This is a genomic window from Bacillus sp. CCB-MMP212, from assembly GCF_022748145.1.
Taxonomy (GTDB): domain Bacteria; phylum Bacillota; class Bacilli; order Bacillales; family Bacillaceae_G; genus Bacillus_A; species Bacillus_A cereus.
In genome coordinates this window covers 57,672-288,357 of record NZ_JALDQE010000002.1, presented here as the reverse complement: position 1 = coordinate 288,357, position 230,686 = coordinate 57,672, and the positions used below count along the sequence as shown (strand labels likewise).

Genomic DNA, 230,686 nt, shown 5'->3' with positions numbered 1-230,686 from the left:
CGACAGTATAGTCTGGATGGGAGAAGGATATGTTTCTAGTTTTTTATATAGTGAATACACTTTTATTTCAGTATGCATATTTTTAAAGATTCATTTTGATTCTTTATATATGTTTAATTTTCTATACTTATTTTTTATACTGAAATAAAAAGAGACAACTAGCGTTTAAAAATTCGATATTTTGCTAGGTTTTTTCCTTATGCAGAAATATCAATTATCGTTAGGTTTCTTTCCTATGCTTTCGTATTCAAACTATATTTCTAGAAATCACGTCTCCCAAACCCCAAGGATATTAAATCCTTGGGGTTTTTTGATTTTTTTAGGAGAGGTGAAGAAAATGACAGATCAAGAATATATGAGGATTGCCCTGCAGTTAGCAGAAGGAACATCAGGACAAACAAGTCCAAATCCTATGGTTGGTGCTGTTGTTGTAAAAGATGGAAACATCGTTGGTATGGGGGCTCATTTACGGGCTGGTGAAGAACACGCTGAAGTTCATGCCCTTCAAATGGCTGGTCAGAACGCCAAAGACGCTACCGTTTATGTAACACTGGAACCGTGTAGCCACTTTGGAAAAACACCACCTTGTTGTGAATTGCTCATCGAAAAAGGAGTTAAGCGTGTTGTAATTGCTACTCTCGATTGTAATCCGCTCGTTTCTGGTAACGGAAAAAGAAGATTAGAGGAAGCTAGAATTGAAGTAACTACCGGTGTTCTTGAAGCAGAAGCAGTTTTATTAAATCGCTACTTTTTTCACTACATGAAAACGAAACGCCCTTTTGTAACAATCAAAACAGCGATGAGCTTAGATGGAAAAACAGCAACTGTAACTGGTGAAAGTAAGTGGATTACAGGTGAAGAAGCACGTGCTGATGTTCACCAATATCGCCATACACATGATGCAATTCTTGTTGGAGTGAATACAGTTATAGCTGATAATCCTCATTTAACAACAAGAATTCCAAATGGTGGGAAACATCCTATTCGCGTTGTTTTAGATACCCACTTACGAACACCACCATCTTCTCATGTTATAACAGATGGTTTAGCACCGACATGGATTATTGTCGGTAAGGATGTAAAGAAAGAGAAGATATCTTCTTATGAATCTAAAAATATAGCTATATTCCAAATGGAAACGAAGCATATAGAAATTGAGGACCTTCTTTCCTTTCTTGGAGAAAAACAAATTCTTTCTCTATTCGTTGAAGGTGGCCAATCGATTCATGCAAGTTTCTTAAAAACAAACAATTTTAATGAAATTGTAACCTATATAAGCCCGAAATTAATTGGTGGGAAAGATGCTCCTACTTTATTTGGAGGAAATGGTTTTTCAAAATTACAAGATGCGCTTTCCTTGAAAATTCAAGAGATGAAACAAATTGGTGATGATATAAAAATTGTTGCGAATGCCCGAAACGAGGTGACGGAATGTTTACAGGAATTGTAGACGAATTAGGAACGATAGCAAACATGCAACAAAGCGGAGAAGCGATGAAATTAACGATTCATGCAAAGAAAATTTTATCAGATGTTCACTTAGGTGATAGTATCGCGGTGAACGGTATTTGCTTAACTGTAACAAGCTTTACAACTAATTCATTTACAGTTGATGCAATGCCTGAAACGATGCAGTCGACATCACTTCGCATGCTTAAACCGCACTCTAAAGTAAATTTAGAGCGAGCAATGGCTGCAAACGGACGATTCGGTGGACATTTCGTTTCAGGACATATTGATGGCATCGGAACGATTTTAAATAAAAAACAACATTACAATGCCGTCTATTACAAAATAGCAATTTCTGATGAACTGCTGCGCTATTGTTTGCATAAAGGATCCATTGCTGTTGATGGAACGAGTTTAACGATATTTGATATAGACGAATCTTCCATAACGATTTCACTCATCCCGCACACAGTAAGCGAATCTGTCATTGGAGAAAAAAATGCCGGAGATATCGTAAACATTGAGTGTGACATGATTGGTAAATATATCGAACGCTTTATTACTAAACCTACAAAACGAGTAGGTTCAATGACTGAAAGCTTTTTACAAGAAAACGGATTTCTATAAGGGGGAAGCATAATGTTTCATCGTATTGAAGAAGCTCTAGAAGATTTAAAACAAGGTAAAGTCGTTATCGTATGTGATGATGAAAACCGAGAAAATGAAGGCGATTTTATTGCTTTAGCAGAGTACATTACACCAGAAACAATTAATTTTATGATTACACATGGCCGTGGTCTCGTTTGTGTACCGATTACAGCAGGGTACGCAGAACGTCTACAATTAGAACCAATGGTATCTCATAATACAGATTCACATCATACTGCGTTTACAGTGAGCATTGACCATGTTTCTACAACAACAGGGATTAGCGCTCACGAACGTGCAACTACGATACAAGAATTGTTAAACCCCGCATCAAAAGGCGCTGATTTCAATCGACCTGGACATATCTTTCCATTAATTGCGAAAGAAGGCGGTGTCCTGCGTCGTGCAGGTCATACAGAAGCTGCTGTTGATTTAGCGAAGCTATGCGGTGCCGAACCAGCTGGAGTTATTTGCGAGATTATAAATGAGGACGGCACGATGGCACGTGTACCTGATTTAATAGAATGCGCAAAACAATTTGATATAAAAATGATTACAATAGAAGATTTAATTGCTTACCGCCGCCATCATGAAACACTTGTGACGAGAGAGGTGGAAATTACATTACCTACAGATTTCGGTACTTTCCACGCAATTGGCTATTCTAACTCATTAGATACGAAAGAACATATCGCACTTGTAAAAGGTGATATTTCAATAGGTGAACCGGTACTTGTGCGTGTTCATTCTGAATGCTTAACAGGAGATGTATTCGGTTCACATCGCTGCGATTGCGGACCACAACTCCATGCAGCACTTACTCAAATTGAGCGTGAAGGAAAAGGTGTTCTTCTTTATATGAGACAAGAAGGAAGAGGCATTGGGCTTCTTAATAAGCTTCGTGCTTATAAATTGCAAGAAGAAGGATTCGATACTGTAGAAGCAAATGAAAAACTCGGCTTCCCTGCTGATCTTCGTGATTACGGTATCGGAGCACAAATATTAAAAGATTTAGGTTTACAAAGTTTACGATTATTAACGAATAACCCAAGAAAAATTGCTGGCTTACAAGGTTACGATTTAGAAGTAGTCGAGCGTGTACCGTTGCAAATGCCAGCAAAAGAAGAGAATAAATCGTATTTACAAACGAAAGTAAACAAATTAGGACACTTACTAAACTTATAATTAAAGGAGAGATTTATTATGGTATTCGAAGGTCATTTAGTTGGTACAGGATTAAAAGTTGGAGTTGTTGTTGGACGTTTTAACGAATTTATTACAAGTAAGTTACTTGGCGGCGCTTTAGACGGATTAAAGCGTCACGGTGTAGAAGAAAATGATATTGATGTTGCTTGGGTTCCTGGTGCATTTGAAATTCCTTTAATCGCTAAAAAGATGGCTAGTAGCGGAAAGTATGATGCTGTTATTACATTAGGTACTGTAATCCGAGGTGCTACAACTCACTACGATTACGTTTGTAATGAAGTAGCAAAAGGTGTTGCGTCTTTATCACTACAAATGGACATCCCAGTTATTTTCGGCGTATTAACGACAGAAACAATTGAACAAGCGATTGAACGCGCAGGTACGAAAGCTGGTAATAAAGGATATGAATCAGCTGTTGCTGCAATTGAAATGGCTCACTTATCAAAACAATGGGCATAAAAAAAGAGGCTTCGGCCTCTTTTTATTTTTTCACCTTTTTTTGTACATCTTTTATTAATTCATTCATCGTTTTTCCTTCTGTTTTTATATGAAGAGCTTGTGCTGTTCTCCATACATTCTCTCTTTTTTTCGCTTCTTCTATAATAGTAATTTCTTTTCTAACTTCCTTTAAATCTTTTCCTTCCGTTTTCAATCCAAAATGTTCAGCTTTCGTTCGAAAGTGTTGTTCGATTCTTTGTTGCATCTCTTTTTGTTCAGGATTTTCAGCAGCCTTAACTGGATCAGAACTTATTGCTTTTATTAAAATTAAACAAGTCATAATCGCTAATATGTATTTGTACATGTAAAATCCTCCAACCCAATATAAATTACATATTTACTATGTACAATTAGGGCTTGGAAAATTCGTCCACAAAAATTCTTTTTTTCGCTCAAAAACCAATAATATCAAGCGTTCACAACTATTTATTACATTTTATTTACAAAAAAGCAAACCCTTTTACAAGTTTGCTTTTTCATCTATCTTATAATGCACACTCTTCAATCTCAAATCCTAAATCTGCAATCATACCCCAGTCTGCAGTCGGCTCTTGTCCAGCTGTCGTTAAGTAGTCCCCGACAAAAATAGAATTTGCTGCAAATAAACCGATTGGCTGTACAGAGCGTAAATTGATTTCACGTCCTCCTGAAATACGAATTTCTTTTGTCGGGTTTACAAAACGCATCATTGCCAGTACTTTTAAACATTCTACTGGTGTTAACTCTTTTTGCCCTTCAAGAGGTGTTCCCTTTACAGCAACAAGGAAATTACAAGGGATAGAATCTGCATCTATACGTTGTAATTCAAATGCAATTTCAGCACGCTCTTCAATTGTTTCTCCCATGCCAAAAATCGCTCCAGAGCATGGGGAAATGCCCGCTTGTTTCGCTTTTTGAACTGTATCAACACGATCATCATACGTATGAGTTGAACAAATACTATCGTAATTATTTTCATGTGTATTTAAGTTGTGGTTATAACGATGCACGCCCGCTTCCGCTAAACGCCCTGCTTGATCTTCATTTAAGAAACCTAAACAACAACAAATCTTCAAGTCTGTCGTTTCACGAATTTCCTTAACTGCTCCAATTACGTGATTTACCTCTTTATCCGTCGGACGACGACCAGACGCTACAATACAATATGTACCTGCTTTACGGCGTATTGCTTCATGTGCCCCTTCTACAATCTTCTCCTGCGTTAACCATGCATATTTATCAATCGGTGCTTCTGAAATAATAGACTGTGAGCAATATCCACAATCTTCAGGACATAATCCAGATTTCGTATTAATAATCATATTCAATTTTACTTTCTTACCAAAGTGATGATGGCGAATAATGTAAGCCGCATTCATAATTTCTAAAACTTCTGTATCATCAGCTTCTAATATCGCTATTGCATCTTCTTTCGTAATCATCTTCTCTTCCACTACGTCGTATGCAAGTTTTTTCCAATCCCTTTTTGTTTGTACTTGTTTCATTTCATCTCTTCCCCTCTTTTGTTATATGTATAAATAAAGCATGATACGTTGCCATTATCCCTTCATTTCCCGTGAAGTCTCTTTCGTATATGCGTAGCATCGCACGAAAGAGTGAGGGACTTTGACAATATGATCCTTCATTGCTATTAGTCGCTCCTACTTTTCGAATAGAATGTAGAAATTCCTTAACTTCTGTAAAACTCTCTATGTAACATGTTTCAGAAACATGCACATCCCCTGTTTCTATCTTGCATATATGAAGCAACTGATCTTTCGAATAAAAACGTTGACCAATCGATGTTTCATTTTTTATATTTCTTTCTTCTTTCGCACGTTGGAACGAAGCATGCAATTCTTGAAATGTTTCATGTCCAAACGTTGAAAAGAGTAATATCCCATCTATAGACAAATGTTGAAATAAATTTCTTAACACTTGTTGTAAATTATTTAACCATTGAAATGTAGCATTTGAAATAATGACATCATATGATTCTTCTAATCGTAATCGCTCAATATCTTCACAGTGAAACGTTACATTTTTTACATTTTGTCTAGTTTGCGCAATTGCAATCATACTTTCAGCAAAATCAACTGCTGTAATATGTGCTTTCGGAAATAACTTTGATAATTGCTCTGTTACATACCCCGTCCCGCACCCCAGTTCTAAAATACGTATTGATGCCGTTTCACTATATCGTTCCTTTAAGATTGAAAGTAATGAATGTGCCATCTTTTTTTGTACATTTGCATATCGATCGTAAGATACGGCTGCCCCATTAAACCGTTTTTGTAGTAACGTTTTGTTGATCATGTCGTATCCCCTCTACAAATTGAATTATCTTATTTGCGCAATATTCAAAATTCGTTACACATAACGCATGCCCTGCATCACTTACTACTTTCAGCTCGCTGCTGCTATTTTCCGTCATACTACGTGCCGCAGACAATGGGCATATTACATCCTTTTCTCCGTGAATAAGTAGTATAGGTACTTTAATTTCTTTTAGTTCTTCTCTCATATCTGTTTCTATTAAATAATCCAAACCTAGTTGTAAAGACTGAATAGAATCACCTTTAAAACGGTCTACAATGTCTTCAAAGTTTTTATTCTCTTTTAACTCATCTTTCGTAAACATATTTTCATAAAACCGCTTGAGCGTATCTTCTTTCCTTCTCGCCAAATTCCTTTTCAGCCGTTCTACATGCAAAGCATTCCATCCGTTACTGTAATCGCTCGTATTTGTAAATTTAGCAGTACCACCAATTAATACGATGCCTTTTGCCTTAATCTTTTTATAAGCTTCAACTGCTGCTAACGCTCCTAGTGACCAACCAACTAAAATTACGTTGTCGTTATGCGCTACATCTATAATTCGTTCCACAAATTCACTTCGTTCGTTCACATTACGCCAATCTATGCATTGAACAGGATATCCTTTAAAATACGGAATTACTAAATCCCAAATATTCTCTTCCATTCCCCATCCGGGGATAAAAATAATCTTTAGCTCGTTCATACGAAAATCTCCTCTTCTTTCGCAATGTGAATAATTCGGTCAATAGCCCATTTTAAATCAGCTATTGTATGTTGCGATGTAACTGCAAAGCGAATTCGAGAACTATGAACCGGCACAGTTGGCGGACGAATTGCAATAGCCGCAATCCCTGCCTCTTGCAACCTTTTACTAAATCGTAAAGCATGTTCATTTGAACCGACTACAATCGGTACAATATGAGTTGAACTATTCCCAATATCAAAACCAGCATCCCTTAATTTAGTTCTGAAGTATTCTCCGTTTGCTATAAGGTTCTCTCTTCTTTCGTTATCTTCTTTTACAATTTCAATTGCTTTTTGCACTGCTCCTAACGTACTTGGTGGTAAAGCTGTAGTAAAAATAAAGCTTCTCATCATATTTTGTAAATACTCTATATAAATTTCATCACCTGTCAAATACGCACCATAACACCCTAAAGCCTTGCTAAACGTCCCCATATGTATATCAATTTTTTGAGCAAGATTTTTTTCTATATGAGATAACCCAGCTCCGCCGATTCCATATATTCCACTCGCATGTGCTTCATCGACTATAATGATTGCCCCGTATTTCTCTTTCAGCTGTACTAAATCTCTCAAATAAGCAGTATCACCATCCATACTAAAAATGGTATCAGTTACGATTAATTTCCGCTTTTCAGGTGACGCTGTTTTCAACAGCTTCTCTAAATGATCCAAATCATTATGACGATATCTTTTATGCTCTGCCCCGCTTAATATGATTCCATCAACAATACTTGCGTGATTTAACTTATCACTAAAAACAATATCGTGCCGAGAGGCTAAAGAAGATATGGCACCTATATTTGCCGTATACCCACTATTTACAATTAAAGCTCTTTCAGTACCTTTCCAGTCACATATGCTTCTCTCAACCTCTTCATATAATGGATGATTTCCTACAACGAGACGAGAGGCAGTCGCTCCAGTTCCATATCTTTTTGTACAGGCAATAGCAGCTTCTTTTAACCTTTCATCTCCAGCTAACCCTAAATAATTATTTGACGCTAAATTTAACATCCTTTTTTTATCTCGAATAAGCCAAGTCTCTTCTGCCTTCTCTGTTACATATAAATTTCGATACTGCCCTTGCTCATGTAATTGTTGTAATTTAGATTGAAGATGCGCCCGCCACGTTTGATTCATTTTGGATAAACTCCTCTAATTTTGAAATCATAATATGTTCTTTTGCAGATTCTAATACTTCTTCTTTCGTAAACTCACCTTCAAAGAATGGTAATAATCCTAAAACTGGTACCCCGCTCAGCTCTTCAATCATCTCTTTATTTTCTTGCACTCTTTCCATTTCACATTCTTTGCAACCTGATAAAATGACACCCGCTACGGTTAAGCCATGCGCCTTTGCGTAAGCAATCGTTAACACTGTATGATTTACTGTTCCTAATGTAGGACGAGCTACTACAATAAGAGGCAACTGTAATTCTGTTGCAAAATCTATTACTAAAGCATCTTCTGTATATGGGACAGCAAGCCCACCTGCTCCTTCTACAAATAAGCTATTAAACTCTTTTAATAGTTCATTATAGTAATCAGTAATTTCTTTTAACTTTACTACTCTTCCAGCTCTTTTCATGGCAAGTCTCGGAGCAAGTGGTTCTTCAATAGAATAAGGGCAAATTTCATTTTCTTGTGTCGGTACACCTGATAGTACTTTTAACCTTGCCGCATCTCCCTCAGGGTTTGATGCAACATGCCCACTTTGTAACGGTTTATATACCCCTACGTTATATCCTAATTCTCTAAATACACCTGCTATAGCACCTGCAACTACTGTTTTTCCAACTTCAGTATCAGTTGCTGTTATGAAAAAACCACTCATTATTCTCCCTCCGTAACATCTGAGATTGCCTTATATAAAATGCGTAACATATCATCAATCTCTTCAAAAGTAGAAGCAAGTGGTGGCATAAATACAATCGTGTTACCTAGAGGTCGTAAAATCATACCCAGCTCTCTTGAGCGTTTACATACTTGAACACCGACTCTTTCTGTCCAGTCAAACGCTTCTTTCGTTTCCTTATTCTTCACAAGCTCAATACCAACCATTAATCCGCACTGACGAATATCACCTACATGTTTATAGGCAAAGAGCTTTTCTAATTGCGCTGTCACATAATCCGTTTTACGTGCCACTTCTTCTATTAAATTTGTTTTTTCATATAGTTCTAGATTTGCGATTGCTACGGCACACCCTAACGGATTACCTGTGTAGCTATGTCCATGGAAAAATGTTTTTTGTTCTTCATATTCTCCTAAGAAGGCATTATATATTTCATCTGTCGTTACCGTAACTGCAATTGGTAAATATCCACCTGTTAAACCTTTCCCAGCAGTTAAAATGTCTGGCGTCACATTTTCATGTTCACACGCAAACATTTTCCCTGTACGCCCAAATCCAGTCGCTACCTCATCTGTAATAAATAATACATTGTACTTTGTACATAAATCGCGCAGTCCTTTTAAATATCCTTTTGGCATTGTAATCATTCCGCCAGCACCTTGCATTAATGGCTCTACAATGATGGCAGCTACTTCTTCATGCTTTTCTTTCAACAATTCTTCCATTTCTTCTAAATGGCTTTTTACAATTTCCCCCTTATTATTTCCGTAAGGAGAACGATATGTATATGGATACGGCATTTTAATCGCATCAAATAAGAGCGAACTATACACTTGGTGAAACAAGTCTATTGCCCCTACTGAAACAGCTCCAATTGTATCACCGTGATATGCTTCTTTTAATGTAACAAATCTTTGTTTCTTTGGTTTCCCTTTATGCTGCCAATATTGGAAAGCCATCTTAATTGCAATTTCAACAGCGGTAGAACCTGAATCAGAATAGAATACCTTCTTCAATCCATCTGGTACAACCTCAATAATTTTTTCTGCTAATAAAATAGATGGAACGTTAGCAAGTCCTAACATAGTAGAATGAGCAATTTTATTTAATTGCTCACGAATTGCTGCATCTAATTCCGGTACTTGATGTCCGTGAACATTTAACCATATAGATGAAACACCATCCCAATATTCATTACCATTTACATCGTATAGTTTTCTTCCCTCTCCACGTTCAATAATGACAGGATCTTCTTCTAAATAATCTTTCATTTGTGTAAATGGGTGCCATACGTAAGCTTTATTTTTCTCTGCTAATTCTTCATATGTATAAGATGATTTTTCAATTGTTCTACTATTTATTGTCACAACTGTCACCCCTAATGTTAACTTATTTATAAATATAGTTAACATTAAATCCGAATGACTGTCAATTATTTTAAAATCAAATAGTTCTTAAAAAAGAACAACTTATCATACGATAAGTTGTTCTACTTTCCATGCTGTATCTTTCCAATTTCTAAAATAATTTCTTCATCTTTTTTCCCCTCTGTATCAATTCCAAGTTGCTTAGCGTGCTCAATTAATAAATCATGACGCTTCTCAAACCTAGCGGTATTTACTTCTTTCGTAACCTCTTCTTTTGTTTTCCCCTCAGTAGAAACTCCTAGTTTTTCTGCTGCTTTTTCCATTGATTTCTTCTCTTCTATTTCTTTTACTTTCTTCACTTCTGACTGTTGTATTTGCTTTTGTTTCAACTGCTCTGATTCAGCCGCAAAAGCTGTGTAAATTCCAGCACTTCCTCCAATAACTAATAAAGTGGTAAAAAGAATTATTTTTTTCTTCACTCTTTCCTCCCCTTTCAAATTCATTATAACGTACATTTTTACAGCGTTAAAAACAATTCTCCTTTATTTCCCTAAAAAATATTTAATATTTTTATTGACATGTAAGATGAAAATATGATAAAAATTTAACTAACATCATATGAATCGGCGTTGATAGGATTTAGTAGTATTTCGATTTCTGATTTCAGAGAGCTGGTGGTCGGTGCGAACCAGTACAGAGCGAATTATGAATTACCCCCTGGAGCTTCTTTTACGAAACGTGAGGAGTAGTGAAAGACGGTTATAGACCGTTATGTCTAAAGAGTGGTGAAACGACACTGTTTCACAATTTAGGGTGGTACCGCGAATTTTTCGTCCCTGCATATATTGCAGGGGCGTTTTTTATTTTATAAGCGCATATCATATGACCCTTTATTTTGTGATACATTCATTTCACAAGCTAGGGTGGTACCGCGATTTCTTCGTCCCTGCATAATTATATGCAGGGACGTTTTTTTATCCAATCATTTCCGTATCATATAGAAGGACCAACAATTACCGGTAATTTGTCACAAAATTCTAACTTTTAGAAGGAAATATACAATATTGGCGAATTTTATATAAAAAAGAGCTATTTTACATTACTTAGGAGGGGAAAACAATGGTTTCAAAAATTGAGTCTGTTCTTTTAACAATTTTTATCTTTTTCTGTATTGGTTTTAGTGTTATTCAATTAGAAGTTTCACCACACATCCCAATTTTATTTGGTATCGTTCTTTTATTAGCATTTGGATTCCTGAAGAAAATCTCTTGGTCTACTATGGAGAAAGGGATGATCAGTAGTATTTCAGCTGGTATTCCATCTATATTTATTTTCTTACTTGTAGGCGTATTAATTAGCGTTTGGATCGCAGCTGGAACTATTCCGACTTTAATGGTATACGGCTTCCAACTTGTATCTCCAAAAATTTTCGTTCCAACTGTTTTTGTTGTTTGTGCAATTGTTGGAACGAGTATCGGTAGTGCATTTACAACTGCTGCAACTGTAGGACTTGCCTTTATGGGAATGGGTACTGCCCTTGGATACGATCCAGCTCTTATTGCTGGGGCAATTATTTCTGGTGCATTCTTCGGAGATAAAATGTCTCCTTTATCTGATACAACAAACTTAGCGCCTGCTGTAACGGGTGTAGATTTATTTGAACATATTCGTAACATGCTTTGGACAACAGTGCCAGCTTTCATTATTGCTTTTATCGCATTTTTCATTTTAGGAAGCGGATCTGGTGGAAACGTTGATTTCTCAGCATTTATTAATACACTAGAAAAAAATGCAACGATTTCTATCGTTACACTTATTCCTATTTTATTACTGTTCCTATTCGCATTTAAAAAGGTACCCGCAGTTCCAACATTACTTGCAGGAATTGTGGTAGGAATTATTATTCTCTTTATTTTTAAACCTAGCACTTCTTTAGCTGATTTAATTAAAATTATGCAAGACGGTTACGTTTCTAAAACTGGTATCAAAGATATTGATAGCTTATTATCTCGCGGTGGCCTGCAAAGTATGATGATGTCAATTGCTCTTATTTTCCTAGCTCTTTGTATGGGAGGATTATTACAAGGAATGGGCATTATAGCGCAGCTGATGAATATTATCTCTAGCTTCGTAAAAACTAGTACACGCTTAATTATTTCTACTGCTTCAACTGCAATTGGTGTAAACTTCTTACTTGGTGAGCAGTACTTATCCATCGTTTTAACAGGACAAGCATTCGCTAATAAATACGATGAAGTCGGTTTAGAGCGTCGTAATTTATCACGAGTATTAGAAGATGCTGGTACAGTAATTAATCCACTCGTACCATGGGGTGTCAGTGGCGTATTCTTAACAAATGTTCTTAGCGTTCCAACATTCGATTACCTGCCATACGCAATCTTCTGTTTAGCTTGTCCAGTCGTAACCATTATCGTCGGTTTTACTGGATTCGGTCTTTCATGGAAAAAAGAAAAAGCAGTACCAGTTTCATAATATAACAAAAAGGATTACCAAATCGGTAATCCTTTTTATATTTCTCGACTATCTATTCGCTTTCTTTCTTCTAAATAACATAAGTAATCCCGCTCCAACAAACGCAAGACCAGCTCCAATTGTAGAAGCAATACTTGCACCTGTTTTCGGTAAATCACGTTCATCTTTTTCAGCTTCTTTATTTTCACTTACAGTTGTTGTTGTTTCTTTTGTATTTTGATCATCTGTTGTAGTTTGTCCAGATCCAGTATTGTTTCCATCTTGCTTTGGTTCATTACCATTATTACCTTCTTCTGTTGGTGGTGTTGGGTTTTCTCCATTACCTGTTGGCGGTGTCGTTGGATTTTCTCCCCCACCTGTTGGTGGTGTCGTCGGATTTCCTCCATCACCTTTCGGCGGTGTCGTTGGGTTTCCTTCACCAGTTTCTTTATCATCGTTCTTCTTCGTTATATCAATTGCATATTTAGCAAATTCATTTTCAGATGGTCCAAGATATGATATCTTTCCATCTTTCTTTATATACTCTTTTGCTTTTGGTGAAGAATCAAATGTTGTAATTAATTTATCTGCAACAATCGGTTTAAATGTCCAATTTTGATCGGCTGTCGGATTAATAGCCGGTGTTTCTTGCATATATTTCACTATGATTTGACGTGTTTCATCTTGCGATTGGTAAATAACTTCTCCTTCACTTACACCAGGGAACGTTTTACTGCTACCGCGATAATTATTTGTAGCAACAATAAACTCTTGATCATCAGCTACTGGCTTACCTTCATATGTCATATTTACAATACGATTCGTATTTGCATTTACAACTTTTCCATCTTTATCGTATTTCGCCGGTTGTGTTACATCAATTTCATATTTTAAACCATCTATAATATCAAAGTTATATGTAGGATATCCTGTATTCACCAATTGCTGTTCAATTTTTTCTTTTGGTTTAGGATTAATTTGATTAAACTGACCTGCAGACATTTCAAGCCATTCTTTCACTTGTGCCCCATTTACTTTTACAGCATATAACGTATTTGGATATACGTATAAATCTGCAACGTTTTTAATCGCTAACGTTCCAGCTGGAATATCAGTATAATATGTTGCACCGTTTCGGCCACCTGCTTTAAATGGTGCACCTGCAGATAAAACCGGAATATCTTTAATCTTTTCGTATTCTGGTTTTTTAAGTTCTTGTTCTACATACCATTTTTGCGCATTTGTCACAATTTGTACAGAAGGATCATCTTGTACTAATGAAAAATAACTATTAATTGGTGCTTTCGTTTCACCTACATGTGTATTTACATATTCGATTGTCTTTTCATGTTCATCTTTAATTTCATTAACTAATTTTTGATCAGATTCTACTAATGGATTACCTTTACTATCAGCAATCGGACGAAGTTGCGGCTTAGACTGATCTTTTTGCACTTCCCATGTTCCGTTTACCTTTTTCAATTGCATATCAATAATACCTAAGTTACTACCAAAAACACCAGGCATTACAACTGGAACACCATTAAATACATCCTTCACTTCAGTATGTGAATGTCCCATTAATACTGCATCTACGCCAGGAACTTGTGTTGCTAAATGATATGATGCATTTTCCATTTTATTCACTTCTTTATATTCGCTCTTATCGACGCCTGAATGAGCCAATGCAACGATAATATCCGCACCCTCATTTTGCATTTTTTTCACCATTATTTTTGCTGTTGCGACGATGTCTTTCGCTTTTACTTTTCCTTCTAAGTTCGCTTTATCCCAGTTCATGATTTGTGGTGGAACAAATCCCATTACACCAATTTTCACTATTTGTTTTTGGCCTGCTTCATCCACTACTTCTTTCTTTAAAATATGATATGGTTTAAAATAATTTTCATCGTTCTCTTCCTTATCATCATGGTCAACTTTATATACATTCGAGTTAATAACCGGGAAATCCGTTTTTTCAATCACTTTGTTTAAATAATCTAAACCGTAGTTAAATTCATGATTCCCAAGAGAGATGACGTCATACTTCATTAAATTCATTACACGATATAATGGATGTGTATAACTAGGCTCCACACGATTCTTCGGATCTTTTATTTTATTCGCTACGTAATCCCCAAGCGGTGTCCCTTGTAATGCATCCCCATCATCAAATAGGACAGAGTTTTTCACTTCTTCACGTGCTTTATTAACGAGTGTTGCCGTTTGTACAAGACCTACTTTATTATCTGTTTTCGTTTGATAATAATCGTAATTCATTAAGTTAACGTGAATATCTGATGTTTCTAGAATTCGTAAGTTAACTGTACTCTCCCCAGTGTTCTCATCTGCATGAGCTGTTGCTGGCATTACTTGCGGTGCCATTACACCAATCGCAAGAGTTGCTCCAGCTAGCATTTTTTTTGACTTTTTCACAAAAAATCCCCCTTATACAATTACCAGAAATAATGAAATGAATCCCTATCTGTCTCTAACCACATACCTTTTTTCTTCTATTAGAGACACAATTTTCATTTCACCCTGCGCTAACGAGTAGTCCCCTTAAACGCTCGATTGATGAAGACTAACAATTAATAGGAAATAAAGCTCCCACTAATTAAAATTTCACCTTATCTGACATTATCATATATAAAGTTCTTTCCTATCGTCAATATTTTTTGACAAACTTCAACAAATTTTCTGTAAAGTTATTATAAACTTTTCATAAACATATAATATGCCCTTACATTGCTAATACTGCTGAATATGATACAATTACCAATTACAAGGAGGATGAATTTATGAAAAAAGTCATCTTAACAATTGTTTGTCTCCTCCTTCTGATCATTTCTTATTCTTATTTTGAAAAGAACGACGAGACAAAACAAAATGAATCTGAAGAAAAAATAGAAAAAACATCTGCCCCAAATTGGATTGATAAGCAAACAAACGAATCTTTTTATCATCTTGTATTAGGTGATTCACTCGCTAAAGGATATGGATCGACACAAGGTGGATTTGCTGAATTAGCTTCTAAGCAAATAGAAGCACAAATTCATAAACCAATTACAGTAGAAAACCTTGGGATAAACGGTCTTACAACAGATCGTCTCGCTAAAAAAGTTCAATCAGAAGATGTAAAGCAAAAAATTAGAGCAGCAAATATCATTACAATTAATATTGGGGGAAATAATTTATTTCGCTTAAATCGTGATGTCGGTGTTATAGACGGTATTAAAATGTTAAATAAAGAAAAAGCTCATTTTGAAGCGGATGTAAAAAATATTGTAAAGACAGTCCGAGATCAAAATCCGGATGCTTTACTCATTCTTTCTGAACTCTATAACCCGTTACAACTCGATGACTCCATCGCAAGTTATGCAGATATGTTTTTAGACGGCTGGAATGAATCCGTTTATTCCATTGCAAAAGTGAATCAACCATCTATCGTTTTGCCAATTCGTAAATTAATATCGAATGATAAAAAAGAATTGCTCTTTGACCAAGTACACCCAAATGATAAAGGCTATACGATTATTGCCGATTCATTTACAAAAAAAGTATTGGCCTACAAATATTAAAATTCCCATGAAACAATTCTATTTTTATAACATGTCTTTTTTGTTACAATGATAGTGGAAGGGGGCCTTTATATGGAATCACGCGAGTGGGAACGTATTGTTGATCATCTTCTTTCGCTAGTGCCTCTTTTTTATCGCAAATTTATGCTTCCTGGAGAATTTTCTTCTCAAAGACATATGCCGCCATCACATACACAAGTATTACTGCTTTTGCATGAAAACGGCACATTAGCAGTTTCCGAAATCGGCAAGCGGCTAGCGATTTCACGGCCTAACATGACACCTCTATTAAACAAACTTATTCAAGAAGAACTAATAGAGCGTCATTATAGCGAAAAAGATCGACGGGTCATTTTAATTTCTCTAACAGCTGAAGGGAAATTATTAGTAAATCAGTATCAGCAATTCATTTTAGACAAACTAAAAGAAAATTTCCAAACATTATCTGAGGAAGAGCGCGAAAAGCTCATTCATTCTCTTCAAACCATTCAAAATTTAATTTTGAAAACAAACGTATAAAGCTGCTTCTAAATAGAAGCAGCTTTATGATTCGTAATAGTTACCATAGTACACATTGGAATATGGCCATGTTGTTAAATATGGTTTTTTTTCCTGTGTAGGCTGTTGTTGTGGTAATTGTGGTATTTGTGATAATTGCTGTAATTGTTGTTGCCGATATAATTCGTATTGTCTACTCGTATCATAAACCGGATAATAATTTACATATGGATATACTTGAGGTACGTAATAATAATACATTATCCTCTCCTCCTTTTTCTTAAACATATTCAAAGGAGAAAATGAATGTGACATTGTTTATAATTGTACAAGTGGTTCTCTCACTCGTTTCTTCCTTTTCTTCAAACGTAACTTACGGTTCTTTTCGTATAAATAATGCACAACGAAATACGAAATGAGACCAAACACAACTCCTAAAATCGTCATTCCAATTAATACATACACTTCACTTTGTAATAAGCTCTTTAATATCGTAAAAATGTGACTTGAAAACAAGTCCGATATCGTAAATGGTTCATGATGAATTTTCTGTACATGAAATGGATAAATCATTTTTCCTAGCGCATACGCAAGCGGAAATAAAAATACTGGGAGAAACGATATTTTCCCAATAATATTGCCAATAACTGCCGCTGGAAAAGATCCCTTTGCTAACCTGACGATTGGATAAAATATTACATATACGAGCGATGCCGTATAAATGACTAACATTTCTAAGCCGAATCCTATAGCAAACCCTAACGATACTTTCTTTGCGCCTTCTGGCGATCGAAGCAACTTATAATATTGAAACTTTAATATTCTCCACATCCGCTGAAAAAACGAATATGTTTTCTTAGTTGTTTTCACCCTCATCATCTCTTTAACTATATTTTTATATGTAGTATGTCCTTACACACTCTGAAAAACAAATTTAGTTTTCTCTTTTATTATAAATGATATCGAAATGGTTAACCAAATATACATCCGACATTTTAATATAAAAAAACCTCCCTTTTAGGAAGGCTCTTCTACATTTTTAAATAAACTCACTAATAACGCTTTTTGAGCATGCAATCGATTACCAGCTTGCTCAAATACGATAGACTGTGGTCCATCTATAATTTCGCCTGTTACTTCTTCTTCACGATGGGCAGGTAAACAGTGTAAGAAACGATATGTTTGTTTCGCATACTTAACAAGTTCGTTATTGATTTGGTAAGGTTGAAATAAAGAATATTTCTCTTCTTCGTCCTCTTGCCCCATGCTCATCCAAACGTCAGTATAAATGAAATCTGCTTCATTCACCGCTAATTCAGGATCATGCAAAACTTCAATTTCAGCTCCTGTTTCCTTGGCAATCGCTAACGCTTTTTTTACAATCTCTTCATTCGGTTCATATCCTACAGGCGTTGCAACAGTCATATGCATTCCGACTTTTGCACTCGCTAGCAACAATGAATGACATACATTATTTCCGTCACCTACGTAAGCCAATTTTATTCCTTTAAATGTATTTATTTCTTCATATATCGTCATGAGGTCTGCCAATGCTTGGCAAGGATGATGATCATCCGTTAAACCGTTAATAACAGGAATACTCGATTCTTTTGCAAGCTCTTCTACATCCGCGTGTGAGAATGTACGTATCATGATCCCGTCAATATACTGCGACAATACTTTCGCAGTATCTGAAACGGTTTCTCCTCTCCCCATTTGCATCTCTTTCCCACTTAAAAACATACCATGTCCCCCCAGCTGTACCATTCCCGCTTCAAAAGATACGCGAGTACGAGTTGAATGCTTATCAAAAATAAGCCCTAATATTTTGCCTTGTAATAAAGGCTCTTGCTTATTCTTTTTTAAATATATAGCGAACTCAATTAAAGAAATAATTTCTTCTTTCGTTAATTCTTCTAGTGTTAAAAGATCTTTCGTATTTAATTTCGGTACTTGTACAGTTGACATGAAACTTCCCCCTTATATGATTGATACGTTTTTTGTACAAACTACTTTTTTTATTATATATACTGCCTGTTCTAACTCTTCATTCGTGACAATGAGTGGCGGTAATAGTCTTATAACATTAGGGCCTGCTTGTAATACGAGAAGTCCTTCGTTTTCTAGTTGTTCTATAAAACTTGCAACTTCATGCTTACACTCAATCCCAATCATAAGCCCCTTACCACGTATATTTTGAATACATTCGACATGCTGTAATTCCTCTTGCAACTTCTCTAATACGTACTCGCCTTTTTCTTGTACTTCTTTTAAAAACGATGGTTTTTTACTCACTTGCAATACTTCTTTCGCTGCAGCCATCGCGATGTAATTCCCGCCAAAAGTTGAACCGTGTGATCCTGCAGTAAACGACGTTCCGAGCTCTTTCCCGCCAATCATCGCTCCGACAGGAATCCCATTCCCAAGTGCCTTTGCAACGGTAACGATATCAGGCTCTATTCCCACTTGTTCATAAGCGAATAGTGTTCCAGTTCTTCCTATCCCCGTTTGTACTTCGTCTATAATAAATAAGGAACCGAACTTATTACATAATGTTTCAATCTCTTTCAAAAAAGATAGATCAGCAGGTATTACTCCTCCCTCTCCTTGAACAACTTCTACCATTACCGCCGCAACTTCTTCATTCATTACTTCCTCTAATGCTTTAATATCGTTAAAAGGGATATGTAAAAAAGATGGAAGTAATGGACCAAATCCTTCTTTCACCTTATCTTGGCCCGTTGCACTCATCGTTCCAAATGTTCTACCGTGAAAAGACTGCTGGCATGTTACGACGAGAGATTTTCCAGTATGCTTACGTGCTAACTTTAAAGCCGCTTCATTTGCCTCTGCCCCACTATTACAGAAAAACACATAATCTAATGCTCTATTTTCTGTTAATAATGACGCAACTTCTTCTTGTAAGCTGTTTGTAAACAGGTTAGATATATGCCATATATCATCAAGTTGCTCTTGTACACCTTTGAGAACAGTAGGGTGACAATGTCCTAAATTACATACGCCAATTCCTGATGTAAAATCTAAATATTGCTTACCTTTATTATCAATAACTTTCGTTCCAGTTCCCTTTACAAACTCAATAGTTCTTCTGCCATACGTTTGAAAAAGATGACTCGTCATGCAATACTCACACCTTTCGTTACCGTCGTTCCAATACACTCTCCCGTAACCTCAGTAAAATCTTTTGTACCATTCACAATACTTATCTTTTGCACTCCCATTTTTAATGATGCTAGTGCCGCCTGTACTTTCGGAATCATCCCACCTGTAATAACACCTGTTTCTATAAAAGTTGCAATTTCAGATTCATCCGTTTCCTTTACCAAATTCCCTTCATGTAATATTCCATCTACATCCGTAATAAAAATAAGCTCTTTTGCCCCTAACGCGGCCGCAATCCCAGCTGCAGCATTGTCCGCATTTATGTTATAAATTTCATTACCATTTACCCCGATTGGAGCAATAACAGGAATATAATTCATATTCATTAGCCCTTTTAATAAGGACGTTTCGACATAACTTACTTCTCCCACATATCCTATCTCCTCGCTGACAGGTTGAACTTGAAGTAAATTACCGTCACACCCCGAACAACCTACAGCAAGTAAATTATGCTTTTGTAAATTCATTACGAGTTTTTTATTCGTACTTCCGCATAGCACCATTTGAACAACATCCATAACTTCTTTTGGTGTTACGCGTAATCCATCTCTTTTTTCTACGTTGATGTTACAATCTTTTAATTTGGCATCAATTTCTGGCCCACCACCATGAACAATCACTACTTTATACTTCTGTTGCAATTTCTTTATACAATCAAAAAACACAGCATTTAATTGATTCAACATACTACCGCCGCATTTCACTACAATATAATCGCTCATCTTCTCTCTCCTTATGTACGATAACAAGCATTTATTTTCACATATTCATAGCTTAAGTCACAGCCCCAAGCTGATCCTGTCTCTTCACCTAAGTGTAAGTACACATTAATGACTATTTCATCTTCTTGTAATCTCTCTTTCATTTCTTCTTCAGAAAATATTTGAGGCTCACTATTTTTTAATACCGATATAGATTGAAGAGTAATGTCAATTGTGTTCGGATTAATAGCTACTTCACTTTGTCCAATACTGCTAATAATCCGCCCCCAGTTTGGGTCTTCACCATGTATTGCTGTTTTCACAAGACTCGAACCGACTATTTGCTTTGCAATTTTTTTTGCCTCTTCATTCGTTTGAGCTCCTAGCACATTTACTTCTATTAACTTCTTAGCTCCTTCACCATCTTGCGCAATTTTTTTCGCTAAATCTTCACATACCTTCTGTAAAGCACATACGAAAGTTTCCCAATCTGTATGTTCCATATTTATCGGTCTTGTTTCTGATAATCCACTTGCCATAACGATGACCATATCATTCGTAGAAGTATCTCCATCTACCGTAATTTGATTAAATGTATGATTCGTAATTTGGGATAACACTGTTTGCAATACGTCATGCTCTATATGAGCATCTGTCGTAATAAAACTAAGCATCGTTGCCATATTCGGATGAATCATCCCTGAACCTTTTGCAACACCCGCAATCGCCACTTTCTTCCCATCAATAATCATTTCATAGCAAGTTTCTTTCGTTATAAGATCCGTCGTTAAAATTGCTTCAGAAAAACAATATGCTTCACTTTCTTCCTTCGTTGGTATAAGAGTTGCAACTCCCTTTCGGATTATATCCATCGGCAGTGGAACACCAATTACACCTGTTGAAGCTACTGCAACGTAATTTTCTTTCATCCCAAAATGTTCCGCCCCTAATGCGCGCATCTCGTATGCGTCTTGTAATCCTTTCATTCCAGTACAAGCATTTGCATTTCCACTATTAACGATAATTGCTTGTAACTTCCCTTCTGCCGTTATACTATCCTTCGTTACTTGCAAAGGAGCTGCTTGTATTTGATTCGTTGTATACACAGCGGCACATGATGCAGGTACATCACAAACGATGGCACCTAAATCCTTTTTCTCCTTTTTTAAACCATTTGCAGTACCAATTGCAGAAAAGCCTTTCGGCGTTACAATTGAACCATTTTCTAATTTTGTAATAGACGCTACTTTAATCATCATGTCCCCCTTATACATAAAGCGGCATATGTTGTAAACCTGTTGTCTCTTCTAGTCCCGCTATTATGTTTGCATTTTGAATCGCTTGCCCAGCCGCGCCTTTCATCATATTGTCTATAACAGAAACGACCGTAACTCTTTCAGCTCTTTCATCGTAAGCTATGCCAATATCACAATAATTTGAGCCTCTCACTTCTTTTGGACTTGGAAATTTCCCTTGCGTACAAATTCGGATGAAAGGCGATTGTTCATACGTTTCTTCATACAATTTTTGAAGTTGCTTTATTTCCATCTTTTGTTTTACTTTTGCATAAAGTGTAATCATGATTCCTCGTGATATCGGTATTAAATGTGTGCTAAATGTAATTGGCTGTGATCCACTATTCCATTCTGTAAGCATTTGCTCAATCTCTGGAACGTGCTGATGCTCATTCACTTTATAAATGTGCAAGTTATCATATAGCTCAGGAAAGTGAGTCATTGTTGTTGGTGTTTTACCTGCTCCTGATACCCCTGATTTCGCATCAATAATAATCGAATCTTCTTCAATCATGCCGCTACGTACTAACGGCGCTATCGCTAGCAATGTGGCTGTAGCAAAACATCCTGGGTTTGCAATTAAATTCGCCTTTTGAATCCCAGTCCTTTTCCATTCACTTAACCCATACACTGCTTTTCTAAGAATTTCTTCTTTCGCTGCTGGCCTTTTATACCACAGTTCATATGACGAAGGATCTATCATACGAAAGTCTCCAGATAGGTCAATTACTTTTAAACCTTCTGCTAATAACTTGGGAGTTAACTCCGCCGATACTCCTGCTGGGGTTGCTAGAAATACGATTTCTGCTTCTTTTCCTATCGTCTCCACATCAATTTCTTGTAACGTATGAAAAAGGACATTTCGAAGATGCGGATATACATTTGTTATACACTCACCAACTTGTGAAAAAGAATGGAGAGATGCTATCGAAAAATATGGATGTTGTTCTAATAAACGAATTAACTCAATGCCCCCATATCCAGTGGCTCCAATAATTGCGACTTTCATAAGTTCCTCCTCATATCGATTCTTTAAATTAAGTATGATTATAATATTGTATATTTATAGAGTCAATTAAATATTTATAAATTTTTAAATCTAAAAAAACTTAATTTTATTAGAAAAATAATATACTCAACCGAATTTTTATACAAAAATAGTGCATAGTAGTTTTTTTATTTCACTTCAAGTACAATAAAACAATACATACGTACATACAGGCGGGGAAAAATATGAACGAAAAATTAATTGAGAAAATGATTATAAAAAGTTTTCAACAATATCAATGCAGTCCAATATCAAAAGAAGATCAGGAAATGCTAGTGAAACATATTCAAACGGTGACTCATTCAAATATTGAAATTGATTTATACGAGGAAATTGAGGATATTGTTTATGATTATGTAACTGGAAAACAATAAAAAATAGGAGATTTCCATATGGAAATCTCCTATTTTTTACTTAATGATTTACCTGCTACACGTTCAAATAAACCTGGGAATAAAGCATAAAGTTTCGGGCCAATTCCCATCCACTTCGGTAAGTTTACTTCACGTTTTTTCGTGTGCATCGACTTTACGATTTGTTCTGCTACGTATGTTGGTTTTAACATGTAACGTCCCATATTCTTTACATATGTACCAGATTGATCCGCTATTTCAAAAAAGTTTGTATCTATCGGACCTGGATTAATTGCTGTAACATAAATATCTGTATTGGCTAATTCCATGCGTAAACTATTCGTAAATCCTAATACGGCATGTTTCGTTGCTGCATAAGCACTCGATTTCGGAGTTGCAATTTTTCCAGCAAGTGAAGCGATATTAATAATATGTCCTTCATTCTTGTTTACCATATAAGGTAGTACCGCTTTCGTACATGCTACTAATCCAAATACATTTACTTGGAACATATCTTTTACTTCACCCATTGACGCATCTTCAAACGTTTTAAAAATACCAAATCCCGCATTGTTTACTAATATATCAATACGTCCCACTTCTTGTAATACCTTTGAAAAAACAGACTGTACTTCCATCTCATCACTTACATCTAATACATAATAATAGCAAGGCGTATTATAAGTTTCTTTAATTTTGTCTACTAACGCTTGTAGTTTCTCTTCTGTTCGAGCCATTAATACTGGAGTCGCTCCCTGTGCTGCAACTTGCATTGCAACTTGCTCACCAATCCCACTAGAAGCACCTGTAATGACGATTACTTTATTTTGTAAACGTCCTGTCATTGCTGTCACCTACTTTGCATAATAAATCAATTGTTGCGATGACTCATCAATCATCACTTGTTGATTATATGCTAAATAGTCCAATTGTCCAACCGTTTCTGAAATAGTAAGTGGTAATTGTTCTTTATATAATACCGGAAATAGTTTTACACATACTTCAAATGCTGTCATTGGTTTTTCCTTTAATAACTCAAGTACTTTAAAAGCACGTGTTTCTTGCTTTTGTAATCTCGTTTCAATAAGTTGTTTCACATTTAGAACATCTTCCCCATGCCCTGATAAAATGCGTGAAATATTCATTTCGCTTAAACGCTGTAATGTTTGATTATATTGTAGTAATGGGCGTGCCCGTTCTGTTTGCCCTTCATATGGTGGTTCTAGTATTGGATTCGAAGAAATATGACTAATGAGAGCATCTCCACCAATTAATATTCCATCAGATTCTCTATATAAAGAAATATGAGTAGAAGCATGACCTGGTGTTTCAAGCACTGTAAATCCAGGCAAAGAATTAATACGATCTCCTTCTCTCACAGTATGCGTTAACGATCTATTACAAGAATATTTAAGTGTCCTCGTCGTCAATAACGACTCGTCTTTCAAAAATGCTACTGGCACACCAAACTGTAAGGCCGTCTCTCTAAAAAATTCATGATACCGCTTTAAAAACTCTGGATTTTGTGTGATCCAAGGCTCATTCCAAGGATGTCCAATAATATTCGTCTTCTCAGAAAATATATTTAAAAGTCCACAATGATCTGCATGATGATGCGTAATGACTACTGTTTCAATATCTTCTATCGTATGTCCTAATGTACCTAATTGACTTTCTAACGCATTTCTTGCCTCTTCTGTATTCGTCCCTGTATCAATTAATGTTAATGTCTCCCCCTCAACTAAAAACACATTCACAGTTTCCACTGCAAATGGTACAGGAATCTCCATTCGGTGAATCGCCGTCATGCTTAGCCCCCCTGTCTCTTTCCGGTTCAAAAATGAATACTTCTTCAGTTTACAACTTCTATATATATTTGTCATTATTTTCAGATAAAAAGAGGTGTTTCCTATAAAAAAACGAATGTATGTACATTTATAAGAATTTCTAACCAAAATTAAAGGAGGAACATCATGTCTATTCAAAACATTTCCTTTCTCGGTGCAGGCTCTATTGCTGAAGCTATTATTGGTGGCTTGTTACATGCAAATGTTGTTAAATGTGAACAAATTACTGTAAGTAATCGTTCTAACGAGACAAGATTACAAGAGCTACATAAAAAATACGGTGTCAAAGGTACTCATAATAAAAAAGAATTACTTACTGATGCAAATATTCTTTTTCTAGCAATGAAACCAAAGGATGTTGCAGAGGCGCTTATCCCTTTTAAAGAATACATAAATAATAACGTGCTTATTATTTCATTACTAGCAGGTGTTTCTACTCACTCAATTAGAAAACTACTTCAAAAAGACGTTCCAATTATTCGTGCAATGCCAAATACATCCGCAGCCATTTTAAAATCAGCTACCGCTATCTCCCCTTCGAAACATGCAACAGCGGAACATATTCGCACTGCAACATCTTTATTTGAAACGATTGGTCTCGTCTCTGTTGTAGAGGAAGAAGATATGCATGCTGTCACTGCATTATCCGGAAGTGGACCTGCTTATATTTATTACGTAGTGGAAGCTATGGAAGAAGCTGCAAAAAAAATCGGTTTAAAAAAAGATGTTGCAAAATCACTTATTCTTCAAACGATGATTGGTGCTGCTGAAATGCTAAAAGCAAGTGACAAACACCCTTCTATTTTGAGAAAGGAAATTACTTCTCCTGGTGGAACTACCGAAGCAGGTATTGAAGTATTACAAGAACATAAATTTCAACAAGCACTTATTTCTTGTATTACACAGGCAACGGAACGATCACATAATCTTGGAAAAACATTAGAACAACTAACAAAAGAAAAATAAAAAAAGGAGCTCAAGTTTATTTGAGCTCCTTTTTCTATAATTACACTTAGTTATTGTTCTTCCCAAAAATCTCTTCTTGCAGGCGACGACCAGTCGGCGTTGCTGCAAGTCCACCTTCCGCTGTTTCACGAAGTGCTACTGGCATCGTTTGTCCGATTCTAAACATTGCCTCAATTACTTCATCACATGGAATTGTACTCGTTACACCAGCTAATGCTAAATCTGCTGAAATCATCGCATTTGCAGCTCCTGCTGCATTACGTTTTACACAAGGTACTTCTACAAGTCCTGCAACAGGATCACACACTAAACCAAGCATGTTCTTTAATGAAATTGCCATCGCTGTAGCTGCTTGATCTTGTGTTCCACCAGCCATCTCAACTGCGGCTGCAGCCGCCATTCCACTTGCTGAACCAACTTCAGCTTGGCATCCTCCCGCTGCACCAGAAATACAAGCGTTATTCGCAACAACCATACCGAAAGCTCCTGCTGTAAATAAGAATTCAATCATTTCTTCACGTGTAGGCTGCAATTTTTCTCTTAGTGCAAATAGTACACCTGGCACTGTTCCAGCAGAACCTGCTGTTGGTGTTGCACAAATAATTCCCATCGCTGCGTTTACTTCATTTGTTGCAACAGCTTTGCTTACTGCATCCAAAATCGTATCTCCAGATAAGCCTTTTCCGCTCTTCATATACGCTTGAACTTTTACAGCATCTCCACCAGTTAAACCAGTTGGTGATTTCACGCCGCGAATACCACGTTCTACTGCTTGCTCCATCACGACTAAGTTCTTTTCCATACCAGCAATTACTTCTTCACGTGAAATACTTCTTGTTTCCATTTCACATTGAATCATAATTTCTGCGATTTTTACATTTTGTTCTTTAGCTTGCGCCACTAGTTCCGCTGCGTTCCGAAACATGGTGTGTCCCCCCTGCAATTAATCCATAATAGTTACTTGACAAATATTTTGTTGCGCTTTTATTTCTTCAATCACTTCATCTGCTAATAATTCATCTGTTTCAATAACCATAAGCGCTCTTCTTCCTTTTTCTTTACGAGAAACACTCATTGTACTAATGTTAATCTCGTTTGTAGCAAGGATTGAAGCTACTGCTGCAATAGCACCAAAGCGATCGTTATTTACAATAAGTAGTGCTGGACTTGTGCCTGATAATTGAAGATCGAATCCGTTTAATTCTACAACTTCAATTTTACCGCCACCAATTGAGCAAGCAACAACTTCAATTTCTTCTTCACCTTTATACAAACGAATTTTCGCTGTATTTGGGTGAGGTGCATTGGCATCTTCTTCAATGAATTCCACTTCAATTCCGCGCTCTTTTGCTATTTCTAGCGCCTCTGGAATACGTAAGTCATCTGTTTCAAATCCTAATATTCCACCGATTAGTGCTACATCCGTACCATGCCCTCGATACGTCTTTGCAAATGATCCATATAACGAAATGCTTACTCTTTCTGGTTCATGACGAAACAGCTGGCGAGCAACTTGCCCCATTCTTGCCGCGCCTGCTGTATGTGAACTTGATGGTCCAATCATAACTGGACCGATAATATCAAATACTGAGCGATACTTCATCATAACTCCCCCTAAACCTCTATGCAAAAATTTATTCTACTATTCTATTAACCTGCTACATCTGTCGCTTTTCCAGTTGTACCACGAATTTGTTCTGCTGTATGAATTGGATAATTTTTAAATAAAAGTAATCCAATATAACCTGAAATAATACCAGTTATAATAATACATAAGAATCTTAGCATTATTTTCATTAAAAAATGATATAAGATAATCCACAATAAAGTCTGGTAGCAATCCAAAGTTTAACACAGAAGCCATTGCAAGGATAGCATAAACAAGCGATATCTTTCCTATTATAATTCTCATGTTACTCTCTCATGGTTTAGTCAACTTCACTTGTTACGATAATAACTAAAAAGCATGTGACTTATCATAAATTATAATCTGCCCTCATTATAGCTTGTTTTTTATAAAACGCTTACTTTTGTTGAATTTTAAAAGTTCTGAATAAAAGTCCATTCCTGCTATTTGTATCACTTGTATGTCATCTGACTTATATAACAGTTTTTCTAAATAATCATTATTTCGTATTTTTATCGTATATATTCAAACCATTCTAATTTTCTGTATCATCCAAGTATAAGTATAAAATAATAACAGTTTTATTTTTAAATTTTTTTAGACATAAAAAAATGGCAACCCATCGTTACCATTTTTTACAAAATTATTATTTTTCTACTGGGAATGATTTCAAATCTGTCGCTATTTCTGTATTAGAAAACAACTCTCTTGCCTCTTTCAATAATTCCTTATATGTATCTCCTTGATAGCGAGAACTAATGTGAGTTAAGATTAATCGCTTCGCATTTGCCTGAAGTGCAATGCTCGCAGCTTGCTTAGATGTGGAATGAAAATAATCATGCGCTTGTTGCTCATCTTCTGCTGCGAAAGTCGCTTCATGGACAAGTACATCTGCATCTTGCGCAAGCTCCCTACTCGCTTCGCAATATCGCGTATCACCTAAGATAGTAATAATTCTTCCCTTTTGAGGTGGGCCGATAAACTCATTTCCATTTAATATCGTGCCATCCTCTAATTCAACTACTTCTCCATCCTTTAAACGTTTAAAGATTGGACCTGGTTTCACACCCATCTCAAGCAACTTATCAACTAAAAGAGCACCTTGTATATCTTTCTCTACAATACGATATCCAAAACATTCTATACCGTGTGACAATCTTTTCGTTTCTACATAAAATTCATTATCTTCAAATACGGTACCTTCTTCTGTTATCTCCACAACTTCAAGTGGATATTTCACATGTGTCGTACTTACCGATAATGCCACTTCAATAAATTGTTTAATTCCTTTCGGTCCATACACCGTTAAAGGCGTAGTTCCTCCTTGAAATGAACGGCTACCTAATAAACCAGGCAATCCAAAAATATGATCGCCATGTAAATGCGTAATAAATATTTTTTCAATGCGGCGCGGACGTACAGATGTATGTAATATTTGATGTTGCGTGGCCTCGCCACAATCAAATAACCAAGTTTGTCCTCGTTCTTCTAACAATTGTAAAGCAATTGCTGAAACGTTCCTTCCTTTTGAAGGAACACCTGCACCAGTTCCTAAAAATACAAATTCCACTTTCTTTCCTCCAGCTCTAAATATACTCTATCTCTCATCTTACGGAATGTTATTTCAAATGGCAAATTGAATTTACATAACCAATCATCTAGACAACTATATAACACGAACATTATACTTAAAAAATTTAGCAATCGTTCGTGTTTTGTGTTAAAATGATTATACTACATTTTAAGGGAGCGTTTTATTATGAAAGAAGTATTTCGTTTACAAACTGATTTTTCATCTTCATTTGATCGCTGGGTAAGTTCTTTCGTGTCTGATCACCCAGCACAATTAGAATGGACAACTTTAAAGGAATTAATCCATGAATATACAACATCACATACAAATGATACGTTACCAGCATATATTTCTTCAGCTTTAACATATTACGCCCAACGCGTTTCAACTACAAACAGTTCAGAGATTGTTATTTTTGAAAACCCTACAATCTCGTAATCTATAATAAAAAAGCACTGGTTACAGTGCTTTTTTATTTATACTTATTTAGCAAATGATTATATTCCGTCCAAAAGTCTGTATACATACTTTGATCAAACTCATCTAAAATTATCTTTTCACTTGATTTATTGAATAATTCTTTTGCTTGTAGCGCAAAAGAAACAATTTGTTTTCTATATTCATTTTCATTTACTTCTATATGAAGCCCTTCATAGTATATAGCCTTTTGATCAGTAGAAATAACTTTGACAAAATCCTTTAAAACCACATTTTCACCTATATGGTTTATAGTCCAATGAATTAAAATTGGGCATCCTAACATGAGCATAGTGCCACATCCGTGCAAAATAAGCCCCTCTTCATTTTCAATATCACAAATATATTCTTTATCTAAAGTTCGTAACAGAGCTAAAGCTGATTCACTTATTCCCCATTCCTCATCCATACCTGTTTGTGTAATAATCGTTCCATCCACATTTAAATAAATTTCCCCGTGAGAACATAAATCTTCCTGCTCATTAAACAACCACTTTTGATTCTCAATATTTATAATAAAATTTTGTGGTACCATTACAAATTCCCCTTTTATAAAAATATTTATTTTCCACATTATTTATAATTAATATCATGCATTTCATCCCATATATCTATTATAAATCCATTTAATATTTTAAAAACACAGATAAAAAAGATATTGACACTACGATTTTACAGTGCTAACATTCAACATGTAATTGAATATGGTCTCTGTTAGGTGAGGCTCCTGTATAGAGAAACGCTGCTGCCCAAAAATGTCGAGAGACGCCAATGGGTCAACAGGAAAGGTCGGAATGAAGGCCTTTTTTAACGTAGCTGGTTTCAGTACCTATGCTATACAGTGCTAAAACTCAACGAGGGAGAGGTGCATGTATTTTGTCATACACAAAAACTGTTTTTATTTATGTCTACTAGCAGTCTTTGTTGTGGACTCTTTTAACTGCGAATTCAGACCTTTACTCGTTTTGAGTAAAGGTCTTTTTACGTCTATATGCACCTTACTATGAAACAAACATAGCATATTCAGAAACTACTAAATTGTACGGAGGTGAGGAACAGTTGGCAATTGATGATTCGGCCCAGATACCCATACGTTTTACATTCATATTTCATCATGTAGGTAGGAAAGAAACTGTTCCTCACCATTTCAAATAGTTAGGTAACAGATTGTTTCCTCCTTCATGACAGAGGAGGAACTACCGATGTTTAATTTACAAAGACAAGAAACAAAGCATGCTTATGAGCAAGATAGCATGAAAACAAATAACGAATTATTAGTGGAGGTTGCAACACAAGATATAAGCTCTGCGTTAAAACTTTTAGAAACATCTCAAGATGGATTATCTAAACAAGAAGCGTCTCGTAGACTTTCTTTATATGGCCCGAACGAAATAGCTCATAATAAAATGGCACCGTGGTACATTCAGCTTCTGTTAGCATTTAAAAATCCATTTATTTTCGTTTTATTAGCTCTTGGAGCACTCTCCTTTTTCACGGATGATATGCAAGGAACAATTGTCGTATCTGTAATGGTCCTACTTAGTGCAACGATTCGGTTTTCCCAAGAATTTCGTTCTCAAAAAGCTGCCGATAAATTAAAAGCTATGGTTCGAACAACTGCGAGCGTATTTAGAATAAATGGATTTGTACATGAAATAAAAAATGTAACGAATTTAAATCGAAATTACACAACAGAAATTCCAATTGAGGAACTTGTACCTGGCGATATTATTTCCCTTTCAGCAGGTGATATCGTTCCAGCCGATGTGCGTATTGTATCCGCTAAAGATTTATTTGTTAATCAATCTTCTTTAACAGGGGAAGCACTTCCTGTAGAAAAATACGAAAACTGCTACCATACAGAAAATAAGCATATCTTACCGAAAAACATGAAAAAAAATTACAATCCACTCGATATGGAAAACCTTTGTTTCATGGGAACAAATATTGTAAGTGGTAGCGCAAAAGCTGTTGTCATCTCAACAAGTACTGATACGTATTTCGGCTCTTTAGCAAATAAGGTAATCGGAAAGCGGGTAGAAACAAGCTTTGATAAAGGTGTAAACAAAGTAAGCTGGCTCTTAATTACATTCATGCTTATTATGGCGCCTATTGTCCTTCTCATTAACGGATTCACAAAAGGAGATTGGCAAGAAGCTTTCTTCTTCGCTATTGCCGTGGCTGTTGGCCTTACACCTGAAATGTTGCCAATGATTGTAACTGCTAATTTAGCTAAAGGTGCCGTTAACATGTCTAAACAAAAAGTAATTGTGAAGCAACTAAATTCTATTCAAAACTTAGGTGCTATGAATATTCTTTGTACAGATAAAACCGGAACTTTAACAGAAGATAACGTTATCCTTGTTCGTCACTTAGATCCTAATGGAAATAAATGCAATCGCGTCTTGCAATTTGCCTATTTAAATAGTTTCTATCAAACTGGATTGAAAAACTTAATAGATAAAGCTGTTATTAAGCATACAGAGGAAAACAATACATTTGACCCATCAGCTTTTCAAAAGCTAGATGAAATTCCATTCGATTTCGCCCGCCGGCGTATGTCAGTCATCGTAAAAGATATTTCAGGTGAACATACAATGGTTTGTAAAGGTGCCGTAGAAGAAATTTTATCAATTTGCAACTACACTGAAGTGGATAAAAAAATCGTTACACTCACTGAGGAAATACGCTCAAATGTCAAAAAACTAAGCGAGACATTGAATAGTGAAGGTATGCGGGTTATTGCTGTGGCTTATAAAAAAGATAGAAACATAAATGATAAAGAGTACGCAGTAAAAGACGAAACTGATATGATTCTCGCTGGATATATCGGCTTTTTAGATCCACCGAAACCATCTGCAGCAGCTGCAATTCAAGCATTACAAAAGCATGGTGTACAAGTAAAAATTTTAACTGGCGATAACGAAATTGTTACACGAAAAGTTTGTAAAGAAGTTGGATTAGATATCGGCGAACCAATCCTCGGTTACGAGATTGATTCTTTACCAGATAAAGCATTAGCAAAACTTGCTGAAGAAACGACTGTATTTGCGAAGCTTAATCCAATGCAAAAATCTCGCATTATACACGCATTACAAGGAAACGGACACACTGTAGGTTACATGGGAGATGGCATTAACGATGCTGTAGCATTACGTGAAGCTGATGTCGGAATATCTGTTGATACTGCTACTGATATTGCGAAAGAAGCTTCTGATATTATTCTACTCGAAAAAAGTTTAACTATATTAGAAGCCGGGATTGTAGAAGGACGTACTACATTCGGAAATATTTTAAAATATATTAAGATGACAGCTAGCTCTAACTTCGGTAATGTGTTTAGCGTGTTAGTAGCAAGTGCTTTCATTCCTTTTTTACCGATGCTTGCCATTCATCTTTTAATTCAAAACTTACTTTATGATATTTCACAACTTTCTATTCCATGGGACAAAATGGATAAAGAGTTTCTAGAAAAACCCCGAAAATGGGATACTGCAAACTTACGAAACTTCATTATTTGTATCGGCCCAATTAGTTCCATATTTGATATTATCACATACGTAGTCATGTGGAATGTATTTGGCGCAAATACACCGAGCGAGCAATCATTATTCCAGTCCGGTTGGTTTGTGGTTGGATTGTTAACACAAACTTTAATTGTTCACATGATACGAACACAGAAGATTCCATTTATTCAAAGCGCTGCATCAACACCCGTCGTTTTATTAACCGCTCTTATTATGGCAATCGGGATTTATATTCCATTCTCACCACTTGGTGTAGCCGTTGGTTTACAAGCATTGCCACTTAGCTACTTCCCTTGGTTAGTAGGAATACTATTAGGCTACGCTTTTTTAACACAATTCCTGAAAAAGCTTTATATTAAAAAGTTTCATAGCTGGTTGTAAAAATAAGAATGAGTGGGTATTCCCCGCTCATTCTAAAAGACATAACACATATTTATATATGGAGGTAACCATGATGGTATGGTACGACATTATATTCAGATTAGTTATAGCAATTATTGTAGGAGCTTGCATCGGAATGGAAAGACAATGGAGACATCGAATGGCTGGGTTACGGACAAATGCTCTCGTATCACTTGGTGCCTGTATATTTGTTTTATTATCCGTCATGCTTGATCATGATGCTAGCCCCTCACGCATTGCTGCTCAAGTCGTTAGTGGCATTGGTTTTTTAGGGGGTGGCGTTATTATCCGCGATGGTTTTAGTATTAGAGGGCTAAATACGGCAGCTACTTTATGGTGTGCAGCTGCTGTCGGTACTCTTACGGGCGCTGGTTTCCTCGTTGCAGCTATATTAGGTGCAGCCGGCGTGTTACTAGCAAATATACTTCTTCGCCCAATTGCTCTTTTTATGAATAAAAAATCAAAAGAAGAATCACCTGAACAAACGAACTACTTACTTTCCCTTACTTGTTCAGAAGAAACTGAAGCACATATTCGTTTTTTACTTATGCATATGGTAAGTACAGAAGGGCTCAGTTTAAAAGAGTTGTATAGTGAAGATGTAGATTCTAATCAAAAAGTTTGTATACAGGCTACATTACATTGCAAGACAAATGCAGCTATCTTAATTGAAAAAATAGTAAGTAGAATGCTATTAGAATCTGGCGTTACTGGAGCTGGATGGAAGACTTCTTTAGATTTAGAAGCGAGTTAAATAGGAAAGGTGTCATGATTTTTACTACTTCATGACACCTTCTACATAAATTTATTTTCTAACTTTTGTTGAAACGACTTCTCTTGCTTACGTAGTAGTTGACTACCTCGTTGTAAAAGTGGTGTTCCATACTTATCATTAATTTGATCAATGACAGCAAGTAGCGGTTCTTTTTTTGCATCCTCTTCAAATGAAAACAAATCTAATTGTTTCACCGATTCTGTCTTCCACTCTATTTCAGTAGCTGTAACACCTAGTAAACGAACGGAATCACCATCCCAATGTTGCTTCCATAAACGGGATGCTGCTTGAAAAATATCGCGTTCTTCCCAAATCGCATTTTTCAATTGCTTACTCCGTGTTACTGTTCGCCTATCATGGTATTTAATCATAATTTGAATATTATAGCTGACAAGGGTTCGCTTTTGTAACCTTTTACTCACTGACTTTGATAAACGTTCTAACATATCAAGTAATTCTTTCTCTTCATCCATATCCTTTGAAAAAGTCATCGAGTTACCGACACTTTTATGCTGTCCCATTTGACTCGGATCCACTTCCCTATCATCCATACCTTTTGCACGCCTTTGCAAATCAACACCGTGCTTGCCAATTTTAGCGCGAATGATATGCTCGTCTCCCTTTGCCAACTGTTCAATTGTCTGTATATGAATATCATTTAATTTTTCAGCTGTTTTCTCACCAATTCCATGCATTGCTCCAACTGGACGTGGCCAAATCAGTTCTGGAATATCGCGTTTTCGAAGCACGGTAATACCAAGTGGTTTTTTCATATCTGAAGCGGTCTTTGCTAGGAAAAGATTTGGAGCGATTCCAATACTACACGGAAGCTGCAACTCTGTTAATAGTGCTTGTTGAATCATCTTTGCTATTTCAAGAGGAGAACCAAGTGCGTAGCAATCTGTAATATCTAAATATCCTTCATCTATTGAGACTGGTTGTATCTTTTCTGTAAAACGGGAAAGGACTTGAAACATTTGAAATGAAGCTTCGCGATATAATGCGAAATTAGGACGCCTTACAACTAATTGCGGGCATAACCTTTTCGCTTCCCAAAGGGGCATCGTCGTACGTATTCCGTATTCTCTCGCCTCATAACTACATGTTATAATAATTCCTTTTCTCTCTTTTTCATTTCCAGCAACCGCTAATGGCTTTCCTTGTAATGATGGATCATGAGCAATTTCAACAGATGCGAAAAAGCAATTCATATCTACATGTAAAATTACACGACCATTTTTCGGATACATTTCTCGCATAGTACTCACCCCCTAATCAGAACGTTCGTTCTTTTATTATATCAAATTTTGCACAATAGTTATAATAATTACTTGTTCTTTTTTATAATCCATATAAAGAGGATACACATGTGAAAGAGGCTGATTATGGTGAAATTAACTATATGTTCCTTGTAGTTATATTAATCATCATAATTAATTATTTACTCCTTCCAATTTTCAACATGAATACGTTTGGATTTTTCTCTCGTCTAATATTATATACTGCTATGATTTTTCTTGTATTGGCTTATACGCCTTGTAAAAACAATCGAATCAAAATAAAAAGCGTGTAAATCACAATTGATTTACACGCTTTTTCTATTCTATTACTTCGCTACTTCTTCAATAATTGCAACAACTAATTCTGCTGTTTTTGCTAACTCTTCAACAGGAATCTTCTCGTTTGTTGTATGAATTTCTTCATAACCAACTGCCAAGTTAACTGTTGGGATACCGTGTCCTGCAATTACGTTTGCATCACTTCCGCCACCACTTTGGTGAAGAGAAGGTGTACGACCAATTTTTTCAGCTGCACGTTTTGCAACTTCTACAACGTGATCGCCATCAGCAAATTTAAATCCTGGGTACATAACGTTTACTTCAACGTCTGCATGACCACCCATTTCTTTTGCAGTTGTTTCAAATGCTTCTTTCATTTTCGCAACTTGTGCTTCCATTTTCTCATTGATTAAAGAACGAGCTTCTGCAAAGATTTGTACATGATCGCAAACGATATTCGTTTGTGTACCACCTTCAAAACGTCCAATGTTTGCAGTCGTTTCAGAGTCAATGCGACCAAGTGGCATCTTCGCAATTGCTTTCGCTGCGATAGTAATTGCAGATACACCTTTCTCCGGTGCTACACCAGCGTGAGCTGTTTTCCCGCGAATAATTGCGTTCACTTTCGCTTGTGTTGGAGCTGCAACAACGATTTCACCAACTTTTCCATCGCTATCTAATGCGTAGCCATACTTCGCTGTAATACGCTCACGATCTAAAGCTTTTGCACCAACAAGACCTGATTCTTCTCCGACTGTAATAATAAATTCAATTTTACCGTGAGAGATATTTTTCTCTTTTAAAACACGGATTGCTTCGAACATTGATGCTAATCCAGCTTTATCATCCGCGCCCAAAATTGTTGTACCATCTGATACGATATATCCATCTTTAATAGAAGGCTTAATTCCATTACCAGGAACTACTGTATCCATATGAGAAGTAAAGTAAATTGTATCAACACCATCTTTTGTTGCTGGTAAAGTACAAATTAAGTTACCTGCACCATGACCAGTTACAGCCATTGTGTCATCTTCAAATACTTCTACACCTAAATCTGTAAATTTCTTCGTTAATACTTTGCAGATTTCTGCTTCAAATTTCGTTTCAGAATCTACTTGTACTAATTCCATAAATTCATTTACTAAACGTTCTTGATTAATCATAAGACTGCGCCTCCTGCACTACCATTATGTATGTAACACTATTAATTATAACAGAATTTCGCAAAAGTTTCGAAATACAAGACAAAAAACAGATGGTTTACATGTCTAGATAACCATCTGCTTTCTATTACTCATTTAACAATACCCAGCGCATATGATCCTCCCACACGCCATTTACCATTAACATCTTCCTAGACACGCCTTCATATTGAAAACCTATCTTCGTCACTACTTGTATAGATGCTAAATTACGAGGCATAATCGGAGCTTCTATACGATGTAACTGAAATCCCTCAAAAGCAACTTGAATTGCTTTTCTAAGCGCTTCTGTCGTATACCCTTTGTTTAACTCTGCTTTATCTAATTTATAACCGAGTACACAAGATTGATAAATGCCACGAACGATTAAATTAAATGAAATACACCCAATTATTTTCGTATCATCACCCTTTTTAAAAATCCATAGTCTGATGATTTTCCCTTCTTCGAACTCTTTTCTATCCTTTTGCAACTTTTTCTTTTGATAATCTAGCGTAAAAAAATCATCCGGTCTATACTCTTCCCAAGCTTTTAAAAACTCACGATTTCTGTCGTAATATTGAAGAACTGTTTCAGCATACGACTCATCAATTTCCTTTAAATATAAACGATCTGTTTCGTATATTTTCATCATCGTATCTCCATTCTTCAGCTTGCCCAACTAAAAATTAACAATATACCCTTTTACTATATTCTCTACACACACTCAAATTTCCTGTTATATTTTGCAACCCCTTCCCGAATTTTGTCCTTACTCTCCCCTTGTCCATAATTTCATTTCTCGTTACAATGAAATTGTACTGATTTGCAAGGAGGTATAACGATGCATAAAAAAGCTCAAAAAATTATGGTTTATGTGATGCTAATTTCTATGCTTGTAACAACATTACTTGCTGGCGCGAGTATGTTTTGGTAAAAAGGGCGATGTGTTCGTCCTTTTTTTACTTTTTACACATGACAAAATAAACCATCTCGACATCGAGATGGTTTATTTTATATAAAACACAATCGCTACAATACTAAAGGAAAATGACATTACAAGTGCTATTACAAAACTTGTATATTGTTTCTGCTGAAATGCCCCAATAACAAAAGTGAGATTAAGTAATGCCATACATACAATCGCTACAAGATAAGAACATATATTAAAAGTTGCCAATATGAATGTAATAACAAATAGAAATCCCATAAAAAACTGCATATACGAAAGTTTTGGATTCAAGTACATATGAGCAACCCCTTTATCTAATTTTATCTTTCTATACTTTCATTAACGCATGGTTATGTACACATGTCAAGACAACTTATTACAATAGAAAAAGCCAACCTTTTCGTTGGCTTCTTCATATGCAACGGCTCCTTTTTCTTTTGCCAATTGCTGAAATGATTTTTTCGATTTCACAATCCATACTTTCGTTCCAATTGGAATACGATCAAACAAATATTCCACATCGTTTTTCTTCATTCTTATACATCCTTGTGAAATATACTTTCCAATTGAACTCGGTTGGTTTGTTCCATGTATTCCATATTTACTTCCATCAGTTCCTCTTGCATTAAATCCAATCCACCTTGATCCAAGTGGATTTTTTGGCGATCCACCTGGAATATCCTTCGCAATGTAATACGGATCCTTCGCTTTCATTACAACATCAAAAGTTCCTTCTGGAGTTAATTCATTCGTTTTCCCTGTCGCTACTGGAAAAACCTTTTGAATCTTTCCATCGTCAATGTAAGCTAATTTATTCGTTGCTTTATTTACAATAATAAAAGGATCTCCGGCACGTGGATTATCCCCAAGAGGCCAAATCGGTGATAAAGAAAGACATAATATGATAGAGAGAAGATACGGCATAGATAATTCCTACCTTCTATATAAGTTCTTTTATATTATCCTTTCCCTTAAAGCGACTTTTAATGAGTAAATATTGTTCCATTTCATACACAAGTTGAACAAGTTTCGCACGTATCTCAAATTCTTCGCGTGTAGCTGGCAATGGCATGTCTCTAAATAATTCCCTCATTTCTTGAAGCTGCCTTAAGGAAATAACGCCTGTACTCTCAGGGCTAATAGCATTACCAATGTTTTCAACAACATCTGCAATCATGTCAGCTTGTTCATACGTCCACGATAAAGAAGCTGCTAATGGTATCATTCGCTCTAAAATTTCGAATTGTTGCATACGCATATTAAAATAACGATAGTAATAATCATCTTCTCGCATAAATGCATTCTCAAGTTTTTTAAACGATAAATCTCTTGCTTCATTTAACATATTCTCGGTTTCAATGAGTTCTGCTCCACTCCAACTACTTTCTCGATTTCGTAAATACACAACCATTTCAAACAAAATCGTTTTAAAATTACTCTCTATTTTATCCTGATACTCTTTTAGCTTATTTTCACTACTCGGCATATACATATTTACTAATAACGCCACGCTAATTCCTATTGTTAATATAGCAATTTCATTTCCAACTATAAGCCATGTAATTTGCTTCAATGAATATAGATGCATAACAATAACTGAACTCGTGACAATACCTTCTTGAATTTTAAGCATTACTGCAGTCGGAATAAATGTAAGTAACAATATACTAATTGCAAGTGGTGTATAGCCGATCGTTTCAAAAATACAAAACGCGAATACCATTGATAATACACACGCTAGAAAACGATGTAACGACACTTGAAGCGATTTGCGCTTCGTATTTTGTACACATAAAATAACTAAAATACCTGCTGAACTATAAAATTCTAATCCTAATAACTGAGCAATAAAAACTGCCGCGCCTGTCCCTATTGCTGTTTTTACTGTACGGTATCCAATTTTGAACATATCATTGCTCCTATATGTATAAACGTATTTACAGCTAGTATAAAAAAAGGATGACACAATGTCATCCTTTTCTACTTATTATTCACATAACCTTTTCATATTACAATATTTTTTGTAAAAATTGTTGCGCACGTTCACTTTTCGGCGCTGCAAAAAATTCTTCTGGCGCACTATCTTCTACAAGCTTTCCTCCGTCCAAGAAAAGAACACGATCTGCCACTTCTTTTGCAAAGCCCATTTCATGTGTAACAATAGCCATCGTCATTCCTGTCGTAACTAACGATTTCATAACTTCTAACACTTCTTTCACCATCTCTGGATCTAGCGCCGATGTCGGTTCATCAAATAACATAACTTCCGGTTCCATCGCTAACGCTCTTGCAATTGCTACACGTTGCTTTTGTCCTCCCGACAAACGATTCGGATACGTATTTTTTTTATCTACTAATCCAACCTTTTCTAAAAGTTTCTCAGCTTTCTTTTCAGCTTCTTGCTTCGTTACCCCTTTTACATTGATAGGGGCATACGTAATATTTTCTAATACAGTCATATGAGGAAATAAGTGAAAATGCTGAAATACCATACCGACATTTTCACGAACATGCATAACATTCGTTTTCGGATTCGTTACTTCCTCCGTTCCAATCCAAATGTGACCATCCGTTGGTGCTTCTAACATATTCATACAACGTAAAAATGTTGATTTTCCTGATCCAGAAGGTCCTATAATTGCAACTACTTCCCCTTTTTCAATCGTTGTTGTAATTCCTTTTAATACTTCGTTTTTACCAAATGATTTATGAAGGTTTTCAATTTTAATCACTTTTCTTCATTCTCCCTTCAATTGCCTTCCCGACTAATGTAAGAATAATGACTAACATATAATAAATCAGTCCAACAAAAAGTAATGGTTCAAGATATTTAAATGTCTCACCACCTACAATGTAAGCACGACGCATTAAATCAGTCGCGCCTATTACTGTTACTACAGCTGATTCTTTCGTAAGTGTCGCAAATTCGTTCACAAGCGCTGGTAATATATTTTTTAATGCTTGAGGGAAAATAATATTTCTCATCATTTTTCCGTATGGTATCCCTAAAGCCATTGCTGCTTCTGTTTGTCCTTTATCAACTGCTTGAATACCAGCACGAATTACTTCTGACATGTATGCACCTGAATTCAAGCTAAATGCAAGTACAGCTGCTAAGAATGCTGGTATTTCATAACCAATTATTTGCGGGACACCGAAATAAATAATCATTAATTGCAATACAAGTGGTGTACCACGAAAAATTGATGTATAAAAATCTGCTGCTATATTTAATGCTCGTATTCTAGCAATTTTACAAAGTGCTAATAACGTTCCTAAAATAAATCCTGCTAAAGCTGATACCGCTACAATTTTCAAAGTAACTTCTAAACCTTTTAGTATATATGGTATCGAAGGCGTAATCGCCGAAAAATCTAAGTTCATTCTTTTCATTCCCCTCACAGAAAAGTGAAAGGCAGCTTATTTTCCGCTGCCAAACCATTTCTTCACTAATTTATCCATTTCTCCATTTTCTTGCATTTTTTTAATTACTTTATTAAATTCAGCTGTTTTATCACTGTTTTTCGGAAGGGCAATTGCTGCTCCAACTTCTTCTGGCGCTTCTTTAATTTCAATTCCTTGTAAATCTTTCATTTTCTCTAAATAATTTTTAGCAACTGTGTCTTCTATAATTGCAGCGTCAAAACGACCAGCTTTAATTTCTTGTACGATTTCTGGTATACGGTCACGTCCCTCAACTTGGAAATCTACTTGTTTTTTAAATTCTGCCGCTTTCTCTTCTTGAATAGATCCTGTTTGTACCCCTACTTTTTTCCCTTTTAAATCCTCTACAGATTTAATGTTAGAATCCTTTTTAGAAACAACCATATTTTTCGCAACAAAATAAATATCTGTAAAATCAACATTATTTTTACGCTCTGCAGTTGGCGTCATGCCTGCCATTACGAAATCAACTTTTCCTGAACTAAGAGATGCTAATAAACCACCAAAATCCATATCTTTCACTTTCACTTCATACCCAAGTTCTTTTCCGATATATTTAGCAACATCAACATCAAAACCAATAATTTCATCACTTTTTGAAGCTTCCACGTATTCATATGGTTTATAATCTGCTGAAGTCCCCATTACGAGTACTTTCTTATTTCCTTTTGTTTCTTTCGATTCCCCATTACTACAAGCGCTGAATATACTTACAATTAAAATAAGTGCAAACGATATTGATACTAACTTCTTCATCTTTCTTCCCCCTAATAATGTATATTTAAAAGTTTAATAGAATATTTATTCGATGTTTGTATTGTATCAGCACTTTTATTTTTATGCAATATATAAAATAAAAATAAATAATAAAACAATATAAATGCTATTTGTTATGTATAAAATAATGCATAAAATAACATAACTATGCATATCTCTGAAATTTTAATAATAAATAAAAAAGGCGGCACATCCACTTGATTGTGGACGTGCCGCCTTTTCTCTTATTTTTTATAGTTCTTCACAATTCTCTTCAAAATATGATTGTAGTTTCGCAATAACTTGCATCGGTTCATGACCTTCAATTTCATGACGCTCTACCATCGTTACAATTTTTCCATCTTTTAATAAAGCAAATGATGGAGAAGAAGGTGGGTACCCTTCGAAATATTCACGCGCTCTTGCTGTCGCTTCTTTATCTTGACCTGCAAACACCGTTACAAGGTGGTTAGGACGTTTATCATAATGTACGGAATGCGCAGCAGCAGGACGAGCAATACCACCTGCACAACCACATACAGAGTTTACCATTACAAGTGTTGTTCCATTTCTTTTAAACGCTTCTTCTACCGCTTCTGGCGTCGTCAATTCTGTATATCCAGCAGAGACAATCTCTTCACGCGCTTGGCGGACAACATCATTCATAAAAAAGTTAAAATTAATCACTCTTTTCCCTCCTCTAAAACTACCTATTTGTATCTTACCAGTTAATGTTTATGAAATACAAGTAAGTTTACTTGTATTTAAGTATAGAAAAGGTGTTAGAGCAATTGCTCTAACACCTTTTCTTTAATGACCACGATGTTTTTGCTTTGCTTTTTGTACTTTAATTAAACGTCTTCTTTCTTTTTCAGCTTCTCGCTTCTCCTTAGACTGCACTTTCTTTTCTTGTTTATGCAATTCATAAGATAAACTAATCGCCTCTTGCGCCTTAGTAAAACGTTTAACATTTGTTTCTTTTGCTGCTTGTCGTATGATACGCTTTATGTTTTTAGGACGCTGTTTTTCTTTAACTTCTACACCACATTTTGCAAAATGCTGAAAATGCTCTAAAAGTGAACTATTCACAAACATAAGCACTTCTTCATCTGACGGTTCCGCTCCAAAAATATACCTTGCTCCATACAATTTCCCTTGTTCTTTACATGTAATGATTCCAACAAAAAATTGGCCATCGTGATATACTGTCAACTCCATTGACAGCCCCTCCTTTAAAAAATTAGAAATACGGGACATCCCGGAGGGGAAGGTTACTGACATGAAATCATGCGTCTGGACTACCAACCAGAGCTGTGTTTTTGTATTTCTTTCACTTTTATTATATCTTTTTTTCCATAATCTTCATATATTCAACAATCATTTTTTTATGCGATCCTACAATATAGTCAGGTAGTTCTGTTACTGAAAAGAATTTAAGCTGAACAGCTTCTTCTTTATTCATAACAAAATCCCCTTCGTATTCATCCGTATAATAGGCGGTTGTTACAGATTGAAATTCATCACCATTTGCTAATTTTGTAAAGTAGTTCGCTCCAGAAAATACATTGATTAGTCGCAAGTTCTTCACTTTTATTCCTGTCTCTTCATATACTTCACGATAAGCTGTTTCTTCTGGTGATTCACTAAGCTCCATTAGCCCGCCAGGTAGCCCCCATTTTCCGTACGGCTCTGTCCGCTGCTGCAATAAAACATAACCATTTTCATCTATAACGAGTACAACAGCACCAACTAAAATTAAAGGGCGATGACCAACTATTTTTCGTAATTCTTCTACATATCCCACCGTATCGCCTCCTTTTTCGTTGTCCACACTATTGTATCATATGTACGAAACGACAAAATGCTTATATTTTTCATTTTTTTAACAAAATATTTATTTTATGTGATTCATCTACTGTAGCTAACATAATGGATTCTACTTCTGTACTCTCCTCTAGAAATTCTCTCGCCCACGCTTCTGTTTTTCCTAATAATGCAAGAACATCTTTCTGAATCCTCCCATCCTTTACTAATATAAAAGAAACTGGAGATTTTCTTCCCGCCACTTTAAGATCAAGCCGCGAAACTGCTTCATATTCTGGATACCGAAATATAGAAACGACACCGTTCGCTTCCCATAATGCTAATTTAATCGTTTGAATATCGCTCACATTTCGCATACGAAGTTCCGAAAACAAATATTCCACGGTAATTCTCGCCTTTTTCAAATTGCTAAAATCAATGGAACCATTATGTATAAGAATGATAGGTGCTGGCTCTAAAAAGCGTCTCCATCTATCCCATTTCAGCATTAAAACTGAGCTTATAATATGAAGTACAACGAGTATGAACGTTGTAATCATCGAGCCCAGTAACCCTACTTTTTCATCAGACAATGCGTTAGAAATATTCCCACCCAGCAATAACACTAATACAACATCTAAAAAACGAAGTTGTGCGATAGACCTTTGCCCCATTGCTTTCGCAACTAATATTAAAAATATGTATGCTATAATAGCCCGAATAACCCATTCACTATTAGAAAGATGCCGTGCTCCTTCAAAAATATGCATATGCATCACTTTGCACTCCTTACCCGTCTCAAACTGCTATCCTGTTTTAGTTTGCAACGTTTATGAGCATATATGTAAAAAAAGCTGGTTCGTTTAAAAACGAACCAGCTTTTTTTACTTAACTGAAAACATATATTTTTTATAAGTTTTCCGTACCGATAGTATTAGCCCCATCATAATCATATTCGAGAATAAGGAACTTCCCCCATACGATAAGAAAGGTAATGCAATACCTTTTACAGGCATTAATCCAACGATCATACCGATGTTTTGGAATATTTGAACTGTTAATATACCGATAGATCCAGCGCATAATAATGTACCAAATAAATTATCAGCGGAATAACCAATAATAATTGTTCGATATAGTAGCAACAGGAACAAGAAGACAACTAACGCTGCTACGATAAATCCACCTTCTTCGGCAATTGTAGCGAAAATAAAGTCAGTATGCTTCTCTGGGATATAGACGCTTCCTCCCCCAAACCCTTTACCTTCCATTCCTCCACTACCTACAGCTAAAATCGATTGTTGCGTTTGATAACCTTGATCTGCATTTTCAAATGGATTTAACCAACCTACAATACGCGACTGTTGGTGAGGTTTTAGTAAAGTAACTAAATTATTATAGAAAAAATCTTGATACTTAAAGAAAATAAATATTAAAGCAGATAATATGGTCAACGGAATAACTGTACATAATGCTATCAATTTCTTTTGAATACCTGACATAAATAAAATACATGCAATAGCAGCAGCATATAAGAACACCATACCTGTATCCGGTTGACTATATACAACCGCCATAGGTGGAAGTGACACTAGCATAATTTTACCTACTAGCTTTAAATCTGTTTGGAATGTCCTTGCCATATACTGTGCATTATGTTTTACTGCTATACTCGCTACTACAAGTAGCAATGCAATTTTGAAAAACTCAGACGGCTGAATTTGTCCAAATACTGGGAAAACAAACCATCTTTTTGCACCTAATTTTTCAGGTGTAAAACCTGATGGTGGTAATACTTTCAAAAGAATAAGTGAAGCAAACCCAGCAATATAAAGCGGCCAAGATAATTTTTGTAACTGATCTAAATCAATGCTTGCAACAAGAAGTAACAATACAACCCCAATTATGTAGTTAACACCTTGTTTCATAGCAAAGTTTGCAGCTCCATACTGTCCCGTTTGCTGACTGCTATATATAGCAGCTATACTCGTCACACATAGTGCACACAAAATTAAAATTAATTTTACATCTAAACTTTTTAGAAACTCGGTACTTCTTTTCATGACATCCTCCTGAAACATTGTTACGGCAAAAATAAAAAACCAGGAGTCAACATTCTTCATGTTTTGACGACTGATTACACATTATCTATAAAACACTTATATAGAATAACTCTCTTTTTCATACAATACAATATATTATACTACAGTTTCATCAGTAAGATTTGCCAAAAAAATTATTCTTTTCTTATTTTATATCCATATACCATATATCAGCAATGTATTTTCGTAAATTCCTAATACATAATCGTTTATTGTAAGATTACTGGGAAAGGTATTTATACATATAGTAGGATGTAGATGAAGAAATAAGATAATAAAAAGCTCGCATAAGCGAGCTTTTTATTAATATACAGATGTATTATTTTCTGACATGTTTTCCAAAATTTCTTTAACACGTCCTAAGAACTTACCACAAATTAAACCATCAAGTACGCGGTGATCAAGTGATAAACATAAGTTAACCATGTCACGAGCACCGAACATACCGTTATCCATAATTACTGGGCGTTTTACAATTGATTCAACTTGTAAAATAGCCGCTTGTGGGTAATTAATAATACCCATAGATTGAACAGAACCGAATGATCCTGTGTTATTAATTGTAAATGTTCCACCTTGCATTTCGTCTGCTTTTAACGATTTCGTGCGTACTTTTCCTGCAAGTTCTGTAATTTCACGAGCGATACCTTTAATTGTTTTCTCGTCCGCTTGCTTAATTACTGGTACAAATAGTTCTTCCTCTGTTGCAACAGCGATAGAAAGGTTAATATCTTTCTTCTGAACAATTTTATCGCCAGCCCACATTGAATTAATTTGAGGATACTCTTTTAACGCTTGTGCCACTGCTTTTACGAAGAAAGCAAAGAACGTTAAGTTAAAGCCTTCACGCTTCTTAAAGTCACCTTTAATTGAGTTACGGTATGACACAAGGTTTGTCACATCTACTTCAATCATCATCCAAGCATGTGGTGCTTCGTGTTTACTACGTAACATGTTTGCTGCGATTGCTTTACGCACACCTGTGACTGGAATTTCGATATCTCCAGGCATTGTAGGTACAGAAACTGGTTTCGCAGCTTCTCCTTTTTGCGCTACTGGTGCTGCTTTTGGTGCTTCTGGGCGAGCTTCTACTACCGCCGCTACAGCTTCATCTTTCTTCGCCGCACCTGCTTGCGGAATATTTCCAGATTCCACTAGCTTTAAAATATCTTTACGAGTGATACGGCCGTTTGCTCCCGTACCCTCTACTAGATCTAAATCAACGTTATGCTCACCCGCAAGTTTTAACACAGCTGGTGAAAAACGTGGTTTTCCATCAGTTGGTTGTTTTACTTTCGGTGCTTTTTCAGGCGTAATTGCTGCTGCCTTTGGTTCTTCTTTCGTTTTTTCCTCAACAGCTGTTGCTGCTACTTCGTCTGCGCCTTCTACTTGAATCACACAAACTACTTCACCTACAGCTAACGTATCACCTTCACCAGCGATTAACTCTTTCACAATACCAGTGAAAGAAGATGGTACTTCAGCATTTACTTTATCAGTCATTACTTCTGCAAGCGGATCATACTTGTTTACGTGATCGCCAACATTAACGAGCCATTTACTAATTGTGCCCTCTGTAACGCTCTCCCCGAGCTGAGGCATTGTAATATTTTCTACAGCCATGTATAGTCCCCCCGATTAAAATTCCGCAAGTTCACGCATTGCTTTTTCAACTTTATCTGGATTTACCATAAAGAATTTTTCCATTGTTGGTGCATATGGCATTGCTGGAACGTCTGGACCTGCAAGACGTGCGATTGGCGCATCTAAATCAAATAGACAGTTTTCAGCAATAATTGCTGCCACTTCACTCATAATGCTTCCTTCTTTATTGTCTTCTGTTACAAGAAGAACTTTACCTGTTTTAGAAGCTGCTTCAATGATTGCTTCTTTATCTAATGGATATACAGTACGTAAATCAAGAATGTGTGCAGAGATGCCATCTTGTGCTAACTTTTCAGCTGCTTGAAGAGCAAAATGAACACATAATCCGTACGTGATAACTGTAATATCATCACCTTCACGTTTTACATCTGCTTTTCCGATTGGTAATACGTAGTCATCCTCCGGCACTTCACCTTTAATTAAACGATATGCACGTTTATGTTCGAAGAATAATACTGGATCTTCATCACGAATGGCTGCTTTTAATAAGCCTTTTGCATCATATGGTGTAGAAGGGATAACGATTTTTAAACCTGGTTGGTTTGCAAACATCGCTTCTACAGATTGTGAATGATACAATGCACCGTGAACACCCCCACCAAATGGTGCACGGATTGTAACTGGACAAGTCCAATCATTATTAGAACGATAACGAATTTTTGCTGCCTCAGAAACAATTTGGTTTACTGCTGGCATGATGAAATCAGCAAACTGCATTTCAGCGATTGGACGCATACCATACATTGCTGCACCAATTGCTACCCCAGCAATTGCAGATTCTGCAAGCGGTGCATCAAGCGCACGATCTTCACCAAATTGATCATACAAACCGTGTGTCGCTTTAAACACGCCACCTTTTTTACCAACATCTTCTCCTAAAACGAATACTTTCTCATCGCGTTCCATTTCTTCGCGCATTGCTAATGTAATAGCATCAATATAAGACATTACAGCCATGAAACGTTCCCCCCTATTCTGCGTATACGTGCTTCAATGCATCTTCAGGTGCTGCATACGGAGCATTTTCTGCATATTCTGTTGCTTCATTTACGATATGCATAATTTCGTCTAACATTTGTTTTTCCGATTCCTCAGTTAACACACCAGCTTCTTTTAAATAAGCCGCGAATGTTATAATTGAATCTTTTTTCTTTGCTTCTTCTACTTCTTCTTTATCACGATAAACACGATCATCATCGTCACTAGAATGTGCTGTTAAACGATATGATACTGTTTCAATTAAAGTTGGGCCTTCACCACGACGACCGCGATCTGCTGCTTCTTTTACAGCTTTATATACTGCAAGCGGATCGTTTCCGTCTATTGTATATCCAGGCATACCATAACCAATTGCACGATCTGATACGTTTTTACATGCTAATTGTTTTTCAACCGGAATAGAGATTGCATATTTGTTATTTTCACACATAAAAATAACAGGTAGTTTGTGTACACCAGCAAAGTTTGCCCCTTCATGGAAGTCACCTTGGTTTGAAGAACCTTCTCCAAATGTAACGAACGTTACTAAATCTTTCTTCTCCATTTTTCCAGCTAGTGCAATACCAACTGCATGTGGTACTTGCGTTGTTACTGGAGATGAACCTGTAACAATACGATTTTTCTTTTGACCGAAGTGACCAGGCATTTGACGACCACCAGAGTTTGGATCTCCAGCTTTCGCGAAAGCAGACAACATAAGCTCTTTAGCTGTCATACCAAATGCTAGTACAACACCCATATCACGATAGTATGGTAATGCATAATCTTTCTCTCTATCAAGAGCGAACGCCGCTCCAACTTGTGCAGCCTCTTGTCCTTGACAAGAAATTACGAATGGAATTTTACCAGCGCGGTTTAATAACCACATACGTTCGTCGATTTTACGTGCAAGTAACATCGTACGGAACATTTCTAATACTTGCTCATCACTTAAGCCAAGCTCTTCATGGCGCTTTTCTTTTACTTCTGCCATTTTTCATAACCTCCTAAATCCACATTTTTATGCGTGTAACGCTCTTCCATCTACAGCAAGTGCTGCTTCACCAATCGCCTCAGATAATGATGGATGCGGATGAATTGTATGTGCTACTTCCCAAGGTGTTGCATCAAGTACTCTTGCAAGACCAGCTTCAGAAATCATATCTGTTACATGCGGTCCAATCATATGAACACCAAGAATGTCATTTGTCTCTTCATCAACTACAAGTTTTACGAAACCATCTGATTCTCCGTATACAAGTGCTTTTCCGATTGCGCGGAATGAGAACTTACCTACTTTTAACTTATAGCCTTTTTCTTTCGCTTCTTGTTCTGTTAAACCGACAGAAGCAACTTCTGGACTGCTATATACGCATTTTGATACCATAGAGTAATCAATTGGTGTAACTTCTTTCCCTGCAATATGTTCTACTGCAGCAATTCCTTCATGAGAAGCAACGTGAGCAAGTTGCAGGCCACCGATTACATCTCCAATTGCGTAAATATGCGATTCTTTCGTTTGATAAAACTCATTTGTTTGAATGTATCCTTTTTCCACAACGATATCTGTGTTCTCTAAGCCAATATTTTGCGTATTCGCTTGTCTTCCTACAGATACAAGCATTTTTTCTGCTTTAAATTCTTTATTTTCACCGTTGTGTTCAGCTTGGATTGTTACTCCATTATCTTTTACCAATGTTTCTGGTAATACTTTTGCACCAGTTACCACTTTAATACCTTTTTTCTTGAATAGACGTTGCATTTCTTTTGAAACGTCTTGATCTTCTAGTGGTAATATCGTTTTTGCATACTCTAATACTGTAACTTCTACACCGAAGTCAGCAAGCATAGATGCCCACTCAATACCGATTACACCGCCACCAACGATAATAATCGAACTAGGAAGCGTTTCCATTTTTAGGGCATGATCCGAAGACATTACGTATTCTCCATCTAATTCTAAACCTGGTAATGAATTTGGACGAGAACCTGTTGCAACAAGTACATTTTTTGGAATTAACATTTCATTCTCTTCTCCACTTGCAAGTTCAACTGAAATTGTCCCTGGCATAGGAGAGAAAATAGACGGGCCAAGAATACGACCAATACCTTCAAACACATCAATTTTACCTTGTTTCATTAAATGTTGAACGCCTTTATGAAGCTGCGTTACAATCTTCTCTTTACGCTCTTGTACTTTTGCAAAGTTTAGTTCTACATTGCTTGCAATAACTCCGAACTCTTCGCTTTTTTTAGCAGTTGCATATACTTCCGCACTACGTAAAAGAGCTTTACTAGGAATACATCCTTTGTGTAAACAAGTACCACCAAGATTTTCTTTTTCGACTAGTGCTGTTTTTAACCCTAATTGTGATGCACGAATTGCAGCAACATATCCACCAGTACCGCCGCCAACGATGACTAAATCATATTCTTTTGCCATTATCTCAACCCCTAGCTACCGTTTCTTTTTCACGTACAACGTATTCTTTTGGAGCTTCTTCTTCACGTAATACACGAAGTGCTCCTTCTGCTAACGCTTCTAACTCATCTTCGCCTGGATGTACGATAACATCTGCAATCCAGTCCACTCGCTCTTTTATTTCATCGACAAGAATTTTACTGTATGCCAGTCCACCAGTTAATACGATTGCATCGATTTTCCCGTGAAGTACAGCGCTAGCTCCGCCAATCTCTTTTGCAACTTGATATGCCATTGCTTTATAAATAAGAGTTGCTTCAGGATCACCTTTTTCAACCATTTGCTCTACTTTAATCGCATCATTTGTACCGATTAAACTTACAAGTCCACCTTGTCCGACAAGTTTTTTAATCATTTCATCACGGTAATACTCACCAGAGAAACACATTTCTACTAGTTGCCCTACTGGTACTGTACCAGCGCGCTCTGGACTAAATGGTCCTTCTCCGTTTAAACCGTTATTCACATCGATTACTCTTCCTTTTTTATGAGCACCAACTGTAATACCGCCACCCATATGTGTAACTAATAAATTTAAATCCTCGTATTTGTGATTTAACTGTTCAGCTACTTTACGAGCAACTGCTTTTTGATTTAATGCATGGAAGATACTTTTGCGTTCCATACCAGCAATGCCACTTATACGAGCAACCGGCTCCATCTCATCTACAACGACAGGATCTACAATGAATGCAGGAATGTTTAATCCAGAAGCAATTTCATATGCTAAAATGCCTCCAAGGTTTGAAGCGTGATGACCGCTAAAGCCATTTTTCAAATCTTCTAACATCGCATCGTTTACTGTATACGTACCGCCTTCGATTGGACGAAGTAATCCACCACGCCCACAAACAGCGTTTAATTTTGAAATGTTAATACCATGAGAATGTAGAACTTCTAAAATCGTTTCTTTTCGAAACTCATATTGGTCGATAATTCTCTTATATTTTCCAATCTGTTCTACGTCATGACGAATCGTTTCTTCTAGAACGGGTCTTTCATTATCAAAAACACCAATTTTTGTGGATGTACTACCTGGGTTAATAACAAGAATTCGATTTACAGACAATGTTGCTACCTCCACTAATAAATTCAAAAGGAAGTGGAAACCTCATAAGAGGTAACCACACCTTTTGTAAAAGTTATATATGAATGATTAGCGACGGCTAATAATATCGTGACCGTTGCGTAAGTAAGTGCTACGAGAATTCTTCAAGCTTGCAATGCGCTCTTCAGCTAGACGATCTGCCGCTACATAAGTTGCTATGCCATCGCGTTTTGAAATTTCGATTACTTTTGCAATCGTGTCATAAATAGACTCAACACGTTTTAGTGCACGTTCTCTATTGTATCCATATAATTCGTCTGCTACGTTAATTACGCCACCTGCATTAATTACATAATCTGGTGCGTATACAATACCCATTTCATGAATGATGTCACCGTGACGATCTTCTTTTAATTGGTTATTTGCAGAACCTGCGATTACTTTTGCTTTAAGTTGTGGAATAGTTTCATCATTAACTGTTGCGCCTAATGCACATGGTGCGTAAATATCGCATTCCACACCGTAAATTTCATTTGGTTCAACTGCTGATGCACCGAATTCTTCTACAGCACGTTGTACAGCTTCTTTATTAATATCTGTAACGATTAATTTTGCTCCTTCAGCGTGTAAATGTTTGCATAGATGATATGCTACGTTACCAACGCCTTGAACAGCAATTACTTTTCCTTCTAAATTGTCAGTACCGAAAGCTTCTTTTGCAGCTGCTTTCATACCACGATAAACACCGTATGCAGTTACTGGAGATGGGTTACCAGAAGAACCGAATGATGGTGAGATACCTGTTACAAAGTCAGTTTCTTCGTGGATAATATCCATATCATCTACTGTTGTACCAACATCTTCAGCTGTAATGTATCGTCCGTTTAGTCCTTGGATATAACGTCCTAGTGCACGGAACATTGCTTCGCTCTTATCTTTACGAGGATCACCGATAATTACTGTTTTCGCACCACCTAAGTTTAAACCAGCTGCTGCGTTTTTGTATGTCATCCCTTTTGCAAGACGCAATGCATCTTCAATCGCCGCTTCTTCAGAATCATATGTCCACATTCTTGTTCCACCAAGAGCCGGTCCAAGTGTTGTATCATGAATTGCAATAATTGCTTTTAAACCAGATTCTTTATCTTGACAAAATACCACTTGCTCATAATCATATTTTTCTAAGTATTCGAAGATTTCTAATGTCATTGTCGTTTCCCCCTAATGTTTTACCCTTTTTGGTTTATTTTGAAGCAGTCGCAACTGCCAATGCTAATGAATATACTTTTGTTTCTGCTGAATCAGCACGAGATGTTAAAACAATCGGTGCTTTTGCGCCAGCAATCATTGCTCCTACTTTTGCATCCGCAAAGTATACGAGTGATTTATATAGCACATTTCCAGCTTCAATCGTTGGGACGAGTAAAATATCTGCCTTACCTGCTACATCACTTACTATGCCTTTATGCTCTGCTGCAATTTGTGATACTGCATTATCTAAAGCAAGTGGTCCATCAACGATACAATCTTTAATTTGTCCGCGGCGATTCATTTGTGTTAACATCGCTGCATCAATTGTCGCCTGCATCGCTGGATTCACAACTTCTACTGCTGCAATTGGTGCCACTTTTGGCAAGTCGATTCCTATTGCCCGGGCAACTTCTACAGTATTTTGTATAATAGCAGCTTTTTGTGTTACATCAGGTGCGATGTTCATCGCTGCATCTGTAACGAAAATAAGACGATCATAATTTGGAACTTCAAATGCTGCTACATGTGAAAGTACGCTACCTTTACGTAGGCCCCACTCTTTGTTTAACACAGCCTTCAAAATATTCGCTGTTGGGATGTTACCCTTCATAAGCACGTCTGCCTCACCATTTCTCACAGATTTAACAGAAAGTTCTGCAGCCTCTGCATTAGACATTGCTGCAATCACTTCAACATGTTCTGAAGTTTGTAAACCATGTTCTTGTAGCATCCCCATTATTTTTTCTTGATTTCCATATAGACGAAATTGAGCTAGCTGTAATTTAATTGCTTTCGCTACAGCTTCAATTACTTCATGATCTTCAGCTACTGCTACAGCTACAGTTTTTTTAGGCTGTCCCGCTGCTTGATCAATTAAGTATTCTAACTTCATATTTTGTAATCAACCCTTTCCGTCGTCCCTCGTCTATTTATAAAGCAAATACCGTGCCAACTTTTAAAAGTGGTCTTACCAATAATGAAAACGCATTCAAAATGCAGTAAAATCAATACTTTGGAAAATAACAAAAGATTCTGTCTTATTTTGTCGCTTTTTGTATACCATGCAATAAATTGCACGGTACGCAATTTATTGCATGCTATTTTTTGCATGGTCATACTTTTCTAGCTTATAATATAAATTTCGAACGGAAATTCCTAACGCTTTTGCAGTTTGTGTTTTATTCCCATCAAATCTCTCCAAATATTCATGAATAATATTCCCTTCAAACTCTGTTACTAAATGTTCAAGTGGCTTTTCTTCTAATTCAGGTAATAAATGAGATTGCTTTGACTCTACCTGCTCTTCATTATGTAATGGTGGTAAATGTTGTACATCAATATAGATCTCGTTATAATTCATAAAAATAATCGCTCGTCCTAAAATATTTTCAAGTTCTCTCACATTTCCTGGCCATTCGTATGATTGTAAATATAAAATAGCTGAATCAGTGAGCCCTTCTACATTACGACCATAATCTTGATTAATTTTTTGAATCAACCTGTCCGCAATTTTCGGTATATCTCCTTTACGTTGACGAAGAGATGGAATTTGAATTGGAATTTTATTTAATCGATAATATAAATCCTCCCTAAACTTCCCTTCTAGAATAGCCTTTTCTAAATTCACATGTGTCGCTGCAATTACTCGAACATTAATGGGTATCGCTTTCGTCCCACCAACTTTTACAATTTCTTTTTCCTGCAATACACGAAGGAGTTTCGCTTGTGTATTTGCAGATAACTCCCCTATTTCATCTAAAAAAATACTACCGTTATTCGCTTCCTCAAAGAACCCACGTTTCCCGCCTCTTTTCGCTCCAGAAAACGCCCCTTCCTCATAACCAAATAATTCACTTTCTAACAACGTCTCCGAAATAGCCGCACAGTTTACACGGACGAATTTATTGTATTTTCGATTACTTCCATTATGGATTGCATGTGCAAACAATTCTTTACCAGTCCCAGATTCACCGCGTAACAGTACCGTTGCTGGTGTATTCGCTCCTAGCTTCGCCTGTTCGATAGCTGCCGTTGTTTCATCTGAATTTCCGACAATATCATCAAATGAATATTTTGCTTCTAATGTGCGAATAATTTGCCTTGCTCTATTCAATTCATTTGTTAACTTTTGAATTTCCGACACGTCACGGATAACGCCAACGCTTCCTTTCAATATTCCATCCACAATAACTGGCGCTACGTTTACAATTACATCGCGCTTTTTTTGCCCAATCTTCATATGTATTCCGCGCACCGCACGACGCGTTCGAAGTACTTTCATATGCATACTTTCGCCTTCTACAATATCAGTTGTAGCAGGCTTCCCAATAATATCTTCTTCTGTTAGACCCGTTAATTTCGTATATGCCGGGTTAATGACTAAACCTCTTCCTTTTTCATCCACAACCGAAATCGCTTCTTCAGATGAGTTGATAATTGCCTCTAATAGTGTTTGAATTTCTTTTAAGTCTGTAACTTCTTCCGCTAAATCTACAACTTCTGTTATATCTTTAAAAATTGCAAATGCCCCTTGTACCTCTCCGCTTTCTTTTAATATCGGTATACGCGTTGTAATAATTTTCTTTCCATTCTCTAATGTTAGTTCATAATTTACTTCTATTTGTTTCGTACGTATAATGCGAAGTAATTTACTAGTGGGAATGACTTCTAAAATATATTTTCCTATCGCCTCTTCTTTTTTATATCCGATAATACGCTCCGCACTTTTATTAAAAAGACGAACTTGTCCCTCTCGATCAATTACGATCATGCCGTCATGCGTAGAATTTAAAATTAATTCTCCTTGTTGCGTTTGTTCCTCTAACCGCCCAATTAACCCTTCCTTCTCATGCGCTAATCCTGTAACAATTTTTGCAATATCACCTGGTATAAGAAGAGTGTCTTTTTTCTTTTTTTCCAATAAAACTTTATGTACATCATCTTCACCTGTCATATCAAATATTACATCGATATGCATAGAAAGAAATGGAGTTACACTTTCTCCAATTGCAATTCCATATTCCTTAGCAATTTGTAATCCTTTTGCCAACGGATTTATATCAATAATCCCTATAATTTGAAATATATTCGAACTATGTAACAGATTCAGCAGTGCGCTCCCGCCTTCACCTGCACCAACAATTAATACTTTTTGTTTCATATATTACACTTCCTCTCGAAGTAACTCTGCAAATTTTTTCACACCCTTATCTTACTCGTTCAGCACCCTCTTGACAAACCCCCTTTCCGTATAACATCATTAAAATATACGAAATAATCTGAAAAGGAGAGTTATGTATGCAGCGTTACGTTGCTCTACTATTAGCACTCATCCCTATTTCATTAGCTGTGTTTGGTATAAAGTTAATGAGAGATACTGTATTCGGGATTCTATTTCCACCAATCTCTATACTGTGGTTACAATTTTTAATCGGTGCTCTCTGCTTCGGGCTCGGGTTTTATATCTTCGGTGGCTTCGTCTTGCACCGAGACCGTAAACGAAATAAAGTACAGGCTCGCTTTAGAAGATAGGAAGGCCCCACTATTTATAAATAAAAAAATGAGACCGTTACACGCGGTCTCATTTTTTTATTGGCAACAACGTTCTTGCCGTTTCAGGGTAATCAGTAATAATCGCCGATATATTCATATCAAAATATTTACGCATAAGCGTTTCTTCATTAATTGTATAAGGGCGAACCTCTACACCACTTTCCATCGTTAGTTCAGCAATAGCATCTTGAAGGTAACGATAATTCGGATGTACTGCTGTAGCCCCCATTTTTTTCGCGTATGCCCACGGACTATGCAAACCTTCGCGATATAAAATTGCTGTTTGAATATCAGGAGCCATCATATGACACCGCTTCATGCTGTAGTGATTAAACGAAGAAAATATAACACGATCCTCTAAACTAAATTTCCGTACAAGCGTTATAACTTCTTCCTCTAAACCTCTGTATGGAATTTTATTATTTTTAAGTTCAATATTAAGTAGCAAACTCGTTTGTTCAAGCCATTCTAATACCTCTTCTAAAAGTGGTATTTTACAAAACCCTACTTTATCACCAAATTTATAACTTGCATCTAACTTGCATAAATCCTCATATACATAATTCCGAACCGCACCTTTTCCATTTGTTGTTCGGTCCACCGTTTCATCATGAATGACGACAACTTTTCCATCTTTCGTTAATTGAACATCAAGTTCAATTCCATCCGCTCTAAAAGACTCAGCCGCTTCAAATGAAATCATTGTATTTTCTGGGTACGTTCCAGCCGCACCACGATGTGCAAATATAAGAGTCATCCTCACTCCCCCAATCTTATGCTATACTATACGAAAAAGGAGGTACTTCTATGAGACCATTACAAATTTCTCCAGATACTGCAGTCCGCTTATCAAAAGCACTAGGTGTTCCACTTGAACAACTCATGCATATGCCGCAGCACATTTTAATTCAAAAGCTAGTTGAATTAGAAAAACAAAATAAAGACGAAGAGTAATACAGTCCTGTTTTGCAGGGCTTTTTATATTTTCTATTATATCACGGATGACTTCCTTGCTAAAATCCCTTACCGGATATACTATGATCCCATTTAATCTTTTCTTCAAACATTTAAATGAAGCCCCCTCTTTTAACAAAAGAGGGGGCTTCTCATTACTCGTTTTAGTTACTCAAATTATGCGTTTTTCTTTTCTTTGTTAAAAATCATAAACACTTTATACAATCCTAAAGAAGCTGGAATATTCATAAATGCAAATGCTTCATACGTATAATGAGGAGCTGTTTCCCATAGTAACAAGAAAGTAAATACCCCTAATGCACTAATCATCGCAATTCGTATAACTTCCGATTCATTTTCATCTTTCTTTTTATAAAGAATAACAGCCGCCAAAACAGCTATATAAACAAATAATTTGATAATATACGAATATATAGTAACGATTTTATACTTCGTTGTACTATAATTCGATACGTAATTAGTTACCATGTCATTCTTCTGTTCAAACCATTGCCCAATACGGTACATGGAGAACTGACTTGATACCCATTCTCTAGTTATTTTTTCATTCAAATGTTGCACATAACCCATTACACCAAGTTCACTGAAACGTTGCACTATAACTTCTTGATTGTGCTCATTCAAATCTTTCGTATTCTTTATGTTTTCATCATCAATATAATCTGCATCTGCCTGATTCCACACACCATACGTATCTTTGTTCAGGCCCATTTTCACCCAATGAGTGAATGGAATTTTTTCAATTTCATTATCGGTACTGAGATTTAGCTTTGTCGTTATACCTTTAAAACTTACAATAAGGATTAAACAAAATAAAACACTACTTAACACCTTTACAGAGTATTCCTTACGAAACTTAAAAATATTTTCAATTAAAATCGCTAACGCTACGGTTAATGCTGTCGGTCTTATAATATAAGTACAAGCTGCGAAAACCCCTAATAAAATCCATAAAATAATCTTCATTCTTTTTGTTTCCGCCGTTTTCAAGCACAAATATGTATACATTGTTGCTGAAATAAAAAATATTACCAATGTATGAGTATAGAAAACTGGTGCCTGCCAATATATAAAAATATTTAGCACAGATAACACAATCGATATGTGAGCAACTTTAAAGTTTGTAATTTTCCTTACAATCAATACATTTAAAATAATACTGCCTGTGATACAAGCTATTGGTAATATTTTTATCGCTAAATCTACGCTCCCTATCAATTTAGCAAAATATCCTCCTATTAATACAACATGTGTATTATATGGATAAAATAAAAGCTGTCCCATTTCTAAAAATTGATTATCTCCATTAAACACAGAGACAATTCCTTGTTTAAGGATAGCATAATCCCCAACAACAGGGTTAAATGCTATGGAAGTAATAATTATTTCCATCGTCAAAATGATTATGATACCTAAAGCAATCATAATATTTGTATACGTTCTTTTCATTTTATTAATAACCAATTTATAATACATAAAGAAGAGCACAAATAAAAGCAACGTCAACGCTATAACAGCAGCGACTTTTTTGGGAGTATACTCCTCAGTCGGATAAGGAAATTCACCCCTCATCAAAATTGTTTTTGGGATAAAAAATTTACTTACTATCATTGAAAATATAGATAAAAACACCGTCATGACAATGATTGGGTACGCTCGATTTACTATTTTTTTTAAAGTCATTCATCCATTCTCCTATATCTCTAACTTTTCCAAATCAATGATACGTTATAGAGATTATGATGTCAAATCCACTTATTTTCTGTACATATCCGTATTTTCACTGCATTTTTCTATATAAATATGTATTCCTTCAAAATCCTTAAATCGAGGTAAATAAAAAACTCATTGATTTTAAATTTACTATCGAGTATAAATTGCAAGAATTATTAAGCTTTACTATAACTTAAATCCCTTACTGTTCCTACTCTCAGCTTATCCGCAACCATTGCCATAAATTCAGAATTCGTAGGTTTGCTTTTGACATGGATACTGTATTACCATCGCTATATCAAGGCATTGTATATTTCATAACTATCATTAAATGATTCTATTTATTGGTGCCCATCCTCAAATTGATAGGTCAACTTAATAAGAGTTCATCATTTTCTTCTATTTAGATGCTTTGCATCGCAATGAAGTAAAAAGTTTTCTACATTCATTTGAAAGTTATTCATACAACAAAAAACCTCCTAGCTATTGGAATCAAAATTTCAATCCAATAAATAGAAGGTTTTTAAATTAACCGCCAATTACCTATGTACTTTATTGCCTACATACGTAATTCGTTGGTTATTAAATTTTATTATGAAATACGCTTAACACCTTGATACTACAGCGTTTACGAAGCCTTATGTTCAAGTCTCAGCTTATCCGCAACCATTGCGATAAACTCAGAGTTCGTAGGTTTTGCTTTTGACATGGATACTGTATAACCGAATAAGGACGAAATAGAATCAATATTCCCACGGCTCCAAGCTACTTCAATCGCGTGACGAATTGCTCGCTCCACACGGCTTGCTGTGGTATTATATTTCTTTGCGATATCTGGATACAATACTTTCGTAATCGATCCTAATAATTCGATATCGTTGTATACCATGGAGATTGCTTCTCGTAAATACATATATCCTTTAATATGAGCGGGTACACCAATTTCATGAATGATACTCGTAATACTCGCATCTAAATTTTTCGGTTTTCCATCTACTGTTGTTGCTGATCGGAATGATGGTAGTGGACGTTTAATCATAGCATTTGCTTTACCACTCACTTGACGAATATGACTCGTTAAATTCTCCATATCAAATGGTTTTAATATGAAATATGAGGCACCTAAGTCAACTGCTTTTTTCGTCACATCTTCTTGCCCGAATGCTGTCAACATAATTACGCTAGGCTGTTTTAACCTTTCAATATGTCGCATTTTTTCCAATACAGCTAAACCATCTAAGTGTGGCATAATAATGTCTAAAACGAGTACATCAGGTTGCTTATCTGTTAATAAGTTTAAACACTCTTGACCATTATAAGCAGTACCGATTACTTCCATATCATCTTGAGCAGCTACATAGCTCTCTAACATTGATACTAGTTCTTTATTATCATCCACAAGACATACTTTAATTTTCTCCACAGCTTTTCCTCCCTTACCGAATCGATTCTCCGACATGTGTATCCTTCTAGGCTACATGAATTGTTCGACAATTGTGTGAAAATTCCCTTTTAAAGTTTCTTACTTTCCGATAAAATCACAAAAAAATATGTTTATCGTTCATTTATTCCCTTTCGCAACACATTCCATCATAGAAATACAACGAAACGTTCAACCCTTTTCTTTTATTTTACAACAAAAAACACCTCTTGCGGAGCTTTTACAAAATTTCAACGAATTTTTCAACAGAAAAAGCGAGCTAATATGTATTAGCTCGCTTTTTTCTCTTGATCATAAATATTAATTCCAGCTTGATGTAACATCCATTCAATATGAACACCATATCCGGATGTTGGATCATTTACAAATACATGTGTAACAGCACCAATTACTTTTCCATTTTGTACAATTGGACTTCCACTCATTCCTTGTACGATACCGCCCGTTTTCGCTAATAGACGTTTATCTGTTACCTTTATTACCATACCCTTTGTAGCTGGGAATTTTTGCTGCACTGTACTAACAACTTCAATATCAAACGCTTCTACTTTATCTTGATCAATAACTGTTAATATTTTTGCCGGTCCTTCTTTTACTTGATGAGATAATGCGATAGGCATTGCTTTATCCATTATACCGTTTTTCATATTCGTATTTAATTTTCCAAAAATACCATATGGACTATTAATTGTAATATTGCCAATCACTTCACGATCTGGTGAAAATCTTGCTAATTTCTCGCCTGGATTCCCATGACTGCCTCTTTCAATTGATGTAACTGTCGAGCGCATAATTTGTCCATCTTCGACTTGAATCGGCTTTTTTGTATCATTATCAGAAATAACATGACCAAGCGCCCCGTATTTCATAGAATCCGGATGAACAAATGTCATTGTTCCAATTCCAGCTGCCGAATCGCGGATATACAAGCCAATTCGATAAGACGATTCACCATCGTCTTTTTGCGGCGTTAGCTTCGTGCGAATATATTTTCCATCTCTTAACAATACAAGATTAAGCGGTTCACCTGTTTCTCCACTATTATGAATAAACGGTGCTACATCACTCATTCTTTCAATGGTTTTACCATTAATTTCAGTAATCATATCTCCAATTTGTACACCTGCTGTTTCACCAGGAGATATTTTACCTTTTTCAGTTTGAATTAAATGATGGCCTACAACAAGTACACCTTTTGTATTTAATTTCACACCAATTGATTGTCCACCTGGAATCACTTTAAAATCTTTTAACACTTTCACATTTACTTTTTTCACTGGAAAACCCGCAAGCTGAAATACCATATCAGCTTCACCATTTTGATGAGAATTTACCATAAGTCCTTGTTTTTGTTCATTCGAACTCACTGTAAATACATGACGATTTGTGGATGAAGCTTTGAAAACTGGTAATGATGATATTTCTGATTGTTGTCCTTCAAAAACAACAAGTTGTTTCGGTGATGAAATAAACGTTCGAAGCGGTTTAAAACATCCAATAAAAACTAAAGAAACAAGGAGACAAAGACCTATTATTTTTCGAAATTTTTCTAATTTCAACTTGTTCACTCTCCTCGCTCCTACCCCACATTCAGCCTCTTGGCTTCACTTTTTAATCTCTCCTTGCAATGCTTTATTTATAACCGGAAGAATTAAGAAATCGTCATTTGAGAAAAAAAGCTATCCATTACTGGATAGCCTCTGCTGTCTGTTTAAAATGATGCGCTTGCGTAAGTAATTCTTTCGCATGCTCCGTCGTTAAATCTGTGATTTCCACACCAGAAATCATTCGAGCTATTTCTGTTACTTTATCCTCCATAGTTAAAACAGTAACTGATGTAATTGTCCGATCATTCGCTACTTGTTTTCGAATAAATAAATGCGAATCTGCCATTGAAGCTACTTGAGGTAAGTGCGTAATACAAAGTACTTGCGAGTTTACTGATACTCGATAAATTTTTTCAGCAATAGCCTGTGCGACCCGGCCACTTACACCCGTATCCACTTCATCAAAAATAACAGATGCAACCCCTTGATGCTTAGAAAAAATGCTTTTTAAAGCTAAAATGATACGAGATAACTCTCCGCCAGAAGCAACCTTTGAAAGTGGTTTTAGCGGCTCTCCTGGGTTGGTCGAAATATAAAATTCCACATGATCGTAACCATCTGCCGTAAGTCTTACCGGTGCACCTTCCACAAGGGGCTCTTCTGCATTTCCTTCTCTCTTCATAATTCTCACTTCAAATTTCGTTTTTTCCATATATAATTCTTTTAATTCCTGATGAATTGCATTTGTAAGGTGTTCTGCAAGCTCATGACGCATATTACTTAACAACGTTGCTTCTTTCAGAATAACACTTTCTAATTCCTTCAACTGTTTCTTCGTCGTTTCAATATGAACGTCTTTATTTTCAATTGTAAATATTTCTTGTTCAATTTTATCTGCATACGCTAAAATCTCTTCTACAGTATTTCCATATTTTCTCTTTAGCATACGAATTTCATTCAAACGTGTTTCGATTTCATCTAAACGATTTGGATCATATTCCATCATATCGAGCTTTTCTCTCAGTTGATATGCAACCTCTTCTAATAAGTAATAGCTATTTGCAATTGAATCATGATTCTCTTGATACATTTCATCTAAATGTGTAATACTTTCCATTTGTCCCATTGCGCTTCTTACATTATCTAATCCTTGTCCGTCAGCACTCAATGAACGATATGCATCACCTAATGCTTTATAAATCTTTTCAAAATTAGAAATTTGCAATCGTTCCTCAGTTAATTCATTTTCTTCATCCATCTTTAAATCAGCTTTGCGAATTTCTTCATGCTGAAATTGAATTAAATCTAAGCGATGTGCCATCTGTTGTTCATTTTCACTTAACGATTTCAATTGTTTTTTTAATTTTTCATAGTCAGCGTATACGTTTTGATATATGTCTAGTTGTTTAACGATTCGATCCCCATCAAAGTGATCAAGCATAAACAGATGTCGTTCTTCATTCATTAAATCTTGCGTTTCATGCTGTCCATGAATATCAACAAGTGTTTTCCCAATTTCTTTTAATATGCTAAGTGTAACAAGCTTCCCATTTACACGACATACACTCTTCCCGTTCGCAGCAATATCACGCTTTAAAATAATCATGCCATCTTCTATTTCTATATCTAACTCTTCTGCCTTTTCAATACATGGATGCTTATCATCTTCAACATAAAACAGCCCTTCAATCTCAGCCTTTTCTGTTCCATATCGAACAAATTCTGCTGACCCACGGCCACCTACAAGTAAACTAATCGCATCAATAATAATCGATTTTCCGGCCCCTGTTTCACCGCTTAAAACCGTTAAACCTTTTTGAAAAGAAATATTTAATGCTTCAATAATAGCAAAGTTTCTAATCGATAATTCCGATAACAATGCCCCATTCACCTCGTTATAAAATAATCCCTTACTAAAGGATTTTCTCATTTCTTCATTCAAATAATCATGCTATATATTTGTATGTATATACTCTTCTAACCCGCTTCATTGTACCAAACATTTGTTTTACGGGTCAATCCATCTATTTTCTAACTTTATGCAAACAAAATATTATATTACAATTGAAAAATCATATTTTTGACCAATAAAAATATCTTGTTCACTTCCCACTTTACGATGGAAAGCAAACAAGATTTTTTGTTACAACATATTTAAGAAACGATCAGAGACAACACCTGTATCGTCAGGTGTACGGCAAATAATTAAGCAAGTATCATCACCACAGATGGTTCCGATGATCTCATCCCACTCTAAATGATCAATAAGTGCTCCAAGTGAATGAGCGTTACCAGGCAATGTTTTTAGCACAAGCATATGTCCTGCCGTGTCTAATTTTACAAATGAATCCACTAGATTTCGTTTTAATTTTTGTAACGGGTTAAATCGTTGATCTGCTGGCAAGCTATATTTATAGCGCCCATCATGTAATGGCACCTTCACTAAGTGCAGTTCTTTAATATCGCGCGATACTGTTGCTTGCGTTACATTAAATCCCTCATTACGTAAAATATCAACTAATTCATCTTGTGTTTCAATTTCTTTGTTTGCAATAATTTCCCTGATTTTAATATGGCGCTGACCTTTATTCATACATTTGCACCTCACACTATCTCTTACCATAGTTTAAACATTGGTATACTTCACTTATTTATGTTAACTTATAATTCGTTTCTTGTACACAATTGTTTTTACAATCATTATACAATTACAGCAAAAAGAGGAACAACATATGTTATTCCCCTTTCCCTTTTTGTTTTAGAACGTCATGTGCTTCTGTAACAACTTGCTCTATAGAAATCGGAGAATGATTTTCGCCATTCTCACGTTCACCATGCCATTTCAGATGAATTAAAAATTCAATATTACCATCCCCACCCGTAATTGGTGAGAATGTTAAACCTTCCACATCATAGCCCTCTTTTAAAGCAAAATCGACAATCATTTCTACAACAGCTTCATGTACTTTTCTATCACGAACGATACCTTTTTTCCCAACTTGCTCTCTTCCAGCTTCAAACTGCGGTTTAATTAACGCTGCTACATCTCCGTTAGGCATAAGCATTGTTTTTAAAACTGGCAGTATAAGCTTTAATGATATAAATGAAACATCAATACTTGCAAATTGAGGTAAACCACGTTCTAAGTCTGCTGGTGTCACGTAACGGAAGTTTGTTCGTTCCATTACAACAACACGCTCATCCTGACGTAATTTCCACGCTAGTTGATTGTATCCTACATCTAATGCATAAGATAATTTCGCTCCATTTTGAAGCGCGCAATCTGTAAAGCCACCAGTTGATGAACCAATATCTATCATAACTTTATCTTGTAAATCAAGATGAAATGTCTCTAATGCCTTTTCAAGTTTATAACCACCACGACTTACATACGGCATAACTTGTCCCTTCACCGTAATCTCAGTATCTTGCGAGATTTTCTCTCCTGGCTTATCAAGTCTCATCTCATTTGCATATACGAGTCCGGCCATAATGGCGCGCTTTGCTTTCTCACGCGTTTCTATAAGTCCTCGCTCTACTAATAGTACATCTACTCTTTCTTTTTTTACGCTCATTTGTTACGCCCTTTTTTGTTTTGATGGAATCATTGTATGAATACGGTCTACAACAGCATCTGTCGTTAAACCAATTTCTTCTAATAATTTTGTTACACTTCCGTGCTCTATGAAGCGGTCTGGAATACCCATTCGTTCAACTAATGCACTATGGTAACCATTTTCAGATGCAAATTCAACTACTCCTGTTCCAAAACCACCGATTAAACAAGCTTCTTCAATCGTTAAAATCGGTATATTCTTCCCTAGAAGATCATGTAAATATGCTTCATCCATTGGTTTAATAAAGCGAGCATTCACTACTTTCACTGAAACCCCAGCTTTTTCAAGACGCTCAGCTGCTTCCATTGCCATTGGTATTGTCGTACCAAACGTTAAAATAGCTGCTTGTGTACCCTCTTTTAACGTCTCCCACGTACCGATTGGAATCGCCTTTAATTCTTCATCCATATGAACGCCAAGTCCATTACCACGAGCATAACGCAATGCGATTGGTCCATCTTCATATTGCATCGCCGTATAAACTAAATGTTGCCCTTCATTTTCATCTTTCGGCATCATAAGCACCATATTCGGCAAGTGACGTAAGAATGAGATATCAAATACGCCTTGATGCGTTTCACCATCTGCTCCTACTAATCCCGAGCGATCTATTCCGATGAAAACATTTAAATTTTGGCGGCATATATCATGAACAACTTGGTCATATGCTCTTTGTAAAAATGTCGAATAAATTGCTAAGAATGGCTTCATTCCTTGCGTTGCCATACCTGCTGCCATTGTTGTAGCGTGCTGTTCTGCAATACCTACATCAATCATACGATCTGGGAATTCTTTTTGGAATTTCTCAAGTTTTGATCCAACAGGCATTGCAGGTGTAATTGCTACGATACGCTCATCCGCTCTCGCTAGCTTAAGTACTGTTTCACTAACGACAGCACTCCATGCTGGTGCAACTTCTTTTGGCTTAACGAAGTCACCTGATTCAATTTTATAAGGTCCTGTTCCATGCCAAGTTCCAATAACGTCACTCTCAGCCGGTTTATAACCTTTTCCTTTTTTCGTAATAACGTGAACAAGTACTGGGCCTTTTGTTTTCTTTGCATATTGCAACGTTTCGAATAACTTTTCATAATCATGCCCATCGACTGGACCTAAATATGTAAAGCCTAACTCTTCGAAAAAGACACCAGATACTAGTAAATATTTAAGACTATCTTTTATTTTCTCTGCTGTCGCAGCCACTTTTCCGCCAACTGCTGGGATTTTCTTTAATATATACTCTAACTCATCTTTTACCCAGTGATATTTTCCTGCGGTACGTAAACGACCGAGTACATTATGAAGCGCACCAACGTTTGGTGCAATTGACATTTCATTATCATTCAAAATAACAATCATGTCTGTTTTTTCATGTCCAATATGGTTCAATGCCTCTAAGGCCATTCCACCTGTTAAAGCACCATCTCCAATAATTGGTATAACATATTCTTTCGTTTTCTTTAAATCACGTGCCAGAGCCATTCCCATTGCAGCCGATAACGAAGTCGAGCTATGACCAGTTTCCCATACATCATGCTCACTCTCGCAACGTTTCGGGAAACCACATAGACCTTGATATTGCCTTAATGTACCAAACTCTTTCGCGCGTCCAGTTAAAATTTTATGTACATAGGATTGATGTCCTACATCCCATAAAAATTTATCTTGCGGGCTATCAAATAATTTGTGCAGAGCAATTGTGAGTTCTACTACACCTAAATTAGGTGCAATATGTCCACCTGTTTGAGAGAGCTCTTCAATTAAAAACTTACGAATATCCTCACTCAATCCCTCTAGTTCACTGATAGACATATCTTTCAAAAAACTAGGGTTTTGAATTTGCGTTAGATCCACATGGATCACTCACTTTCATTTCATAATCTGTCAACATGTCAAATATTATAAAAAACATTTACACAAAACAAGAAATTCTCTTTTCTATTTTTCGTCTTGTCCCGCTATTAACCAGTCTATTGCGCCTTAATCCTATTATAAACCATATTTCTTTAGGCGATGAAAAAAATAGCCGCTAACACGAAGTGATAACGGCAATGTAATCTACATATATTTTTGCCAATAACAAGAAAAGAAAAACCTTTTCCTACATTTATATCATAAAATGATGAATGACTCAACAAATGAAAACGCTGTTATATTAGTTATTACGTTTTGCAATCAAATCGCAAATAGATAGTAAATATTCATCTTGTAATTGCAAGGAGCTAATTGCACCTTTTGCTTCTGCAATTGTTTCTTCTAAAATATCCTTTGCTCTATCTACAGTAAACAACGTCGTATATGTGCTCTTTTCATTAGAAAGATCGCTACCAATCGGTTTTCCAATCTCTTCTTCGGTGCCTTCGACATCTAAAATATCGTCTCGAATTTGGAAAGCTAGACCGATATATTTAGCAAACGTAAGCAACTTTTCTTCTTGCTCTTCTGTCGCATCAGAAAGTATCGCACCCGCAAGTACAGCAAATTCAAGCAGTTTTCCGGTCTTATGTTTATGGATGTACTCCAATTCATCAATCGTAAGGCGTTTCCCTTCAGCTTCCATATCTGCCACTTGTCCGCCAACCATTCCTTCTGGTCCTGCTGCTTTTGCAAGTTCAAGTACAAGTCTTACTTTTTTTTCTGCAGAAATTTCTTTTTGCTCATATGCCATAATAACTTGAAAAGCATACGTCAATAAGCCATCTCCTGCTAAAACTGCCATCGCTTCACCAAATACTTTGTGATTTGTGGGCTTTCCTCTTCTTAAATCATCATCATCCATACAAGGTAAATCGTCATGAACTAACGAATATGTATGAATCATTTCAAGAGCACAAGCTGCACCTACTCCAAGATTTCTTTCTTTCCCAAACGCTTGTAATGTTGCAAACAAAAGTAACGGGCGGAGACGTTTTCCACCCGCTTCTAAAGAATATGCCATCGCTTCACGAAGTACATTTGGACATTGTAATTCATTTGCATAGCTTACAAGTTTCTCTTCTACGAAAGTTTTACTTTCCTTCAAAAAAGTATCAAAAGCAATCGTCACTATGCTTCATCTCCTAAAGCAGTAAACGGTTCAAGCTCTCCATCTTCCCCAAGAATAACTGCCATTTGTTCTTGTACATTCTTCAACTTCTCATCACAAAGCTTAGATAATTCCATACCCTCTTTAAAATAAGAAATCGCTTCTTCTAAAGGTACGTCACCTTGTTCTAGCTTAGAAACAAGATGCTCAAGTTGCGAAATTGCCTCTTCAAAGCTTAATTTATTTTCCATTATTCAATTCACGCTCCTCTATGCCTGATACGCTACAATCTAGTATTCCATCTTGTAATTGAACTGAAACAGCATCTCCAAGGCTTACATCTTTCACACTTTTTAACACTTGCTTCTCTTCATCATATACAAGCCCGTACCCTCTCATCATTACTTTAAGCGGACTTAACGCTTCAAGTTTTTGAGCAGCTCTTACAAAGGCAAATTCTTTCGTTTGAAGTAACGTTTGCATTTCACGTTGTAATTGCTTTTGCAAAGTTTCAACAGCTACCTTCGTTTGAATAATTTTTTGAGATGGGTGGTGCTTCTCTAAATAAAATGAAAGTTGCTTTAACTGATTCACCTTTTTATCAATATAGCGCTCTTTCGCTAAAACAAGCTGTTCTAGCGCTCTATCTAATTGCTCTTCCTTTTGCTCATATACTTGTCTTGGATAACGGAACGCATACGATTTTTGCAACACTTGTAGTTTTTCTTCTTTTTTATGTACTAACTCTTTCATTGCTCTTTGCAATCTCAGAGTTCTTTGTAATACCTTTTCTTGTAACTCTATAATATTAGGTGCTGCTAGCTCAGCTGCTGCAGTCGGTGTTGGTGCGCGTAAATCTGCAACAAAATCTGCGATTGTAAAGTCCGTTTCATGGCCTACTGCCGAAATAATAGGAATTTCACTCTTAAAGATTGCTCTTGCAACCATTTCCTCATTGAAAGCCCATAATTCCTCAATAGAACCTCCACCACGACCAACGATTAGTACATCTATCTCTCCCATTTCATTCGCTGTACGAATCGCTTGTACAATCGAGGGAGCCGCTGACTCCCCTTGTACAAGTACCGGAAATACAATAACATTCCCAATTGGATAACGACGTTTAATCGTTGTTATAATATCACGAATCGCTGCTCCTGTTGGCGACGTAATCACACCTATTGTTTTAGCGTAAGGAGGAATTGCTTTTTTATAAACTTGAGAAAAAAGTCCTTCTTCTTCTAAGCGAACTTTTAACTGTTCGTACGCTAAATGTAAATTTCCGACTCCGTCAGGCTGCATGTCTTGAATATAAATTTGATAAGAACCACTCGCCTCGTAAACAGAGATTTTCCCTTTCACGAGTACCTTCATCCCATTTTCAGGTTTGAATTTAATATTACGATTATGACCCGCAAACATAACCGCTGCGATTCTTGCATTTTCATCTTTCAATGTAAAATACATGTGGCCACGGCTATGATTTTTAAAGTTGGAAATTTCACCTTTTAACCAAACAGACTGCAAATGCGGATCATATTCTATTTTTGTTTTTATATAGCGTGTTAACGCTGTAACGGTTAAATATTGCTTCTCCATTTCTCTCTCCTCATAGCCGACTCAAATTATTTACAAACGACACCTGCACGTTTGGCAGATTCAACAGTATTATGAAGAAGCATTGTGATTGTCATTGGACCAACACCCTTTGGCACAGGTGTAATGTAACCCGCAACATCTAACACGTTGTCAAAGTCAACATCACCACAAAGTTTTCCTGTTTCTAAACGGTTAACACCAACGTCAATTACAACCGCTCCTTCTTTAATATAATCCGCTGTTATCATTTTAGGTCGTCCAACAGCTACGATTAAAATATCAGCTAACTTCGATAACTCTTTCATATTTTGCGTCTTAGAATGACAATATGTGACAGTTGCATTTTCATTTAAAAACAATTGCCCCACTGGTTTACCGACAATATTACTTCTTCCAATTACTACTACATGTTTTCCAGAAATATCAAGATTTGTTTCTTTTACTAATTCTACAATACCATGCGGTGTACATGGAAGGAATGTATCTTGTCCCGTCATCATACGTCCCACGCTGATTGGGTGAAATCCGTCTACATCCTTTTCTGGTGAAATTCTTTCAATGATAGCTTTTTCTTCAATATGTTTTGGTAAAGGTAATTGCACCAATATGCCATTAATACGGTCATCGCCATTTAAGCGATCGATTTCAGCAAGCAAACGTTCCTCAGTAATTGTTTCAGGAAGTTCAATTAGCTCTGAGTAAATCCCTACTTGTTCACAGCCTTTTTCTTTTCCTTTCACATAAGAACGAGATGCTGGATCTTCTCCAACTAAAATAACTGCTAACCCTGGTACAATACCTTGCTCTTTCAACTTCACAACTTCTTCTGTTAATTGTGCTCGTTTTTTCTCCGCAACTTCATTTCCTTTGATGATTACTGCTACCATTTTAAGATTCCCCCTTAAAGAATTTACAGTGTATCTTTTATATTAGATAAAACGCCGTTAATAAAACGACGAGATTCCTCATCCCCAAATGTTTTAGCAATTTCAATTGCTTCGTTAATTGTTACGTTGTGTGGAATTTCTTCCATGTATTTCATTTCATACACAGCTACACGTAAAATACTGCGATCAACAATGCTAATACGCTCAAGCTTCCACTTTTTTAAGTTTTGACGAATCGCTTCATCGATTGCTTCTTTATTTTCTACAAAACCTACTACAAGTGACTCTAGAAACTCATTTGTTTCTTCGCCTTCATCTAGCGTGTTTTCCACTGCTACTTTCGGTTCTAATTCACCTGTAATATCCATTTGGTATAATGCTTGCATTGCTCTTTCTCTAGCCGTCCTACGTTTCATTGTAACTCTCCTTTATGCTTCAAGTCTTTCCTTATACTTTGTTATATTATTATAATTTATAAGCCGTCAATTCACTTACTCTTACAGTTTTCATTGATTTTCCAACCTTATAATACAATGATAATAACACAATTTATCGTTTCACACACGGGTTACAAGGCTGAAAAATAATAAAAAGATTAACTTCAAGTTCCATATCTTATCACAATGTACGTTTTTTGGAAAAACGACACATTTTCTTGTTTATTTCTTATTTTTTGAAATAGTATAATAATTAGAGGGTTGTAATTTGTGAAGAAATGAAACGATAAAAAAGATGCCTATGTTACTAGGCACCTTTTCATTCTTACACTGGTTCGATTTCTGTTTTTTGTGTTTCGAATGTTACGCCAACGATGTGAACATTCACTTCTTTTGGCTCAAGTCCTGTCATCGTAAAGAGTGCTTGGCGAATATTGTCTTGAATCTTTTGTGCAACAACTGGAATTGCTACACCAAAATACATTACAACATAAAGGTCAACGATAATATCTTCGTTTGCTAATTCAACCTTTACACCTTTACCATGATTTTTCTTACCTAACTTCTCAACAACATCTGTAGCAAAATTACCGCGCATTGCCGCTACACCTTCTACTTCAGCAGCTGCAATACCTGCAATTACTTCAATTACTTCTGGTGCAATTTCTACTTTACCAAGAGTTGTATCTTGACCCATATCTAACATATGTTCAGCCATGAAAAAAACCTCCTTTAATGTATCACTGCGTCACAAGTTCATGCTCTTCCAAAAATTTCGTATTAAACTCACCTTTTACAAAATCAGGATGATCTAGCAATTGCAAATGGAACGGGATTGTTGTATGTACGCCTTCAATGACAAATTCACTAAGTGCGCGCTTCATTTTTGCAATTGCCTCTTCACGTGTTTTTCCGTGAACAATTAATTTAGCAACCATCGAATCATAGAAAGGTGGGATTGAATATCCCGGATATACAGCTGAATCGACGCGAATACCAAATCCTCCTGGTGGTAAGTACATTTCTACTTTACCTGGAGATGGCATAAATTTTTTGGCAGGGTTTTCCGCATTAATTCGACATTCAATTGCCCAACCATTAAATTGTACTTCTTCTTGCTGTAACGATAACTTTTCTCCTGAAGCAACAAGAATTTGTTCTTTAATTAAGTCCATTCCCGTTACCATTTCAGTAACCGGATGCTCAACCTGAATTCTCGTATTCATCTCCATGAAATAAAAGGTTTTCGTTTTATATTCATAAATAAACTCAACCGTACCAGCACCTGTATAATCAACCGCTACCGCCGCTTTAACTGCCGCTTCACCCATCTGCTTGCGAATATCTTCATCAAGTGCAGGTGATGGACTTTCTTCTAATAGTTTTTGCAAACGGCGCTGAATTGTACAATCACGCTCTCCTAAATGAATGGCATTTCCGTGTGTATCTGCCATTATTTGAATCTCAACATGGCGGAAATCTTCAACGTACTTTTCTAAGTATACACCAGGGTTCCCAAAAGCGGTACTAGCTTCTTGCTGTGTAATTTGAATTCCTTTTATAAGCTCTTCTTCATGGCGTGCAACACGAATACCTTTTCCGCCACCACCTGCAGTCGCTTTAATAATAACTGGATATCCAATTTGATTAGCAAGCTCGATCGCTTCTTCGGTATTTTTAATAATCCCTTGTGAACCTGGTACAATCGGAACCCCTGCTTCTTTCATTGTATCACGAGCAACGTCTTTTGTGCCCATCTTTGAAATAGCTTCTGGACTTGGACCGATAAAAATCAAGTTACATTCACGGCATAACTCTGCGAAATCTGCATTCTCTGCTAAAAATCCGTATCCCGGATGAATAGCATCGCAGCCTGTTAACTTCGCAACGCTAATAATGTTCGTCAAATTTAAATAGCTTTCTTTCGAAATCGTTGGTCCTACACAATACGCCTCGTCTGCAATCTGTACGTGAAGTGACTCTTTATCTGCTTCTGAATAAATTGCAACTGTTTCAATATCCATTTCTTTACAAGCACGAATAATTCGTACAGCAATTTCCCCACGATTGGCTATTAATACTTTTTTTATCATCACAAAGACTCCCTTATTACGCTTTTACAAGAAATAGCGGTTGTCCATACTCAACAAGCTGTCCGTTATTAACAAGAATTTCAACAATTTCGCCCTCTACATCAGCATCAATTTCGTTAAATAACTTCATAGCCTCGACAATACATACGATAGAATCTTTCGATACTCTATCCCCAACACTTACATATGGAGGTGTATCAGGTGAAGAAGAAGAATAGAATGTACCTACCATTGGTGAGGTGATCTTATGTAGGTTTTCATCTTGAACAGTTTTCTTCTCTTCTTGTTTTGGCGCTTCTGCTTGCGCTGCTGCTACTGTCGTTTCAACTTCAACAGGCGCTACTGGTTGCATAGCTTGTTTTGCTGCAGGTGCTTGCACAGCAACAACTTCATTACCACGCTTTTTCATTTTGATTGTTGTACCGTCTTTTTTGTATTCAAATTCATCAATATTAGAGCTATCAATTAATTTAATTAATTCACGAACTTCTTGAATTTTAAACATGTAAAATCCACTCCCATACTCTTGTTTGTCCCGTTTTTACAGATTCTCGTCACGAAAACTAGATTGACTGTAAAAATACGATGTATTCTATTAGAAAATATATTTCATTAACTAATAGAAATATTTACTATTTCCATCTTACGATAAATTTTTTAAACATTCCAATTTATATTTCTTTATAATAAATCGAAACTCCTGTAAAAATATTATTCCAATAAAAATTTAATACCTAGTAATAATACCAAGTTTCACATGAAATTGGCAAGACCACTTCTTAAAAAACATTCACTACTTTAGCAAAACGTTACACAGCAAACATGCCATTCCCTCTCCACTCTTCACTACACCTATAGTCAATAACATATTTTTACCAAATATTATTTTTTTGTTTACACGCCGTTCATCATTCCTTCATATAAGAATAGTATGTTCAAAGTGTAGAAAATATATTGTGTCGAGGTGTGGAAATATGATATGGCTCATTCTCTTTTTACCTGCTGTAATCGTTTGGGCATGTGTTCTTTGCATCCACGTCAAATCCGGAAAAAGTAATCATCAGTACCATGAACCATTAATCTTTTACTCGCAACGTGTTTCTCCATTCCGAGTTGAACATAGTAAAAATAACTACAAAGACGAAATAGAAAAAAGCTATCGAAAATGATAGCTTTTTTCTATTCACACGTTTACTTACATACTCTATTTTACTATTTGCATACCCTTTGCTTAATAAAAGATAATAATCCGCAGGGAAATCCCTGCGGATTAAAGTTTCACTTATTTCGCTGGTGGATCAAATTTCACACCTACATCTTTTGATCCGCCTTCACTTCTTACAAGTTGAATAATTTTATTTGCTTCTTTCTGTGAATGTTTTGCCGCTTTAACCGTTACTCTAATGTCAGTACCATCAGCTCTTACAAGAGCATCTGGATATCCTCCTTGAGATTTAATTACTGTCTCAAGTAATTCTTGCTTCGTTTCCATTGTCGTAATGGCATCAAAATTTTCTTTTGCTTTATTCTTTTCTGTTGCTGAAGCTTTTGTTGAACTCATCACTTCTTGTAATTTTGCTTTCGCTTCACTACGCTGATCTTCCATTTGCATACGTAAAGCTGTGAAATTCTCATCACTTGATTGAACTGATACATTGCCCTCTTTTTTACTTGTTTCTTTTTTTGCATTTTCTTTTTTGTCTGTTTCTTTATTTGTTGTTTCCTTGCTTGTATTTTCTTTTTTCGGAGTTTCTTTAGGCGCTTCGTTTGTTACTGCTTTATCAGTACCTTGTTTTTCTTGTCCAATCTTTTCACCTGTTGCCGGCGATGCTGTATTCATTTTGTCAGGAGTTGTCACGTAATACACAGATAGTACAACAACTAAACTTAACATCGTTAATAACCAAACTGTTTGTTTTTTTAACACTTTATTTCCTCCCTATCAATTTTTCGGTGAAACTGAAACGCGATGGGCCGGTACATCTAGCAGCCTTATCACAGCTTCTTTTACCATTGCTTTAACTTGTATATTATCCACTCCCTTTGCTACGACAAGAACACCACGTACTTTCGGCTTCTCTGTTCGTAAAACAACAGGAGTTTCTTTATCCCCTTCACGTATAATGACAGTCTTTTCATCAAGAGACTCGTCCTCTACTTCTCTCTTACCGCCTGTTTTATCTGTTTCACCTGTTGTTTGTGAGCGTTTCACTGTATTTTTTTCTAAAATTTTTTCTTCAGATGAATCTAAATTCACTTTAATCGTTACGTCTTTTACTCCTGCTATTTCTTCTAAAGCAGTTTTTAATTCTTGTTCATACGCTTTTTCATATTTTTCTACATTTGACATACTATCATTACTTTTTTGTCCGAAAGTTGGTACGTCTTTTTCTTGATTTTGAGTTTTTTGTTCTTTAAATACAGGTACTTCTTCTTTTTTACTTGAAAAGAGACTACTAGAAAACATAAGCAAAATTCCAAGTATGAGTAGGACAAGTAAAAACTTAGGTGTTACCTTTTTACCCTTCTCGTTGCTTTCTTTTTGATCCCCATTCAATAAGTTTCGAAAAAATGAGAACTTCAAATTTTTATCTTTATTGTCCATTTACTCTACCTGTCCTCCCTTCCATTTGAACTTGGATTTGTTTACCCTCTAGTTGCCACCTGCTTGAAAAGAAATCTTTCATTTCTACATTCGTTTCTTCCACTTTTTTTGGAGGCTCTTTCGTGTTAATTTCAATTGGCTTTACTGTTTCGATTGCATCATTTTTACTACGTTCTTTTTCTTTCAACGTCACAACAACAGATTGAATATCTTTCGCTGACTTTACTTCTTCTGTATTTTCTGCTGCGACTATTTGTATTTCAGAGACAGTCATACCATACTTTTTCTCAAACTCTTTTCCTACTTCTTTTTTCATTTTGGTAGCCATCTCTTCTAAACTATATGCACGTGTTAGAGCTTGTATTTCTTTTTTCTTCGAATCTATTGAATTTTTTACAGATCCTTCTGCTACGTACTTTTCTTCATTAAAATTTGCAATTACTTCATTTACATCTGTCTGCAATAGTTTAAAAAGGGGCGTTAAAATTAATACAACTAACAAAAGACTTACAACGAATTTAACGTATTTTTGCAAATTTGAATTTGGAAGAATAAGATGAAGCATTGTTGCTAAGAGCAAAAAAACGATAATATTTCTGATCCACTCTGTAACAAATTGCATACTCTTCACCTCCTACCGCATCATAAGTGTAATATTCCCCGCAGCAATAATAATTGTAATACTTAAAAAGAACATAAATGATACGATAGCTAAGCAAGCAAATACGTAAATGATGCTTCGTCCAATAATGTCTAAACATTGAATAATTGCTCCGCCGCCAACCGGTTGCAATACTGCTGCTGCGAATTTATAAATAAATGCAATACAGAAAATTTGAATCGCTGGAAAAGCAACAATTAAGCATAAAATGACGAGCCCAATAATTCCGACTGTGTTTTTCAATAATCCTGATGCGCTAATAACAGTATCTGCCGCTTCTGTAAACATCCTTCCAACTACTGGAATGAAGTTTCCTGTTACAAATTTAGCAGTTTTCACAGCTATTCCATCAGCAACAGCTGTTGCTGTCCCTTGTACAGATAATACTCCTAAAAAAATTGTTAAAAAGACACCGATAATCCCTACGCTAACGTTTTGCAGAAGCTTGGATAATTTCGTCACTTTATATTGATCACTCATTGTACTTACAATACTTAATATCGTTGCCAGTAATAAAAGTGGTAGAACGATATAATTCATAAGAAGCCCACTCGTATTCATTAAGAAAATGATAACCGGATGAAAAAATGATACAGATACAACCCCGCCCCCAGTTGCTATAAGCGCCAGCAAAATTGGCAATAACGCTAATATGAAATCTACCATTGTTTGTATCGTTTCTCTTGCATATGTCATAACGACATAAAAACTATTTAAAGCAAAAATAATAAGTACCATATACACAACAGCATCAGCAATTTTACTTACGCTACTTTTTGAAAAAGCGGATTGCAGTGATTGCAACAATGCACTAAAGATTGTGAGCATAATAAGTGTGCCAAGCAGTTTTCCATTAGCAGCAAGCTCATGAAATAAATATTTTAATAACCCTATCATCCACTCTTTTAGAGAGAATTCTTTTTCTCCCTTTACAAACTCCATAAAGCTCCCTTTTTGACTCTCTGGCAAATAGCCTCCATATTTTGTAACAAGCCCGTCCCAAAATTGCTTCACATCTTCAATTCCGAGCTTATCCAATTGTTGATCAACGACGTTTGTTTCTACAGGAGAAGCTTGTACAACAACCGGTAAAGAAAAGAAAAGGAAGCAAGCAAATAGCAGCTTAGCTCCAAACCTCCTCAACATTCACTCCCCCTTATCCCGTCGGTAAAAATCCGAGAATAGTTTCAATTACAACCGTCAAAATAGGAATCGCCATAACGAGAATTAAGATTTTCCCAGCAAGTTCAATTTTCGAAGCGATGGCACCTTGACCAGCATCTTTTGTAATTTGGGCTCCAAACTCAGCAATATAAGCAATTCCAATAATCTTTAGTAACGTTTCCACGTAGACGTTACTAACTTTCGCTTCACTTGCTACTCTCTCAATCATTTGTAAAATAGAATGAATTTGATCGATTAAAATAAGAAACATCACGCTACCTACGAACACAATAAATAAAGATGTAATACTAGATTTATGCTGATTCAAAACAGCAGCTAAAAACGTAGCAACGAGGCCTAATCCGACAATTTGTATAATTTCGATTCGAACCGCCTCCTTTACTGGAAGAGAAAGACACTTTTAATCTTGTCAAATAGCGTGTTAATTAAAAATGCAACATGAAATAAAATGACGACAAAACCGACAAGGATAACCCAATTTGCAATATCCTCCCGCTTTAATTCTTTTAGTACAGTATGAATGAAAGCTAAAACAATGCCGATTCCGGCGATTTGAAATATTAATCCAACATCAATGGACATCGCCTTTCTCCCCCCCTATAGCAGTAAAATTACAATAAGTAGCCCTGCTAGTACCCCTAAGCTCTTAATCATTTTTTCGTATTGCAGTTGTAGTGCTTTCGCTTCTCCTTCTTCTCTCTCCAAATGTGTAATACATAAGCGAATATGTTTTTGTTGTGATTCACGATCATGTTGCCCGAGCGTTTCACCAAATTGCTGCAGTATTTCATACTCAGTTTGTTGAAATGCGGTTAACTTCCAGTTCTCTTTCAAACTATCTATCCACGCTTCTCTTACTGTTTGTTCCCCGCTTTGTAGTCTTCTGGCGAAACTTTGAAATATCCAATTTAATGGCTTTGGCATTTGTTTAACTAATCGCTCGGCAGCCTCAGATAAAGGTGTGTGTCCATACATAATTTCTGCTTCTAATGATTGAAGTGCTGATTTTAATAATCTAAGTTGCCTCGGCCTCTCACTATATCTTTTAGCGTATGAAAACCCGAAAAAGGTGCTGACCGCAACGATTAACACTGCACCGAATATTTTCACCATACGCCCTCAGCCTTTCTACTTGTTAGCACTGGTTTTCCATATTTATCTTTCACCTGCATAACCGTTCCTGGACCCCTCGCTTTTGACAACTCCACAAACCTATCAAATATACCAAGCTCTAGCACTGCCTTTAGCGATGGACGTCTCACAACATCCTCATAGGAAAATCCGTGTGCACTTATAAAAAGCTGAACACCTGCATGCACTGCCTCCATAATTGCTTCACTATCTTCTTTACGGCCAATTTCATCTACGATCAAAATATCAGGACTCATAGAACGAATCATCATCATCATTCCTTCTGCCTTTGGACACGCGTCTAACACATCGACTCGGGTACCAAAATCATATTGCGGGATCCCTTTCACACAGCCAGCAATTTCTGACCGTTCATCAACGATCCCCACTTTACAAGAAGGAATTTCCGAAGCACTTACTCCTTGACTCATGCAACGAGCTACATCTCTTAAAAGTGTCGTTTTTCCCGTTTGCGGAGGGCCAATTACCATCGTGTTTAACCATCTTTTTTCATACAAATATGGCAAAAGCGGTTCAGCAATCCCTATTTTTTGACGAGCAATACGAATATTAAAGGAAGAGACATCACGAATCATTTTCACTGCGCTTTTTTCTGTAATGACTTTTCCCGCTAATCCGATTCTATGCCCCCCGCGAAGTGTCACATACCCACGTTTTAATTCCTCTTCCATCGTATAAATTGAGAATTGACTTAACTTATTCAGTAAGTAAATAGCATCCTCTGCAGTAGTGATATAGTCATAAAAAAACACCTTTCCGTGTGCAATACACTCTAGCGGTCTTCCAATTCGAACACGAATTTCCTCTAAAGCATCGTATTGCTTACATTCTTCAATTAAATACTTCATCGTTTTTGGTAAAACTTCTAATACCTCTTTCATCGGCTTCTCCCCACTATACTCGACTTACTATTTCAGTAATGCGATAAAAATACAGCAAATTCCAAGCGCTAGAAAAAAGAGCTTCAAGAAAGAAATTTCACTTGCTACACTCGCTATCCCAATTGTCATTGTTAAAATTAATACGGTAGGTCCAACAAACGCTAACATACCATTTATAAACAACGCTTTCTTCGCATCATTCACATAAAGCATAAGCAAAGCAGCAAATATCTCCGCACTACCTGAAAATAATCGAAGTGCTCCCATAACAAGCACGGATGTTTCCATTGCCGCTAGCCACTGTTTCATTCTTCCACCTTCTCCCGTAACAGTTACTAACTTCGTATTCTTAAAAAGAATATATTTGTACAACCATATGCAGAGGTTGTCTATTTCAGAAGTAAAAACATAATTTTTCTCTAAAGCCCGAATTAGAATCTGAATATTCATATTATTTTATGGTATATTATGGTACATTTAGTTTAAAAGGGGTAGAAAACATGCAGCACGTTACTTTATTACCACTCGATTTACGCTATACAAATGTGATTTTCGAGCTATCAAGTGATCCACATATAAAAAATGCATTAGGGATAACGGTAGAAAACATCGAAGACACAAAAGCATTTCTTCTTTTCGCAATAGAAGAAGAACATCAAAAGAAATCCTTATCGAGAATGATTGTGAATGAAGAGAATGAAATAATTGGCCTCACCACACTTAAACATATTAATGATGAGAAGAAGCAATCTCACATTGGTAGTTGGCTCGGCTATCCGTACTGGGGAAAAGGCTATAACGAGGCTGCTAAAAAAGAAATCTTTAAAATCGCCTTTTTAGACTTACAACTTTCCTACGTATTTGCTGGTGCTAAAACGAATAATACCCGCTCGTTAAAAGCACAAGAAAAACTACCTTATATTTCATTGCATGTGGAAAACAAGTTTCCAGACGAATACGCTGCACTAGAGAAAGAAGTAAAGTCAACTTGCTCTTTGCATGTCGTGTCACGTGAAAATTTTTTAAACTGGTTGAGATTACAGAATGAGGGGGAAAAATATGAAGACATTGAAAATTAGTTTAACCGTTGTAGTAGAATTAGCTCTTATTTATCTTTTTTCCTTATTGGTCGGTTGGTCATTTATAGAGACATTTTTCCTTGGTAGTTTAGCAATATTTGCAATTATGTGGTTAATTATTATGAGTAACCATAGAAATAACATTACAGATCACGCAATAAGTAAAACATTAACTGGTGTTGAGACTGGCGAAATAAAACCATTTCAAATTGTTTTGACTCCATCTATTATGGGTACTCTTTCACTTGTTTTAGTCAGTTTTATTATAACAGCTATTTACTATATACCCTATTTCCTATAAAAAAAGCACTCGTGAATTATCACGAGTGCTTTTCTACTATGCACGAGAAACGTATTTACCTTCACCAGTGTTGATGATAAGCATTTCGCCTTCGTTAATGAAGATTGGTACTTGTACAACAAGACCAGTTTCTAATGTAGCTGGTTTTGTTACGTTAGAAGCAGTATCACCTTTAATACCAGGCTCTGTTTCTGTAACTTGTAATTCAACTGTGTTTGGAAGTTCAACACCAAGTACTTCGCCTTGGTAAGTCATGATTGCTACTTCCATGTTTTCTTTTAGGAATTTAAGCTCGCGCTCGATTTGTTTTTCACCAAGCTCGATTTGCTCATAAGTTCCGTTATCCATAAATACGTGAGCCTCACCACTTGCGTATAAGTATTGCATACGACGGTTTTCGATGTGTGCTTTTTCTACTTTCTCACCTGCACGGAATGTTTTCTCCTGAACAGATCCTGTGCGAATGTTACGTAGTTTAGAACGAACGAATGCAGCACCTTTACCTGGCTTTACGTGTTGGAAATCAAGTACTTGCCAAAGGGCATTGTCCACTGAAATTGTTAAACCTGTACGAAAATCGTTTACTGAAATCATGTAAAAAAATCCTCCTGTGTATTACAAAATAATAAGTTCTTTTGGTGATTTCGTAATTACTTCATTACCTTCACTTGTCACAATGATATCATCTTCAATACGTACGCCGCCAATACCTGGAATATAAATACCTGGTTCTACTGTTACAGCCATGCCGGGTTCAAGTACTGTATCAGAACGGAACGCTAAACCTGGCGCTTCATGGATTTCAAGACCTATTCCATGACCAGTAGAGTGTCCAAAGTATTCACCATATCCTTTTTCCGTTATGTAATCACGCGTTAGCGCATCAGCCTCGCGACCTGTTAAACCAGCTTTAATACCGTTCACACCACGTAGTTGCGCTTCTAAAACGATATTATAAATTTCTTTTAATTTATCAGATGGTTCACCGACTGCAATCGTACGAGTAATATCAGAGCAATATCCTTTGTAATAAGCGCCGAAGTCTAATGTAACGAAATCTCCTGTTTCTATCACTTTTTCAGATGCCACGCCGTGCGGTAATGCCGAACGAAGACCTGAAGCAACGATAATATCAAACGAAGAAGATGTTGCTCCTTGTTTTCTCATGAAAAATTCAAGTTCATTTGACACTTCAATTTCAGATACTCCCGGGCGAATGAATGATAGAATATGCTCAAAGGCAGCATCTGCAATCTGTGCAGCTTCCTTTAATATCTTAATCTCTGAATCAGTCTTTATCAAGCGTAACTTTTCTACAAGTCCAGAAGTTGGGATAAATTCAGCATCAATCGCTTCCTTATGCGCTGAATAAGAACTATATGTAAGAGTATCTTGCTCAAAACCAAGCTTTTGAATTCCAAGCTCTTTCACTTGCTTTGCCACTTCATCAATGATTAATCCTGCGTGCTGTACAATCTCATATCCAACCGCTTGTTTACTTGCCTGCTCGACGTAACGGAAATCTGTAATAAATTGAGCACGATCTTTTGAAATAAGAACTACACCTGCTGTTCCTGTGAAGTTAGCCATATATCTACGACTATGTTCATTTGTTAACAAAATACCGTCAATGCCAGCCTCATCAAATGCACTTCGTAATCTTTCAATTTTCTCCATTACTTTATGCCTCCCTTAATTTCTCCATTAATGCAAATAACGCTAACTTATAGCCATAAAAACCAAATCCTACAATTTGACCTGCACAAACAGCTGCCGTCACAGATTCATGACGGAACGATTCGCGCTGATGAATGTTAGAAATATGTACTTCAATAACAGGAATCGAAATGCTCGCAATGGCATCACGAATCGCATAGCTATAATGCGTAAATGCTCCCGGGTTTAAAATGATCCCTTCATATATATCTTCCGCTTCATGAATAATGTCGATAATGGCACCTTCATGATTCGATTGGAAACATTCTAACTCCACTCCCATTGTTTCCGCTTCTTGCTTCATATCTGCTTCAAGTGTCGCTAGCGTGCCCTTTCCATATACATTTACCTCACGAACACCGAGGCGATTTAGGTTAGGACCGTTTACGAGGAGTAACTTTTTCATATTCTTAAAACTCCTTAATATTAAATATCTATACAATATTTTAACATAGGAGTTACTTATTTGAATAGTTCGTCTTCTCTCGCCCTTCTTGCTCTACTTTATTGCTATTTACTGCGTAAGAAACAGAATATGCTATAAACACACCATACAATATAAAAATACATATTGTCGTTACAATTGTCTCTTTTGGTAAATGGAGCGCACTTTTAATAACAGGAGCCATTAAACCCATCCCCAAAAACAGTAATGCCCACCAAAATAATCCATAAATAATTCCCGCAATAATCCCTTCAAACTTCGCAAAAAATGCTTTATACAAAAAGGCAATCAAAATTGAAAGAAGTCCCATACAAACTATTCCTGACACATTCCCCCATACACCTTCCTTCCAACTTCCAAACGCAAATGGTAAAAGGAAATAATTCGGTCCCGCCTCCGTGAATGAAAATATATGAAGGAAATACCATATCCCGCCCCAAAAGATTCCACCAAACAAACCGATTTGTACAAAATTCCTTGTTCCTAATTGTTCTTGACTCACATCGACACCTCCGCTCAATAGTATGCCCGAAACTATTTTGAAGCATGTTTAAATCCTGCGAAATTTGTCTATAAAAAGAATAAGAAATGTCCGACTCTCATAACATTTTCCCTTGTCATCTACTTGTATTTGCCGATAAAATAAAGGAAACTCGGTGATTGTCTTATTTCAAAACGACAGAACCCAGTATGACAATTGCCTCTTTTTCTACATAAGAGAGAAACAAATACAGGTTGGTGTTAACATGGCAGAAGAGTCAAAACAAATATATGGCGGGCAAGCGGTCATAGAAGGAGTTATGTTTGGCGGTAGAGAATATACTGTTACAGCGGTTCGTCGTAAAGATAAATCGATTGAATTTTATCGATTACCACGCGTTCGTAATAAAGTATTATCTATCCTAAAAAAAATTCCATTTTTACGAGGTATTGCCGCTATTGTGGATGCAAGTGCGAATGGAGCAAAGCATTTAAACTTCGCTTCAGAACGATTTGACGTCCACCCAGAAGATGATGAACAAATTGCAAATAAAAAAGAAGAACAATCAAAATTAACGATGGTATTAGGAGTTGCAGCTGTTGGCGTTTTATCTTTCATATTCGGTAAAGTCATCTTCACAGCAGTTCCTGCACTATTAGCTGAATTAACGAGACCGATTTTCCCATCTCATACTGGGCAAATCATTGTCGAAAGTGTCATTAAGCTCATGCTATTATTGAGCTATATATACTTTATTTCTTTAACCCCACTTATTAAGCGGGTATTTCAGTATCACGGTGCAGAGCATAAGGTAATCAATGCTTATGAGAATAACCTTCCTCTGACTGTAGAAAACGTTCAAAAGCAAACTCGCCTCCATTATAGATGCGGCAGTAGCTTTATTATATTTACAGTCATTATTGGAATGTTCGTTTATTTCCTAGTCCCTACAGATCCTCTTTGGGCACGAGTTATAAACCGAATTTTATTAATTCCAGTTGTACTTGGTATTTCTTTTGAAGTATTGCAATTTACAAATCGATTAAGAGATATTCCCGTATTACGCGTACTTGGATATCCTGGGTTATGGCTACAACTATTAACAACGAAAGAACCAACAGATGACCAAGTGGAAGTAGCAATTGCATCGTTTGAAGAATTATTACGTTTAGAGAACAAACAATAATTATTTAAAAATGGTGTTCAACTCCTTTCCTCATCGTTAATATACTAATTTTAATATACGTTTTTAGGAGGTGTCCCTTATGAACGGTCGTTCGTTTACTTTCGCTATATTTGTGCTTATTATTGGATTGGCAATATTCGGCCTTGTTTCATCTGTTATTACAAATCCCATGGGTGTATTAAGAAATATCGGGTACATGTTACTTGTTGTCGGTATCTTTTACTTGCTATACAAGATGTTTACAAATTCCAGTGGTTCCGCAAATTCGCAAAGCTCATATAAGCGTGCGGCAAAACAATCGAACCGCAAACATGGGAAACAAAATGTAGCACCCCTAGGCAATTCTTTCTTTAAGTCAAATACTTCTAATGACAAAAGTAAAAAAGGGAATTCTTCCACTTTGAAACGAAAAAGAAAACAGTCTCATTTAACTGTCATTGAAGGAAAAAAAAGTAAAAAGAAAGACCGTGCTTCCTTTTAGGAAATACGGTCTTTTTTTATACTTTGAAGCACTTCTTTTAAACTTTTCTCTCTCATACTTTCAATTCGAAGATGATGATTTTTAAATGGTAAATTCCGTGTCACATCATTAGGTACAACAACGCACGTTAATCCCGCTGCAACTGCTGCTCTCAATCCATTTAATGAATCTTCAAATACAACAGCTTCAGATGGCTTAATTCCTAATTCTTCTATTGCAACTCGATAAAGAGCTGGATCTGGTTTTACCTTCTCAACATCTTCTCTCGTTTTAATTACTTCAAAATATTCTCGAATCTGTAGCTCTTCTAAAAAATGAATAACCCATTCTCTAGACGAACTAGAAGCTAGTGCGATTTTTAATCCCATTTCTTTCGCTTCTTCTAAATATTCTTTTACCCCGTCACGAGCTTCTGGTATTTTCATTTTCTCTTTATGTAAAGTTGCCACTTTTTCTTTTAATACACTTTTGTTAAACTTCTCTTTTAATTGATCATTTAAATATGCATAAAGTACCTCATCTGTTGTTCCAATGCATTTCGCAAATTCCTCTAAAGGTAGTTCCCCGCCGTATTCACGAACAGCATCTCTGAAAGAGTGAAACCATATCGTTTCTGTGTCCACAATTAATCCATCAAAATCAAAAATAATTGCTTTCATAATTCTCCCATCCTTTTCGAATTGAAATAAAAAAGGAAACGCCATCCGTTCCCCTTAATTACTTTTCTCTTCATTTGCTTTTTGAACACCACGAAGTGTTTCCACTCGAACCTCATCTTGTTCAAAGTATTGTACTAAATCACCGATACGGTCAATTGATTCCCAACTTAAATGATGTTCAATTCCTTCTACATCATTATAAATTTTGCTTTCATCCACACCGATAATGCGCATAAACTGTTCTAACAATTCATGTCGATATACGAGACGTTCCCCGATTTTTTTACCTTTTGATGTTAATACAAGCCCTCTATATTTTTCATAAATTAGATATTCGTCTTTGTCTAATTTTTGTACCATTTTTGTTACAGAGGATGGATGTACACTAAGCGCTTCAGCAATATCAGATACACGGGCATAACCCTTTTCATCAATCAACAAATAAATTTGTTCAATATAATCTTCCATACTAGGGGTAGGCATCGGTTTCCTCCATCCAATTTCATTTTGCTTATTCCGTACGAAGCAATCAATAAAATGATACACCAGAAAGAATAACGTGACAAGGTGGAAACGAGCCTAAATCTGCAAAAGTGAAAAGAACCTGTATTCACATACAAGTTCCTTTCATGTAAAATATTGAATTTCTGCGTCAGGAAAAAAGTGATGAATATATCCTCGAATCGTTTCCTCCAATACTTCTGCATCATCTTTTTTATATACATATTTCCCAATTCCATATCGTCCCCATTTATACTTTCGCTTCTCTTCATCCATTTCAAGCTTCGTATTTGGATAACGCTCTTGAATAACCTTTTTCGCTGGTTTCGTAAAACGATGCTGAATTAATTCAAACGTTAAATTTGGTATCGTCATATCTTTCAGCGCATTGTACAGTCGCTCAAATAGTTCACGATATCCTTCTTCCCATCCTTCATGCATATAAAGTGGCGCGACTATAAAACCAAGTGGATAACCTGCACCTGCTACTTTACGTGCCGCCTCAATTCGCTCCTCAAATGGCGATGTCCCTGGTTCAAAATTTTTAATTACATATCGTGAATTTATACTAAACCTGAAACGAGTTTTCCCATTATGCTTTGCATCTAATAAATGATCAACGTGCGAATATTTCGTGACGAAACGTAAGCGCCCATATTCACTTTCTCCAATGAATTCAATCGCCCGCTTTAATGCATGTGTTAAATGATCAATCCCAACAATGTCTGATGTACACGCTGCTTCAAATCTTGTTATTTCAGGTGCCCTTTCATCCATATATTGCTTTGCCTTCTCAAATATTTCATCAAGATTTACATACACACGAACGTAAGGCTTACTCCCAAGTGTTGTTTGCAAATAGCAATAATGACAATGTCCCATACACCCTGTTGCGAGCGGAATTGCATATTCAGCTGACGGTTTTGACGTATCAAACTTTAGCGTCTTCCTTACTCCAACGACAAGTGTAGCCTTTGCATTACGATACTTTTGCAAATCATTTTCTCCTGGCAAATTTCTAATTTGATTATGTGATGTCGTTTCACGAATTTCTAATCCCATCTTCGTAAACTTCTCATAAAGCTCTTTTCCAAGCGGATATTCAAGTGCCTTTGGTTCAAAGTAAACGAGTTTTGGCATAAATGGTTTCATGTGCTTCCCTCCCTCTCGTTAGTATGGGAAACGTTAAAAAATTAACACGCATTAAAGTTTTCCACTTCAGTAACTTGCGTTGCAAGTTACTGAATGTTATAATTTGGATAACAGCTACCTTGCAACGCAAGTTACCTGAGTAAAAGGTGGTGAAATCATGCACAGCCAAATGTTAAAAGGTGTACTAGAAGGTTGCATCCTATACATCATTTCACAAGAAGAAGTGTACGGATATGAACTGAGCACAAAATTAAATAAACACGGATTTACATTCGTAAGCGAAGGAAGCATATATCCGTTATTGTTACGTATGCAAAAAGAAAAATTGATTGAAGGAACATTAAAAGCCTCCTCACTCGGTCCAAAACGAAAATATTATCACGTAACCGATAAAGGATTAGAGCAGCTTGAAGAATTTAAACAAAGCTGGGGAATGGTTTCAACTACGGTAAATAACTTATTACAGGGGGAGTGATAGGGATGAATGCACAAGACATGATTGAATTGAATAATAAAAAACGTGAGCTTCTAACACCTGAAAATGAAGTTGCTTATAGCGATATGTTAGTTTATCTTCGTTTATCTAACGTGCCAGAGCAACAAGTAGAAGAACTATTACTAGAAATATTAGACCATCTCATCGAAGCACAAACAGAAAATAAAAATGCTTATGACATTTTTGGTGATGACTTACAATCTTATTGTGATGAACTCATATCGGCTTTGCCGGTTCAAACAATGTTAGAAAAAACTTCTTTAATCGGCTTTGTTATTAGCTTACTTCTCGCTATACAGTTTGGAATGGACACCATTGCTTCTCTTTTCATTTTCTTTTTTGAAAAGAACACCGAAATAATAAGTCCACCTTTTAGTATCCTTGGAACTACTTCGTCTGTTTCAATAATTATACTAGGTATACTATTTATTTTATATTTATTAAAGCGGTACTCCTTTGATCAGAAAGTGAATTGGAAAAGAAGAATTCTATTTGGATTCGCATTTGCTATCCCGTTTTGTTCCGCTATATTCTTAAATATTTATTTTAAAAAACAACCTTATCTCATTTATCATCTAACCTTTTGGCAAAATGCCTTAATCGCTATCTTATTTTTTATTTTATATAAATTACTATATAAAAAATCAAATTTTTAACAGCCCTTCAAAAGGCTGTTTTTTCTTCTGTCTAATTTTACAAATTGAAAAATTTCATAAAGAAAATAAGAAAAATGCAAAATAATTAAAGTTAATTGTTGACGTGATGCTTTTATTATCGGTATCATAAATCTTCGTGAGCAATTATTTTTCGTTATACGATTTTTTTATTATTACTGAATTTTTGAGAGGAGAAATTAGATGTCAGTTAAGAAGAAAACGCAAGTACGCACCGGCAAAATGGTACGTGAACTAATGTTAGCAGACGAAGATGTAAATGCTTCGCTAATTATGGTATATAGTGAAAACGGTGTAAACGCAGAAATTAAAATCGAGGGCTTAACGCCGAAATGTAACGAAGAATTATTTTTGAGCGGAAACGTGGATTGGAACAAGAGTGTTATTTATAAAATTGTTGATTTCACTGGGAACGCTGAAGTTGGTAAAGTTACATTAACAGCGATGAACAAAAACAATGTTTCTCTAGAAATTGAACGCGTTATGTGGAGCAAAGAGAATAAAGAAGCTGCTGAGCAAGAAGAAACTGTTGTAGAAGCTACTCCGAAAAAAGAAGTAGTTGTAGAAGCGCCAAAAGCAGTTACACCTGCTCCAAAACCTGTTACGCGAGTAGAAACACCTGCAGCACCTAAACCTACTCCGGTACCAACACCGAAGCCAGTAAGTGTAGAAGCTGCTATGGAATTATCTACTCCAGCACCTGTGAAAAAAGCAGTACCAACTCCAGTTACAAAGCAAGAGTCTGCACCGGTTGCGCCTGCAAAACCGAAGCAATCTGCTTTGACTGAAACAAATACAAAACTACAAGAAAATTATGTGAAACTCGTGAAAAAGACAATTGAAGTTTGTCAAGATTACGAGCTTGGCATCGACATAGATGATTCTATTGAAAGCTTAAAAGAAGAACTACAAAGCCAAGGTATTAGCGTTACATTTGACAAAGAAATTATGGACGTTGTAAGTCGCCTTCGTTCTTTACAAGATAAAGGAATCAAAGTAGAAAAAGTACTTAATTTACTATAAAAAAATAAGAGGTGGCAATTGCCATCTCTTATTTTTTATAATTCCACTCATTACTTTCATACTTTTCTTTCGCTAACGTTTGAACTTCATGTAACTGTTCTTCTGTTAATTCATATGGAACAAGTTCTACATCCAATCCTTTTTCAAAGCCAACTTCAAACGCTTTAATTAACTGTTCTATCGTAAATGTACGGTCTGTTAATTCATTAATTGCTACTGCTTTAGAAGAGAACATACTCTTCATACGTTCCTTCACACGTTCATTTGGGAATAAAAATAGATCATATAGTTCATCTAAATCAATTTCTAATGGAATCGATCCATGCTGTAAAATAACACCTTTTTGACGTGTTTGAGCACTACCAGCAATTTTTCTTCCTTCCACTACAATTTCATACCAAGATGGTGCATCAAAACATACACCTGAACGTGGATTTTTCAAATTTTCACGATCTGCTTCTGTTTTTGGAACTGCATAATATGCTTCTAACCCTAATGCCTTAAAACCATCTAATAAGCCTTGCGAAATAACACGATATGCTTCTGTAACTGTTTTCGGCATATTCGGATGATCTTCAGACACAATAACACTATACGTTAACTCTTTGTCATGTAGTACACCCCTGCCGCCTGTTTGACGACGAACGAATCCATATTTTTTTTCGTTAACTACATCCATATTAATATCTTTCTCAACACGTTGAAAATATCCAACTGTTAATGTTGGTACTTCCCATTCATAAAAACGAATTGTTGGTGGCATTTTCTTTTCACTTTGCCAATTTAACAAACATTCATCTAACGCCATATTAAATGCCGGTGAACATTGACCAGAGTTAATATAACACCATTTTTCTTTTCCCATCCTGCACCTCATATAACCAATTATTTTTCACATTCTCTAGTCTACCAAATTCGACAAAATTTGTGAAAGAATACGAAATTTCTTCTTATATGCAAATGAATCTGTTGCATAAATACATATGGGCATTATAATATTGAAAGTAGGATAAGAAAAAAGGGAGCGATAGAATCGTGTCAACAACTTGGATTATTTTATTAGCCGTAATCGTAGCATTTATCGGCTACACTGTATGGATGTACTTCTATCAGAAAAAATTAATTAAAACTCTTACAGAAGAAGAATTTCGCGCTGGCTACCGTAAAGCACAGCTTATCGATATTCGTGAAGCAGACGAATATAACGCAGGGCATATTTTAGGTGCACGTAACATTCCGTTATCACAAATTCGCCTTCGCCATAAAGAACTTCGTCAAGATCAACCTGTTTACTTATATTGCCAAAGCGGATTCCGTACAGGTCGTGCAGCGCAATACTTAAAAAAACAAGGCTACAAAGATTTCTACCAATTACAAGGTGGATTTAAATCTTGGACAGGCAAAATTAAAAAGAAATAATAACATACAAAAAACTAGCTGAATAAATCAGCTAGTTTTTTCATTTCATCTTATTCGCAATGTATAATAAATTCTGCTTGATTACCTTTTCATCGTTCTCTTCTACATTCCGATACAGCAGCTGATATTCAATTCCTTTCTCTTTCCATATAAGCGTAGCAAATTCGTCACCACGTTCATAATCATCTTTATTTTTAAAATAAGCAGACGTTCCATTATTCAGTTTCATTTGTTCTTGAAATCGCTTCTCTTCCATAAGATCCGGAAAACTATAAGGAAAGTTCGCGACATTTAACTCAATATACTCATTTCTACCTGGCTCCTTCTGTTTATATTTAATCGTTAAGACAGCGTTCTTTTTCCCAAGCGTTCTTACTTCACCCTTCACATCACTTGTAATGTCGTACGGTAAAAACGTTGGAACTTTAAACTTCACCGGAAAATATTTTGGAAGTTCCTTTAGCGAAATAGGATCCGTAACACGATCCATAGCTCCTCCTGTTGTTCCCACAAAGTGTTTTCCTTCTTGCATCGTTTGCTGAAACGAACACGAACTAAGTACAAAACTAGAAAACACGAAACAAATGATTCTTTTTTTCAATTTGTTTCCGCCCTTTCATACCGCTCTCTTAACGAACGAAGCGTTGATATGCTCTTCATATTCGCTTTGTCATCAAACTCCACCTTTGAAAACTTTCCACGTTATTCTCACACATTTTGACAACACTTTTTGCAAACAAAAAAGACCCCTATCATTCTTACGCCCAAGTGAAAAGGTTACGCGAATAAAAAGAAGTCTTATTAATACCATAGTTTGTGAAAAGCTTTTCAGGTCAAGATTTTTTCTTTCTTATTATTTTCCCTTTATAATAAGGGAAAGAGGTGATACATATGGCCAATATAAAACAAATTGCTAAAACTGCTGGTGTATCGATATCAACTGTTTCTCGTGTTCTGAATAATCACCCTTACGTAAAAGAAGAAAAGCGTAAGCGTGTTCTAGACGCTGTTGAAGAATTAAACTACGCAAAAAATATAAATGCTGTCCATTTAATAAGAGGGAAAACATATACAATTGGCGTTATGCTTCCTTTCATTAACCTCCCCTACTTCAGTACCATTATTGAAGGAATCGGTAACGAAGCATTATTAGCTGGATATCACATTAATTTATGCCAAACAAATTACGATAGCCTTGAAGAAATTCGTGTTCTTGAAATGATGAAAATGAAACAATTTGATGGGATGATTATTTGCTCCCGAACGAGCTCTTGGGAACAAATCGAACCTTTCGCAAAATTTTCCCCTATTATTTCATGTGAAAAAATGAAGCACCCCCTCATTTCATCCATCTACGTAGATCATTATGAAGGTTTCCGTCTCGGTACTGCCTATTTACTAAGTAAAGGCCATGAAAAAATCGGAATTTGTTTAGCAAGAAAAACAAGTGTAAATTCCATGGAGCGCGAAAAAGCGTTCGCCGATACCCTTCGTAACGAAGGGAAAACGTTGCATCCTGAATGGATTTTCCACCAATGCTATACAATGCAGGACGGAGCACAAATACTCCATCGTATTTTAAATATGAAAAATCGTCCAACTGCTATTTTTACAGCGAACGATCAAGTTGCAGCTGGTTTATTAACAGAGGCTCGAAAACATGGTATTCGAGTACCTGAAGACCTTGCTATCCTTGGATTTGATAATCATGAAATTTCAAAGGCATTAGAAATTTCCACAATTGAACATCCCGGTCTCGCAATGGGCTCACATGCTTTTTCTTTATTCCATAAGCAGATCCAAAGCGAGCAAATTGTCGGCAGTGCAAAAGAACTTTCATTCCATTTAATTGAGCGAGAGACTGTCTAAAAAGAGCGTTACCTATAACGCTCTTTTTCAGCTCTTCACCTATTGACATTATATTTTTCATCTCATATAATGAACCTAACGAACGGTAGGTAGGGGATGAAAATGACAGCAAACCGCATTAAAGCTGTAGCACTTTCTCATTTCGCACGCTACGGCTATGAAGGAACTTCATTGGCAAATATTGCTCAAGAAGTTGGGATTAAAAAACCATCGATTTACGCACACTTTAAAGGAAAAGAAGAGCTATATTTCATATGCTTAGAATCTGCTCTTCAAAAAGATTTGCAGAGCTTCACAGGCGATATCGAAAGCTTTTCCAATTCGTCTACTGAAGAATTGCTTTTAAAATTATTAAAAGGCTATGCAAAACGCTTTGGTGAAAGTGAAGAATCAATGTTTTGGTTACGAACTTCTTATTTTCCGCCTGATGCATTTCGCGAACAAATTATTAATAAAGCAAATGTACACATTGAAAACGTCGGAAAACTTTTATTCCCTGTATTTAAAAGAGCAAGCGAACAAGATGAGCTGCATAACATTGAAGTAAAAGACGCCTTAGAGGCTTTTCTATGCTTACTCGACGGTCTTATGGTTGAACTACTATACGCAGGTTTAAATCGTTTTGAGACACGTTTAGACGCTTCTTGGAAAGTATTTTGGCGCGGACTTTCAAACTGACGGATTGCTCCTTTGCAATGCGTCGTTTTTAAGCCCTTTACCTAACGACTGGTAGGAAGGAGAAATGACATATGGCATGGATTTATGTAATCATCGCTGGTATTATTGAAATCTTTTGGGTGATTGGACTAAAAAAAGCAGAGGCACCACTTGAATGGGCTGGTGTTGCTCTATTAATTACAATTAGTTTCGTCTTATTATTTAGAGCTTATAAAGATTTACCTGTCGGCACTGTATACGCAGTCTTTACAGGAATTGGAGCTGGTGGAATTGTTCTTACAGAGATTTTCATCTTCGGAGAACCTTTCTCTATCGTAAAAGTTTTATTAATCGGTTTAATCTTCTTCGGAGTAATTGGTTTAAAACGAGTAACAGAAGAAAAAGAAGCGAAGGAGGCCGCATAAAATGGCTTGGGTATTTTTAATTCTAGCTGGTATTTGTGAAATTATTGGTGTACTCTTTATGAAAGTAGCCACTGAAAAGAAAGGCTGGGCACCAAAAGTTATTTTAATCGCTAACTTCGGCGTAAGCTTCTTCTTCTTATCTCTTGCGATGAACACATTACCGATGGGAACTGCTTACGCAATTTGGACTGGAATCGGAACTGCTGGAAGTGCACTTCTAGGCATTCTCATTTTCCGAGAATCAGCGGATTGGCGTCGTCTTGCTTTCTTAAGCTGCATTCTATGCGGCGCTGTTGGCTTAAAACTATTAAGCTAACGTGAGGTGAATGTCATGTGGAAAGAAAAAGGAAAGAAAATATTAGCATGGATCACACTTGGTATCGTCATTCTATTACAAATAAGTTTTCATATAATAGAATGGTTGTTTCATAAAGTATTATCCATTCTCACATTCCTTCCTAACATGACACTTGAAATTATATCGATTGTTTGGTCCATTATCGCCTCCATTGCAATCGTCATTATATGGAGTATCGCCAAACTATGGAATAAGTTATTTAAAAAGGACAGTACTTCTGAAAAAGAATAACTGTCCTTTTTTATATTCATTCAGACTTTCTGTAAAAGTTACATGTGATAAGACAAAACAGACCAATTATGGCAATACTTATACCAACCCCTTTATGTAAAATTGGAAATAACAGTGGTATATCCGAGTAAACATTTGCTAATATGAGGCCGATTGAAAATAAAAATATTCCTATTCTATATAACCATTTTCTTTTGTTCATCATTCTCCCCTCCTAAAATTTTTCATACACTCCTTTCTTTTGGACATACTACCTAAAAAAGGAGTGGATAATATGCAAAATTCTATACATAAGCAAATTCTATTTTTATTTTTCCTATTTCTTATTCTCATCATCGTTTTCAGCTTTATATTACATACTCCGAAAGATGTACCAAATAGCGTTTCTTTTTATAAACTACTGCTCTCGTATTGTCGTTATTGAAGAAGGTGCCTTTTTTAAGGCACCTTTTAAAATTCTCTTTTTTCATATATTTTTACTGAAACGAAGATAGATGCTATGAACATGCATATTGAACCAATGAATAACAAGCTGTTATATAGCTGAATTTGTTCTAGGTTGATTCCGAAGAAAATAGAAGAAACAGCCATAGGTGCTATTAGTATAAAAATCGCAATAAAAATAGTTTTCTTATACCCTAGCCAAAAGGATAGCGGTAAAACCAAACTTAAATACACTAAAATAAAACTACTACTAGCAACCATTGTCGTTTCAATAAATTCAAATAAGTTAACCCCACTCTTCATTCTCATCGTGAAACAACCGATCGTTACACTTATAAAAAGAATAATAATTGCTACTATATATTTCGCATACACAATTTGTTTTCTCAATATTGGTAAACTATTTACTATAACTTCACTCTCATTTTTACTATCTGCTTCAAATGTTTTTACCGTTGCCCCAATTGTAATAATTACTGACATAATTATGAACAGATTTTCCGTATCTGTTAAGGCCATATAAAAGAAAACAGGATACAGTATGTACCAAATTAAAAATTTCCATTGAATAATGAAATCTTTTAAAATTAGTTGCTTGATCATGTATTCCCCCTCCTAATATGAAAATGCTCCTTCTATAACTCTGCCTCCTGAAACATTTTCATTGAGAGAAACATTGATATGACTATACTTACTAACACTCCAATACTAAGAACACCCATTGCTAGTGTAGCCTCTTGAGAGTGAAGTACTTTTAACATAATTGTTTTATCACCAAAAATATTGCACATAAGACCAATCATACCCATTAAAGGAAAAAGCATAATCAAATTCAAGACAGTAATAACTTTATATCCCCCAATGTAATTAGTCGGTATCGTTACTGCACAATAAATCAAAGTTGCTACTATTGCTGAAAATATTGCATACCCAGGCATAACTATATCTCTGTTCAATAAAATATTTCCTAATATTAAGACTATAAAAGTTACACTCAAACCAGCCATAATAAATAATGTGCTTGAAATATATTTAGCTATAATTATCTCTTTTCTCGTTATAGGCAAACTCACTAACACTTTTTCTGCTTTACTTTTCTCGTCATAATAAAAAGAAATATATATAATCGTACTACATGTTATAAATACTCCTATTGCAATCCCCATTGGTTCGACGGAATCCTTAAAAATAGATAAAATGGGTATTAAAAAATAGAAAGGAAACATCTTCTTCTGTAAAAAAAACTCCTTCAAAATCAACTGTTGCATATGAATTCTCCTCTCTATAAATCACGCGTTTCATAAATTTTAATTGTAAGAAACATAGAAGCGATATAGGCACTAGCTAGTGTGATTAATCCAACTATAAATATGCCAAAATGTAATGGATTCATAATCCAATCAATGAATGATGCCGTAGCACTTTCTCCGTCACCAATAAACATTCCAACAATAACACCTATTCCAGCGGCTCCACCTGTAAATATTCCACGTACTACTTTTGATTTTGTCCCATAATAACTCGGGAATAATGCTGTAATATAAACTAAAGAATATACAGCACCTCTGACTACTACATACCAAGGAATTTCAATATACAAATTGGGATGATAAGCTCCAATATCACCAATGACAGCGATACCTCTTATAAGAAAAACAACTAGCGTAGTAGAAATCATGCCACCTACAATAAATATTACACCTGAAATATATCTAGCAATAATGATATCCTTTCGTCCAACAGGTAAACTATTTATAATAACATCACTTTTATTTTTTTCATCCATCGCTATTAGTATCATAGAAGATGATATCGTTATGAGTAAGCAACTCATTGGAAATAACAATTCACCATCTGGATCTAATCCAAAGAAAACAAGAGGCATAATAAAATACACTAACCACATAACCCGAAAAAAGAACAAATCTTTATAGATTAGCTGACGCATAGGCACCTCTCCCTTTCGCAGTGTAAACGATAATGTCATCTAATGTAGGCTTTTCTAGTACAACCTCATTTCCAAACCAATCGATAATTCCTTGTTTATCCTTCGCTAAACCTTCGAAACCGAATTTATTTTTTCGTAATCCAACAAATAGTTCTTTTCCTTCTCGATCTAATAAATCATTGCTTCCCTTAACGATTACGTAGTTCTCCATTAATTCATCTTTTTCACCAGTAAATATAATTTCTCCATCGTTGATAAACGTAATATAATCTGCAATACGTTCTAAATCCGTTGTAATGTGGGTTGAGAATAATACAGATACTTCATCTTCCATTACAATTTCTTGCAACATATCAAGTAATTCACTTCGGACAACTGGATCTAATCCTGCTGTCGGCTCATCCATAATGATAAACTCTGCATGATGTGAAAGTGCGATGGCAATCGCAAACTTCATTTTCATCCCTTTAGATAGCTCTTTAATTTTTTTATACTTTGGAACTTGCAATCTGTGCATATACGATTGGTATTGATTTTCGTCCCACTTTTTATATAACGGTGCAATAATACGTTTCATTTGTTCACACGTTAAATCTTCGTAATAATGATTTTCATCATATACAAAACCAATATTTTGTTTTATGTCCTTTTCAGCTTTCTTATTGTCTTTGCCAAAAATTTTTATATCGCCGCTATCTTTTCTAATTAAATTCATAATCATTTTGATCGTTGTACTTTTCCCAGCACCATTTGGTCCGACAAACCCCATAATATATCCTCGTGGTAATGCAAAACTTATATTTTTCACTGCAAAATCTTCATAACTTTTACAAACGTTTTTTAACTCTAACATCTCTCTCATTCCCCCTTATATAAAAACGCAATCATCTGCTGCAATTCTTCAAGTGAAAGCTGCAACACTTTACTTTCTTTTACGATTTCTTCAGCCTTACTTTCCAATAGACGTAGCCGCTGTTCTTTTAATAGTTCATTATTTTTACGTGAAACATAAGTCCCCTTCCCAGCAACAGTTTCTATATATCCTTCTTTTTCAAGCTCCTCGTACGCACGCTTCGTTGTAATTACACTAATTTGCAATTCCTTCGCTAAGCTACGAATAGACGGTAATTGGTCTCCACCCTTTAAACCACCATTTAAAATAAGCTGGCTTAATTGTTTTCTTATTTGCACATAAATAGGGTCTTGGGAAGAATTCGAAATAATAATATTCATGTTTTCCTCCAGTGTGTGTATATACTGTATATACCTTATATATACAGTATATACACAGCATCCTATTTTTGGCAAGAAAAAAAGACCAACATTTTCCTGTTGGTCTTTCGTATATGTATCACTTTTCAAAGCGATCTAACATCTCGTCTCTCATTCCGAAACTTACTACTGCAATTCCTATATACATAAACAGAAGGAATGCCGGATGAACCGTGTTGTACCAGCTGCTGTCAACGATTAAGTAAATCGTTAATGCCACAACAAGAACAAACGCTAAGATAAACATATAAAAGTGTCTTGTACTACCCATGATAAACTCCTCTCTTCTCACTTCACCATTCAACAGTTTATTTTATCGAATAATTCGATATGACTCAAGGTTAACTTTCTGTTATGTAATCAAGTTCCACCTTTACAATGTCCTCACATGCTATTGAAATGATTGTTCCTTGTTTATCAATCGCCGTCACTTCTCTATTATCCATTACACGATTTGCTACTCTTTCTAACACTTTCCCTTGGTCTCGATAGCAAAATTCTTTTACATCTTTAATTGTTTCTCCATTTTCTAAATGGTATACCATTCTATAACATCGATATCCCACACTTTCACCCCCGTCTTGCTCGTTTTTTCACATATACATAAAAATGAGTAATTTTTGCCTCATCACATCTTCTTAATTTCAATAAAATTCTAACAAAAATAAATACTTTTATCAAACCGACTTTTTCAACAAAACTACCTATAAAACTACACCTTTACACCATTAGGAAACAAAAAATATAATTTTTTAACATTTTCTTCACTATTTCTGCATAAAGTGAAACTTTAATCAGTGGGGATTTTTGTTCATCCCCACTGATTATTAGTTGAACCAATCGGGCATTTACGGACAGTTTATCTCCCACCTGGCTTCTTTGCACCAGCTAAGTTTTGAGTTGGGAGTTTACTGTCCGTTAATGCGGGACAAATTCTCCATACAAAAAAAGAACCCGCCGCAGCGAGTTCTCCTTTTGTTATTCTAATCAAACTTGTACAGGAGCTGGCTTTGCATAACGTAAAACTGGTTTACGTGCAGCCATCGTTTCGTCTAAACGTTTAATGACTGTCGTATGCGGTGCTTCTTGTACAACTTCTGGATTTTCTTCTACTTCTTTAGCGATTTGAATCATCTTATCAATGAAACCATCTAATGTTTCTTTTGATTCTGTTTCTGTCGGCTCAATCATAATACATTCTTCCACATTTAATGGGAAGTAAATTGTTGGTGGATGGTAACCGAAATCAAGCAGACGTTTTGCAATATCTAATGTACGTACGCCAAGTTTCTTTTGACGACGACCTGATAATACAAATTCATGCTTACAATGTCTATCGAATGGAAGATCGTAGAATGGCGCTAATCTTCTCATCATATAGTTCGCATTTAATACAGCATACTCAGTTACTGCACGCAAGCCATCTGGACCCATAGAGCGAATATACGTGTATGCACGAACGTTAATTCCGAAGTTACCATAGAATGGCTTCACACGACCAATTGCTTCTGGACGGTCGTAGTTGAAGTGATAACCATTTTCCGTTTTTTCTAAAATCGGTTTTGGTAAGTACGGAATTAAATCAGCTTTCACACCTACTGGACCAGAACCTGGGCCACCACCGCCGTGAGGACCTGTAAATGTTTTATGAAGGTTTAAATGCACAACGTCAAATCCCATATCTCCTGGGCGTGCTTGGCTTAATACCGCATTTAAGTTTGCACCATCATAGTATAACTTACCGCCTGCATTATGGACGATTTCTGCCATTTCTAAAATATTTTCTTCGAATAGACCTAATGTATTAGGATTTGTTAACATAAGTGCTGCTGTTTCTTCGTTTACAACACGTTTTAAGTCTTCTAAGTCAACAAGGCCATTTTCATTTGATTTTACTGTAATTGTTTCAAAACCAGCTACAGTTGCAGATGCCGGGTTCGTTCCGTGAGCAGAGTCAGGTACAATTACTTTCGTACGGTTAAAGTCACCTTTCGCTTCATGGTATGCACGAATTAACATTAAACCTGTCCATTCTCCGTGTGCACCAGCTGCTGGTTGTAAAGTAACAGTATCCATACCTGTAATTTCAATTAAATGCTCTTGTAAGTCATACATTAATTCCATTGCACCTTGTACTGTCTTTTCATCTTGCAGTGGATGAATATTTGCAAATCCTGCGAAACGAGCTACACTCTCATTAATTTTCGGATTATATTTCATCGTACAAGATCCAAGTGGATAGAATCCAGAATCAACACCGTGGTTACGGTTTGAAAGTGCTGTATAGTGGCGCATAATATCAAGTTCAGATACTTCTGGTAGCTCTGCATCTTCTACTCGAATATAATCGCTCTCAAACACATCTTCTAGTTTCACTTCTTCTACATCTAATTTGGGTAAGCTATATCCTATGCGTCCTTCTTTACTCACTTCAAAGATAAGTGCTTGGTCTTGGTTCTTCATTGGATAGCCCCCATTTCGTTTACAAGTGTGTCAATTTCCTCTTTTGTACGAAGCTCAGTTACTGCTACAAGCATATGGTTTTCATGCTCTTTATAATCACGGCCTAGATCGTAACCACCGATAATATTCTTTTGTAATAATGCATCGTTTACTTCTTTCACTGGACGTTTGCAATCTACAACAAACTCATTGAAGAATGGTCCAGCAAATGTTACTGTGAAGCCTTTCGCCTCAAATTGACGTTTTGCATACTGTGCTTTAGAAATGTTTTGACGTGCCATTTCTTTCACACCTTGTTTGCCAAGTGCCGTCATTGCAACAGAAGCTGCTAATGCATTTAACGCTTGGTTTGAACAAATATTAGACGTCGCTTTATCACGGCGAATATGCTGTTCACGTGCTTGTAACGTTAATACAAATCCACGTTTACCATCTGAATCTACAGTTTGTCCAACAAGACGTCCTGGAATTTTACGCATAAATGCTTTCGTTGTTGCAAAGTAACCACAGTGCGGTCCACCAAACTGCGTTGGAATACCGAATGGTTGTGCATCACCGATTACAATATCAGCACCAAATTTCCCTGGTGGTGTTAATGCGCCTAATGATAATGGATTTGAAGAAACGATAAATAATGATTTTTGTTGATGAACGATTTTTTCAATATCAGCTAATTTTTCAACTTGTCCGAAGAAGTTTGGATATTGAACGATTACACAAGCAACTGTATCATCTACTTCACTTTGTAATACGTCTAAATCTGTTACACCATCTTTATGATTAATTTCAACAACTTCAAGATTTTGACCTTTTGCATACGTTTCAAGTACTGCTCTTGATTCTGGATGAACCGCGCTAGATACAAGAATTTTCTTTTTGCGAGTATGGCCAGCTGCTAACATTGCCGCTTCAGCTAAAGCTGTACCCCCGTCATACATAGAAGAGTTTGCTACATCCATTCCTGTTAATTCACAAATCATTGTTTGGAATTCAAAGATTGCTTGTAATTCCCCTTGTGAAATTTCCGGTTGGTATGGTGTGTAAGCTGTATAAAATTCTGAGCGAGAAATAACATGATCTACAATTACTGGAGCATAATGATCGTATACGCCTGCTCCTAAGAAAGAAGCGTATTCTTTTAAGTTAGCATTTTTACTAGCCATTTGAGATAGCTCTTTTAAAAGCTCTGGCTCTGATTTTGCTTCTTTAATTTTTAAATCCCCTTTAAAACGAACACTCTCTGGAATATCAGAGAACAATTCATCGATCGTTTGAACGCCGATCGTTTGTAACATTTCTTTTTTGTCTTCTTCTGTCATTGGAAGATAACGATGCAACATGAAATCTACCCCTCTCCCCGTTACTTTGAACGTTTGTAAAATGGTGTTGGAACAACTACTGCTTTGACGCGTTTATTACGAATTTCAATTTCTACTTCTGTATCAACTGCTGCGTATTTTACATCAATTAGTGCTAAACCAATGCTTTTCTTTAACGTTGGAGATTGTGTACCACTCGTTACTTCCCCAATTTTTTCTTCACCAATAAATACAGGGTAATGCGTACGAGGAATTCCACGTTCGATTACTTCAATGCCGACTAATTTACGAGGCGCACCGTTTTCTTTTTGCTCTTTTAACGTTGCTTTTCCAAAGAAGTCTGCTTCTTTATTTGTTTTTACCGCAAAGCCAATTCCAGCCTCAATCGGTGTAATATCTTTTGATAATTCTTGTCCATAAAGTGGTAATGTTGCTTCGAATCGAAGTGTATCACGAGCACCTAAACCACATGCTTTTAAGCCCTCTTCTGCTCCAACTTCAAGAAGTTTCTCCCAAAGTTTTGCAGCATCTTCACTCTTACAGTAAATTTCGAATCCATCTTCACCTGTATAACCTGTACGAGATACAAGTGCTGGAATTCCATCTACAAGAATATCGTTTTTAAATTTAAAGAACTTAATTTCTTTCAAATCTTCTGACACAACTTTTTGTAAAATGCCTTCTGCTTTTGGTCCTTGAATTGCAAGCTGTGCAACTTCACTAGAAACATTGACTACTGTCGCATCGCCAATTACATGACTTGCTAACCATTCGTAATCTTTCTCGATATTTGATGCATTGATTACTAATAAATAGTCTTCTTCACCACGTTTGTAGATTAATAAATCATCTACTGTACCACCATTTTCGTAGCACATAGCTGTATATTGTGCGCCCCCTACCTTTAAGGTAGATACGTCATTTGTAACAACACGTTGTAAAAATGCTAAACTATCTACACCTTTTACTTCAACTTCTCCCATATGAGACACATCGAACAAACCTGCAGCTGTACGTACAGCTTCGTGTTCTTCTTTAATGCTTGAAAATTGAACTGGTAATTCCCAACCACCGAAGTCGATTGTTTTCCCACCATACTTCGCGTATACATCAAATAACGGTGTACGTTGTAATGTAATCATGCTCTCTCCCCCTTATGCTTTGACAAATCAATAAAAGTTGCTTCCCTTTTCTAAACATTTTCATTCTGAAAAGATAGGATATACGGAATCTCATTATATTTTTTTATGAAAGCGTAAATAAAAAATCACTTTCTTGGATAAAATACGAAAGATTCCACACATTTCACACCATTATCCTAACATCATTCGCTATATTTCATCAATATTCTAGCATAAAAAATAATTTAGAATTTTTTATGTTAAAACACAATAAATACAGCTTTTGAGATTTAATACTTTATTATTGTCTATCATATAGCCTTTAATAACGATAATTATGCCTTCTTTTAAGGCAAATCATCATACATTAAAAAATAATTACTTTAGTTTATAAAAGGTGGGAGAGTCGTAATGAATGTCGATATTTCCGTAGATCGGACGTGGCAAAACAATTTTTTAAATAGAATTGATGAAGATGGTCCTTGGACAAACTGGGATTTATATCACTTAGCTTATGAAACAGAAAAATCGTTACTTGTTCCTACTTTTGATGGACTACAAGCACCGAAACATTTATCCCATTTCACACCGCTTCCGCATCAATTAGAAGTCGCTCAAAATGTAATTGAACAAATGAATGGTAAAGCGATTCTAGCAGATGAAGTAGGTCTTGGAAAAACAATCGAAGCTGGACTTATTTTGAAAGAATACATGGTCCGCGGGCTTGTGAAAAAGGTACTTATACTTGTCCCAGCTTCTCTCGTATCACAATGGGCATACGAGCTGAATACAAAGTTTTTCATTCCCGCTGTAGCACAAAAGAAAAGCTACTCGTGGGAACAAGCTGACGTAATCGTATCATCAATTGATACTGCGAAACGTTCACCACATCGCGATATCGTGTTGAACTTAGAATATGACCTTATTATTATCGATGAAGCACATAAACTGAAAAATAATAAAACAAAAAACTATGAATTTGCACAACGATTAAAAAAGAAGTTTTGTTTATTACTAACCGCTACTCCTGTTCAAAATAAGATTGATGAAATTTTTAACCTTGTTTCTTTATTAAAGCCAGGACATCTAGGCAATCAATCCAACTTTGAAGAATATTACGCTTCCAAAAATCGTTCAGCCGAATCAGATGAAGACTTAAAAGCTCTCATTAACAAAGTAATGGTGCGAAATAGACGACATAATACCGGTATCGATTGGCCGAAGAGACATGTACGTACAATTTTTGTTGAGTTTAATGAACAAGAACAAGCTCTATATAATGATATCGAAAATTGGCGAGGACAAGACGCCTTCACATCTGCTTTCTCATCGTTAACTTTAAAACGGGAAGCGTGCAGTAGTCGTGAGGCTGTTTACTATTCATTGAAAAAGCATGTAGAAAAAAGACAGAAAGAAAATGAACATTATATAAAAGATCCACATATCGATGTGCTAATGGACAAAATTAATCATATTCCTTTCAACTCGAAAGCAACTAAAGCTCTAGAGCTTATAAAAGAAATTGACGATAAAGTCGTCATTTTCACGGAATACCGAGCATCACAGATGTACTTACAATGGTTTTTACAACAACACGGTATTTCTTCTGTCCCATTCCGCGGCGGATTTAAACGCGGGAAGAAAGATTGGATGAAGGAACTTTTCCAAAATCGTGCCCAAGTGTTAATTGCAACGGAAGCTGGCGGAGAAGGCATTAACTTACAGTTTTGTAGCCATATGATCAATTATGATTTGCCATGGAATCCAATGCGTCTTGAGCAAAGAATCGGACGTATTCACCGTCTCGGTCAAAAGAATGATGTTCATATTTATAACTTAGCTACAAAGCATACTGTTGAAGAACATATTCTGAAACTGTTATATGAAAAAATCAACTTATTCGAGCGTGTTATCGGTGAACTCGATGAAATTTTAACGAGAATTAATATGAAAAACATCGACGCGCACATTCAAGAAATTTTCGCGCAATCAAAAAGCGAAGGTGAAATTAGAATTAAGATGGAAAACTTAACATCTATTATCGACTTTGCGAAACGAAATGAAGCTGAGGTGCAAGGCTATGCAGCAACATGAAATTCATAATTACTTATACAATTTCTTTGAGGCGAATAACTGTGAAATTTTAGAACGTTCTCCTCATTTATTAGATGTACAGTTAACAATTGAGATGGATAAATTATTAATGAATCGCCCTTTTTATTGGCACTATCTTGAGAAAACAGGAGGCGTACCGAATCCGATGCGCCTTACTCTTATTACAAATCCAGAAAATGAAGAAAATGATGGTGAGCTTATTCACTACGGTTCACCACGTCTACATCAAATTTTCCAAACGACAAAAGAATTAGGCTCTTACATACGTTTATATGAGGATGTAAGACATAATGTGGCAACACATACACCGCTCCACCCTTGGCTCGGTATTAATATAAAAGTTTCCTATCAATGTGATCGAAAAAAAGACATCCTTCACTCGATTGGCATTCATCTCATTTCTGGAACAATGATGGCAAACTTTCATGAAACATTAACAAACATTAAACTTACACCAAAAATACCTGATTTTTGTTTTACGCTCTCGCCCATCATTAAACCTCAAAGTGGTTTACAACGCATAGAAGACGCTTTAAAAAATATAATTGCAGAAGATGACCATACGTGGGCAAAAGAAGCAAGAGTGCGTTGGAATCATGATCTAGACCTTTTAAACCGTTTTTATGAAGAAAGTGACGAACTTCCTGAGAGCTATGAAATTGAAAAACAAGCTCTGCAAGAACAGTATGAACCACATATTACAGTGCAAATTATTAACGGTGGCCTTTTTTATGTTACCGCGAATCATTTTCTATCTTGAAGAAGCTCCTTCTGCTTTAGAAGGAGCCTCTTTTGAGCTATTTTCTACCCTACTCGCTATCGCCACTACGCTCTTGCTGTTTTTTCTGTGCCATACGTTTCTGGTGTGCACGATCCTTTGCACTCACATGATTTGCATCAGTTGGAAGATTTTCTTTCGAACGTCCAATTCCATTGCTCATCTTTCCCACTCCTTTTTACGTTTTTCAAAATACATGTTTATTTTCAGCTAGAGTTACAATCCTTATACAAAAAATAAGAGCAGCCATTGGCTACTCTTACTCGCTCACATATTTTTGAAACATATCATGGATGCCTTTATTTACTAGGTTCGAGATCTGCTCGTCAGATTTATTCGGATAACGATCACGCAATCTGATAGATGCCTTCACCATTAAATTTTCTAATACAGAACGGCCACCTTCTCCATAAATAATTTCAGCATATTTAACAAGCCTTCCATCCTCTACTGTTGCTGGATTATGATTGAAGAAAAATTTACTCATTGTCTCCACCTCTCTCTTTTGATAACGTTTACATTTATATAGATTATTTATGTTATTCATTTCACAATATTGTATGCATGTATATTTAATTAGTTTCATTATAAAGCAACATATCGATAGTAAATATGTGATTTTCCGTCCATTTTGTGAACAAACTAAAAATGAAAGCGTTTCCTTTATTATATACTAAAAAAACTTACTACGCTAGGGGCAATTTTTTTCAATCTACTAATCCCTCAAAAATTGATATATTTTTTCTTTTCCCATTAAACCTTATACAATTTTCAGAAATTATATTATAAAATATATGTATGACTTAAGGAGGCTTTGTATGAATCAAAATAAAAAAGCTATATTAGATCTTGTCTTTTATCTCGTAATCCCATTCCTCATTTGGAAATTTGCAAAACCTTATATCGATCCTTATTACGCGATGTTACTTTCCTCTGTTCCGGGGATTATTTATACACTGTATACCTTTAAAAAAGAAAAACAGTTTAACGTGACAGGGTTCTTTATTTTAATTACACTCATTTCTAATACAACGGTAGATCTATTATCTGGGTCAGCTGAACGAATGTTGTGGAATGATGCATATTATCACATCGTACTCGGTATTATCGTCATCTGTACAATTTTCATAAAAAAACCACTCATGTTATATTTCGCTGCGGATATTGCAGCGCTGCAAGGACATGACCGCGATAAAAGTCGTGAACTGTATCGTGATAGTCGTATCTATCCAGCACTACAATACTTAACGTTATTTTTCGGCCTACAATTCATATTAAAAAGCTTCTTAAAAATTTATTTCATCTCTGTTTTTGGTGTAGATGGCTACGGTGAAATGAGAGCGATTATGACCGCTGTCGGCTGGGGCATTTCTATTTGTATCGGAATAGGGTTCGTATGGGTGAACAATAAAATACATGCCGTTACGGAAGAACAAGAATCCGTGCAGTAAATAAAAATCCCCTAGTGTATTACGACACTAGGGGATCTTTATTTTGCTAGACATATGACTAAAATTTAACTTGATTTTTTTCTTTTACTTTTTACATTTCGATAAAACAAAGCAGCACTCAGCGGCATAACACCAAACCACTTATTCATAAATGGCTCTTTTTCAGCACGGCGTTGTTCTTTCTTTTGTTTTCGATCTTCTTTTGGAGCATCCATATACGACACAAACTGCTGCGTCACAAAGCGAACATAATCATTAGTAGACATATTATCATCACCTCTACTTGATTAGTATGTCCACTTTTTTATACATTAATCTTTTCCTTTAATTCATTCATAATTTGCTTTACAGACTTATTTGTCGTATCGATATGAATATGAGCCTCTTCATAATAAGCTCGGCGTAATTCAAATTTCGTTACAAATGCATCTATATCTTTCTTTTGAAATAGTGGACGTGTCGTATCTTCACGAAGCCTCTCTGCAATTACATGCGGATCACAATATAAATACACGACAGTTCCGTTCTCTTTCATCCACTTGCGATTTTCCGCTCGTTCAATAATTCCCCCACCAGTTGTAATAATGACATTATGGACTGGTAGCGAACGTAACATTTCGCTTTCATATTCCCGAAAAGCCGTTTCGCCTTCTTCGGCAAAAATATCACGAATTGCCTTCTCTTGCTTCTCTTCGATTTTTTGATCAGTATCTACAACATCCATTTGAAGTTCTTGACTTAATGCTTTTCCAATTGTTGTTTTCCCTGCTCCCATATAGCCGGTTATGTATATAGATTTCATTTTCTGTCCTCTCAATCGTCATTTATTAATTGTTATTATAACGAAAGATGCTACTTTGTTTAATAAAAAAACGTTTTGTTCTTATACTATGAAGAACAAAACGTAACACTCGCTTTTACTTATAAGTACCTCTTCTCACCCACTGCGTTGCAATCCATTTCTCGCCTTTCGTTACAGGTGCCCCTCCGTGTAACGTAAGCTCATTTAGTGATTGATCTTGATAAAAATACTCAAAGTATACTGCCATTCCCTTTCTAGGGTGTACAGAAAGATTTAATTTCGGGAAGTACGTTTCCCCGCCTTCTTCTACATCATTTAAGTACATTACAAGCGTACTAATACGATTGTTAGCAGCTGATCTACTATGTTCCGCAAAATAATCATAGTGTGCTTTATATTGTTGATCCACTTCATAATTTAAAATGTGCAATCCTTCACCATGCGACGCAGGAACATTCATGATAGATGAAATTCGTTTTTCAATCTTTGAAGTAAGTTCATTGTCTTCCAAAAATGCACCGCTACTTGTTCGAATATCATTTACATCACGTGATGAACCAACTTTAGAACGCTTCATTTTATTTTTAGACATTTCAATCAATTCATCACACTCTTCATCACTTAGTACATTTGCTAATACGACAATAAGAGGTTCTTCGAATTTTGAAATAATGTGTATTTCTCTATCTTCTGTCATAATCGTATTTCCTTTATGATCAAAAATAGTTTGTTCCTTATTTTCACCTATTTGATTGTTGTTTGTCATTTCCCTATTCTCCCTAAAAATAATGATTGGATAGCATGAATATATCACATTCTTTCTACCTTTCTCTTTTTTGAGAAAATTTAAACTTTTAATCATTATATTTATCCATTTCTTCTAAAAAATCAATTCAATTTACAATAGAAATCCCTGGTTTTTCTTCGTATTTTTTACATACTATTCTTCTATCCAATCGACTATTTTTCCATCCTTTTTTCTATACCGAAAGCTCACCGTATAGAAAGCTTCCTGTTTGAGTGTACACTGCAACGCAACGAGAATTAAATCATTTTCAAAGATATAATTTCCACTCACTTCTCCCTTTTCATACTGAAAGAAAAATGCACCTTCTTTTTCTTTTTGCTGTAAGTCTTTTTTTATATCTGTAATAGATCGGTTAAGTAGTTCATCCAGTAAAAACTTTTGTTCTATTTCTATATAAAAATTTTTATCTGTAAACAACATATTTGTTTCGTATATAAAAAAAGAAGTTAATAAAATAAGAAAGATGAGTGTTCCAGGCATTGTAAACCCATTTTGCCCTCTCATACATTCATTTCCATTTCACTATATCGCATAACTACACCTTCATATATTTTTCCGCTAGTATCTTTCACATTTATAATGAGTACATGAGGTGTTAGTTTGTAAGAAACCGTTCCAATATTTTGTAAAACAACTTCCCTCCCGCGCCTATTTACCTTTCTTATAAGACGACTATTCTCTTTTTCATACGATACTTCACTCCCATTACGCGATCGAAATCGTAAAATACTTTCTCCATTTTCAAATGCTAGCTGTTCTCCAGATGATACTTCACGAAACTCCAATTGCATTTGCCCTAAATACACATCCCACTCCCAATCATTTAACCCTTTCGACTGTTTATTTTCCATTTCAATGAAATGTAGGCGGGGAAAGAGCAAAAAAAATATTGATAATAAAAACAGACATACAATCATTTCTATTAATGAAAAACCAAATTCTAATTTATTTTTTCTCCTACATAAAAGCATTGTTCCATCACTCTGTCTTTCACATCTCTCCACATGGTACAAACTTCATTGCCTCCCCAATATGTGTAATACACAATTCCATTTATATTCTTTTCTATTATTCGCTTTTCTTCATTTCCATACATATATATAATTGCTTCCTTTTTTAATAATCCAGATGCCTTATAACGAATTTGTATATTTTTTCTTTCTTGCATAACTAATACTGTTTGCGGTAGTAGTAACGATACAGCCATCATTAAAACACTTAACGATACAATCATTTCAGCCATTATGGATCCTTTTTGACATTTCACGATACGTAAATCTCCCTCTTCCAAGCTGAAATACAATTTCATATTTATAATTTCGATATGAAATTATAATCGTACCACCTCTATTAATATTTCCACTTGGATTATATGTCATCGGATTTGGAAACGTATGCAAATCAATTTGTATATCTTCTTCATACTCTCGCTTGACGATATAATACTTTGTACCTGACTCTTTTATAGCATACATATTTCTATCTTTATGCCAACGTAATGTATAGTGCTTTTGACGATTTATCGCTAATTGCTGCATATACAAAATATCATTTGAAAACTGTCTCAAAAATTGTTCAACTTTTTGTCGCTCGTATAAGGAATGAACACTAAAATACGTAACTACACTTAATACAGAAATAGCAAATAAAACGAGTAACATTTCTAAAAAAGTAAACCCCTGTTGTTTCACAATGCCCTAATTGATACTGCGCCATCATCTGAAATATGAATAGATTCGCCATTCGGGCACTTATCAGTTGTAATATACTTTTCATCTGTCAGTTCTTTTAACGATGGAATTTTATTATGTTGTAATTGATATACTTGTATTTGCGCTTCTATAGATTTCACGTAAGCTGCACACCCTTTTCCTTGGACCGATGAACGCTGTGTAACTACATTCGGAATAATTAATAGTAATAATATAGTTATGACAACCATTACTAATAGCATCTCTAACAGAGTAAATCCTTCCTCATTCTGCATACAAATGCCCCCTAAATAGAATTCATCATTTGAAACATTGGCATAATCATCGCTAAATACATAAGGACAACGATTCCTCCAATACATGTAAATAAAATAGGCTGAATGATAACTAACATATGTTTAATTTTCCGTTCCATCTTTTCCATAATAAGATTGCTATAGTCACCTAATTCAATCGCTAAATTGCCGTTTGCTTGTCCATGCGTAATAACATAAGAAAGTTCTTTCTCGTAATACCCACTTTTAGCAATGATAGATTGTAACTTTTCTCCTCCAATTAATTGTCTTTCAATCCGGCTCGCTTCATATTGAAAGAACGGATGATATCTTTGCTCCATCATTATTGTTAAAGCTTCGCATACTGATAGTCCACCATTTAATAAACCACTCAACTGAGTAGCAAAATAATGTGAATGCTTTAAAATAAGAAATGTTTTGATGAGGGGCATACGAAGCATGATTTTTACCTGTCTAATATGTGGAAGTTTCCTAAAATACAACATATACAAACTACATCCAATAATAACAGTTAAAATAGCGGTTAAAATAATGTAAGGTAGCAGTTTTATTGCACTTAAAATTTGTTCTGTAAGTAGTGGTGTATTAGAACCGAACGAACTATAAACCATTTCAACCTGAGGTAATAAAATGAGGTTGAAAATAAAAAGCATGATTAGTAGAAAAAACATTAAAAACATAGGATACTGCATGATTTTCATCATGTCTCTCCTATACTTATCTTTCTTATAAAGAAGTGCACTTCCTTGTTGCAAAGCAAAAGAAATATCACCATGTTGCTCGGCATAAAATAAATAACTTAACATGTCCTGATGAAACTTTAACTGATGAAAAGAATCGTGTAGACTTTTCCCATCTTTTAACCCCTCAATCATGTGCTGCAATTGTACTTTCTTTTCTACAGGTAATTGAAACTGTAAAAATTCTAATGCTTGTAAAAGAGAGTAGCCTTTTTCTAATAATTCTCCTAAACGTTTCAACAATACTACTTGATCACTTAAACTCCAAGTTTTCTTAAACATAAACATCTTCTTCTAAAAAACCTAAAGCATATCCTTTTCGTATTGATGATTCTAAAGTCTCATGTTTGTAAGTAACACATTCTCCATCTGCTTCTTTAAGCGCTTGTTTTAACTCATATCCATATAGTAGCTCATAAATGCTAGCTTGCCTTACTTGCCTCATTGATTTACATAAAGTTGAGCACTTTCCTCTGCAAAACGGACACTTCAATTCGACAAGTCGCTGTGCAGCTACAGCCAATAAAGACTGTTCAATCTCTTGCCTCGTTATACCATAATCCATGAAACGAATGATTGCTCCTTTCGCATCATTCGTATGCAGCGTTGTCATGACTAAATGTCCTGTCAAACTTGCTCTTATAGCTATTTTTGCTGTTTCTTCATCACGGATTTCACCGACTAAAATAATATCTGGATCATGACGTAAAATAGCCTTTAATCCTGTTTCATATGTGAGACCCGCTTTTTCATTTATTTGAATTTGTAATACATCGTCACTTCTTTTTTCAACCGGATCTTCAAGTGTAATGATGCGACGTGTTTTCTTTTTTCTAATTACCTCTAATAATGCATACATTGTCGTTGTCTTCCCAGAACCAGTCGGTCCAGTAAACACGAGTAGCCCCTGTGAATAGCGTAAAAACGAGAGTAGTTTTGCTGCCGTACTTGGAAATAACGAAAGATGTGATAAGGGCTGCACAGATGCTTGTAAATGAAGGCGAATAACGAGACTTTCTTGATATACTGTTGGAAGTGTTGAAAGGCGTAAATACACTTCTTGTCCATCAATTTGCAAATACAACGAACCATTCTGTGGCTTCCGTTTCTCTCCTATGTCCATAGATGCTAAAAATTTAAAATGTGAGACAAGTTTTTCTCCAAACTCCTTTTCAATACAATGTCTCGTCATTAAATCTTTTCCTACACGTAGTTGCACCGCTACATCCTTCTGCCGGGGCACAATATGTAAATCTGACGCTTGTACCCTACACGCTTCTTTTAAAATTGTATTCGCAAAAATTTCAATCCCATTCATCACTTTTCCCTCCTCACTATGTATATAGCATGAAAACATGCACAATAAAAATTTGGAATTTTGTATTTTCACTAGAACAAAAAGGAAAAATATGTTTGTGAAATTATGAACAATTTCTGAATTATTGTCTTAAATTACCTATACTCATGTTTATCTGTATTATAATGTTATTATCTTGGATAAAGTGATAAAGGTGGAGATCCTCATGGAACAAGCTTTAAAAATTACAGGTGTTTTAGCTGACCCAACTCGTTATTACATTTATAAATATATTTCGCAAAAACATAGTTACGTAACTGTACAAGAAATTGCAGATGAATTCGATATTCATCCAAACGTAGCGCGTTTACATTTATCTAAATTAGAAGATGTTCATATGCTTAAATCGGAAACGAAGAAAACTGGAAAAGGCGGAAGACCAAGCAGATTATATGTCTTATCTGAAGATGTTATTCAATTGCAATTTCCATTCCGTGATTATCAATTGTTAGCAAGAATAGCATTTAATTCTTTACTTAGCCTTGGCGCTGCTGGTGAAAAAGCGCTATACGAAACAGGAAAACAATTCGGGGCCGAATTAATGCAACAACATATGCAACGTTTAAATGTGAGTGAAGATGCTTTAACAGTAGAGCAAAAAGTTCAAATTGCAAAAGAAGCTTTCTCAACAGCCGGCTTATCACCTGCATTTGAATTAAGTGCAGATGGAACAAAAATTTTCTATGATGTACACAATTGTCCATTTAAAGAAGTTGCTGTTCATCATCCAACTGAAATTTGTAACATGCACGGAGATATGATGAAAGGCATTTTTGAAATCCTATTCCCTAACATGGAATTAACTCGACATGATAGTCTATTAGATGGATGTAAATCTTGTAATTATAAACTAACAATTTAATTTATCATATAAAAAGAAGCCAATAATAATTGGCTTCTTTTTATATGAACGAATATTTACAATAGTAAGAAAAATAAACTATAATGAAAAGAGGTTTTACTTTTTCTAGAAAAGGAGGGAAATAGCATGGATCGCATGTTTCGCGTTCTCGGCTTTTGGACTGGAATTTTCTCGGTTATGTTTTACGTAGGAGATATGCAACAGGCTGCACTACTATTTTTAGGACAAACAGGTTTCTTCGTACTTTTAAGCTATTTAAAATTAACAGAGCGTATGTATATATACGTATTTGGGGCATATTTAACTGTTTTCTTCATAGGATTTACATACTACACGACATTTTTACTTGTCCCTGGGGCTGGACATTAAAAGATGGCATTTTGCCATCTTTTTTTTAATCCCGGAATTTCCTAGTTGACTTATAGGTTTTATTACCTTATATTCTATATAACAGATTGGAATTAGGGGGAATCAACATGAATACACTGCTTGTCGGAATTAACGTTGCAGTCATGCTCATCTTAGTTGGCGTATTATATTATATGCAACGTAAGCATGTATCTTTTAATAAACGTGTATTTACCGCTTTAGGAGTCGGAATTTTATTCGGTCTTATATTACAATTCATTTATGAGCCAACTTCTAAAGTAATTATTGAATCAAATACTTGGTTTGGCTTAATTGGTAACGGTTATGTGAAATTACTTCAAATGATCGTTATGCCACTTATTTTAGTATCTATTATTTCAGCATTTACAAAATTACAGTTAACGAAAAACCTTGGTAAAATTAGTGGTCTTATTATCGGAATTTTAATTCTTACTACAGGAATCGCTGCAGCTGTCGGTATCGCTGCAAGTGCAGGATTTGATGTATCTGCAACAGGCTTGCAACAAGGTGATGCAGAATCTGCTCGTCTGAAACTAGTTGAAGAAAGATTTACTTCTATTGAAAAGACAACAATTCCAGATAAATTATTAGAGCTATTGCCTACAAATCCGTTTCTTGATTTAACAGGCGCTCGTCCAACATCAACAATTTCTGTCGTAATATTTGCAGCCTTTATCGGCATTGCCTTTATAGGTGTAAAACGAAAATATCCAGAACAAGCAGAGCTATTTAAGAAAATGCTTGATGCTGTATATGCAATCGTAATGCGTATGGTAACATTAATTTTACGCCTTACTCCATACGGCGTATTAGCTCTTATGGCAAAAACAGTTGCTGGTAGCGATATAAATGCTATTTTAAAGCTTGGTAACTTCGTGTTAGCCTCTTATGTAGCACTTATCGTAATGTTTATCATTCACTTATTATTAATTGCATTGTCTGGTTTAAATCCAATTCAATATTTGAAAAAAGTGTTCCCTGTACTAACTTTTGCATTCACATCTCGCTCTAGTGCTGGTGCGATGCCATTAAATATTGAAGCTCAAAAAGAAAAGCTTGGTATCTCCGAAGGAATTGCAAACTTCGCAGCTTCATTTGGGGTATCTATCGGACAAAACGGTTGCGCAGGTATTTATCCAGCAATGCTTGCAATGATGGTCGCTCCAACTGTAGGAATTGATCCATTACAACCACAATTTATTTTAACTTTAATCGCTGTTGTTGCTATTAGCTCATTCGGTGTTGCCGGAGTTGGTGGCGGTGCAACATTCGCAGCTTTAATCGTACTATCTACAATGAACTTACCAATCGGTATTGTTGCTCTAGTTATCTCGGTTGAGCCATTAATCGATATGGGTCGTACAGCTCTTAACGTAAGTGGTTCTATGACAGCAGGTCTTATTTCAAGTAAATGGCTTGGTGAATTAGATCAAGATACGTACAATCAAGATGATACAAAAACTGGTGAAATTGCTTCATAATGAAAAAAAGACGCTAACATACAATTGTTAGCGTCTTTTTTATTCCGTTCCCTCTTTATAGATCTTATCTTGAGAATTATCACTCCAAGTATTCTTCTAATTGCTCTTTTAACTCTTCCTCAATCTCATAACAAGATTCATCAGCGAGTTCTCCTACTTTCTTACTACCCAAAATGTTTGATTGAATTGGCATTCCTAAAAAGATTCTTTCACATTCCTAAATTGGAATATCGTGAAATTTAATCATCTCTTTTTCTTCATCTAATATAGCTATAGCAACTGTTGAATAATAACCCACCTCAAAGGGATTCTCTTTTTCTCTTGCAAATCCCATATCTAATTCCATGTTTTTTTCTATGTATAAATGCGAATACTCTTTATACAATTTAAGTGACATTCGCTCTATTTCCTTCTCCATACATTGAATGTTCTCTTTTAACTCCAACGTAAACTCCTGTTCTTTATATTTCATTTTCGCCTCCTTAAACATAGAAAAAGAGAATACAATAATATATTCTCTTTCCTCAAATATATTTCATTATCTCACAGCCCGTCCTTTTCACAAATAACCATTTTGTTCGCACCATTTATGAAATTGTCCTACGTCTACTCCAACTAACACGATATCCTTTAGCTCTACATCAATAATTTGTTCTCCAATTACAATAGCAAACTGCGATGCTAATTTTGTCTCGTTTTTCTTTACAATTCCAATTCGGTTCCGATGCGGTCCATCTTTTATATATGCTTTTTGTCCTACAATATCAAAGTTCAAGATTCTCACCTCTTTTACTGCGCTCAAATTGGAAATACGATCTCCACCTCGGAAAATTTCCTTTCATTGCACTATTTCTCTATATATATGACGAAACAATAAAAGAGTCCTTCCTTCTTTACAATTATTTTTTCTTTGTTTCATTTTTGTGATTGAAACGTAAAGTTTATAATAAAATACACTTGGAAGCGCTTTCTATGTAATTTTTTATGTTATAATATAAAAGTAGAACTTCGTAAAGAGGGTTAAAAAAATGAATACAAAAATGATTAAAAAAGTAATTGAAGCATTAAAAGTATATGGCTTTCAGGATGTATCATTCTGTGACAAAACGAGGCAATTTTTATTTCATAACGAAACCGATATTATGAGCGGCTATGCAGAAATAACATATAGTAGTCAATTTGAAAAATTCAACGTACAAATTCATCCAATTGAAACACATCACCAAGCAGAGTTACAAGAGGTTGAAAGACATATACAAGCTTGTATAAGAAAAGTGGAATATTTAAACGCACTTCTTACCGGGCAGACAAAACTAGATGATAAAATTATTATTATGTAAAAAAAGAACGTGATTGAATCACGTTCTTTTTTCATTATATGTTCATCTTTTCCTTTAGTTGTAATCCTGTAACAGATTCTAATACATCCATCGATTCTCCAAATGTCATATCAAAAATTGTATTGTCCTCTATGTACGGAAACTGTCTGAAACGCTTTTCTAACACCTTTACAGCATCTGATATAAAGTTTGCACTATCAATGCCAAATTCTGTTTCAAGAAGAACGATCCAATCTAACACATGAAAACCTAATCCATTGACGAATGCAATAAGTTTTTCTTCTGGGTTTGAAGATAAGAATACTTGGCGTTCCATCTCACTAAAAAGTTCTTCTCCTAAGATTTCAGCTAACTCATCATCATGTTCACGTTCAACAAGTTCTTCGTAGCCGTAATCATCCACAAGCTCTTCTACTTCTTCACTATCCTGACAAAGCAATTGACTAAGAAGTGCCTCTTTCTTAAATTCACTATTTTGTACGACTTCTAAAAAGCTCGTTTCCCATCCATTTTCTAATTTCATATTATGTACTCCTTTATATACGTTTCTTATCATCACTGTACCCAAAAGATCACTTTTATAACCTTTTAGGTAGTTACTATTATTTCACATGATTCATAACATAAGATGCAAACTCAGCTACATCTCCTTCAAAAATATTTATTTCTGGCAAGTGATAGAACGTTGTTTGGAGCGGGTTTCCTGCATCATATACATATATCGTTTTCTCTAGTGCAATCGCCATTCCAAACTCTGTATGGCTCCCGTTTCCGCCATCTAATATAAGTAAAAACACATCCGCTTCTTTTACAGCATTTTTTTCTGCCTGACCAATTTCTCTTAATTGTTCTTGATTCACTGCTCTTTCGTTTTTGGTCCAATCATATGTATGGTGCCATCCTGCATGTTTCAGTTCATTTGCTACGGAACATACAAGATGTTTATTTTGGAAACCTGAGGCGATATAAAAATTCATTTATATACACTCCTTCATTATGTATCGGGAAACTCCTTTTTAGCGTTAATTGTTATAGCTAAAATAAAGAACAACTTCAAAAAAAATCCCCATCTTTAAAACTTATTTGCGTTTAAATGATGGGATGCTTCATGGTCTTCTTTTATTTTTTGTTTTTTATAACTTTCATCAGCTAACATTTCTAGTTCAGCTGTTATCTCTGATTTTTCAAGCTCTCTTTCTTGCGAAAATTTCCTTGAAATATAAACAATAACACTACCAACGTACAACACAAAGCATATAATAAGTGCAGTATTTTCATAGAGACTTAGCTCCAACACAGTCACTCCTAATCCATTCGTATTTTCACGCTTCATTAATTGGAATTTCCCTATTAACCCATTTGTTATCCCGCTATTTGAGGGCAGTAAAACCCCCTCCTCAAATTCCAGTGAAAGCAAAGAAGTTAGATGGAGGATGCCCCCAACTGATTAAAGTTTCACTTTATTGTAACATAAAAATATCAATTCTTGGAATCTTTCACCCTACTAAAAGAGGCATGATTGTTTCATCATGCCTCTGAAATATTTTGAATGATTGTTTTAATTGCTTCTTTTCCATTATATTTTTTTAGTGCTGTTTTATACTTCTCATTATTTTGATTCAATTCTTCGACATACTTTATAAGAGATTTTACAGTTACATCTTCTTCATATAATACGGAGGCATACCCTTGCCTTTCAAAGGACTCTGCATTTAATATTTGATCTCCACGGCTTGCAAATTTCGATAATGGAATTAAAACCATCGGCTTTTGTAATGTTAAAAATTCAAAAATTGCGTTGGAGCCCGCGCGTGAAATAACAAAATCTGTTACCGCTAATATATCTGGCAGTTCTCCATGTACATATTCAAATTGTCTATATCCTTCTTTATTTTGTAAACTTTCATCAAGGTTACCTTTTCCGCAAAGGTGAACAATTTGATACTTTTTAAGAAGTTCTGGTAATGCTTCTCGAGCCGTATCATTAATTTTTTTCGCGCCCAAGCTACCTCCCATAATCGTAATAACTGGCTTTTTACGTGAAAAACCTAAAAATGCTAAACCTGTTTCACGATTTCCCTTCAGCACTTCTTCACGTACAGGAGATCCCGTATATATTACTTTTTCTCTCGGTAAATGTTTCGCCGCTTCTTCAAATGTAACAAATATTTTCGAAGCAAAACGAAGCGCAATTTTATTTGCTAGTCCTGGCGTCATATCAGATTCATGTAATAAAACTGGTACTCTATTTAGCCATCCTCCAATTACGACTGGTACGGATACGAAACCGCCTTTTGAAAAAATCACATCTGGTTTTAGTTTTCGAATCCTTACATACGCATCCATAACCCCCTTCATTACAAGAAAAGGATCTTTTATATTTTTTAAATCAAAATAACGACGTAGCTTTCCACTCGAAATACTATAGTAGGGAATGCCTTCCTTTTCTATAATCGTTTTCTCAATACCTTGATGAGAACCAATGTAAGAGATATCCCAGTTGTCTTCTTGTAAATATGGGATAATGGCTAAATTAGGTGTTACATGTCCTGCCGAACCGCCACCTGTAAAGACTATTTTCTTCATACGTCTCCCCCTTCTAGACTATAATACACTAAAATATCTTGCCTCAGGGTGAGAAAATACCATAGCCGTTACGGACGCTTCTGGCTCCATCATGAATCCTTCTGTTAATGAAATACCTATTTCCTCTGGATGAATTAAGCGAAATAGCTTTTCTTGATCTGCAAGTTCTGGACACGCCGGATAACCAAATGACACGCGTATTCCTCTATATTTCGTACGGAAACGTTCTTCCATCGTCAGTTCAGGTGAGTCTGGAATGCCCCAGCGGTCACGAATGAGCATATGTGTTTTTTCAGCAAGTCCTTCTGCTAATTCAAGCGCTAACGATTGAATTGCATGACTACGTAAGTAATCACCTTTCGCCTTCCACTCTTCAGCAATGTCCCGAACTCCTTCCCCAACAGTAACAGATAAGAAAGCAACATAGTCCATCTCATCTCCAATTGGGCGCAAATAATCGCCTAAAGTACGATAGGGAGCCTTTCCTTGTCTAGGGAATGTGAAACGCTCTATAACACGCGTATGATCTTCTGGATCATATATTACAATGTTTTGTCCGTCGCTTTGCGCTGGGAAAAATTGATACACTGCTTTCGGCTTTAACCAAGATTGTCCTTCCTGCAATAATTCATCTATTAAATCATTTAATTCATGTGCTCTCTTATCTCCCTCTTTCAAAAGCTTCTTCACATTTCCTTTTAATCCAAGGTGATGCCCAAGTAGCATTTGTCTATTTAAAAATGGAGCGAGATGAAGAGCCGGAATATCACGTAATACAATTCGTTTTGTTGAATCAGGCACCATAACCTCAACCTTCGGTAATGGCTCAATTACTGCTGGAACTTCTACTTTCTTCTCCTCTTTTTTTACGATATGAAGATGACGTTCTTTTTTATCCTGTTTCATCTTCTCACGCTCTTCTTCTTTTTGAAGCTTATTAATAATATCGAGCCCCGTCATCGCATCACTCGCATAACAAACGAGCCCTTTATATGATGGTGAAATCCGATTATCTGTAAACTTTCTCGTTAACGCTGCACCACCTACAACAATGGGAACATCAATATTTGCTGCTTTTAAATCTTCAGCAGTCGTTACCATTTGTTGCGCTGATTTTACTAATAAACCTGAAAGGCCTATAATGTCCGGCTTCTTTTCTTGTACTTCTTGAACAATTCGATCCGAACGTACATTAATTCCTAAATTAATAATCTCATATCCGTTATTCGCTAAAATAATTTCAACGAGATTTTTCCCAATATCATGCACATCACCTTTTACAGTTGCTAATAATACTTTCCCTTTTTTTGCACTATCGCTAGATTCCATATGTGGCTCTAAATAACTTACAGCAGCTTTCATACTTTCGGCACTTTGCAATACTTCAGCAACAATAAGTTCATTATTATTAAATAGTCGTCCTACCTCATCCATCCCTGTCATAAGCGGACCGTTAATAATATCAAGAGGTTTTCTTCCTTCTTCAAGTGCAAGACTTAAATCCTCGTGTAATCCTTGTTTCGTACCTTCTACAATATAATTTGCTAGTCGTTCATCTAGCGTTAACGTTTCTTGCACAACGACATCTTTCTTTTTAGCGACTCGGTAAAAGTTTGTAAATTCTTCTAACGTCTCTTTCGTCGTTTCAAACAGTAATGCATCTGCAAGGTGTTTTTCTTCCTCTGGAATCGACGCATAGCGTTCTAATTTTTCCGTATTAACAATCGCGTAATCTAATCCAGCCTTCGTAGCATGATATAAAAAGACGGAATTCAATACTTCACGTCCAGCCGGTGGTAAACCAAATGATATGTTACTTACACCTAAAATCGTTAAACACTCTGGTAACGCTTCTTTAATAAGGCGAATGCCCTCTATAGTCGCTGCCGCTGAACCAATATATTCTTCATCACCTGTCCCTACTGGAAACACAAGTGCATCAAAAATAATATCTGACGGGCGTATCCCATATTTCGTCGTTAATAATTCGTAACTTCTTTTTGCAATTTCTAATTTTCTTTCAGCACTTACTGCCATACCATCTTCATCGATTGTACCAACTACAATTGCAGCACCATACTTACGAAGAAGCGGTGTTACCTTTTCAAAACGCTCTTCTCCATCTTCTAAATTAATAGAGTTGATAACAGCTTTTCCTTGAATATAAGTAAGTGCTCTTGCCATAACATTTTCATCCGTTGAATCAATCATAATCGGTACTTTTAACACTTTCGTAACTTCAGTCAAAAATTTCTCCATATCTTCTATTTCATCACGATCAGGATCTGCCATACAAATATCAATAATATGAGCATTTTTCTTCACTTGCGCTCTTGCCACTTCAGCAGCCTCTTCAAATTTCCCTTCTGCTACTAATCGTTTAAATTTACGTGATCCAATAACATTCGTTCTTTCACCTACAAATAACGGTCTCATAGACTCATCATATTGCAGTGCCTCTAATCCACTAATTCCATGTCCTTCTCTCTCATGATGGTCACGAGGCTTAAGAGATGCTAGTGCTTCTTTCATTGCTTTTATATGTTCTGGTGTCGTGCCACAACAACCACCGATAATATTAACCCATCCTTCTTCAGCAAATCGCTTCACCTTTTCAGCGAGAGAAGATGGAGACTCATGGTAATGTCCATCTTCATCAGGAAGACCTGCATTTGGATAACAAGAAATGTAACACTCCGATAAATCAGATAGTGAACGAATATGGTCCCTCATAAACTCCGGACCAGTCGCACAATTTAACCCAACAGATAATGGTTTCATATGTTCTACTGATAAATAAAAAGCTTCAATTGTTTGCCCAGCCAGAGTCGTTCCCATTGGCTCAATCGTTCCTGAAATCATAATAGGAACCGTTTTTTTCAGTTCTTCAAAAGCAGCTTGAATTCCAATATAAGCTGCTTTCACGTTACGCATATCTTGACTCGTCTCAACGAGTAATACATCAACTTCTCCTTTTAATAATCCTCGTGCCTGCCTTGTATAAGCCTCAATCAATTCTTCAAAAGTCACACCACCAGTAACACTAATTGCTTTCGTTGTTGGTCCCATCGCTCCCGCAACATATACTTCCTTACCGCTTTCTTTAACAGCTTGCTTCGCCAAAAGTGCTGCCTTTTCATTTAGTTCTTCATCTAAATGAGACAGCTCATAATCACTTAGTACAATATTCGTTGCCCCAAATGTATTTGTTTCAATAATATCCGCTCCAGCTTCAATATAAGCTTTATGAATCTTTAAAATAACGTCTGGTCTTGTTTCTACTAAATATTCATTACAGCCCTCGTACTCTTCTCCTCCGAAATCTTCAGCAGTTAAATCCTCTTGCTGAATCATTGTTCCCATTGCACCATCTAATATTAAAATGCTATTTTGTAATTTTTCTTCTATACACTTCATCAATTAATACCTTCTTTCACTTCTTGCTTTTCTCTTACATATTTAACAAGATGTTCTGTAATTTCATATTTTAAAAATGGTGTAATAAGATAAATACCATTAAAATATTTCATCGCTGCGTCGATCAATTCTTGCGAAATGCGAATCCCTTCCTCAATTGCCGCCTCTTTCGTTTCGTGTCCATCCATTCTCTCTCTTATTTCTTCTGGAAGAGTAATACCCGGTACCTCAAAATGAAGAAAATCTGCATTCCGCTTACTTACTAACGGCATAATTCCAATAAAAATAGGTTGTTCCAAATGCTTTGTCGCTTCATACACTTCTTCAATTAACGCGATATCGTAAATTGGCTGAGTTAAAAAATATTCCGCTCCAGCATCTATTTTTCGTTCCATTCGCTTAACCGCTGCTTTTAAGTGCCTCACGTGAGGATTAAATGCGCCGCCTACAGAAAACCTTGTCGCCGGTCCAATTGATTTCCCTAAAATTGAACGTCCATCGTTCATTTCTTTAATCATTTTAATGAGCTCAATAGAGGACAAATCGTATACAGAAGTTGCACCAGGAAAATCACCAACGCGCGCTGGATCACCAGTTAAAGCTAACACTTCTTCCATCCCTAACGCCGATAAACCTAACAAATGAGATTGTAGTCCAATGACGTTATGATCCCTACACGTTAAATGTGTCAATACCGGGATATCATGCTTCGTTAATAACGCACCCATTGCCATATTAGAAATACGAGGCGATGCTAATGAATTATCTGCTAGAGTAATAGCATCTGCTCCCGCTCTTTTTAAAGCTCTTGCTCCTTCAAAAAACCGCTGTGTATCTAACGTTTTCGGTGGATCTAATTCCACTACAACTGTCGTTTGTTTTTTCGCTTTCTCTGCTAGAGTGACGTGAGCCTTCGAACGTTTCTCATGCGTATGAACAACTTTCGGCCTTTGAATGGTGTCTTTTTCTATTACAGGTGTAACATTCGTAACAGCGTGCTTCATACTTTGAATATGTTCTGGAGTCGTACCACAACAACCACCTAATAACCGAATACCTTGCTCAATAAATCTCGGCGTCATCGCCTCAAAATAAGCTGGGCTTCCCTCATATACGTAACGTCCCTCCACATAATTCGGGAGACCTGCATTTGGGTATGCTGATAAATAGCCATTTTGCGGAATCGATATCATTTTGAAAGCCTCCGTCATATGAAGCGGCCCTAGTTGACAATTTAATCCAACAACATTTGCACCGTAATCTATAAGTTGCTTTAATATTTCATTGACATCATTTCCATTTTGAGTCGTACCTGCTTCATGTAACGCTAATTGAGCAACAATTGGAATGTTCGTTTGCTTACGCAATACTTTAACAGCATGAAGTAATTCAAATTCATCGTAAAAAGTTTCTAATAGTAATCCATCAACCTGTTCTTCTAGTAAAGCCCCTGCCTGTTCAAGTAGCATAAACTCCCTTTCCATATCAGTCGTTGTAACGGCTCCGATATGTTTCATACCACCAATTGTTCCTAAAATTGCATTTTTATCTGTAACAGATGCTTTCGCCAGTTTTACTGCCGCTCTATTAATTTCTGTAACTTGATTTTCTAAGCCGTACATACGTAATTTCGCCTCATTTGCTCCATACGTATTCGTTTGAATTACATCTGCTCCAGCAGCTACATATTGTTTATGGATCGATATAATTAAGTCTGGATCAGATACATTCAATTCTTCAAAGCTACTTTGCAAGCCATGTGAATGCAATAACGTTCCAACCGCACCATCACCTATTACAATTCCTTTTGATAATAAATCTAGTAATTTCACGAATCTCCCTCATTTCTATCAATATAAAAACCCCCTCTTCACTTTGAAGAGGGGGACATAATCGTTCCTCCTCTTATTATGCAAAACATTCGTTTTGCAGGTATTAGCACCGTTTCAAACATTTCGTTTGAAGGTTGCCGGGTTTCACAGGGCCTTTCCCTCCACCGCTCTCAATAAGAGTTGTCTTTATTATTTTATTTATGTAGCTAAAAGGAAATGCGTTCCCCTTTTAACAATGTTTGTTAATTTTTTAATAAATTTAGCATGCACAAAAGTAAAAGTCAATGACACTTGCGGAAAAATAAAAATTTTTCAAAATAAAGTTGCAATTCAATTATCTTTTGTTGTAAAGTTAAAAACATAATAAAAATTTCATACGAACATTCTTATCTAGAGAGGTAGAGGGACTGGCCCTGTGACGCCTCAGCAACCATTAACATTTTGTTAATAAGGTGCTAATTCCAGCAAATTGTGAAAGATTTGACAGATGAGAAGAAGACTCTATTCAAACCGAAAGCCTTCTTCTTAGAAGGCTTTTTTTATTTTATATTCACTTAATGTTTCAATTTAAAAAGGAGGAATTTTCACATGTCAACAATCGAAACAAAACTAGCACAAATCGGCAATCGCAGTGAAACTACAACTGGAACGGTTAATCCACCAGTTTATTTCTCAACCGCTTATCGTCATGAAGGAATTGGTAAATCTACTGGCTTTGACTATTCACGAACTGGCAATCCAACTCGAGGTCTTTTAGAACAGGCAATCGCAGACTTAGAATATGGCGAACAAGGTTATGCCTGTAGTTCAGGGATGGCGGCTGTTCTCCTCGTCCTTTCTCTATTCCGCTCTGGAGACGAACTTATTGTATCTGAAGATTTATACGGTGGAACGTATCGATTATTTTCTGAACATGAAAAAAAGTGGAATGTTCGATGTAGATACGTAAATACACAGTCTATTAAACAAATTGAGCAAGCTATCACAACTGAAACGAAGGCTATTTTCATAGAAACTCCAACTAATCCATTAATGCAAGTTACTGATATTGCTGCTGTCGCAACTGTAGCGAAAAGGCACGGACTACTTCTTATTGTAGACAACACATTCTACACACCTTATATACAGCAACCATTAACAGAAGGTGCTGACATTGTACTTCACAGCGCAACGAAATATTTAGGGGGACATAACGATGTACTAAGCGGACTTGTCGTTGCAAAAGGAAAGGAACTTTGTGAAGAAATCGCTCATTATCATAATGCATCAGGTGCAGTTTTAAGCCCATTTGACTCATGGTTATTAATTCGCGGTATGAAAACGTTAGCGCTTCGCATGAGACAGCATGAAGAAAATGCGAAAGCAGTTGTTGCATATTTAAATGATGAAGACGGGGTGACAGATGTATTTTATCCTGGAAGAGGCGGCATGATTTCATTTCGCCTTAAAGATGAAGCTTGGATTAATCCATTCTTACAATCTTTATCCTTAATTACATTTGCCGAAAGTCTTGGTGGTGTAGAAAGTTTAATGACTTATCCAGCAACGCAAACACATGCTGATATTCCTGAAGAAATTAGAACAGCAAACGGTGTATGTAATCGTCTTCTTCGATTCTCCGTTGGCATTGAAAATAGTAACGATTTAATTCAAGACTTAAAGCAAGCCATTAAACTTGTAAAAGAAGGTGTAAGAATATGAGTTATTCTATAGATACACTCTTACTACACAACCAATATAAACATGACTCGCAAACAGGAGCTGTGAACGTTCCTATCTATAACACATCAACTTTTCACCAGTTTGATGTAGATACGTTCGGAAAATATGACTATAGCAGGTCAGGAAATCCAACTCGTGAAGCTCTTGAAGATATCATTGCTTTATTAGAAGGTGGAACAAAAGGATTCGCCTTTGCATCAGGCATTGCAGCGATTTCCACTGCATTCCTCCTTCTTTCACAAGGTGATCACGTACTCATTTCAGAAGATGTATACGGAGGCACTTACCGAGTGATAACTGAGGTACTCTCCCGTTACGGTGTTTCACATACATTTGTTGATATGACCAATTTAGAAGAAATAAAACAAAGCATTAAACCAAATACAAAGCTCTTTTATGTAGAAACACCTTCTAATCCACTTTTAAAGGTAACAGATATTCGCGAGGTTTCTAAACTTGCAAAATCTATTGGGGCTCTTACTTTTGTTGATAATACATTTTTGACACCACTATTCCAAAAACCACTTGAACTTGGAGCTGATGTTGTTCTTCATAGTGCCACAAAATTTATTGCTGGGCATAGTGATGTTACTGCCGGATTAGCAGTAGTAAAAGATGCAGAACTCGCTCAAAAGCTTGGATTTTTACAAAATGCATTCGGTGCTATTTTAGGACCTCAAGATTGTTCTCTCGTACTTCGCGGTCTAAAAACATTACATGTACGCCTCGAGCATTCAGCTAAAAATGCCAATAAAATTGCACATTATTTACAAGAGCACGCTAAAGTACAAAATGTCTATTATCCGGGATTACAAACACATCTCGGATTTGATATTCAACAATCTCAAGCAACATCAGCTGGAGCAGTCTTATCATTTACTTTGCAGTCAGAAGATGCACTCCGCCAATTTTTATCAAAAGTAAAATTACCTGTTTTTGCAGTTAGTTTAGGAGCTGTAGAGTCAATTCTTTCTTATCCAGCAAAAATGTCACATGCAGCACTGTCGCAAGAAGCTCGTGATGAAAGAGGAATCTCTAATTCATTACTTCGGTTATCAGTCGGTCTTGAAAATGTTAACGATTTAATATCCGATTTTGAAAATGCCCTTTCTTATGTAGAAGAACCTGTAAATGCATAGAGAAAAAAGAAGATATGAGAATAGGTTTTCATATCTTCTTTTTATGCGATTTAGTTATAGTCATTTGAAATTTTTCTTATAGTCCATAAAAAATAAAAGTATATCATCTATTTCTAAATAATGGATTAATTGATATATTAAAAAATAAAAAAGGGGTAAAAATAATGGATACTTGTGCAGATATTTTAATCGTTATCGATTTACAAAATGGCGTATGTTATGGCGGAGAGCATTTATTTGATTTACAGAACTTACTAACAAAAGTAAATAAAAGAATTTCTTCATACAGAAAATTAAATAAACCAATCCTTTTTGTTCAACATTGTGATGATGATTTAGTACCCGAGAAAGAACTTTGGGCTATTCATACCGATCTTGATGTTCAAGAACAAGATTTTTTTGTAAGAAAAACACATGCAAATTCATTTTATAAAACAAACTTAAAAGAAATTTTAGATCAATTATCTGTAAATCGCATTGAATTTTGCGGTGCCCAAACAGAGTACTGTATGGATGCTACGATTAAGTTTGCCCACGGACTGGGATACGAAAACTTTATGATACAGAAAACAACCTCTACGTTGAATAATCCTTTTATGTCCGCAAAAGAGACAATTGATTTTTACGAGAACATATGGAATCACAGATTTTTAACGTTGCTAAAAGATGAATTTTAGAATAAATGACTAATGACTTGATTATCCTAAGATTTATCAGCCGTAATCAAATATTTCATTATCACCATAAAGAAGCGAATTACATTCAGCTTCTTTTCTTTTAACCTGTTTTATATTCTATATATATCATTATAATTCCTTTGTCATATTATTTTAAAAATTTCGTATATTCATTTGAAAGAATAAGAAAATCATGATAAAATTGTGTTACAAATATATCTATATCTTTCAATTTTTAAAACGCATCGAAATTTTCACCCAAAAATGTCATTTTACAAAAACGTGCTAATTTACCTATTTTATTTACATCATGGTCTCTTTTCTTACAATTTCTTTACTTTAGGACTTTTTTTCTGCAACAACTATTTTCTTTTCTTTAAATTTTTGGTATGTATAGTATGGTATAATAGCTCACACGGAGGTGGAAAAGAACATGTTAGAAACCTTTCAAAAAGAATTAGAACTATATGAAAGTAATGCAGAATTATTAAAAGTGCTGGCTCATCCTGTTCGTTTATGTATCGTAAAAGGATTAATTGAGCGCGGTCCAAGCAACGTTTCTACAATGTACACTGGCTTAAACATGCCACAATCTACAATTTCACAGCATTTAGCAAAATTAAAAAGCGCTAAAATCGTTTCTAGTGAAAGAAAAGGATTGGAAATTTATTACAAAGTAGAGAACGAAACAATAATTCAACTCGTTCGCGTATTATTAGGTTAGGGACTAATAATCGAAGAAAAAGAACGTATTCTATATTTTTTATCTCATATCTTTAATATAAATATATATCATGAGAGGAAATATATAATACTACATAAGTCGTATTAAAAAACAAGACACAGTATATACTGTGTCTTGTTTTTTATATTGTTACATACCGCTCCAAATGTAAATGTTGCATATCTTTTGTATGTATAACAACATCAAACGCACTCCCTACTCCTCCATTCAAAATCATAGAACGAACTGCTCGATTTTGTTTTTGCGTTTCAGAAAAAGGATTCATATCTTGATGGCTCGTAAGCTGTTCTAATATCCCTGCAGCTAACAAGAACTCAGATTGTTTCTTATGCCATACTGCACTCATTCCTTGCATACTAAACATCTCCTTTAGCTCGTCCCAATGAATATGAGTAGTAAGATCCATTTCACCTGGATGCGCTAGTGGGTTACGTATTAGCTTATGCTGATAATAACCTCGCAAACTTCCTTCACGGTGTGCTGGATGCATCCATTCTTCTTTTGTGTATCCGTAATCAACTGTAATACATATACCTTTTTGAAACCATTTCGCAATTTCTTTTATATACTCCTCCATCACAAGTGGTACTTCAAAACGTTGCCCTTCAGCAATATGAATATTATATTTCAATAAATATCGACCAATTCTTTTATCTAACGGCCTACATATTTCTGAAAGGCTTCCTTCCTCTGTATATGTAATACGCACTTCATACAACATACCATTTCTTTTCTCAATTATTTCAACAGGAAATGCATCAAACAACTCATTCGAAAAGAGAATTCCCTCGAAAGAATCTCCCATTTCACTATAAGAGGTATAGTACGATACATTAGAAAATGAGCCAAGTTGCTCCTGCTGTAATTTCCTATGAAAAGGGCTCACTTCAATCATTGAATAGTTTAAATCAATAAAGGTTTTTGGAGATAATTGCTTCCATTCTTGTAAAACATCATAGGCAAACTTTCCAGTTCCCCCACCAACCTCACAAATATTCGAAGCAACTTCACCATTTTCAACAAGACGAATAAAAAGTTTAGCAAAAGTTTTTGCAAAAACAGAGGATACATTGCTACTTGTAAAAAAATCCCCTTGTCTTCCAATCTTTTCACGTTCTTTCATATAATATCCATGACCTTCTGTATACAATACAAGGTTCATATACGTACTATATGAAATTGAATAATCCTTTTCTTTCCCCATCCATTCTCTTAAAATGAGCTCCATTCCCATAATGACTCCTTATTGTAAAAACGGATTATTTTCTTTTTCAAAACCAATGCTTGTTTCTGGACCATGTCCACATAACACCGCTGTCTCATCTGGTAATACAAATAATTTCTCTTCAATACTTCCAATTAATTCAGCAAAACTTCCACCAGGCAAATCTGTTCTTCCAATGCTCATTTGGAATAATACATCTCCTGAGAATACAGCATTTGCCTCTTTACTATAATAAGAAATACTTCCTGGAGAATGTCCTGGCGTCTCAAAAATTTCAAAATTAAATGATCCAATTGTTAATGTACCTTCTGCATCAATAATATGATCCGCTGGTTTTGCTGTAATACTGCGGTTCATCATAAAAATTTGAGAGCCGTTTACAGTTGCATCTCCTAACCAATCTGCTTCTTCTTTATGTACGTATACAGGAATATGAAAAGCGTCTCTTACCGCATCAACAGCACCGATATGATCAAAGTGAGCATGCGTTAATAAAACAGCCAATGGTTTTAATTGTTCTTCTTGTAAATATGTAACGAGCTTTTCACCTTCGTGCCCAGGGTCAAAGATAATGCACTCTTTTTGATCGTTCATTAAAATATAAGCATTTGTTTGTAATGGGCCTAACGGCATTTGTATCCATTTCATATGAAAATCTCCTCCAGTTATTAAACTTACTTTTAATGATACAACATTTCTTTCTCTTAGGAAAAGAAAGGATGCTATCTCGACAATCATTTTTAAAACATGTACAATATAAAAGAGTAAATATTCCAAAAACTCATAATAAGAAATGGGTAGACAGAGGAGGATATTGCATGGGCCTTGTTATTATTTTTACACTTGTCACTCTGTTAGCTGTATTTGCTACGCTTAGAACACTTCGTGAAAAAAACTTTTTCGCGAGCGGCTTTGCAATTGCAACTGTACTCGTTTTCGGATGGTTTACGATCATGACTGTTCTATATAACGGGTATCCACCAGCAGCTTAATTCGTTTACACTTTATTCTTCATCGAGATTTCACACAAAAAGAGGAAGGGTTCCCCCTTCCTCTTTTCATATTTCAAAACTTATATCATCTTCGCTTCGTATTTGTGCTTTTTTACAAGCCAAGCTCCTCCGATAACACCTGCATCATTACCAAGTGTTGCAATAGCTAACTTCGTGCTCTTTACAGCACGTGAGAAAGCGTATTGCTCGAAATAGCGTTGAATTGGTTCTAATAGCGCATCTCCAGCTTTAGACACGCCTCCACCAATAACAATTTTCTCTGGGTTCAACGTACTAGATAGGTTCGCTACAGCTAACCCTAAATAAGAAGCTACCTTTTCTACTACTTCGCCTGCTAATTCATCACCTTGTCCAAGTGCTTCAAAGACATCTTTTGATGTAATACGTCCTTCTTCAGCTAACATAGAACGCAACATGCTTTCTTTATTAGTCTCTTGTATTTTTTGCATAGCAACACGTACAATACCTGTCGCAGATGCTACTGTTTCTAAGCAACCAGACTTCCCGCAATTACATGGGAAAGCATTTTCTGTAACTACTGTAATATGTCCAATCTCACCAGCAGCACCACTCACGCCGTGTACAATCTCACCATTGGCGATTACACCACCACCAACGCCCGTACCAAGTGTCATGCAGATTAAATCTTTTGCACCTTCACCAGCACCTTTCCACATTTCACCAAGCGCTGCTAAGTTTGCATCATTATCAATAACAACAGGTAATCCTGTTTCTACTTCTAATAAATCTTTTAGCGGATAGTTTTTCCACCCTAAATTAACCGCTTCATAAATCATTCCAGATGCCACATGTACAGGGCCAGGAGCTCCCATACCAATACCAATTAACTTGCTCTTCAATTCGCCTAATTCTTCTAGCTTTTTATCAATTGCTTTCGCAACATCAAGTGTAATATGTTTTCCTTGCTCACCTGTATTTGTAGGGATTTCCCACTTATGTAAAATTTCGCCGTATACATTAATAAATGCTAATTTAATCGTTGTACCACCAAGGTCAACACCAACTAACCATTTCTCTTCCATGTTGCTTACCTACCTTTATCTAATTCTTATTTAGCTCTTTTTGAATTTCTTGCTTCAATAAAAATAAAGCTGTTTGATAGTCTTGTGGATCGATTAGCTGTGATTGATTTAATTCACGCAATTCATCTTGCATTAATTGTAAATCTGCAATTCGATCTCCCGTATAAATAATCGTACCAAATTTCTTTAGCAATTGCTGAATATCATAAATAGATACCATTTCATCACCCTCTATGCTCACTTACTATAAAAATTATAATAAGAAAACGTTCACATATTTTATTATAATCAAGAAGAAAAAGTCTCGTCAATTTTTATTTGTCTATACAAGCTCATTTATAAGCATTGTTCCTTTTTCTGTAATAATTTTTTCTATATTTTTATCAAATGGCTCTATCGGAATGTGTTTTACCATTTGAAAATCATATGCTAATGATAGCGTTTTCCCTTTATAATGCACGAGATAACGATCATAATAGCCCCCGCCGTATCCAATCCGTTCTCCTCGCTCTGTATAAGCTACGCCTGGCACAATTTGAAGATCAATGTCATCCGCACTCACTTCTTCCGTAAGTCCCGGAATCGGTTCACGTAAGTTCATATACACCGTTTCTAATTGATCAAAATCACTAATTTTCCGGAAGGACATCGTTCTTGTTCCTTTATTACACTTAGGAACTACAACTTTCTTTCCTTCTTCCCAAGCTTTTTCGATAATAGGATATGTATTCACTTCATTTTCCATTGAGAGAGTAATTCCAATTGTTTTAGCTTCAACCCACTCTTTTTGCGCATACAACGAAAATGCAATCTGTTCTGATAAAGTTGTATATTGTTCTTCTGATAAAGAATTCATGTGTTCTATTATTTGTTTACGCAAACGCACTTTCTCTTCTTTCACACATTCTCCTCCTTACAGTGACACTTTACTCTATGATGATAGTGTATCACTTTTAACATAGGAATCGAATAAAAAAAGAAACAGTAGGAAAATATTCCTACTGCTTACTTTGTTTCACGGTGTAACGTAGACTTCTTGTCACGCTTGCAATACTTTTTAAGCTCGATACGCTCAGCGTTGTTACGTTTATTTTTCTTTGAGATATAGTTACGATCTCCGCATTCTGTACATGCTAGAGTAATATTCACACGCATTCTTATTTCCCTCCAGTACTAATAACTTAAATCAGACTATACTATAATACCACTTTTAAAATAAAAATTCTACACCTTTTGATATTGTCTAATTTTTTCTATAAGATTTTTCATGTTTTCCCTTGCTATTACTGGGTTTCTAGCATGTGAATACACTAAAAATTTTGGTTGTTTTGTGTCAGAAACGATATAAGACCACTCTTTTTCAGTATATTTGAACTGTACTCCTTCAAATATACCTTCTCCCTTCCTTTCAATATCATCCAATAATTTCCTCATAATTTTCCCTTTTTCATTCCATGAACATACCACTTCATCATAAAGTAAATAGAGCGGAGGTGATTGCTCTACTATGCTGAGAAACGTTTTTCCTTGCAATGCTATTAGCTCAAATAATTTTCCAATTCGATATAAAATATCTCGCTTCCACCTTACTTGAAACGACTTCCTTTCATCCTGCGTATAAAACAGAAGATAACATTCTCCTAATTTCAAAGACATTGGGTAAATATTTCCTGTAGATTCGAGTAAGAAATCTGGAATATCTACCTCTTCCAAATCTGTACCTTGGTAAATATTACTATGTTTATCGTATAACTCGAAATGATTTCCTTGCTCAGAAAACATAAGAGCCATATTTGCTTTACTTGATTTCATCAAAGCTTTCACATGATCTTTTTGTTCGCTTGCATAAATCCATGTAACTGTACAACCAAGTCTTTGTAGAAAGAGCATAAGTAAATGTTGCAACGTATCATTTCTCTTATTAATAAGAAGATGAAACTTCTGCATCTGTATTTTCTCGATATCAATATGCCCCAATATAACTTCTATATACTCATTCATAGAAACATGAACCAGCTTATTTCTCCCCATCTCTTTCTCATGCACGTAATAAAACAATTCGGACATATATACTTGTTCTATCTCTTTTTGCTGCTTATACGTTAACGGCATGCCAGCTTGACCATACAACTTTATAACAATCTCATTCTCATTCTCCACTTGAATGAAAACCCCACCTGCACATTGCAAATGATGAACACTATATTGAAAAAGTGACTCGTTCATTTCTTTGCATTCCATCGTATGAATCCCTATACCATGAATAGCATGTAAAAATAAATTTTTATAAGAGGTTGTTTCTATATTTTCTTGACTTCCAATTAATATACTTTCTCCTTTTGTAAAAAGAGAGCCATACGCCATCGCAATCTTCACGATAAACTGGGGAGTAATTTCAACATTCCCTCTTCCTACAATGCGGCTTTTTTGTAACCACCCTGCACTCATTTCACTCTCTTGAATACCAGCCGCTCCTACTATCGAATGACTATCAATCGCCTTATAAGGCCATAGTTTTCCTTTTTGCTTAATTATCGTACTTCTCCCGATATGACAGTGATCCGCTACAATGCTTTTTTGAAACAGTGTAACGTCATCTTCAACTATTGTACGCTCTCCTATTGTCGTTTCTAATAGTTCACAATACTTTCCAATATGGGCATTTGCAAAAACAATACTTTTTTGAAGATGAGAATAATTTGAAACGATACTATTTTTTCCAATAATAGAATATGGCTCAATTACAGCTCCTGTACCAATCTTTGCTCCTTCTCCAATGAAAGAGGGGCCATGAATTTTTGTCCCTTTCCCAATCGTCACCCCTTCTCCCATCCATACCATCGGTAATACTTCCGTATAAGGAATAGGTACTTGTAACTTTTTCGTTAACAAATCAAATTGTGCTTGTCGATATTGATTAAATGTACCGATATCTAACCAATAACCTTCTGACAAATATGCGAATAACACATTTTTGTTTGCCAATAACGGAAACACATCATGACTGAAATCAAAAAATTGTCTAGGCGGTATGTAAGAAAAGATTTCTGGCTCCATAATATATATGCCTGTATTCACAACATTAGATACTACCTCATTCCAGCCCGGCTTTTCTATATATCGTGTAACCTCCTGGTCTTTATTCATTACAACCAATCCAAATGAGAGTGGATTTTCTACTTCTTTCACAAACATTGTTACCATTCTTTTCTTTTGTTCATGAAACCTAATTCCTTCTGATAATTGAAAGTCAGTTAATGCATCCCCGCTTATTACAACAAATGTTTCATCTAAAAATTGTTCTGCTTGTTTAATACTCCCTGCTGTACCAAGCGGAGGAGAGTCTTCAAAATAATACAAGTTAACTCCCCATTTACTACCATCACCAAAATATCGCTTAATCGTCGTACTCATATATTGAACAGTAATTGCAATTTCACGAATACCATGCTGGCGTAATAACTCAATATTGTATTCTAAAACTGGTTTTTCTAATAATGGTAACATCGGCTTTGGAGTATTACATGTTAATGGTCTAAGGCGTCTTCCTTTTCCTCCAGCTAAAATAACCCCCTTCATATACTTCAGCCTCCACTTATATAATGTTCAGTAGCTCCATATACCATATGTATATTCTCTATCCCACATGAACTAGCAGCATAAACTTGATTAGTTAAACGAATCCTCATTTAAAAGACCCTATAATTAAATTTCCCACCTATAAAAACGTACGTTTCAAACAACAAGAAAGCGCTTACTATTAATTGATAAATAATACTTATTAACGAACAACATATATACTAATTTTCCCATTACATTATGATACATCTTATCATCATAAACTAAAGGAAACAACGAGCTTTTTTTGTCATGTTTTGACTAAAAAAAGCAGGTGATTTCTCATCACCTACTTTCATTCCTACTCATTCAATAAATAATGCTTTCCTTTTACTAAATAAAATACATTTTCAGCAATGTTTGTAATATGGTCTGCTACACGCTCAATATATCTCGCCACAAATGATAATTGTGTAATTTGCGTAATTGCTTCTGGTTGTTCCGGAACTGAAGATATAAACTCACGAATTGCTTTTCCATATATTTCATCAACGGAATCATCCATTTCAGCAATTTGTTTCGCGAAAGTTAAATTTTCTTGTTCATATGCTTCTAACGCTAAATGCAACATCTTATTTGCAACCGCAAACATTTCATCCAGGTTATGCAAACTAACAGCCACTTCTTTTTCCCCAAGACGAATTGTAGCCTTTGCAATATTAACAGCATGATCTGCAATACGCTCTAAATCTGTCGCTGTTTTAATTGAAATAAAGATCCTTCTTAAGTCACTTGCTACAGGTTGCTGCTTCGTAATGAGCATAAGCGCAAGATCGTTTATTTCCTCTTCTAAATTATCCATACGGTAATCACCATCAATGACCTCTAACGCTTTCTCTACATCCCTTGTATGCAGACCTTCCATAGCAATCAATAAAGCCGCATTTGCTAATTCGCCAAGCTCAATCACCTTTTGCTGTAACACTTTTAAATCACCTTGAAACTGTTCTCTTACCATTTTTTCTTCCCCCTCAATATTATGTGCCATTATATACAAAGTGAAACTTTAATCACCACTCATCAATCGGGCTTTTACAGGCCGCCTGCCCACCTAACTTCTTTGCTTTTGCTGAATTTTGAGGTGGGGTCTTACTGCCCGCAAATAGCGGGATAAATCTCCTACATAACCTCTTACGCTTGTAATAAACCTTAAGATAAAGAGAAGGTATTACTTCCCTATTAAAGTGAGATAAAAATAAGAAATGCCCTCTGTTAAGAGGGCATTTTCTCTTAGCTTTGCAACGATATCAACCAAAGCGACCTGTAATATAATCTTCTGTACGCTTATCTGAAGGCGTCGTAAATAATTTGTTTGTATCTGTATACTCCACAACTTCCCCGCTTAAGAAGAAAGCGGTTTTGTCTGAAATACGCGCTGCTTGTTGCATATTATGCGTTACGATAACAATACTAAAGTCTTTCTTTAACTCTTGAATTAATTCTTCTACTTTTAATGTTGAAATTGGATCTAGTGCCGATGTTGGCTCATCCATTAAAATAACGTCTGGCTCAATAGCTAAGCAACGTGCGATGCATAGACGCTGTTGCTGTCCACCAGATAAACCGTATGCATTATCGTGCAAACGATCTTTTAACTCATCCCAAATCGCTGCTCCGCGTAAACTTTTCTCAACAATTTCATCTAATGTCTTTTTGTCACGAATACCATGGATTTTTGGACCGTATGCTACATTCTCATAAATAGATTTTGGAAATGGATTTGGCTTTTGGAACACCATTCCTACGTGCGTTCTTAATTCTTCAACTGGATATGATTTATCAAATATATTGCGTTCTCTATACTCAATTACACCTGTAGTTCGAACGATCGGTACTAACTCTACCATGCGATTTAACGTTTTTAAGTACGTTGATTTACCACAGCCACTTGGACCGATAATTGCTGTAACTTCATTCTCATGAATACTTAAATTAATATCTTTTAAAGCATGGTCTTCCCCATACCATAAATTTAAGTTTTTCGTATCAAATACTACTTTCTTTGGCGCAGTCTCGATTTTCTCTTCGTTTTTCACCTGTACATTTACTACTGTTGCTACCATTTGAATTCCCCTTTCATCCACTTCCAACTTATTTTCGATTTCGTAACCATAAAACAAATATATTGATAAATAGCAACAAACCTAACAAAACAATCATCCCAGCTGCTGCTACATACTGAAATTCTTCTTGTGGCCTACTCATCCAATTAAAAATTTGAATTGGTAAAACTGTAAATCTATCAAACATACTAAATGGAACATAATTTGCAAACGCAAGTGCCCCAATAACTAATAGTGGTGCTGCTTCTCCAATTGCTCTTGATATCGCTAACGTACAGCCCGTTATAATCCCCGGGAAAGCATATGGCAATACAATTTGATACATCGTTTGCCACTTCGTAGCACCTAATCCGTAAGAACCCTCTAATAATGCACTTGGTACTGATCGGATTGCTTCTTGACTCGCCACAACAACTGTTGGTAAGACGAGTAAACTCATCGTCAGTGCTGCTGCAACTATACTCTCTCCTAAATGAAGAGCATATACAAAAATAGTTAAACCAAGCAATCCAAATACAACGGATGGTACTCCTGCTAATGTTTGATTATTAATCTCTACTATTTTTTTAAATAGAGATTCCTTCGCATATTGCTCTAAATAAAGGGCTGTTCCAACTCCAAATATAAAAGAAACAGGTATAACAATACTCATAAATAATATTGTCCCTGACAAAGCTGCAGCAATACCAGCTTCTTTCGGATTACGTGAAGCGAAATTTGTAAAGAAATCTATTGAAAGATAGCTTATACCTTTTTCAACAATTTGAAACAGTAACACAAACAAAATTACGATTGAAAATAAAATCGCTATATAAAATAACAATTTGTAAATTCGATCTTTTAAAAAGCGTGATGCCATGTTTTTTTGTATTTTTTTATGATTCAACATCCGCATATTATGTCATCCTCCTAAAACGGCGCATAATTGACTGCGAAATGATGTTCATAATAAAAGTAAACAAAAATAATGTTGCACCTACAGCATACATGCTGTAATACGTAATCGTTCCATGCGGAGCATCACCTAAACTTACTTGCACAATATAGGCTGTTAACGTTTGAATAGAATGTGTCGGATCAAGCGATACATTTGGTGTGGATCCTGCCGCAATTACAACAATCATCGTTTCACCAATTGCACGCGAAGCCGCTAATATAATTGCTGCCATAATCCCTGTAAAAGCGGACGGAAACACCACTTGTTTTACCATTTCAAACCGCGTCGCTCCGAGTGCTAATGAAGCTTCTTTCGTCCCTTTCGCCACAGCTCTCATCGCGTCTTCAGATAGAGATGCAACTGTAGGCATCATCATAAATCCGATAACGATTCCTGGGCTAATCGCATTAAAAAACTGTAAATCTGGTATAATCCTTTGTAAAAGCGGCGTAACAATTGTTAATGCAAAAAAACCATATACAATTGTCGGGATACCTGCTAATAGCTCTAACATCGGCTTTAATATTTTCCGTGCACTATTTGAAGCATATTCGCTTAAAAATACGGCACACGCTAAACCAATAGGAATTGCTACAAACATAGCGATTGCTGTTACAAGGAACGTTCCACATATAAGTGGTAATATACCGAATTTAGGATTTTCAAAAAACGGTAACCATTCTTTCTCCGTCAAAAAGGAGTACAATGATATTTTTTGAAAAAACATGATTGTTTCATTAGAGAGCGTAAAAACAATTCCAAGTGTCGTAACAATAGAAACGCTAGCAATTATTTTTAGTAACAAAGGCATTATTCGATTGATTCGCTGCGTTTTTTTTCTTTGTTTTGTATTTCTTTCAATCAAATGTTGTACAGAAAATGTAATTTGACTTTTGTCATTATGAGCCAAAGATGAAAACCCCTTTCCACCCTGACATTACCTTTTTATTTCTGTTAACATACGCAGCTGTTCATTGTATTTTTCTTTTCTTAATTTTACATACCCGACCTCTTCAGCGAGGTTACCAACATGCTGAATCATAAACTCAACATAGTTTGCTACATTCATTTTATTTCGGATAGATGCATTATTCACATAAGTAAGTAGTGGCCTAGATAACGGCTTATACTTACCTGACTGAATGGTCTCTTTCGTCGGAAATACACCATTCACTTTTATTGCTTTCACCTTATCTCGATTGGCCATATAATAAGCATATCCTACAAAAGCAATGGCATGTTTATCATTCATTACCCCTTGCATAATAACTTGATCATCTTCAGACAAAGAGACTTTTTTTACAATGCGATGATTTTGTAAGATGACATTTTGAAAATAATCATAAGTACCAGAGTCTACGCCTGGTGCATAAAACTTCACTTGTTCACGTGGCCATGTTGAATGAATTTGTGACCATCGCTTCTCTCTTCCATCTTCACTCCACAGTAAACGTAACTCGTCTACTGACATATCGTCTACCCATGTATTGTGCCGATTCACAACGATTGTAAGACCATCGTTAGCGACCTCAAAAGGTGTGAACTGAATAGAGTTTTTCTTCATCTCATTTTTCTCGACTTGTTTCATTACTCTCGAAGCATTATTTATATCTACTTCTCCTTTACTGAAACGATTAAATCCTCCTCCAGTTCCAGAAACACTGATGGAAATTTTCACGTCTGGATGCACCTTTGTATATTCCTCCGCTACTGCTTCTATAATAGGAAAAACCGTTGAGGATCCATCAACTCTCACTTCTCCCATATCATTTAAAGCAAATGCAGTAGACATTTCAAAACAGAGGAACCATATCGATAGTACGAAAATTATAATCGGTGTACGCATCCATTTCACGTGTTCTTCCTCCTAGAAGTAACCGGAAATAACAGGATTACAGATATAAGAATACTGCTAAACTATTAATTCGGTTTTAATTGTTTGTAAAAGTTTTGTAAAGTTCCACAAAAATCAACATACGATAAAGTGAAACTTTAATCAGCCCTCACCAATCGGGCTTTTACGGACAGCCCGACCCCCACCTAACTTCTTTGCTTTCACTGAATTTTGAGATGGGGGTCTTACTGCCCGTTAATAGCGGGATACAATTTTAATCGGTAGTAGTTATTCATTTTCTCTGATAATTTCCCTATAAAACAGTTATCCCCTATCCCACCATATACAAGTATCATTTATACGGCCGCGTTTTTTTCAATGTTGTATACTTGTCCACATTTATTACACGATATGCATAAACCATAAAAAAAAGCACACTATCTTTTCAGATAGTGTGCTTTTTTACAACTTTTTTATTCATCATCTTGCTCTTTATTTTTATTTTCTTTATCATCTTTTGGAGCTTCACCATTTACTTCTTTGTTTTTTAAATCAAAGTAAGCGTCCATAATTTCACGACCAATATATCCATTAATACCAGTCTTATCATCATGTACCCACGGAACGACAACAGAGAATGCTACTTCTGGATCTTCAAGTGGCGCATAACCTACTAATGTTAAGTTATATGTTTCCACACGTTCACCGTTTGCCTTTCTACCAATCTCTTTATCTCCGCCATACACAGTTTGCGCGGTACCTGTCTTCCCTGCCGCTTTATATTTTGCACCTGTAAAGTATTTTGTAGCTGTACCACCTGAATCATTATAAACTTGTCTAAATCCTTCTTGAACACGTTTAATTTGCGATTCTGGCATATCAACACGATTTAATACTTTCGGTTCCATAGATTGAACAACTTTCCCAACTTCATCCGGTTTCACTGCCGGTTGACGAATTTCTTTTACAACTTGTGGTTGCATACGATATCCGCCATTGGCAATCGTCGAAATATATTGCGCTAATTGAAGCGGTGTATACGTATCATACTGTCCAATTGATAAATCTAGTAAGAAACCTGGTTGACTACTTCTACCCATCTGACCAGCAGATTCATTCGGTAAATCAATTCCTGTTTTTACACCAAGTCCAAACTGTCCGAAATAATAACGCATCGTATCAAATGCTTTTTGAGGTATATCTAACGTACCACCTCTCACATACTGAACACCGGCGATATTCATCGCTGTTTTAAACATATAAACGTTAGAAGACATTTTTAAAGCTGTAAGGTCATTAATGTATCCCATCGTTTTCCAAGACGACTTCGTAGGTGTACCTTTTAATTTAATTGGTTCATCCAATTGCACCGATCCTGGTTGAATCGCACCAGTTTGATATCCAGTAAGTACTGTTGCACCTTTTACAGTTGATCCCATCGGATAAGAACTTGTCATGGTACCTAATGCAAAGTCATTTACTTTCGTTTGACCATCTTCGTTAACTAATTGTTTCCCCGCCATAGATAAAACTTCGCCATTTTTTGGGTTCATCATTACAACGAATGCGCGATCTAAAAGAGGTTCGCTTCCTTTAAACCTCATTAAATTCTTCGCAAGAATATCTTCCACGCGCTTTTGTAATTCCATATCAATTGTTAAGTTCAGGTCATTACCACTTTGTCCTTTTGATACATTAATCGTTTCTAAAATATTACCGTTTTTATCTGTAACATTTCTAACTTCTGCTTTCGTACCGTGTAGGCTATCTTCATACTGTTGCTCAAGATAACTTTTTCCTACCCGGTCATTTCGATTATAATCACGAACAAGATAGTAATCTAGTCTTTCTCTCGGTAAACCTTCATCAGATGTCGACACCCCACCAAGTACACTTCGGAATAAATCATCGTACGTATATTTTCGATCCCAATCAACATTCGTATCTACACCTGGTAATGCTGCTAAGTTTTCACTAATAATCGAATATTCCTTTTCTGTAGCATCCTTTTTAATAACTTGAGGTGTCATTGCATATCCGCCATCCATCTTACTCTTAATCGCGAGTATTTCTAAATCTTTTGCGGATAATTGATTAACCTCTTCTTCTGTTACACGACTTCGCTGGCGCTCGTCTAATTCTTTATCATCAATTTTTTTATCTTTAAACTCTTGACGATCTTTATTCGTAATTTTTTCTTTAGCTTCCTCTTTATGCATAGCAAGCCAATAATCCTTTTTATCGCGATCCGTTAATTTATCTGTCGGTACTTCAATCAAATCTGCTAGCTTTTTCGCTGTTTCTAAGCGATCTTCTGCAGTTGATCCTTTCATTTTTGTAAATGTAATAGTACGAATGGCTACATTATCTACTACAGCTCGCCCATAACGGTCAAATATTTTCCCACGCGGTACAGGATTACTTATCGTTGAGTTTTCTTTCTTCTCCACTTCATTCTTATATTCTTCACCACGAACAATTTGTACATATCCGAGCCTTACAATAACCGCGGAGAACATTAAAAACACGCAGAAAAACAGCACGTTTAACCGAAAAGGAACGTGGGTCTTTTTCTTATTTTGCTTCTGCTTCTTGCTCATACAAACCCCCTCTACCAACAGCTATGTAATGTGAAAGGGACACCTTCATACAGGTGTCCTCACTGCTGTCTTACATCTTTTTCTATTCTAGCATAAAACAAACGAGAAGTTAACCTTCTGGTTCAGTTTGGTTTTGCGCGTTTCCTTGCGTTACAACACTTGTTTTACTCGCATTTCCCTCATCATATTTGACATTTTTAACTGCAAAATAAATAAGAAAATGTCCAGCACCTAAAATACATAATAAGTAAGGTAAACTTTTTTCAGGTGGAAAGAATAGTACAGCACATAAAAAACTTAAAATGGAACAGATTCTTCCGGCGTTTAACCACAGCTCCCGAACAACGACATATTCCACACGCCATTCTCTCGCATTTTTCGCTCTACCAATTACGTCATATGTCATTGATCCATACGGAACAAGTAAAATAGGATATGCAATCGCAATACATGCCGCATAAATAAGTAATTTCGTGTATGTAACATTGAAAATAACTAAAAAGACGACAGCATATAAAATAATGCCTCCAAGTAAAATTGCTTTTTTTCGCCACTCCTTCTTTAACATACGAGCAACTAAGTAATAACATACAAAGGATACAGCAGAGTTCACTAAACTATATTTCCCTAATGCGAACTCACTATTAGTTGCTAAATAAACATATACTGAAATGACAAAAATAAACGTTCCTTCTCTCAATCCTTGGAAAAAATGAGCTCGTGTAATCTTTCCCCAGTTTTTATCAATCCGTCGTTCTTTCAATACTTGCACGATTTCATAACGCCCTTCACATTCTCTTTTAGATAAAAAGAAGCTTAAGACGACAGCAATTGCAAATAGAACTAATGAAAGAAAGAATATAACAGTATAACCACTCCATTTCTCCATACGTGAAATTGTGTATCCTGCTGCTATTGGTCCGATCATCCCAGAGAAGGATGTAAGAAGTCCAAGAAACCCATTAAAGAAATCTCTTGTTTCTGGTTCTGTAATTTCAAATGTCAATAAGTTAAAAGCCAACCAGTAAAAACCGTATCCTACTCCTAAAAGAGCCCCCATTAATAAAATATACTGAGAAGCACTTTTCCCCGCTACTAAGACAACAATAAAAAAAATTGCGAGCGTTCCTACTCCTATTCGTAATAAAATCGAGCGATCGATACGTTTCGCTAATTTTCCCCCTACAAGAAATGTGAGAGGCTGTAATATAACGCTGGCCAAATTATACAAGCCAAGATTCACATAATTTTGTGTTTGTTTCCATAAATAAATATTTACAAACGTATTCGATAAAGAAATTGCGAGCGTGTATAAACCTCCTATAAGGAGCAATAACACTAAATCCCGATTCACTTCAACGTCACCAATTATATGTTTCCACTTCATACACAACTCTCCTTTACTTCATGTTCTAGTCTTCCAAAGACAAGCCCAATTATGTAAAAGGAAAGCATAGAAAAAAGCTAGGGGTTCTCCCCTAGCTTTTTTCTATATTTATTACAATTATTTTGCTTCTTGGTAACGTTTTTCAGCAGCGTTCCAATCTACAACGTTCCAGAATGCACCAATGTAGTCTGGACGACGGTTTTGGTAGTTTAAGTAGTAAGCATGCTCCCAAACATCTAAACCGATAACTGGCGTTTTACCTTCAGTTAAAGGAGAATCTTGGTTTGGAGTGCTTGTTACTTCTAGCTCACCATTGTTTACTACTAACCAAGCCCAACCAGAACCGAAGCGAGTTGCGCCAGCTTTTGCGAATTCTTCTTTGAATGCATCGAAGCTACCGAATTTTGCTTCAATTGCAGTTGCAAGTTCACCTACAGGTTGTCCTCCGCCGTTTGGAGATAGGATTGTCCAGAAGAATGTATGGTTAGCATGTCCGCCACCATTGTTACGTACTGCTGTACGGATTGCTTCTGGTACTTCGTTTAAGTTTGCAACTAATTCTTCTACGCTTTTGTCAGCTAATTCTGCATGACCTTCTAAAGCAGCGTTTAAGTTTGTAATGTACGTGTTGTGATGTTTTGTATGATGGATGTTCATTGTTTCTTTGTCAAAGTGAGGCTCTAAAGCATCATACGCATAAGGTAAATTTGGTAATTCGTGTTTTGCCATTGTTATATTCCTCCCAGTTTATGTATTGCCACTTAAGTGACATACAACTTCATTCTACCCTAATTGCCATAGGGTGCAAACAAATAAATCACATTGTCTTGCTATCATTAAAGTAGCAAAATTCCCACTTCTTTTCAATTAAAATGCTCATATATTCCGTAAAAAAAGCTTCCTTCTACAAGGAAGCTTCCTGCTAACATAATAAACATGCGAAATGGATATGGACCCTGTAGGACTCGAACCTACGACCGGACGGTTATGAGCCGTCTGCTCTAACCAGCTGAGCTAAGGGTCCACAATTATGTATGTAACAACATATCAAATAAAGGAATTCCTATCGGATATGCCCTTTAAGAAATGTAAGATAAATTTACCATATAGAAAAGAAAAGTGTCAATTGTATTTTTCTTATTTAAAAGAAGAAAGTTAATAAAAAGAAATTTAGTTATCTCCACTATATGTAAATATAATATATCTTGAGATTCTCTAGATTCCTACGTTACAATGATTTTATACATACATAAAGGAAGTGAATCTATGTCCATATTTACCCAATTCGTAAAAAGCATATACTCGCCTAAAGATATGGCGCTATTCCGTTTTCAAAAAATCGGTAAAACCATTTTGTATATTATGCTACTTTGCTTAATTACTACTATTCCAAGAACTTTTTTGTACGGTAGTTTTATCCAAGATGGTGTAGGCATGGTAAATCAAGTCATCGATAAAGATTTACCTGATTTTAAAATTGAAAATGGCGAACTAAAAGCCGATATTGATCAGCCTATTGAAAAAGAAGAAGGAAATGCACTTTTCGTATTTGATCCAAATTCAACAGACCTAGAAAAATATCAAAATAAAACAGGTTTATTTGTTTTAAAAGATAAAGTGGTCTCTATGGGAAATGGTCAAACACAAACGTATTCTTATAACGATTTGTTAGGTGCATCTCTTGAGAAAAAAGATCTACAAGAATTTATTTCTTTATTCGATAATATTTATCCAATTTTATTATTTGTTATTGGATTCTTAGTGTACCTATTCCAATTATTCATCACTTTTGTAGGCGTGACTTTACTTGCGTTCATCGGTTCTGCTATGAGCAGTCAACGTAAACTATCCTATAAACAAGTTTGGACACTAACTGCATACAGCTACACAATCCCAACCATTTTCTTCATGATTATGGATTTATTCAAAATCGTCGTACCTGGCGCAACATTCATTTATATCGCTGTTGTTTTAATCGTTCTATACTTAACGATTAAAGAGGTACCCCAACCGAAAGAAAAATAAAAAAATGCCTAAATAGGCATTTTTTTTTTGGACAAGCATATATTCCTAGCAAAGGAGTGAAGAATATGAAGAGGTTAGGTATATTCCTATTCGTGCTTGTTCTCGGTTATATATTTTATTACGATATAAAAATCGGTACTTTACCGATGTTAAGTTCATATAAAAAAACAACTGCTGCCCAAACGATTAAAAAAGAAAACACAGACAGCCAACAAAATAAAGAGAATAAAACAGAAAAAGAAACGGATACATCTTATAAAACAATTGAAGTAAAAACTGGCGAGACAGTTCTTTCTATTACAGAACAAATTAACAAGAAAAAAATTCCTTCCATAGAAAAAGTCATTGACGACTTTAAACAATTAAACAAAAGTACATCTGCTACAAAAATACAAATTGGAAAGTCTTATAAATTCCCGTTATATCAATAAGCCATCACTTAATCCTTGTCAATTACATAAAGGCGCTGATACAATAGTAAAAGTGAAACCGAGCACTTCGGTTTCTATAGCCCTATATCACGTATACTATCATTGATATGAGGGACTAAATAAGAAACTTCTTTTATAAGGAGAGCGATCTATTCGTGAATGAAATGACTCATCGTACAAAAACACGTCCAGTTAAAGTCGGTAATTTAACAATTGGCGGTAATAATGAATTAATTATACAAAGTATGACAACAACAAAAACACATGATGTTGAAGCAACAGTTGCTGAAATCAAGCGTTTAGAAGAAGCTGGCTGTCAAGTCGTCCGCGTTGCCGTTCCAGATGAACGCGCAGCTAATGCTATTGCTGATATAAAAAAACAAATCAACATTCCACTTGTTGCTGATATTCATTTTGATTATCGCCTTGCTTTAAAAGCAATTGAAGGTGGCATTGATAAAGTACGTATCAATCCAGGTAATATTGGTCGTCGCCATAAAGTAGAAGCTGTTGTAAATGCAGCAAAAGAGCGCGGTATTCCAATCCGTATTGGTGTAAACGCTGGTTCATTAGAGCGCCACATTTTAGAAAAGTACGGATACCCAACTGCTGATGGTATGGTTGAGAGCGCGCTACATCATATTAAAATTTTAGAGGACTTAGATTTCCACGATATTATCGTATCTATGAAAGCCTCTGATGTTAACTTGGCAATCGAAGCATACGAGAAAGCTGCTCGCGCTTTTGATTACCCATTACATTTAGGTATTACAGAATCTGGAACATTGTTTGCTGGAACTGTAAAAAGTGCCGCTGGTCTTGGAGCAATCTTAAGTAAAGGCATCGGAAATACACTACGTATTTCATTAAGTGCTGATCCAGTTGAAGAAGTAAAAGTTGCTCGTGAATTATTAAAATCATTCGGTCTTGCGTCTAACGCAGCGACACTTATCTCTTGTCCAACTTGTGGTCGTATTGAAATCGATTTAATTAGCATCGCTAACGAAGTGGAAGAATACATCTCTACACTTCAAGTACCAATTAAAGTTGCAGTACTTGGTTGCGCTGTAAATGGTCCTGGTGAAGCTCGTGAAGCTGATATCGGTATTGCTGGTGCACGTGGAGAGGGATTATTATTCCGTAAAGGGCAAGTCGTTCGTAAAGTACCAGAAGAAACAATGGTAGAAGAACTGAAAAAAGAAATCGACGTAATTGCTGCTGAAATGGCTGCTGAACGAGAAAAAGAAAAAGAGACACAAGAACAATAAAAAGAAGGTTGCCACAATATTTGTGAGCAACCTTCTTTTCTACGTAAAAAAGCTCGTCAGTTATATAACCGACGAGCTTTTACTTTGCACATTTTGGACAACGACCATATATTTCAAACTTATGACCCGTTACTTCATAACCAGTAAAATCTTTATTCATAAAATCCATTGGGCAGGAAGTAATCTCTTTCGTCCCCCCACAATCCAAACAAATAAAATGATGATGATGTTCCATAATAGAACAAGTGAAACGAAAATGTTTTTCACCATTTAATTCCGTTTGTTCTAAAACACCAATCTCAGCAAAAACTGTTAAGTTACGATAAATCGTATCAAAACTAAGCCCTGGATAATCGTCTTTCATATGCTCTAAAACGTCTTTCGCAGTTAAATAACGATTATGTGCTGCAAATAATCTGAGCATCTCTTCTCTTTTTCCAGTATGTTTGTATCCTTTTTCCTTCATTAGGCGTAAAGCTTCTGTTAGATTCATACCTATCCCTACTTTATGCAGTTTTTTTCTTCTTCCATAAAATCGCACCGATTAAAATAAGAACTGCTATCATAACAATTGTACCACCTGGTGCTAGATCAAGTTGATACGAAGCAAACATTCCACCAATTACTGCAATTTCACCAAATAAAATGGAAAAGAAAATTGTTTGTTTAAATCCTTTAGCAATACGAATACTTGCTGCAACTGGTAACGTCATTAATGATGATACGAGAAGAACCCCTACTACACGCATTGATACTGCAATGACAAGAGCAACTAATATAATGAAAATAAAGTGAATCCATTTCGCTCTTAAACCAGTTGATACTGCGTATTCCTCATCAAATGATAGTAGAAACAGCTCTTTATATAATAAAATAATTGTCGCAACAACAACAATTGCTACAATCCCAATAATAATTAAATCCGTACTTGTTACAGCACTGACACTACCAAATAAATAACTAAATAAGTCTGTGTTAAATCCATTTGCAAGTGAAATGAAAATAACTCCAACTCCCATCCCTGCCGAAAGAATAATCGGAATTGCTAATTCTTGATAGTGCTTATATACAGTTCTTAACTTTTCGATTAATAGCGCTCCACCAATTGAAAAAACCATCCCCATATATAAGGGGTTTAAAAATCCACCTGTAAAAATGGTTTTTTCAAGTAATAAACTTGCTGCAATACCTGATAACGTCACGTGACTTAATGCATCCGCAATAAGAGATAAACGACGAATAACAACAAACACACCTATTAGCGGTGCAACAAGTCCAATTAAAATACCTGCGTATAAAGAATTACGTAAAAAGTCATATTGTAAAAAATCTTGTATCATTATATCCTCCCGTGATGCTCATGTTCGTGTTCTAAACGATGAACATGATGTCCATATAAGACGGACATTTCTGCATCTTCTAACTCTCGGAACTTCTCTACATTTCCATGGAAATGTAGATGTTGGTTTAGGCATGCAACATGTGTTACTTTTTCGGTAACAGCTCCCATATCATGAGTAACAAGAATTAATGTGATCCCGAGCCTTTTGTTTAAATCCTCTAATATTTCGTAAAAACTTTCCACATTTTTTACATCGATTCCAACAGTAGGCTCGTCTAAAATAAGCAATTCAGGATCACTAACGAGCGCACGAGCAATAAATACACGCTGTTGCTGTCCACCAGAAAGCTCTCCAATATTACGACCTTGAAACTCACTCATCCCTACATCAGCAATTGCTTTTTCTACCTTTTTCTTATCCTCTTTTGTGAAAAAGCGAAAAAGCCCTTTTTTCGAAACAAGTCCCATTGACACAACTTCAGAAACAGTTGCTGGAAAACCAGAATTGAAACTATTTGCTTTTTGGGATACATAACCAACTTTATTCCATTCCTTAAACTTCTTACTATCAACGCCAAACACACGAATGCTTCCTTCTTTTGGCTTTAAAACGCCTAATAAACACTTAAGTAAAGTTGATTTACCTGAACCATTCGGTCCCACTAAACCTAAAAAAGCTCCCTTCGGAACTTGCAAATTAATATTTTCTAACACATTCCGATCTTCGTATCGGAATGTTAAACCTTCAATCTCTAATATATTATTCATAGCATCTCACCTATTTTAATTCAGAATGATTCCGATTTATATCTATTTGAATTATAGTACAGCTTATTATAGTTGTAAACCAATCTGCCTAAAATATATCTATTTTTTCAAGAAACCTTACTATTATAACAAAAAGCAGAGAAAAATTCTCTGCTTTCGAAAAATATTCCTATATACGTTTAGTGAATAGCCGATTTAAACTTACCACCATTTGTCTCTTGCGTGCTCATAATCGTAACAAACGCATTTTCATCAATTTCATGCACAATTGACTTTAACTTCGTCACTTCTAGACGCGTTACAACTGCATAAATAACTTCTTTTTCTTTATCTGTATAACCACCTTTTGCTACAAGCTTTGTAGTTCCACGGCCGAGTCGATGTAAAATCGCATTTGATACTTCCTCATATTGATCAGATACAATTAAAACTGCTTTCGTTTCATCTAGCCCTTGAATTACTGTATCGATTGTTTTAAATGCAATATAGTACGTCATAACAGAATACATCGCTTGTTCCACACCAAACACAAATGCTGCCCATGCAAAAATAAATAAGTTCACAAACATTACGAATTCACCAACAGAGAACGGTAATTTCTTCGTTAATAAAATCCCCATAATTTCAGTTCCATCTAACGATCCACCATGACGAATTACAAGTCCTACACCAAGACCTAAAATAAGACCACCAAACACAGTCGCTAAAATAGGCTCTGTTGTAAACGGTGGCACCGCATGTAACGTTGACTCAATGAATGCTAGTGCTACAATACCAAATGCCGAAGATAACATAAATGTTTTTCCAATTTGCTTATAACCCGAATACATAAATGGGATATTGAGAACAACGACTAAAGTAGAAAAACTTAACCACCAAATATTAGGAGTAAGATAATCTAATATAAGAGAAATACCAATAATTCCACCATCAATAATTTTATTTGGCATTAAAAATAGTTCAATTGCTACCGCCGCGCATGCTGCCCCAAAAATAATCATAACTAAACGATAAATGAGATGAATAACACTTTCTTTTCGATGTTGCTTTTGCTCCATAGGTCCTCCCTTTACTCTTTTTCTGTAGTTTTGTCCTTATATTATAACATACGCTTCTTTTCCTCATGAAAAAAGAAACTCTATACGAATATGTACAAGCTATATGCTCATATATTTCGATAGAAGAACGCGTGAAGGAGGATAATAAGATGAACCTCATTAAACAAATTGTTAATAAAAAATTAAATCATATTTCTACAAAAGAGTTATTAAAATATAGCAAAGAATATGAAGTTTCTATTACGACTGCACAAGCTGACCAAATCGTTTTACTTATGAAAGGTAAAAATATTAATATTTACGATAACAACGAGCGACTAGAGCTCTTAAAACAGATCGCAAAAGTAACTTCCCCTGCCACTGCCCAACAAGTAAATACATTATTTCAGCAATTACTAAAATAAGGAGGGGAAATCCCCTCCTTATTGCGCTTTAATTTTTTCAAGAAGCCCTTCATCAAAAGTACCGTTTTTCAGCATTTCGATTTCCAATTTGTATGGTGGCTTCTTATCTTTTTTATCTTCCCCTACATACGGTGTTTCAAGAATTTTTGGTACATGCATTAACTGTGGATGATGTACAATGTGATGCAACGCTTTATACCCAATGTGACCAAATCCGATGTTTTCATGACGGTCTTTTCCTGCTCCGCGTACATTTTTACTATCATTAATATGAAGTACTTGTAAACGATCTATACCAACGATCTTATCAAATTCGTTTAATACACCGTCAAAGTCATTTACAATATCATATCCTGCATCGTGCGTATGACACGTATCAAAGCATACAGATAGCTTTTCATTATATTTTACGCCATCAATGATCTTTGCAATTTCTTCAAAGCTACGACCACATTCTGTTCCTTTTCCTGCCATCGTCTCTAACGCAATGTTAACCGTCTGTTCTGGCGTTAGTACTTCATTAAGCCCTTTAATAATTTGTTGAATACCAGCATCTGCTCCAGCACCAACGTGCGCTCCTGGGTGAAGAACAATTTGGTTCGCTACACCTAATGCCGATGTTCTTTCAATTTCCATACGAAGGAAGTCTACACCTAATTGGAATGTTTCTGGCTTCGTCGTATTCCCAACATTAATAATATACGGCGCATGGACGATAATTTCCTCAATACCATTCAGCTCCATATGTTTTCTTCCTGCTTCTATGTTCAATTCTTCAATTGGTTTTCTTCGTGTATTTTGCGGTGCACCTGTATAAATCATAAACGTTGTTGCACCGTATGAAACAGCCTCTTCACTTGCTGCTAATAACATGTTCTTACCACTCATGGAAACATGAGATCCAATCTTTAACATACAATCACCTCTTCAATATACAATAGATATAATGATAGCATAATTTGTAGAAATATGTAGTGAATTGTTTGTTCACAAAAGACGCACTACACAAATTTATATGAGTATTTAAACAGACTATACTCTTCATTTAAATTAGCGGGATTAAAAAAAGATAAGGGAAACCCCTTATCTTTTTTTATTGCTATATTTTCTCTTCACTTTGTCACGTTCTGTTGCAAGTTTACGTTTATAGTTTGGTTTTACTTTTTTCGGTTTTTTAATAACTTTCGTTGCCATAACATCAAGTTCGTCATTTGGTTTTTTACGGCTCTTACGACGACGACGCTCACCTAAATCCGCCCACTCATCTCCGCGTAAATCTACATGTTTAAACTCGATATGACGTTGTTTTTCTAAGCTATCTAATGCTTCCTCGTTTGCTGGATCATAAATCGTCACTGCAATACCAGAATGCCCCGCACGTGCTGTTCTTCCAACGCGGTGAACGAAGAAATCTAAATCTGATGGTAGTTCATAGTTAATAACATGGCTAATTCCTTCAATATCAATACCACGTGCTGCTAAATCAGTCGCAACAATATATTGGAATTCAAGGTCACGAATTTGTTTCATCATTTTTTTACGATCACGTGGTGATAAATCCCCGTGAATTCGTCCAACTTTTAAGCCGCGTTCCATTAATCCATCAGCAACTTGATCTGCCATTTTTTTCGTATTCGTGAAAACAACTGCTAAATACGGTTTAAATTGAAGTAGCATTTTATTCACTAAATCAATTTTATTACGATGTTTAGAAGGCACTAAATAGTGTTCAATGTTTCCAGCTGCAACTTGTTTTGGATTGATATGAATATGCTCTGGATTCTCCATATATTTCTTCAGAAACGGTTTTAGTTTTTGAGGAATTGTTGCAGAGAAAACTAGCATTTGCAAGTTTTTAGGCATGCGTGCTGCAATTTTATCTACATCGTGAATGAATCCCATATCAAGCATTAAGTCAGCTTCATCGACAATAATCGTATTTGCTTTATGAACAAATAATGCTTGTTCTTCTACTAAGTCTTTAATACGTCCTGGTGTCCCGACTACGATATGAGGTTGTTTTTTCAACTTTTCAATTGAACGTTGTTTATCAGTTCCACCAATTAAACAACGCGCTGTAATCATTTGATCTTCCGCACAGAATTTTGTTAATTTCACAATCTCTTCGTAAATTTGTTGTGCTAACTCACGAGTAGGTGCTGTAATAACAAGTTGTACTTCTTCACGGCTTGCATTAATTCTGTTCAATGTAGGAAGTAAGTATGCATGTGTTTTCCCAGAACCTGTTTGGGATTGTCCAATTACACTTACACCTTTTTTCACGACCGGGAAAATTTTCTGCTGAATTCCTGTCGGCTCTGTAAAGCGTAGTTCACGAACTGCATCTATTAAAAATGGTTTAAAATCATACTGTGTAAAAGTTTGTTGTGTCATAAGTTACACCTTCTTTCTAAATTTCTACTGCGCGCACAAATCAGTCAAGTCTACATTATATCGAAATCTACAAGTAAAATCCATCTTTAGTTTAGGTTTTCCCTTCAAAAACTAACCTTCTTCCCCCTTATTGCATATTGTATGTGTATATACCTAACTGAAGAAAGGAGGATTTCTCACATGTTTCCAAAATCCCCCACAAGACAAATGTATCCAAATCAAGGGCAGCAACCTTATACACCATATCCAATTCCACAACTACCACCGATGGCACAAAAAAAGAAAGGGTTCCTTGCTAAACTCTTTAAAAAACACGATCCAACCGAACCTTACATGCAAATGGTTCCGCCTTATCGACAAATGGAAGGACCGCCACCAATGATGCACCAGCACCAGCAACCGCCACCTCAATATCGGCAACAATATCAACCCCAATATCAACAGCAATACCCACAGCAGTACTCACAGCAATATCAACCATATATGCAGCAGCATCCAGAGCAAATGATTCCCCCTCAAATGTACGAATCAAACGAAACGCGCGGCGGTGCAACAACTACAGCAGCATCCAGTAGCGGCATCGGCAGTTTTTTTGCGAATTTAATTTCGAATCCAACTAATATGATAAACAATATAGAAAAAGTATCCCAAGTCGTTCAATCTGTAAGCCCTGTCGTCGAACAGTACGGCCCTATTATGCGTAACCTACCAAGCATTGTTAAAATCCTCACCTCTGGAAAAAGTACGGAAGAAGATTCAACTAAAAATCAGGCTGAAGACATAACAGAAAAGGTTGAGGTAGCAACTCCACCTCCTCCACAAAAAAAAAGAAAAAGAAAAAAAATAGTGATTGAGCCAGTCATAGAAAAAGAATTACGAGAGGAGCCTGTTCAAAAAACAGCAACAAAACCAAAACTATATGTGTAACAATCCTTTGTTTTCTATCCACTCCTCCTTTATAATGTAAAAGACTATGCACAAAAGTATCCCTTGTTTAGAAGGAGAGGATTACTCATATGAAAATTGTTAAAATTTCCCCTCGTGGTTATTGCTACGGTGTTGTCGATGCAATGGTAATTGCACGTAACGCCGCATTAGATAAATCATTGCCGAGACCCATTTATATTTTAGGTATGATTGTTCACAATAAACATGTTACAGACGCTTTTGAAGAAGATGGAATCATCACATTAGACGGTCCAAGTCGCTTAGAAATTTTAGATAAAATTGATTCTGGTACTGTTATTTTCACTGCACACGGTGTTTCTCCAGAAGTTAAACAACGCGCAAAAGAAAAAGGTTTAACAACAATCGATGCCACTTGTCCAGATGTTACCAAGACACATGACCTTATCGAAGCTAAGAAAGCGGAAGGGTATCATGTCATTTATATCGGTAAAAAAAATCATCCAGAGCCAGAAGGCGCAGTTGGTATTGCACCTGACATCGTTCACCTTATCGAAAAAGCCGATGATTTAAAAACATTAGAAATCCCAACAGATAAAATTTTAGTAACGAATCAAACAACGATGAGTCAATGGGATGTTCAACATTTAATGGAGGACATTCAAAAAAAATTCCCAACAGCAGAATTCCATAAAGAAATTTGTTTAGCAACTCAAGTTCGCCAAGAAGCTGTCGCTAAACAAGCTGATGTTGCAGACTTAACAATTGTTGTCGGTGATCCGAAAAGTAACAACTCAAACCGTTTAGCACAAGTGTCACAAGAAATTGCTGGTACGAAAGCATACCGCGTTGCAGACGTAAGTGAGATTAAATTAGAGTGGCTACAAGGTGTAGAAAACGTAGCTGTTACAGCAGGTGCTTCTACTCCAACTCCAATTACAAAAGAAGTTATCGCTTTCTTAGATCAATATGACCCAATGAATCCCGCTACATGGGAGAGAGTTCGAAAAGTACCGTTACAAAAAATATTACCTCGTGTAAAAGTGAAAAAAGAACAATAATAAAAACCGTTGCCTATATGAGCAACGGTTTTTATTTTTCTTATACAAATGTAAATGGATCTGTATGTAATTGCGAAGCATGAATGTGTACATTGAGTTTCTTTGCATCCACTTTTTCTTGTAATTGCTTTTGCACACCTTGCTTCATTACTTTTTCAACGTTATGTCCTGGGTCAACTATATTTAAACCGAGCATCATCGCATCATGAGCAACATGATAATACATGTCACCTGTTACATATACATCTGCTCCTTTAAATTTAGCTTGATTGATGTATTTGTTACCATCACCACCAAGTACAGCTACTTTGCGCACTTTATCATCTAATTTCCCAACAACTCGTGCACCCTTTACATCTAATGATTGCTTTACATGTTCTGCAAACTGTCCAAGTGTCATTTCTTCTTTTAAGTATCCTATTTTCCCAAGCCCTAATGTTTCGCCTTTGTTATCAAGTGGATACACATCATACGCTACTTCTTCATATGGATGTGCCGTTACCATTGCTTTAATCACTTTTCGTTGTAGTGAAACTGGAATAATCGTTTCGATCCGCACTTCTTCTACGCGCTCTAACTGTCCAGTTTCCCCTACATAAGGATTTGTCCCCTCTTGAGGTACAAACGTACCTGTACCCTCGCTACTAAACGTACAGTGGCTATAATTGCCGATATGACCAGCACCTGCGTCTCCTAATGCTTTTCGTACTTCCTCTGCATGAGTTACTGGCACAAACACAACAACTTTTTTCATTTCTTCTGCATATGTCGGTGCCAAAACTTCTGTATTTTGCAACCCTAACGCCTCAGCAAGTAAATCATTTACCCCGCCCTTGGCAACATCCACATTTGTATGCGCTGCATAAATGGCAATATCATTTTTAATACACGTTTCAATAATTCTTCCGTACGCTTTATCTGTATGAATCGCTTTTAACGGATTAAAAATTAAAGGATGATGCGCGATAATGACATTCGCCCCTAATTGAATCGCTTCCTCCACAACTTCCTCCGTTACATCTAATGCAATTAATACGTGTTGTACAGATTTATTAAGCGCTCCAATCTGCAGACCAATTTTATCTCCTTCCATCGCCAGATGCTTCGGATACATACTTTCAAATAAAGAAATAATTTCATGGCCGTTTGGAATTTTACTCATGATAAAATCTCCCCTATCATTTTCATTTTCGCTTCTACTTCTGCACGTTTCGCTTTTGTTTCTTCAGAATTAGCCGCACGTTCTAACTGTTTTAAAATATTTTGGAAGTTTTTCAATTCCCCTTCCCATTTTTCAACGAAAGCTTCACTTTTTTCTTTTATTAAAAATGGCCCCATAAACAATCCCGCTTGTTTATTTTCCGAGTAAGGTGCTTCGACATTTCCTCGCTCTCCTACTAAAATCTCATAAATTTTCCCATCTTCTTTTACGATTTTTTCATGGATAAGCTCCCAACCATTTTCAACAAACCATTCACGAATATGATGTGCTGCAATATTCGGCTGTAAAATTAAACGTGTTACACCTTCTAATTTTTCTTTACCACTTTCTAAAATGTCACGAATTAACGCTCCACCCATTCCAGCAACCGTAATTACATCTACTTCTCCTGGCGCTATAACAGCTAATCCATTCCCTTTACGCACATCTACTTTATCTCGCAAGCCACTTTCAGCTACAGTTGCTTGTGCAGAGCGAAACGGTCCATCTACAACCTCTCCAGCAACTGCTTTTGTAGCAATATTATTTATAATTGTATAACACGGTAAATACGCATGATCCGATCCAATATCAGCAACTGTAGATCCTACCGGTATTTCACGCACAACTTCTTCTAATCGTTTTGAAAGCTTTACTTCATTCATGTATTTCCATTACTCCTTCTCTTGTCAGTCTGTCTCCATGATAATGAATTTATAGTAGTTGTTGCAAGCCTATAACAACAATTCACTTCTCTATCATTTATCGTATTTTAGAAAATATAGAAAAACAAGCCCTTTGCATAAGCAAAAGACTTGTCATACGGAACTTTATTTTTTCTTCGATAACCAATCAGCTACTTTAGTGGCTTGATCAGCTGGAACTATATTAGCAGGCATATTGCCCTTTCCTTTCGAAAGAATTTCTTTAATTTCATCCTTTGAAAGTTTCCCACCAATTTTTTGTAAGTTAGGTCCTACTGCCCCTTGTAACTGATCACCGTGGCAGCTCGTACAGCTTTGCTTCACAATATCCTCTGGTTTTGATGCTGTTTGTGCTGGCTTCCCGCCATTTTTTGCATCAGCTAACTCTTTAGATTTATTTAGCCCCTGAAATGAAAATACAAACATAACGATAATACCCAATGCTGCAATAAGAGCGAACGGAATCAGCGGATTACGTTTCATATCTCTTCTCCCCCCTCTATACCCCTAAATAGTTAGATGATTCAGTCATTTCCATTGTACTTGAAAACGCTCTATCAGAAAAGAGAAAACTACTACTTGTTAAAAATATTCCATAAATTCAGTTTATTGTTTTTTATTGTCATATAGCTTATTATTTCGATAATTATTAACGTTTCTCATCATATTTTTCGCTTTTCTACATATATTTTTGTATAGAATAAACAAAATTAATCGAAAAATCGAAAAATGAGCATTTGCAAATCAAAAGACAATTCTGTAAAATAAATTACAAGAAATTGTAATCGTTGCCGATAGCTAAATTTTAACAAAAATTAACAAAATAAAAAAGTTTACTTCACAAAGGTGAAGTAAACTTAAAAAATAACCTATTCTAAGAAATCCTTAAGACGCTTACTACGACTTGGATGTCTTAATTTGCGAAGTGCTTTTGCTTCAATTTGACGGATACGCTCTCTCGTTACGCCGAATACTTTCCCAACTTCTTCAAGCGTACGAGTTCGTCCATCATCTAAACCGAAACGAAGACGCAGAACATTTTCTTCACGATCTGTTAGTGTATCTAACACATCTTCTAATTGTTCTTTTAGCAATTCATAGGCTGCATGGTCCGCAGGCGATGTTGCTTCTTGGTCTTCAATAAAGTCACCTAAATGGGAGTCATCTTCTTCACCAATTGGTGTTTCAAGAGAAACTGGCTCCTGTGCAATTTTTAAGATTTCACGTACTTTTTCTGGAGCAAGATCCATTTCTTCACCAATCTCTTCAGGAGACGGTTCGCGACCTAAATCTTGTAATAATTGACGTTGTACACGAATTAACTTGTTAATCGTTTCAACCATATGAACTGGAATACGAATTGTTCGCGCTTGGTCCGCAATCGCACGTGTAATAGCTTGGCGAATCCACCAAGTTGCATACGTACTAAATTTGAAACCTTTACGATAATCGAACTTTTCAACAGCTTTAATTAGACCCATATTACCTTCTTGAATTAAGTCTAAGAAAAGCATACCACGGCCTACGTAGCGCTTTGCAATACTTACTACAAGACGTAAGTTTGCTTCTGCAAGACGACGTTTCGCTTCTTCATCGCCTTCTTCAATACGCGTTGCAAGTCGAATTTCTTCTTCTGCAGATAGTAAGTCTACACGACCAATTTCTTTTAAATACATACGAACAGGATCGTTGATTTTAACCCCAGGTGGTACACTTAAATCATTGAGGTCAAACTCTTCTTCTGTTTTTGTAATTTGGCGATTATTAGGGCCTTCTTCGTTGTCATTATCACCAACTAAGTCAATGCCTTGTTCACCTAAATATTCATAGTATTCATCCATTTGATCGGATTCAATTTCAAATCCATTCATGCGTTCTGCAATCTCTTCATATGTAAGAACGCCACGTTTTTTTCCGAGCTCAGTGAGTTGTTCTTTCACTTGCTCAAGGGTCATTTCAGTTTCAATTTGTTTAGAACGAGCTGGTTTGTCAGCCATCTGTTCCCCTCCTTACGCGAGATACAAACATTCATTATACTAAAACTTTATCAAAAAAGCTATTTTCTCGCTTTTTGATTTTGTAAATATGCTACATAATATTTAGCAGCCTCTACAGGATCTGTTTTTTCCATTTGTTTCACTTTAAAGATGATCTCCATCTTTTCAAGTTTTTCCTGATGCCGTCTAAGCGTCTCCAAATGGCCTTGCAACACTTCTTCTGTGTATTCTGGATTAATAAATTCATCCGTCGAAATATCAGTGATAATATTTTTCAACTTTTCATCAGAGAGCCAACTTAAAAATGTTCCGACTGAAGGTTCATTTCCCTTTTCATAATATGCGTATAGTTCATATAAAATCCCTTTATGTTCTTCTGTATGAAAATCTTCTATATGGGATTCCATACGAACAGCTACTTCTGCACTTTGCAACATATGGTAAATAATTTCTCTTTCCGCTCTTTCAAAACCTGTTAACTTCGGTTTTGTTTGAACGACTTGAGACGGTTTAGCAACCTGCTTTATTTGTTTTTGCTGTACCTTTTGTTCTTTGCGATATTGGTGCAATTGATTCAAAAGTGTTTCCATTGAATACGAAAATTCTTGCGATAATGACTTCAAATATGACTCTGCCTGCATCGCATCTTGTAACAACGATAACTCTTTTAAAACACTTTTCACATATTCTTCTTTGCCAGACTCATCTTGCAAATTTTTCCCTAAACGCAAATAATTTATTTTAAAACCAACAAAACTCACACTTGATTTCACAAGATTTTCAAAAGCGGTAGTCCCATATTGTTGCACATATTCATCAGGATCAAGCTTATCTGGCAAGGATGTGACTTTCACTTGGCAACCAACTTTTAGCAATAATTGCCCTGCTTTCATCGTCGCTTCTCGCCCTGCTTTATCACCATCATAGCAAAGAACAACAGTTTCAACGTTACGTCGCAGAAGTTTTGCTTGTTCTTCAGTTAAAGCTGTTCCCATTGTCGCAACAGCTTCTTCCACACCACTTTTTACCGCAGCTAGTACATCGGCATATCCTTCAAAAAGAACCACTTGCCCACGCTTTCTAATAAACGGTCTTGCTTGGTGGAAGTTATACAACAATTTACTTTTGTGAAAAATCGGTGTTTCAGGGCTATTTAAATATTTCGGAGTGTCATCCCCTAACGCCCTTCCACTAAACGCTATCACCTTACCTTGTAACGTATAGATCGGGAACATAACTCTTCCACGGAAGCGATCGTAATGACTACCATCCTTCTCACTTCTTATTAGAAGGCCAGCTTGTTCCATACTAGACAGCGATAAACCTCTTTTTTGTAAAATTTTCGTCGCCGCATCCCAAGCAGGTGATGCATAACCAATTTCAAACTTCTCAATCATCTCTTTCGTAATACCACGGTTTAATAAATATGAAAGTGCTTCATTTCCCTCTTCCGTATTTACTAATAAATGATGATAATACTTTTTCAATAATTCATGAGCTTGTTGCATGATGACAGTGTCATCAGATATGTCTTCTTGTTGTCCTTGTCCTGATGTGTACTCTGCAACCGCAATTCCATTTCTTTCGCCTAGCTTTTGAACAGCCTCGGTAAAAGCCAGTCCTTCCATTTTCATTAGAAAGGAAAATACATTTCCACCTTCTCCACATCCGAAGCAATGAAAAATTTGCTTATCAGATGAAACAGAGAATGAAGGAGAATTCTCACCATGAAATGGACAAAGGCCGAAATAGTTACGCCCCTGTTTTCTAAGTTGAACGTATTCACCAATCACTTCTACAATATCGGATGATGTCCGAATCTGTTCAACAACTTCTTCGGGAATTCTGTTCCCCATAACTCCATCTCCGTGTCGTATTTTGTATTCGATATAAATTAAAAAATTCCTTTATAATTCGACAATATTTTTCTAAACTTGTTAGAAAGTGTTGCCGATTACATTGTATAAACGATTTTGAACCTTTCCTATAGGTCCTTTATCTGTATAAATCGCATATACATACTTGCTATATAAAATTGTATACATTTGCTCATCTGTTACAAATGTATCTCTTAGAAACAATACATATACACCTTTTTACAAGAAGAGTAGCAAGCCACATATACTGTTTGATCTTGAGATCTGTAACATTTGCATGTTGATCCATATAACAATCAAATCCATTTTGTTCAGTATCTACAAAGATCCAATTGCCTTGCTATTTCCTTAAAGGATGAGCATATGATGCGACAAACAAAATTCCGACATGAAATTCCGCTCCAACTTGCACAATTTCAGCCTTCACGGGATATACATCTACACCAACTAATATGTTGTTGATGTTTTGCATATTTCTGTATTCTACATCCCTTCTGTGAATCCTTCCATAATGTGCGTTTTCTTGTATAGATTTTGTCGATTTAACGTAATTACATGTCTTTTTCGTAAATCCTATCCCTAGTTTATTCTGAAAAATTAAAGTCTAAACGTAAAATATAGGTTTTTATCACAATTTTTTATTATAATATATTTTCTTCAACTACGCTACATATCCCTTTATTTTTTCATCTTACATTTCAGGATGACAAACTCACACCTTGAATATACTAAAAGACAAAGGAGTATAAGTATAACCATTACACTACAATCTATTACAAAATCCATAGGTATCATATTTCACACGAGCGAAAAAAGCACATTCACCTTTGGTAAATGTGCTAAAACATTTTTTGGTTTTGCACTGCATTCACAATAATATTTGCTGTTTCTTCAATCGCTTTATTCGATACATCGATTACTTGGCAATTTATTTTACTAATTACCTCCTCAAAGTGATCAATTTCTTCTTGAATACGATTAATATTTGCATATGTTGCTCCATCACTTAATCCAAGTGATTTTAATCGTTCTTTTCGAATATGATTTAACTTATCTGGCGTAATTTTCAAACCGAAACATTTTTCTTTTGCCACTTGATATAGTTCTTCAGGTGGGTCGACTTCTGGCACGAGTGGTACATTCGCAACTTTCAAGCGTTTGTTATGAGCTAAATATTGGGAAAGTGGTGTTTTTGATGTACGCGAAACACCAATCAACACGATATCTGCTTTTAAAATACCTCGTGCATCTCTGCCGTCATCATACTTCACAGCAAACTCAATCGCTTCAATCTTTTTAAAGTATTCTTCATCTAACCTACGGACAACACCTGGCTCATATCTCGGCACTTGCCCCGTAATTTCTTCAATTTGATCAATAAGAGGGCCGATAATATCGTATGCCTCTACCCCTTCTTTTGCAGCCTCTGTTACTAAATACTGGCGCATATCAGGCTTAACTAACGTAAAACATATAAGTGCTTGATTACTCTTAGCAATCGAAATCACTTCTTTTAATGTCCCTGTATCTTCTACATACGGTACACGTCTAATATCAGGAGCAAACGGGAATTGCCCCATTGCTGCTCGAACAACCAAATCAGCCGTTTCCCCTACAGAGTCAGATACGACATATACGATTTTATTATCCATTACATTACCTCACTTTAAACAAATTACACTTATTCGTTATTTACTAAATTTACAAACGCACGTGTAATATTTGTTTTTGTAATTCGCCCAATCACTTCTAAACCTTGTTTCGTATCTTTTACAACTGGCATTGCATCAATCTGTCTTTCTATTAATTCCATCGCAATATCATATAAAGAATCCTCTCTACGACACATCGCAATGTTTGGCATCCTTGTCATGATAATATTAACCGGAAGAGAGGTTAAATCCTGCTTTCCTAAGCTCGCTCTTAATAAATCTTTACGAGACACAACACCAACTAATAGAGTCATCTGATCTACAACGAACAATGTACCAACGTCCTCTAAAAACATCGTACAAATTGCATCGTATACGGAAACATTTTTATCAATTACAACCGGTCTAGATTGATAATCTTGTACTTTAATTTTCTTAACAGCTTCAGATAATAGCTGCCCCCCAGTTTTACCCGTATAAAAATAACCTACGCGTGGACGTGCTTCTAAATAACCAGCCATCGTTAAAATTGCTAAGTCTGGTCTTAGCGTCGCACGTGTTAGACCCAATTGCGCTGCAATTGATTCCCCTGTAATAGGACCGTGATCTTTTACAATCTGAATGATATGTTCTTGCCGTTTATTCAGCTCTATGATAATCACCACCTTTAATGCACAACGAAAAAAGTTATACTATCTCCTAAATATTATATACTAAATATGCTATTCGAAAAAGAAAGTATGTAAAAAGGACCGTATACGGCCCAAAATTATATTTGAAACTTATCAAGTTGTTCTAAAAAACGTCTTGATTTCAAATAAATTCCGCAATATTCATCATAATATGTATTCAATACTAAACGCATTTGTTTTTTTGTGCTATCCTTTACCGATACATTTCCGAGCCTATGTAAATCGAAATGGAAGAAAAGACGTAATAATTTATGAACAGCTTCTCCTACCGGTATACGATATGGGTCTTGCTCTGCATGACGTGAGCACAGAAAACCGCCTTCCCTTACGGAGAAGGCGACAAAGTCTGTTTCTTGATGACAAATCGCACATGTATCAAAGTACGGGCGCATCCCTAATACCGGAAGCATTTTCGTTTGATAAATTAATGATAATACTTCTGGATCAACACCCTCACACATATAATGCAACGTTTGATATAACATTTCAAATAAATATGGATTATGTTTTTTATCTTCTGTTGCTTTATCAGTTAACTCAACAATAAATGATGCATAAGCAGTTAAAAATATATCCTCGCGAATTTCTTTCATAGTTGAAATAATCTCGCCTTGTTGCAATGTTCCAAGCCCAGATCCCATTTGAATAAGAAAATGGCCATGTGTCATTAATTGCGACACAGATGCTAATCGGCTTTTCGGTTTTTTTGCCCCTCTTGCCATTGCACTTACCTTACCAAGTTCTCTTGAGAATATTGTAACAATCTTGTTCGTTTCTCCGTAATCTGTCGTACGGATAACGATGCCCTCAACTTTTTGAAACATGTTCGTCACCATCCAAGGTTTGAACAAAACGGGTCAAGAAATTGGAGAGTCTAGATGCGCTAGCTCCTCTTCATGTTGATCCATCTCATCGTTTACGTCTTTTTCCATTTCTTTCAAAAGCAAGTACGTTTCAATGCTTCCTGTTTTGGAGAAAAACTTCCAGGTAAAATCTAGCATAAGAATCCACCTTTCTCAATAAGCGTAGCCTATAAACCAATTTCCTTTGTTGTTATTAAATTGACCCATTTTGTCCATTTTCATGTGAGAAAAATTTTTCCTAATTTATCAAAGTTCATAAAAACCAATAATCAGTGGATGAACCAACCATCCACTGATTACAACTTTACTCTATTTTAGTACTCATCCTCGCGGAAACCTAGATCACGAAGCTGAGACATTTTATTACGCCAATCTTTTTGCACTTTTACCCATACTTCTAAAAATACTTTAGAACCAAGTAGCGCTTCAATATCAAAACGAGCTCGCTTACCAACTTCTTTTAACATTTTTCCTTGTTTTCCGATGATGATTCCTTTTTGTGATGCACGTTCAACAACAATCGTTGCATTTATATAAACTGCCCCGCCCTCACGCTTTTGAATCGCATCGATAACAACAGCCACAGAATGCGGCACTTCTTCACGTGTTAAATGTAGTACTTTCTCACGAATAAGCTCTGCAATAATAAATCTCTCCGGATGATCCGTTACTTGATTCTCTGGATAGTATTGTGGTCCTTCTGGTAAATACTTTTTAATTGTTCCAATTAAAGCGTCCACATTATTACCGTCTAACGCAGAAATTGGTACAATCTCTGCAAATTCATGTAGTTTACGATATTGATCAATTAACTCTAGTAATTGCTCTGGATGAAGTTGGTCAATTTTATTAATGACTAAAAATACTGGTTGTTTCGTTTCTTTTAATTTCTCAATGATGAATTCCTCACCACGACCAAATCCTTCAACTGCATTAACCATAAACAGAACAATATCAACTTCTTTTAATGTCGTTTGCGCCATCTTTACCATGAAGTCGCCTAATTTATGTTTAGGTTTATGTATTCCTGGTGTATCAATGAAAATAACTTGTGCATCATTTTCTGTATATACACCTTGAATTTTATTACGAGTCGTTTGTGGCTTATCACTCATAATAGCAATTTTCTGGCCGATAATACGGTTTAAAAATGTAGATTTTCCAACATTCGGTCTGCCAATAATAGAGACAAAACCTGATTTATAACCTTTTCTATTCATGTAAATCCTCCGCTAAAAATGCTCCTGGTAACAATTCTCCGACTGTCGTCTCTTGAACGTCACCATGTAAGTTTGATAAGTATACTTTCGTATCCTGTTTACATAATTCTACCATAACTTGTCGACATGCTCCACAAGGAGGTACTGGGCGCTTTGTATCTGCTACAACCGCAATGGCTACAAATTCTTTATCTCCTTCAGAAACCGCCTTAAATAAAGCTGTTCTTTCAGCACAATTACATAAGCCATATGATGCATTCTCAACATTACATCCACGATATACTTTTCCACCGCGCGTTAATAATGCTGCACCTACTTGAAATTTAGAATATGGTACGTACGCTTGTTTACGCGCTTCGATTGCTTCTAGAATTAATTGTTTACTATTCATATTCCCGCATCCTTCCTGTTCACAGCTATGAAGAGATACACTCTCTCATTAAAGGCCCTTACAGCACTTCCAAAGCTTAATAAAAGCTTCGGAATGCAACTATACCATATACGGTAAAAAGATAATAGCACCAATTATAACAGCTATAATTGCAAACAATAAAACCGCTCCTGCCGCAACATCCTTTGCAATTTTTGCAAACGGATGAATATCGGCAGTCGCTAAATCTACCGTTTTTTCCACAGCCGTATTTACCATCTCTAAACTCATTACACTCCCTATTACAATAAGTAATATCATCCACTCTATTTTCGTAATACGGAAATAAAAGCCGCAGCATATAACAATGACTGCGGCTAAATAATGGATTTTCATATTTCGTTCATGACGAAAACAAAAGAATATACCAGCTATAGCATATCCAAAACTATCTATAAGTTTTCCTTTTTTCATCGTCCTAATCCAAAAGCTTCTAAAATTTCTTTTTGTCTTCCGAACATTTCTTTTTCATCTTCTTCTGTCATGTGATCATAACCAAGTAAATGTAAAAAGCCATGTAACGCCAAAAATCCAAGTTCACGATCGAAAGAATGTCCGTACTCTTCAGCTTGCTCTTTCGCCCTTGGAATAGAGATAATAAGATCCCCTAACATGCGCGGCATCTCTGCACCAACAATCTCCATTTCTCCTTCTCCCATCTCTTCCATGGCAAAGGATATTACATCTGTAGGTTGATCTTTATCTCGGTAATCACGATTAATTTCTCTAATGCGCTCATTATCTACAAATGTCACCGATACCTCCGCACCATCCTCGATATTTTCCATTTGAGCTGCTTTTTCTAACACTTCACGAATTAAACTCATATACTCTTCTTTTACTTCTTCTGTTTCATCAATAAAATCAATTAACAAACTCATTCTTTCTCCTTTTCTTCCGGAGGTTCCGGATATGTAATACGCGAATGGAAAATACCATTTAACGTTTCACACAACGTTTTTCCAACGATTTGTAGTTCCTTAAACGTCAAATCACATTCACTAAATTGACCGTCTTGCAGTCGATCTTTAATAATACTTTGCACCAAATTATTAATTTGTTCTGGCGTTGGGTGATTCATAGAACGTACCGCAGCTTCTACACTATCAGCAATACCAACAATTGCCGATTCTTTCGAAGTTGCTTTTGAACCTGGATAACGGAACATCTCTTCTGTATATTTTTCTTTATCTTCTTTAATAGCTTTATAATAAAAATATTTCAGTAACGTTGTACCGTGATGTTGCCCAGCGATATCAATAATTTCTTGTGGAATATGATATTCTTCGAGCATTCTTACTCCATCCGTTACGTGAGCAATTATAATATCTTTACTCGTTACAGGATCTAATTTATCATGCGGGTTTTTAATTCCCATTTGGTTTTCAATAAAGAATTGCGGTTGTACTGTTTTTCCTACATCATGATAATATGCCCCTACACGCGCTAATACACCATTTGCCCCAACTGCTTCACAAGCAGCCTCAGAAAGATTCGCTACCATTACACTATGATGATACGTCCCTGGCGCTTCTAACAAAATTCTGCGTAAAAGCGGATGATTTGGACTTGATAGTTCCATAAGCTTCATACTTGATACGATTCCAAGTCCACTTTCTAAATATGGTAAAATCCCCATAGCCAAAACGGATGATATAATCCCTGAAAGTGAAGCCATTAATAATTGCGTACCAATTTCAAGAGGCGAAAAATTCCCATTACGTAATAATAAGAGCGCCGCTAATACGACTACATTTAATACAGAAACGAGTATACCAGCTTGTAAAATCATTGTACGACGATTTTTTTCTCGCAAGAAAATACTAACTGATAATGAACTTAACAATACGTAAATCCCTACACTATAATTTAATGTACTCGTTACTCCTTCATTAAACATAATACTTCCGCATACAGAAAAAATCATACTCGTTAAAAAGACAAATCGATCACCAATCATTAGTTTTACAAGTATTGTTCCCATCGCAACTGGGACAACATATGCAATCCCTGCGTATTCAAGTTTTTGAAACAAACTAATGATTTTCATTAAGACGATTGTGATAGACAGAATTGTAATATACGCTAAAACATACGGTCTATCTTCTCTTTTTCTCTTTAAAAATAATTCAAATTGTTTATGCATAAAGTATAGTAATACACCAATGAGTACCGCTAATCCAACATAAGGTTGAAAGCCGTTCCCTTTTTCTAACAAACCAACTAATTTCAACTGATTATACACATCACTTGAAATCGTTTCACCTTCTCTAACAAGAACTTGTCCTTGAAGAATATAAACAGGTGGAACTAAATCTTCCTCTGCTTTTCTCTTCTCTTTCGTTAAGATCGGGTCATAAAAATAGTTCGCTGAAATTGCATATCTTCCTAGCGCCTTAATTGACTCTTTTAAACCATTATCAACATTAACACTATTCATCTCACTTACATATCGTTCTTTCGCATCTTTCAATTCGTCCATTTTAATATGCTCAGTCATGATACTATTAATCGCTGTGACCGCAGCATCTTTCGCTAATACTAATTGGCTCGAATCTGCATTAATCAAATTTAGTAAGTTTGAATCAGATAATTCTTTCGTTAAGTCAGCGGGTAGTTTCTTTTTTAACTTATCCACTTTCTCAGCATCAGTCATCTTTTTTTGATCATCCGGTCCAACAGCTTTAATCTCTTGCACCACTTCATCCACTTTAGCAAAGACGTCATTCACAATATCAACTTTGTTTTGTTTATACTCACTTTTATATGTATATTGATCTTCAACTTTTGTAGCGGCTTCTTTTTTCTTTTTATCCGTTGTAACTTTATCTTCAATTTTTATAGGAGAATGGATTGTCTTTTTCGCAATAGAATACATATTAACATCTAATTGTTCTGGTTTTACATTATTCATAAGCGCAAAAAACAGCACTGCTCCTAACACAACGTAAGAAATCCAACTTAGTTTTTTCGAATGTTGTAAATTACGAAACCACTTAGAAATTTCTTGAGATCTTGACATGATTTCAATACCTTCTCCTCTCCAGAAATAAAGTGAAACTATTTATAGCTTTCATTTCTTCTACCCAACGATACTTTGAGGCAACATTTTACACACCAGTACCTATAGTTTATTTTCCTTATCTTTCATGATAGTAAAAAATATGACATTCGCCAACCTTATCATACAAAAAGAAATGATCCTGACAAATAGGATCATTCCATTTTATCATATGCCTCAATAATACGTTGCACCAATGGATGTCTCACAACGTCCGTTTGTTCTAATGTAATAAATGACAAACCTGATACACCAGATAAAATATTAGCAGCTATAGATAGCCCTGATTTTACCCCTTTTGGCAAGTCTACTTGTGAAGGGTCCCCTGTAATAACCATTTTAGAGCTAAAACCTAATCTTGTTAAAAACATTTTTATTTGAGCACCCGTTGTATTTTGAGCCTCATCTAAAATAACAAATGAATCATCAAGCGTACGCCCCCTCATATAAGCAAGCGGCGCGATTTCAATTACTCCTCGCTCCATCATACGCTGCGTATATTCTTGTCCAAGAATATCATGTAAGGCATCATATAATGGACGTAAGTATGGATCTACCTTCTCTTTCAAATCCCCTGGTAAAAAACCTAAATTTTCTCCAGCTTCTACAGCAGGTCTTGTTAAAATAATTTTCTTTACATATCCTTGTTTTAAAGCTCTCACAGCCATTACTACAGCTAAGTATGTTTTTCCAGTTCCTGCAGGTCCTATCCCAAAGACAATATCATTCTTCTTCATCGCATGAATATATCTTCTTTGCCCCATTGTTTTTACACGAATGGATTTACCTTTCGCAGTCTTGAAAATTTCTTCTTCATATAACTCTTCAAATTGAGCAATTTTCCCTTGTTGCGCGAGCTGAATTGCATACGCAACATCTCTCTCTGAAATTGATATACTTTTACGAATTACAACAAGTAATTGCTGTAAGATTTTTTCTACGAGTGTCACCGTTTCAACTGCTCCAGATACATGGACAGTTTCTCCTCTAGTTACGATCGATACATTCAGTTCTCGTTCAATTACTTTTAAATGTGCATCATTGACTCCAAAAAGAGCGATTGCTTCGTTAGTATTTTCCAATTGTTGGTTCATTTCTACTAATTGTTCTGCCATTACTCAGTCTCCTTGAATATCGGATTCGGATATTGGTTGTGGCTCTGCAATATTTTCAACCACAGTATAATGCAATGTGACTTTTAGTTGATCCGCCTCAACCTCTTTACTCAAAATCTTATCACTTACAATCATAGCATGTTCATCCAATTTTTTCTTTAGTTCTTTTTCGGCCATCTCCTTCGCTACTTTCAGCGCTTGCTTTTCTGTATATTCTCGATTCGCTTCTTCCTCTTCTCTCACAACATCTTTTTCATATGCAATCGGCAGTGTAAAACCAAATAATTTCACATCATGCTTTACACTTTCAGTACGAGAGCGTTTATACTTATCATGCTGAAATCCCCATATTTTTATTTTCGTATCCCCAAATTTAAGAAAATGTTCATTGTATACATTACCAGTATACACTTGGAATTGCGTCTTTAGCGGAACATCTACCTTAGATGTATACCACGTTTCGCCATACACAATACCTTTCGCTGAAACAATCGTCGGACTTTCCTCATTACCATATATTCCCGATACGAGAATCTGCCCTTTTTCTACATGATCATTCTTCAGTACAACCGGCTTTCCAACTTCTACAAACGTTTTTGTAATAATCGCCTCTTTTTTTGCTACTAAATTTTGCGGCCTTTGTTCCTTTTCTTTTTTCGGTTCGTTTTTTTCAACAATTTTAAAATGATACGTCGTTCCTCTTACTTCTAGTCCCGCCCAAGTAATGGCATTAATATTATCTGTCAAATGGCGTTGTACATCTTCTACATTCGGCATTTGAAATTGTAGTTTCCCTTTTTTAATACCCATTTTATCCAATTCTTTCATCAATATATATTCTGTTTCGGGTTTTGCTCCTGTAATTTCAATTTTCCAAACCATATTTGACATTGCAATCACGCCAAAAAAGAAAATTAAAAACCCAATTAAAAATCCACTATTTTTAATTAAACGCTTATTCCAAAAAGGAAAACCATAACGTCCAATAAAATATAATTTACATTCATTTTTTCTATAAATTGGTTTTATTTTTTTCACATCGCGTAACAACATACAAAAAACTAACGTTTCATCAGCTATTTTCTTAACATCCCAAACTAACAAATTCCTCCGTACACATTCATTAACAAACCGTTCCGCTCCTCTACCTTCAATCCGCACTTTTACATATCCAAGCCACTTTATAAACCATTTATTTTTCATTTACCACCTTCACTGCCTTTCTAAAAGTAGATATACTACTTTTTATTTGAAGCATTAAAATAGCTCGTACTAAAATGAAACAAATTAAAACTGTAATCGGTCTCTATCAACGAAACTTTTACAGGATAAAGAAGAAAAACTTCACAAATGGAAGTTTCACTTCAATCACCTTTTTTTTCATTTTCTAAAAATGTTACTTGCTCAATTATCCCTTCGAGCAAAAGCTCTTCTGGAAGAATCGTTTTAATAACAAAGGATTGTCCTTTAATTAGTAATTGACCATGTTTTAAAAGCAATCGCACTTCTTTATCTGAAAACACTAATAGCCCCCGATGATTTTCTATATAAATATGTATTTGCCCAACAAGAGTAATCCGAGGCAGATCCATTAATACATCCACTGGTAGGTCTACTTGTTTTGTTAACCAATTTTTCATTTGTTCTAATTTCTTCATCTCGAAAGACCCCCTCCTCATCCCATATATATGTATTTCTTCACAAGTGCCTATCGTGTTATAACGACTTCACTAACATAACTATATTCTGTAAGAGTTCATCTCATGTTAATTAAAACAGTCGCTATATGAAATCATATTTATCAGGACAATGATGGATCAGAGAATGTTACCCATAATAATAGAAGTATTAATACAAGAATATGCGCCCTCAGGGGATATCAGTACAAGTTAAATTAAGAAATTGAGCCTAGCAAGAAGTTGGAAACTTGAAAAAACCTGTTACAATTCGTTCTGGACGTGACATACTGACCATAGAATAAGTAGTTGTCATTCATTAGACAAATGAGATAAAATCCGAAAAAGGAAATTTCTCCACTCTGAATTTTGCGGTGTAAGTAAGAATATTTTATAGGTGGTTGTTATATGAATTTCAAAAAAATATTAGGATTCATTAAAAAACAAAAAAATGAATTAATAAGCGAAGAAATACGAAAGGAAATTGGATTTAGTCAAGAAATTTTGAATGTTATAAAACAAGCTACTAACAGCAGCATCCAGCCCTTTTATGCAACTGATTCAAAATCTAAAATAGCCGGAGTCTCTTTCGTTACCTTTGAGGATTATGCTGAACAGCAAGTTATAAAACTTCAATCTGAGGTTCAGAAACTTGGATACTTAGCTTTTATTTGCGAAAGAAGTTTTAGTCAAGGAAGTAAGAGTGAGTGTAGAATTGCAATTACACAAGGAAATGACCAATTTGATATCCTTACAATCCAACAAACAAATGGCGTTAATTACGAAGTTAGCAATATAGATGTTATTTTTAAACTAAGAAAATGGAATGATCGCTATCCTTTTATCATAATCGGTGCAGATCATGACTGGGTTGATGCCATTTTTAGCGCGTTTCCTACATGCAATCTTTCGCGCAAGAAATGTATGAATTTTGTCCAGATATAGTGGAACAAGGAACAGAAAGCATTGAGGAGTTAGTCGAAGAAATTAAGAAAACGAAAAAGCTTTTTTTTATGGTGGGATTAATCATAACTAAGGCCGTTACCTTTTTTTACATACCAGAGGCGTTTCTATCACTTACAGAAACGCTTTTTAAGCAATATAGCGTTTTTCCTTAATAAGAACAATAAAAAAACGTCTCATACGAAATGAGACGTTTTTTTATGCTAATAGCTGGATAACCAACTTATTCACAAGTGATCCGTCTGTTTTACCTTTTACTTTCGGCATAACAGCAGTCATCACCTTACCCATATCTGCTTTAGAAGTCGCACCAACTTCAGAAATAACTTGCTTGATTACATCAACTAGTTCTTCTTCAGTTAATTGCTCTGGCAAATATGCGCTTAAAATCTGAATTTCACTTTGCAGTTTATTAACAAGGTCTTCACGACCAGCTTTTTTAAATTCAAGGAGGGAGTCCTTATACTGTTTTACTTCACGAGCTAAAACTGTTACTTCCTCTTCTTCAGTAAGAGTATGTTGCAGTTTAATACCTTCATTTTGTAAAGCAGCCTTAACCATACGAATAACGGTTAATTTTTCTTTTTGTTTATTCTTCATCGCTTGTTTCATATCATCGTTTAAACGACCGAGAAGACTCATAACTTACACCCTCTCTTAGAATTTACGCTTTCTTGCCGCTTCAGATTTCTTCTTACGTTTTACACTTGGTTTTTCATAAAACTCGCGCTTTCTTGCTTCAGCAAGTGTACCAGTTTTAGAAACCGATCTTTTAAAACGGCGAAGTGCATCCTCCAAAGACTCGTTTTTACGAACGACTGTTTTTGACATTCTCTTTCCCTCCCTCCGAAACATCACACTTACATACTAACTTCAGCATGCAAAAAGAAACACTTCTTCAGCATGTCTTTTACGATTATAATACATTTTATCACTTCAGGTCAACTATTTGGCAGAATAAAAGAAGAATAGAAGCATTTCCTTTTCAAAAGTTATACAAATAGCTAGTATCCTTCTTTCATGAAGACAACTATATTTTTATCATTTCAACTTTTTTCATACAGGGATGCACGAAACGCCTCTCCACCTTCTAGTACTTAACCGCTTCAAATAAAGAAAGCATGCAAACCGTTTCCGGTTGCACGCTCTTTTTTATGCGCTTGCTGATTCTTTTTTCACATCATCTTCAAGAACACGAACAAATTGCGCTTCGTTATATGGATAGCCAGCTTTCGTAATTTTCACTTTCACTAGCTTACCAATTAATTCTTCTGATCCTTCAAATACAATTTTCAAGTAGTTATCTGTATACCCTACATATAACCCTTCACGGTCGCCGTCTTTAAATTGCTCTTCTGGAATGATTTCAAGCACTTCCCCTTCAAACGCTGATGCATATTCTTTCGCTAATTGATTAGATAGCTCAATTAAACGATGAACACGATCGTTCTTCACATCTTCAGGAACTTGATCTTCCATGCGTGCTGCAGGTGTTCCTGTACGTTTTGAATAAGGGAACACGTGTAACTCAGAGAAGCGGTTCTCTTTAATGAAATTGTATGTTTCCATGAATTCTTCTTCTGTTTCACCTGGGAAACCAACGATTACGTCAGATGTAATCGCAAGGCCTGGTAACGCTTCTTTCAAACGATCTAAACGCTCTTGGAAGAATTCCATCGTATATTTACGACGCATACGTTTTAATACAGTATTAGAACCAGATTGCAACGGAATATGCAAGTGACGTACAACTACTTCAGATTTATCTAACACTTCAATTACTTCATCTGAAATTTGACTCGCTTCAATAGAAGAAATACGAAGACGTTTTAATCCGCCTACTTCCGCTTCCATATCACGAAGTAATCCAGCTAAGTTATAATCTTTTATATCTTCGCCGTATCCACCTGTATGAATACCCGTTAATACGATTTCTTTATAGCCTGCATCCACTAATTGTTGTGCTTGTTTAATAACCTCTTTTCCATCACGAGAACGCATTAAACCACGCGCCCAAGGAATGATACAGAATGTACAGAAGTTATTGCAACCCTCTTGTATTTTTAAAGACGCACGTGTACGATCCGTGAAATAAGGTACATCAAGTTCTTCGTACACACGTGTTTTCATAATATTGCGGACAGCATTAATTGGTTGACGCTCTTTACGGAATTCTTCGATGTAACCTAACATCTTTTCACGATCCTGTGTACCAACTACAATATCTACACCTGGAATCGCCATAATTTCAGCTGGAGATGTTTGTGCATAACATCCCGTTACGCAAATAACTGCATCTGGATTTTGACGCACAGCACGTCTGATTACTTGACGGCTTTTTTTGTCCCCAGTATTCGTTACTGTACATGTGTTAATAACATATACATCAGCTTTCTTTTCATATTCTGTTCTTTCATAACCACCTTGTTTAAACAATTGCCAAATGGCTTCTGTTTCATAGTGGTTTACTTTACAACCTAACGTATGGAACGCAACAGTTGACATTGATCATCACCCCATCAATTCAAAATGATACGAAGCAGCACTTAACGCGTATAACGGCGCCGTTTCTGTTCTTAAAATTCTTGGTCCTAAACTACATGGTACAAATTTATGTTCACGAAGCGCTGTAATCTCTTCCTCAGCTAAACCGCCTTCTGGGCCAAATACAATCAATAGCTTTTGACCTGGTTTCATTGTCGTTAAAGCTTTCGCAAAATTAGATTTCTCGCCTTGTTTCGCTTCCTCTTCGTAAGCAACAAGACAAACATCATACTCACCACTCATTGTAAGCAGTTGCTTAAATGATGCCGGAGCATGTACTTCCGGAATTTCACTTCTATGTGATTGTTCCGCAGCTTCTTTCACAATTTTTCTTAAACGCTCAACTTTTTTATCAGCTTTTTTCGCATCCCATTTTACGATAGAGCGAGATGCTTGAAATGGTAAGAATGCAGCTGCCCCAAGCTCAGTTCCTTTTTGAAAAATCAACTCTAGCTTGTCTCCTTTTGGCAGTCCACTTGCAATCGTCACGAAAACAGGAAGTTCACTTGACGCCTCTACCCATTCTACAATAGCCGTATTAATAAATTCACTGGTAATTTCATCAATTGAACATACTGCTGTTTTTCCGTTTACACAGCAATAAATTTGATCGCCAGCTGTCATACGCATTACTCTCGCAATGTGATGTACATCATCACCTACAATGCGAATTTTTGCTTCACTTACATGTTTTTCTTCTACAAAATAACGTTGCATATAATCACCTTAGTAGAGTTTCGTTCCTTTCGTAAGTCAACACTTACGAAAAGAACGAAACATTATCATTTTTCATATAACAAACGGCAAGTCCCTCACCTTATAGTGAGAGACTCCCCTTTTCATTATAGACTAAAATCTATATTACGCATTTCGTGCAATAATTGCTACCCAATCTTCCATTCGTAACACTTCTTCAATTGTAAATCCAGCTTGTTCTAACGCCTCAGAAATTACTTTTTCCTTCGCAGCAATAATGCCCGATGTAATAAATAATCCACCTGACTTCACAACTCTCGCTGCATCTTCAGGGAATAAAAGAATAATTTCTGCTAATAAGTTAGCTACGATTAAATCAACAGGACCTTCAATACCTTCTAAAAGACTATTTTGCCCAACAGACACGATATCATCTGTTTTATTTAAACGCACATTCATTTCTGCACTTTCAACTGCAACCGGATCTAAATCATATGCTTGAACAGAAGACGCACCTAATTTTGCCGCTGCAATACTAAGCACACCAGAACCTGTTCCTACATCAATGATAGCGTCACCTGGCTGTACTGTTTTTTCTAAAGCACGAATACACATCGTTGTTGTTGGATGAGTTCCTGTACCAAACGCCATACCTGGGTCTAATTCAATGATTTTTTCATCAGGAGAAGATGGTGTATATTCTTCCCACGTCGGTACGATTGTGAATGTATCAGAAATTTGTACTGGATGGTAATATTTTTTCCAAGCAGTAGCCCAATCTTCTTCATTGACTTCGTTAACGGTAATATTTCCAGTACCAATTTCAATGTCGTAAGATGGAAGCACATCAATAGATGATTTTACACCTGCAATCGTTTCATGTAAAGAATCCGTTTGCGGGAAATATGCTTTTATTAATACACCTTCCGCCGGATATTCATCTGGATTCAATGCATAAATTTCACCATATTGTTGCTCGCGCTCTTTCGTTAACTCCGCTGGATCCTCAATCGCAACTCCGCTAGCACCAGCTTCATGTAAAATATGAGAGACAGCTTCTACTGCTTCTTCTGTTGTATGAATACTAATTTCTGACCATTTCACAATTTACCAACTCCATTTTTTATTTCCATTATTCCCCTTTGAAAGCACGTTTAAGCTTTCCGAATAAACTATCATCCTGCTCTTCTTGTCCTGCAAATTCACGTAATAAATCTTTTTGCTGTGAAGTCAATTTCGTCGGTACAACAACACGAACGACTACATATTGATCTCCTTGGCCGTATCCACGTACGTTCGGAGCACCTTTTCCTTTTAAGCGGAATTCTGTTCCAGTTTGTGTTCCTGCTGGAATTTTCAGCTTCACTTTACCATGAACAGTAGGAACTTCCACTTCATCACCAAGCGCCATTTGCGCAAATGTTAATGGCATTTCGCAAATAATGTGATCTCCTTCACGCTCGAAGAATTCATGATTTCTTACATGAACGACAACATATAAGTCTCCTGCTGGTCCGCCATTTACGCCGGCTTCACCTTTTCCAGACACACGAATTTGTTGACCATTATCGATACCTGCTGGAATTTTAACATTGATTTTTTTACGCTTACGAACTTTACCTGAACCGTGACATGTCGTACATTTTTCTTTAATAATTTGTCCAGTTCCTGAACAATGACCACAAGCTTGACGGTTTACGATACGACCAAACGGTGTGTTTTGTTCTACACTCACTTGACCAGAGCCTGAACAATGTTTACATGTTTCTTTTGAAGTTCCTGGTTTTGCTCCACTACCTTTACAAGTATCACATGGATCTTCTACTGGAATTTCCACATTTAATTCCTTACCAAAAATAGCTTCTTCAAAATCTAAAGTGACTTGATATTGTAAGTCAGCACCTTGGCGCGGAGCATTTGGATCACGACGTCTGCCGCCGCCACCGCCAAAGAAAGAACTAAATATATCTTCAAAACCGAAGCCACCGCCGAAGTCTCCTCCGCCGCCAAATCCACCGAATCCTTGATTTGCACCAGCATGACCAAATTGATCGTACTGCGCACGCTTTTGATCATCACTTAACACTTCGTATGCTTCTTGTACTTCTTTAAACTTTTCAATTGCATTTTCTTCTTTGCTTACGTCTGGATGGTATTTTTTAGCCAAACGACGATACGCTTTTTTTATTTCATCTGTTGAAGCGCCCTTGCTAAGTCCAAGGACCTCATAATAGTCTCGTTTACTCATAAATTTACAACCCCCGAATCTTTCACATAAACGTAATTTTAACACCGAAAGAAAGTGCTTTGCAACAAAGTTTCCTCACTTACAGTATGCAAAGCGAAAAACTTAAGATCCTCACACATCGCTTCTCATTCGTGAAAAAAGCCAAAGTCAAGGCACGCTTGACTTTGACTTTTTGTCATCTTACTTATTATGTTTACAGTTGAATTACTTGTCTTCTTTTACTTCTTCAAACTCAGCCTCAACTACATTGTCTTTCTTCGTGCCAGCGTCTTGCGCACCTTCTGCTTGACCAGCAGCTGCTTGAGCTTGCTCGTATAATTTAACAGTTAATTGTTGTACGATTTCTTGTAAAGCATCTTTTTTCGCACGAATTTCTTCAAGCTCGTTTTTCTCAATTGCAGCTTGCAATGCTTCTTTCGCTTCTGTTGCTTTTGCAACTTCAGCTGCATCTACTTTACCTTCTAAATCTTTTACAACTTTGTCTGTTTGGAATACAAGTTGGTCAGCTTCGTTACGAAGTTCAACTTCTTCCTTACGTTTTTGGTCAGCGTCAGCATTTGCTTCCGCTTCTTGTACCATACGTTCTACTTCTTCATCAGAAAGACCTGAAGAAGATTGGATTGTAATAGCTTGCTCTTTGCTTGTTCCTAAGTCTTTCGCACGTACGTTAACAATACCGTTCGCATCAATATCGAATGTTACTTCGATTTGTGGAATACCACGTGGTGCTGGTGGAAGGTCAGTTAATTGGAAACGACCTAACGTTTTGTTGTCAGCTGACATTGGACGCTCACCTTGTAATACGTGAATGTCTACTGCTGGTTGATTATCAGCAGCTGTCGAGAATACTTGTGACTTACTTGTTGGAATTGTAGTGTTACGCTCGATTAATTTCGTGAACACGCCACCCATAGTTTCAATACCTAAAGAAAGTGGAGTTACGTCTAATAATAGAACGCCTTCTACATCACCAGTAAGTACGCCACCTTGAACTGCAGCACCTAATGCTACAACTTCATCAGGGTTTACACCTTTATATGGCTCTTTACCAGTTTCACGTTTAATAGCTTCTTGTACAGCTGGGATACGAGTAGATCCACCAACAAGAATAACTTTATCTAATTCGCTTGGAGCAAAACCAGCGTCTTTTAATGCACGACGAGTTGGCTCTAATGTTCTTTCAACAAGACCTGCTGAAAGCTCTTCGAATTTCGCTCTTGTTAACGTTAATTCTAAGTGTAATGGACCAGCAGCTCCAGCACTAATGAATGGTAATGAAATCTGAGTTTGTGTTACACCAGAAAGATCTTTTTTCGCTTTTTCAGCTGCATCTTTCAAGCGTTGAAGCGCCATTTTATCTTGGCTTAAATCAATGTTATTTTCTTTTTTGAACTCAGCTACTAAGTGATCGATGATAACTTGGTCAAAGTCATCGCCACCAAGACGGTTGTCACCAGCAGTTGAAATAACTTCAAATGTGCCGTCTGCTAACTCAAGGATAGATACGTCAAATGTACCGCCACCTAAGTCATATACTAAGATTTTTTGTTCTTCGTCTTGTTTTTCTAAACCGTAAGCAAGTGCTGCTGCTGTTGGTTCGTTAATGATACGCTCAACTTCTAAACCAGCGATACGACCAGCATCTTTCGTTGCTTGACGCTCTGCATCGTTGAAGTATGCAGGTACTGTAATAACAGCTTTCGTTACTGTTTCACCTAAGTATGCTTCAGCAGAAGCTTTTAAGTTTTGTAAAATGATTGCAGAAATTTCTTGAGGTGTATAATCTTTACCTTCAACTTCTACTTTGTAGTCTGTACCCATATGACGTTTAACAGACATGATTGTATTTGGGTTTGTAATTGCTTGGCGCTTTGCAACTTCCCCAACTTGACGTTCTTCATTTTTGAAAGCTACAACAGAAGGTGTTGTACGGTTTCCTTCTGGATTTGGGATAACCTTTGGTTCTCCACCTTCCATAACAGCTACACAAGAGTTTGTTGTACCTAAGTCAATACCGATAATTTTACTCATGGCGAATCCTCCTAGTTTTATGTAAATTATTGATTTACTTTTACCATTGATGGGCGAATCACACGGTCTTTTAATTTATAACCTTTTTGGAATTCTTCCACAACCGCGTTTGATTCAAATTCACTATCTTCCACTTGCATAATAGCTTGGTGTTCATTAGGATCAAACTGTTTACCAACAGCTTCAATCACTTCCACACCTTCTTTAGTCAGCGCTTCTAACAATTGACGATGCACCATTTCCATACCTTGTAACAAGGATTTCGTTTGCTCATCAGTCGCTTCCACTTGCATTGCTCTTTCAAAATTATCAAGAGCTGGCAAGATGTCTGAAACTAGACTTTGTGCTCTATATTTTTCAGCAGCCTGTTTATCCATTTGGACACGGCGCTTATAATTTTCAAAATCAGCTTGTAGACGTAATGTGCGACCTTCCGTTTCCGTTAGTTTCGCTTGTAACTCATCTACTTTTTCTTGTAAAAGAGCAGCCTCACTTTTTTCTTCTACAGTTTCTTCACTGTTTTCTGGCGTGACAGCTTCTTCAACTTGCGCTTCTTTTACTTCTTCTACCACTTGTTCGTTACGCTCTTCCACAATATTCACCTCCTTAAAAGGTATTAGGTATCATGCATAGCATGATTACCTAAGCATTATATATTACACACAGCAATGAAAATTTCATCACTTGAGCGAATGTATTACTCTCATTTACTTTTTAAGTCCATCAGTAAATTGTCTCGTAAATAACTGTAACAAACTAATTACACGAGAATATTGCATTCTCGTAGGACCTAAAATAGCAATTGTTCCAAGTTGCTCTTCGCCGATCGAATATGTTGCAGAAATTAAACTGCAATCCTCCATAGCCGTCGAAGTGTTTTCCCTACCAATTTTCACTTGAATCCCGACTTGTTTATGACGCAAAATGTCATAAAATTCGGCTTCATTATCAATCATGGTAAGCAAAGATCTAACCTTTTGAATGTCATGGAACTCTGGCTGCGAAAGCATATTTGCTTTTCCTCCAAAGTATATCTTTTCCGATAACGGAACTTGAAATGTACCATCTAACATTTTTATTGCACTATCGTAATTATGAACATACCCACGTAAAACTGTAACAATCTCCTTAAAGATTTTATTATGAAGTTCTTCCATCGGTACGCCAGATAGCTTTTCATTTAAAACATTAACCATTTTTTCTAAATCTGATAAATCAACAGATTCCGGAACGGTAATCGTTTTACTTTGTACATGCCCTGTATCAGTTACAATAATAGCGACTGCAGTTTGACGATCAAGCGGCACAATTTGTACATTTTTAAGTTTATTTGTACTTAACTTCGGTCCAAGAACAATGGCCGTATAATTCGTAAGTTCTGATAAAATTTGAGCAGATTGCTGTGCAATTTTTTCCGCTTCAAAAATTCTTTCAGCAAATAAATCTTTAATTTGTACAATTTCAGCGTTCGGTAAGTTTTGCGGCGCTAAAAGATGGTCTACATAAAATCGGTAGCCTTTCTCAGAAGGAACACGTCCAGAAGAACTGTGCGTTTTTTCAATAAAACCTAATTCTTCTAAGTCCGCCATTTCATTTCGAATAGTAGCTGAACTAAATGTAATTTCATCTTTTTTAGCCAACGTTCTAGACCCAACAGGCTGCGCTGATCCAATAAAGTCATCAATAATTGTTTGTAAAATTAAGAGCTGACGTTCCGTAAGCATCTCATCATCACCTCTGTTAGCACTCTTTGTCTTTGAGTGCTAAATCTATTAATAACTTACCAAAATTGACATTCAATTGTCAACGGAAACGTCACGAAATAATGAAACTTTTTCACGCCTATGGAACATTTAATTAGTCAATCAAAAATGATTGGAATACTTCATTCCCTAATAATTTTCCTTTTCGCGTTAAACGCACATGTCCATTTTCCTCTTCAAGTAATCCTTGTTCTTGATTACTTTGTAACTGCTTCGCGAAAACTTGATCCATCTCCACATTAAATTTATTGCGGAATGCCGTTTTAGAAACACCTTTTGTTTTTCGAAGTCCTAAGAACAGTTCTTCTTCCATTCTTTCTTTCTCCGTCACCTTATGAACATCTAAATACGGAAATCCTGTTTCATCAATTTTATTAAAATATTGCTTCAGCGGACCTACATTTTGAATACGTTCCCCATTCACATAACTATGAGCTCCAGCTCCAAAGCCATAATACTCTTCATTATTCCAGTATGTGAGATTATGTCTACTTTTATTGTCACCTTTTGAGAAATTACTAATTTCATACTGGTTATAACCGTGTTTCTCCATTTCATCCATTACCATTTCATACATTTTAGCTTCATGGTCTTCACCCGGAAGACGCAATTTCCCTTTATTCATTAAGTTATAAAACACTGTTTTAGGTTCCACAATTAATGAATATGCCGAGAAATGTTGTACACCAAGCGTAAAAGCAATGTCTAATGTTTCCTTCACATCTTCTATCGTTTGTCCTGGCAAAGCATAAATAATATCTACATTAATATTTTTAAAGCCTACTTCCTGAGCTTCTCGAATCGCTAGGAATGCATCTTCCCTCGTATGCTTGCGCCCGATTTTCTCAAGCAGTTCATCACGGAACGTTTGCACACCAAAACTAATTCGATTCACTCCACCTTCTAGTAGTACATTCAACTTCTCTTTCGGTAGATCTCCTGGATTCGCTTCAAATGTCAATTCACAATTCGGAGCAAACGGACGCAAATGACGATTAATAATCTCGAGTAATTTTTTTGTCTGTTCCATATTTAACGCTGTCGGAGTTCCACCGCCCACAAAAATCGTTTTCATACTATCAAACGGAACTTTTTGAACCGTATTTATTATTTCCTTCTCTAAATAATCTAAATATTGATCAACCGGTTGGCGTTCAATAAACACTTTATTAAAATCACAATAGTGACAAATGTGCTGACAAAACGGAATATGAATATATGCAGCTTGTACCAAATATAACTCCTACCTTTCTAAAAAGAAAACCTCCGCACTCCGGAGGATTCTCTACTTCTCTAACGTATTACGAATTTGTTCCATTCGCATTTTTCCCCAATCATACATCATTTCAACGATCGGTAAAAGTGACATGCCTAGTTCCGTCATATAATACTCAACACGAGGAGGAATTTCGGGATATACTGTTCGATCAACAATCCCATCTTCCATTAACTCTTTTAATTGGTTCGACAAAACTTTATGAGAAATGCTTGGGAATAACCGTTGTAATTCACTAAAACGATGAGGCCCTTCCACACCAAGATGCCACAGTATCACAACTTTCCACTTTCCACTAATAATAGAAAGCGTCAATTCCTTTTCACAATTAAAATTGCCATTTTGTATTTTATCTTGAATATCTTTTCGAATATTTTCGGACATTAACAATCTCCTAACTCTATATGAACTAAAAAGCTCTCTCATTATTGTAAATGAGAGCTGCTCAGATGTCTAAAAAGTAATTATACAGAAAAAAGAAGCCGCACAAACGACTTCTTTTTTATTTCAAATATTAGTTGTCATCCATTTTCAGTACAGCCATGAATGCCTCTTGTGGCACTTCTACAGAACCAACAGACTTCATACGTTTTTTACCTTCTTTTTGCTTATCAAGAAGTTTACGCTTACGAGAAATGTCACCGCCGTAACATTTTGCAAGTACGTTTTTACGCATCGCCTTAATTGTAGAACGTGCTACAACTTTATTTCCGATAGTCGCCTGAATTGGTACTTCGAACTGTTGTCTCGGAATTAATTCTTTTAATTTCTCTACAATTACTTTACCACGGTCATACGCTGAATCACGGTGTACGATAAATGATAAAGCATCCACTTGTTCATTATTTAAAAGAATATCCATTTTCACAAGTTTAGATGGTTTATAACCAATTAACTCGTAGTCAAATGATGCATACCCTTTCGTATTTGATTTCAATTGATCGAAGAAGTCATATACGATTTCTGATAACGGGATTTCATATGTTAATGTAACACGCGTTTCATCTAAATATTGCATATCAATAAACGTTCCACGTTTACCTTGGCAAATTTCCATTACAGCTCCAACATAGTCATTCGGAACCATAATTGAAGCCTTCACAAACGGCTCTTCTACACGATCGATAGACTGTGGATCTGGCATATTAGATGGATTATCAACAATAACATCTTCACCGTTTGTTAAATAAACTTTATAAATAACGCTTGGCGCTGTTGTAATTAAGTCAATCTTAAATTCACGTTCAATACGTTCTTGAATGATTTCCATGTGAAGAAGTCCTAAGAATCCACAACGGAAACCAAATCCTAACGCTTGAGATGTTTCTGGTTCAAACTCAAGAGCAGAATCGTTTAACTCTAATTTTTCTAACGCATCACGTAAATCGTTATAACGAGCAGAATCAATTGGATACAGCCCACAGAATACCATCGGGTTTAATTTACGGTAACCTGGTAACGCCTCTGCAGCTGGACGTTTCGCATGTGTAATCGTATCACCAACACGTGTATCACCTACGTTTTTAATAGATGCTGCTAAGAAACCTACATCACCTACTGTTAACTCGTCACGTTGCGTAGTTTTCGGTGTAAATACACCTACTTCTGTTACTTCAAATTCTTTACCCGTTGCCATCATACGTACTTTATCGCCAACTTTTACCGTTCCATTTACAACACGGATATAAGCAATTACACCACGGTACGGATCATATAAAGAGTCGAAAATCATACATTGTAACGGCTCTTCTGAATCACCTGCCGGAGCTGGTACTTTTTCAACAATTTGTTCTAAAATTTCTTCAATACCAATTCCAGCTTTCGCAGAAGCAAGTACCGCTTCTGATGCATCTAAACCAATTACATCTTCTACCTCTTGACGTACACGTTCTGGATCCGCACTTGGTAAGTCGATTTTATTGATAACTGGTAAAATTTCTAAGTTGTTATCGAGCGCTAAGTATACGTTCGCTAACGTTTGCGCTTCAATACCTTGCGCTGCATCTACTACAAGAATCGCACCTTCACAAGCCGCTAAACTACGAGATACTTCGTACGTAAAGTCGACGTGTCCTGGTGTATCAATTAAATGAAGAATATACTCTTCACCATCTTTTGCTTTATAGTTTAATTGTACTGCGTTTAATTTGATTGTAATACCACGCTCACGCTCTAAATCCATAGAGTCAAGCAACTGAGCTTTCATTTCGCGTTGTGTTAACGCATTTGTTTTCTCTAAAATACGGTCTGCTAACGTTGATTTTCCGTGGTCAATATGAGCAATAATAGAGAAATTACGAATTTTGGACTGTCTTTTTGCTCTTTCTTCTTTGTTCATCTATGTTCTCAACTCCTAATAGTCTCGCCAATATACACTAGCACTGATTATATCAATAGAGCAACAAAGATTCAATGAAAACTCGTGCTGCTTACGATACAAATCATTCTATCTATATCTTATGCGAATAAACCATAAGAGACAAACCCTTTTCAAATTTTAAAACGGTTGTCTTACAAATCAGTAAAACAACCATCTCCCATGCTACTCTTAGCTAAAAATCCCCTTTATTTTCCCAACAACTATATCCGTTCCGAACTTCGTCATTTCATAAGCTACACTTGCTACCGCCATCCCAATTCCTTCTACAACATTAAAACTTCTTAAACGTTCTAATTGTTGTTGTTTTTCTGAAGCTGAAAACGAACTACCCAAAATTTCTGATTCAACACCTGTACTCTCTGTCCCTGTCATATGAGCTATTTGTTCATACGACAATTGCCGATAACCTTTCATACTTTTCAAACCATGATTAGCAAGTGACACTCCTGCTATCATCATAAGTAAACATAAAGCTACACTACATATACACAAAAGCGCAAAACGACTCAAACTATTATCATCTTTCTCCCTCAATGTGTATACGCTCCCGTATTATCTTGATCAATTTGATGATGCAGCGCTGCATTTAAACCACTCGCTATTACATTCGCCATATCCTCAATAAAAGTATCTACTTCTTTTGGGGTCACCATTAAGTTATGACCAAGGGGCGATAGCACTTCATAAATCAACCTTCTTTTTTCTTCTTCTTCTAACGTACCAACAGCACCTAAAAACATATTTCGGCTCTTTTCATCTGGCATATCTTCTTCTGTTAATTTTTTCTTTTCTCCAAATGAAAATCCCGCTGGTAACAAAGATCTTGAAGGTTTGTTTCCTTCTTTCATCTCTCGACCAAAATGTTTCAAAATAAAATCAATCGTATCACTTGTAATCGAAACGGCATCGACCACAGTCGGAACACCAATTGCGATAACAGGGATACCTAATGTCTCTTTACTTAGTTCCTTACGTTTATTCCCAACCCCTGATCCAGGATGGATTCCAGTATCAGAAATTTGTATCGTGCTATTTACTCGTTCAATAGAACGGGCAGCTAATGCGTCAATCGCAATTACAAAGTCTGGATTTGTCTTCTCAATAATCCCATAAATAACATCGCTCGTTTCGATGCCTGTAATCCCCATTACCCCCGGCCGAATTGCACTAACAGGCCTGAATCCTTCTTCTACACTTTCAGGCTGCAATTGAAACAAATGTCTCGTTACTAATACATTTTCTACAACTATTGGCCCAAGAGCATCCGGTGTTACATTCCAATTCCCAAGGCCTACAATTAAACAGCTCGCTTCTTTTGTAACACCAACCTCTTCTAAGAAATAAGAAAATTCTTTTGCAAAAATACGCTCCACTTTTTGTTGAAGTTCTGTATCTTGCTGACGTATACCTTGTACTTCAAGCGTTAAATAATTTCCAGGTTTTTTACCCATCGCTTCAGAGGCAGCTTCATCAATTGTTACTTTTGTAATTATAGTACCTTCTTCTTCCCTCTCTTTTACAATTACCCCCTGTATCCCTTTTTGTTCTTCTTGGCTTTCTTGCAACATTTGATGAGCTTCTACAGCAAGGTCAGTTCTAACGCTATATTTACTTAAATCCAATGGTTCTTTCATCGTATCTCCTCCGTAATTCATAGTAAATATCGTTAGATTTCCCAAAGTTATATAAGGTCATTCTTTCCTTTACGTGAAATTTCATGGATATACTATTGCAATTCTCTTCACCGTTTGATAGAATATCACTTGTTCTATGTAAGAATCGAGTCATTCGATTGCACCAGGGAGGTGAAAAGTATGGCAAACATCAAATCTGCTATCAAACGCGCTAAACTTAGCGAAGAGCGTCGTGCACATAACGCTTCTATCAAGTCTGACATGCGTTCTGCTGTTAAAACTGTAGAAGCTTTAGTTACTAATAACGATCTTGAAAATGCTAAAGAAGCTTTCAAAACTGCTTCTAAAAAACTTGACAAAGCAGCTCGTAAAGGTCTTATCCACCAAAACGCTGCATCTCGTCAAAAATCTCGCTTAGCGAAACAAGTAAACGCGTAAGGCGTTTAAAAAACGATCCATTTGGATCGTTTTTTTATATACAAAAAAAGTTCATGCACTAGGTACATGAACTTTTTTTGTGTCATCACATATGATTTAATCGCATTAAGAAAAACTCGAGCACAAGTTTCTTATCCATCTTTCCCGTCTTCATACTATAATCAGCTTCCGCTAATTCTATAATCACTTTTTTTAATTCTTCAAAAGAGAAAAATTTCGTTTGATTCATCGCCAATTTTACACGATACGGATGTACACCAATATGAGATGCAATTTGATTTTGCCCATAACCACGTTGCTGTAACTCTTTCACTTGATACAACAAACGGAATTGACTCACTAATAACGCAAGCAATTTAATCGGTTCTTCCTGCTGCGTAAATAATCCATCCAAAATTTGCATTGCACCTGCAATATCTTTTTTCACCACTTTTTCTGTCAAAGCAAATACATTTTGCTCAACTGATTTTGGCACAAGCTCTGCAACAAGTTTCGTCGTAATCTCTCCGCCCATACCAACGTATAACGTTAACTTGTCCATTTCCTTCGCCAACATCGTTACATTACTTCCCACAAGCTCTAGCAACAAACTAACAGCCGCGTTATCAATGTGCACATGCACTTCATCTGCACGAGCAATAATCCACTTCTGAACATCCTGCACTTGCATCGCATTCGCTTCTACTACATCTGCTGTTTTCTTTAATAGTTTTGTAATTTTTTTTCGCTCATCAAGTTTTTCGTAAGGCGCAACAAAAACAAGAATAGAAAATGGAGAAGGTTCACCAATGTATTCTTCTAAAATTTTTATATTTTGCTCTAACTTTTCTTTTTGCGAAGTCAGAAATAGCGGTGATTTTATTAACAGTACTTTCCGTTCTCCAAAGAAAGGAAGCGTACGCGCATCCTCAACCACATCTTCTAAATATGCTTCTTCCAAATCGTATGTCACAACATTAAACTCTCGATCTTCTTCTTCAAGTGCTTCTGTCGTAATAAGCTTTATCGTTTCATTTATAAAAAAAGCTTCCGTTCCATATAGTAAATATAACGAAGCAAACTGTTTCTTTTTAATTTTTTTATGTATATCACTCATACTTTTTCCTACTCCCTAACTTGGCAATATATATTTATACTAATGCCCTAGCTTTTGTTTTACAAGTACAAAGGAACAGGCTGTATAACCCGTCCCTTTATTTATATTAAACGCCACGCAATAAGCCCCGGGTTTCTTATTGGTGTGCGGTAATCACCTTCCCTTTATTATTCACAATAAAAATTCGAGTATAAGTGCCAACTGTTAACATGCTTGGAAACAAAAAACTCACGTTACTTCATGATCTAAAAGTAGCAAAAAAGCTCATTTTCTCTTCATATGGAAATTGTAGATTTTTTTCTGACAATATTTTATACTAAAGTGGAATGTTGGGGAGGGATTCTAAATGAATGATTTTGAACAAAACGTTCAAAGTAAACGCAATGACGCTATTGATTCAGGGGTAGGATTTATCGTCTCATTTGGTTTTTTCGCAACACTTTTCATCATTGCAACTGTTATTAAATTTATCGGTTCTTAAAGACTGCCACTTCATGGCAGTCTTCTCTTTTTCACCTATTATATGTCTTATCGTATGTGATTTTACTTTGAAAGGTTCCATTTTCCCCTTTAAAAACATAGGAAATAGCACCTTGCTTGTCCGTGCGCCATATCGCACTCCCCATCTTCTCCAAACGCTCTATCACTTCTTTATGCGGGTGTCCATATCTATTCTGCTTACCAACAGATATAATCGCTACACGGGGCTGTATAACGTTCAAAAAAGACTCTATAGATGACGTGTTACTTCCATGATGAGCAACTTTTAAAACATCTACTCGCAAATTTGGATACTCAGATACTAAAAACTGCTCTCCTTCTTCTTCTAAATCGCCTGTAAATAGCCACGTCAATCCTCCAAATTTTGCCCATATTACAATTGAAGCATTATTTTCACTTTTTTCTTTTCCTTTTGGAGCTAAAACGAAAAATTCAGCTTCATTTACACTCCAACTTTCCCCTTCCCCCACTTCAGTTATTTTTATTTCCTTTTCTAATGCCTGTTTCTTTACTACTTTTTCTAATACTGCATCTTTTCCCTTCCGGCCAAACACAACTTCTTTTACAGGTATATATGATAATAATTCTTGCGCAGCACCTATATGATCTGCATCTCCATGCGTTACGATTAATTTATCAATTGTTTTAATACCTTCTTTTTGTAAATAGGGTATTAAAACATCATTTCCAACAGAAAATTCATGCTTTTTTTGTTGCCACTCTTCCTTATTGACACGAAGCGTTCCACCTGTATCAATAAGATAAACCCCTTTATCATACGGAAGGCGAATTAATATTGCATCACCTTGTCCAACATCAATAAATGTTACACTTCCACTTCCTCTAAAATATGGATATACATAATGACACGTGCTAATAAAAAGAAATATACTCACAACTATACAAACCATTTTTTTCGGCGCTCTCCTTTCCCAAACCATCAATATACTGACAATACTCGCGCAATATACAGCTACAAGATTGAAGGACGTTTTCCCGAAAATAAGCTGGTTAAATGGTAAACTTTCACAATAACTTAGAAAAACATTAGACATACTCAAGCCTATTGATAACACATCCGCAAATCCTTTTGCGAGAAACGGGACAATTGGCATACACAGTAAAATAATAATGCTACATGGTAATACAATGATAGATAAAAACGGAACGTATAAAAGATTGAGGAAAATGCTATATGGAGAAAAATAACCAAAGTGATATAACAAAATCGGAGTACTAACGAGCTGTGAAATGATAGAAATATAAATAGAATTTCGGATTACTCCGTTGCTACTCACTAACAATAACGGAGCAGACAAAAGTAAAGCGAAGCTACCTACAAAAGAAAACTGAAATCCAATATTAAAAACAAGATAAGGGTCATATATAAGCATACATATAGCTGTTACACTTAAAGCATCTAAACTAGATAAACGAATCGAGCACATAAAAGCAATCAACGTCAAAACTCCCGTTATAGAAGCCCTTATAACAGAGGGTGACGCCCCTGCTAAAACCATATACAAAGGAATACAAATGATAAGGCAAATTGTTGCTACCTCCCTCGTCGCACCACTTCTTAGCAAAATAAAATATACTATCACCATTAACAATACAATGTGCGAACCTGAAATTGCTAACAAATGTACAAGACCAAACTGTTGATATTGCTCTTCCACTTCAAACGTCATTTGTTGTCTATCACCAAATAGTAACGCATTCATAAAAGCACCTGATTGCTCTGGAAACATCTCTGTAACTTTCGAGATTACTTGTTGCCTCAAAAGGAGAATCCGTTGCATGAGCGACAGTGATGTTCTATAGCATTCAGAAATATATGTAGCCTCAAATGTGAAATGAATATGTTGCTTGTATAAATAATCACGGTAATTAAAACCATGAAAATTCCGAGCTGTTTGCGGTTCTTTCCTCTCACCCTCGAATACACATGATATCCCTGCGTATAATTGTTGCATTTTTTCCTTTTCCAAGGCTGATTTTATTCTATAACTTAACTGCACTATATTTTTATTGTGATCTTCAAACTGAAAAGATAGGCGATCTCCATTAACAAGCGGTGTATTTTGTATAACCCCTCTTGTAACTCCATAGGACTCTCCTAGAGACTTATTCCACCCTTGAACATAGGAAGTGTATATAGCGCCACTAAAGCACGCTACAATGCAAAAAAAGAAGGTTTTACGCGAAGTGCGATATAAACAGAAGAAAACATTTAAAAAGAGGCAAAAAACTATCAATAAAAGTGACGAGGAAAAGGCAATTGCAATCCCTATTATAAACGAGATTGCAACATACCCCCATTGTTCCTGCAACTTATACTCACTCCTTATAGCATCATTTTTGCTTTCGTGAATACATGCTGTAATTCTTCCATTGATAAATTATCTTTTTCTAAAGACGCAAATAATTCTTTTAACTCCGTATAACGTTTTTGCTCCTCTAATGCAGCGATATCATATTCTAGCGGAACGTGCTTCACTGTTACATTCGCTTGTTCAAATAACTCTATGGCGTATGGATGATTTTTATAATCCTGCGCATAATAAACCGCTGTAATACCACTTTGAATAATTGCCTTACAACATTGTAAACAAGGGAAATGCGTAACGTAAATTTCTGCTTCCTCTGTTTTCGCACCAAACTTGGCACATTGTAATAAAGCATTCATTTCGGCATGAATTGTCCGAACACAATGATTATCGATTACGTAACAACCATCATCTATACAATGTACGCCACCTTTAATCGAACCATTATATCCACCAGCAATAATTCGTTTATCGCGAACGATTGTCGCTCCTACCGCAAGCCTTGTACATGTACTACGTAACGATAGTAGATGGCTTTGCGTCATAAAATATTGATCCCATGAAATTCGTTCCATATTTTTCACCTACTTTTTTGTCTACTTGTAGTGTAGCGAAAGAAGAAAAACTTCGTCAATCTTTTACGGAATAATAATTTGATCTTTTATCTTTTCAAGAGACTTCGCACCAATCCCATCAATCTCTAATAAATCTTCTATTTTCTGAAACGGACCATGCTCTTCTCGATATTTCAAAATACTTTCTGCCTTTCGAGAGCCAATCCCTGTAATTTTTTCCAATTGCTCTTTCGCTGCTGTATTTATTCGAATCTTGCCATCTTCCTTAGAAGAAGTAAACATCCCTTGTTCTGGCTCATTTTTACTCGGTATATAAAGAAGCATTTGATCTTGTACAATTTGTGTTAAATTCACTTTTTTCATATCTACTTCTGATAAAAAACCACCAGCCTTTTGAACCGCATCCTTTACGCGATCTCCTTCCTTCATTTCATATACCCCTTCTTTATTAACCGCTCCTTTCACATCAATTATAATTGTTCTTTTCTGTTCCTTTGTATCCGATATTTTCGGTTTACCCTTTTTTTCTATCTCCTTCTCTTGCACATTCATTGTAATAGGCGTTCGTTCTACACTCTGATTCGTTTTCCAAAAAACAAGAAAAAGTAAAGTTCCAATAATAGCTACTAAACCTAACCACTTTTTCGGAAAATCCCACATCATTTTACACCTCTAATCATAAATTTATAACATCATTCATATTGTTTAGGAGAAAGCTGTTACGAAGGAGGGATGAAACTTTGAACATAGGAATTATAGGGACAGGAAACATGGGGAATATACTAATCGATGCATTTTTAGAAACCCGTGCTGTCAAACCTTCGTGCCTTACAATCATTAATCGGACGCCTGCCAAAGCATATCACATAAAAGAAAAATACCCTTCTGTTCATATAGCAAAAACAATCCCGGAAGTAATCGAACAATCACAACTTATTTTTATTTGCGTTAAGCCGATAGATATATACCCTATCCTAAAAAAATACGCTGAACATTTTTCTGATGAAACGTGCTTAGTTTCTATTACAAGTCCAATATCTCCATCACAATTAGAGACTCTCGTACCGTGCCACGTCGCACGTATCATTCCAAGTATCACAAATCGCGCCCTCTCTGGCGCCTCACTATTTACATTTGGAAATAATTGCTCTGAAGAATGGCAACAAAAACTACTTCGTCTATTCAAAAATATTTCTACACCTCTTGTAATAGAAGAAGATATAACACGTGTTTCATCTGATATAGCAAGTTGCGGTCCTGCTTTCTTTAGTTATTTACTACAATGCTTCATTAACGCTGCTGTAGATAAAACAAATATTACACACGAAGAGGCTACTACTTTAGTAAGTGAAATGGTCGTGGGGATGGGGAAATTACTTGAAAAAGAAATCTTCACATTACCTACCTTACAAGAAAAGGTTTGCGTGAAAGGCGGCGTTACCGGGGAAGGCATTCGGGTTTTAGAAGAACACGTTGGAGATATGTTCCATAAGTTAATCGAGCGAACACATGAAAAATTTGATGAAGATTTAGAATGCGTTGATCAGCAATTCAATAAACACACATAATAAATACGTCATTTTCATTCCAAATCCTTTTTATAAATACTTACTTTTTTACAATACATTTTCACTTTAACTACTATTCCCACACTTTACGCATACGATCTTCAGATTATGCTAGAACTAAAAATACATCTTCTTTATAAAACAAAAGCAACCTTCTCGGTTGCTTTTGTTTTATTTGTTTTATCCGTTTTTCTTCGCCATGAAGAAAATACGCTCTGTTTGTTCTGTAACTTCAAGTCGCTCAAAATCACCTGTTACACGAAGAACTGTAAAACCTGCTTCTTCAAGCCATTTCGTTAACTCTTCCACTTGATATGCACGTTGCACGTGACATTCATCAAACCGATGGTACACATCTTCTTCCGGATCTTGAACAAAGAATGTCAAATCATGCTCTACACTATTTGATTCTTCACCAGGGAAGCAATTCCAAATAAGAGATATTTCTTCTCCATTCACTGTATACGTTTCATTTTGAAATACATGATGTATTTTATATAAAGAATGTACATCAAATAAAAACAAACCATCTTGACGCAAATGGTGAAACACTCTTCTAAATGTTTCTTGTACTCCATCTTCTTGCAATACATAATTTAATGAATCACAAAAGATAGTGACACAGTCAAACTCACCTGGAACATCAAGCTCTCGCATGTCTTGTTGGTAAAAAGGAATAAAGTATCCCTCTCCTCCTAGTTTTTGCTGAGCGACTGTTAACATTTCTTCTGAAAGATCGACACCTATTAAATCGTAACCCTTTTGCACAAGCGGAAGGGTTACATTACCCGTACCGCATGCTACATCAAGAATTTTTGCCTCTTTCATATCTGCCTGCTGCAGGCTTTCCTCTGTGAATTCTACCCATTTATCATAAGGGACATCATTCATCAGTTCGTCGTACAACAATGCAAATTGTTCGTATTTCATTGGCCTAGCTCTTCTGTTATATCTTCACGTGGCACATCGCCCCATAGACGCTCTAAATTATAGTGATTACGCTCATCTTTATGGAATACATGGGCAACTACATCTCCAAGATCAACTAATACCCAACGTGCTTCGTCAAAACCTTCCATACGTTGTACGTCGATTTGGAACTCATGTGCTTTTGATTTAATTTCACGTGCAATTGCTTGCACTTGTTTATCTGAATTACCGTGACAAATAATGAAATAATCTGCAATTGGTGAAATACCTTGCATATTTAGGACAACCATATCTTCTGCTCTTTTATCATCAGCTGCTTTTGCCGCTAACACTAATAAATCTTTATCGTTCATTTACTCATTTCCTCCTTGATAACTGCATTGTATGTTTGGAATGTTAATGGATAAATCGTCTGATTTTTTTCCATTAAAAATTGAATTGTTCTCTTTAAGGCAAATAATAAAGCTTGATTTATATCCGTATATGCGAGTTTACGAGCCTCTTCCACACCTGGAAACTTTCGCCCTGGCTCAATGTAATCAGCTACATAAATCACTTTATCTAACATCGTCATGTTCTCATGACCACTTGTATGATATGTAATAGCTTGCAATATTTCAGAATCCGTAATGCCTACCTCTTTTTCTACTAAGTATGCCCCAACAGGCGCATGCCACAACTCTTTATTATAGCAAAGTAAATCTTTCGGCAAATCTTCACGTTTAATAATCTCTTCCATCTCTGAAATTGCTCTACATTTCGCATAATCATGGAATATAGCTGCCATCTCTGCTTTTTTCTCGTCCACACCGTATAACTTAGCAAGCTCAATCGCTGTCTCCATTACACCAATTGTGTGTATATAACGTTTTTCATGCATTTGTTGTTTGACAATATGAAGTGCATTCTCACGATTCATACAACCCATTCCTCTCGATATATACCTGTACTTTTTCAGGAAGTAAATATTTACACGTTTTCTTCTCCTTATATCTCTCACGTAATAAGGATGAAGAAACTGCAAATTCCGGAATTTCCACTGTAGTAATCTTATATGGTGTATGCAATGTATACCCAGGTCTTGCAACTCCAACAAATGTTACAAGATTAAGTAAAGCTTCAATGTTATACCACTTCGGTAAATACTCAACCATATCCCCACCGATAATAAAGTGAAACTGCACATCCGGATACTTCTTCGTCAATTGTAACATAGTGTCATACGTATAAGATGGGCCCTTCCTGCTTAGCTCTTCTAAACAAATAGAAAAGTGTTCTTCTGCCTCAGTCGCAAGCTCTAACATATGTAAACGACTTTCTATACTTGTAATATTACGTCCTTGTTTATGTGGCGGAATCTGGTTTGGCAAGAACCATACTTCTTCCAATTCCAAAGCGTGATATACTTCATTTGCAATTAGCAAATGTCCATAGTGAGGCGGATCAAATGTACCGCCAATGATGCCAATTTTCCTCAAAAGAAACGCCCCTTCCTTTTACATACAGCAACTCTCCTTGGTTAGGAACGAAGAGAGTTGCTATTAATAAAAGTTCAATTGGTTTCGCTCTCTACATCATTACGCATCAGCGATAAAAAATAGCGCATGCTAATCTTTTTATCGAGGAAGCTTAATTTGTTTATTTTCTCTTGATTCTTTGTATAAAACGATTGTACTTCCAATTACTTGAACGATTTCAGCACGTGCACCTTTTGCAAGTTCTTCCGCAACCTCACGGCGATCAAATTCACAGTTTTGTAATACACTCACTTTAAATAGTTCACGAACTTCTAACGCTTCTCCAATTTGTTTTACCATATTTTCATTTACTCCGCCTTTTCCTACTTGAAAAATTGGTGTTAAATGATGTGCTTGTGCACGTAAAAATCTTTTTTGTTTTCCTGTTAACATATATGTTAGCCTCCAAGCTTTTCTATAACTAATTGTTTCATTCGATCAATATTTGGTACACGTCCTGTCCACATTTCAAATGCAAGTGCTCCTTGATAAACAAACATATCAATACCATTTTGAATGATTGCACCTTGCTCTTTTGCCTCACATAAAATTTTCGTTTCAAATGGATTATAAATTATATCTGATACAATCGTTCCTTTTTTTAACGAACACATTTGTAATGGCGTATGTTCGACGTGTGGATGCATACCTATCGTTGTCGTCTGAATGATAATATCATAATTTCCTTGTTCTTCTGTCGCTTTTTCTAACGACAAAGCAACAGAATTAACATCGGCCGTACGTGCAGCAATAAGTTCTTTCGCCTTATCTACTGTACGATTGGCTACATCAATCTCTTTTACACCTACATCAGCAAGAGAAAAATAAATAGCTCGGCTAGCACCACCTGCACCAAGTAACAAAATACGTTTCCCTTGAAGTGGTTCATTACTAATTGACTGCAGCGCTCGAACAAAACCAATTCCATCTGTGTTGTAGCCAATTAACCTTCCATTCTTATGAACCACTGTATTTACTGCACCGATTTTCCTTGCCAATGGATCAATCTCATCCAAATACTCCATGATAGCAACCTTGTGCGGAGTTGTTACATTAAATCCTGAAATACCTAATGCTTTTAAACCTCTTACTGCTTCCCCTAGCGCTTCCTCTTCAACAAGGAATGCATGATAATGGGCATCCATATTCAAGTGTTCAAATGCATCGTTATGCATAACGGGTGATAATGAATGTCCAATTGGATTTCCGATTACACCATATAATTGTTTCATAAATCCCTCTCCATATTAAATTAAAGATTTACGTAGTGAAACACTTACTCCTTTTGGTACGTGTGCAACAATTTTTGCGCCTGGTTCGTTCACAGTAACCCATCCTAATCCAGAGAATACAACATCCGTCTTTGGTTCACGAATATTAAATTCGTATTTCACTAACTCAGGCATATTTGCTAATTCTTCTGGTGTTGGCGGGCTTAGTAAATCTCCAGCATGATTTTTATATAATTCATCTGCTTTCTCAAGCTTTGTACGATGGATTGTTAAACGATTCGAGAAGTGACAAGTAAACGCACGACGACCACCACTTACATAATCAAAACGTGCCAATCCACTAAAGAATAACGTTTGTTCTTCATTTAATTGGAATACCATCGGCTTAATTTCTTTTGTTGGTGTAATAAGCTTTAAGCTTTGCTTCCCAACATAATGAGCCATTTGGTGGTGGTTAATAATACCTGGCGTATCATATAAAGAAGATTCTTCGTCTAATGGAATATCAATTAAATCCAGTGTTGTTCCTGGGAAATGAGATGTTGTAATTACATTTTCAGTCTCATCACTAAATTCTTTAATCATACGATTAATAAATGTCGATTTCCCTACATTCGTACATCCAACAACGTAAACATCTTTGCCGCCGCGATAATACTCAATAGCATCTGCTAGTTCAGCAATTCCTTGTCCCTTCGCTGCACTAATTAAAAAGACATCTTCTGGTTTTAATCCTAGCTGCTTTGCACTATAGCGCATCCAATGCTTTACTTTATCATGTTTTACTGACTTTGGAATTAAATCAGCTTTATTTCCAACAAGTAATACTTTATTATTTCCTACGAAACGATGTAAGCCAGGTAACCAGCTACCATTAAAATCAAAAATATCTACAATTTTGACTACTAATGCATCTGATTTTCCAATTCCATTTAAAATGCGTAGGAAGTCATCATCTGTTAACGATACATCTTGAATTTCATTGTAATGCTTCAAGCGAAAACAACGTTGACAAATGACTTGTTCTTTCTCTAAAGATGAGGTAGGAGCATACCCCACTTCGTTTTTATTTTCTGTTTGAATTTCTACACCGCAACCAATACATTTAATTGTTTCAGTCAAACTTTATTCCTCCCAGTTAATTAAACCTTTTTTCTTCATATTTTTCATGATTCTTCGTTCAATTTTTCGATTAAAGCGCGTCACTAATCCGTCCGTTTGTGCTACCGGTACAACTAAAATTGTATGAAGCCCTACTCGGTTTCCACCAAGCACATCAGTCAGTAACTGATCTCCAATTACTACAACTTCCTCTGCCTGCAGATGCATCTCTTGTATCGCACGCTTAAACGCTCGAACAAATGGTTTACGTGCACTATGAATAAATGGAATACCTAATGGGTCAGCAAAATCTTTTACACGTTGCTCATTATTATTTGAAACAACCGTTACTTGGATGCCTTGCTCTTTCATTTTTAAGAACCATTCTTCAAGTTGCGGGGTTGCATTTGGACGATCCCATTCAATTAAAGTGTTATCTAAATCAGTAATAACACCTTTAATCCCACGTTTTTTTAAATCTTCTGGTTGAACATGATATACATTTTTCACGTATTCATTTGGTAAAAATAGCTTCAATTTCTTTCACCTCTTTGAGGATTTTTCATAAAATTTTTCGACAACATTTTTCGATATATAACCTGTGGATAAAATTGTACACATTTTCCACATTAATCTTTCAGTTAATTTGGAATTTACTAACAAACTATACACACTTTATCCACCTAGGTATGTGGATAACCACTCGTTTGTGACTGTCATACTTTTTTGGTACATTAAATGCATCAACGAATCAATCCTTATATTATTAGGAGGTGACTCACCTTGAAAACAAAACATATGGAACAGTTATCCACTGAGTTACTCACTGAGTCTTATTATAAAGCAAAAGAACTAAAATTAAATCCCGACTTCATTTTACTTATAAAACAAGAAATCATTAGACGCTCATTAGAGGACAAGCTTGTCAAATCTTCTTGATTACATATAAAGTGAAAGTTTAATCAGCCCGTACCAATCAAACAGTTACAGGATACATTATTGAATGCCCTGTAAAAAGAGCCATCCTACGATGGCTCTCGAATAAACAAGTACTCCCATCTAGGGGATTTCATCATTAAGTATCTTTGCCCATAACTCTTACTTACGGTTATAAAAGCTTTTCTTTATTTATGAGCTAATCGAGTAGCTATTTTTTCACCAAGACGCAGCTCTTGTCCACTCTTTAATTCCTGCACTACTTCTATCATATCTTTTTCAAACAATAACACAACTGTTGAACCAAATGTAAAGTATGCCATTTCTTCACCTTTTTGAACAGTGTCTCTCTCATGCAAAAGCTCAATACTATTAACAAACATGGCCCCTACTTTTACAAGAGCCATATGTTCGCCATCACTGCTTACTTCTGTAACAGAACGATAATTTTTTGACAGCGGTTCTTTCCCGTATTCCATACCAGCTGCATTTACCGGATACGATTTTCTACCGAGTACAAATCTTTCAGTCACAGAACCAGAAAGCGGACTATGAATGCGATGATAGTGACTTGGACTCAAATAAATTACCATATATGTACCGCCTGCATATCGCGTTGCACGTTCTTCATTACCTAGCATATCCACAATTGAATAGCGCTTTCCTTTAATATCAAATGTTTTTGTATCCTCAATAGGACCATGATCTGCAAAAACACCATCAACAGGACTAACGATACTCGATGCATCTGTATCAATACTACGCTTTCCTTCTTTTAGCTTACGCGTAAATAATTCATGCAATGTTCTATATTCCTTCAAACCCTTTTCCATCTCATCTTGATTAATTTGAAAAACTTTCGCATACGATGGAATAATGATAGAGCTCAAACGAGATTGTGCAAATTTACGTAATATATAAGAAGTAAAGCGACCATTTGTAAGTTCTATCATAAGTCGATATAATGTACGTCGCAAATTGCGAAACCCCCTAATCAGTCTATAACTTTAGTTTTCCCTTATTTTCTTTCTATATCATACGTAAAATTGGTTCTTATTCCCACATATCATATAAAGCAGCCTTATTATACATACAGAAAACTAAGTATGGTATTATTCTTAAATTATTTAGCACCTTCTAATATTACAGATAGAATCCGTCATTTTCAACAGTGAACATGTATTTCTTCTTAGCATAACGCGTTTTCTTTTCTTATTTACAATAAGAAAAGCAGCCCATTTTAAAATATGGCTGCTTCTAATACACTTTACTCTTTCGCTTTTTTCTCTTTCTCTGCCCTTACAAACTCGTGGAACATTTTCATTAAAGCACGCTTTTCGATCCGTGATACGTAACTTCTAGAAATGCCAAGCGCCTTAGCGATTTCCCGCTGTGTTTTCTCCTTATCTAGCCCAAGTCCAAAACGTTTCACAATCACTTCTTTTTCTCTTTCGTCTAAAATATCGATATACTCTTTAATTTTTTCTAACTCCATACTAAGCTGAATCATATCAATTACATCTTCAGACTCTGATTTTAATATATCAATAAGCGATATTTCATTGCCCTCTTTATCTTGCCCGATCGGATCATGAAGTGAAACATCTTTTTTCGTTTTCTTTAGTACACGTAAATGCATCAAAATTTCATTTTCAATACAGCGTGCTGCATACGTCGCAAGCTTCGTTCCCTTTCCTGCAGAATAGCTCTCGATCGCTTTAATGAGTCCGATTGTACCAATTGAAATTAAATCTTCTGCATCTTCTCCTGTGTTCTCAAATTTTTTAACGATATGAGCTACAAGCCGTAAATTATGTTCAATTAAAAGATTTCTCGCTTGAGCATCACCTTGCTCCATTAACTCTAAGTACTTTCTCTCATCATCTGATGATAACGGCTGCGGAAACGCATTATTTTTCACATAAGAAACAAAGACAAACACTTCTCGAACCATATATCCAATTGCGGCGAATAGACTCAAACCTTTCACCTCCGCCAAAATAGTGGTCTTTATTATGTGTATGTGGGCTTGAGGTTGTTTGTGTCTGTACAGTTTATTTATAAAACTCAACACTTCCAACATTTAAAATATTTTATTGTTATATTATAATTATATAAAATTGTTATTTATATATGAATATGCTATTAAAGGGGAAACTATTCATGCTTACATTAGATCGATTATTAAATGTAACAATTTATTTAGGGGTATTTTTACTTTTCATTTCGTTCATTACTTTTGTTATTAAGAGAGGGCCTGATTTATTATTTTTTCAATTTGGAATTTCTTTGTTTTTTGGAGCTCAAATTATAATTGGAATGAAATTTTTTCATAATTATGGTTTCTCCTTTCACTCAAAACTAGAACTACTTATCTTTATTTTCTATGTAATTGGATTTATTACATGTATACTACTGTTCTTTAACTTTCAAAATCCGTATCGAATTTTTTTATTAATTTGTAGTTTTTTATTTTTAACTGGATCCAATTATTACTTTAAAGAAACATTAAATTTTAGTAAAAAAACTCCAAAGCAACATAAAACTTTTTTAAGTACACAAGAAGACTCTTTTCCAAAAGAAGTCCGTAAATTTTCAGAGGATTACAATAACATAATAAGGAATGATTTTTATGAAATACCGATGATTCCTACTGAATTACAGATTACAAGCAAAAAACATTCTTCCCATAGTACATCTTTCTTAGTTGAACTTTATAATAGCGAGAATGAAATTACTGATGACTCTGTACAATTAACTCCATCAGACCGTTTTTATATACTGTTAAATACACAAAAAACAAAAATATCAAAAATAGTATATGAAGGGCAAAATTTTTTCACATTAACAGTCACACTAAAGGCTCTTAATTTACAGCAAGAACCAGAAATTCATAATATGTTTTTAGAAATAGATAAACGTAGAGCGATGAATCTTCTTAATTTTGAAATTAAAGCCCATACTAAAGAATGGAAAGTAACATTTAAAAGTGATAATTCTTCTTCCAATCTTCCTATCACATTTAATTTTGAAAAACGAACAGACAAATTATAAAAATAAAAAGAGTTATTTTCTTTGAAAAATAACTCTTTTTATTTTACTTACTCCAAATCTTTCTCCCAGTTTGGGCATCAATATAACGAATTTCCCGACTACAATCAAAAGGTTCTTTATGTTTTTCATCTGTCGTTTGTTTGTACAGTAGTTTGTATTTCGTTTCCTCTGCATCATGATCCACAAACCATTCTAATTTAACTCGGATAGCCTCTCTGTATATTTCTAACGCTTTTTCTTTTGTTACTTTTGGTGTTGTTTCATATGTAAGTAATTCTTTTATAAAGTTGCCAGACTCTCCAGAGTAGTGCATCACAGCACCATTTTCTGCATTGATGTTGATCATAATATATTTCCGCTCTACATGAATGTCATTTACATAGATTGAAAAGGAAAACCTCTCTATCCCCTCTTCCTCCTCATAATTATCCCAAAGTTGAACATACTTTGTCGCATCTGGGATAATATGCTCTAAAAATTGAAGTGCCTTGCTTAAACATTGCTCTCTCGATAAGATTGTTTTCCTTTTTTTCTCATCCTTCCACATAAAAAAAGAAAGCAATTGATTTGTTTCTTTATCTAGAGTAATTACAACGAATTCATCATGTTTCAACATTGGAAAATGTTTTTTATAAAACTCATCCATTGAATATGAATCCTTCTCTTCTATTTCTTTTTGTAATTCTTCTTTTAATACAAATTTTATCCGGACTTCATCCTCATCTACTTTTTCATCTATTTTGACAAACTTCTCCTTGTCCCAATCAAATAAATCAAACACATCTTTTTTTTGACTACTCTTTAGCGGTTTATCAACAAGTACTGTAGAAGGTAATTTATAGTGTTCTGGCCCATATAAATCTTTACCTGTACTTGCATCAATAAACGCATGACTAGGCTCTGGTTCATATACAAGATGGTACCCTTTTACTTCTTCCCCGTTTTCATACTCACATGAAGAGTATGTTAAATCTACAAATACAAGTCTCATATCTTGTCTAGCTTTCAAATTTTCTAAAACGATATTCTCCCCAACAATTTCACTTGGCCATAACGGTTTTTTCTCTATGGCTTTTTGTCCATTGTAATGAAAATGCACAACATTACCTGAAGGGTGCACTCGCACAACACACCCAGTATTCGGCAATGGATAGCTATTCACTTCTTGCATATAATTTACTTCTTTCCAACCGCGCCTGTCGTCCTTAACCGTTACATATGTATAGAATTCATATCCTTCTTTTGTATATTTTTTTAAGAATGTATTTGCAACCTCTCTTGCTTTATTCTCCTCTATCGCTCCCTTATCACTCGAAAAAGAATCTCCATCATCTATCCTAAATTCAATTAAATTACCAGTATGTCTATTTAATGTAATTTGTATCTGTTTCTCCTCATCATCTTTATGTCCCCACCATAATAGATGATACGGGTCATCAACCCCTTCTTGATCATCTACAACAAGCCTATATTCATCTGGAATTTCAATAATATGAGCTACGTGCTCTTTTCTTTCTTTATCTTTTTGATTCACCATGCCCTCTCCTTCGTTACAATTTAAGGTAATTATAACAAAGAAAACCAAAACTTATTAACAAAAAAAAAGACTAGAGATATCTCTAGTCTTCTACTTCGTCTCACGGTGTAACGTTACTCGCTTTAATCGTGGACAATATTTTTTTAGTTCGATACGTTCTGGATTGTTTCGTTTATTTTTTTTAGAAATATAATTACGATCACCGCACTCCGTACAAGCTAATGTAATATTTACACGCATAGGTAATTCTCCTTTCTTTCAAAGATCGCAAACTAAAACGTAATGATTACGATTTATATATTATAAAACTTCATTCTATTTGTCAATTGCAAAAACAAGAAGATTCCATTTAGAATCCCCTTGTTTTTATAGTTAAATAAATTTTATTAAAACGATTCGTATGTAACAAACTCACTAATTGGCTTTCGATATCCTCTTGGACGAACTTTAGTCGTATCACTTTTCCCTATCGTAATCATTAAAACAGGTATTACATGCTCTGGCATATTTAATTCACTTTGTACTGCTTTTTCATCGAAACCAATCATTGGACATGTATCATAGCCATAATATTTAGCTGCGTACATAAAAGTCATCGCGCTTAACGAAGCATTTCTAATCGCTTCATCCTCCATGAAACGCTCTCCTTTTCCTTCATATAAACCTTTCGTTTGCCTAATTGTATCTTCATATTCGCATTCATCAATCATTTTTAAAACTTTCATACCGAAGTAAATATTTTCAACATTTTGGTATGCTCTTTTATCACCACAAACGAGCACTACCGCTGATGCACTCGATACTTTATATTGACCGAACGCTAATTCTTTTAATCTTTCTTTTCGCTCTTGATCACGAATTACAACATAATGTGTGTGCTGCAAATTATAGCAAGATGGAGAAAGCTTAGTTAACTCAAATATTTTTTTAAAATCCTCATCAGGGATTTCTATACCTTGTATAAATTTCATTGCAGAACGTCTAGCAATTGCTAATTCTTCAAAGTTCACCATATATCCTCCTTAATAACTATAAATCTAAATATACATTAATTTATACAAATAGATAAATCAAATGAAAACACTTTAAATCCGAATAATAATTATGATTAACAGTAAAAAAGACAAAAAGCTGAAACAATTAGTTCATACGAAATTCACACGAATCTATTACTATAGAAATTGTACATAGTGAACTTATTAACAATCACGTTTATTTATATAGAATCTTACTCGAAAGGAGTTGAAAGTATGAAAACTAAATATCGCTTTATGATCTCATCATTTGCCGCTTGTGCTTATATGATTTGGTATTTAGTATAATAACAACCTCACTTGTAAATAGGAAAAGGTGTGTATATAAATGGAATATAATCAATCAACAGTTAACTACTGGAAAGCTTTTGTATTACCATATACATTTGCTTTAGAAGAGTTAAAAACTAAATTTGAAATTATGAACCGGGAAGCTCAATTTTTAGAGGATTACAACCCGTTTGAACATATAAAAACAAGACTAAAACAACCTGAAAGTATTATTAAAAAGCTTGAACGTAAAAATTTATTACCGACAGTTGAAAATGCCCAAACGCATTTACAAGATATTATTGGTATTCGTATTACATGTTGCTTCGTAGAAGATATTTATCATTTAAAAGAAGTCATTCAAAAGCGTGAAGATATGGAAATCATAGAGGTAAAAGATTATATCGCTAATCCAAAGGGAAACGGTTATAAAAGTTTACACATGATTATTAAATATCCTTTATCACTGAATTCTGGTACAAAAGATGTATTTGCAGAAATTCAGTTACGTACACTGGCAATGGACTTTTGGGCAAGTTTAGAACACAAACTTTATTATAAATATGAAGGGAAAATACCGGAGTATTTAAAAGATGAACTACATGATGCAGCAATGAAAGCTGAAGATCTTGATAATAAAATGGCCACAATTCGTCAAGATATTGATGATATTGAGGCATGCTCAAATCAAATTATGCTACCACTATAAAAAAAGGTTCTCGCCAATGAGAACCTTTTTTGTACCATTTTTTAGAAGTGCGACTCCCACACTTATTAAAGTTTCACGTTATTTTTTCTCTATCGTGCGAACCTCTTCAATCTTCCATTTCTCATCTTCTTTTCCAAGAGCGTACTGTACTTTCTTTTGAAGAGTGACACTATCGTCTACTTCCTTTTCTTTCGTTTCAACAATAACATACCCTACTTTACTAGCTTTCATATCTATATGTTCCAATTCAATCTTCTTATTTCCCTTTTGAAATGCGGCTTCTTTTTGTGTTTTTAAGTCTTCAGCACTAGGCATCTTCTTTGAAAATAACTCCATATGTTCTGCAAGATTTTTTTCATTCGTCGTTCGCACAAATGTAGTAATAACATCTTGAATAGATTTCTCTTCTTCTTTTGTTATTTGTACCTTTTCCTCAGTTTTTTTAGTAGTAAATTTTTGTTCTACGTTATTCTCTTCTTGTTGACATCCAACTAGTAATACTACAAATACTAGAAGGAATCTTAATTTCCTAAATATTTTTTCCATATTCCCAACTCCTAAAAAGAAAAGTGAGGCATTTCGCCTCACTTTCGCTCTTAATTAACGTCTTCCTTTATTCGGATCGCCACCGCCAACAATATCAAAGACACGTTTCGCTATATTTGTATTCTCTTGAACGCCTGAGAATAAGTATTTACCTGGACCAAATGCATACACGTTCACATCTTCCCCTGTATGTCCACCAGTTGTCCAGCCTGTAACCGAGCGCTTATTGAAAATATCTTCAATTGCATTATCAATCTTTGTTACATCTTTTGACGGAGCTATATCATTTACAGCTTGAATTTCTTCTGGAGTTAATTGTAAATCAATATACTTTTTCAATGTTTCTTCTACATTTGCACCTTTTGCAATCTCATTTGCCATAAAGTCTGGTGTGCGTTTTGCAGCTTTAATTGGATCTACTTTAAAGTTATACTCGCCATTGGCCCCTAAAGATAATCCACCTGTTGCGTGGTCTGCCGTTGCAACAACTAACGTATTTTTATCTTTTTTCGCAAACTCAATCGCTGCTTTGAAAGCTTTTTCGAAGTCTTCCATTTCACTCATTGCACCAACGATATCATTATCATGTCCAGCCCAGTCGATTTGACTTCCTTCCACCATTAAGAAGAAACCATTTTTATTTTTGTTCAAACGCTCAATTGCTGCATTAGTCATTTCTTCTAATGAAGGTGTTTTATCATTACGGTCAATCATTTTATCTAATCCACCTGGTGCAAATAAACCAAGAATTTGATCATTTTTATCATTTAACAATTGATCTCGATCCGTTACATAGCTATAACCAGATTTCTTAAACTCTTCTGTAAGATTACGATCTTTTCTAACAAAGTTCTTTACGCCGCCGCCAAGCATAACATCTACTTTATGCTTCCCTTTAATTTTCTCATCAAAATAATCATTTGCAATTGCGTCCATATTTTTACGGCTAATGTCATGCGCACCGAAAGCAGCTGGTGTTGCATGTGTAATTTCAGAAGTTGCAACAAGTCCCGTTGATTTCCCTTTTTCTTTCGCTTGCTCAAGAACCGTTTTCACTTCCGCTTTATCATTATCAACTGCAATTGCAGCATTATATGTTTTAATCCCTGCTGACATAGCTGTTGCTGCTGATGCAGAGTCTGTAATATTTTCATGCTCATCTTCTGGGTATGTTTTTTGTGTTCCTACAAGATGCTTATCAAATTCTGTAGATTCCATTTCAAAGGTTTTTGGATTATCTTTCATATAACGGTGAGCCGTCATATATGAAGGGCCCATACCATCCCCAATTAATACGATAACATTTTTAATCTTTGCATTGCTTCCGTTCTCATCTGCATTAACCTCACTAGAACGAGTAAAATTCCATGTTGCTACCGAAGTAACTGCTAATGATGCCACAACTGCAAATGGCCATGCTTTTTTCACAAACTTTTTCACTGTCTTGTCCCCCTAATTAGGTTATTCATTTCCCACTATCAAATTTAATGGAAGACTATTAAGAGAAAATTAGCTGTGTGTAAATTTTTTGTTAACTTATGTAAATATCAGTTATAATTTGTATAACTTTGTCTCTTCGTATCAGCCATCCTGCTCTTTACAATTTAAATATAAACAGGTTGGATTTCATTTAACGTAAATCTCTTTTTTTTACATTTTGACTCTATTTTTATGAAATTAAATAGAAATGCGGTGAGCCTTTATGAAAATAGTAAAGCTAAATGAGTCTTTTATTTTTGAATTACTTAATCTTTGCAAATCTGTTGGATGGTTACACGATGAAATTTTTATGAAAAAGCAATTCGAAATGTATCTTTCTATCGGCACACTTGTAGGTTATATTTATGAAAACAAACTCATTGCGACTGGAGGAGTATTTCCTTTTACAAGTAACTTCACTTCCATTGGTATGTTAATCGTTCACCCTAATTTTCAAGGACGAGGAATAGGGCGCATGTTGCTAAATCATTGCTTGGAACAAATTCATCCAAAACAACCAATTGCACTTATTGCGACAAAAGCTGGCGAACCTCTATACACATCATGTGGATTTCAAACAGCAACAACAATTCATCGTTTTGAAAAGCAAACTACTAAGACGTATCCTTCTCACTTACAACAAGTACGAGAAGAAGACCTTATATCTCTTACTTCTCTTGATCAAATTGCAACTGGTGTGAATCGTTCTCTACTTTACTCTTTGCTATTACCAAGGGCCATACACGCTTTTAAAATTGAAAGAAATAACCGTATAGAAGCTTTTTCATTATGCATACAAAAGGGCAATATATTATGTATCCATCCACTTATCGCCAAGCAAGAAGAAGATGCTATTCAATTATTAAAAAAGATATGTGAATGTTGGAATGGTATAGTACGAATTGATGTCCCACATTCACAATTTATATTTCGTAAATTTCTTCAAACAGAAAATTTCCAAGAAACGCTCCTTTCACCTCTTATGATAAAAAATGGTAGCCAACTTCCTGGAAATCGTAATATGCTATTTGCTATGATAGATACAGCGTTATGTTAGAAAGGAGACACCTAATTGAAGCGATTTAGCTATTTTATGGTAGGTTGTCTTACTCTTACACTATTAGTAGGATGTAGTGCAGCAGAAAAGCCAGTAGAACAAGTAAAGCAAGTGAAAAATACAATTACAGCTAAACTAGCTACCGAGGAAAAAATGGTAGAAATAGATGGTCAAACCATTTACTTTAAAAAGATTGGTAATGAAAAACCACCTTTACTTATGATTCATGGCTTTGGAGGGTCATCAGATGGTTTTCAAAAGATTTACTCCGATTTAGCAAAAGATCATACAATTATTTCTGTAGATGCTTTAGGATTCGGGCGCTCATCTAAGCCAATGGATTTTTATTATTCTTTTCCAACTCATGCAAATTTGTATTATAAATTAATGAAAAAACTAGGGTATGATTCATTCGCAATACTGGGGCATTCCATGGGGGGAGAAATTTCTCTAAATTTAACATATTTATATCCTGAAGCAGTTACTCACCTTATTTTAACTGATGCTACAGGTGGTCCTCATACATTCGTTACTAAACAAGGCTCACCAAAACCACAATTGCCGACTGATTTAAATGCCGTTTCTTCTATTACTGATTATGATGAGAGCAAAGTGAAATTCAAACGTAACGATGAAGAGCATTATAACAAAATGAAACTATGGCCTAGACGTCTTAAAATTAATGCGAATGAAATGAAACAGCCGACTTTAATTATATGGGGCAGAAATGATAGTAGCGTTTCTTGGAAAGAAGGAGAAACGTATCATCAATTCTTAAAAAATAGCACTTTACATATTATTGAAAAAGGTTATCATGCACCATTTCGCCAAGAACCACAAGAATTTGTCGGGTATGTACAAGACTTCTTTAAGAACAATCCGATCAAAGTTGAAAAATAACATAAACGGGTATCTCATTTTGAGATACCCGTTTTCATATATTAAGCAGCTTGCTTTTGGCGTTTTTGAGTTTTTGATCCTAATACTTTCGGGATAACAAAGCCATCCATTCCAAATTTCCCAGCGTTCATACCGGCAACAAGAACAAACATAGATAAGATAACCATCTCAGGGTTCACACCAATTGACCCACTAAACATATAGGAAAAGTTCATTACAAGACCAAAAAAGACCGCTGTTTTTGTTAAACAGCCTACAATTAAACCAATTCCGACTAAAATTTCTCCCCATGTTACAAGCGTATTAAACAAATCTACATTTGGAATTGCAAATTCTTGTAAGAATGATGCCCACCAAGATTGAACAGCCGGTTGTGCACCTTTAGATTTTTCAATTGCGCCTTGCAAATAACCTGTTGCATCGAATCCTTTTCCTTGTAGTTTACCGATTCCAGCCATTAACCATGTGTAACCAAGATATACTCGAATTACTGCTAATACAAAAGAAACTGCTTTGTTTTCTCTTAAAAATTGAATAACCATATCTTCCTCCTAAAGTTGTAATTAATTTAGTTACAGTTAATATAATAACATTAGTTACTTATTTTTCAAATGTTAATTATGAATAATTCATGACATGTGTATGAAACATTAAAAACTAACGTTTATATAGTAACTTTTATTACCTGTAAAAACTTGAACATATCATAACACAGGTGATAATCATTTTCATTGAAAAAAATGTAAAAAAATTGTGAGTTAAATGTGAAACACGTTTATTCGAATATAGAATAAACGTGTTTCATACTAATTATAGAATCGAAATGTATGTGTCTCCTCATCAATTAAACTCGCTTCTTGAAACGCTTCTTCTAACGTTTTCCCATGGTTAATAACCCCATAAAATAAGCGTATAGTAAACATAAGTGCTGCATTTCCATCTACATAATCAATCGATCCAATATATGATTTTGCATCACTATGTAAAAAAGATTTTGCAAGTTTTTGCTCCCCTAATGTGCACCCGCTATTTACAATATGTGTATTATGCAATTTTGCATATTTATAAATTTCTGCTTTACCAAAATACCCTCTCGGTTCATCTTGTTCATATACTTCTTCGCCTAACTCTTCCATGACAAACTTCCCTTCTTCACCATGAAAGCAAAAAATAATATAATTAATATCGTTAAATAAGTTCTTTCCAGAAAGAACTTCCACAAAATCTTTCGGTCTACCAATCCAATATGTCACAACTCTTGCACCAAAATACTCAAGAGATGCTCGTATTGATTGCGCCTCTAAATCCGAATTAAAACCAACTACTAATGCAATATTCAACAAACAACCTCCATCCTATAATCAGCCCTTATCAATCAGACTTTTATGGGATAAATCCATTTCATATATACCTGTTTCTTTCAAAAAATCTGATCTAGTTAAAACGACTTTCTGTAAATATTGCCTATATGCTGTAATTGTTCCATCGTGAGATACAATGCAAATTCTTTCCGCACCCAGTTCATAACACCAAAGAAGAAATTCATCTACTATTTGCTGAAAACTATTCTCTGAAATAGTGTTTATACCTTCCTTCCATAACTGATTATTTGAGCTTTTCTCTATCGAAAAATGCGGAAATAACTTTGTTATCATTTCCTGATCTACTATATAATCGCACGGTAATGTTTTCGCTCCTTCTCGATAAGGAAAAATACGCGGAGATACATATGGATGGACTATTTTTTGACAAGCTACTTTCGCACTCCATATTGTCGCCGTTTGTAAAGTTCTAAGTGTAGGACTAACAATTAATATATCCGTTTCTTGTAATGATACATCACGTTGAAGTAATTTAGCTTGAGCCTTTCCTACTCTCGTCAATGGTGGGTCAAACACTTGTAAACTTTCTGTTAAATCCGTTGTATGTTCACCTTCACCATGCCGAACAAAAACGATTTTCATATTCAGTCTCCTCTTACTATAAAATCCTCACACATATTTCTTCCCTATTGCATTCTTTATTCCTGCTGTATAAAAACCGATATGTAAAAAATATTTGACACGAAGGTTTGTAAAATATTACAATATTACATGTAAAATACTTTTTACACCGAAAGGAGAATTACATATATGAAATGGATAATTGTCTTTATTGGAATGATTATATGGGGATATATAAACGGCTTCTTTAGTAGTGATAAAACTGCTAATCCTTGGATTACAGATGATGAACGTGAAACAAAAATTAAACAAAAAGCAATTACGGCAAGCTGGTCCGGTGTTTTTATGTTTTGTACCATTAGCCTCTTAAATAAATGGTTAGGTTTAAGCACAAATGATAAATCACCGTACTTACCAGACCCTATCGCAGCTATTTTAAAGGCAAATGTAGAGTTACAAGTTTTACTCATGCTATTTGTTATGTATGGAATATTTTACTTACATTATCGAAGAAAATTAAGTGCCTAACTTCTAACTCATGATTATCCTCCTAATTGGTTATAGTAATCATGACAAAATGAAAGGAGAGATATAAACATGAGTAACTCGAATGAATTTTTAGATACACTACATGAAAAACAAGCAAAAGATGAACAAAATAGAAAGCGCCAAGGGAACGGAAACCCAGCGAAAAAAAAGCCAAATAAAACACATAAATAACAGTAAAAAACTGCCTAGAACAATCTTTTAGGCAGTTTTTTATTCTTCTTTCACCGAGATAACATTTTCCCAATTCCATTTCTCATAATACCACTCTGGTATATCTACATTTTCAATCCACTTTTTTTCATGTTTTCCATCACTATGAGCTATCCATATATTAGCTTTCTTACGATCTGAACGTATCCATATTAATTGATTGCTCTTCTTCATGAAAATTGGATGATAATCGCCTTGCTTATTAGATGACTTTGTAATTTGATATTGTTTATCGCTTGTGCTATTTATCTCATATAAAGATGGGAATGGCCTTTTTTCTGGCAGAGTTTCAAACCCTCCCTCTTTTGCTCGTGAAACGATAATTACATTATCGTTCTTCCATGTAAAATCCCAATCCACATATCCTTTCGGCGTAAATGTTTGCTGCTGGAGTACTGGCAGTTCTTTTATTTTTAAATGTTTATTCTCTAATGCAACTCTCCCGCTTCCTTCAATATAAGCCAATATGTTTTTTGATGGTGCCCATTTGAACCATTCTGTATTTAATAGCATTTGATCTACTATTTCAAACCGACTACCATCTGCTCGAACTAAGCAAAGCGTATTACTATCAGCTGACCATGAAGCTGTCGGTACCGCTAAAAATGAAATCCACTTTTGATCTGGTGACCACTTAAAGCCACCTGCTACTAGCGCTAGAAAATCATCATGTTCATTTGGCAATGCATACAAATGCTTCATTTTGTGAGGATTCATATGTGCATCTTTTTGCACTTCATATAGCTGAGCCCCTGTCCATCCTGTTGGAAGTAAGTGCGCTTCAGAGGATACAAGAAAGTTCTTTCCATCAGGATACCATGCATAATCACCCACACCAGCCGATACATTTTCAAAATCTGCATTCTTTTTTTCTACATCAAATGTATTCAATGTACCTGTAAATATAAATGCAATTATATTTTCTGTTGGTGACCATTGATAATTCGATGCTTCTGAGTGAAACGGCGTAACTTTCTTTCCATCTTTCAGCCGATATAACTCAAGAATATTTTGTTTCTCCCCTTTTACATATGCCAGCCATTCTCCATCATGTGACCACTTTGGCCCTGTTATGTTCTCTCCTTTTGTAAGTTGTTTTTCTTTCCCATCAACTTTAATCCAAAGGTTATGATGACGAATAAAAGCAACTTTCACACTATTATTTTCTGCGCTAGTAATAGCGATAGAACATAAAAACATAAACAACACTACACTACCACTTACTATTAGCCTTTTCATACCATCACTCCATTTCCCTCATAGCATTCCTCACTTTCTTCCTACAATATGTGAAAAATATCGATTCGACATAATCAGAAAAAATTCCCCAAGAAATTTTCAATTCATAGAGGATTGGTATGAATTATGTCGAAAGTATAGTTTAGCCAACATTTATATTTATAAGTTCTAACTAAAATGTAAGATTACATTTCTGAATATTGGCACTTTTTATTAGGGGGAGTATCAATGAAAAAAACTACATCTACACTATTAAGCATGGCGCTTGTCTTTTCTAGTTTTGGAGCTTTAAGCGCTCATGCTGAATCACTACAAAAGGAGAAGCAATTTAGTCCACAATTAAAAACAACGATTGAACAGTGGGGAGAACATAAAATTGCTCAAAATGTTGAAACGAAAACAACAAAAGAAATATCAGTAATTGTAGAATTGCAACATGCACCTCTCGCTGCTCAAAGTAATATTCAGCATGCTCCAGATTTACAAAATAGTAATGCGCAGTCTTATCATGCTGAGCTAAAAAAAGCACAAGAAGATACGACTAAGAAAATAAAAGAAAAAGCACCTGGTGCAAAAATTAAAGAAGTGTATAATACGTTATTTTCCGGATTCTCTATTTCAGTTCCTGGAGATCAAATTACCTCTCTTGCCTCTTTACCTGAAGTAAAAGCAGTCTATCCGAACTTAACATATAAATTGCATGAAACATCAAAAAATACTACTAACGAAGAAGCACCAAATATCGGTGGACCGACAATTGGTGCACCTGAAGCGTGGAATTTAAAAGATCCATCTGGCAAACCGCTTGATGGAAAAGGCATGAAAGTAGCCATTATCGACTCTGGCGTAGACTATACACACCCTGACTTAAAGGCAAATTATATCGGTGGATATGACACGGTTGATGAAGATAGCGATCCAATGGATGGTAACGTACATGGTACTCATGTAGCTGGAATTATTGCGGGTAATGGAAAAATTAAAGGCGTTGCTCCAAACGCTTCTATTCTAGCCTATCGTGTAATGAATGACGGTGGAACTGGTACAACAGATGATATTATCCAAGGGATTGAGCGAGCGATTCAAGATGGTGCGGATGTGTTAAACCTCTCCCTTGGGCAGGATTTAAATGTACCTGATCAGCCTGTAACATTAACGTTAGAACGAGCAGCGAAACTTGGTGTTACTACTGTCGTTTCAAATGGAAATGACGGACCAAAACCTTGGTCTGTTGATGCTCCCGGTAACGCAAGTAGTGTCATTTCTGTTGGAGCATCTACGGTTTCTATCCCGTTTCCAACATTCCAAGTAGCTGGTTCCAGCAAAACATATCAAGGGTTACCGTTATCAAAATCCGATTTTCCAATAGGAAATGATTCCCCTCTTGTATACGTTGGTTATGGCAATCCAAGTGATTATGCAAAACAAGATGTGAAAGGGAAATTCGCACTTATTTTACAAGGTACTTCTAGTACATTAGTAAAAGCAGAACAAGCGAAGCAAGCTGGGGCACTTGGTGTGTTATTAATCTCTAGCGAAAAAGAAATTAATATGATGCCGGAATATTTTTCACGTGAACATCTAGCTGTCCCAGTAATGCAGTTATCAAATACAAATGGGGAAGAATTAAAAACTTTAATTACAAAACGAAAGAAAAATATAAAAATTGGACAACCAAAGCAAACAGAACTTATCGGTAACTTTAGTTCAAGAGGACCATCACAAGGAAGTTGGCTAATAAAGCCTGATGTTGTTGCACCTGGAGTACAAATTACTAGTACAGTACCGCGAGGCGGCTATGAATCGCATAACGGAACAAGTATGGCTGCTCCGCAAGTAGCTGGAGCGGTTGCCCTCTTGCGTCAAATGCATCCTGATTGGACGACAGTACAATTGAAAGCGGCTCTTGCTAACAATGCAAAAACATTACATGATGTCAATGAAAATACATACCCTGTTATGGCACAAGGATCAGGTTTAATTAACATTCCGAAAGCAGCTCAAACAAATGTATTAGTAAAACCTAACAATGTCAGCTTTGGTCTTATTAAGCCAAATAGCGGAAAAGTAAAACTGACGCAAAATGTTACATTACAAAACCTTTCTAGTAAAAAGAAAAGTTTTTCAACTCGTGTGGAGTTACTAGATGCAAACACAAACACAAAAGTAAAAGCTTCTGTCCCTTCATCGATTAGCATTCAACCGAATAGTAGTACCGAAAAACCATTTACTATCACTGTAGATAGCTCACTACCACAAGGTGTGTATACTGGAAATGTATATGTAAAAGAACAAGGGGCAAAAGAAGAAATTCGAATTCCATTCACATTTAGTATCGATCCTAAAGATTATAAACGTATCGATGGACTTGAAATTATTAATTCTACTTTTAGCCCAAATGGCGACCAAGTACTAGATGATAATCTCATCAACTACTATTTAGTTGCGCCTGTGGATGATGTAACATTGCATGCAAATTTAGTTACGAAAGAACGTGTAACGTATCAAGGGATTATCCATCAAGCTAAAAATGCAACTCCTGGATACAAACCTTTCAAATGGAATGGTACAAAAACCGATGGAACTCCTTTAGCTGACGGGCTATATCAAATCGAAGCAGTTGCTTCTAATTCTGGCGGAGAAACAAAACAAACAGCTGCTGTATTTCTTGATCGAACTGCACCTAAGTTAACATACGAAGTTGACCAAGAAAATCTCGTAATTAGAGGAAAAGTTGATGATATTCTACTAGATTGGATGTCAGAATCTGGTTGGATAGCACCTGGTATTCCAGTGAGAATGCAATATGAAATTAACGGAAATGGTGTATGGGACCAGGCATTCCTGAACCCTTGGGAGAAAAGCTATGACATTTATTTCGATCGTACTCAATTACAAGAAGGAAAAAATACTATTCACATTGTAGCAACTGATGCAGCTGGCAATACCTCTAATTTAACTGTTAATTTAGAAGTGAAATAAAGTGAAACTTTAATCAGTAGAGATTTCGTTCATCCCCACTGATTATTACCCTTCACCAATCGGGAGTTACGGGCAGTTAATCTCCCATCTCACTTCTTTGCTCCAACCGAATTTTGAGGTAGAAATTTTACTGCTCATTAACACGGGATAAAAAATTTTTGTTGACAATTTTTTTAATATAGTTTTATAATACAAAACATAGTTTAGTTGAACGAATTATATATCGGCTTTGAAGGAATACTAGTAGCGACTTATATCACTGTCTCAGAGAACTGATGGTTGGTGCGAATCAGTACATATACAAGCGTGAATTACAATTCTGGAGCTTCTTTCCCGTAATGCTTTTTATGCATGAAGAGAAAGACGGATCTTTCCGTTATCGTAAAGTGAGTGGTAAACAATTAGTTGTTTACAAATAGGGTGGTACCGCGATTTTTATCGTCCCTATCGGATTTTCCGATAGGGACTTTTTTGCGTCCATCCTCTTACACAATTTCATATATACGCGTTGAAAGAATCGCAGTAGTATCTTATATCCCTGTTACAGAGAGCTAATGGTCGGTGGAAATTAGCACATATATAAGTATGAATTACAATTCTGGAGCTTCTTTTTCGTAGTGCTTTTATGCATGAAGGAAAAGACGGAATTTTTCCGTTATCATTAATTGAGATGTAAGTATATTTTCACTTACAAATAGGGTGGTACCGCGATTCTTTCGCCCCTATCGGATTTTCCGATAGGGGCTTTTTCTATTTCTCACAGAAACAGATGTTAAATAATTCCGAATCTTATGATAAAATTTTATAAGCGCTTACAAATAATGAAGGGAGGTGATACAAGCTATACGAAATCGATATTCAATTTTATAGAAAAAAAGGAGGATGTCTAAATGACAAAGAAAACAGAAATTCCATCGCATTTAAAACCATTCGTATCCACACAACATTATGATCAATACACACCGGTGAATCACGCTGTGTGGCGTTACATTATGAGACAAAATCATAGCTTCTTAAAAGACGTTGCTCATCCAGCCTATGTGAACGGACTACAATCATCTGGTATTAATATAGATGCAATTCCAAAAGTAGAAGAAATGAATGAGTGTTTGGCACCAAGTGGCTGGGGCGCTGTAACGATTGACGGACTTATTCCCGGCGTAGCATTCTTCGATTTTCAAGGACACGGATTACTACCGATCGCAACAGATATTCGGAAAGTAGAAAATATCGAGTACACACCAGCTCCAGATATCGTACACGAAGCCGCAGGACACGCACCGATTTTACTTGATCCTACATATGCAAAATATGTGAAACGTTTTGGGCAAATTGGTGCAAAAGCTTTCTCTACAAAAGAAGAACATGATGCATTTGAAGCTGTTCGTACATTAACGATAGTGAAAGAAAGCCCTACTTCTACTCCTGATGAAGTTAAGGCTGCTGAAAATGCTGTAATTGAAAAACAAAACTTAGTTTCTGGTTTATCAGAAGCTGAACAAATTTCACGTCTTTTCTGGTGGACAGTAGAATATGGATTGATCGGAAATATAGATGATCCAAAGATATATGGTGCTGGTCTCCTTTCTTCTGTTGGCGAAAGCAAACATTGCTTAACAGACGCTGTAGAAAAGGTTCCATTTTCTATCGAAGCATGTATAGGGACAACTTATGACGTAACAAAAATGCAACCACAACTATTTGTTTGTGAATCCTTTGAAGAATTAACAGATGCGCTTGAAACATTTTCTAAAACAATGGCCTTTAAAACAGGTGGAAAAGAAGGTTTAGAAAAAGCAATTCGCTCTGAGAACTATGCAACAGCTGAGCTAAATAGTGGATTACAAATTACAGGTACATTTAGCGAGACAATTGAAAACGATGCAGGTGAATTAATTTACATGCGAACAAATTCGCCAACGGCATTAGCGCTTCATAATAAACAGTTAGCAAATCATTCTACTTCTGTACACAGTGACGGATTTGGAACACCGATTGGATTACTCACTGAAAATATTGCATTAGAAAATTGTACAGACGAACAACTACAATCATTAGGAATTACAATTGGAACTATCGCTGAGTTTACTTTTGCAAGTGGTATTCATGTAAAAGGAACAGTAACAGATATTGTAAAAAACGATAAGAAAATTGCTCTTATTTCCTTTATCGATTGCACAGTTACTTATAACGCCCGCGTTTTATTTGATGCTTCATGGGGCGCATTTGATATGGCTGTTGGCTCACAAATCACTTCAGTATTCCCAGGTGCCGCAGATGCCGCAACATTTTTCCCAATGGATGAAGAAGTTCACGAAATTCCTGCTCCACTTGTACTGAATGAACTTGAACGTATGTATCAAACAGTTCGAGATATTCGAAGTGAGGGGATTTTACACGACGCGCATATCGATCAATTAGTAGCAATTCAAGAAGTATTAAATAAATTTTATGCGAAAGAATGGTTGCTGCGCCTTGAAGTATTAGAGTTACTTTTAGAGCATAACAAAGGGCATGAAACATCGGCAGCATTACTACATCAACTTTCTACTTTCACAACTGACGAAGCTGTAACACGCCTTATTAACAATGGTCTTGCGTTACTTCCAGTAAAGGATGTGAAAAATGATGCTAAGATTAACTGAAGAACAAGTTCACGAAGAATTATTGAAGGTAGATAAATGGATGGTAAAAGATGAGAAATGGATTGAACGAAAATATATGTTTTCCGACTACTTAAAAGGAGTCGAATTTGTCTCTGAAGCCGCCAAACTATCAGAAGAACATAATCACCATCCATTTATCCTTATCCAGTATAAAGCAGTTATTATTACTTTGTCATCTTGGAATGCAAAAGGTTTAACGAAACTAGATTTTGAGCTTGCAAAACAATTTGATGAACTATTTTTACAAAACGAAAAAGCAATTATAAGAAAATAAAAGGAGAAGCCTTTTTAGGCTTCTCCTTTTATTTTGAAATGGATACAATGTCCAAATGGATCCTCGACTTGTAATATTCCATCTTTGTACGTAGCAATCTTGCCAATATTTTTTAAGCTTTCACATACTTGCTCTTTTTGTTTTTCATTCGCTAGTACAACTGTGAAATATTTCAAACCAACAGAACCTGGCATTTGCGGTGGTACCCCTTCACCTTGCCATGTATTTAAACCGATATGATGATGATAACCACCTGCAGATACGAACAATGCTCCATTACGAGCTGGAATCGTTACTTCAAAACCAAGACCATCAACATAGAAACGTTTCGCTTCCTCTAAATCAGCTACATGAAAATGAATATGCCCCATCACAGTACCAGCTGGAAAGCCATTCCATGTACTTCCTTGCTGTAATAATTCTTCACCAGCTAACGGGTTACTAACAAATGGGAGTTCTCCATTCTCATCACGCCAAACTTCTTTTTGTCGATCATGATAAATTTCAATCCCGTTTCCATCTGGATCAGCTAAATAAAGAGCTTCACTAAAGTAATGATCGGCTCCGCCATGTAGTGGATATACCATCTCTACAAGATGACGAAGAACATTCGCTAAATCCTGTCTACTTGGTAATAAAATTGCATAATGATATAACCCTGTTCTTCCTCTTTGCTTCGGAAAAGCTTCTTTCTTTTCTTCAATGATAAGAAGTGGTTCATCATTTTCATTCCCAAATGTAACGACTGCTTCTTCTTCTCTTAGCACCTTCATACTTAGTACTTCCGTATAAAACTCTAGTGATTTCTTTACATTAGATACGTATAAATGAACAACATCAAGTGTTGTATCGGGATGAAGTTGAAAACTCATCTTGTTAGCCCCCCCATTTAAATTAGTTCTTTTTTGACATTTTTTCTTTTAAGAAATTATCTACAAAACCATCAGCTTTTGCAACAAATAAGTATGCACCCATTGCTAATAATGCAAGTTCTAATTCGAAACCAGGATTTTTTCCATCTCCCAATAAACCAGCTGACCATTTCACTTTTACGATTGCTCCAACCATAACAAGTGCAAATAATAATCCAATATATCTTACACCTAAACCTAGAATTAATAATAGACCTCCAACTAATTCAAACGTTGCTACACCGTATGCAAGTCCTCCTGGTAAACCAATACTTGTAAACCATCCTGCAATATTGTCAATTCCTGATTGGAATTTTGTTAAACCGTGCATGAAGAATGTTACCCCTAACACGATACGAATAATTAAGTTACCAATATGTTGATTCATTTCATTCTCTCCTTTATAGTTTTCTTATACAAAACTTTTATTTACATTACAAAACATACACTAATTTTTTTTATTCGTCAATTCATTTTCACTGGGAAAAAATATATTTTTTTTGCTATGATACAAATAGTTGTTTACAAAAAGGAGCTTGATTTTATGAATATTGGTTCTGCAATACGTGAAATTCGTCAACGTAGAGGCATAACAATTGCACAAATTTGCGAGGGAACAGGTCTTTCTAAAGGATTTATGAGTCAGGTTGAAAATAATAAAACATCACCATCTATCTCAACTTTAGAAACGATCTCCAATTTTTTAAACGTTCCCCTTCCCTATTTATTGTTAGAGCAAAAAGATCGATTAAAAATTGTCAAAAAAGAAGAACGGAAATACAGTGTATACGGCAAAGATGAGCAAAGAATTGAACATGTTGCGGAGCAAGGGGGCCTTCGCCTATCTTTAGTAGAAATCCCTACTGGATTCCCGAAAGAAAACTCACCAAATGCCCATGAAGGGGAAGAATGTCACCTTGTATTACGCGGAAAACTAGAAGTTCAGCACGGTGAAGATATTGCAATTGTAGAAGAAGGTGATTCTTTCTCATGGAATGCATGCGTTCCTCATATTGTTCGTAATATAGGAGAAGAAACTGCATTATTACTCATCTCTAGTTATGCGGAAAATCGAAAACGTGTTTATTAAATAATAAAAAAAAGAAGCCTGTTAAACAGGCTTCTTTTTATCCCCTTATAATTCCATAACTTGTCCCAACTAGTACAGTCTTTTCATGCTGATTGCGATAAACTGACTCGATTGAAACTTTTTTATAGCCTTCCATTTGCTCAACATTTGTTAAAGTTAGTTCACAAGTGATCGTATCTCCTGTGAAAACTGGTCTAATAAACTCACTTACTAATTCTCTTGCTATGTAATGTAACTCTTCTCCCACTTTCGTCCCAATGCTAGCAGTCAATAAACCATGAACCATTAATCTTCCATTTTCATCGTATTCCACATGGTGTCTACCTTTATCACCGGTAATATTTGCAAATTCAAAAACTTCTTCCTCAGTAAATCTTCTTTCATATTTAAATACATCCCCAGCTTTTACACTCATTTTTATCCCCCTAATAATAAACAGAATTTTCTTTTATTTTATCATAAAACGAGCCTCAATCCATTCTCTATTATCAAAAGTCTCAAAATTACCTCGCTATACTTTTTTACTTTCCATTCATTTATCGGTGACCATCTCTTTTCGCGACTTGGTATCCATAATACGCACATGTTCCATTTCTCGATAGCTCTCTAACTTCAAATCCACAACTTCTATAAAAATCAAAATTGTTCGCTGATGTATGCGCAAACCAATCACCGTGGGGAAGTTTTTGCAGGCAAAGAGCTACAAGCTTCTTACCTAATCCCTTCCCTCTATATTCACACTTCACAACTAAATTTACTATGTTCGCAATCATAATTCCATCAGAAATGACTCTAACCATCGCAACCATCTCTTCCTCATCCCAAATTGTGAAAGCCCATGTTGAATTTTCGAATGCTATCGTAAATTTTTCAATTTGCCAAGAAGGGATATTATCATTACTCCAACCAGCATCTTCAAACAAAGCTTTAATTGCATATGCTGGTACGCTACTCGTTCCCTCACGAATAATAAGTCCATTATGATAAATGTACATGTAACCCCTCCCTTTATTTTCATATACCATTCTTCAAAAAATGCAATTTACCTTTAAAAAAGTAATTTTTTCATCCAACACGCTTAATAGAATAAACTAGAACATCGATTCCATGAAATGACGTTGTTTTCTCATAGCTGAGCCCGGTTTTTCTAGCAACAAATATTGAGGCGGGATGATTCGGATTAATAAGAGAAATTAATTTATTCATTCGTAATGCTTGGAAACCATAGTCACGAAATGCTGCCGCCGCTTCTTTTGCATACCCTTTTCCCCAATACTGAGGAAGTAACCAATAACCAATTTCAATTTCCTCTTTTCCATCTATCTTCTGCTTTACCAGCCCTGCATGACCAATTCTTGTTCCCGTTTCCTTTTCAATCAATACAAATAAACCGAGACCGTTTTTATAGCTAGGAATCACCCATTCCTCCAGACTTTTTTTACACTGCATATATGTTTTTAACGTCCCATTTCCAATATAACGCATTACCTTCTCGTTCCCCCACAGTGAAGCGTAGAACTGTAAATCATCCATTGTATATTTGCGAATTTGTAAACGTTCTGTATGAAACATGCTGGCACTCCTTTCCACTAATTTTTTCTTCATTTCACGATCACGTTTTGTGTGTATACGAAATGTTACTATTTATTATAAAGTGAAACTTTAATCAGTGGGAAATTTTGTTCATCCCCACTGATTATTAGCCTTCACCAACCAGGCGTTTACGGGCAGTGTATCTCCCGTCTAACTTCTTTGCTTTAGCCGAATTTTTAGGCGGGAGTCTTACTGCCTGGAAAATAGCGGGATAAATGAACCAACAATAAAATACAGAATATTCATTCTTAATAACTAAAAAAAGCAGTAGACAAATATTGTCCACTGCATCCATATCATAACTAGCATAAAGAAAACTACAATTGAGGGGGGGGTAGGATTTTCAAATATACTAGATACTTATCCCGTTCTAACGGGCGGTAAACTTTCCAATTGTTTCAAGTGAAAAGTTTACCGCACATAAGAACTTCCTTCGTTCATTAAGATAGTGTTGCTAAATAATCATATACACGCTTAGATTTCTCTCCACCCATTCGTGCATGTTGAAGAAGAGAAATACCATGAGGGCCAGATGCACGCAATGCTTCTGGTTGAGCTACTAAAATAGCTTGTACAACTTCTAATTCACCAAGCATAGCTGCTGCAAAAATATCCATCCGAGCACCCTTTTCTAGTAAATAAAGAGCGATATCTTTACGACCTACATGTGCCGATGCGCCTAACGCACTTTCCCAATCTGATCCACCCCAATTATAAGAGGCGTGAAGTAAGCTTGGCGATTCAGCTAATAGCTCTTGTACTTTCTCTAAATTCCCGTGAGCTGCCATAACAAATTCTCTTACTAATTCAGTGGTAATACGCTCTTCTGTTTGCATCGCTCTTCTCCCCTTCTAGAAATTCGTTTCGGTGTAAAAAACGGTTTGTCATTTCCTTGAAAAATATCTACATCTATGCCAAATACATGTTGAAACATTTCATGGCATAGTACTTCTTCTGGTATACCATCATACTGAATCTTTCCTCGCTTTAATACGAGTAAACGATCGCTATATTGAGCAGCTTGGTTAATGTCATGTAAAACCATTATAATTGTCATTCCAAACTCCTCATTTAATCGTTTCACAAGTTCCATTACTTCCAACTGGTGAACGATATCTAAAAAGGTTGTTGGTTCATCCAATAATAAGACATTTGTACGTTGCGCTAGCGTCATCGCAATCCAAGCACGTTGCCGTTCCCCTCCTGATAAAGAATGTAAAAGACGATATTCATACCCTTCAAGATTTGTAACAGACAATGCCCAATCAACAATTTCTTCATCTTCTTTATTTAAGCGGCTACTCCATGATTTATGTGGACCTCTTCCGAACTCAATTAGTTCTTTCACTGTCAAATCTAATTGATGATCATGCATTTGTGGTAACATCGCTAATTGCTTCGCTACATCAGCACTCTTCATCATATGAATATTTTTCCCATCTAAAATGATGTCCCCTTCGCTTTGTTTCAGTAGCCTTGCTATTAAACGAAGCAAAGTAGATTTTCCCGATCCATTCGGACCAATTAAACTAACGATTTCTCCAGCCTTAATATGTACATTCATATTTTGCATTTGAAATCTTTCAGAGTGTGCATAAAACACTTTGTTAACGGAAATCACGTTGTTTTCCTCCTCTATGAATTAAATATAAGAAGAAAGGACCACCTAAGAAGGACAGTAAAATACCAACAGGCAATTCGATTGGGTCAAACCAACTTCGAGCTATTGCATCTGCAAAAACAAGTAATACCCCGCCGCCAAGGCATGATAAAGGTAGCAAATATCTATAATCATTTCCAACTAATAAACGTAGCATATGTGGTACGACAAGACCGACAAATCCAATAAGACCAGACACACTTACCGCAATTCCAGCTAATAATGTACTTACTACGATTAAATAAAACCGACTTTTTTCCACATTATGTCCTAATAGTTTTGCCATTTCATCTCCAAGCATTAACACTCGAATATGCTTAATACCAAAGAAAGCTAATATAATGGCGAATATTGCATAATAAATAATCATGTTTAAATGTGCCCAACTTACACCACCAATGCCGCCCGCTAGCCACGGTAACACGGATTGTACTTTGTCACTATGTAATAACATTAAAGCTGACGTTGCTGCACCAATTAATGCATTGATTGACACTCCTACTAAGACGATTCTTGAAGGTGGTGCCCCTTTTTGCCATGATAAAGCATAAATAACCATCGCTGTTATGAAAGCTCCTAAAAACGCCCCTAGTGGTAAAAAAGCTAGATGCTGTGGGAATAAAATCATGATGACAATTGCTACAAGGCCTGCTCCAGATGAAACCCCGATAATACCAGGATCTGCAAGAGGGTTTCTCATAACCCCTTGCAGCAGTGTACCAGATGCAGCTAAACATGTTCCTACTATAAACCCAACGAGAACTCTCGGTATGCGAAGATCCCATACAATTCGATGAACTGTCGAACCTTCATCTTGTATACCTGTTAGAATGTCTCGTACAGAAAAAGATAAACTTCCTGCGAAAAGTCCGTAAAAGAGGCCTAGAATTGTTAATACAACTAAAGTAACTGCTATTATCCATCTTTTTTTCGCAAAAGGATGTTCCTTTTCTCTTACTACTTCACTACTTTCCATACGTATCATTTCCTTACATCTTGTATACTTTTATACATAAAGTCCATTGCTTCTGTAACTTTTGTCCCAGGATTAGATCCAAATAAATCAGGTGGCAAAATAACTACGCGGTTTTGTTTTACTGCATCTAAATTTTTCCACGCTTCATTTTTCATCATTTCGCCTTCGAATGCTTTTTTCACACTTTTGGGATCTCCGTGTGTAATTAAATAAATGACATCTGGATTCGCCTCAATAATACGTTCTACACTTAGCTGTGCATATTGCGGATATTCTTTCGTTTCTGGAAAATCAGAAGCAATATTTTTCCCGCCTGTTTTTTCTAAAACATCACCTGATAAAGATGTTGGTAATGCCGCTAAATAAGTACCTGGTGCGCCATACACTAGCAATGCTTTCACATCGCTCTTTTTCTCATATTTCTTCATTTGATCATTGATTTTTTGATTAAGTTCTTTTGCTTTATCTTCTTTCTTCATTACCGTTCCATATAATTCAATATTCTTTTGAATATCTTGTACAGAATTCGCAGAAGAAATGATTACTTTCGTTCCCTGTCCTTCAACCGTTGGCACATTCTTTTGGAATCCATTGTTAGCAACAAGTACATCGGGCTTTAAACTAGCAATTTGCTCAAAGTTCGGTTGATGTGCATTCCCGATTACTTTTGCTTTCTTTAACTCCTCTGGAAGAGTTAATTTCGTATCCGGACGACCTACTACTTTTCCACCTAAAGCATGAATAATATCCATGTCTCCCATACTTAATGTTGCAAAACTTTCTGGTACTTTATCGAATGTTACCTTTCTCCCTGACAGGTCGGTAATTTCGATTTTTTCTTTTCCTTTTTCTGTTTTGGTTGCAGACGCTTTCTCGTCCCCTTTGGCACTGCAACCTATTAACAAGAAAAAAATAGATAAAATCGCTGTAAATAGCGTAATAGATTTTTTCATTCCTTCACCTCTAATTGATAACGATAATCATTAACTACTATTCTACTTTAATTGATAAGGATTATCATTGTCAACATGAAACGCATACATTTTTCTACAAAAAACAAAAAGCGCGACAAAAAGATTCTTTCTTTTCGCCGCGCTCTAGTTAACAATATTATTCACATTCGTTTTCCTCTAACTGGTCACGCATCACTTTCACACGCTGAAAGAAAAAGAACGATAAACTTAAAAATATAACGATGCTCCCCATCATAACAAAAAATTGGATTGTCTCTTTTGCTCCATCCGGAATCAACAAGCCAACCATTAACAATGTACTTACAGCGAGAAGAATTTGTCCGAACCTAGTATAATCTTCTATTTTTCCTTGTAATTCTTTCATTATATTCTCACTCCTCCATTTCACTTTATCATATTCTATGAAACTGAAAGACCAGTAAATACAGCCATTCTAGGAGATGTTTTCCAAC

At 35.8% G+C, this 230,686-nt stretch carries 258 protein-coding genes, 1 tRNA gene, 3 pseudogenes, 4 riboswitches and 3 other annotated features (1 of these 269 running past the window's edge); of the genes and pseudogenes, 64 read left to right on the top strand and 198 right to left on the bottom strand.

The annotated features are described in order from the left end of the window. A riboswitch (FMN riboswitch) is annotated at positions 1-32 on the top strand (it extends 112 nt beyond the left edge of the window). A gap of 305 nt (positions 33-337) precedes the next feature. From ribD to ribH, 4 genes are read left to right on the top strand one after another with little or no spacing between them, the layout of a single operon-like run. Further along, entirely contained in the window at positions 338-1,450 is a 1,113-nt protein-coding gene (gene ribD / locus MRP26_RS06285; RefSeq protein ID WP_029443258.1) for a bifunctional diaminohydroxyphosphoribosylaminopyrimidine deaminase/5-amino-6-(5-phosphoribosylamino)uracil reductase RibD, read from the top strand. Beyond that, positions 1,432-2,076 carry a riboflavin synthase subunit alpha gene (ribE, locus tag MRP26_RS06280; protein ID WP_000493869.1) on the top strand — a complete coding sequence of 215 codons (645 nt, stop codon included), beginning with the start codon at positions 1,432-1,434 and terminating at the stop codon, positions 2,074-2,076. Before ribD ends, ribE begins: the two co-directional genes overlap by 19 nt. A gap of 12 nt (positions 2,077-2,088) precedes the next feature. Next, positions 2,089-3,282, top strand: a complete 1,194-nt coding sequence (gene ribBA / locus MRP26_RS06275; RefSeq protein WP_089171733.1) for a bifunctional 3,4-dihydroxy-2-butanone 4-phosphate synthase/GTP cyclohydrolase II — start codon at positions 2,089-2,091, stop codon at positions 3,280-3,282. A gap of 18 nt (positions 3,283-3,300) precedes the next feature. Beyond that, the gene (gene ribH / locus MRP26_RS06270) at positions 3,301-3,762 is read left to right on the top strand and encodes a 6,7-dimethyl-8-ribityllumazine synthase (protein ID WP_000230895.1); all 462 of its coding nucleotides are present in this window, start codon (positions 3,301-3,303) and stop codon (positions 3,760-3,762) included. A gap of 22 nt (positions 3,763-3,784) precedes the next feature. On the opposite strand, the gene MRP26_RS06265 is transcribed toward ribH, so the two are convergent. The 8 genes from MRP26_RS06265 to MRP26_RS06230 form a co-directional block, all read right to left on the bottom strand. Then, the gene (locus MRP26_RS06265; RefSeq protein ID WP_000280032.1) at positions 3,785-4,105 is read right to left on the bottom strand and encodes a hypothetical protein; all 321 of its coding nucleotides are present in this window, start codon (positions 4,103-4,105) and stop codon (positions 3,785-3,787) included. A gap of 181 nt (positions 4,106-4,286) precedes the next feature. After that, complete coding sequence (gene bioB, locus MRP26_RS06260; RefSeq protein WP_000815858.1) at positions 4,287-5,285, bottom strand: biotin synthase; 999 nt, start codon at positions 5,283-5,285, stop codon at positions 4,287-4,289. Position 5,286: 1 nt separating this feature from the next. Further along, positions 5,287-6,096: a malonyl-ACP O-methyltransferase BioC gene (bioC, locus tag MRP26_RS06255; protein ID WP_000608911.1), complete on the bottom strand. Its 810-nt coding sequence runs from the start codon at positions 6,094-6,096 to the stop codon at positions 5,287-5,289. Further along, complete coding sequence (locus MRP26_RS06250; RefSeq protein ID WP_242806045.1) at positions 6,062-6,802, bottom strand: alpha/beta fold hydrolase; 741 nt, start codon at positions 6,800-6,802, stop codon at positions 6,062-6,064. The genes bioC and MRP26_RS06250 overlap by 35 nt, the downstream gene beginning before the upstream one ends. After that, complete coding sequence (gene bioF / locus MRP26_RS06245) at positions 6,799-7,986, bottom strand: 8-amino-7-oxononanoate synthase (RefSeq protein WP_089171735.1); 1,188 nt, start codon at positions 7,984-7,986, stop codon at positions 6,799-6,801. The genes MRP26_RS06250 and bioF overlap by 4 nt, the downstream gene beginning before the upstream one ends. After that, positions 7,952-8,680, bottom strand: a complete 729-nt coding sequence (gene bioD / locus MRP26_RS06240) for a dethiobiotin synthase (protein ID WP_053563696.1) — start codon at positions 8,678-8,680, stop codon at positions 7,952-7,954. Before bioD ends, bioF begins: the two co-directional genes overlap by 35 nt. Continuing rightward, complete coding sequence (gene bioA / locus MRP26_RS06235) at positions 8,680-10,113, bottom strand: adenosylmethionine--8-amino-7-oxononanoate transaminase (RefSeq protein ID WP_242806044.1); 1,434 nt, start codon at positions 10,111-10,113, stop codon at positions 8,680-8,682. Before bioA ends, bioD begins: the two co-directional genes overlap by 1 nt. 77 nt (positions 10,114-10,190) lie before the next feature. After that, positions 10,191-10,547 (bottom strand): hypothetical protein, encoded by a 357-nt coding sequence (locus MRP26_RS06230; protein ID WP_000726902.1) that lies wholly within the window; start codon positions 10,545-10,547, stop codon positions 10,191-10,193. 141 nt (positions 10,548-10,688) lie between these two features. Next, positions 10,689-10,909: a binding site (T-box leader), on the top strand. A gap of 278 nt (positions 10,910-11,187) precedes the next feature. Here MRP26_RS06230 and nhaC point away from each other — a divergent pair. After that, positions 11,188-12,561: a Na+/H+ antiporter NhaC gene (gene nhaC / locus MRP26_RS06225; RefSeq protein WP_000253730.1), complete on the top strand. Its 1,374-nt coding sequence runs from the start codon at positions 11,188-11,190 to the stop codon at positions 12,559-12,561. A 48-nt stretch (positions 12,562-12,609) separates the two neighbouring features. Here nhaC and cpdB read toward each other — a convergent pair whose 3' ends face one another. Continuing rightward, positions 12,610-14,976, bottom strand: a complete 2,367-nt coding sequence (cpdB, locus tag MRP26_RS06220; protein ID WP_242806043.1) for a bifunctional 2',3'-cyclic-nucleotide 2'-phosphodiesterase/3'-nucleotidase — start codon at positions 14,974-14,976, stop codon at positions 12,610-12,612. Positions 14,977-15,341: 365 nt separating this feature from the next. On the opposite strand from cpdB, the gene MRP26_RS06215 reads away from it, so the two are divergent. Both MRP26_RS06215 and MRP26_RS06210 read left to right on the top strand, forming a co-directional pair. Beyond that, positions 15,342-16,121, top strand: a complete 780-nt coding sequence (locus MRP26_RS06215) for a GDSL-type esterase/lipase family protein (protein WP_242806042.1) — start codon at positions 15,342-15,344, stop codon at positions 16,119-16,121. Between the two features lie 72 nt (positions 16,122-16,193). Further along, entirely contained in the window at positions 16,194-16,640 is a 447-nt protein-coding gene (locus MRP26_RS06210; protein WP_000445819.1) for a MarR family winged helix-turn-helix transcriptional regulator, read from the top strand. 24 nt (positions 16,641-16,664) lie between these two features. On the opposite strand, the gene MRP26_RS06205 is transcribed toward MRP26_RS06210, so the two are convergent. The 7 genes from MRP26_RS06205 to argC form a co-directional block, all read right to left on the bottom strand. Beyond that, positions 16,665-16,880: a hypothetical protein gene (locus tag MRP26_RS06205; protein ID WP_000291956.1), complete on the bottom strand. Its 216-nt coding sequence runs from the start codon at positions 16,878-16,880 to the stop codon at positions 16,665-16,667. Positions 16,881-16,937: 57 nt separating this feature from the next. Continuing rightward, entirely contained in the window at positions 16,938-17,498 is a 561-nt protein-coding gene (locus MRP26_RS06200) for a DUF2062 domain-containing protein (RefSeq protein WP_002005691.1), read from the bottom strand. A gap of 138 nt (positions 17,499-17,636) precedes the next feature. After that, complete coding sequence (gene argF / locus MRP26_RS06195) at positions 17,637-18,587, bottom strand: ornithine carbamoyltransferase (RefSeq protein WP_242806041.1); 951 nt, start codon at positions 18,585-18,587, stop codon at positions 17,637-17,639. Positions 18,588-18,599: 12 nt separating this feature from the next. Continuing rightward, the gene (locus MRP26_RS06190; protein WP_053563690.1) at positions 18,600-19,760 is read right to left on the bottom strand and encodes an acetylornithine transaminase; all 1,161 of its coding nucleotides are present in this window, start codon (positions 19,758-19,760) and stop codon (positions 18,600-18,602) included. Further along, complete coding sequence (gene argB / locus MRP26_RS06185) at positions 19,757-20,524, bottom strand: acetylglutamate kinase (protein ID WP_078400492.1); 768 nt, start codon at positions 20,522-20,524, stop codon at positions 19,757-19,759. Before argB ends, MRP26_RS06190 begins: the two co-directional genes overlap by 4 nt. Positions 20,525-20,535: 11 nt before the next feature. After that, positions 20,536-21,759, bottom strand: coding sequence for a bifunctional glutamate N-acetyltransferase/amino-acid acetyltransferase ArgJ (gene argJ / locus MRP26_RS06180; RefSeq protein WP_050844495.1), 1,224 nt, complete (start codon positions 21,757-21,759; stop codon positions 20,536-20,538). Positions 21,760-21,769: 10 nt separating this feature from the next. After that, positions 21,770-22,807: an N-acetyl-gamma-glutamyl-phosphate reductase gene (gene argC / locus MRP26_RS06175; RefSeq protein WP_000861239.1), complete on the bottom strand. Its 1,038-nt coding sequence runs from the start codon at positions 22,805-22,807 to the stop codon at positions 21,770-21,772. Between the two features lie 224 nt (positions 22,808-23,031). Between argC and MRP26_RS06170 the strand changes: the two genes are divergently transcribed. Then, the gene (locus MRP26_RS06170; RefSeq protein WP_001003222.1) at positions 23,032-23,220 is read left to right on the top strand and encodes a YqzH family protein; all 189 of its coding nucleotides are present in this window, start codon (positions 23,032-23,034) and stop codon (positions 23,218-23,220) included. 29 nt (positions 23,221-23,249) lie between these two features. Here MRP26_RS06170 and MRP26_RS06165 read toward each other — a convergent pair whose 3' ends face one another. After that, positions 23,250-24,044: an SDR family NAD(P)-dependent oxidoreductase gene (locus MRP26_RS06165; RefSeq protein WP_000147789.1), complete on the bottom strand. Its 795-nt coding sequence runs from the start codon at positions 24,042-24,044 to the stop codon at positions 23,250-23,252. A 9-nt stretch (positions 24,045-24,053) separates the two neighbouring features. Then, complete coding sequence (locus tag MRP26_RS06160; protein ID WP_000125135.1) at positions 24,054-25,007, bottom strand: MBL fold metallo-hydrolase; 954 nt, start codon at positions 25,005-25,007, stop codon at positions 24,054-24,056. Between the two features lie 165 nt (positions 25,008-25,172). Here MRP26_RS06160 and proI point away from each other — a divergent pair, with 165 nt between their 5' ends. Further along, positions 25,173-26,012, top strand: coding sequence for a pyrroline-5-carboxylate reductase ProI (gene proI, locus MRP26_RS06155; RefSeq protein WP_242806040.1), 840 nt, complete (start codon positions 25,173-25,175; stop codon positions 26,010-26,012). A gap of 46 nt (positions 26,013-26,058) precedes the next feature. Here the strand turns inward: proI and sdaAA are convergent, their stop codons facing one another. The 4 genes from sdaAA to rnz form a co-directional block, all read right to left on the bottom strand. Next, the gene (sdaAA, locus tag MRP26_RS06150) at positions 26,059-26,937 is read right to left on the bottom strand and encodes an L-serine ammonia-lyase, iron-sulfur-dependent, subunit alpha (RefSeq protein WP_000489461.1); all 879 of its coding nucleotides are present in this window, start codon (positions 26,935-26,937) and stop codon (positions 26,059-26,061) included. 18 nt (positions 26,938-26,955) lie between these two features. Continuing rightward, positions 26,956-27,615, bottom strand: coding sequence for an L-serine ammonia-lyase, iron-sulfur-dependent subunit beta (gene sdaAB, locus MRP26_RS06145; RefSeq protein ID WP_000877449.1), 660 nt, complete (start codon positions 27,613-27,615; stop codon positions 26,956-26,958). Positions 27,616-27,662: 47 nt separating this feature from the next. Next, the gene (locus tag MRP26_RS06140) at positions 27,663-27,800 is read right to left on the bottom strand and encodes a hypothetical protein (RefSeq protein WP_000943432.1); all 138 of its coding nucleotides are present in this window, start codon (positions 27,798-27,800) and stop codon (positions 27,663-27,665) included. Between the two features lie 485 nt (positions 27,801-28,285). Beyond that, on the bottom strand, positions 28,286-29,209 hold the full coding sequence (gene rnz / locus MRP26_RS06135) for a ribonuclease Z (protein WP_000397454.1): 924 nt from the start codon (positions 29,207-29,209) through the stop codon (positions 28,286-28,288). A gap of 189 nt (positions 29,210-29,398) precedes the next feature. Here rnz and MRP26_RS06130 point away from each other — a divergent pair, with 189 nt between their 5' ends. After that, on the top strand, positions 29,399-29,650 hold the full coding sequence (locus MRP26_RS06130) for a DUF3932 family protein (RefSeq protein ID WP_000665709.1): 252 nt from the start codon (positions 29,399-29,401) through the stop codon (positions 29,648-29,650). Positions 29,651-29,684: 34 nt separating this feature from the next. Here the strand turns inward: MRP26_RS06130 and MRP26_RS06125 are convergent, their stop codons facing one another. Continuing rightward, positions 29,685-30,224, bottom strand: a complete 540-nt coding sequence (locus MRP26_RS06125; RefSeq protein ID WP_048563888.1) for a hypothetical protein — start codon at positions 30,222-30,224, stop codon at positions 29,685-29,687. Positions 30,225-30,392: 168 nt separating this feature from the next. Next, a riboswitch (M-box (ykoK) riboswitch) is annotated at positions 30,393-30,560 on the top strand. Between the two features lie 331 nt (positions 30,561-30,891). Between MRP26_RS06125 and mgtA the strand changes: the two genes are divergently transcribed. Together mgtA and MRP26_RS06115 are read left to right on the top strand one after the other, a co-directional pair. Continuing rightward, the gene (gene mgtA / locus MRP26_RS06120) at positions 30,892-33,597 is read left to right on the top strand and encodes a magnesium-translocating P-type ATPase (protein WP_242806039.1); all 2,706 of its coding nucleotides are present in this window, start codon (positions 30,892-30,894) and stop codon (positions 33,595-33,597) included. Between the two features lie 73 nt (positions 33,598-33,670). Then, entirely contained in the window at positions 33,671-34,372 is a 702-nt protein-coding gene (locus MRP26_RS06115) for an MgtC/SapB family protein (protein ID WP_140155615.1), read from the top strand. A gap of 41 nt (positions 34,373-34,413) precedes the next feature. Here the strand turns inward: MRP26_RS06115 and MRP26_RS06110 are convergent, their stop codons facing one another. Further along, entirely contained in the window at positions 34,414-35,652 is a 1,239-nt protein-coding gene (locus MRP26_RS06110; protein ID WP_069356180.1) for a DNA polymerase IV, read from the bottom strand. Between the two features lie 110 nt (positions 35,653-35,762). Here MRP26_RS06110 and MRP26_RS31015 point away from each other — a divergent pair. Then, positions 35,763-35,955, top strand: a pseudogene (locus tag MRP26_RS31015) (hypothetical protein). A gap of 44 nt (positions 35,956-35,999) precedes the next feature. On the opposite strand, the gene MRP26_RS06105 reads toward MRP26_RS31015, so the two are convergent. Beyond that, positions 36,000-37,118: a tripeptidase T gene (locus MRP26_RS06105; protein WP_000609816.1), complete on the bottom strand. Its 1,119-nt coding sequence runs from the start codon at positions 37,116-37,118 to the stop codon at positions 36,000-36,002. Between the two features lie 127 nt (positions 37,119-37,245). Beyond that, positions 37,246-37,791: a GNAT family N-acetyltransferase gene (locus tag MRP26_RS06100; protein WP_025118231.1), complete on the bottom strand. Its 546-nt coding sequence runs from the start codon at positions 37,789-37,791 to the stop codon at positions 37,246-37,248. 189 nt (positions 37,792-37,980) lie between these two features. Between MRP26_RS06100 and prli42 the strand changes: the two genes are divergently transcribed. After that, positions 37,981-38,073 carry a stressosome-associated protein Prli42 gene (gene prli42, locus MRP26_RS06095; RefSeq protein ID WP_000549037.1) on the top strand — a complete coding sequence of 31 codons (93 nt, stop codon included), beginning with the start codon at positions 37,981-37,983 and terminating at the stop codon, positions 38,071-38,073. A 72-nt stretch (positions 38,074-38,145) separates the two neighbouring features. Here prli42 and MRP26_RS06090 read toward each other — a convergent pair whose 3' ends face one another. The 19 genes from MRP26_RS06090 to MRP26_RS06000 form a co-directional block, all read right to left on the bottom strand. Next, positions 38,146-38,385 carry a DUF3894 domain-containing protein gene (locus MRP26_RS06090; RefSeq protein WP_000281167.1) on the bottom strand — a complete coding sequence of 80 codons (240 nt, stop codon included), beginning with the start codon at positions 38,383-38,385 and terminating at the stop codon, positions 38,146-38,148. A 66-nt stretch (positions 38,386-38,451) separates the two neighbouring features. Beyond that, positions 38,452-39,012 carry a L,D-transpeptidase gene (locus tag MRP26_RS06085; protein WP_001146564.1) on the bottom strand — a complete coding sequence of 187 codons (561 nt, stop codon included), beginning with the start codon at positions 39,010-39,012 and terminating at the stop codon, positions 38,452-38,454. A gap of 16 nt (positions 39,013-39,028) precedes the next feature. Beyond that, positions 39,029-39,997: an aromatic acid exporter family protein gene (locus MRP26_RS06080; protein ID WP_000472671.1), complete on the bottom strand. Its 969-nt coding sequence runs from the start codon at positions 39,995-39,997 to the stop codon at positions 39,029-39,031. A gap of 100 nt (positions 39,998-40,097) precedes the next feature. Beyond that, positions 40,098-40,820 carry an amino acid ABC transporter ATP-binding protein gene (locus tag MRP26_RS06075; protein WP_000590203.1) on the bottom strand — a complete coding sequence of 241 codons (723 nt, stop codon included), beginning with the start codon at positions 40,818-40,820 and terminating at the stop codon, positions 40,098-40,100. Beyond that, a complete protein-coding gene (locus tag MRP26_RS06070) occupies positions 40,813-41,472 on the bottom strand; it encodes an amino acid ABC transporter permease (RefSeq protein ID WP_001046915.1) in 660 nt (219 codons plus the stop codon). Before MRP26_RS06070 ends, MRP26_RS06075 begins: the two co-directional genes overlap by 8 nt. 36 nt (positions 41,473-41,508) lie before the next feature. Beyond that, the gene (locus MRP26_RS06065; protein ID WP_000737678.1) at positions 41,509-42,288 is read right to left on the bottom strand and encodes a transporter substrate-binding domain-containing protein; all 780 of its coding nucleotides are present in this window, start codon (positions 42,286-42,288) and stop codon (positions 41,509-41,511) included. 252 nt (positions 42,289-42,540) lie between these two features. Next, entirely contained in the window at positions 42,541-42,954 is a 414-nt protein-coding gene (locus tag MRP26_RS06060) for a BrxA/BrxB family bacilliredoxin (RefSeq protein WP_001979317.1), read from the bottom strand. A gap of 144 nt (positions 42,955-43,098) precedes the next feature. Next, positions 43,099-43,506 (bottom strand): YjdF family protein, encoded by a 408-nt coding sequence (locus MRP26_RS06055; RefSeq protein ID WP_000424203.1) that lies wholly within the window; start codon positions 43,504-43,506, stop codon positions 43,099-43,101. 121 nt (positions 43,507-43,627) lie between these two features. Then, a complete protein-coding gene (locus tag MRP26_RS06050) occupies positions 43,628-44,092 on the bottom strand; it encodes an NUDIX hydrolase (RefSeq protein WP_065229330.1) in 465 nt (154 codons plus the stop codon). A gap of 70 nt (positions 44,093-44,162) precedes the next feature. Continuing rightward, positions 44,163-44,867 (bottom strand): DUF421 domain-containing protein, encoded by a 705-nt coding sequence (locus tag MRP26_RS06045; protein ID WP_069356182.1) that lies wholly within the window; start codon positions 44,865-44,867, stop codon positions 44,163-44,165. A gap of 108 nt (positions 44,868-44,975) precedes the next feature. Then, positions 44,976-46,154 (bottom strand): FtsW/RodA/SpoVE family cell cycle protein, encoded by a 1,179-nt coding sequence (locus tag MRP26_RS06040; RefSeq protein ID WP_000831181.1) that lies wholly within the window; start codon positions 46,152-46,154, stop codon positions 44,976-44,978. A 342-nt stretch (positions 46,155-46,496) separates the two neighbouring features. Further along, complete coding sequence (locus MRP26_RS06035; protein ID WP_078400969.1) at positions 46,497-47,816, bottom strand: dihydrolipoamide acetyltransferase family protein; 1,320 nt, start codon at positions 47,814-47,816, stop codon at positions 46,497-46,499. Positions 47,817-47,831: 15 nt separating this feature from the next. After that, positions 47,832-48,815, bottom strand: coding sequence for a 3-methyl-2-oxobutanoate dehydrogenase subunit beta (bfmBAB, locus tag MRP26_RS06030; protein ID WP_000290071.1), 984 nt, complete (start codon positions 48,813-48,815; stop codon positions 47,832-47,834). Between the two features lie 13 nt (positions 48,816-48,828). After that, positions 48,829-49,830 (bottom strand): 3-methyl-2-oxobutanoate dehydrogenase subunit alpha, encoded by a 1,002-nt coding sequence (bfmBAA, locus tag MRP26_RS06025; protein WP_000852551.1) that lies wholly within the window; start codon positions 49,828-49,830, stop codon positions 48,829-48,831. 27 nt (positions 49,831-49,857) lie between these two features. Next, positions 49,858-51,279 carry a dihydrolipoyl dehydrogenase gene (lpdA, locus tag MRP26_RS06020; protein ID WP_001051295.1) on the bottom strand — a complete coding sequence of 474 codons (1,422 nt, stop codon included), beginning with the start codon at positions 51,277-51,279 and terminating at the stop codon, positions 49,858-49,860. Between the two features lie 4 nt (positions 51,280-51,283). After that, a complete protein-coding gene (gene buk, locus MRP26_RS06015; RefSeq protein ID WP_000115781.1) occupies positions 51,284-52,387 on the bottom strand; it encodes a butyrate kinase in 1,104 nt (367 codons plus the stop codon). Between the two features lie 87 nt (positions 52,388-52,474). After that, entirely contained in the window at positions 52,475-53,575 is a 1,101-nt protein-coding gene (locus MRP26_RS06010) for a leucine dehydrogenase (RefSeq protein ID WP_000171355.1), read from the bottom strand. Positions 53,576-53,609: 34 nt separating this feature from the next. Then, on the bottom strand, positions 53,610-54,509 hold the full coding sequence (yqiS, locus tag MRP26_RS06005; protein WP_053563676.1) for a phosphate butyryltransferase: 900 nt from the start codon (positions 54,507-54,509) through the stop codon (positions 53,610-53,612). A 195-nt stretch (positions 54,510-54,704) separates the two neighbouring features. Further along, positions 54,705-56,777 carry a sigma-54 interaction domain-containing protein gene (locus MRP26_RS06000; RefSeq protein WP_078400971.1) on the bottom strand — a complete coding sequence of 691 codons (2,073 nt, stop codon included), beginning with the start codon at positions 56,775-56,777 and terminating at the stop codon, positions 54,705-54,707. A gap of 137 nt (positions 56,778-56,914) precedes the next feature. Here MRP26_RS06000 and MRP26_RS05995 point away from each other — a divergent pair, with 137 nt between their 5' ends. Continuing rightward, positions 56,915-57,148: a DUF2627 domain-containing protein gene (locus tag MRP26_RS05995; RefSeq protein ID WP_001190211.1), complete on the top strand. Its 234-nt coding sequence runs from the start codon at positions 56,915-56,917 to the stop codon at positions 57,146-57,148. Between the two features lie 49 nt (positions 57,149-57,197). On the opposite strand, the gene MRP26_RS05990 is transcribed toward MRP26_RS05995, so the two are convergent. Further along, positions 57,198-57,926: a glycerophosphodiester phosphodiesterase gene (locus MRP26_RS05990; protein WP_000172580.1), complete on the bottom strand. Its 729-nt coding sequence runs from the start codon at positions 57,924-57,926 to the stop codon at positions 57,198-57,200. A 50-nt stretch (positions 57,927-57,976) separates the two neighbouring features. Here MRP26_RS05990 and MRP26_RS05985 point away from each other — a divergent pair, with 50 nt between their 5' ends. Further along, the gene (locus tag MRP26_RS05985) at positions 57,977-58,123 is read left to right on the top strand and encodes a YycC family protein (RefSeq protein WP_001247671.1); all 147 of its coding nucleotides are present in this window, start codon (positions 57,977-57,979) and stop codon (positions 58,121-58,123) included. 177 nt (positions 58,124-58,300) lie between these two features. Here MRP26_RS05985 and MRP26_RS05980 read toward each other — a convergent pair whose 3' ends face one another. From MRP26_RS05980 to accB, 15 genes are all read right to left on the bottom strand, one after another. Further along, on the bottom strand, positions 58,301-59,827 hold the full coding sequence (locus tag MRP26_RS05980) for a glycosyltransferase family protein (protein ID WP_053563675.1): 1,527 nt from the start codon (positions 59,825-59,827) through the stop codon (positions 58,301-58,303). Between the two features lie 658 nt (positions 59,828-60,485). Then, entirely contained in the window at positions 60,486-61,280 is a 795-nt protein-coding gene (spo0A, locus tag MRP26_RS05975) for a sporulation transcription factor Spo0A (protein ID WP_011110369.1), read from the bottom strand. Between the two features lie 287 nt (positions 61,281-61,567). Continuing rightward, complete coding sequence (spoIVB, locus tag MRP26_RS05970) at positions 61,568-62,866, bottom strand: SpoIVB peptidase (protein WP_242806038.1); 1,299 nt, start codon at positions 62,864-62,866, stop codon at positions 61,568-61,570. A gap of 118 nt (positions 62,867-62,984) precedes the next feature. Beyond that, entirely contained in the window at positions 62,985-64,724 is a 1,740-nt protein-coding gene (recN, locus tag MRP26_RS05965; RefSeq protein WP_000947734.1) for a DNA repair protein RecN, read from the bottom strand. Positions 64,725-64,988: 264 nt separating this feature from the next. Then, positions 64,989-65,438, bottom strand: a complete 450-nt coding sequence (argR, locus tag MRP26_RS05960) for an arginine repressor ArgR (RefSeq protein ID WP_001032580.1) — start codon at positions 65,436-65,438, stop codon at positions 64,989-64,991. Between the two features lie 142 nt (positions 65,439-65,580). After that, complete coding sequence (locus MRP26_RS05955) at positions 65,581-66,420, bottom strand: TlyA family RNA methyltransferase (RefSeq protein ID WP_000111872.1); 840 nt, start codon at positions 66,418-66,420, stop codon at positions 65,581-65,583. Positions 66,421-66,423: 3 nt separating this feature from the next. Then, positions 66,424-68,316, bottom strand: a complete 1,893-nt coding sequence (dxs, locus tag MRP26_RS05950; RefSeq protein ID WP_000366452.1) for a 1-deoxy-D-xylulose-5-phosphate synthase — start codon at positions 68,314-68,316, stop codon at positions 66,424-66,426. 301 nt (positions 68,317-68,617) lie between these two features. Further along, positions 68,618-69,508, bottom strand: a complete 891-nt coding sequence (gene ispA / locus MRP26_RS05945; RefSeq protein ID WP_000150374.1) for a (2E,6E)-farnesyl diphosphate synthase — start codon at positions 69,506-69,508, stop codon at positions 68,618-68,620. Next, on the bottom strand, positions 69,508-69,738 hold the full coding sequence (xseB, locus tag MRP26_RS05940) for an exodeoxyribonuclease VII small subunit (RefSeq protein ID WP_000428423.1): 231 nt from the start codon (positions 69,736-69,738) through the stop codon (positions 69,508-69,510). Before xseB ends, ispA begins: the two co-directional genes overlap by 1 nt. Continuing rightward, positions 69,728-71,086 (bottom strand): exodeoxyribonuclease VII large subunit, encoded by a 1,359-nt coding sequence (xseA, locus tag MRP26_RS05935; protein ID WP_000415244.1) that lies wholly within the window; start codon positions 71,084-71,086, stop codon positions 69,728-69,730. Before xseA ends, xseB begins: the two co-directional genes overlap by 11 nt. A 26-nt stretch (positions 71,087-71,112) precedes the next feature. Beyond that, the gene (gene folD / locus MRP26_RS05930; RefSeq protein WP_000226732.1) at positions 71,113-71,973 is read right to left on the bottom strand and encodes a bifunctional methylenetetrahydrofolate dehydrogenase/methenyltetrahydrofolate cyclohydrolase FolD; all 861 of its coding nucleotides are present in this window, start codon (positions 71,971-71,973) and stop codon (positions 71,113-71,115) included. Positions 71,974-71,996: 23 nt separating this feature from the next. Then, entirely contained in the window at positions 71,997-72,389 is a 393-nt protein-coding gene (gene nusB / locus MRP26_RS05925) for a N utilization substance protein NusB (protein ID WP_000830247.1), read from the bottom strand. A gap of 346 nt (positions 72,390-72,735) precedes the next feature. Further along, positions 72,736-73,128 (bottom strand): Asp23/Gls24 family envelope stress response protein, encoded by a 393-nt coding sequence (locus MRP26_RS05920; protein ID WP_000807630.1) that lies wholly within the window; start codon positions 73,126-73,128, stop codon positions 72,736-72,738. A gap of 22 nt (positions 73,129-73,150) precedes the next feature. Further along, positions 73,151-74,503 carry an acetyl-CoA carboxylase biotin carboxylase subunit gene (gene accC, locus MRP26_RS05915; protein WP_000592870.1) on the bottom strand — a complete coding sequence of 451 codons (1,353 nt, stop codon included), beginning with the start codon at positions 74,501-74,503 and terminating at the stop codon, positions 73,151-73,153. Positions 74,504-74,519: 16 nt separating this feature from the next. Next, the gene (gene accB, locus MRP26_RS05910; RefSeq protein ID WP_000472863.1) at positions 74,520-75,008 is read right to left on the bottom strand and encodes an acetyl-CoA carboxylase biotin carboxyl carrier protein; all 489 of its coding nucleotides are present in this window, start codon (positions 75,006-75,008) and stop codon (positions 74,520-74,522) included. Positions 75,009-75,477: 469 nt separating this feature from the next. On the opposite strand from accB, the gene MRP26_RS05905 reads away from it, so the two are divergent. Then, positions 75,478-75,672, top strand: coding sequence for a hypothetical protein (locus MRP26_RS05905; protein WP_002000935.1), 195 nt, complete (start codon positions 75,478-75,480; stop codon positions 75,670-75,672). Between the two features lie 113 nt (positions 75,673-75,785). Here the strand turns inward: MRP26_RS05905 and MRP26_RS05900 are convergent, their stop codons facing one another. The 9 genes from MRP26_RS05900 to MRP26_RS05860 are packed head-to-tail and all read right to left on the bottom strand — an operon-like array spanning position 75,786 to position 81,296. Next, the gene (locus MRP26_RS05900) at positions 75,786-76,430 is read right to left on the bottom strand and encodes a SpoIIIAH-like family protein (protein WP_065485172.1); all 645 of its coding nucleotides are present in this window, start codon (positions 76,428-76,430) and stop codon (positions 75,786-75,788) included. 15 nt (positions 76,431-76,445) lie between these two features. Beyond that, a complete protein-coding gene (gene spoIIIAG, locus MRP26_RS05895; protein WP_242806037.1) occupies positions 76,446-77,108 on the bottom strand; it encodes a stage III sporulation protein AG in 663 nt (220 codons plus the stop codon). Next, the gene (gene spoIIIAF, locus MRP26_RS05890) at positions 77,098-77,730 is read right to left on the bottom strand and encodes a stage III sporulation protein AF (protein ID WP_001161037.1); all 633 of its coding nucleotides are present in this window, start codon (positions 77,728-77,730) and stop codon (positions 77,098-77,100) included. The genes spoIIIAG and spoIIIAF overlap by 11 nt, the downstream gene beginning before the upstream one ends. Positions 77,731-77,742: 12 nt before the next feature. After that, positions 77,743-78,915 carry a stage III sporulation protein AE gene (gene spoIIIAE / locus MRP26_RS05885; protein WP_000946113.1) on the bottom strand — a complete coding sequence of 391 codons (1,173 nt, stop codon included), beginning with the start codon at positions 78,913-78,915 and terminating at the stop codon, positions 77,743-77,745. Between the two features lie 10 nt (positions 78,916-78,925). Next, entirely contained in the window at positions 78,926-79,309 is a 384-nt protein-coding gene (spoIIIAD, locus tag MRP26_RS05880) for a stage III sporulation protein AD (protein ID WP_077393170.1), read from the bottom strand. 23 nt (positions 79,310-79,332) lie between these two features. Next, a complete protein-coding gene (gene spoIIIAC / locus MRP26_RS05875; protein WP_000020914.1) occupies positions 79,333-79,536 on the bottom strand; it encodes a stage III sporulation protein AC in 204 nt (67 codons plus the stop codon). A gap of 15 nt (positions 79,537-79,551) precedes the next feature. Next, the gene (spoIIIAB, locus tag MRP26_RS05870) at positions 79,552-80,067 is read right to left on the bottom strand and encodes a stage III sporulation protein SpoIIIAB (protein ID WP_000238703.1); all 516 of its coding nucleotides are present in this window, start codon (positions 80,065-80,067) and stop codon (positions 79,552-79,554) included. Continuing rightward, complete coding sequence (gene spoIIIAA / locus MRP26_RS05865; protein ID WP_053563670.1) at positions 80,061-80,987, bottom strand: stage III sporulation protein AA; 927 nt, start codon at positions 80,985-80,987, stop codon at positions 80,061-80,063. The genes spoIIIAB and spoIIIAA overlap by 7 nt, the downstream gene beginning before the upstream one ends. A gap of 27 nt (positions 80,988-81,014) precedes the next feature. Then, entirely contained in the window at positions 81,015-81,296 is a 282-nt protein-coding gene (locus MRP26_RS05860) for a YqhV family protein (protein WP_000816050.1), read from the bottom strand. Between the two features lie 191 nt (positions 81,297-81,487). On the opposite strand from MRP26_RS05860, the gene MRP26_RS05855 reads away from it, so the two are divergent. Beyond that, the gene (locus MRP26_RS05855; RefSeq protein ID WP_023522996.1) at positions 81,488-82,066 is read left to right on the top strand and encodes a GNAT family N-acetyltransferase; all 579 of its coding nucleotides are present in this window, start codon (positions 81,488-81,490) and stop codon (positions 82,064-82,066) included. After that, positions 82,047-82,367 (top strand): hypothetical protein, encoded by a 321-nt coding sequence (locus MRP26_RS05850; RefSeq protein ID WP_078400973.1) that lies wholly within the window; start codon positions 82,047-82,049, stop codon positions 82,365-82,367. The genes MRP26_RS05855 and MRP26_RS05850 overlap by 20 nt, the downstream gene beginning before the upstream one ends. A gap of 36 nt (positions 82,368-82,403) precedes the next feature. On the opposite strand, the gene efp is transcribed toward MRP26_RS05850, so the two are convergent. The 4 genes from efp to MRP26_RS05830 are packed head-to-tail and all read right to left on the bottom strand — an operon-like array spanning position 82,404 to position 85,030. After that, complete coding sequence (efp, locus tag MRP26_RS05845) at positions 82,404-82,961, bottom strand: elongation factor P (protein WP_000626513.1); 558 nt, start codon at positions 82,959-82,961, stop codon at positions 82,404-82,406. A gap of 21 nt (positions 82,962-82,982) precedes the next feature. Further along, the gene (gene pepQ / locus MRP26_RS05840; protein ID WP_000411037.1) at positions 82,983-84,044 is read right to left on the bottom strand and encodes a Xaa-Pro dipeptidase; all 1,062 of its coding nucleotides are present in this window, start codon (positions 84,042-84,044) and stop codon (positions 82,983-82,985) included. A 4-nt stretch (positions 84,045-84,048) separates the two neighbouring features. Continuing rightward, complete coding sequence (gene aroQ / locus MRP26_RS05835; protein WP_000735140.1) at positions 84,049-84,489, bottom strand: type II 3-dehydroquinate dehydratase; 441 nt, start codon at positions 84,487-84,489, stop codon at positions 84,049-84,051. A 52-nt stretch (positions 84,490-84,541) separates the two neighbouring features. Beyond that, positions 84,542-85,030 carry a YqhR family membrane protein gene (locus tag MRP26_RS05830; protein ID WP_000076886.1) on the bottom strand — a complete coding sequence of 163 codons (489 nt, stop codon included), beginning with the start codon at positions 85,028-85,030 and terminating at the stop codon, positions 84,542-84,544. A 244-nt stretch (positions 85,031-85,274) separates the two neighbouring features. Between MRP26_RS05830 and MRP26_RS05825 the strand changes: the two genes are divergently transcribed. Together MRP26_RS05825 and MRP26_RS05820 are read left to right on the top strand one after the other, a co-directional pair. Further along, positions 85,275-86,195 (top strand): DUF1385 domain-containing protein, encoded by a 921-nt coding sequence (locus MRP26_RS05825; RefSeq protein ID WP_000807120.1) that lies wholly within the window; start codon positions 85,275-85,277, stop codon positions 86,193-86,195. 79 nt (positions 86,196-86,274) lie between these two features. Beyond that, the gene (locus tag MRP26_RS05820) at positions 86,275-86,676 is read left to right on the top strand and encodes an SA1362 family protein (RefSeq protein WP_001014463.1); all 402 of its coding nucleotides are present in this window, start codon (positions 86,275-86,277) and stop codon (positions 86,674-86,676) included. On the opposite strand, the gene MRP26_RS05815 is transcribed toward MRP26_RS05820, so the two are convergent. From MRP26_RS05815 to splB, 3 genes are all read right to left on the bottom strand, one after another. Further along, positions 86,673-87,335: an HAD family hydrolase gene (locus MRP26_RS05815; RefSeq protein WP_053565474.1), complete on the bottom strand. Its 663-nt coding sequence runs from the start codon at positions 87,333-87,335 to the stop codon at positions 86,673-86,675. The genes MRP26_RS05820 and MRP26_RS05815 overlap by 4 nt on opposite strands. Positions 87,336-87,389: 54 nt before the next feature. After that, positions 87,390-87,818 carry a transcriptional regulator MntR gene (mntR, locus tag MRP26_RS05810; RefSeq protein ID WP_001143080.1) on the bottom strand — a complete coding sequence of 143 codons (429 nt, stop codon included), beginning with the start codon at positions 87,816-87,818 and terminating at the stop codon, positions 87,390-87,392. Between the two features lie 144 nt (positions 87,819-87,962). Further along, a complete protein-coding gene (gene splB / locus MRP26_RS05805) occupies positions 87,963-88,988 on the bottom strand; it encodes a spore photoproduct lyase (RefSeq protein ID WP_065485176.1) in 1,026 nt (341 codons plus the stop codon). Between the two features lie 157 nt (positions 88,989-89,145). Here splB and MRP26_RS05800 point away from each other — a divergent pair, with 157 nt between their 5' ends. The 3 genes from MRP26_RS05800 (at position 89,146) to MRP26_RS05790 (ending at position 91,181) form a co-directional block, all read left to right on the top strand. After that, positions 89,146-89,463, top strand: coding sequence for a PadR family transcriptional regulator (locus MRP26_RS05800; protein WP_000556083.1), 318 nt, complete (start codon positions 89,146-89,148; stop codon positions 89,461-89,463). A gap of 5 nt (positions 89,464-89,468) precedes the next feature. Beyond that, a complete protein-coding gene (locus MRP26_RS05795) occupies positions 89,469-90,140 on the top strand; it encodes a DUF1129 domain-containing protein (RefSeq protein ID WP_069356190.1) in 672 nt (223 codons plus the stop codon). Between the two features lie 201 nt (positions 90,141-90,341). Further along, positions 90,342-91,181 (top strand): hypothetical protein, encoded by an 840-nt coding sequence (locus MRP26_RS05790; RefSeq protein ID WP_053563664.1) that lies wholly within the window; start codon positions 90,342-90,344, stop codon positions 91,179-91,181. Between the two features lie 28 nt (positions 91,182-91,209). On the opposite strand, the gene MRP26_RS05785 is transcribed toward MRP26_RS05790, so the two are convergent. Then, positions 91,210-92,046, bottom strand: coding sequence for a lipoate--protein ligase family protein (locus tag MRP26_RS05785; protein ID WP_000514081.1), 837 nt, complete (start codon positions 92,044-92,046; stop codon positions 91,210-91,212). A 170-nt stretch (positions 92,047-92,216) separates the two neighbouring features. Here MRP26_RS05785 and MRP26_RS05780 point away from each other — a divergent pair, with 170 nt between their 5' ends. Beyond that, entirely contained in the window at positions 92,217-92,600 is a 384-nt protein-coding gene (locus MRP26_RS05780; RefSeq protein ID WP_000108653.1) for a rhodanese-like domain-containing protein, read from the top strand. Between the two features lie 40 nt (positions 92,601-92,640). On the opposite strand, the gene MRP26_RS05775 is transcribed toward MRP26_RS05780, so the two are convergent. Beyond that, on the bottom strand, positions 92,641-93,177 hold the full coding sequence (locus MRP26_RS05775; RefSeq protein ID WP_142245180.1) for a DNA polymerase III subunit delta: 537 nt from the start codon (positions 93,175-93,177) through the stop codon (positions 92,641-92,643). A 314-nt stretch (positions 93,178-93,491) separates the two neighbouring features. On the opposite strand from MRP26_RS05775, the gene MRP26_RS05770 reads away from it, so the two are divergent. From MRP26_RS05770 to MRP26_RS05750, 5 genes are all read left to right on the top strand, one after another. Further along, the gene (locus tag MRP26_RS05770) at positions 93,492-94,469 is read left to right on the top strand and encodes a LacI family DNA-binding transcriptional regulator (protein WP_078400975.1); all 978 of its coding nucleotides are present in this window, start codon (positions 93,492-93,494) and stop codon (positions 94,467-94,469) included. 96 nt (positions 94,470-94,565) lie between these two features. Next, positions 94,566-95,147 carry a TetR/AcrR family transcriptional regulator gene (locus MRP26_RS05765; protein WP_002005730.1) on the top strand — a complete coding sequence of 194 codons (582 nt, stop codon included), beginning with the start codon at positions 94,566-94,568 and terminating at the stop codon, positions 95,145-95,147. 71 nt (positions 95,148-95,218) lie between these two features. Beyond that, positions 95,219-95,551, top strand: coding sequence for a DMT family transporter (locus MRP26_RS05760; RefSeq protein ID WP_000312339.1), 333 nt, complete (start codon positions 95,219-95,221; stop codon positions 95,549-95,551). A gap of 1 nt (position 95,552) precedes the next feature. Beyond that, positions 95,553-95,867 (top strand): DMT family transporter, encoded by a 315-nt coding sequence (locus MRP26_RS05755; RefSeq protein ID WP_000312623.1) that lies wholly within the window; start codon positions 95,553-95,555, stop codon positions 95,865-95,867. Positions 95,868-95,882: 15 nt separating this feature from the next. Continuing rightward, the gene (locus MRP26_RS05750; RefSeq protein ID WP_078400976.1) at positions 95,883-96,140 is read left to right on the top strand and encodes a DUF3975 family protein; all 258 of its coding nucleotides are present in this window, start codon (positions 95,883-95,885) and stop codon (positions 96,138-96,140) included. Between the two features lie 16 nt (positions 96,141-96,156). On the opposite strand, the gene MRP26_RS05745 is transcribed toward MRP26_RS05750, so the two are convergent. The 11 genes from MRP26_RS05745 to gcvT all read right to left on the bottom strand — a co-directional run bounded on the left by MRP26_RS05745 (position 96,157) and on the right by gcvT (position 104,728). After that, positions 96,157-96,345 (bottom strand): hypothetical protein, encoded by a 189-nt coding sequence (locus MRP26_RS05745; protein WP_002182941.1) that lies wholly within the window; start codon positions 96,343-96,345, stop codon positions 96,157-96,159. A 245-nt stretch (positions 96,346-96,590) separates the two neighbouring features. After that, complete coding sequence (locus MRP26_RS05740) at positions 96,591-97,187, bottom strand: ABC-2 transporter permease (protein ID WP_071729668.1); 597 nt, start codon at positions 97,185-97,187, stop codon at positions 96,591-96,593. Between the two features lie 32 nt (positions 97,188-97,219). Next, positions 97,220-97,852 carry an ABC-2 transporter permease gene (locus MRP26_RS05735; protein WP_078400977.1) on the bottom strand — a complete coding sequence of 211 codons (633 nt, stop codon included), beginning with the start codon at positions 97,850-97,852 and terminating at the stop codon, positions 97,220-97,222. A gap of 14 nt (positions 97,853-97,866) precedes the next feature. Next, complete coding sequence (locus MRP26_RS05730) at positions 97,867-98,532, bottom strand: ABC-2 transporter permease (RefSeq protein ID WP_078400978.1); 666 nt, start codon at positions 98,530-98,532, stop codon at positions 97,867-97,869. Next, positions 98,513-99,385: an ABC transporter ATP-binding protein gene (locus tag MRP26_RS05725; protein ID WP_065222868.1), complete on the bottom strand. Its 873-nt coding sequence runs from the start codon at positions 99,383-99,385 to the stop codon at positions 98,513-98,515. Before MRP26_RS05725 ends, MRP26_RS05730 begins: the two co-directional genes overlap by 20 nt. Before the next feature lie 5 nt (positions 99,386-99,390). Beyond that, a complete protein-coding gene (locus MRP26_RS05720; protein WP_001021350.1) occupies positions 99,391-99,765 on the bottom strand; it encodes a GntR family transcriptional regulator in 375 nt (124 codons plus the stop codon). A 118-nt stretch (positions 99,766-99,883) separates the two neighbouring features. Continuing rightward, entirely contained in the window at positions 99,884-100,075 is a 192-nt protein-coding gene (locus MRP26_RS05715) for a hypothetical protein (protein WP_000535933.1), read from the bottom strand. A 70-nt stretch (positions 100,076-100,145) separates the two neighbouring features. Further along, complete coding sequence (locus MRP26_RS05710) at positions 100,146-100,349, bottom strand: DUF3929 family protein (RefSeq protein ID WP_000262496.1); 204 nt, start codon at positions 100,347-100,349, stop codon at positions 100,146-100,148. Between the two features lie 442 nt (positions 100,350-100,791). Next, complete coding sequence (gene gcvPB, locus MRP26_RS05705; protein ID WP_000795695.1) at positions 100,792-102,267, bottom strand: aminomethyl-transferring glycine dehydrogenase subunit 2; 1,476 nt, start codon at positions 102,265-102,267, stop codon at positions 100,792-100,794. After that, positions 102,264-103,607 carry an aminomethyl-transferring glycine dehydrogenase subunit 1 gene (gcvPA, locus tag MRP26_RS05700; RefSeq protein ID WP_000903240.1) on the bottom strand — a complete coding sequence of 448 codons (1,344 nt, stop codon included), beginning with the start codon at positions 103,605-103,607 and terminating at the stop codon, positions 102,264-102,266. Before gcvPA ends, gcvPB begins: the two co-directional genes overlap by 4 nt. A gap of 20 nt (positions 103,608-103,627) precedes the next feature. After that, on the bottom strand, positions 103,628-104,728 hold the full coding sequence (gene gcvT / locus MRP26_RS05695; RefSeq protein ID WP_000631769.1) for a glycine cleavage system aminomethyltransferase GcvT: 1,101 nt from the start codon (positions 104,726-104,728) through the stop codon (positions 103,628-103,630). A gap of 390 nt (positions 104,729-105,118) precedes the next feature. On the opposite strand from gcvT, the gene MRP26_RS05690 reads away from it, so the two are divergent. Both MRP26_RS05690 and MRP26_RS05685 read left to right on the top strand, forming a co-directional pair. Beyond that, positions 105,119-106,801, top strand: coding sequence for a DEAD/DEAH box helicase (locus MRP26_RS05690; RefSeq protein WP_001100040.1), 1,683 nt, complete (start codon positions 105,119-105,121; stop codon positions 106,799-106,801). Then, on the top strand, positions 106,788-107,582 hold the full coding sequence (locus tag MRP26_RS05685; RefSeq protein WP_088022063.1) for a YqhG family protein: 795 nt from the start codon (positions 106,788-106,790) through the stop codon (positions 107,580-107,582). The genes MRP26_RS05690 and MRP26_RS05685 overlap by 14 nt, the downstream gene beginning before the upstream one ends. A 49-nt stretch (positions 107,583-107,631) precedes the next feature. Here the strand turns inward: MRP26_RS05685 and MRP26_RS30755 are convergent, their stop codons facing one another. Both MRP26_RS30755 and MRP26_RS05680 read right to left on the bottom strand, forming a co-directional pair. Next, positions 107,632-107,763: a hypothetical protein gene (locus tag MRP26_RS30755; protein WP_050844516.1), complete on the bottom strand. Its 132-nt coding sequence runs from the start codon at positions 107,761-107,763 to the stop codon at positions 107,632-107,634. Between the two features lie 96 nt (positions 107,764-107,859). Continuing rightward, positions 107,860-108,087, bottom strand: a complete 228-nt coding sequence (locus tag MRP26_RS05680; RefSeq protein WP_000032702.1) for a hypothetical protein — start codon at positions 108,085-108,087, stop codon at positions 107,860-107,862. Between the two features lie 73 nt (positions 108,088-108,160). Between MRP26_RS05680 and MRP26_RS05675 the strand changes: the two genes are divergently transcribed. Together MRP26_RS05675 and MRP26_RS05670 are read left to right on the top strand one after the other, a co-directional pair. After that, positions 108,161-108,277, top strand: a complete 117-nt coding sequence (locus MRP26_RS05675) for a hypothetical protein (RefSeq protein ID WP_003279814.1) — start codon at positions 108,161-108,163, stop codon at positions 108,275-108,277. A 141-nt stretch (positions 108,278-108,418) separates the two neighbouring features. Continuing rightward, entirely contained in the window at positions 108,419-109,051 is a 633-nt protein-coding gene (locus MRP26_RS05670; protein WP_001073111.1) for a VC0807 family protein, read from the top strand. Between the two features lie 65 nt (positions 109,052-109,116). Here MRP26_RS05670 and MRP26_RS05665 read toward each other — a convergent pair whose 3' ends face one another. From MRP26_RS05665 to comGA, 10 genes are all read right to left on the bottom strand, one after another. Further along, positions 109,117-109,317, bottom strand: coding sequence for a YqzE family protein (locus tag MRP26_RS05665; protein ID WP_000106083.1), 201 nt, complete (start codon positions 109,315-109,317; stop codon positions 109,117-109,119). A gap of 38 nt (positions 109,318-109,355) precedes the next feature. Beyond that, positions 109,356-109,853 carry a shikimate kinase gene (locus MRP26_RS05660; protein ID WP_000836660.1) on the bottom strand — a complete coding sequence of 166 codons (498 nt, stop codon included), beginning with the start codon at positions 109,851-109,853 and terminating at the stop codon, positions 109,356-109,358. 115 nt (positions 109,854-109,968) lie between these two features. Next, a complete protein-coding gene (locus tag MRP26_RS05655) occupies positions 109,969-110,619 on the bottom strand; it encodes a 2OG-Fe(II) oxygenase (RefSeq protein ID WP_000183863.1) in 651 nt (216 codons plus the stop codon). 174 nt (positions 110,620-110,793) lie between these two features. Next, positions 110,794-111,165 (bottom strand): competence type IV pilus minor pilin ComGG, encoded by a 372-nt coding sequence (gene comGG / locus MRP26_RS05650; RefSeq protein ID WP_069356197.1) that lies wholly within the window; start codon positions 111,163-111,165, stop codon positions 110,794-110,796. After that, on the bottom strand, positions 111,162-111,632 hold the full coding sequence (gene comGF / locus MRP26_RS05645; protein ID WP_000923102.1) for a competence type IV pilus minor pilin ComGF: 471 nt from the start codon (positions 111,630-111,632) through the stop codon (positions 111,162-111,164). Before comGF ends, comGG begins: the two co-directional genes overlap by 4 nt. Further along, positions 111,602-111,904 carry a hypothetical protein gene (locus tag MRP26_RS05640; protein WP_000829467.1) on the bottom strand — a complete coding sequence of 101 codons (303 nt, stop codon included), beginning with the start codon at positions 111,902-111,904 and terminating at the stop codon, positions 111,602-111,604. Before MRP26_RS05640 ends, comGF begins: the two co-directional genes overlap by 31 nt. Then, positions 111,897-112,352, bottom strand: coding sequence for a competence type IV pilus minor pilin ComGD (gene comGD / locus MRP26_RS05635; RefSeq protein WP_002094140.1), 456 nt, complete (start codon positions 112,350-112,352; stop codon positions 111,897-111,899). The genes MRP26_RS05640 and comGD overlap by 8 nt, the downstream gene beginning before the upstream one ends. After that, entirely contained in the window at positions 112,349-112,648 is a 300-nt protein-coding gene (gene comGC, locus MRP26_RS05630) for a competence type IV pilus major pilin ComGC (RefSeq protein ID WP_001178687.1), read from the bottom strand. The genes comGD and comGC overlap by 4 nt, the downstream gene beginning before the upstream one ends. A gap of 11 nt (positions 112,649-112,659) precedes the next feature. Then, positions 112,660-113,691 carry a competence type IV pilus assembly protein ComGB gene (comGB, locus tag MRP26_RS05625; protein WP_242806036.1) on the bottom strand — a complete coding sequence of 344 codons (1,032 nt, stop codon included), beginning with the start codon at positions 113,689-113,691 and terminating at the stop codon, positions 112,660-112,662. Continuing rightward, a complete protein-coding gene (gene comGA / locus MRP26_RS05620; protein ID WP_053563650.1) occupies positions 113,684-114,727 on the bottom strand; it encodes a competence type IV pilus ATPase ComGA in 1,044 nt (347 codons plus the stop codon). The genes comGB and comGA overlap by 8 nt, the downstream gene beginning before the upstream one ends. A 205-nt stretch (positions 114,728-114,932) precedes the next feature. On the opposite strand from comGA, the gene MRP26_RS05615 reads away from it, so the two are divergent. The 3 genes from MRP26_RS05615 (at position 114,933) to MRP26_RS05605 (ending at position 117,499) form a co-directional block, all read left to right on the top strand. Further along, entirely contained in the window at positions 114,933-115,628 is a 696-nt protein-coding gene (locus MRP26_RS05615; RefSeq protein ID WP_000434107.1) for a helix-turn-helix transcriptional regulator, read from the top strand. Between the two features lie 126 nt (positions 115,629-115,754). Continuing rightward, positions 115,755-115,997, top strand: a complete 243-nt coding sequence (locus tag MRP26_RS05610; protein ID WP_000375619.1) for a DUF2626 domain-containing protein — start codon at positions 115,755-115,757, stop codon at positions 115,995-115,997. A gap of 107 nt (positions 115,998-116,104) precedes the next feature. Then, complete coding sequence (locus MRP26_RS05605; RefSeq protein WP_001094344.1) at positions 116,105-117,499, top strand: L-cystine transporter; 1,395 nt, start codon at positions 116,105-116,107, stop codon at positions 117,497-117,499. 79 nt (positions 117,500-117,578) lie between these two features. Here the strand turns inward: MRP26_RS05605 and MRP26_RS05600 are convergent. Both MRP26_RS05600 and MRP26_RS05595 read right to left on the bottom strand, forming a co-directional pair. Next, a pseudogene (locus MRP26_RS05600) lies at positions 117,579-117,971 on the bottom strand (hypothetical protein). 87 nt (positions 117,972-118,058) lie between these two features. Then, positions 118,059-118,274: a DUF3912 family protein gene (locus MRP26_RS05595; protein ID WP_001008326.1), complete on the bottom strand. Its 216-nt coding sequence runs from the start codon at positions 118,272-118,274 to the stop codon at positions 118,059-118,061. A gap of 253 nt (positions 118,275-118,527) precedes the next feature. Here MRP26_RS05595 and MRP26_RS05590 point away from each other — a divergent pair, with 253 nt between their 5' ends. Continuing rightward, a complete protein-coding gene (locus MRP26_RS05590; RefSeq protein ID WP_001093240.1) occupies positions 118,528-118,839 on the top strand; it encodes a hypothetical protein in 312 nt (103 codons plus the stop codon). A gap of 34 nt (positions 118,840-118,873) precedes the next feature. Here MRP26_RS05590 and MRP26_RS05585 read toward each other — a convergent pair whose 3' ends face one another. The 6 genes from MRP26_RS05585 to MRP26_RS05560 form a co-directional block, all read right to left on the bottom strand. Next, on the bottom strand, positions 118,874-119,362 hold the full coding sequence (locus MRP26_RS05585; RefSeq protein ID WP_242806035.1) for a hypothetical protein: 489 nt from the start codon (positions 119,360-119,362) through the stop codon (positions 118,874-118,876). A 79-nt stretch (positions 119,363-119,441) separates the two neighbouring features. Then, complete coding sequence (locus tag MRP26_RS05580) at positions 119,442-119,816, bottom strand: nucleoside 2-deoxyribosyltransferase (RefSeq protein WP_088020495.1); 375 nt, start codon at positions 119,814-119,816, stop codon at positions 119,442-119,444. A gap of 95 nt (positions 119,817-119,911) precedes the next feature. Next, entirely contained in the window at positions 119,912-120,172 is a 261-nt protein-coding gene (locus tag MRP26_RS05575; RefSeq protein WP_000817964.1) for a DUF3966 domain-containing protein, read from the bottom strand. A 194-nt stretch (positions 120,173-120,366) separates the two neighbouring features. Continuing rightward, positions 120,367-121,425 (bottom strand): undecaprenyldiphospho-muramoylpentapeptide beta-N-acetylglucosaminyltransferase, encoded by a 1,059-nt coding sequence (gene murG, locus MRP26_RS05570; protein ID WP_089171761.1) that lies wholly within the window; start codon positions 121,423-121,425, stop codon positions 120,367-120,369. 18 nt (positions 121,426-121,443) lie between these two features. After that, a complete protein-coding gene (metH, locus tag MRP26_RS05565) occupies positions 121,444-124,842 on the bottom strand; it encodes a methionine synthase (protein ID WP_242806034.1) in 3,399 nt (1,132 codons plus the stop codon). Then, positions 124,842-126,674: a bifunctional homocysteine S-methyltransferase/methylenetetrahydrofolate reductase gene (locus tag MRP26_RS05560; RefSeq protein ID WP_242806033.1), complete on the bottom strand. Its 1,833-nt coding sequence runs from the start codon at positions 126,672-126,674 to the stop codon at positions 124,842-124,844. Before MRP26_RS05560 ends, metH begins: the two co-directional genes overlap by 1 nt. Before the next feature lie 70 nt (positions 126,675-126,744). Continuing rightward, a riboswitch (SAM riboswitch) is annotated at positions 126,745-126,854 on the bottom strand. A gap of 203 nt (positions 126,855-127,057) precedes the next feature. Continuing rightward, a riboswitch (SAM riboswitch) is annotated at positions 127,058-127,168 on the top strand. 94 nt (positions 127,169-127,262) lie between these two features. Here MRP26_RS05560 and metI point away from each other — a divergent pair. The 4 genes from metI (at position 127,263) to MRP26_RS05540 (ending at position 130,936) form a co-directional block, all read left to right on the top strand. Beyond that, the gene (gene metI / locus MRP26_RS05555; RefSeq protein WP_000103889.1) at positions 127,263-128,375 is read left to right on the top strand and encodes a cystathionine gamma-synthase/O-acetylhomoserine thiolyase; all 1,113 of its coding nucleotides are present in this window, start codon (positions 127,263-127,265) and stop codon (positions 128,373-128,375) included. Next, entirely contained in the window at positions 128,372-129,535 is a 1,164-nt protein-coding gene (metC, locus tag MRP26_RS05550; protein ID WP_023523020.1) for a cystathionine beta-lyase, read from the top strand. The genes metI and metC overlap by 4 nt, the downstream gene beginning before the upstream one ends. Positions 129,536-129,699: 164 nt before the next feature. Beyond that, entirely contained in the window at positions 129,700-130,212 is a 513-nt protein-coding gene (locus MRP26_RS05545) for a cysteine hydrolase family protein (protein ID WP_069356200.1), read from the top strand. 433 nt (positions 130,213-130,645) lie between these two features. Then, a complete protein-coding gene (locus MRP26_RS05540; protein ID WP_000894377.1) occupies positions 130,646-130,936 on the top strand; it encodes an ArsR/SmtB family transcription factor in 291 nt (96 codons plus the stop codon). 142 nt (positions 130,937-131,078) lie between these two features. On the opposite strand, the gene MRP26_RS05535 is transcribed toward MRP26_RS05540, so the two are convergent. Both MRP26_RS05535 and MRP26_RS05530 read right to left on the bottom strand, forming a co-directional pair. After that, complete coding sequence (locus tag MRP26_RS05535) at positions 131,079-132,191, bottom strand: class I SAM-dependent methyltransferase (protein WP_242806032.1); 1,113 nt, start codon at positions 132,189-132,191, stop codon at positions 131,079-131,081. A 9-nt stretch (positions 132,192-132,200) separates the two neighbouring features. Further along, positions 132,201-132,830, bottom strand: a complete 630-nt coding sequence (locus tag MRP26_RS05530) for an MBL fold metallo-hydrolase (protein ID WP_000871225.1) — start codon at positions 132,828-132,830, stop codon at positions 132,201-132,203. A 170-nt stretch (positions 132,831-133,000) separates the two neighbouring features. Here MRP26_RS05530 and MRP26_RS05525 point away from each other — a divergent pair, with 170 nt between their 5' ends. Further along, positions 133,001-133,174 carry a DUF2759 domain-containing protein gene (locus MRP26_RS05525; RefSeq protein ID WP_000524852.1) on the top strand — a complete coding sequence of 58 codons (174 nt, stop codon included), beginning with the start codon at positions 133,001-133,003 and terminating at the stop codon, positions 133,172-133,174. Positions 133,175-133,254: 80 nt separating this feature from the next. Here the strand turns inward: MRP26_RS05525 and glcK are convergent, their stop codons facing one another. The 14 genes from glcK to MRP26_RS05450 all read right to left on the bottom strand — a co-directional run bounded on the left by glcK (position 133,255) and on the right by MRP26_RS05450 (position 147,701). Continuing rightward, positions 133,255-134,238, bottom strand: coding sequence for a glucokinase (gene glcK / locus MRP26_RS05520; protein WP_000391701.1), 984 nt, complete (start codon positions 134,236-134,238; stop codon positions 133,255-133,257). Between the two features lie 19 nt (positions 134,239-134,257). Further along, positions 134,258-134,458 (bottom strand): YqgQ family protein, encoded by a 201-nt coding sequence (locus MRP26_RS05515; protein ID WP_000253699.1) that lies wholly within the window; start codon positions 134,456-134,458, stop codon positions 134,258-134,260. A gap of 102 nt (positions 134,459-134,560) precedes the next feature. Continuing rightward, on the bottom strand, positions 134,561-135,139 hold the full coding sequence (locus MRP26_RS05510; RefSeq protein WP_069356203.1) for a 5-formyltetrahydrofolate cyclo-ligase: 579 nt from the start codon (positions 135,137-135,139) through the stop codon (positions 134,561-134,563). Between the two features lie 104 nt (positions 135,140-135,243). Next, entirely contained in the window at positions 135,244-135,393 is a 150-nt protein-coding gene (gene rpmG / locus MRP26_RS05505) for a 50S ribosomal protein L33 (protein ID WP_001265616.1), read from the bottom strand. 69 nt (positions 135,394-135,462) lie between these two features. Continuing rightward, on the bottom strand, positions 135,463-137,817 hold the full coding sequence (locus tag MRP26_RS05500; RefSeq protein WP_048563824.1) for a sugar phosphate nucleotidyltransferase: 2,355 nt from the start codon (positions 137,815-137,817) through the stop codon (positions 135,463-135,465). Positions 137,818-138,157: 340 nt separating this feature from the next. Further along, positions 138,158-138,814, bottom strand: a complete 657-nt coding sequence (phoU, locus tag MRP26_RS05495) for a phosphate signaling complex protein PhoU (RefSeq protein ID WP_000251246.1) — start codon at positions 138,812-138,814, stop codon at positions 138,158-138,160. 289 nt (positions 138,815-139,103) lie between these two features. Next, positions 139,104-139,919, bottom strand: coding sequence for a phosphate ABC transporter ATP-binding protein (gene pstB / locus MRP26_RS05485; RefSeq protein ID WP_000226681.1), 816 nt, complete (start codon positions 139,917-139,919; stop codon positions 139,104-139,106). 28 nt (positions 139,920-139,947) lie between these two features. Beyond that, the gene (pstA, locus tag MRP26_RS05480) at positions 139,948-140,814 is read right to left on the bottom strand and encodes a phosphate ABC transporter permease PstA (protein ID WP_029443309.1); all 867 of its coding nucleotides are present in this window, start codon (positions 140,812-140,814) and stop codon (positions 139,948-139,950) included. A gap of 1 nt (position 140,815) precedes the next feature. Next, entirely contained in the window at positions 140,816-141,766 is a 951-nt protein-coding gene (pstC, locus tag MRP26_RS05475; protein ID WP_000940904.1) for a phosphate ABC transporter permease subunit PstC, read from the bottom strand. A gap of 27 nt (positions 141,767-141,793) precedes the next feature. Continuing rightward, positions 141,794-142,702 (bottom strand): PstS family phosphate ABC transporter substrate-binding protein, encoded by a 909-nt coding sequence (locus MRP26_RS05470; RefSeq protein ID WP_206702091.1) that lies wholly within the window; start codon positions 142,700-142,702, stop codon positions 141,794-141,796. A gap of 461 nt (positions 142,703-143,163) precedes the next feature. Next, on the bottom strand, positions 143,164-145,290 hold the full coding sequence (locus MRP26_RS05465; protein ID WP_089171763.1) for a peptidoglycan D,D-transpeptidase FtsI family protein: 2,127 nt from the start codon (positions 145,288-145,290) through the stop codon (positions 143,164-143,166). Between the two features lie 109 nt (positions 145,291-145,399). Further along, positions 145,400-146,677 (bottom strand): MFS transporter, encoded by a 1,278-nt coding sequence (locus tag MRP26_RS05460; protein ID WP_023523062.1) that lies wholly within the window; start codon positions 146,675-146,677, stop codon positions 145,400-145,402. Between the two features lie 117 nt (positions 146,678-146,794). Continuing rightward, the gene (sodA, locus tag MRP26_RS05455) at positions 146,795-147,406 is read right to left on the bottom strand and encodes a superoxide dismutase [Mn] (RefSeq protein ID WP_001052031.1); all 612 of its coding nucleotides are present in this window, start codon (positions 147,404-147,406) and stop codon (positions 146,795-146,797) included. A gap of 221 nt (positions 147,407-147,627) precedes the next feature. Further along, a tRNA-Ile gene (locus MRP26_RS05450) sits at positions 147,628-147,701 on the bottom strand. Between the two features lie 242 nt (positions 147,702-147,943). Between MRP26_RS05450 and yqgB the strand changes: the two genes are divergently transcribed. The 3 genes from yqgB to ispG all read left to right on the top strand — a co-directional run bounded on the left by yqgB (position 147,944) and on the right by ispG (position 150,401). Then, complete coding sequence (gene yqgB / locus MRP26_RS05445) at positions 147,944-148,702, top strand: protein YqgB (RefSeq protein WP_242806028.1); 759 nt, start codon at positions 147,944-147,946, stop codon at positions 148,700-148,702. A 65-nt stretch (positions 148,703-148,767) separates the two neighbouring features. Then, on the top strand, positions 148,768-149,133 hold the full coding sequence (gene yqfZ / locus MRP26_RS05440; RefSeq protein ID WP_000825415.1) for a protein YqfZ: 366 nt from the start codon (positions 148,768-148,770) through the stop codon (positions 149,131-149,133). Between the two features lie 164 nt (positions 149,134-149,297). After that, the gene (ispG, locus tag MRP26_RS05435) at positions 149,298-150,401 is read left to right on the top strand and encodes a flavodoxin-dependent (E)-4-hydroxy-3-methylbut-2-enyl-diphosphate synthase (protein ID WP_161114734.1); all 1,104 of its coding nucleotides are present in this window, start codon (positions 149,298-149,300) and stop codon (positions 150,399-150,401) included. 79 nt (positions 150,402-150,480) lie between these two features. On the opposite strand, the gene MRP26_RS05430 is transcribed toward ispG, so the two are convergent. From MRP26_RS05430 to MRP26_RS05415, 4 genes are all read right to left on the bottom strand, one after another. Next, a complete protein-coding gene (locus MRP26_RS05430) occupies positions 150,481-150,894 on the bottom strand; it encodes a Fur family transcriptional regulator (protein WP_001054516.1) in 414 nt (137 codons plus the stop codon). A 13-nt stretch (positions 150,895-150,907) separates the two neighbouring features. Next, entirely contained in the window at positions 150,908-151,741 is an 834-nt protein-coding gene (locus tag MRP26_RS05425) for a metal ABC transporter permease (protein WP_000613817.1), read from the bottom strand. Continuing rightward, complete coding sequence (locus tag MRP26_RS05420) at positions 151,741-152,511, bottom strand: metal ABC transporter ATP-binding protein (RefSeq protein ID WP_001059662.1); 771 nt, start codon at positions 152,509-152,511, stop codon at positions 151,741-151,743. Before MRP26_RS05420 ends, MRP26_RS05425 begins: the two co-directional genes overlap by 1 nt. Before the next feature lie 179 nt (positions 152,512-152,690). After that, positions 152,691-153,569, bottom strand: coding sequence for a YitT family protein (locus MRP26_RS05415; RefSeq protein ID WP_000435960.1), 879 nt, complete (start codon positions 153,567-153,569; stop codon positions 152,691-152,693). Between the two features lie 149 nt (positions 153,570-153,718). On the opposite strand from MRP26_RS05415, the gene MRP26_RS05410 reads away from it, so the two are divergent. Further along, positions 153,719-153,973, top strand: a complete 255-nt coding sequence (locus MRP26_RS05410; RefSeq protein ID WP_001048958.1) for a DUF2624 domain-containing protein — start codon at positions 153,719-153,721, stop codon at positions 153,971-153,973. An 18-nt stretch (positions 153,974-153,991) separates the two neighbouring features. On the opposite strand, the gene MRP26_RS05405 is transcribed toward MRP26_RS05410, so the two are convergent. Together MRP26_RS05405 and MRP26_RS05400 are read right to left on the bottom strand one after the other, a co-directional pair. Then, on the bottom strand, positions 153,992-154,888 hold the full coding sequence (locus MRP26_RS05405) for a deoxyribonuclease IV (protein ID WP_242806027.1): 897 nt from the start codon (positions 154,886-154,888) through the stop codon (positions 153,992-153,994). Between the two features lie 168 nt (positions 154,889-155,056). Continuing rightward, positions 155,057-156,367: a DEAD/DEAH box helicase gene (locus tag MRP26_RS05400; protein WP_000194023.1), complete on the bottom strand. Its 1,311-nt coding sequence runs from the start codon at positions 156,365-156,367 to the stop codon at positions 155,057-155,059. Between the two features lie 180 nt (positions 156,368-156,547). Between MRP26_RS05400 and vrrA the strand changes: the two genes are divergently transcribed. After that, a complete protein-coding gene (vrrA, locus tag MRP26_RS05395) occupies positions 156,548-157,294 on the top strand; it encodes a VrrA/YqfQ family protein (protein ID WP_000484179.1) in 747 nt (248 codons plus the stop codon). 89 nt (positions 157,295-157,383) lie between these two features. Next, on the top strand, positions 157,384-158,334 hold the full coding sequence (locus tag MRP26_RS05390) for a 4-hydroxy-3-methylbut-2-enyl diphosphate reductase (RefSeq protein ID WP_000706657.1): 951 nt from the start codon (positions 157,384-157,386) through the stop codon (positions 158,332-158,334). 40 nt (positions 158,335-158,374) lie between these two features. On the opposite strand, the gene MRP26_RS05385 is transcribed toward MRP26_RS05390, so the two are convergent. The 19 genes from MRP26_RS05385 to yqfC form a co-directional block, all read right to left on the bottom strand. Beyond that, positions 158,375-159,496 (bottom strand): Nif3-like dinuclear metal center hexameric protein, encoded by a 1,122-nt coding sequence (locus MRP26_RS05385; protein ID WP_000036248.1) that lies wholly within the window; start codon positions 159,494-159,496, stop codon positions 158,375-158,377. Beyond that, positions 159,493-160,200 (bottom strand): tRNA (adenine(22)-N(1))-methyltransferase, encoded by a 708-nt coding sequence (locus tag MRP26_RS05380; protein WP_088022799.1) that lies wholly within the window; start codon positions 160,198-160,200, stop codon positions 159,493-159,495. Before MRP26_RS05380 ends, MRP26_RS05385 begins: the two co-directional genes overlap by 4 nt. A 165-nt stretch (positions 160,201-160,365) precedes the next feature. Further along, the gene (gene cccA / locus MRP26_RS05375) at positions 160,366-160,722 is read right to left on the bottom strand and encodes a cytochrome c550 (protein ID WP_000828142.1); all 357 of its coding nucleotides are present in this window, start codon (positions 160,720-160,722) and stop codon (positions 160,366-160,368) included. 386 nt (positions 160,723-161,108) lie between these two features. Further along, positions 161,109-162,236 carry an RNA polymerase sigma factor RpoD gene (rpoD, locus tag MRP26_RS05370; protein WP_000764066.1) on the bottom strand — a complete coding sequence of 376 codons (1,128 nt, stop codon included), beginning with the start codon at positions 162,234-162,236 and terminating at the stop codon, positions 161,109-161,111. 59 nt (positions 162,237-162,295) lie between these two features. Continuing rightward, a complete protein-coding gene (gene dnaG / locus MRP26_RS05365) occupies positions 162,296-164,092 on the bottom strand; it encodes a DNA primase (RefSeq protein WP_000528221.1) in 1,797 nt (598 codons plus the stop codon). Positions 164,093-164,173: 81 nt separating this feature from the next. Further along, positions 164,174-164,317: a hypothetical protein gene (locus MRP26_RS05360; protein ID WP_000479734.1), complete on the bottom strand. Its 144-nt coding sequence runs from the start codon at positions 164,315-164,317 to the stop codon at positions 164,174-164,176. 136 nt (positions 164,318-164,453) lie between these two features. Continuing rightward, positions 164,454-164,585: a hypothetical protein gene (locus MRP26_RS30750; RefSeq protein ID WP_002024806.1), complete on the bottom strand. Its 132-nt coding sequence runs from the start codon at positions 164,583-164,585 to the stop codon at positions 164,454-164,456. 367 nt (positions 164,586-164,952) lie between these two features. Continuing rightward, a complete protein-coding gene (locus tag MRP26_RS05355) occupies positions 164,953-165,765 on the bottom strand; it encodes a pyruvate, water dikinase regulatory protein (protein ID WP_000368944.1) in 813 nt (270 codons plus the stop codon). Positions 165,766-165,794: 29 nt separating this feature from the next. Further along, positions 165,795-166,427 carry a transcriptional regulator CcpN gene (gene ccpN, locus MRP26_RS05350; protein WP_000583756.1) on the bottom strand — a complete coding sequence of 211 codons (633 nt, stop codon included), beginning with the start codon at positions 166,425-166,427 and terminating at the stop codon, positions 165,795-165,797. Between the two features lie 107 nt (positions 166,428-166,534). Then, positions 166,535-167,281 carry a DNA repair protein RecO gene (gene recO / locus MRP26_RS05345; protein WP_000487009.1) on the bottom strand — a complete coding sequence of 249 codons (747 nt, stop codon included), beginning with the start codon at positions 167,279-167,281 and terminating at the stop codon, positions 166,535-166,537. Positions 167,282-167,314: 33 nt separating this feature from the next. Then, entirely contained in the window at positions 167,315-167,458 is a 144-nt protein-coding gene (locus MRP26_RS05340; protein WP_000883924.1) for a YqzL family protein, read from the bottom strand. A 176-nt stretch (positions 167,459-167,634) separates the two neighbouring features. Next, positions 167,635-168,540, bottom strand: coding sequence for a GTPase Era (gene era, locus MRP26_RS05335; RefSeq protein ID WP_001080230.1), 906 nt, complete (start codon positions 168,538-168,540; stop codon positions 167,635-167,637). Continuing rightward, positions 168,533-168,931: a cytidine deaminase gene (locus MRP26_RS05330; RefSeq protein WP_001086285.1), complete on the bottom strand. Its 399-nt coding sequence runs from the start codon at positions 168,929-168,931 to the stop codon at positions 168,533-168,535. The genes era and MRP26_RS05330 overlap by 8 nt, the downstream gene beginning before the upstream one ends. A gap of 99 nt (positions 168,932-169,030) precedes the next feature. Beyond that, positions 169,031-169,384 (bottom strand): diacylglycerol kinase family protein, encoded by a 354-nt coding sequence (locus tag MRP26_RS05325; protein WP_069356207.1) that lies wholly within the window; start codon positions 169,382-169,384, stop codon positions 169,031-169,033. Next, positions 169,381-169,851 carry an rRNA maturation RNase YbeY gene (gene ybeY, locus MRP26_RS05320; protein ID WP_000054684.1) on the bottom strand — a complete coding sequence of 157 codons (471 nt, stop codon included), beginning with the start codon at positions 169,849-169,851 and terminating at the stop codon, positions 169,381-169,383. Before ybeY ends, MRP26_RS05325 begins: the two co-directional genes overlap by 4 nt. After that, entirely contained in the window at positions 169,848-171,992 is a 2,145-nt protein-coding gene (locus tag MRP26_RS05315; protein ID WP_000091513.1) for an HD family phosphohydrolase, read from the bottom strand. Before MRP26_RS05315 ends, ybeY begins: the two co-directional genes overlap by 4 nt. Before the next feature lie 194 nt (positions 171,993-172,186). Next, complete coding sequence (locus tag MRP26_RS05310; protein ID WP_000840520.1) at positions 172,187-173,146, bottom strand: PhoH family protein; 960 nt, start codon at positions 173,144-173,146, stop codon at positions 172,187-172,189. 3 nt (positions 173,147-173,149) lie between these two features. Continuing rightward, positions 173,150-174,349, bottom strand: coding sequence for a sporulation protein YqfD (gene yqfD, locus MRP26_RS05305; protein ID WP_000792498.1), 1,200 nt, complete (start codon positions 174,347-174,349; stop codon positions 173,150-173,152). Positions 174,350-174,510: 161 nt separating this feature from the next. Beyond that, positions 174,511-174,804 carry a sporulation protein YqfC gene (gene yqfC / locus MRP26_RS05300; RefSeq protein ID WP_000732269.1) on the bottom strand — a complete coding sequence of 98 codons (294 nt, stop codon included), beginning with the start codon at positions 174,802-174,804 and terminating at the stop codon, positions 174,511-174,513. Between the two features lie 426 nt (positions 174,805-175,230). On the opposite strand from yqfC, the pseudogene MRP26_RS05295 reads away from it, so the two are divergent. Beyond that, positions 175,231-175,940, top strand: a pseudogene (locus tag MRP26_RS05295) (DUF4253 domain-containing protein). A 43-nt stretch (positions 175,941-175,983) separates the two neighbouring features. On the opposite strand, the gene MRP26_RS05290 reads toward MRP26_RS05295, so the two are convergent. From MRP26_RS05290 to gpr, 14 genes are all read right to left on the bottom strand, one after another. Beyond that, positions 175,984-176,427, bottom strand: coding sequence for a GatB/YqeY domain-containing protein (locus tag MRP26_RS05290; protein ID WP_000054582.1), 444 nt, complete (start codon positions 176,425-176,427; stop codon positions 175,984-175,986). A 15-nt stretch (positions 176,428-176,442) separates the two neighbouring features. After that, positions 176,443-176,616: a 30S ribosomal protein S21 gene (rpsU, locus tag MRP26_RS05285; RefSeq protein ID WP_000048061.1), complete on the bottom strand. Its 174-nt coding sequence runs from the start codon at positions 176,614-176,616 to the stop codon at positions 176,443-176,445. A gap of 321 nt (positions 176,617-176,937) precedes the next feature. Beyond that, positions 176,938-178,290 (bottom strand): tRNA (N(6)-L-threonylcarbamoyladenosine(37)-C(2))-methylthiotransferase MtaB, encoded by a 1,353-nt coding sequence (gene mtaB, locus MRP26_RS05280; RefSeq protein WP_000108679.1) that lies wholly within the window; start codon positions 178,288-178,290, stop codon positions 176,938-176,940. A 6-nt stretch (positions 178,291-178,296) separates the two neighbouring features. Beyond that, a complete protein-coding gene (locus tag MRP26_RS05275) occupies positions 178,297-179,046 on the bottom strand; it encodes a 16S rRNA (uracil(1498)-N(3))-methyltransferase (RefSeq protein WP_001190142.1) in 750 nt (249 codons plus the stop codon). Positions 179,047-179,190: 144 nt separating this feature from the next. Next, complete coding sequence (gene prmA / locus MRP26_RS05270; RefSeq protein ID WP_000872098.1) at positions 179,191-180,129, bottom strand: 50S ribosomal protein L11 methyltransferase; 939 nt, start codon at positions 180,127-180,129, stop codon at positions 179,191-179,193. Positions 180,130-180,157: 28 nt separating this feature from the next. Next, positions 180,158-181,273: a chaperone protein DnaJ gene (gene dnaJ / locus MRP26_RS05265; protein WP_000043947.1), complete on the bottom strand. Its 1,116-nt coding sequence runs from the start codon at positions 181,271-181,273 to the stop codon at positions 180,158-180,160. 204 nt (positions 181,274-181,477) lie between these two features. Beyond that, complete coding sequence (dnaK, locus tag MRP26_RS05260; RefSeq protein WP_197242754.1) at positions 181,478-183,304, bottom strand: chaperone protein DnaK; 1,827 nt, start codon at positions 183,302-183,304, stop codon at positions 181,478-181,480. 26 nt (positions 183,305-183,330) lie between these two features. Further along, a complete protein-coding gene (gene grpE / locus MRP26_RS05255; protein ID WP_000392711.1) occupies positions 183,331-183,897 on the bottom strand; it encodes a nucleotide exchange factor GrpE in 567 nt (188 codons plus the stop codon). 114 nt (positions 183,898-184,011) lie between these two features. Further along, on the bottom strand, positions 184,012-185,028 hold the full coding sequence (hrcA, locus tag MRP26_RS05250) for a heat-inducible transcriptional repressor HrcA (protein WP_000954942.1): 1,017 nt from the start codon (positions 185,026-185,028) through the stop codon (positions 184,012-184,014). Positions 185,029-185,161: 133 nt separating this feature from the next. Further along, a complete protein-coding gene (hemW, locus tag MRP26_RS05245; RefSeq protein WP_000249436.1) occupies positions 185,162-186,301 on the bottom strand; it encodes a radical SAM family heme chaperone HemW in 1,140 nt (379 codons plus the stop codon). Positions 186,302-186,352: 51 nt separating this feature from the next. Continuing rightward, positions 186,353-186,727, bottom strand: coding sequence for a winged helix-turn-helix transcriptional regulator (locus tag MRP26_RS05240; protein ID WP_001293539.1), 375 nt, complete (start codon positions 186,725-186,727; stop codon positions 186,353-186,355). Between the two features lie 130 nt (positions 186,728-186,857). Next, positions 186,858-188,681, bottom strand: a complete 1,824-nt coding sequence (gene lepA, locus MRP26_RS05235) for an elongation factor 4 (protein WP_001030948.1) — start codon at positions 188,679-188,681, stop codon at positions 186,858-186,860. A 210-nt stretch (positions 188,682-188,891) separates the two neighbouring features. Further along, on the bottom strand, positions 188,892-189,257 hold the full coding sequence (locus tag MRP26_RS05230; protein ID WP_001207095.1) for a YqxA family protein: 366 nt from the start codon (positions 189,255-189,257) through the stop codon (positions 188,892-188,894). Beyond that, positions 189,254-190,357 (bottom strand): GPR endopeptidase, encoded by a 1,104-nt coding sequence (gene gpr / locus MRP26_RS05225; protein WP_000662644.1) that lies wholly within the window; start codon positions 190,355-190,357, stop codon positions 189,254-189,256. Before gpr ends, MRP26_RS05230 begins: the two co-directional genes overlap by 4 nt. A 180-nt stretch (positions 190,358-190,537) precedes the next feature. Here gpr and rpsT point away from each other — a divergent pair, with 180 nt between their 5' ends. Beyond that, positions 190,538-190,795, top strand: a complete 258-nt coding sequence (rpsT, locus tag MRP26_RS05220) for a 30S ribosomal protein S20 (RefSeq protein ID WP_001274012.1) — start codon at positions 190,538-190,540, stop codon at positions 190,793-190,795. Between the two features lie 85 nt (positions 190,796-190,880). Here the strand turns inward: rpsT and holA are convergent, their stop codons facing one another. Next, a complete protein-coding gene (holA, locus tag MRP26_RS05215) occupies positions 190,881-191,891 on the bottom strand; it encodes a DNA polymerase III subunit delta (protein WP_001279933.1) in 1,011 nt (336 codons plus the stop codon). Between the two features lie 346 nt (positions 191,892-192,237). On the opposite strand from holA, the gene MRP26_RS05210 reads away from it, so the two are divergent. Then, the gene (locus tag MRP26_RS05210; RefSeq protein WP_000997609.1) at positions 192,238-192,372 is read left to right on the top strand and encodes a YqzM family protein; all 135 of its coding nucleotides are present in this window, start codon (positions 192,238-192,240) and stop codon (positions 192,370-192,372) included. Positions 192,373-192,403: 31 nt separating this feature from the next. Here MRP26_RS05210 and MRP26_RS05205 read toward each other — a convergent pair whose 3' ends face one another. The 3 genes from MRP26_RS05205 to MRP26_RS05195 all read right to left on the bottom strand — a co-directional run bounded on the left by MRP26_RS05205 (position 192,404) and on the right by MRP26_RS05195 (position 195,960). After that, the gene (locus MRP26_RS05205) at positions 192,404-194,725 is read right to left on the bottom strand and encodes a DNA internalization-related competence protein ComEC/Rec2 (protein ID WP_197242755.1); all 2,322 of its coding nucleotides are present in this window, start codon (positions 194,723-194,725) and stop codon (positions 192,404-192,406) included. 14 nt (positions 194,726-194,739) lie between these two features. After that, positions 194,740-195,297 carry a ComE operon protein 2 gene (locus MRP26_RS05200; protein WP_000439773.1) on the bottom strand — a complete coding sequence of 186 codons (558 nt, stop codon included), beginning with the start codon at positions 195,295-195,297 and terminating at the stop codon, positions 194,740-194,742. A 63-nt stretch (positions 195,298-195,360) separates the two neighbouring features. Then, complete coding sequence (locus MRP26_RS05195; protein WP_242806026.1) at positions 195,361-195,960, bottom strand: helix-hairpin-helix domain-containing protein; 600 nt, start codon at positions 195,958-195,960, stop codon at positions 195,361-195,363. Between the two features lie 77 nt (positions 195,961-196,037). On the opposite strand from MRP26_RS05195, the gene comER reads away from it, so the two are divergent. Continuing rightward, on the top strand, positions 196,038-196,865 hold the full coding sequence (comER, locus tag MRP26_RS05190) for a late competence protein ComER (RefSeq protein ID WP_053563635.1): 828 nt from the start codon (positions 196,038-196,040) through the stop codon (positions 196,863-196,865). Between the two features lie 180 nt (positions 196,866-197,045). Here the strand turns inward: comER and MRP26_RS05185 are convergent, their stop codons facing one another. The 8 genes from MRP26_RS05185 to MRP26_RS05150 form a co-directional block, all read right to left on the bottom strand. Continuing rightward, positions 197,046-197,795, bottom strand: a complete 750-nt coding sequence (locus MRP26_RS05185) for a class I SAM-dependent methyltransferase (RefSeq protein ID WP_000873069.1) — start codon at positions 197,793-197,795, stop codon at positions 197,046-197,048. Next, on the bottom strand, positions 197,792-198,148 hold the full coding sequence (gene rsfS / locus MRP26_RS05180) for a ribosome silencing factor (RefSeq protein ID WP_000998173.1): 357 nt from the start codon (positions 198,146-198,148) through the stop codon (positions 197,792-197,794). Before rsfS ends, MRP26_RS05185 begins: the two co-directional genes overlap by 4 nt. Continuing rightward, on the bottom strand, positions 198,145-198,714 hold the full coding sequence (gene yqeK / locus MRP26_RS05175) for a bis(5'-nucleosyl)-tetraphosphatase (symmetrical) YqeK (RefSeq protein ID WP_001078478.1): 570 nt from the start codon (positions 198,712-198,714) through the stop codon (positions 198,145-198,147). Before yqeK ends, rsfS begins: the two co-directional genes overlap by 4 nt. Continuing rightward, a complete protein-coding gene (gene nadD / locus MRP26_RS05170) occupies positions 198,704-199,273 on the bottom strand; it encodes a nicotinate-nucleotide adenylyltransferase (RefSeq protein ID WP_001226037.1) in 570 nt (189 codons plus the stop codon). The genes yqeK and nadD overlap by 11 nt, the downstream gene beginning before the upstream one ends. 138 nt (positions 199,274-199,411) lie before the next feature. After that, entirely contained in the window at positions 199,412-199,705 is a 294-nt protein-coding gene (gene yhbY / locus MRP26_RS05165) for a ribosome assembly RNA-binding protein YhbY (protein ID WP_000955227.1), read from the bottom strand. A 5-nt stretch (positions 199,706-199,710) separates the two neighbouring features. Then, positions 199,711-200,544: a shikimate dehydrogenase gene (aroE, locus tag MRP26_RS05160; protein ID WP_000812072.1), complete on the bottom strand. Its 834-nt coding sequence runs from the start codon at positions 200,542-200,544 to the stop codon at positions 199,711-199,713. Between the two features lie 15 nt (positions 200,545-200,559). Next, a complete protein-coding gene (gene yqeH / locus MRP26_RS05155) occupies positions 200,560-201,666 on the bottom strand; it encodes a ribosome biogenesis GTPase YqeH (RefSeq protein ID WP_000140807.1) in 1,107 nt (368 codons plus the stop codon). A gap of 3 nt (positions 201,667-201,669) precedes the next feature. Continuing rightward, positions 201,670-202,182 carry a YqeG family HAD IIIA-type phosphatase gene (locus MRP26_RS05150; RefSeq protein WP_000765307.1) on the bottom strand — a complete coding sequence of 171 codons (513 nt, stop codon included), beginning with the start codon at positions 202,180-202,182 and terminating at the stop codon, positions 201,670-201,672. 246 nt (positions 202,183-202,428) lie between these two features. On the opposite strand from MRP26_RS05150, the gene sda reads away from it, so the two are divergent. After that, a complete protein-coding gene (gene sda, locus MRP26_RS05145; RefSeq protein ID WP_000850094.1) occupies positions 202,429-202,584 on the top strand; it encodes a sporulation histidine kinase inhibitor Sda in 156 nt (51 codons plus the stop codon). Between the two features lie 185 nt (positions 202,585-202,769). Here the strand turns inward: sda and MRP26_RS05140 are convergent, their stop codons facing one another. Both MRP26_RS05140 and sigK read right to left on the bottom strand, forming a co-directional pair. Next, entirely contained in the window at positions 202,770-203,558 is a 789-nt protein-coding gene (locus MRP26_RS05140) for a phosphatidylserine decarboxylase (protein WP_001255000.1), read from the bottom strand. A 290-nt stretch (positions 203,559-203,848) separates the two neighbouring features. Next, a complete protein-coding gene (gene sigK, locus MRP26_RS05135; protein WP_000051382.1) occupies positions 203,849-204,562 on the bottom strand; it encodes an RNA polymerase sporulation sigma factor SigK in 714 nt (237 codons plus the stop codon). Positions 204,563-204,714: 152 nt separating this feature from the next. Here sigK and MRP26_RS05130 point away from each other — a divergent pair, with 152 nt between their 5' ends. Continuing rightward, complete coding sequence (locus MRP26_RS05130) at positions 204,715-205,635, top strand: hypothetical protein (RefSeq protein WP_003271732.1); 921 nt, start codon at positions 204,715-204,717, stop codon at positions 205,633-205,635. 43 nt (positions 205,636-205,678) lie between these two features. Here the strand turns inward: MRP26_RS05130 and MRP26_RS05125 are convergent, their stop codons facing one another. The 3 genes from MRP26_RS05125 to MRP26_RS05115 form a co-directional block, all read right to left on the bottom strand. Further along, complete coding sequence (locus tag MRP26_RS05125; protein WP_242806025.1) at positions 205,679-207,172, bottom strand: YcdB/YcdC domain-containing protein; 1,494 nt, start codon at positions 207,170-207,172, stop codon at positions 205,679-205,681. Positions 207,173-207,262: 90 nt separating this feature from the next. Continuing rightward, positions 207,263-207,412 carry a 50S ribosomal protein L33 gene (gene rpmG / locus MRP26_RS05120; protein WP_001265617.1) on the bottom strand — a complete coding sequence of 50 codons (150 nt, stop codon included), beginning with the start codon at positions 207,410-207,412 and terminating at the stop codon, positions 207,263-207,265. A 146-nt stretch (positions 207,413-207,558) separates the two neighbouring features. Next, entirely contained in the window at positions 207,559-208,185 is a 627-nt protein-coding gene (locus tag MRP26_RS05115; protein WP_000245980.1) for a nitroreductase family protein, read from the bottom strand. A 349-nt stretch (positions 208,186-208,534) separates the two neighbouring features. Here MRP26_RS05115 and MRP26_RS05110 point away from each other — a divergent pair, with 349 nt between their 5' ends. Beyond that, positions 208,535-209,185 carry a GTP pyrophosphokinase gene (locus MRP26_RS05110; RefSeq protein ID WP_000456213.1) on the top strand — a complete coding sequence of 217 codons (651 nt, stop codon included), beginning with the start codon at positions 208,535-208,537 and terminating at the stop codon, positions 209,183-209,185. A gap of 78 nt (positions 209,186-209,263) precedes the next feature. Here the strand turns inward: MRP26_RS05110 and MRP26_RS05105 are convergent, their stop codons facing one another. Together MRP26_RS05105 and MRP26_RS05100 are read right to left on the bottom strand one after the other, a co-directional pair. Continuing rightward, positions 209,264-209,731: a hypothetical protein gene (locus MRP26_RS05105; RefSeq protein WP_053563631.1), complete on the bottom strand. Its 468-nt coding sequence runs from the start codon at positions 209,729-209,731 to the stop codon at positions 209,264-209,266. 54 nt (positions 209,732-209,785) lie between these two features. Then, the gene (locus tag MRP26_RS05100; protein ID WP_000714908.1) at positions 209,786-211,171 is read right to left on the bottom strand and encodes an alkaline phosphatase; all 1,386 of its coding nucleotides are present in this window, start codon (positions 211,169-211,171) and stop codon (positions 209,786-209,788) included. A gap of 262 nt (positions 211,172-211,433) precedes the next feature. Between MRP26_RS05100 and MRP26_RS05095 the strand changes: the two genes are divergently transcribed. After that, a complete protein-coding gene (locus tag MRP26_RS05095) occupies positions 211,434-212,267 on the top strand; it encodes a GNAT family N-acetyltransferase (RefSeq protein WP_197242760.1) in 834 nt (277 codons plus the stop codon). A 15-nt stretch (positions 212,268-212,282) separates the two neighbouring features. Then, positions 212,283-213,167, top strand: a complete 885-nt coding sequence (locus tag MRP26_RS05090; RefSeq protein WP_000819813.1) for an alpha/beta fold hydrolase — start codon at positions 212,283-212,285, stop codon at positions 213,165-213,167. A 41-nt stretch (positions 213,168-213,208) separates the two neighbouring features. Here the strand turns inward: MRP26_RS05090 and MRP26_RS05085 are convergent, their stop codons facing one another. The 3 genes from MRP26_RS05085 to MRP26_RS05075 form a co-directional block, all read right to left on the bottom strand. Further along, complete coding sequence (locus MRP26_RS05085) at positions 213,209-213,709, bottom strand: DoxX family protein (RefSeq protein WP_000236608.1); 501 nt, start codon at positions 213,707-213,709, stop codon at positions 213,209-213,211. 264 nt (positions 213,710-213,973) lie between these two features. Next, positions 213,974-214,510, bottom strand: a complete 537-nt coding sequence (locus tag MRP26_RS05080) for a delta-aminolevulinic acid dehydratase (RefSeq protein ID WP_197242762.1) — start codon at positions 214,508-214,510, stop codon at positions 213,974-213,976. 18 nt (positions 214,511-214,528) lie between these two features. After that, positions 214,529-215,131, bottom strand: coding sequence for a phosphoglycerate mutase family protein (locus MRP26_RS05075; RefSeq protein WP_053563628.1), 603 nt, complete (start codon positions 215,129-215,131; stop codon positions 214,529-214,531). A 168-nt stretch (positions 215,132-215,299) separates the two neighbouring features. Between MRP26_RS05075 and MRP26_RS05070 the strand changes: the two genes are divergently transcribed. Together MRP26_RS05070 and MRP26_RS05065 are read left to right on the top strand one after the other, a co-directional pair. After that, positions 215,300-215,638: a hypothetical protein gene (locus MRP26_RS05070; protein WP_053563627.1), complete on the top strand. Its 339-nt coding sequence runs from the start codon at positions 215,300-215,302 to the stop codon at positions 215,636-215,638. Positions 215,639-215,707: 69 nt separating this feature from the next. After that, positions 215,708-215,830: a DUF4023 domain-containing protein gene (locus MRP26_RS05065; RefSeq protein WP_000071866.1), complete on the top strand. Its 123-nt coding sequence runs from the start codon at positions 215,708-215,710 to the stop codon at positions 215,828-215,830. Positions 215,831-215,869: 39 nt separating this feature from the next. Here MRP26_RS05065 and MRP26_RS05060 read toward each other — a convergent pair whose 3' ends face one another. Further along, complete coding sequence (locus MRP26_RS05060; RefSeq protein WP_197242763.1) at positions 215,870-217,108, bottom strand: TolB family protein; 1,239 nt, start codon at positions 217,106-217,108, stop codon at positions 215,870-215,872. 228 nt (positions 217,109-217,336) lie between these two features. Between MRP26_RS05060 and MRP26_RS05055 the strand changes: the two genes are divergently transcribed. The 3 genes from MRP26_RS05055 (at position 217,337) to MRP26_RS05045 (ending at position 223,030) form a co-directional block, all read left to right on the top strand. Next, positions 217,337-220,090 carry a S8 family peptidase gene (locus MRP26_RS05055; protein WP_242806023.1) on the top strand — a complete coding sequence of 918 codons (2,754 nt, stop codon included), beginning with the start codon at positions 217,337-217,339 and terminating at the stop codon, positions 220,088-220,090. Between the two features lie 220 nt (positions 220,091-220,310). Next, positions 220,311-220,539, top strand: a binding site (T-box leader). A 50-nt stretch (positions 220,540-220,589) separates the two neighbouring features. Beyond that, positions 220,590-220,817, top strand: a binding site (T-box leader). A gap of 163 nt (positions 220,818-220,980) precedes the next feature. After that, positions 220,981-222,735 (top strand): aromatic amino acid hydroxylase, encoded by a 1,755-nt coding sequence (locus MRP26_RS05050; protein WP_197242765.1) that lies wholly within the window; start codon positions 220,981-220,983, stop codon positions 222,733-222,735. Further along, positions 222,716-223,030, top strand: a complete 315-nt coding sequence (locus tag MRP26_RS05045; RefSeq protein ID WP_000979553.1) for a 4a-hydroxytetrahydrobiopterin dehydratase — start codon at positions 222,716-222,718, stop codon at positions 223,028-223,030. Before MRP26_RS05050 ends, MRP26_RS05045 begins: the two co-directional genes overlap by 20 nt. 14 nt (positions 223,031-223,044) lie before the next feature. On the opposite strand, the gene MRP26_RS05040 is transcribed toward MRP26_RS05045, so the two are convergent. Further along, positions 223,045-223,902: a VOC family protein gene (locus tag MRP26_RS05040; RefSeq protein WP_000009848.1), complete on the bottom strand. Its 858-nt coding sequence runs from the start codon at positions 223,900-223,902 to the stop codon at positions 223,045-223,047. 22 nt (positions 223,903-223,924) lie between these two features. Next, positions 223,925-224,329 (bottom strand): DoxX family protein, encoded by a 405-nt coding sequence (locus MRP26_RS05035; protein WP_001071553.1) that lies wholly within the window; start codon positions 224,327-224,329, stop codon positions 223,925-223,927. Positions 224,330-224,485: 156 nt separating this feature from the next. Here MRP26_RS05035 and MRP26_RS05030 point away from each other — a divergent pair, with 156 nt between their 5' ends. Then, complete coding sequence (locus MRP26_RS05030) at positions 224,486-225,031, top strand: helix-turn-helix domain-containing protein (RefSeq protein WP_001020693.1); 546 nt, start codon at positions 224,486-224,488, stop codon at positions 225,029-225,031. Between the two features lie 37 nt (positions 225,032-225,068). Here MRP26_RS05030 and MRP26_RS05025 read toward each other — a convergent pair whose 3' ends face one another. The 8 genes from MRP26_RS05025 to MRP26_RS04990 form a co-directional block, all read right to left on the bottom strand. After that, the gene (locus tag MRP26_RS05025) at positions 225,069-225,446 is read right to left on the bottom strand and encodes a hotdog family protein (protein ID WP_000111564.1); all 378 of its coding nucleotides are present in this window, start codon (positions 225,444-225,446) and stop codon (positions 225,069-225,071) included. A 121-nt stretch (positions 225,447-225,567) separates the two neighbouring features. After that, on the bottom strand, positions 225,568-226,026 hold the full coding sequence (locus MRP26_RS05020) for a GNAT family N-acetyltransferase (RefSeq protein WP_000276127.1): 459 nt from the start codon (positions 226,024-226,026) through the stop codon (positions 225,568-225,570). 70 nt (positions 226,027-226,096) lie between these two features. Next, on the bottom strand, positions 226,097-226,636 hold the full coding sequence (locus MRP26_RS05015; protein ID WP_002024815.1) for a GNAT family N-acetyltransferase: 540 nt from the start codon (positions 226,634-226,636) through the stop codon (positions 226,097-226,099). Between the two features lie 428 nt (positions 226,637-227,064). Then, on the bottom strand, positions 227,065-227,460 hold the full coding sequence (locus MRP26_RS05010) for an ankyrin repeat domain-containing protein (protein WP_242806018.1): 396 nt from the start codon (positions 227,458-227,460) through the stop codon (positions 227,065-227,067). Then, positions 227,427-228,245, bottom strand: a complete 819-nt coding sequence (locus tag MRP26_RS05005) for an ABC transporter ATP-binding protein (RefSeq protein WP_000626528.1) — start codon at positions 228,243-228,245, stop codon at positions 227,427-227,429. Before MRP26_RS05005 ends, MRP26_RS05010 begins: the two co-directional genes overlap by 34 nt. Further along, positions 228,232-229,260 carry a FecCD family ABC transporter permease gene (locus tag MRP26_RS05000; protein WP_002082127.1) on the bottom strand — a complete coding sequence of 343 codons (1,029 nt, stop codon included), beginning with the start codon at positions 229,258-229,260 and terminating at the stop codon, positions 228,232-228,234. The genes MRP26_RS05005 and MRP26_RS05000 overlap by 14 nt, the downstream gene beginning before the upstream one ends. Before the next feature lie 5 nt (positions 229,261-229,265). After that, positions 229,266-230,213 carry an ABC transporter substrate-binding protein gene (locus tag MRP26_RS04995; protein WP_016080223.1) on the bottom strand — a complete coding sequence of 316 codons (948 nt, stop codon included), beginning with the start codon at positions 230,211-230,213 and terminating at the stop codon, positions 229,266-229,268. Between the two features lie 157 nt (positions 230,214-230,370). After that, entirely contained in the window at positions 230,371-230,598 is a 228-nt protein-coding gene (locus MRP26_RS04990; protein ID WP_000661454.1) for a YrhC family protein, read from the bottom strand. Between the last annotated feature and the right edge of the window lie 88 nt (positions 230,599-230,686).

Bases quoted from the DNA above. Each gene is read 5' to 3' on its own strand.
- ribD (WP_029443258.1), top strand. From the start codon at position 338: ATGACAGATCAAGAATATATGAGGATTGCCCTGCAGTTAGCAGAAGGA.
- ribE (WP_000493869.1), top strand. From the start codon at position 1,432: ATGTTTACAGGAATTGTAGACGAATTAGGAACGATAGCAAACATGCAA.
- ribBA (WP_089171733.1), top strand. From the start codon at position 2,089: ATGTTTCATCGTATTGAAGAAGCTCTAGAAGATTTAAAACAAGGTAAA.
- ribH (WP_000230895.1), top strand. From the start codon at position 3,301: ATGGTATTCGAAGGTCATTTAGTTGGTACAGGATTAAAAGTTGGAGTT.
- MRP26_RS06265 (WP_000280032.1), bottom strand. From the start codon at position 4,105: ATGTACAAATACATATTAGCGATTATGACTTGTTTAATTTTAATAAAA.
- bioB (WP_000815858.1), bottom strand. From the start codon at position 5,285: ATGAAACAAGTACAAACAAAAAGGGATTGGAAAAAACTTGCATACGAC.
- bioC (WP_000608911.1), bottom strand. From the start codon at position 6,096: ATGATCAACAAAACGTTACTACAAAAACGGTTTAATGGGGCAGCCGTA.
- MRP26_RS06250 (WP_242806045.1), bottom strand. From the start codon at position 6,802: ATGAACGAGCTAAAGATTATTTTTATCCCCGGATGGGGAATGGAAGAG.
- bioF (WP_089171735.1), bottom strand. From the start codon at position 7,986: ATGAATCAAACGTGGCGGGCGCATCTTCAATCTAAATTACAACAATTA.
- bioD (WP_053563696.1), bottom strand. From the start codon at position 8,680: ATGAGTGGTTTTTTCATAACAGCAACTGATACTGAAGTTGGAAAAACA.
- bioA (WP_242806044.1), bottom strand. From the start codon at position 10,113: ATGTTAACTATATTTATAAATAAGTTAACATTAGGGGTGACAGTTGTG.
- nhaC (WP_000253730.1), top strand. From the start codon at position 11,188: ATGGTTTCAAAAATTGAGTCTGTTCTTTTAACAATTTTTATCTTTTTC.
- MRP26_RS06215 (WP_242806042.1), top strand. From the start codon at position 15,342: ATGAAAAAAGTCATCTTAACAATTGTTTGTCTCCTCCTTCTGATCATT.
- MRP26_RS06210 (WP_000445819.1), top strand. From the start codon at position 16,194: ATGGAATCACGCGAGTGGGAACGTATTGTTGATCATCTTCTTTCGCTA.
- MRP26_RS06205 (WP_000291956.1), bottom strand. From the start codon at position 16,880: ATGTATTATTATTACGTACCTCAAGTATATCCATATGTAAATTATTAT.
- MRP26_RS06200 (WP_002005691.1), bottom strand. From the start codon at position 17,498: ATGATGAGGGTGAAAACAACTAAGAAAACATATTCGTTTTTTCAGCGG.
- argF (WP_242806041.1), bottom strand. From the start codon at position 18,587: ATGTCAACTGTACAAGTACCGAAATTAAATACGAAAGATCTTTTAACA.
- MRP26_RS06190 (WP_053563690.1), bottom strand. From the start codon at position 19,760: ATGACGAGTCATCTTTTTCAAACGTATGGCAGAAGAACTATTGAGTTT.
- argB (WP_078400492.1), bottom strand. From the start codon at position 20,524: ATGAGCGATTATATTGTAGTGAAATGCGGCGGTAGTATGTTGAATCAA.
- argJ (WP_050844495.1), bottom strand. From the start codon at position 21,759: ATGATTAAAGTAGCGTCTATTACAAAATTAGAAAATGGTTCAATTGTA.
- argC (WP_000861239.1), bottom strand. From the start codon at position 22,807: ATGAAAGTCGCAATTATTGGAGCCACTGGATATGGGGGCATTGAGTTA.
- MRP26_RS06170 (WP_001003222.1), top strand. From the start codon at position 23,032: ATGAACGAAAAATTAATTGAGAAAATGATTATAAAAAGTTTTCAACAA.
- MRP26_RS06165 (WP_000147789.1), bottom strand. From the start codon at position 24,044: ATGACAGGACGTTTACAAAATAAAGTAATCGTCATTACAGGTGCTTCT.
- MRP26_RS06160 (WP_000125135.1), bottom strand. From the start codon at position 25,007: ATGACGGCGATTCACCGAATGGAGATTCCTGTACCATTTGCAGTGGAA.
- proI (WP_242806040.1), top strand. From the start codon at position 25,173: ATGTCTATTCAAAACATTTCCTTTCTCGGTGCAGGCTCTATTGCTGAA.
- sdaAA (WP_000489461.1), bottom strand. From the start codon at position 26,937: ATGTTTCGGAACGCAGCGGAACTAGTGGCGCAAGCTAAAGAACAAAAT.
- sdaAB (WP_000877449.1), bottom strand. From the start codon at position 27,615: ATGAAGTATCGCTCAGTATTTGATATTATCGGTCCAGTTATGATTGGA.
- MRP26_RS06140 (WP_000943432.1), bottom strand. From the start codon at position 27,800: ATGCTAAGATTCTTATGTATTATTATAACTGGTATTATTTCAGGTTAT.
- MRP26_RS06130 (WP_000665709.1), top strand. From the start codon at position 29,399: ATGAAAGAAGTATTTCGTTTACAAACTGATTTTTCATCTTCATTTGAT.
- MRP26_RS06125 (WP_048563888.1), bottom strand. From the start codon at position 30,224: ATGGTACCACAAAATTTTATTATAAATATTGAGAATCAAAAGTGGTTG.
- mgtA (WP_242806039.1), top strand. From the start codon at position 30,892: ATGTTTAATTTACAAAGACAAGAAACAAAGCATGCTTATGAGCAAGAT.
- MRP26_RS06115 (WP_140155615.1), top strand. From the start codon at position 33,671: ATGGTATGGTACGACATTATATTCAGATTAGTTATAGCAATTATTGTA.
- MRP26_RS06110 (WP_069356180.1), bottom strand. From the start codon at position 35,652: ATGCGAGAAATGTATCCGAAAAATGGTCGTGTAATTTTACATGTAGAT.
- MRP26_RS06105 (WP_000609816.1), bottom strand. From the start codon at position 37,118: ATGATTAATCAAGAACGTTTAGTAAATGAATTTATGGAATTAGTACAA.
- MRP26_RS06100 (WP_025118231.1), bottom strand. From the start codon at position 37,791: ATGATGAAAATATACGAAACAGATCGTTTATATTTAAAGGAAATTGAT.
- prli42 (WP_000549037.1), top strand. From the start codon at position 37,981: ATGCATAAAAAAGCTCAAAAAATTATGGTTTATGTGATGCTAATTTCT.
- MRP26_RS06090 (WP_000281167.1), bottom strand. From the start codon at position 38,385: ATGTACTTGAATCCAAAACTTTCGTATATGCAGTTTTTTATGGGATTT.
- MRP26_RS06085 (WP_001146564.1), bottom strand. From the start codon at position 39,012: ATGCCGTATCTTCTCTCTATCATATTATGTCTTTCTTTATCACCGATT.
- MRP26_RS06080 (WP_000472671.1), bottom strand. From the start codon at position 39,997: ATGTTCAAAATTGGATACCGTACAGTAAAAACAGCAATAGGGACAGGC.
- MRP26_RS06070 (WP_001046915.1), bottom strand. From the start codon at position 41,472: ATGAACTTAGATTTTTCGGCGATTACGCCTTCGATACCATATATACTA.
- MRP26_RS06065 (WP_000737678.1), bottom strand. From the start codon at position 42,288: ATGAAGAAGTTAGTATCAATATCGTTTGCACTTATTTTAATTGTAAGT.
- MRP26_RS06060 (WP_001979317.1), bottom strand. From the start codon at position 42,954: ATGAATGATGTTGTCCGCCAAGCGCGTGAAGAGATTGTCTCTGCTGGA.
- MRP26_RS06055 (WP_000424203.1), bottom strand. From the start codon at position 43,506: ATGGAGTTGACAGTATATCACGATGGCCAATTTTTTGTTGGAATCATT.
- MRP26_RS06045 (WP_069356182.1), bottom strand. From the start codon at position 44,867: ATGCATATGCATATTTTTGAAGGAGCACGGCATCTTTCTAATAGTGAA.
- MRP26_RS06040 (WP_000831181.1), bottom strand. From the start codon at position 46,154: ATGAAAAGAAGTACCGAGTTTCTAAAAAGTTTAGATGTAAAATTAATT.
- MRP26_RS06035 (WP_078400969.1), bottom strand. From the start codon at position 47,816: ATGGCTGTAGAAAATATTACAATGCCTCAGCTCGGGGAGAGCGTTACA.
- bfmBAB (WP_000290071.1), bottom strand. From the start codon at position 48,815: ATGGCTGTAATGTCTTATATTGATGCTATTACATTAGCAATGCGCGAA.
- bfmBAA (WP_000852551.1), bottom strand. From the start codon at position 49,830: ATGGCAGAAGTAAAAGAAAAGCGCCATGAAGAGCTTGGCTTAAGTGAT.
- lpdA (WP_001051295.1), bottom strand. From the start codon at position 51,279: ATGGCAAAAGAATATGATTTAGTCATCGTTGGCGGCGGTACTGGTGGA.
- MRP26_RS06010 (WP_000171355.1), bottom strand. From the start codon at position 53,575: ATGACATTAGAAATCTTCGAATACTTAGAAAAATATGATTATGAGCAA.
- yqiS (WP_053563676.1), bottom strand. From the start codon at position 54,509: ATGAAGTTAGAATACTTAATTGATCAAGCAGCGGGACAGCCTAAAAAA.
- MRP26_RS06000 (WP_078400971.1), bottom strand. From the start codon at position 56,777: ATGAAACAAAAAGTATTAATTGTTGGTGCAGGTGAAGGCGGGAGCGCA.
- MRP26_RS05995 (WP_001190211.1), top strand. From the start codon at position 56,915: ATGCAGCGTTACGTTGCTCTACTATTAGCACTCATCCCTATTTCATTA.
- MRP26_RS05990 (WP_000172580.1), bottom strand. From the start codon at position 57,926: ATGACTCTTATATTTGCACATCGTGGTGCGGCTGGAACGTACCCAGAA.
- MRP26_RS05985 (WP_001247671.1), top strand. From the start codon at position 57,977: ATGAGACCATTACAAATTTCTCCAGATACTGCAGTCCGCTTATCAAAA.
- MRP26_RS05980 (WP_053563675.1), bottom strand. From the start codon at position 59,827: ATGACTTTAAAAAAAATAGTAAATCGAGCGTACCCAATCATTGTCATG.
- argR (WP_001032580.1), bottom strand. From the start codon at position 65,438: ATGAATAAAGGTCAGCGCCATATTAAAATCAGGGAAATTATTGCAAAC.
- MRP26_RS05955 (WP_000111872.1), bottom strand. From the start codon at position 66,420: ATGAGCGTAAAAAAAGAAAGAGTAGATGTACTATTAGTAGAGCGAGGA.
- xseB (WP_000428423.1), bottom strand. From the start codon at position 69,738: ATGGAAAATAAATTAAGCTTTGAAGAGGCAATTTCGCAACTTGAGCAT.
- xseA (WP_000415244.1), bottom strand. From the start codon at position 71,086: ATGGAGAAGCAATATTTAACCGTTACAGCGTTAACACGCTATATAAAA.
- folD (WP_000226732.1), bottom strand. From the start codon at position 71,973: ATGGTAGCAGTAATCATCAAAGGAAATGAAGTTGCGGAGAAAAAACGA.
- nusB (WP_000830247.1), bottom strand. From the start codon at position 72,389: ATGAAACGTAGGACGGCTAGAGAAAGAGCAATGCAAGCATTATACCAA.
- MRP26_RS05920 (WP_000807630.1), bottom strand. From the start codon at position 73,128: ATGGCTGAACATATGTTAGATATGGGTCAAGATACAACTCTTGGTAAA.
- accC (WP_000592870.1), bottom strand. From the start codon at position 74,503: ATGATAAAAAAAGTATTAATAGCCAATCGTGGGGAAATTGCTGTACGA.
- accB (WP_000472863.1), bottom strand. From the start codon at position 75,008: ATGTTTAAAATTCAAGAAGTTCGTGAATTAATTAAATTAATTGATAGC.
- MRP26_RS05905 (WP_002000935.1), top strand. From the start codon at position 75,478: ATGATATGGCTCATTCTCTTTTTACCTGCTGTAATCGTTTGGGCATGT.
- spoIIIAG (WP_242806037.1), bottom strand. From the start codon at position 77,108: ATGGACAATAAAGATAAAAATTTGAAGTTCTCATTTTTTCGAAACTTA.
- spoIIIAF (WP_001161037.1), bottom strand. From the start codon at position 77,730: ATGCAATTTGTTACAGAGTGGATCAGAAATATTATCGTTTTTTTGCTC.
- spoIIIAE (WP_000946113.1), bottom strand. From the start codon at position 78,915: ATGTTGAGGAGGTTTGGAGCTAAGCTGCTATTTGCTTGCTTCCTTTTC.
- spoIIIAC (WP_000020914.1), bottom strand. From the start codon at position 79,536: ATGTCCATTGATGTTGGATTAATATTTCAAATCGCCGGAATCGGCATT.
- spoIIIAB (WP_000238703.1), bottom strand. From the start codon at position 80,067: ATGGTGAAAATATTCGGTGCAGTGTTAATCGTTGCGGTCAGCACCTTT.
- spoIIIAA (WP_053563670.1), bottom strand. From the start codon at position 80,987: ATGAAAGAGGTATTAGAAGTTTTACCAAAAACGATGAAGTATTTAATT.
- MRP26_RS05860 (WP_000816050.1), bottom strand. From the start codon at position 81,296: ATGAAACAGTGGCTAGCGGCAATGGAAACATCCGTGCTTGTTATGGGA.
- MRP26_RS05855 (WP_023522996.1), top strand. From the start codon at position 81,488: ATGCAGCACGTTACTTTATTACCACTCGATTTACGCTATACAAATGTG.
- MRP26_RS05850 (WP_078400973.1), top strand. From the start codon at position 82,047: ATGAAGACATTGAAAATTAGTTTAACCGTTGTAGTAGAATTAGCTCTT.
- efp (WP_000626513.1), bottom strand. From the start codon at position 82,961: ATGATTTCAGTAAACGATTTTCGTACAGGTTTAACAATTTCAGTGGAC.
- pepQ (WP_000411037.1), bottom strand. From the start codon at position 84,044: ATGGAGAAAATTGAAAGATTACGAAGTGCATTTGATGAGGCTGGCATT.
- aroQ (WP_000735140.1), bottom strand. From the start codon at position 84,489: ATGAAAAAGTTACTCCTCGTAAACGGTCCTAACCTAAATCGCCTCGGT.
- MRP26_RS05825 (WP_000807120.1), top strand. From the start codon at position 85,275: ATGGCAGAAGAGTCAAAACAAATATATGGCGGGCAAGCGGTCATAGAA.
- MRP26_RS05820 (WP_001014463.1), top strand. From the start codon at position 86,275: ATGAACGGTCGTTCGTTTACTTTCGCTATATTTGTGCTTATTATTGGA.
- MRP26_RS05815 (WP_053565474.1), bottom strand. From the start codon at position 87,335: ATGAAAGCAATTATTTTTGATTTTGATGGATTAATTGTGGACACAGAA.
- mntR (WP_001143080.1), bottom strand. From the start codon at position 87,818: ATGCCTACCCCTAGTATGGAAGATTATATTGAACAAATTTATTTGTTG.
- splB (WP_065485176.1), bottom strand. From the start codon at position 88,988: ATGAAACCATTTATGCCAAAACTCGTTTACTTTGAACCAAAGGCACTT.
- MRP26_RS05800 (WP_000556083.1), top strand. From the start codon at position 89,146: ATGCACAGCCAAATGTTAAAAGGTGTACTAGAAGGTTGCATCCTATAC.
- MRP26_RS05795 (WP_069356190.1), top strand. From the start codon at position 89,469: ATGAATGCACAAGACATGATTGAATTGAATAATAAAAAACGTGAGCTT.
- MRP26_RS05790 (WP_053563664.1), top strand. From the start codon at position 90,342: ATGTCAGTTAAGAAGAAAACGCAAGTACGCACCGGCAAAATGGTACGT.
- MRP26_RS05785 (WP_000514081.1), bottom strand. From the start codon at position 92,046: ATGGGAAAAGAAAAATGGTGTTATATTAACTCTGGTCAATGTTCACCG.
- MRP26_RS05770 (WP_078400975.1), top strand. From the start codon at position 93,492: ATGGCCAATATAAAACAAATTGCTAAAACTGCTGGTGTATCGATATCA.
- MRP26_RS05765 (WP_002005730.1), top strand. From the start codon at position 94,566: ATGAAAATGACAGCAAACCGCATTAAAGCTGTAGCACTTTCTCATTTC.
- MRP26_RS05760 (WP_000312339.1), top strand. From the start codon at position 95,219: ATGGCATGGATTTATGTAATCATCGCTGGTATTATTGAAATCTTTTGG.
- MRP26_RS05755 (WP_000312623.1), top strand. From the start codon at position 95,553: ATGGCTTGGGTATTTTTAATTCTAGCTGGTATTTGTGAAATTATTGGT.
- MRP26_RS05750 (WP_078400976.1), top strand. From the start codon at position 95,883: ATGTGGAAAGAAAAAGGAAAGAAAATATTAGCATGGATCACACTTGGT.
- MRP26_RS05745 (WP_002182941.1), bottom strand. From the start codon at position 96,345: ATGATGAACAAAAGAAAATGGTTATATAGAATAGGAATATTTTTATTT.
- MRP26_RS05740 (WP_071729668.1), bottom strand. From the start codon at position 97,187: ATGATCAAGCAACTAATTTTAAAAGATTTCATTATTCAATGGAAATTT.
- MRP26_RS05735 (WP_078400977.1), bottom strand. From the start codon at position 97,852: ATGCAACAGTTGATTTTGAAGGAGTTTTTTTTACAGAAGAAGATGTTT.
- MRP26_RS05730 (WP_078400978.1), bottom strand. From the start codon at position 98,532: ATGCGTCAGCTAATCTATAAAGATTTGTTCTTTTTTCGGGTTATGTGG.
- MRP26_RS05725 (WP_065222868.1), bottom strand. From the start codon at position 99,385: ATGTTAGAGTTAAAAAACGTTTGTAAAAGTTATGAAGATTTTGCAGTG.
- MRP26_RS05720 (WP_001021350.1), bottom strand. From the start codon at position 99,765: ATGAATATTATTATTTCGAATTCTTCCCAAGACCCTATTTATGTGCAA.
- MRP26_RS05715 (WP_000535933.1), bottom strand. From the start codon at position 100,075: ATGGGTAGTACAAGACACTTTTATATGTTTATCTTAGCGTTTGTTCTT.
- MRP26_RS05710 (WP_000262496.1), bottom strand. From the start codon at position 100,349: ATGGTATACCATTTAGAAAATGGAGAAACAATTAAAGATGTAAAAGAA.
- gcvPB (WP_000795695.1), bottom strand. From the start codon at position 102,267: ATGAAGAACCAAGACCAAGCACTTATCTTTGAAGTGAGTAAAGAAGGA.
- gcvPA (WP_000903240.1), bottom strand. From the start codon at position 103,607: ATGTTGCATCGTTATCTTCCAATGACAGAAGAAGACAAAAAAGAAATG.
- gcvT (WP_000631769.1), bottom strand. From the start codon at position 104,728: ATGATTACATTACAACGTACACCGTTATTTGATGTATACGCGAAGTAT.
- MRP26_RS05690 (WP_001100040.1), top strand. From the start codon at position 105,119: ATGAATGTCGATATTTCCGTAGATCGGACGTGGCAAAACAATTTTTTA.
- MRP26_RS05685 (WP_088022063.1), top strand. From the start codon at position 106,788: ATGCAGCAACATGAAATTCATAATTACTTATACAATTTCTTTGAGGCG.
- MRP26_RS30755 (WP_050844516.1), bottom strand. From the start codon at position 107,763: ATGAGCAATGGAATTGGACGTTCGAAAGAAAATCTTCCAACTGATGCA.
- MRP26_RS05680 (WP_000032702.1), bottom strand. From the start codon at position 108,087: ATGAGTAAATTTTTCTTCAATCATAATCCAGCAACAGTAGAGGATGGA.
- MRP26_RS05675 (WP_003279814.1), top strand. From the start codon at position 108,161: ATGCATGTATATTTAATTAGTTTCATTATAAAGCAACATATCGATAGT.
- MRP26_RS05670 (WP_001073111.1), top strand. From the start codon at position 108,419: ATGAATCAAAATAAAAAAGCTATATTAGATCTTGTCTTTTATCTCGTA.
- MRP26_RS05665 (WP_000106083.1), bottom strand. From the start codon at position 109,317: ATGTCTACTAATGATTATGTTCGCTTTGTGACGCAGCAGTTTGTGTCG.
- MRP26_RS05660 (WP_000836660.1), bottom strand. From the start codon at position 109,853: ATGAAATCTATATACATAACCGGCTATATGGGAGCAGGGAAAACAACA.
- MRP26_RS05655 (WP_000183863.1), bottom strand. From the start codon at position 110,619: ATGACAAACAACAATCAAATAGGTGAAAATAAGGAACAAACTATTTTT.
- comGG (WP_069356197.1), bottom strand. From the start codon at position 111,165: ATGAGAGGGCAAAATGGGTTTACAATGCCTGGAACACTCATCTTTCTT.
- comGF (WP_000923102.1), bottom strand. From the start codon at position 111,632: ATGCTTTTATGTAGGAGAAAAAATAAATTAGAATTTGGTTTTTCATTA.
- MRP26_RS05640 (WP_000829467.1), bottom strand. From the start codon at position 111,904: ATGGCTGAAATGATTGTATCGTTAAGTGTTTTAATGATGGCTGTATCG.
- comGC (WP_001178687.1), bottom strand. From the start codon at position 112,648: ATGCAGAATGAGGAAGGATTTACTCTGTTAGAGATGCTATTAGTAATG.
- comGB (WP_242806036.1), bottom strand. From the start codon at position 113,691: ATGTTTAAGAAAACTTGGAGTTTAAGTGATCAAGTAGTATTGTTGAAA.
- comGA (WP_053563650.1), bottom strand. From the start codon at position 114,727: ATGAATGGGATTGAAATTTTTGCGAATACAATTTTAAAAGAAGCGTGT.
- MRP26_RS05615 (WP_000434107.1), top strand. From the start codon at position 114,933: ATGGAACAAGCTTTAAAAATTACAGGTGTTTTAGCTGACCCAACTCGT.
- MRP26_RS05610 (WP_000375619.1), top strand. From the start codon at position 115,755: ATGGATCGCATGTTTCGCGTTCTCGGCTTTTGGACTGGAATTTTCTCG.
- MRP26_RS05605 (WP_001094344.1), top strand. From the start codon at position 116,105: ATGAATACACTGCTTGTCGGAATTAACGTTGCAGTCATGCTCATCTTA.
- MRP26_RS05590 (WP_001093240.1), top strand. From the start codon at position 118,528: ATGAATACAAAAATGATTAAAAAAGTAATTGAAGCATTAAAAGTATAT.
- MRP26_RS05585 (WP_242806035.1), bottom strand. From the start codon at position 119,362: ATGAAATTAGAAAATGGATGGGAAACGAGCTTTTTAGAAGTCGTACAA.
- MRP26_RS05580 (WP_088020495.1), bottom strand. From the start codon at position 119,816: ATGAATTTTTATATCGCCTCAGGTTTCCAAAATAAACATCTTGTATGT.
- MRP26_RS05575 (WP_000817964.1), bottom strand. From the start codon at position 120,172: ATGAAGCGTGAAAATACGAATGGATTAGGAGTGACTGTGTTGGAGCTA.
- murG (WP_089171761.1), bottom strand. From the start codon at position 121,425: ATGAAGAAAATAGTCTTTACAGGTGGCGGTTCGGCAGGACATGTAACA.
- metH (WP_242806034.1), bottom strand. From the start codon at position 124,842: ATGAAGTGTATAGAAGAAAAATTACAAAATAGCATTTTAATATTAGAT.
- metI (WP_000103889.1), top strand. From the start codon at position 127,263: ATGTCAACAATCGAAACAAAACTAGCACAAATCGGCAATCGCAGTGAA.
- metC (WP_023523020.1), top strand. From the start codon at position 128,372: ATGAGTTATTCTATAGATACACTCTTACTACACAACCAATATAAACAT.
- MRP26_RS05545 (WP_069356200.1), top strand. From the start codon at position 129,700: ATGGATACTTGTGCAGATATTTTAATCGTTATCGATTTACAAAATGGC.
- MRP26_RS05540 (WP_000894377.1), top strand. From the start codon at position 130,646: ATGTTAGAAACCTTTCAAAAAGAATTAGAACTATATGAAAGTAATGCA.
- MRP26_RS05535 (WP_242806032.1), bottom strand. From the start codon at position 132,191: ATGGGAATGGAGCTCATTTTAAGAGAATGGATGGGGAAAGAAAAGGAT.
- MRP26_RS05530 (WP_000871225.1), bottom strand. From the start codon at position 132,830: ATGAAATGGATACAAATGCCGTTAGGCCCATTACAAACAAATGCTTAT.
- MRP26_RS05525 (WP_000524852.1), top strand. From the start codon at position 133,001: ATGGGCCTTGTTATTATTTTTACACTTGTCACTCTGTTAGCTGTATTT.
- glcK (WP_000391701.1), bottom strand. From the start codon at position 134,238: ATGGAAGAGAAATGGTTAGTTGGTGTTGACCTTGGTGGTACAACGATT.
- MRP26_RS05515 (WP_000253699.1), bottom strand. From the start codon at position 134,458: ATGGTATCTATTTATGATATTCAGCAATTGCTAAAGAAATTTGGTACG.
- rpmG (WP_001265616.1), bottom strand. From the start codon at position 135,393: ATGCGTGTGAATATTACTCTAGCATGTACAGAATGCGGAGATCGTAAC.
- MRP26_RS05500 (WP_048563824.1), bottom strand. From the start codon at position 137,817: ATGAAGGGGGTTATTTTAGCTGGAGGAAAAGGAAGACGCCTTAGACCA.
- phoU (WP_000251246.1), bottom strand. From the start codon at position 138,814: ATGGTAAGAGAACAGTTTCAAGGTGATTTAAAAGTGTTACAGCAAAAG.
- pstB (WP_000226681.1), bottom strand. From the start codon at position 139,919: ATGGTAGCAACAGTAGTAAATGTACAGGTGAAAAACGAAGAGAAAATC.
- pstA (WP_029443309.1), bottom strand. From the start codon at position 140,814: ATGCGGATGTTGAATCATAAAAAAATACAAAAAAACATGGCATCACGC.
- MRP26_RS05470 (WP_206702091.1), bottom strand. From the start codon at position 142,702: ATGCGTACACCGATTATAATTTTCGTACTATCGATATGGTTCCTCTGT.
- MRP26_RS05465 (WP_089171763.1), bottom strand. From the start codon at position 145,290: ATGAGCAAGAAGCAGAAGCAAAATAAGAAAAAGACCCACGTTCCTTTT.
- MRP26_RS05460 (WP_023523062.1), bottom strand. From the start codon at position 146,677: ATGAAGTGGAAACATATAATTGGTGACGTTGAAGTGAATCGGGATTTA.
- sodA (WP_001052031.1), bottom strand. From the start codon at position 147,406: ATGGCAAAACACGAATTACCAAATTTACCTTATGCGTATGATGCTTTA.
- yqgB (WP_242806028.1), top strand. From the start codon at position 147,944: ATGTCCATATTTACCCAATTCGTAAAAAGCATATACTCGCCTAAAGAT.
- yqfZ (WP_000825415.1), top strand. From the start codon at position 148,768: ATGAAGAGGTTAGGTATATTCCTATTCGTGCTTGTTCTCGGTTATATA.
- ispG (WP_161114734.1), top strand. From the start codon at position 149,298: ATGACTCATCGTACAAAAACACGTCCAGTTAAAGTCGGTAATTTAACA.
- MRP26_RS05430 (WP_001054516.1), bottom strand. From the start codon at position 150,894: ATGAATCTAACAGAAGCTTTACGCCTAATGAAGGAAAAAGGATACAAA.
- MRP26_RS05425 (WP_000613817.1), bottom strand. From the start codon at position 151,741: ATGATACAAGATTTTTTACAATATGACTTTTTACGTAATTCTTTATAC.
- MRP26_RS05420 (WP_001059662.1), bottom strand. From the start codon at position 152,511: ATGAATAATATATTAGAGATTGAAGGTTTAACATTCCGATACGAAGAT.
- MRP26_RS05415 (WP_000435960.1), bottom strand. From the start codon at position 153,569: ATGGAGCAAAAGCAACATCGAAAAGAAAGTGTTATTCATCTCATTTAT.
- MRP26_RS05410 (WP_001048958.1), top strand. From the start codon at position 153,719: ATGAACCTCATTAAACAAATTGTTAATAAAAAATTAAATCATATTTCT.
- MRP26_RS05405 (WP_242806027.1), bottom strand. From the start codon at position 154,888: ATGTTAAAGATTGGATCTCATGTTTCCATGAGTGGTAAGAACATGTTA.
- MRP26_RS05400 (WP_000194023.1), bottom strand. From the start codon at position 156,367: ATGACACAACAAACTTTTACACAGTATGATTTTAAACCATTTTTAATA.
- vrrA (WP_000484179.1), top strand. From the start codon at position 156,548: ATGTTTCCAAAATCCCCCACAAGACAAATGTATCCAAATCAAGGGCAG.
- MRP26_RS05390 (WP_000706657.1), top strand. From the start codon at position 157,384: ATGAAAATTGTTAAAATTTCCCCTCGTGGTTATTGCTACGGTGTTGTC.
- MRP26_RS05385 (WP_000036248.1), bottom strand. From the start codon at position 159,496: ATGAGTAAAATTCCAAACGGCCATGAAATTATTTCTTTATTTGAAAGT.
- MRP26_RS05380 (WP_088022799.1), bottom strand. From the start codon at position 160,200: ATGAATGAAGTAAAGCTTTCAAAACGATTAGAAGAAGTTGTGCGTGAA.
- cccA (WP_000828142.1), bottom strand. From the start codon at position 160,722: ATGAAACGTAATCCGCTGATTCCGTTCGCTCTTATTGCAGCATTGGGT.
- rpoD (WP_000764066.1), bottom strand. From the start codon at position 162,236: ATGGCTGACAAACCAGCTCGTTCTAAACAAATTGAAACTGAAATGACC.
- dnaG (WP_000528221.1), bottom strand. From the start codon at position 164,092: ATGGGGAACAGAATTCCCGAAGAAGTTGTTGAACAGATTCGGACATCA.
- MRP26_RS30750 (WP_002024806.1), bottom strand. From the start codon at position 164,585: ATGCAAAACATCAACAACATATTAGTTGGTGTAGATGTATATCCCGTG.
- MRP26_RS05355 (WP_000368944.1), bottom strand. From the start codon at position 165,765: ATGGATAATAAAATCGTATATGTCGTATCTGACTCTGTAGGGGAAACG.
- recO (WP_000487009.1), bottom strand. From the start codon at position 167,281: ATGTTTCAAAAAGTTGAGGGCATCGTTATCCGTACGACAGATTACGGA.
- MRP26_RS05340 (WP_000883924.1), bottom strand. From the start codon at position 167,458: ATGCTAGATTTTACCTGGAAGTTTTTCTCCAAAACAGGAAGCATTGAA.
- era (WP_001080230.1), bottom strand. From the start codon at position 168,540: ATGAATAGAAAAGGTTATAAATCAGGTTTTGTCTCTATTATTGGCAGA.
- MRP26_RS05330 (WP_001086285.1), bottom strand. From the start codon at position 168,931: ATGAATAGTAAACAATTAATTCTAGAAGCAATCGAAGCGCGTAAACAA.
- MRP26_RS05325 (WP_069356207.1), bottom strand. From the start codon at position 169,384: ATGAAAAAAGGAAAACTTATAGATAGTTTTGGATATGCTATAGCTGGT.
- ybeY (WP_000054684.1), bottom strand. From the start codon at position 169,851: ATGAGTTTGTTAATTGATTTTATTGATGAAACAGAAGAAGTAAAAGAA.
- MRP26_RS05315 (WP_000091513.1), bottom strand. From the start codon at position 171,992: ATGTCAAGATCTCAAGAAATTTCTAAGTGGTTTCGTAATTTACAACAT.
- MRP26_RS05310 (WP_000840520.1), bottom strand. From the start codon at position 173,146: ATGGCAGAACAATTAGTAGAAATGAACCAACAATTGGAAAATACTAAC.
- yqfD (WP_000792498.1), bottom strand. From the start codon at position 174,349: ATGAAAAATAAATGGTTTATAAAGTGGCTTGGATATGTAAAAGTGCGG.
- yqfC (WP_000732269.1), bottom strand. From the start codon at position 174,804: ATGAAGAAATTAGAACAAATGAAAAATTGGTTAACAAAACAAGTAGAC.
- MRP26_RS05290 (WP_000054582.1), bottom strand. From the start codon at position 176,427: ATGAGTCTTCTCGGTCGTTTAAACGATGATATGAAACAAGCGATGAAG.
- rpsU (WP_000048061.1), bottom strand. From the start codon at position 176,616: ATGTCAAAAACAGTCGTTCGTAAAAACGAGTCTTTGGAGGATGCACTT.
- mtaB (WP_000108679.1), bottom strand. From the start codon at position 178,290: ATGTCAACTGTTGCGTTCCATACGTTAGGTTGTAAAGTAAACCACTAT.
- MRP26_RS05275 (WP_001190142.1), bottom strand. From the start codon at position 179,046: ATGCAACGTTATTTTGTAGAAGAAAAACATGTAAGTGAAGCAAAAATT.
- dnaJ (WP_000043947.1), bottom strand. From the start codon at position 181,273: ATGAGTAAACGAGACTATTATGAGGTCCTTGGACTTAGCAAGGGCGCT.
- dnaK (WP_197242754.1), bottom strand. From the start codon at position 183,304: ATGAGTAAAATTATCGGTATTGACTTAGGTACAACAAACTCTTGTGTA.
- hrcA (WP_000954942.1), bottom strand. From the start codon at position 185,028: ATGCTTACGGAACGTCAGCTCTTAATTTTACAAACAATTATTGATGAC.
- MRP26_RS05240 (WP_001293539.1), bottom strand. From the start codon at position 186,727: ATGTCCGAAAATATTCGAAAAGATATTCAAGATAAAATACAAAATGGC.
- lepA (WP_001030948.1), bottom strand. From the start codon at position 188,681: ATGAACAAAGAAGAAAGAGCAAAAAGACAGTCCAAAATTCGTAATTTC.
- gpr (WP_000662644.1), bottom strand. From the start codon at position 190,357: ATGAAAGAACCATTGGATTTAAGTAAATATAGCGTTAGAACTGACCTT.
- rpsT (WP_001274012.1), top strand. From the start codon at position 190,538: ATGGCAAACATCAAATCTGCTATCAAACGCGCTAAACTTAGCGAAGAG.
- holA (WP_001279933.1), bottom strand. From the start codon at position 191,891: ATGAGTGATATACATAAAAAAATTAAAAAGAAACAGTTTGCTTCGTTA.
- MRP26_RS05210 (WP_000997609.1), top strand. From the start codon at position 192,238: ATGAATGATTTTGAACAAAACGTTCAAAGTAAACGCAATGACGCTATT.
- MRP26_RS05200 (WP_000439773.1), bottom strand. From the start codon at position 195,297: ATGGAACGAATTTCATGGGATCAATATTTTATGACGCAAAGCCATCTA.
- MRP26_RS05195 (WP_242806026.1), bottom strand. From the start codon at position 195,960: ATGATGTGGGATTTTCCGAAAAAGTGGTTAGGTTTAGTAGCTATTATT.
- MRP26_RS05185 (WP_000873069.1), bottom strand. From the start codon at position 197,795: ATGAAATACGAACAATTTGCATTGTTGTACGACGAACTGATGAATGAT.
- rsfS (WP_000998173.1), bottom strand. From the start codon at position 198,148: ATGAACGATAAAGATTTATTAGTGTTAGCGGCAAAAGCAGCTGATGAT.
- yqeK (WP_001078478.1), bottom strand. From the start codon at position 198,714: ATGAATCGTGAGAATGCACTTCATATTGTCAAACAACAAATGCATGAA.
- yhbY (WP_000955227.1), bottom strand. From the start codon at position 199,705: ATGTTAACAGGAAAACAAAAAAGATTTTTACGTGCACAAGCACATCAT.
- aroE (WP_000812072.1), bottom strand. From the start codon at position 200,544: ATGAAACAATTATATGGTGTAATCGGAAATCCAATTGGACATTCATTA.
- MRP26_RS05130 (WP_003271732.1), top strand. From the start codon at position 204,715: ATGAATATGCTATTAAAGGGGAAACTATTCATGCTTACATTAGATCGA.
- MRP26_RS05125 (WP_242806025.1), bottom strand. From the start codon at position 207,172: ATGGTGAATCAAAAAGATAAAGAAAGAAAAGAGCACGTAGCTCATATT.
- rpmG (WP_001265617.1), bottom strand. From the start codon at position 207,412: ATGCGTGTAAATATTACATTAGCTTGTACGGAGTGCGGTGATCGTAAT.
- MRP26_RS05115 (WP_000245980.1), bottom strand. From the start codon at position 208,185: ATGGTGAACTTTGAAGAATTAGCAATTGCTAGACGTTCTGCAATGAAA.
- MRP26_RS05110 (WP_000456213.1), top strand. From the start codon at position 208,535: ATGGAATATAATCAATCAACAGTTAACTACTGGAAAGCTTTTGTATTA.
- MRP26_RS05105 (WP_053563631.1), bottom strand. From the start codon at position 209,731: ATGGAAAAAATATTTAGGAAATTAAGATTCCTTCTAGTATTTGTAGTA.
- MRP26_RS05095 (WP_197242760.1), top strand. From the start codon at position 211,434: ATGAAAATAGTAAAGCTAAATGAGTCTTTTATTTTTGAATTACTTAAT.
- MRP26_RS05085 (WP_000236608.1), bottom strand. From the start codon at position 213,709: ATGGTTATTCAATTTTTAAGAGAAAACAAAGCAGTTTCTTTTGTATTA.
- MRP26_RS05075 (WP_053563628.1), bottom strand. From the start codon at position 215,131: ATGAAAATCGTTTTTGTTCGGCATGGTGAAGGTGAACATACAACGGAT.
- MRP26_RS05070 (WP_053563627.1), top strand. From the start codon at position 215,300: ATGAAATGGATAATTGTCTTTATTGGAATGATTATATGGGGATATATA.
- MRP26_RS05065 (WP_000071866.1), top strand. From the start codon at position 215,708: ATGAGTAACTCGAATGAATTTTTAGATACACTACATGAAAAACAAGCA.
- MRP26_RS05060 (WP_197242763.1), bottom strand. From the start codon at position 217,108: ATGAAAAGGCTAATAGTAAGTGGTAGTGTAGTGTTGTTTATGTTTTTA.
- MRP26_RS05055 (WP_242806023.1), top strand. From the start codon at position 217,337: ATGAAAAAAACTACATCTACACTATTAAGCATGGCGCTTGTCTTTTCT.
- MRP26_RS05050 (WP_197242765.1), top strand. From the start codon at position 220,981: ATGACAAAGAAAACAGAAATTCCATCGCATTTAAAACCATTCGTATCC.
- MRP26_RS05045 (WP_000979553.1), top strand. From the start codon at position 222,716: ATGATGCTAAGATTAACTGAAGAACAAGTTCACGAAGAATTATTGAAG.
- MRP26_RS05040 (WP_000009848.1), bottom strand. From the start codon at position 223,902: ATGAGTTTTCAACTTCATCCCGATACAACACTTGATGTTGTTCATTTA.
- MRP26_RS05035 (WP_001071553.1), bottom strand. From the start codon at position 224,329: ATGAATCAACATATTGGTAACTTAATTATTCGTATCGTGTTAGGGGTA.
- MRP26_RS05030 (WP_001020693.1), top strand. From the start codon at position 224,486: ATGAATATTGGTTCTGCAATACGTGAAATTCGTCAACGTAGAGGCATA.
- MRP26_RS05025 (WP_000111564.1), bottom strand. From the start codon at position 225,446: ATGAGTGTAAAAGCTGGGGATGTATTTAAATATGAAAGAAGATTTACT.
- MRP26_RS05020 (WP_000276127.1), bottom strand. From the start codon at position 226,026: ATGTACATTTATCATAATGGACTTATTATTCGTGAGGGAACGAGTAGC.
- MRP26_RS05015 (WP_002024815.1), bottom strand. From the start codon at position 226,636: ATGAAGAAAAAATTAGTGGAAAGGAGTGCCAGCATGTTTCATACAGAA.
- MRP26_RS05010 (WP_242806018.1), bottom strand. From the start codon at position 227,460: ATGCAAACAGAAGAGCGTATTACCACTGAATTAGTAAGAGAATTTGTT.
- MRP26_RS05000 (WP_002082127.1), bottom strand. From the start codon at position 229,260: ATGGAAAGTAGTGAAGTAGTAAGAGAAAAGGAACATCCTTTTGCGAAA.
- MRP26_RS04995 (WP_016080223.1), bottom strand. From the start codon at position 230,213: ATGAAAAAATCTATTACGCTATTTACAGCGATTTTATCTATTTTTTTC.
- MRP26_RS04990 (WP_000661454.1), bottom strand. From the start codon at position 230,598: ATGAAAGAATTACAAGGAAAAATAGAAGATTATACTAGGTTCGGACAA.